At 40.0% G+C, this 230,686-nt stretch carries 205 protein-coding genes, 6 tRNA genes, 2 rRNA genes and 1 riboswitch (2 of these 214 cut by a window edge); of the genes, 38 read left to right on the top strand and 175 right to left on the bottom strand.

The genetic code is table 11. The annotated features are described in order from the left end of the window. A protein-coding gene (locus PSPO_RS02200) for a cation:proton antiporter (protein WP_010561076.1) crosses the window boundary here: on the bottom strand, positions 1-1,128 show its 5' portion. 693 nt of this gene lie to the left of the window's left edge; 1,128 of the gene's 1,821 nt are visible here — the first part of the coding sequence; its start codon is at positions 1,126-1,128; its stop codon lies off the left edge, out of view. Positions 1,129-1,326: 198 nt separating this feature from the next. Here PSPO_RS02200 and PSPO_RS02195 point away from each other — a divergent pair, with 198 nt between their 5' ends. Together PSPO_RS02195 and PSPO_RS02190 are read left to right on the top strand one after the other, a co-directional pair. Next, positions 1,327-1,833: a hypothetical protein gene (locus tag PSPO_RS02195; protein ID WP_010561077.1), complete on the top strand. Its 507-nt coding sequence runs from the start codon at positions 1,327-1,329 to the stop codon at positions 1,831-1,833. Positions 1,834-2,082: 249 nt separating this feature from the next. Then, positions 2,083-2,937 (top strand): collagenase, encoded by an 855-nt coding sequence (locus PSPO_RS02190; protein ID WP_010561078.1) that lies wholly within the window; start codon positions 2,083-2,085, stop codon positions 2,935-2,937. Between the two features lie 327 nt (positions 2,938-3,264). Here PSPO_RS02190 and PSPO_RS02185 read toward each other — a convergent pair whose 3' ends face one another. Beyond that, positions 3,265-3,759, bottom strand: a complete 495-nt coding sequence (locus PSPO_RS02185; RefSeq protein WP_010561079.1) for a GNAT family N-acetyltransferase — start codon at positions 3,757-3,759, stop codon at positions 3,265-3,267. A gap of 96 nt (positions 3,760-3,855) precedes the next feature. Here PSPO_RS02185 and PSPO_RS02180 point away from each other — a divergent pair, with 96 nt between their 5' ends. The 5 genes from PSPO_RS02180 to PSPO_RS02160 all read left to right on the top strand — a co-directional run bounded on the left by PSPO_RS02180 (position 3,856) and on the right by PSPO_RS02160 (position 7,469). Then, positions 3,856-4,434 carry a glutathione S-transferase family protein gene (locus PSPO_RS02180; protein WP_010561080.1) on the top strand — a complete coding sequence of 193 codons (579 nt, stop codon included), beginning with the start codon at positions 3,856-3,858 and terminating at the stop codon, positions 4,432-4,434. 5 nt (positions 4,435-4,439) lie between these two features. Then, positions 4,440-4,781: a DUF2750 domain-containing protein gene (locus tag PSPO_RS02175; protein ID WP_010561081.1), complete on the top strand. Its 342-nt coding sequence runs from the start codon at positions 4,440-4,442 to the stop codon at positions 4,779-4,781. Beyond that, complete coding sequence (locus tag PSPO_RS02170; protein ID WP_010561082.1) at positions 4,774-5,334, top strand: GNAT family N-acetyltransferase; 561 nt, start codon at positions 4,774-4,776, stop codon at positions 5,332-5,334. Before PSPO_RS02175 ends, PSPO_RS02170 begins: the two co-directional genes overlap by 8 nt. Continuing rightward, positions 5,331-6,680, top strand: coding sequence for an NAD(P)/FAD-dependent oxidoreductase (locus PSPO_RS02165; RefSeq protein WP_010561083.1), 1,350 nt, complete (start codon positions 5,331-5,333; stop codon positions 6,678-6,680). The genes PSPO_RS02170 and PSPO_RS02165 overlap by 4 nt, the downstream gene beginning before the upstream one ends. A gap of 114 nt (positions 6,681-6,794) precedes the next feature. Then, positions 6,795-7,469 (top strand): site-specific integrase, encoded by a 675-nt coding sequence (locus PSPO_RS02160; protein ID WP_010561084.1) that lies wholly within the window; start codon positions 6,795-6,797, stop codon positions 7,467-7,469. Positions 7,470-7,492: 23 nt separating this feature from the next. On the opposite strand, the gene PSPO_RS02155 is transcribed toward PSPO_RS02160, so the two are convergent. Further along, on the bottom strand, positions 7,493-8,374 hold the full coding sequence (locus tag PSPO_RS02155) for a hypothetical protein (RefSeq protein ID WP_010561085.1): 882 nt from the start codon (positions 8,372-8,374) through the stop codon (positions 7,493-7,495). 124 nt (positions 8,375-8,498) lie between these two features. Between PSPO_RS02155 and PSPO_RS02150 the strand changes: the two genes are divergently transcribed. Next, positions 8,499-9,398 (top strand): phosphoribulokinase, encoded by a 900-nt coding sequence (locus PSPO_RS02150; RefSeq protein ID WP_010561086.1) that lies wholly within the window; start codon positions 8,499-8,501, stop codon positions 9,396-9,398. Positions 9,399-9,654: 256 nt separating this feature from the next. On the opposite strand, the gene PSPO_RS02145 is transcribed toward PSPO_RS02150, so the two are convergent. The 5 genes from PSPO_RS02145 to orn all read right to left on the bottom strand — a co-directional run bounded on the left by PSPO_RS02145 (position 9,655) and on the right by orn (position 10,858). Beyond that, a tRNA-Gly gene (locus PSPO_RS02145) sits at positions 9,655-9,730 on the bottom strand. A gap of 25 nt (positions 9,731-9,755) precedes the next feature. After that, positions 9,756-9,831 (bottom strand) — tRNA-Gly (locus tag PSPO_RS02140). A gap of 105 nt (positions 9,832-9,936) precedes the next feature. Further along, positions 9,937-10,012 (bottom strand) — tRNA-Gly (locus tag PSPO_RS02135). A gap of 54 nt (positions 10,013-10,066) precedes the next feature. Next, positions 10,067-10,142: transfer RNA gene (locus tag PSPO_RS02130), tRNA-Gly, on the bottom strand. A gap of 170 nt (positions 10,143-10,312) precedes the next feature. After that, the gene (orn, locus tag PSPO_RS02125; protein WP_010561087.1) at positions 10,313-10,858 is read right to left on the bottom strand and encodes an oligoribonuclease; all 546 of its coding nucleotides are present in this window, start codon (positions 10,856-10,858) and stop codon (positions 10,313-10,315) included. Between the two features lie 111 nt (positions 10,859-10,969). Between orn and rsgA the strand changes: the two genes are divergently transcribed. Together rsgA and asd are read left to right on the top strand one after the other, a co-directional pair. Beyond that, positions 10,970-12,025, top strand: coding sequence for a small ribosomal subunit biogenesis GTPase RsgA (gene rsgA, locus PSPO_RS02120; protein ID WP_010561088.1), 1,056 nt, complete (start codon positions 10,970-10,972; stop codon positions 12,023-12,025). Positions 12,026-12,079: 54 nt separating this feature from the next. Beyond that, a complete protein-coding gene (gene asd / locus PSPO_RS02115; protein ID WP_010561089.1) occupies positions 12,080-12,997 on the top strand; it encodes an archaetidylserine decarboxylase in 918 nt (305 codons plus the stop codon). Positions 12,998-13,027: 30 nt separating this feature from the next. On the opposite strand, the gene PSPO_RS02110 is transcribed toward asd, so the two are convergent. The 8 genes from PSPO_RS02110 to PSPO_RS02075 all read right to left on the bottom strand — a co-directional run bounded on the left by PSPO_RS02110 (position 13,028) and on the right by PSPO_RS02075 (position 22,117). Next, on the bottom strand, positions 13,028-15,229 hold the full coding sequence (locus PSPO_RS02110; protein ID WP_010561090.1) for a M14 family zinc carboxypeptidase: 2,202 nt from the start codon (positions 15,227-15,229) through the stop codon (positions 13,028-13,030). A gap of 128 nt (positions 15,230-15,357) precedes the next feature. Then, complete coding sequence (locus PSPO_RS02105; RefSeq protein WP_010561091.1) at positions 15,358-16,110, bottom strand: HesA/MoeB/ThiF family protein; 753 nt, start codon at positions 16,108-16,110, stop codon at positions 15,358-15,360. 2 nt (positions 16,111-16,112) lie between these two features. Beyond that, on the bottom strand, positions 16,113-17,627 hold the full coding sequence (thiE, locus tag PSPO_RS02100; protein ID WP_010561092.1) for a thiamine phosphate synthase: 1,515 nt from the start codon (positions 17,625-17,627) through the stop codon (positions 16,113-16,115). A 36-nt stretch (positions 17,628-17,663) separates the two neighbouring features. Next, positions 17,664-18,449 carry a thiazole synthase gene (locus tag PSPO_RS02095; RefSeq protein ID WP_010561093.1) on the bottom strand — a complete coding sequence of 262 codons (786 nt, stop codon included), beginning with the start codon at positions 18,447-18,449 and terminating at the stop codon, positions 17,664-17,666. Further along, a complete protein-coding gene (gene thiS / locus PSPO_RS02090; protein ID WP_010561094.1) occupies positions 18,449-18,646 on the bottom strand; it encodes a sulfur carrier protein ThiS in 198 nt (65 codons plus the stop codon). Before thiS ends, PSPO_RS02095 begins: the two co-directional genes overlap by 1 nt. Positions 18,647-18,655: 9 nt before the next feature. After that, complete coding sequence (locus PSPO_RS02085; RefSeq protein WP_010561095.1) at positions 18,656-19,657, bottom strand: FAD-dependent oxidoreductase; 1,002 nt, start codon at positions 19,655-19,657, stop codon at positions 18,656-18,658. 75 nt (positions 19,658-19,732) lie between these two features. Beyond that, positions 19,733-21,691, bottom strand: a complete 1,959-nt coding sequence (thiC, locus tag PSPO_RS02080; RefSeq protein WP_010561096.1) for a phosphomethylpyrimidine synthase ThiC — start codon at positions 21,689-21,691, stop codon at positions 19,733-19,735. Positions 21,692-21,834: 143 nt separating this feature from the next. After that, positions 21,835-21,951, bottom strand: a riboswitch (TPP riboswitch). Positions 21,952-22,042: 91 nt separating this feature from the next. Continuing rightward, positions 22,043-22,117: transfer RNA gene (locus PSPO_RS02075), tRNA-Arg, on the bottom strand. Positions 22,118-22,554: 437 nt separating this feature from the next. Here PSPO_RS02075 and PSPO_RS02070 point away from each other — a divergent pair. Beyond that, positions 22,555-22,737 (top strand): helix-turn-helix domain-containing protein, encoded by a 183-nt coding sequence (locus tag PSPO_RS02070; protein WP_010561097.1) that lies wholly within the window; start codon positions 22,555-22,557, stop codon positions 22,735-22,737. Here the strand turns inward: PSPO_RS02070 and PSPO_RS02065 are convergent. The 4 genes from PSPO_RS02065 to PSPO_RS02050 form a co-directional block, all read right to left on the bottom strand. Continuing rightward, on the bottom strand, positions 22,734-23,516 hold the full coding sequence (locus PSPO_RS02065) for a phosphotransferase (protein ID WP_010561098.1): 783 nt from the start codon (positions 23,514-23,516) through the stop codon (positions 22,734-22,736). The genes PSPO_RS02070 and PSPO_RS02065 overlap by 4 nt on opposite strands. Beyond that, a complete protein-coding gene (gene pnuC, locus PSPO_RS02060; protein ID WP_010561099.1) occupies positions 23,509-24,123 on the bottom strand; it encodes a nicotinamide riboside transporter PnuC in 615 nt (204 codons plus the stop codon). The genes PSPO_RS02065 and pnuC overlap by 8 nt, the downstream gene beginning before the upstream one ends. Beyond that, positions 24,124-24,378 carry a hypothetical protein gene (locus tag PSPO_RS02055; RefSeq protein WP_096035280.1) on the bottom strand — a complete coding sequence of 85 codons (255 nt, stop codon included), beginning with the start codon at positions 24,376-24,378 and terminating at the stop codon, positions 24,124-24,126. A 99-nt stretch (positions 24,379-24,477) separates the two neighbouring features. Further along, positions 24,478-26,613: a TonB-dependent receptor gene (locus PSPO_RS02050; RefSeq protein ID WP_051320888.1), complete on the bottom strand. Its 2,136-nt coding sequence runs from the start codon at positions 26,611-26,613 to the stop codon at positions 24,478-24,480. Positions 26,614-26,740: 127 nt separating this feature from the next. On the opposite strand from PSPO_RS02050, the gene PSPO_RS02045 reads away from it, so the two are divergent. Next, entirely contained in the window at positions 26,741-27,145 is a 405-nt protein-coding gene (locus PSPO_RS02045; protein WP_010561102.1) for an acyl-CoA thioesterase, read from the top strand. Positions 27,146-27,182: 37 nt separating this feature from the next. Here the strand turns inward: PSPO_RS02045 and galU are convergent, their stop codons facing one another. The 18 genes from galU to PSPO_RS01955 all read right to left on the bottom strand — a co-directional run bounded on the left by galU (position 27,183) and on the right by PSPO_RS01955 (position 47,541). Continuing rightward, positions 27,183-28,085 carry a UTP--glucose-1-phosphate uridylyltransferase GalU gene (galU, locus tag PSPO_RS02040; protein ID WP_010561103.1) on the bottom strand — a complete coding sequence of 301 codons (903 nt, stop codon included), beginning with the start codon at positions 28,083-28,085 and terminating at the stop codon, positions 27,183-27,185. A 56-nt stretch (positions 28,086-28,141) separates the two neighbouring features. Further along, positions 28,142-29,155 (bottom strand): UDP-glucose 4-epimerase GalE, encoded by a 1,014-nt coding sequence (gene galE / locus PSPO_RS02035; RefSeq protein WP_010561104.1) that lies wholly within the window; start codon positions 29,153-29,155, stop codon positions 28,142-28,144. An 18-nt stretch (positions 29,156-29,173) separates the two neighbouring features. Continuing rightward, positions 29,174-30,130, bottom strand: a complete 957-nt coding sequence (locus PSPO_RS02030) for a hypothetical protein (RefSeq protein ID WP_010561105.1) — start codon at positions 30,128-30,130, stop codon at positions 29,174-29,176. Positions 30,131-30,235: 105 nt separating this feature from the next. Further along, positions 30,236-30,598 (bottom strand): DUF2304 domain-containing protein, encoded by a 363-nt coding sequence (locus tag PSPO_RS02025; RefSeq protein ID WP_010561106.1) that lies wholly within the window; start codon positions 30,596-30,598, stop codon positions 30,236-30,238. Beyond that, entirely contained in the window at positions 30,599-31,297 is a 699-nt protein-coding gene (locus PSPO_RS02020) for a glycosyltransferase family 2 protein (protein ID WP_010561107.1), read from the bottom strand. 68 nt (positions 31,298-31,365) lie between these two features. Next, positions 31,366-32,514: a glycosyltransferase gene (locus PSPO_RS02015; RefSeq protein ID WP_010561108.1), complete on the bottom strand. Its 1,149-nt coding sequence runs from the start codon at positions 32,512-32,514 to the stop codon at positions 31,366-31,368. A 129-nt stretch (positions 32,515-32,643) separates the two neighbouring features. Beyond that, complete coding sequence (locus PSPO_RS02010) at positions 32,644-33,882, bottom strand: hypothetical protein (protein ID WP_040641531.1); 1,239 nt, start codon at positions 33,880-33,882, stop codon at positions 32,644-32,646. A 77-nt stretch (positions 33,883-33,959) separates the two neighbouring features. Continuing rightward, positions 33,960-35,678, bottom strand: coding sequence for a hypothetical protein (locus tag PSPO_RS02005; protein WP_010561109.1), 1,719 nt, complete (start codon positions 35,676-35,678; stop codon positions 33,960-33,962). Further along, the gene (locus tag PSPO_RS02000; RefSeq protein WP_010561110.1) at positions 35,665-36,708 is read right to left on the bottom strand and encodes a glycosyltransferase; all 1,044 of its coding nucleotides are present in this window, start codon (positions 36,706-36,708) and stop codon (positions 35,665-35,667) included. The genes PSPO_RS02005 and PSPO_RS02000 overlap by 14 nt, the downstream gene beginning before the upstream one ends. Beyond that, complete coding sequence (locus tag PSPO_RS01995) at positions 36,692-37,861, bottom strand: lipopolysaccharide biosynthesis protein (RefSeq protein ID WP_010561111.1); 1,170 nt, start codon at positions 37,859-37,861, stop codon at positions 36,692-36,694. The genes PSPO_RS02000 and PSPO_RS01995 overlap by 17 nt, the downstream gene beginning before the upstream one ends. Positions 37,862-37,884: 23 nt before the next feature. Then, on the bottom strand, positions 37,885-40,905 hold the full coding sequence (locus PSPO_RS01990) for a hypothetical protein (RefSeq protein WP_010561112.1): 3,021 nt from the start codon (positions 40,903-40,905) through the stop codon (positions 37,885-37,887). A 232-nt stretch (positions 40,906-41,137) separates the two neighbouring features. Beyond that, on the bottom strand, positions 41,138-41,515 hold the full coding sequence (locus PSPO_RS01985) for an EamA family transporter (RefSeq protein WP_010561113.1): 378 nt from the start codon (positions 41,513-41,515) through the stop codon (positions 41,138-41,140). Continuing rightward, positions 41,508-42,356, bottom strand: coding sequence for a sugar phosphate isomerase/epimerase family protein (locus PSPO_RS01980; protein ID WP_010561114.1), 849 nt, complete (start codon positions 42,354-42,356; stop codon positions 41,508-41,510). Before PSPO_RS01980 ends, PSPO_RS01985 begins: the two co-directional genes overlap by 8 nt. Further along, complete coding sequence (locus PSPO_RS01975; RefSeq protein ID WP_010561115.1) at positions 42,313-43,083, bottom strand: NAD-dependent epimerase/dehydratase family protein; 771 nt, start codon at positions 43,081-43,083, stop codon at positions 42,313-42,315. The genes PSPO_RS01980 and PSPO_RS01975 overlap by 44 nt, the downstream gene beginning before the upstream one ends. Beyond that, entirely contained in the window at positions 43,083-43,868 is a 786-nt protein-coding gene (locus PSPO_RS01970) for a glycosyltransferase family 2 protein (RefSeq protein ID WP_010561116.1), read from the bottom strand. Before PSPO_RS01970 ends, PSPO_RS01975 begins: the two co-directional genes overlap by 1 nt. Positions 43,869-43,874: 6 nt before the next feature. After that, positions 43,875-44,825: a glycosyltransferase gene (locus PSPO_RS01965; RefSeq protein WP_010561117.1), complete on the bottom strand. Its 951-nt coding sequence runs from the start codon at positions 44,823-44,825 to the stop codon at positions 43,875-43,877. A 1-nt stretch (position 44,826) separates the two neighbouring features. Further along, entirely contained in the window at positions 44,827-45,927 is a 1,101-nt protein-coding gene (locus PSPO_RS01960) for an FAD-dependent oxidoreductase (protein ID WP_010561118.1), read from the bottom strand. Positions 45,928-46,137: 210 nt separating this feature from the next. After that, entirely contained in the window at positions 46,138-47,541 is a 1,404-nt protein-coding gene (locus PSPO_RS01955) for a mannose-1-phosphate guanylyltransferase/mannose-6-phosphate isomerase (protein ID WP_010561119.1), read from the bottom strand. Positions 47,542-47,668: 127 nt separating this feature from the next. On the opposite strand from PSPO_RS01955, the gene PSPO_RS01950 reads away from it, so the two are divergent. Then, a complete protein-coding gene (locus PSPO_RS01950) occupies positions 47,669-48,739 on the top strand; it encodes a glycosyltransferase (protein WP_010561120.1) in 1,071 nt (356 codons plus the stop codon). A 20-nt stretch (positions 48,740-48,759) separates the two neighbouring features. Further along, complete coding sequence (locus tag PSPO_RS01945) at positions 48,760-50,175, top strand: phosphomannomutase (RefSeq protein ID WP_010561121.1); 1,416 nt, start codon at positions 48,760-48,762, stop codon at positions 50,173-50,175. 38 nt (positions 50,176-50,213) lie between these two features. Here PSPO_RS01945 and PSPO_RS01940 read toward each other — a convergent pair whose 3' ends face one another. The 3 genes from PSPO_RS01940 to wecC form a co-directional block, all read right to left on the bottom strand. Next, positions 50,214-51,944: a tetratricopeptide repeat protein gene (locus PSPO_RS01940; RefSeq protein WP_010561122.1), complete on the bottom strand. Its 1,731-nt coding sequence runs from the start codon at positions 51,942-51,944 to the stop codon at positions 50,214-50,216. 106 nt (positions 51,945-52,050) lie between these two features. Beyond that, positions 52,051-53,163, bottom strand: a complete 1,113-nt coding sequence (gene wecB, locus PSPO_RS01935; protein WP_010561123.1) for a non-hydrolyzing UDP-N-acetylglucosamine 2-epimerase — start codon at positions 53,161-53,163, stop codon at positions 52,051-52,053. 9 nt (positions 53,164-53,172) lie between these two features. Beyond that, a complete protein-coding gene (gene wecC, locus PSPO_RS01930) occupies positions 53,173-54,411 on the bottom strand; it encodes a UDP-N-acetyl-D-mannosamine dehydrogenase (protein WP_010561124.1) in 1,239 nt (412 codons plus the stop codon). A 152-nt stretch (positions 54,412-54,563) separates the two neighbouring features. Here wecC and PSPO_RS01925 point away from each other — a divergent pair, with 152 nt between their 5' ends. Continuing rightward, positions 54,564-57,026 (top strand): hypothetical protein, encoded by a 2,463-nt coding sequence (locus PSPO_RS01925; protein WP_148665220.1) that lies wholly within the window; start codon positions 54,564-54,566, stop codon positions 57,024-57,026. Between the two features lie 70 nt (positions 57,027-57,096). Here PSPO_RS01925 and PSPO_RS01920 read toward each other — a convergent pair whose 3' ends face one another. Genes PSPO_RS01920 through PSPO_RS01860 form a run of 13 tightly spaced genes read right to left on the bottom strand, consistent with a single transcriptional unit; the run spans position 57,097 to position 73,875 of the window. Beyond that, positions 57,097-59,214 (bottom strand): PKD domain-containing protein, encoded by a 2,118-nt coding sequence (locus tag PSPO_RS01920; protein ID WP_010561126.1) that lies wholly within the window; start codon positions 59,212-59,214, stop codon positions 57,097-57,099. A gap of 36 nt (positions 59,215-59,250) precedes the next feature. Then, a complete protein-coding gene (locus tag PSPO_RS01915) occupies positions 59,251-61,179 on the bottom strand; it encodes an acyltransferase family protein (RefSeq protein ID WP_010561127.1) in 1,929 nt (642 codons plus the stop codon). Positions 61,180-61,196: 17 nt separating this feature from the next. After that, positions 61,197-63,587, bottom strand: a complete 2,391-nt coding sequence (locus tag PSPO_RS01910; RefSeq protein WP_084616531.1) for a heparinase II/III domain-containing protein — start codon at positions 63,585-63,587, stop codon at positions 61,197-61,199. A gap of 17 nt (positions 63,588-63,604) precedes the next feature. Next, positions 63,605-64,297 (bottom strand): hypothetical protein, encoded by a 693-nt coding sequence (locus PSPO_RS01905; RefSeq protein ID WP_010561129.1) that lies wholly within the window; start codon positions 64,295-64,297, stop codon positions 63,605-63,607. Further along, on the bottom strand, positions 64,294-65,181 hold the full coding sequence (locus PSPO_RS01900; RefSeq protein ID WP_010561130.1) for a GumC domain-containing protein: 888 nt from the start codon (positions 65,179-65,181) through the stop codon (positions 64,294-64,296). The genes PSPO_RS01905 and PSPO_RS01900 overlap by 4 nt, the downstream gene beginning before the upstream one ends. Position 65,182: 1 nt before the next feature. Then, positions 65,183-66,466: an O-antigen ligase family protein gene (locus PSPO_RS01895; RefSeq protein ID WP_010561131.1), complete on the bottom strand. Its 1,284-nt coding sequence runs from the start codon at positions 66,464-66,466 to the stop codon at positions 65,183-65,185. 2 nt (positions 66,467-66,468) lie between these two features. Further along, positions 66,469-68,523, bottom strand: coding sequence for a glycosyltransferase (locus PSPO_RS01890; protein ID WP_010561132.1), 2,055 nt, complete (start codon positions 68,521-68,523; stop codon positions 66,469-66,471). Continuing rightward, a complete protein-coding gene (locus PSPO_RS01885) occupies positions 68,520-69,557 on the bottom strand; it encodes a glycosyltransferase family 4 protein (protein ID WP_010561133.1) in 1,038 nt (345 codons plus the stop codon). Before PSPO_RS01885 ends, PSPO_RS01890 begins: the two co-directional genes overlap by 4 nt. A gap of 2 nt (positions 69,558-69,559) precedes the next feature. Continuing rightward, positions 69,560-70,150, bottom strand: coding sequence for a sugar transferase (locus PSPO_RS01880; RefSeq protein WP_010561134.1), 591 nt, complete (start codon positions 70,148-70,150; stop codon positions 69,560-69,562). Then, positions 70,138-71,109, bottom strand: a complete 972-nt coding sequence (locus tag PSPO_RS01875) for a Gfo/Idh/MocA family protein (protein WP_010561135.1) — start codon at positions 71,107-71,109, stop codon at positions 70,138-70,140. Before PSPO_RS01875 ends, PSPO_RS01880 begins: the two co-directional genes overlap by 13 nt. A gap of 4 nt (positions 71,110-71,113) precedes the next feature. Continuing rightward, positions 71,114-72,208, bottom strand: a complete 1,095-nt coding sequence (locus PSPO_RS01870) for a DegT/DnrJ/EryC1/StrS family aminotransferase (RefSeq protein ID WP_202820565.1) — start codon at positions 72,206-72,208, stop codon at positions 71,114-71,116. Between the two features lie 28 nt (positions 72,209-72,236). Continuing rightward, on the bottom strand, positions 72,237-72,842 hold the full coding sequence (locus tag PSPO_RS01865; protein WP_010561137.1) for an acyltransferase: 606 nt from the start codon (positions 72,840-72,842) through the stop codon (positions 72,237-72,239). Position 72,843: 1 nt separating this feature from the next. Further along, positions 72,844-73,875: a DUF354 domain-containing protein gene (locus tag PSPO_RS01860; protein ID WP_010561138.1), complete on the bottom strand. Its 1,032-nt coding sequence runs from the start codon at positions 73,873-73,875 to the stop codon at positions 72,844-72,846. A gap of 200 nt (positions 73,876-74,075) precedes the next feature. On the opposite strand from PSPO_RS01860, the gene PSPO_RS01855 reads away from it, so the two are divergent. From PSPO_RS01855 to PSPO_RS01840, 4 genes are read left to right on the top strand one after another with little or no spacing between them, the layout of a single operon-like run. Continuing rightward, positions 74,076-75,047 (top strand): sulfotransferase domain-containing protein, encoded by a 972-nt coding sequence (locus PSPO_RS01855; protein WP_148665218.1) that lies wholly within the window; start codon positions 74,076-74,078, stop codon positions 75,045-75,047. After that, a complete protein-coding gene (locus PSPO_RS01850) occupies positions 75,047-76,366 on the top strand; it encodes a flippase (RefSeq protein ID WP_010561140.1) in 1,320 nt (439 codons plus the stop codon). The genes PSPO_RS01855 and PSPO_RS01850 overlap by 1 nt, the downstream gene beginning before the upstream one ends. Then, positions 76,359-77,243, top strand: coding sequence for a sulfotransferase family 2 domain-containing protein (locus PSPO_RS01845; protein WP_010561141.1), 885 nt, complete (start codon positions 76,359-76,361; stop codon positions 77,241-77,243). Before PSPO_RS01850 ends, PSPO_RS01845 begins: the two co-directional genes overlap by 8 nt. A gap of 2 nt (positions 77,244-77,245) precedes the next feature. Continuing rightward, positions 77,246-79,120 carry a tetratricopeptide repeat protein gene (locus tag PSPO_RS01840; protein ID WP_010561142.1) on the top strand — a complete coding sequence of 625 codons (1,875 nt, stop codon included), beginning with the start codon at positions 77,246-77,248 and terminating at the stop codon, positions 79,118-79,120. A 36-nt stretch (positions 79,121-79,156) separates the two neighbouring features. On the opposite strand, the gene PSPO_RS01835 is transcribed toward PSPO_RS01840, so the two are convergent. From PSPO_RS01835 to PSPO_RS01745, 19 genes are all read right to left on the bottom strand, one after another. Then, positions 79,157-79,699: a hypothetical protein gene (locus PSPO_RS01835; RefSeq protein ID WP_010561143.1), complete on the bottom strand. Its 543-nt coding sequence runs from the start codon at positions 79,697-79,699 to the stop codon at positions 79,157-79,159. A gap of 63 nt (positions 79,700-79,762) precedes the next feature. Then, positions 79,763-81,271 (bottom strand): hypothetical protein, encoded by a 1,509-nt coding sequence (locus PSPO_RS01830; protein WP_010561144.1) that lies wholly within the window; start codon positions 81,269-81,271, stop codon positions 79,763-79,765. 384 nt (positions 81,272-81,655) lie between these two features. Next, positions 81,656-83,719 (bottom strand): secretin N-terminal domain-containing protein, encoded by a 2,064-nt coding sequence (locus tag PSPO_RS01825; protein WP_010561145.1) that lies wholly within the window; start codon positions 83,717-83,719, stop codon positions 81,656-81,658. Then, positions 83,716-84,204: a hypothetical protein gene (locus PSPO_RS01820; protein WP_010561146.1), complete on the bottom strand. Its 489-nt coding sequence runs from the start codon at positions 84,202-84,204 to the stop codon at positions 83,716-83,718. The genes PSPO_RS01825 and PSPO_RS01820 overlap by 4 nt, the downstream gene beginning before the upstream one ends. Continuing rightward, a complete protein-coding gene (locus PSPO_RS01815) occupies positions 84,201-84,758 on the bottom strand; it encodes a hypothetical protein (protein WP_010561147.1) in 558 nt (185 codons plus the stop codon). Before PSPO_RS01815 ends, PSPO_RS01820 begins: the two co-directional genes overlap by 4 nt. Before the next feature lies 1 nt (position 84,759). Further along, positions 84,760-85,845 (bottom strand): hypothetical protein, encoded by a 1,086-nt coding sequence (locus tag PSPO_RS01810; protein ID WP_010561148.1) that lies wholly within the window; start codon positions 85,843-85,845, stop codon positions 84,760-84,762. Further along, on the bottom strand, positions 85,842-86,735 hold the full coding sequence (locus PSPO_RS01805) for a type II secretion system minor pseudopilin (protein ID WP_084616529.1): 894 nt from the start codon (positions 86,733-86,735) through the stop codon (positions 85,842-85,844). The genes PSPO_RS01810 and PSPO_RS01805 overlap by 4 nt, the downstream gene beginning before the upstream one ends. After that, positions 86,732-87,445 carry a PilW family protein gene (locus PSPO_RS01800; RefSeq protein WP_010561150.1) on the bottom strand — a complete coding sequence of 238 codons (714 nt, stop codon included), beginning with the start codon at positions 87,443-87,445 and terminating at the stop codon, positions 86,732-86,734. Before PSPO_RS01800 ends, PSPO_RS01805 begins: the two co-directional genes overlap by 4 nt. Beyond that, positions 87,439-87,846 (bottom strand): type II secretion system protein, encoded by a 408-nt coding sequence (locus PSPO_RS01795; RefSeq protein ID WP_010561151.1) that lies wholly within the window; start codon positions 87,844-87,846, stop codon positions 87,439-87,441. The genes PSPO_RS01800 and PSPO_RS01795 overlap by 7 nt, the downstream gene beginning before the upstream one ends. Further along, entirely contained in the window at positions 87,833-88,243 is a 411-nt protein-coding gene (locus PSPO_RS01790) for a type II secretion system protein (RefSeq protein WP_010561152.1), read from the bottom strand. The genes PSPO_RS01795 and PSPO_RS01790 overlap by 14 nt, the downstream gene beginning before the upstream one ends. Further along, positions 88,230-89,429: a type II secretion system F family protein gene (locus tag PSPO_RS01785; RefSeq protein WP_010561153.1), complete on the bottom strand. Its 1,200-nt coding sequence runs from the start codon at positions 89,427-89,429 to the stop codon at positions 88,230-88,232. The genes PSPO_RS01790 and PSPO_RS01785 overlap by 14 nt, the downstream gene beginning before the upstream one ends. Next, a complete protein-coding gene (locus PSPO_RS01780; RefSeq protein WP_010561154.1) occupies positions 89,429-91,084 on the bottom strand; it encodes a GspE/PulE family protein in 1,656 nt (551 codons plus the stop codon). Before PSPO_RS01780 ends, PSPO_RS01785 begins: the two co-directional genes overlap by 1 nt. Then, complete coding sequence (gene gspG / locus PSPO_RS01775; RefSeq protein WP_010561155.1) at positions 91,084-91,479, bottom strand: type II secretion system major pseudopilin GspG; 396 nt, start codon at positions 91,477-91,479, stop codon at positions 91,084-91,086. Before gspG (PSPO_RS01775) ends, PSPO_RS01780 begins: the two co-directional genes overlap by 1 nt. Positions 91,480-91,540: 61 nt before the next feature. Beyond that, positions 91,541-92,695 (bottom strand): polysaccharide pyruvyl transferase family protein, encoded by a 1,155-nt coding sequence (locus tag PSPO_RS01770; protein WP_148665217.1) that lies wholly within the window; start codon positions 92,693-92,695, stop codon positions 91,541-91,543. A gap of 1 nt (position 92,696) precedes the next feature. Continuing rightward, positions 92,697-93,734: a nitroreductase family protein gene (locus PSPO_RS01765; protein WP_010561157.1), complete on the bottom strand. Its 1,038-nt coding sequence runs from the start codon at positions 93,732-93,734 to the stop codon at positions 92,697-92,699. A gap of 53 nt (positions 93,735-93,787) precedes the next feature. Continuing rightward, positions 93,788-96,439, bottom strand: coding sequence for an SLBB domain-containing protein (locus PSPO_RS01760; RefSeq protein WP_040641521.1), 2,652 nt, complete (start codon positions 96,437-96,439; stop codon positions 93,788-93,790). Positions 96,440-96,550: 111 nt separating this feature from the next. Continuing rightward, positions 96,551-97,327 (bottom strand): DUF481 domain-containing protein, encoded by a 777-nt coding sequence (locus tag PSPO_RS01755; RefSeq protein ID WP_010561159.1) that lies wholly within the window; start codon positions 97,325-97,327, stop codon positions 96,551-96,553. 12 nt (positions 97,328-97,339) lie between these two features. Beyond that, a complete protein-coding gene (locus PSPO_RS01750) occupies positions 97,340-98,161 on the bottom strand; it encodes a mechanosensitive ion channel domain-containing protein (protein ID WP_010561160.1) in 822 nt (273 codons plus the stop codon). Between the two features lie 73 nt (positions 98,162-98,234). Further along, positions 98,235-98,645 (bottom strand): YbaN family protein, encoded by a 411-nt coding sequence (locus PSPO_RS01745; RefSeq protein WP_010561161.1) that lies wholly within the window; start codon positions 98,643-98,645, stop codon positions 98,235-98,237. 113 nt (positions 98,646-98,758) lie between these two features. Between PSPO_RS01745 and PSPO_RS01740 the strand changes: the two genes are divergently transcribed. After that, positions 98,759-98,834 (top strand) — tRNA-His (locus tag PSPO_RS01740). A 336-nt stretch (positions 98,835-99,170) separates the two neighbouring features. On the opposite strand, the gene lpxC is transcribed toward PSPO_RS01740, so the two are convergent. From lpxC to mraZ, 16 genes are all read right to left on the bottom strand, one after another. Beyond that, positions 99,171-100,082: a UDP-3-O-acyl-N-acetylglucosamine deacetylase gene (gene lpxC, locus PSPO_RS01735; RefSeq protein WP_010561162.1), complete on the bottom strand. Its 912-nt coding sequence runs from the start codon at positions 100,080-100,082 to the stop codon at positions 99,171-99,173. 91 nt (positions 100,083-100,173) lie between these two features. Continuing rightward, positions 100,174-101,397, bottom strand: coding sequence for a cell division protein FtsZ (gene ftsZ, locus PSPO_RS01730; protein ID WP_010561163.1), 1,224 nt, complete (start codon positions 101,395-101,397; stop codon positions 100,174-100,176). A gap of 48 nt (positions 101,398-101,445) precedes the next feature. After that, positions 101,446-102,678 carry a cell division protein FtsA gene (gene ftsA / locus PSPO_RS01725; protein WP_010561164.1) on the bottom strand — a complete coding sequence of 411 codons (1,233 nt, stop codon included), beginning with the start codon at positions 102,676-102,678 and terminating at the stop codon, positions 101,446-101,448. Positions 102,679-102,685: 7 nt separating this feature from the next. Further along, positions 102,686-103,474: a cell division protein FtsQ/DivIB gene (locus PSPO_RS01720; RefSeq protein ID WP_010561165.1), complete on the bottom strand. Its 789-nt coding sequence runs from the start codon at positions 103,472-103,474 to the stop codon at positions 102,686-102,688. Beyond that, entirely contained in the window at positions 103,475-104,389 is a 915-nt protein-coding gene (locus PSPO_RS01715; protein ID WP_010561166.1) for a D-alanine--D-alanine ligase, read from the bottom strand. It abuts the gene before it with no gap. Continuing rightward, positions 104,386-105,795, bottom strand: coding sequence for a UDP-N-acetylmuramate--L-alanine ligase (gene murC, locus PSPO_RS01710; protein WP_233430469.1), 1,410 nt, complete (start codon positions 105,793-105,795; stop codon positions 104,386-104,388). The genes PSPO_RS01715 and murC overlap by 4 nt, the downstream gene beginning before the upstream one ends. 34 nt (positions 105,796-105,829) lie before the next feature. Next, positions 105,830-106,888 (bottom strand): undecaprenyldiphospho-muramoylpentapeptide beta-N-acetylglucosaminyltransferase, encoded by a 1,059-nt coding sequence (gene murG, locus PSPO_RS01705; RefSeq protein ID WP_010561168.1) that lies wholly within the window; start codon positions 106,886-106,888, stop codon positions 105,830-105,832. After that, complete coding sequence (gene ftsW, locus PSPO_RS01700) at positions 106,885-108,057, bottom strand: cell division protein FtsW (RefSeq protein WP_010561169.1); 1,173 nt, start codon at positions 108,055-108,057, stop codon at positions 106,885-106,887. Before ftsW ends, murG begins: the two co-directional genes overlap by 4 nt. Further along, a complete protein-coding gene (murD, locus tag PSPO_RS01695; protein ID WP_010561170.1) occupies positions 108,054-109,361 on the bottom strand; it encodes a UDP-N-acetylmuramoyl-L-alanine--D-glutamate ligase in 1,308 nt (435 codons plus the stop codon). Before murD ends, ftsW begins: the two co-directional genes overlap by 4 nt. Beyond that, on the bottom strand, positions 109,362-110,444 hold the full coding sequence (mraY, locus tag PSPO_RS01690; protein WP_010561171.1) for a phospho-N-acetylmuramoyl-pentapeptide-transferase: 1,083 nt from the start codon (positions 110,442-110,444) through the stop codon (positions 109,362-109,364). Continuing rightward, positions 110,438-111,823: a UDP-N-acetylmuramoyl-tripeptide--D-alanyl-D-alanine ligase gene (locus PSPO_RS01685; RefSeq protein WP_010561172.1), complete on the bottom strand. Its 1,386-nt coding sequence runs from the start codon at positions 111,821-111,823 to the stop codon at positions 110,438-110,440. Before PSPO_RS01685 ends, mraY begins: the two co-directional genes overlap by 7 nt. Further along, complete coding sequence (locus PSPO_RS01680; protein ID WP_010561173.1) at positions 111,820-113,280, bottom strand: UDP-N-acetylmuramoyl-L-alanyl-D-glutamate--2,6-diaminopimelate ligase; 1,461 nt, start codon at positions 113,278-113,280, stop codon at positions 111,820-111,822. Before PSPO_RS01680 ends, PSPO_RS01685 begins: the two co-directional genes overlap by 4 nt. Then, positions 113,267-115,114 (bottom strand): peptidoglycan glycosyltransferase FtsI, encoded by a 1,848-nt coding sequence (locus tag PSPO_RS01675; RefSeq protein WP_010561174.1) that lies wholly within the window; start codon positions 115,112-115,114, stop codon positions 113,267-113,269. The genes PSPO_RS01680 and PSPO_RS01675 overlap by 14 nt, the downstream gene beginning before the upstream one ends. Beyond that, a complete protein-coding gene (ftsL, locus tag PSPO_RS01670) occupies positions 115,111-115,437 on the bottom strand; it encodes a cell division protein FtsL (RefSeq protein WP_040641515.1) in 327 nt (108 codons plus the stop codon). The genes PSPO_RS01675 and ftsL overlap by 4 nt, the downstream gene beginning before the upstream one ends. After that, the gene (gene rsmH / locus PSPO_RS01665) at positions 115,437-116,372 is read right to left on the bottom strand and encodes a 16S rRNA (cytosine(1402)-N(4))-methyltransferase RsmH (protein ID WP_010561176.1); all 936 of its coding nucleotides are present in this window, start codon (positions 116,370-116,372) and stop codon (positions 115,437-115,439) included. The genes ftsL and rsmH overlap by 1 nt, the downstream gene beginning before the upstream one ends. A gap of 13 nt (positions 116,373-116,385) precedes the next feature. Beyond that, entirely contained in the window at positions 116,386-116,844 is a 459-nt protein-coding gene (gene mraZ, locus PSPO_RS01660; protein WP_010561177.1) for a division/cell wall cluster transcriptional repressor MraZ, read from the bottom strand. A 390-nt stretch (positions 116,845-117,234) separates the two neighbouring features. Here mraZ and PSPO_RS01655 point away from each other — a divergent pair, with 390 nt between their 5' ends. Then, a complete protein-coding gene (locus PSPO_RS01655; RefSeq protein ID WP_010561178.1) occupies positions 117,235-118,848 on the top strand; it encodes a S41 family peptidase in 1,614 nt (537 codons plus the stop codon). A gap of 89 nt (positions 118,849-118,937) precedes the next feature. Here the strand turns inward: PSPO_RS01655 and PSPO_RS01650 are convergent, their stop codons facing one another. Next, positions 118,938-119,825 (bottom strand): DMT family transporter, encoded by an 888-nt coding sequence (locus PSPO_RS01650; RefSeq protein WP_010561179.1) that lies wholly within the window; start codon positions 119,823-119,825, stop codon positions 118,938-118,940. Between the two features lie 94 nt (positions 119,826-119,919). On the opposite strand from PSPO_RS01650, the gene PSPO_RS01645 reads away from it, so the two are divergent. Continuing rightward, positions 119,920-120,660, top strand: coding sequence for a ferredoxin--NADP reductase (locus tag PSPO_RS01645; RefSeq protein WP_010561180.1), 741 nt, complete (start codon positions 119,920-119,922; stop codon positions 120,658-120,660). A gap of 20 nt (positions 120,661-120,680) precedes the next feature. On the opposite strand, the gene pmbA is transcribed toward PSPO_RS01645, so the two are convergent. Continuing rightward, the gene (gene pmbA / locus PSPO_RS01640) at positions 120,681-122,030 is read right to left on the bottom strand and encodes a metalloprotease PmbA (protein WP_010561181.1); all 1,350 of its coding nucleotides are present in this window, start codon (positions 122,028-122,030) and stop codon (positions 120,681-120,683) included. A gap of 175 nt (positions 122,031-122,205) precedes the next feature. Between pmbA and yjgA the strand changes: the two genes are divergently transcribed. Together yjgA and PSPO_RS01630 are read left to right on the top strand one after the other, a co-directional pair. Continuing rightward, positions 122,206-122,736: a ribosome biogenesis factor YjgA gene (gene yjgA, locus PSPO_RS01635; RefSeq protein WP_010561182.1), complete on the top strand. Its 531-nt coding sequence runs from the start codon at positions 122,206-122,208 to the stop codon at positions 122,734-122,736. A gap of 30 nt (positions 122,737-122,766) precedes the next feature. Then, positions 122,767-125,307 carry an Ig-like domain-containing protein gene (locus PSPO_RS01630; protein WP_010561183.1) on the top strand — a complete coding sequence of 847 codons (2,541 nt, stop codon included), beginning with the start codon at positions 122,767-122,769 and terminating at the stop codon, positions 125,305-125,307. Positions 125,308-125,367: 60 nt separating this feature from the next. On the opposite strand, the gene tldD is transcribed toward PSPO_RS01630, so the two are convergent. From tldD to PSPO_RS01500, 26 genes are all read right to left on the bottom strand, one after another. Further along, positions 125,368-126,819, bottom strand: coding sequence for a metalloprotease TldD (gene tldD, locus PSPO_RS01625; protein ID WP_010561184.1), 1,452 nt, complete (start codon positions 126,817-126,819; stop codon positions 125,368-125,370). After that, on the bottom strand, positions 126,809-127,633 hold the full coding sequence (locus PSPO_RS01620; protein ID WP_010561185.1) for a carbon-nitrogen hydrolase family protein: 825 nt from the start codon (positions 127,631-127,633) through the stop codon (positions 126,809-126,811). Before PSPO_RS01620 ends, tldD begins: the two co-directional genes overlap by 11 nt. Beyond that, complete coding sequence (locus tag PSPO_RS01615) at positions 127,630-131,556, bottom strand: YhdP family protein (RefSeq protein WP_010561186.1); 3,927 nt, start codon at positions 131,554-131,556, stop codon at positions 127,630-127,632. Before PSPO_RS01615 ends, PSPO_RS01620 begins: the two co-directional genes overlap by 4 nt. Beyond that, a complete protein-coding gene (gene rng, locus PSPO_RS01610; RefSeq protein WP_010561187.1) occupies positions 131,556-133,028 on the bottom strand; it encodes a ribonuclease G in 1,473 nt (490 codons plus the stop codon). Before rng ends, PSPO_RS01615 begins: the two co-directional genes overlap by 1 nt. Continuing rightward, on the bottom strand, positions 133,025-133,600 hold the full coding sequence (locus PSPO_RS01605; protein ID WP_276526984.1) for a Maf family protein: 576 nt from the start codon (positions 133,598-133,600) through the stop codon (positions 133,025-133,027). Before PSPO_RS01605 ends, rng begins: the two co-directional genes overlap by 4 nt. After that, positions 133,600-134,076 (bottom strand): rod shape-determining protein MreD, encoded by a 477-nt coding sequence (gene mreD / locus PSPO_RS01600; protein ID WP_010561189.1) that lies wholly within the window; start codon positions 134,074-134,076, stop codon positions 133,600-133,602. Before mreD ends, PSPO_RS01605 begins: the two co-directional genes overlap by 1 nt. Further along, entirely contained in the window at positions 134,069-134,902 is an 834-nt protein-coding gene (gene mreC / locus PSPO_RS01595) for a rod shape-determining protein MreC (protein ID WP_010561190.1), read from the bottom strand. The genes mreD and mreC overlap by 8 nt, the downstream gene beginning before the upstream one ends. A 40-nt stretch (positions 134,903-134,942) precedes the next feature. Further along, complete coding sequence (locus PSPO_RS01590) at positions 134,943-135,986, bottom strand: rod shape-determining protein (RefSeq protein ID WP_010561191.1); 1,044 nt, start codon at positions 135,984-135,986, stop codon at positions 134,943-134,945. A gap of 85 nt (positions 135,987-136,071) precedes the next feature. Further along, positions 136,072-138,063 carry an SUMF1/EgtB/PvdO family nonheme iron enzyme gene (locus tag PSPO_RS01585; protein ID WP_010561192.1) on the bottom strand — a complete coding sequence of 664 codons (1,992 nt, stop codon included), beginning with the start codon at positions 138,061-138,063 and terminating at the stop codon, positions 136,072-136,074. Positions 138,064-138,218: 155 nt separating this feature from the next. Then, positions 138,219-142,265, bottom strand: coding sequence for a LamG domain-containing protein (locus PSPO_RS01580; RefSeq protein WP_010561193.1), 4,047 nt, complete (start codon positions 142,263-142,265; stop codon positions 138,219-138,221). Next, positions 142,240-142,677 carry a hypothetical protein gene (locus tag PSPO_RS01575; RefSeq protein WP_010561194.1) on the bottom strand — a complete coding sequence of 146 codons (438 nt, stop codon included), beginning with the start codon at positions 142,675-142,677 and terminating at the stop codon, positions 142,240-142,242. Before PSPO_RS01575 ends, PSPO_RS01580 begins: the two co-directional genes overlap by 26 nt. Before the next feature lie 8 nt (positions 142,678-142,685). Continuing rightward, positions 142,686-143,510 (bottom strand): prepilin-type N-terminal cleavage/methylation domain-containing protein, encoded by an 825-nt coding sequence (locus PSPO_RS01570; protein WP_010561195.1) that lies wholly within the window; start codon positions 143,508-143,510, stop codon positions 142,686-142,688. Next, entirely contained in the window at positions 143,510-144,052 is a 543-nt protein-coding gene (locus tag PSPO_RS01565) for a prepilin-type N-terminal cleavage/methylation domain-containing protein (RefSeq protein ID WP_010561196.1), read from the bottom strand. Before PSPO_RS01565 ends, PSPO_RS01570 begins: the two co-directional genes overlap by 1 nt. After that, positions 144,039-144,506, bottom strand: a complete 468-nt coding sequence (locus PSPO_RS01560; protein WP_010561197.1) for a type II secretion system protein — start codon at positions 144,504-144,506, stop codon at positions 144,039-144,041. Before PSPO_RS01560 ends, PSPO_RS01565 begins: the two co-directional genes overlap by 14 nt. Positions 144,507-144,515: 9 nt before the next feature. Next, a complete protein-coding gene (locus PSPO_RS21990) occupies positions 144,516-145,049 on the bottom strand; it encodes a prepilin-type N-terminal cleavage/methylation domain-containing protein (RefSeq protein WP_021032999.1) in 534 nt (177 codons plus the stop codon). A 25-nt stretch (positions 145,050-145,074) separates the two neighbouring features. Further along, positions 145,075-145,689 (bottom strand): pilus assembly FimT family protein, encoded by a 615-nt coding sequence (locus tag PSPO_RS01550; RefSeq protein WP_010561199.1) that lies wholly within the window; start codon positions 145,687-145,689, stop codon positions 145,075-145,077. 46 nt (positions 145,690-145,735) lie between these two features. Then, complete coding sequence (locus PSPO_RS01545) at positions 145,736-146,212, bottom strand: hypothetical protein (protein WP_148665216.1); 477 nt, start codon at positions 146,210-146,212, stop codon at positions 145,736-145,738. A 2-nt stretch (positions 146,213-146,214) separates the two neighbouring features. Then, positions 146,215-147,441, bottom strand: coding sequence for a type II secretion system F family protein (locus PSPO_RS01540; RefSeq protein ID WP_010561201.1), 1,227 nt, complete (start codon positions 147,439-147,441; stop codon positions 146,215-146,217). Positions 147,442-147,445: 4 nt separating this feature from the next. Continuing rightward, complete coding sequence (locus PSPO_RS01535; protein WP_010561202.1) at positions 147,446-149,155, bottom strand: GspE/PulE family protein; 1,710 nt, start codon at positions 149,153-149,155, stop codon at positions 147,446-147,448. After that, positions 149,145-150,311 (bottom strand): tetratricopeptide repeat protein, encoded by a 1,167-nt coding sequence (locus PSPO_RS01530; protein WP_010561203.1) that lies wholly within the window; start codon positions 150,309-150,311, stop codon positions 149,145-149,147. Before PSPO_RS01530 ends, PSPO_RS01535 begins: the two co-directional genes overlap by 11 nt. Beyond that, positions 150,308-151,210, bottom strand: coding sequence for an ExeA family protein (locus tag PSPO_RS01525; protein ID WP_010561204.1), 903 nt, complete (start codon positions 151,208-151,210; stop codon positions 150,308-150,310). Before PSPO_RS01525 ends, PSPO_RS01530 begins: the two co-directional genes overlap by 4 nt. Next, positions 151,210-152,883 carry a pilus (MSHA type) biogenesis protein MshL gene (gene mshL, locus PSPO_RS01520; RefSeq protein ID WP_010561205.1) on the bottom strand — a complete coding sequence of 558 codons (1,674 nt, stop codon included), beginning with the start codon at positions 152,881-152,883 and terminating at the stop codon, positions 151,210-151,212. Before mshL ends, PSPO_RS01525 begins: the two co-directional genes overlap by 1 nt. Next, on the bottom strand, positions 152,867-153,199 hold the full coding sequence (locus PSPO_RS01515; protein ID WP_010561206.1) for an MSHA biogenesis protein MshK: 333 nt from the start codon (positions 153,197-153,199) through the stop codon (positions 152,867-152,869). Before PSPO_RS01515 ends, mshL begins: the two co-directional genes overlap by 17 nt. After that, a complete protein-coding gene (locus PSPO_RS01510) occupies positions 153,177-153,869 on the bottom strand; it encodes a type II secretion system protein M (protein ID WP_010561207.1) in 693 nt (230 codons plus the stop codon). The genes PSPO_RS01515 and PSPO_RS01510 overlap by 23 nt, the downstream gene beginning before the upstream one ends. Continuing rightward, complete coding sequence (locus tag PSPO_RS01505) at positions 153,869-154,465, bottom strand: PilN domain-containing protein (protein ID WP_010561208.1); 597 nt, start codon at positions 154,463-154,465, stop codon at positions 153,869-153,871. The genes PSPO_RS01510 and PSPO_RS01505 overlap by 1 nt, the downstream gene beginning before the upstream one ends. After that, positions 154,449-155,390 (bottom strand): hypothetical protein, encoded by a 942-nt coding sequence (locus PSPO_RS01500; RefSeq protein ID WP_010561209.1) that lies wholly within the window; start codon positions 155,388-155,390, stop codon positions 154,449-154,451. Before PSPO_RS01500 ends, PSPO_RS01505 begins: the two co-directional genes overlap by 17 nt. Positions 155,391-155,478: 88 nt before the next feature. Between PSPO_RS01500 and PSPO_RS01495 the strand changes: the two genes are divergently transcribed. Further along, the gene (locus tag PSPO_RS01495) at positions 155,479-156,384 is read left to right on the top strand and encodes a 1-aminocyclopropane-1-carboxylate deaminase/D-cysteine desulfhydrase (protein WP_010561210.1); all 906 of its coding nucleotides are present in this window, start codon (positions 155,479-155,481) and stop codon (positions 156,382-156,384) included. Positions 156,385-156,401: 17 nt separating this feature from the next. Here PSPO_RS01495 and PSPO_RS01490 read toward each other — a convergent pair whose 3' ends face one another. Beyond that, entirely contained in the window at positions 156,402-157,721 is a 1,320-nt protein-coding gene (locus PSPO_RS01490; protein WP_010561211.1) for an EAL domain-containing protein, read from the bottom strand. 75 nt (positions 157,722-157,796) lie between these two features. Further along, on the bottom strand, positions 157,797-158,606 hold the full coding sequence (locus tag PSPO_RS01485; protein ID WP_010561212.1) for an ion transporter: 810 nt from the start codon (positions 158,604-158,606) through the stop codon (positions 157,797-157,799). A gap of 206 nt (positions 158,607-158,812) precedes the next feature. Between PSPO_RS01485 and sbcD the strand changes: the two genes are divergently transcribed. The 5 genes from sbcD (at position 158,813) to PSPO_RS21545 (ending at position 165,487) form a co-directional block, all read left to right on the top strand. Beyond that, positions 158,813-160,024, top strand: a complete 1,212-nt coding sequence (gene sbcD / locus PSPO_RS01480) for an exonuclease subunit SbcD (RefSeq protein WP_010561213.1) — start codon at positions 158,813-158,815, stop codon at positions 160,022-160,024. Continuing rightward, positions 160,021-163,692 carry an AAA family ATPase gene (locus PSPO_RS01475; RefSeq protein ID WP_010561214.1) on the top strand — a complete coding sequence of 1,224 codons (3,672 nt, stop codon included), beginning with the start codon at positions 160,021-160,023 and terminating at the stop codon, positions 163,690-163,692. The genes sbcD and PSPO_RS01475 overlap by 4 nt, the downstream gene beginning before the upstream one ends. A gap of 11 nt (positions 163,693-163,703) precedes the next feature. Further along, positions 163,704-164,159: an RNA-binding S4 domain-containing protein gene (locus PSPO_RS01470; RefSeq protein WP_010561215.1), complete on the top strand. Its 456-nt coding sequence runs from the start codon at positions 163,704-163,706 to the stop codon at positions 164,157-164,159. A gap of 597 nt (positions 164,160-164,756) precedes the next feature. Beyond that, positions 164,757-165,041 (top strand): hypothetical protein, encoded by a 285-nt coding sequence (locus tag PSPO_RS01465; protein ID WP_010561216.1) that lies wholly within the window; start codon positions 164,757-164,759, stop codon positions 165,039-165,041. A 59-nt stretch (positions 165,042-165,100) separates the two neighbouring features. Continuing rightward, a complete protein-coding gene (locus tag PSPO_RS21545; protein WP_148665215.1) occupies positions 165,101-165,487 on the top strand; it encodes a hypothetical protein in 387 nt (128 codons plus the stop codon). Positions 165,488-165,813: 326 nt separating this feature from the next. Here PSPO_RS21545 and PSPO_RS01455 read toward each other — a convergent pair whose 3' ends face one another. The 5 genes from PSPO_RS01455 to PSPO_RS01435 all read right to left on the bottom strand — a co-directional run bounded on the left by PSPO_RS01455 (position 165,814) and on the right by PSPO_RS01435 (position 170,217). Next, positions 165,814-166,605: a CLCA_X family protein gene (locus PSPO_RS01455; protein WP_010561218.1), complete on the bottom strand. Its 792-nt coding sequence runs from the start codon at positions 166,603-166,605 to the stop codon at positions 165,814-165,816. Between the two features lie 110 nt (positions 166,606-166,715). After that, positions 166,716-167,951, bottom strand: a complete 1,236-nt coding sequence (locus PSPO_RS01450; protein ID WP_010561219.1) for a cysteine desulfurase-like protein — start codon at positions 167,949-167,951, stop codon at positions 166,716-166,718. Between the two features lie 9 nt (positions 167,952-167,960). Continuing rightward, positions 167,961-168,593: a 2OG-Fe dioxygenase family protein gene (locus PSPO_RS01445; RefSeq protein ID WP_010561220.1), complete on the bottom strand. Its 633-nt coding sequence runs from the start codon at positions 168,591-168,593 to the stop codon at positions 167,961-167,963. A gap of 150 nt (positions 168,594-168,743) precedes the next feature. Next, positions 168,744-169,115, bottom strand: coding sequence for a hypothetical protein (locus PSPO_RS01440; protein WP_010561221.1), 372 nt, complete (start codon positions 169,113-169,115; stop codon positions 168,744-168,746). Beyond that, on the bottom strand, positions 169,102-170,217 hold the full coding sequence (locus tag PSPO_RS01435; protein WP_051320889.1) for a CNNM domain-containing protein: 1,116 nt from the start codon (positions 170,215-170,217) through the stop codon (positions 169,102-169,104). The genes PSPO_RS01440 and PSPO_RS01435 overlap by 14 nt, the downstream gene beginning before the upstream one ends. Positions 170,218-170,475: 258 nt before the next feature. Here PSPO_RS01435 and PSPO_RS01430 point away from each other — a divergent pair, with 258 nt between their 5' ends. Both PSPO_RS01430 and PSPO_RS01425 read left to right on the top strand, forming a co-directional pair. Next, positions 170,476-172,941: an alpha/beta hydrolase family protein gene (locus tag PSPO_RS01430; RefSeq protein WP_010561223.1), complete on the top strand. Its 2,466-nt coding sequence runs from the start codon at positions 170,476-170,478 to the stop codon at positions 172,939-172,941. 149 nt (positions 172,942-173,090) lie between these two features. Further along, positions 173,091-173,777: a response regulator transcription factor gene (locus PSPO_RS01425; protein WP_010561224.1), complete on the top strand. Its 687-nt coding sequence runs from the start codon at positions 173,091-173,093 to the stop codon at positions 173,775-173,777. An 81-nt stretch (positions 173,778-173,858) separates the two neighbouring features. Here PSPO_RS01425 and PSPO_RS01420 read toward each other — a convergent pair whose 3' ends face one another. The 13 genes from PSPO_RS01420 to ccoG all read right to left on the bottom strand — a co-directional run bounded on the left by PSPO_RS01420 (position 173,859) and on the right by ccoG (position 188,398). Continuing rightward, complete coding sequence (locus tag PSPO_RS01420) at positions 173,859-175,571, bottom strand: TonB family protein (protein WP_010561225.1); 1,713 nt, start codon at positions 175,569-175,571, stop codon at positions 173,859-173,861. A gap of 84 nt (positions 175,572-175,655) precedes the next feature. Next, a complete protein-coding gene (locus tag PSPO_RS01415) occupies positions 175,656-177,170 on the bottom strand; it encodes a YifB family Mg chelatase-like AAA ATPase (protein WP_010561226.1) in 1,515 nt (504 codons plus the stop codon). A 59-nt stretch (positions 177,171-177,229) separates the two neighbouring features. Continuing rightward, entirely contained in the window at positions 177,230-177,850 is a 621-nt protein-coding gene (locus PSPO_RS01410; RefSeq protein WP_010561227.1) for a trimeric intracellular cation channel family protein, read from the bottom strand. Positions 177,851-177,852: 2 nt separating this feature from the next. Beyond that, positions 177,853-178,254, bottom strand: coding sequence for an ACT domain-containing protein (locus PSPO_RS01405; protein WP_010561228.1), 402 nt, complete (start codon positions 178,252-178,254; stop codon positions 177,853-177,855). A gap of 65 nt (positions 178,255-178,319) precedes the next feature. Beyond that, positions 178,320-178,919, bottom strand: a complete 600-nt coding sequence (gene leuD, locus PSPO_RS01400; protein ID WP_010561229.1) for a 3-isopropylmalate dehydratase small subunit — start codon at positions 178,917-178,919, stop codon at positions 178,320-178,322. Continuing rightward, positions 178,919-180,319, bottom strand: a complete 1,401-nt coding sequence (gene leuC, locus PSPO_RS01395) for a 3-isopropylmalate dehydratase large subunit (protein WP_010561230.1) — start codon at positions 180,317-180,319, stop codon at positions 178,919-178,921. The genes leuD and leuC overlap by 1 nt, the downstream gene beginning before the upstream one ends. A 61-nt stretch (positions 180,320-180,380) precedes the next feature. Next, a complete protein-coding gene (gene leuB, locus PSPO_RS01390; RefSeq protein ID WP_010561231.1) occupies positions 180,381-181,460 on the bottom strand; it encodes a 3-isopropylmalate dehydrogenase in 1,080 nt (359 codons plus the stop codon). Further along, complete coding sequence (gene leuA / locus PSPO_RS01385) at positions 181,457-183,004, bottom strand: 2-isopropylmalate synthase (RefSeq protein ID WP_010561232.1); 1,548 nt, start codon at positions 183,002-183,004, stop codon at positions 181,457-181,459. The genes leuB and leuA overlap by 4 nt, the downstream gene beginning before the upstream one ends. Before the next feature lie 366 nt (positions 183,005-183,370). After that, entirely contained in the window at positions 183,371-184,477 is a 1,107-nt protein-coding gene (locus PSPO_RS01380) for an EAL domain-containing protein (protein ID WP_010561233.1), read from the bottom strand. A gap of 242 nt (positions 184,478-184,719) precedes the next feature. Continuing rightward, positions 184,720-185,352, bottom strand: coding sequence for a thiol:disulfide interchange protein DsbA/DsbL (locus PSPO_RS01375; protein WP_010561234.1), 633 nt, complete (start codon positions 185,350-185,352; stop codon positions 184,720-184,722). Between the two features lie 10 nt (positions 185,353-185,362). Further along, a complete protein-coding gene (locus PSPO_RS01370; RefSeq protein ID WP_010561235.1) occupies positions 185,363-185,989 on the bottom strand; it encodes a thiol:disulfide interchange protein DsbA/DsbL in 627 nt (208 codons plus the stop codon). Between the two features lie 9 nt (positions 185,990-185,998). Then, positions 185,999-186,973 carry a serine/threonine protein kinase gene (locus tag PSPO_RS01365; RefSeq protein WP_010561236.1) on the bottom strand — a complete coding sequence of 325 codons (975 nt, stop codon included), beginning with the start codon at positions 186,971-186,973 and terminating at the stop codon, positions 185,999-186,001. Continuing rightward, positions 186,974-188,398: a cytochrome c oxidase accessory protein CcoG gene (ccoG, locus tag PSPO_RS01360; protein ID WP_010561237.1), complete on the bottom strand. Its 1,425-nt coding sequence runs from the start codon at positions 188,396-188,398 to the stop codon at positions 186,974-186,976. 127 nt (positions 188,399-188,525) lie between these two features. On the opposite strand from ccoG, the gene PSPO_RS01355 reads away from it, so the two are divergent. Then, positions 188,526-188,873 (top strand): hypothetical protein, encoded by a 348-nt coding sequence (locus PSPO_RS01355; protein ID WP_040641533.1) that lies wholly within the window; start codon positions 188,526-188,528, stop codon positions 188,871-188,873. Between the two features lie 518 nt (positions 188,874-189,391). On the opposite strand, the gene PSPO_RS01345 is transcribed toward PSPO_RS01355, so the two are convergent. The 13 genes from PSPO_RS01345 to gspC are packed head-to-tail and all read right to left on the bottom strand — an operon-like array spanning position 189,392 to position 201,197. Continuing rightward, on the bottom strand, positions 189,392-189,985 hold the full coding sequence (locus PSPO_RS01345; protein ID WP_010561240.1) for a UPF0149 family protein: 594 nt from the start codon (positions 189,983-189,985) through the stop codon (positions 189,392-189,394). A gap of 9 nt (positions 189,986-189,994) precedes the next feature. Next, positions 189,995-190,762, bottom strand: coding sequence for a type II secretion system protein N (locus tag PSPO_RS01340; protein ID WP_010561241.1), 768 nt, complete (start codon positions 190,760-190,762; stop codon positions 189,995-189,997). Position 190,763: 1 nt separating this feature from the next. Further along, on the bottom strand, positions 190,764-191,234 hold the full coding sequence (gspM, locus tag PSPO_RS01335) for a type II secretion system protein GspM (RefSeq protein ID WP_010561242.1): 471 nt from the start codon (positions 191,232-191,234) through the stop codon (positions 190,764-190,766). After that, positions 191,231-192,427, bottom strand: coding sequence for a type II secretion system protein GspL (gspL, locus tag PSPO_RS01330; protein ID WP_010561243.1), 1,197 nt, complete (start codon positions 192,425-192,427; stop codon positions 191,231-191,233). The genes gspM and gspL overlap by 4 nt, the downstream gene beginning before the upstream one ends. After that, the gene (gene gspK / locus PSPO_RS01325; RefSeq protein ID WP_010561244.1) at positions 192,424-193,407 is read right to left on the bottom strand and encodes a type II secretion system minor pseudopilin GspK; all 984 of its coding nucleotides are present in this window, start codon (positions 193,405-193,407) and stop codon (positions 192,424-192,426) included. The genes gspL and gspK overlap by 4 nt, the downstream gene beginning before the upstream one ends. Further along, the gene (gene gspJ, locus PSPO_RS01320; RefSeq protein WP_010561245.1) at positions 193,407-194,027 is read right to left on the bottom strand and encodes a type II secretion system minor pseudopilin GspJ; all 621 of its coding nucleotides are present in this window, start codon (positions 194,025-194,027) and stop codon (positions 193,407-193,409) included. The genes gspK and gspJ overlap by 1 nt, the downstream gene beginning before the upstream one ends. Beyond that, a complete protein-coding gene (gspI, locus tag PSPO_RS01315; RefSeq protein ID WP_010561246.1) occupies positions 194,028-194,402 on the bottom strand; it encodes a type II secretion system minor pseudopilin GspI in 375 nt (124 codons plus the stop codon). Further along, complete coding sequence (locus PSPO_RS01310; RefSeq protein ID WP_010561247.1) at positions 194,395-194,979, bottom strand: prepilin-type N-terminal cleavage/methylation domain-containing protein; 585 nt, start codon at positions 194,977-194,979, stop codon at positions 194,395-194,397. The genes gspI and PSPO_RS01310 overlap by 8 nt, the downstream gene beginning before the upstream one ends. A gap of 21 nt (positions 194,980-195,000) precedes the next feature. Then, entirely contained in the window at positions 195,001-195,426 is a 426-nt protein-coding gene (gene gspG / locus PSPO_RS01305) for a type II secretion system major pseudopilin GspG (protein ID WP_010561248.1), read from the bottom strand. A gap of 25 nt (positions 195,427-195,451) precedes the next feature. Beyond that, positions 195,452-196,672, bottom strand: a complete 1,221-nt coding sequence (gspF, locus tag PSPO_RS01300; protein WP_010561249.1) for a type II secretion system inner membrane protein GspF — start codon at positions 196,670-196,672, stop codon at positions 195,452-195,454. 2 nt (positions 196,673-196,674) lie between these two features. Further along, on the bottom strand, positions 196,675-198,183 hold the full coding sequence (gene gspE / locus PSPO_RS01295) for a type II secretion system ATPase GspE (protein WP_010561250.1): 1,509 nt from the start codon (positions 198,181-198,183) through the stop codon (positions 196,675-196,677). Beyond that, entirely contained in the window at positions 198,176-200,242 is a 2,067-nt protein-coding gene (gene gspD / locus PSPO_RS01290) for a type II secretion system secretin GspD (RefSeq protein ID WP_010561251.1), read from the bottom strand. The genes gspE and gspD overlap by 8 nt, the downstream gene beginning before the upstream one ends. Positions 200,243-200,264: 22 nt before the next feature. Next, positions 200,265-201,197, bottom strand: a complete 933-nt coding sequence (gene gspC, locus PSPO_RS01285) for a type II secretion system protein GspC (RefSeq protein ID WP_010561252.1) — start codon at positions 201,195-201,197, stop codon at positions 200,265-200,267. A gap of 230 nt (positions 201,198-201,427) precedes the next feature. Here gspC and hslR point away from each other — a divergent pair, with 230 nt between their 5' ends. From hslR to pckA, 3 genes are all read left to right on the top strand, one after another. Then, on the top strand, positions 201,428-201,850 hold the full coding sequence (gene hslR / locus PSPO_RS01280) for a ribosome-associated heat shock protein Hsp15 (RefSeq protein WP_010561253.1): 423 nt from the start codon (positions 201,428-201,430) through the stop codon (positions 201,848-201,850). A gap of 40 nt (positions 201,851-201,890) precedes the next feature. Beyond that, entirely contained in the window at positions 201,891-202,730 is an 840-nt protein-coding gene (gene hslO, locus PSPO_RS01275; RefSeq protein WP_010561254.1) for an Hsp33 family molecular chaperone HslO, read from the top strand. Positions 202,731-203,083: 353 nt separating this feature from the next. After that, positions 203,084-204,694 (top strand): phosphoenolpyruvate carboxykinase (ATP), encoded by a 1,611-nt coding sequence (gene pckA / locus PSPO_RS01270; protein ID WP_010561255.1) that lies wholly within the window; start codon positions 203,084-203,086, stop codon positions 204,692-204,694. A 50-nt stretch (positions 204,695-204,744) separates the two neighbouring features. Here pckA and PSPO_RS01265 read toward each other — a convergent pair whose 3' ends face one another. From PSPO_RS01265 to PSPO_RS01155, 23 genes are all read right to left on the bottom strand, one after another. Further along, positions 204,745-206,109 (bottom strand): TrkH family potassium uptake protein, encoded by a 1,365-nt coding sequence (locus PSPO_RS01265; RefSeq protein ID WP_010561256.1) that lies wholly within the window; start codon positions 206,107-206,109, stop codon positions 204,745-204,747. 1 nt (position 206,110) lies between these two features. Next, entirely contained in the window at positions 206,111-206,764 is a 654-nt protein-coding gene (locus PSPO_RS01260; RefSeq protein ID WP_010561257.1) for a potassium channel family protein, read from the bottom strand. A 245-nt stretch (positions 206,765-207,009) separates the two neighbouring features. Then, a complete protein-coding gene (locus tag PSPO_RS01255) occupies positions 207,010-207,705 on the bottom strand; it encodes a response regulator (RefSeq protein WP_010561258.1) in 696 nt (231 codons plus the stop codon). Continuing rightward, positions 207,702-208,736: a sensor histidine kinase gene (locus PSPO_RS01250; RefSeq protein ID WP_010561259.1), complete on the bottom strand. Its 1,035-nt coding sequence runs from the start codon at positions 208,734-208,736 to the stop codon at positions 207,702-207,704. Before PSPO_RS01250 ends, PSPO_RS01255 begins: the two co-directional genes overlap by 4 nt. A gap of 231 nt (positions 208,737-208,967) precedes the next feature. Beyond that, on the bottom strand, positions 208,968-209,348 hold the full coding sequence (locus PSPO_RS01245) for a DUF6768 family protein (protein ID WP_010561260.1): 381 nt from the start codon (positions 209,346-209,348) through the stop codon (positions 208,968-208,970). Then, positions 209,338-209,871, bottom strand: a complete 534-nt coding sequence (locus PSPO_RS01240) for an RNA polymerase sigma factor (protein WP_010561261.1) — start codon at positions 209,869-209,871, stop codon at positions 209,338-209,340. The genes PSPO_RS01245 and PSPO_RS01240 overlap by 11 nt, the downstream gene beginning before the upstream one ends. Before the next feature lie 306 nt (positions 209,872-210,177). Continuing rightward, positions 210,178-210,432, bottom strand: a complete 255-nt coding sequence (locus PSPO_RS01235; protein WP_010561262.1) for a hypothetical protein — start codon at positions 210,430-210,432, stop codon at positions 210,178-210,180. Positions 210,433-210,441: 9 nt separating this feature from the next. After that, complete coding sequence (locus tag PSPO_RS01230; protein WP_021032988.1) at positions 210,442-211,149, bottom strand: hypothetical protein; 708 nt, start codon at positions 211,147-211,149, stop codon at positions 210,442-210,444. Between the two features lie 348 nt (positions 211,150-211,497). Further along, entirely contained in the window at positions 211,498-211,740 is a 243-nt protein-coding gene (gene rpsQ / locus PSPO_RS01225; protein WP_010561264.1) for a 30S ribosomal protein S17, read from the bottom strand. Continuing rightward, entirely contained in the window at positions 211,740-211,931 is a 192-nt protein-coding gene (gene rpmC / locus PSPO_RS01220) for a 50S ribosomal protein L29 (protein ID WP_010561265.1), read from the bottom strand. The genes rpsQ and rpmC overlap by 1 nt, the downstream gene beginning before the upstream one ends. Beyond that, positions 211,931-212,344, bottom strand: coding sequence for a 50S ribosomal protein L16 (gene rplP, locus PSPO_RS01215; protein ID WP_010561266.1), 414 nt, complete (start codon positions 212,342-212,344; stop codon positions 211,931-211,933). Before rplP ends, rpmC begins: the two co-directional genes overlap by 1 nt. 13 nt (positions 212,345-212,357) lie before the next feature. Continuing rightward, positions 212,358-213,056 carry a 30S ribosomal protein S3 gene (gene rpsC / locus PSPO_RS01210; protein ID WP_010561267.1) on the bottom strand — a complete coding sequence of 233 codons (699 nt, stop codon included), beginning with the start codon at positions 213,054-213,056 and terminating at the stop codon, positions 212,358-212,360. 11 nt (positions 213,057-213,067) lie between these two features. Further along, positions 213,068-213,400, bottom strand: a complete 333-nt coding sequence (gene rplV, locus PSPO_RS01205; RefSeq protein WP_010561268.1) for a 50S ribosomal protein L22 — start codon at positions 213,398-213,400, stop codon at positions 213,068-213,070. A 12-nt stretch (positions 213,401-213,412) separates the two neighbouring features. After that, complete coding sequence (rpsS, locus tag PSPO_RS01200; RefSeq protein WP_010561269.1) at positions 213,413-213,691, bottom strand: 30S ribosomal protein S19; 279 nt, start codon at positions 213,689-213,691, stop codon at positions 213,413-213,415. Positions 213,692-213,707: 16 nt separating this feature from the next. After that, positions 213,708-214,532, bottom strand: coding sequence for a 50S ribosomal protein L2 (rplB, locus tag PSPO_RS01195; RefSeq protein WP_010561270.1), 825 nt, complete (start codon positions 214,530-214,532; stop codon positions 213,708-213,710). 17 nt (positions 214,533-214,549) lie between these two features. Continuing rightward, entirely contained in the window at positions 214,550-214,852 is a 303-nt protein-coding gene (rplW, locus tag PSPO_RS01190; RefSeq protein ID WP_010561271.1) for a 50S ribosomal protein L23, read from the bottom strand. Then, on the bottom strand, positions 214,849-215,454 hold the full coding sequence (gene rplD, locus PSPO_RS01185) for a 50S ribosomal protein L4 (RefSeq protein WP_010561272.1): 606 nt from the start codon (positions 215,452-215,454) through the stop codon (positions 214,849-214,851). The genes rplW and rplD overlap by 4 nt, the downstream gene beginning before the upstream one ends. 17 nt (positions 215,455-215,471) lie before the next feature. After that, complete coding sequence (gene rplC / locus PSPO_RS01180) at positions 215,472-216,107, bottom strand: 50S ribosomal protein L3 (RefSeq protein WP_010561273.1); 636 nt, start codon at positions 216,105-216,107, stop codon at positions 215,472-215,474. Positions 216,108-216,134: 27 nt separating this feature from the next. After that, positions 216,135-216,446: a 30S ribosomal protein S10 gene (gene rpsJ, locus PSPO_RS01175; protein WP_010561274.1), complete on the bottom strand. Its 312-nt coding sequence runs from the start codon at positions 216,444-216,446 to the stop codon at positions 216,135-216,137. 717 nt (positions 216,447-217,163) lie between these two features. Continuing rightward, positions 217,164-219,797, bottom strand: coding sequence for a TonB-dependent receptor plug domain-containing protein (locus PSPO_RS01170; protein WP_010561275.1), 2,634 nt, complete (start codon positions 219,795-219,797; stop codon positions 217,164-217,166). Between the two features lie 298 nt (positions 219,798-220,095). Further along, positions 220,096-222,720 (bottom strand): TonB-dependent receptor plug domain-containing protein, encoded by a 2,625-nt coding sequence (locus tag PSPO_RS01165; protein ID WP_010561276.1) that lies wholly within the window; start codon positions 222,718-222,720, stop codon positions 220,096-220,098. 235 nt (positions 222,721-222,955) lie between these two features. Then, the gene (locus PSPO_RS01160; RefSeq protein WP_010561277.1) at positions 222,956-223,231 is read right to left on the bottom strand and encodes a hypothetical protein; all 276 of its coding nucleotides are present in this window, start codon (positions 223,229-223,231) and stop codon (positions 222,956-222,958) included. 58 nt (positions 223,232-223,289) lie between these two features. Then, positions 223,290-226,187 carry a TonB-dependent receptor plug domain-containing protein gene (locus PSPO_RS01155; RefSeq protein ID WP_010561278.1) on the bottom strand — a complete coding sequence of 966 codons (2,898 nt, stop codon included), beginning with the start codon at positions 226,185-226,187 and terminating at the stop codon, positions 223,290-223,292. Between the two features lie 321 nt (positions 226,188-226,508). Between PSPO_RS01155 and PSPO_RS01150 the strand changes: the two genes are divergently transcribed. Both PSPO_RS01150 and PSPO_RS01145 read left to right on the top strand, forming a co-directional pair. Next, on the top strand, positions 226,509-227,261 hold the full coding sequence (locus PSPO_RS01150; protein ID WP_010561279.1) for a LytR/AlgR family response regulator transcription factor: 753 nt from the start codon (positions 226,509-226,511) through the stop codon (positions 227,259-227,261). Between the two features lie 100 nt (positions 227,262-227,361). Further along, a complete protein-coding gene (locus PSPO_RS01145) occupies positions 227,362-227,751 on the top strand; it encodes a hypothetical protein (protein WP_010561280.1) in 390 nt (129 codons plus the stop codon). A 423-nt stretch (positions 227,752-228,174) separates the two neighbouring features. Here PSPO_RS01145 and rrf read toward each other — a convergent pair. Together rrf and PSPO_RS01135 are read right to left on the bottom strand one after the other, a co-directional pair. Next, a 5S ribosomal RNA gene (gene rrf / locus PSPO_RS01140) occupies positions 228,175-228,289 on the bottom strand. 123 nt (positions 228,290-228,412) lie between these two features. After that, a 23S ribosomal RNA gene (locus PSPO_RS01135) occupies positions 228,413-230,686 on the bottom strand; it runs 607 nt beyond the window's last position.

Genomic DNA, 230,686 nt, shown 5'->3' with positions numbered 1-230,686 from the left:
AACAACCGTCACAATAATAACGGTAAAGATAAGCGGTACTAACTTCTCAGAAGTAGGCACACCGGCCTTAACCATACTAAGCGCAAATACAGAACCTACCGCGGCAGCAACAATACCACGGGGAGCAATCCAGCTAAGTAATGCACGGGCGCGATAATTAAGGTCTGACCCAAATGTTGATAACAAAATCGACAGCGGACGTGCCACAAACAACACAAATGCCATAAAAATAAGAACATTAGCACCAAGTTGTTTAATATCGTCTACATGTAATCGCGCTGCGAGTAAAATAAACAAGCTTGAAATTAAGATCATTGATAAATCTTCTTTAAATTCAAGCACAGCATCAATTTCTAAGTCATCTTGATTCGCCAGCCAAATACCAAAAACGGTTACAGCAAGTAATCCCGATTCGTGGCTCAGGTAATTTGAAACACTGAAGGTTGCTAATACCAATGCTAAAATACCAAATTTATGCAATTCATACGGTAGCCATTGACGGCGAATTAATAAACTTGTAAACCAACCGGCAAAGAGACCCAGTGATAACCCCACCACTAATGTCATAAACAACGCGCCAAGTGTGTGGTTAAAAATACTTTCTTGGCCTGTCAGCATAACTGCTTCGAATACTAATACGGCGAATAAAGCACCTATAGGATCAATTACAATGCCTTCCCAACGTAATACTTTATCAATGTCTTTATGCGGCCTCATCGCATTTAATAAAGGTGCGATAACCGTTGGGCCGGTTACAACTAACACTGCGCCAAGTACAGCAGCCACACGCCAATCGAGACCTAACACAAAATACCCAGCACAGCCGATCACCACAAACGATGCCAACATACCGATGGAGCACAGGTTGCGCACGACTTTTTCGAGCCCTTTTAATTCTCTAAAATGGAGGGTAAGTGCACCTTCAAATAAAATAACGGCAACAGCTAAGGAGATTATCGGAAACAGTAAGTCACCAAATAACGCATCTGGGTCAATTACATTAAAACCAGGCCCTAATAAAAGACCGGTAACAAGTAGGAATAAAATAGCTGGTACTTTAAAAATCCATGCTAACCACTGCGCTGCTACTGAAAACAAAGCAACCAGTGCAATATATACCGCTGACATTGAGAATTCACAAATTTATAAATTGAATATTACAATAGTATATCTTGGATAATTAATTCTATAGCTTTTTTCACAATAAAATTTTATTTCAAATCAAGTGTATTAACGTTTGTTTCACACACCACCACTTGCATTCTAAAACACTCTCACGCTACAGTAATCGCAACGATTTTAGCCGTATTTTCAGCCAAATATTTCATGTTAAGCGCCAGCGATAAAGAAAAAATTGAACTAGAGCATCAAGCAGCCAAGCTCTTTTTACGCCTATTTGAAAAACAATTTAGCTTACCCATGCGCCATATTTGGCATAACCAACCGAGTAAACCTGATGTAAGCTGTTACCAAGGCGAAGATAAGCTCGATATTGAAATTGCCCACCTTTACGGTAGCGAGAAAGAGGCAATGGCAATTCTGCACCGCGAACTCAGCAGCGAAACCAAAGACAACCTAAAAGCGCTTCTACTCGAACCAATAGAAACTCGTTTAACAAAAGCTCTGCAGCGCATTTTAGCTAACAAAGCATTAAAACATTATGATTCTAAACGCGTGTGGCTGGTGATCCGCAACGCAAATCCATTTTGGCGCAATGACGATATTCAAGCCCTGCAACATCATTTTGCTATGCCAACCCCGCACCCATTTGAGCAAGTTTGGATTATTGGCGATATGCAAGGCCAATCTGGTTTAACCCAACTTTACCCCTAGGGGCTGTTGATCGTTACAATTCTATTCTTGCTCTCTATTGAGCGTTTTTGTTGCAGCATTCAATATGTGGCTAAGCAATCTATGCGAATATCAAGTAACCCTGTATATCCTTCTCACGCCCCTAATTGACATTCACCTAGCCAACAATGAGAAAAACATACGCAAGAGCACCTTTGGAAAACACTTGATTGACCAATGTAAATTAATTTGTTGTAATCATTTTAATTTGAAATTGAATACAATATACCAATGAAAAGATTAACGCTGTTATCCAGCTTTTTATTTACAACTTATGCCTGTGCAGCTACGCCCAGTGTGAACGACGTTTTAGTCAATGTGAAAAATTGCAGTAAAACCATCGTACTGCGCCATCAAGCACTTAGCAAAGAACAAGAAAACGCTGCATGTAAAATGCTGTCAGCGCAAGAAGCACGTTTTCATAGTGTTTTTAATACTCAAGATAAGCCTGTAGCGAATGATAATAATCACCGCTTGCGAGCCAATATTTATCAAGATCGCGATGCCTATGTGCGATATGTAACTGAACACTTTGATGTTCCAAGCGATAATGGCGGCATGTATTTGGAAGGTTTACCGCATTTACCCAATAACTCAGCTGAATTCGTCGCTTACCAAAAGAAAGGTCAGATTTGGAATTTAAGCCATGAATATGTGCATTATCTGGATGGCCGCTTTAATATGTTTGGTGACTTTTGCGCTAACCTACATGACTCTCATTCGGGCCCAGAATACTGCCCAAAACCAGCACCGTTATTACCTCACTTAGTGTGGTGGAGTGAAGGTATTGCTGAGTACATCGCAAAAGGTAAAGATAACGAACGTGCAGTAAAAGCAGCAAAAAAACAAATCATTCATCTAAGTGAACTATTTAACACCAGTTATGAGCAAAATGGCGGCTCGGAACGCGTTTATGTTTGGGGTTATTTAGCATCGCGCTATATGATGGAAAAACAGCGCGACAAAGTTGAACAAATGCTGGCACTAACGCGCAAAGGTCAATACACCCGCTACCAAGCGTTGGTAAAACAATGGGGTAAATCAATGGATAATGATTTTAGCCAATGGCTTGCAGAGCTTAAATAGTAACTTATCTAAGCTATACCTAGGGTCTGTTGACCTTTCAAGTTCGTTTTTGCAGCAGTTTGATTGGGTTTTATACAAGGCAGAGGCTGCGTGGCATAGTTATTCTATGTAAGTCAGCCGATAACACAGTAGAAAACCCAATCAAGCGCTGCCGAATGGTTCTTTTGAGCGCACTTTTCTCATTGTTGCTCGATATTCGCTTAGATTGCTAGGCCACATATCGAGCGCCGCGATAAAAGCACGCTCAAGCAGAACAAAAATAGAACAGCAAAGTTCAACAGACCCTAGCAAAGGCTTTAATGTTAAATATTAAAGCCTTTTTTAAACTTAATTTTCGCCTACTCGCTTACCTAAAATCGTTAAACTGTATTCTTTATCATCCATTTTTGCCACATTTGGCAACTCACCCCAAACGGCAAAATCATTTTTAATAAAAAGTCGCATGCTGGGTGTATTGTGGCTAAAAATAAATGCCAACAAACTTTTGATTTGAAGCTTAGGTGAAAGAGACTCTGCAAACTGCAATAACGTTTGCCCAATCTGCTTACCGCGCTGATTGCTGTCAACATAAATGGCAATTTCAACAGTACCATTATATGCCGGGCGACCGTAAAACGACTTAAAGCTTAACCATGCAACCACCTGTTCATTATCTTCAACAACATAAATTGGCCGAGTGTCAGTATGGCTATCAAACCATGCTTGTTTACTTGCCACTGATTGTGGTTCGGTATCCGCGGTTACCATTCGACTGTCTATCGTTTGGTTATAAATGTCGACTATTGCGGGTAAATCGATTTGTTTTGCTATACGCGTTTTCATTTTTAGTTCTAAATAAAATTGTCACTGCCAAGCCATAGTATCACTCGCCAAGACCTGATATAAATAACTAAATTTCATATTAAGCGAGAGCTACTTATGCAACTTTATGGTTCGCTAACCTCCCCTTATGTACGCCGCCTTCGCGCATTGGCTATCGAAAAAGATATTGAATTACACTTTTTAAACCTTAATATTTTTGCCGAGAAAGACCGAGAAACCTTAGTTAAACTCAACCCAACGCGAAAAATTCCTATGTTACTTGACGGTGAGCAGGTGATTTTTGATTCAAACGTTATTTACCGTTACTTGGCCCAAAAATTAGATTTCACCCCGTTAAGCTGGAACCAAGAAAATACACTAACCCTAATTAACTCTGCGAACGATTCTTTGGTTGAGCTTTTAATTTGTCAGCGCTCGGAATTCGACACCAATGACGACAAACTGTTTTTCAATTTACAACGTGAGCGTATAAACGGTGTTTTATCAGTGTTAAATGATGCCGCAGAACAAGGTACATTTAGCGATTATAACTACGTTGCTATATCACTATTTTGCTTACTAGATTGGATTATCTTCAGAAACTTAACCGATTTGACTTGCTATAGTGCGCTTCAAGTATTCCATTCAGAACATAAAAATCGTGCTTCGAACATAGAAACAGCACCAAGAGATTAGACACTATGAGCGAACATTTAGAACGCATTGATGACTTTGTAAACCAGTTAAAACAGTCACAACAAGCATTTGTGCTATCAAGTGAAAGTGGTTTACTAATCGCGCAATCAGAATTTAATGATGAGCGCGATGCACTATTAATTTGGTCATCATCAGAAATTGCGCAACAACAGTGTCAAGGCGAGTGGCAACACTTTAATGTTATCGAAATCAATTATGATGATGTTTTAGATTTGTTACCGCACCTTAAAGAAGATGAGTTACTTATTGGTTTAGACTTAAGTGACGAACAAATCGCAATTGAGCTAGAAGCCGATTCATTGCTTGAAGCACTTTCAAATGATTAAAGTTATCCCTCTTGGTGAACAGTATTATCAGCAAGCGATTGCGCTTGCTAACTTAGTTCACGGCGACAACTACCTTGATTTAGCAAACTTAATGGAAATGCAAAACAAGGCTAACAAAAATGGTATCAATGCCAACTTTATTGCATTAGAAGATGATAACGTCGTGGGCCTGCGCTTAAGTTATGCAGCCAATCAATGGCCACTTGATGAATGGTGCAGCCCGTCTTTATGGCCTTGCCAACAAGATAAAATGGCGTACTTTAAATGCATTGCCGTTGATCCTAATCAACAGGGTAAAGGCATTGGCCCTAAGCTATTAAGTGCATCAATCGAAGCGCTTAAGGAACAAGGTGCAAAAGCGGGTATTGGCCACTTATGGCAGCAAAGCCCAGGCAATGGTGCGGTAAAATATTTTACTAATGCCGGCGGAAAATTGATTAAAGAGCACAAAAACCGCTGGTATAACTACAGCATTGAAGAGAATTATCACTGCACTATTTGCGGCGTACCTTGCTACTGCAGTGCGGCAGAAATGGCGATTGAATTTGCATGAGCCAATTATACGATCCGCTACAACATCCCCACTGCCAAGGACAAGCCTTTGCCCCTAGTTATTGGGCCAGCACTATTGATTTGCCAACGGCTAAATCAAGCGTCACCAGTCAACAGCAGTTTGATGTTGCAATAATTGGCGGCGGTTATTCAGGACTTTTAACTGCATATCATTTAGCAACTGAACATCACTTAGATGTATGCGTACTTGAAGCAAATCAGGTAGGTTTTGGTGCCAGTGCGCGAAATGCAGGTTTTGTGCTTAAAGGCTCAGGTCGCCTAAGCTACCCTCAAATGACCGAGAAGTGGGGAGTGGATGTTAGCAAAGGGATTTATGCCGAATTCAGTGATGCTGTAAATCGCGTAGAGCAACTTATTGCAAAACATGATATTGCATGTGATAAACAAGAAAACGGTTATTTAAAAATTGCACACAATCAAAATGCACTGCAAACCTTAAATGCCCAAGCTGAATATATTCAAACACACTTGCAAAGTTCAAGCACACCGCCTTGCCAATGGCTGAGCCAAGACGAGCTCAGTGCGCACTACATGAAAAATCAACAAGCCTATGGCGCACTGCGCTACAGCGATAGTTTTGGTGTGAATCCATTAAAGTTATTACTTGGCTATCGTACTGCTATGCTTGAGAGCGGTGTCACCCTGTTTGAAAACGCGTTAGTTGAAAATATAACGGAAACAGCAAGTGGCTTTCAGTTATCCGTTAATGGCTGCCAACTAAGCTGCAATAAATTAGTTATCGCGGGCAACGCATATAATAGCAAACTAACACATAAGGCTATTAACAACCGATATCTGCCTATTTTAAGCAGTATATTTGTCTCTAAGCCACTTACAGCAAAACAATTAGCAGAATCAGGCCTGCAAACCAACCAAGTATGTATGGACACGCGAACACTAAAATACTATTACCGATTATTGCCAGACAACCGGCTGTTATTCGGTGGTCGCGGGGCTGTTTATGCCAAACATCAAAATAAATCGGTGTATTTAGCCAACTTAAAAAAGGGCCTAAGCGATTGTTTTCCAAGCCTTGCTAATATCGAGCATGATTATTACTGGAATGGTTTTATTGCTGCTGCTCTCGATGATATGCCGCATATTAATTTTGACGGTAAGCTTGGCTTTATACTAGGTTATTGTGGTGCAGGCGTGTCGTTTAGTGCACAGGCAGGCTATCGCATGGCACAAATGGTAGCAGGTAAAACAGTACCAAACTTACCTCTTTACAACACACCTCTACCCTACTTACCTTTTCCGCATTTTAGACGGTTAGGACAGTTTGCTTATTATCAATATGCACAAGTGAAAGACCGCTTTTATTAAATGGTGCGCTTATGCGCATTATTTAACGATTTCACTTAGTAACAACCTAAGCTCTAGTTATTCCACCAATATTTGCTAAAATAGTTGCTAACTCATTCATTTATTGGATATTCAGTGAAAACCCATTTAGGCCGCCGCCCGTTTACTAATATGGAAATTCATACCTTATTCAAAGGGTATATTTATGGCGACCACAAAATGCCGCGAGAGCAAGCTAAGCATTGGCACTTTTGGCTGCCATTAATAAGTTATTACACTGGCACATTTAGTGACGAAATTGGTCAACTCACACTGGATAATGTAACGAAGCAAGATGGTCATTACTTTTTTGACTTTCATACCAATAACAAAATAAAACCACGTCGTATTCCTGTGCACCCTATGCTTATTGAGCATGGTTTTTTAGACTACCTTCACTTTTTAAAGCAACAAGGGCAGCAACGCTTAATGTTCGACTTGCCTGCTAAGTCAGGCCGTTACAGTGAAAAAGTGCGCATATGGTTCTCTGGTGAAGGTGAACGCGCGGGTTACTTGCAAAAATGCCATATCCCAAATATTGATTTAGATGGCAGAAAAGCGGCAATAAGCTCGTTTCGATTGAACTTTGAAGCACAAATTCGCATTTCATCCATTCAAGCTGGTAGCAAAGATGCATTTAATTATTTAATGGGGTTTAAGGACTACGCACACTCTGAATTCGAAAACAGCAAATTATTGTGGCAGATTATCCGTGGTGTGAGAGCGCTGCCAGGCAGTATTTCATGGCAACGCTTTTGTGATAGGCACTAGGCTTTTATTTTTAACCCCAAAAACTAACTTCTATCACAAACAAAAGCCAATAACTCAGTTTCTTTTTGATATTTTAGTCGGGTAATTTTATGCTCGCAGTGTGCACTTAAATCAAGCCATTTAGCTGGCTTTTTAGCACTGTTTAATGACCAACGATAAATTACATTTTCTTTACCATAAATCAGCGCATCATCACCTTGCCATGCATAATAATCAACACCTTCGGGCAACTGTAATACAGGTTTAAATGAATGATCTTCGCTACTAAATAACGTAACCCACTGCTGATTATTTTTATATTGGCTAAACGAATACACATTTAGCGTTTGATTAAACGCTAAAGTGCGACCTATATTGCCAGCAACAGGTTTACCAGTTTGTTTTTGTGTATTACCAAAATAAAGGGAATGTGGCTCTCCAAGCACAAAGGTAATTAAATCGTAATTTCTTCCCCAAGCGTGATAGCCAATTTTGCCTACTTCCTTGCGTAATAATTTGGCAGGCTTTGGCTTATTTAAACCGTATTGCCACAATTCTTGGCTACCATCATGTCCTTCTAAAATAACTGAAAAGCTGTCTTCATTTGGCACTTTTGTTGGCGAATATTCACTAACTTTGGTGTTGGTTAAATTCGTTGTTTGTTTGGTTTTGAAATCGTAATGCATTACATCTGTTTGCCACGATTCACCAGACTGTAGCCCTGCGGTATAAAGCAAACCACCATCAATAAAGTTAGGTTGATTATCGTATCCAAGACGGTTAGAGATATTTTTAGCGCTAACGAGTTTATTGTTGTTGAATTTAACTAAAAACACATCGGTATTAGGTAAACTCGATGCCGTATTACTAGCAAAAACAGTGCTACATGCAGATGCCAACAAAGCAAAGATCACGGTTTTTTTCATTATTATTTTCAAACTATTATGCGTATTTTTTCCATTAATATCACAGCTATTGTAATAAAGACAAACTTGACCAATCACTGCCGCCCAGATATAAACACATAAACAACTAAAAATAGTGTGCTCTATGTCAGCCAAACACCCCATTATTGCAATCACAGGTTCATCCGGTGCAGGAACGACCACATCAACCAATGCAATTAAACACATCTTCCGCAGCTTAAATATTAATGCGGCATTTGTTGAGGGAGATAGCTTTCACCGCTATACACGCCCTGAAATGGATAAGCGTATTCGCGAAGCGCATCAAGAAGGCAAGCATATTAGCTATTTTGGTACAGAAGCCAACGATCTTGCATCGTTAGAACAGTTATTTACTGACTACGGCAATACTGGTTCGGGTAAAAGCCGTCGCTATTTGCATACCTTTGACGAAGCTGTTCCTTACAACCAGTTACCCGGCACATTTACGCCGTGGCAAGACCTTGAAAATGACACTGATATTTTATTCTATGAAGGATTACATGGCGGCGCAGTAGACAACGATGTTGATGTTGCACGCCATGTTGATTTGCTAATCGGCATGGTTCCTATTATTAACCTTGAATGGATCCAAAAACTTATTCGCGATACACAAGACCGAGGCCATTCACATGAGGCTGTAATGGGCTCTATCGTGCGTTCTATGGATGATTATATTAACCATATTACACCACAGTTTTCTCGCACCCATATTAACTTTCAACGTGTGCCAACGGTTGATACATCAAACCCATTTAGCGCAAAAGATATCCCATCACTTGATGAAAGCTTTGTGGTTATTCGTTTTCGCGGTATTGGTGATGTAGATTTTCCGTACTATTTGCAAATGATCAATGGTGCGTTTATGTCACGTATGAATACCATGGTGGTACCAGGCGGAAAGATGGGCTTAGCAATGGAGCTGATACTGCGACCTCTCATAGAGGATATCATCAATAAAAAGCGTGCCCTTCAAGACTTAAGACAAAACTCATTGCCAATTTAAAACTAGATTTGAGATTTGAGATTTGAGATTTGAGATTTGAGATTTCTAAAGAAAGTTTCAGATTGTTTTTCTGAATTCTGAAATCTTTTTATCTAATTTCTAAAAAAACTAAAATAAAGTTAGAAATTTAGTGCTTAGCAATTAACTTATCTGAATTCACTTGAAGAAGAATTGGAGCTAGTAACGTGGTTAGAACTCTTAATATTAAAAGTTCGACCTTGGCGGTTAACTTATCGGGATTTACTTGAAGAAGAGTTGGAGCGAGTAACGAGGTTCGAACTCGTGACCTCGACCTTGGCAAGGTCGCGCTCTACCAGCTGAGCTATACTCGCGTCACATAATGCATTTTTGAATAATTGGAGCGAGTAACGAGGTTCGAACTCGTGACCTCGACCTTGGCAAGGTCGCGCTCTACCAGCTGAGCTATACTCGCATTCCATGTAAACCGTTTTTTAACTTGGTTATAGCGCGACTTGTCGCGCCTATCACCTCGAGCAGCTTAACTATACTCGTACTACATAATGCATTTTTGAATGATTGGAGCGAGTAACGAGGTTCGAACTCGTGACCTCGACCTTGGCAAGGTCGCGCTCTACCAGCTGAGCTATACTCGCATAATCATGCAGATATAAGATTAAAACGTTCTGGTTGTTTTAACCTATTGTATTTGGAGCGAGTAACGAGGTTCGAACTCGTGACCTCGACCTTGGCAAGGTCGCGCTCTACCAGCTGAGCTATACTCGCATTCCATACCAACCGTTTTTTAACTTAGCGTTAGCGCAACCTTAGTCGCACCTATCACCTCGAGCAGCTGAACTGTACTCGCATACCAATGCTTAAAGTCTTTTATCGTCTAAGCGGGGCGTGATTTTACATAAAGAATTTAGCTTTGCAAGCAGCAAAGCTAAAATTTTTTAAATTTTGAAGATATTTTGGCGATAAACACGTAATTCAGCGATTGATTCACGAATATCATCAAGCGCTAAGTGTGTGCCTTGCTTTTTAACAAGGTTAAGCATGTCTGGCGACCAACGTCTTACTAGCTCTTTAATTGAGCTAACGTCAATGTTGCGGTAATGAAAGTAATCTTCCAATTCGCGCATATACACGTTTAAAAAGCGTCGATCTTGTCCAATTGAGTTACCACACATTGGCGAAACACCTTTTGGCACCCACTTTTCGAGAAATGCGATGGTTTCGCGAATTGCCATTTCTTCGCTGTGCTTACTTTTGCGAACACGTTCAGTTAAACCCGAGTTACCGTGTTGATTGGTGCACCACTCGTCCATACCGGCCAGTACTTCGTCTGACTGATGGACTGCAATTACAGGGCCTTCAGCTAAAACATTAAGCTCAGAGTCTGTTACTACTGTAGCAATTTCTAAGATGCGATCTTGGCTTGGCTCTAATCCGGTCATTTCCAAATCAAGCCAAATTAAATTAGATTCATGAAAAGCCATAACTACCTAGCGGTGCTTTCCTTTCGATTTAATGAATTTGGATATATCATATTATGCTTCTTCAATAGATAAAACGCTTTTTTTAAGTGTTATTTAAGTTATAGGCTAAAAGTGGCAAAACGGAAAAAACTCAGCAAAGGTCAATCTCGCAGAATTAGCGCAAACCATCAAAAGCGTTTAAAGCAGGCTAAAGGCAATCAGCAGACTGAAGAGCAATCTTGGCAAAGCGATAATCTTGGTCCGCAACAAAACGCCAGAGTGATCAGCCGCTTTGGTCAACATGCTGATATTGAAACAGCTGACGGCGAGATCCTACGCTGTAATATTCGCCGTACGATTAAAAGCCTTGTTTGCGGTGACAACGTTATTTTTCGTCCAGCAAAAGTAAGCGAAGGTGATTTAGCAGGGGTAATTGAACTTGTTGAAGAACGCACCAGCCAGCTTACGCGCCCTGACTTTTACGACGGTGTAAAAGTAGTTGCCGCCAATATTGACCAAATTTTAATGGTATCGGCCGTATTACCGGAATTTACTCCCAACATCATCGACCGCTACTTAGTTGCCTGCGAAGATATGGGAATAGAGCCAATTTTAGTGCTTAACAAAGTCGACTTACTCGATGATGAAGGCATTGAGTACTTAGATGAAGTGCTCGATATTTATCGCGATATTGGCTACCAAGTTTATTTCATTAGTAATAAAACAGGCCAAGGCGTCGAAGAACTTAAAGCGTTATTAAAAGATAAAAGCAGCATTTTTGTTGGCCAGTCAGGTGTTGGTAAGTCCACATTAGTGAACAGCCTATTACCCGACGCGAATATCTTAACCCAAGAAGTATCTGAAGTTTCAGGCTTAGGTCAGCACACTACAACGGTTTCAACACTGCATCATTTAGCCTCGGGTGGTGATTTAATCGACTCACCTGGAATTCGAGAGTTTGGCTTATGGCATTTAGAAAATGATCGCGTTACCTGGTGCTTTAAAGAGTTCCGTGAGTTTATTGGTGGCTGCAAGTTTAGAGACTGCAAACACCTTGATGACCCTGGTTGCATTATCCGTGAAGCCGTTGACGAAGGTAAAATCAGCGAATTACGCTTTGATAGCTACCATCGCATTTTAGAATCAATGGAAGATGGTCGAGCAGGTGCTCGCAATCCAAGAGTATAGAGTCATTCAACAACTTGATGTAAAATACGAAAAATTTTTTAGGGATACGACCTCGTGAGTTTAGATAAATTCAAAATTGGCGCGCAGTACGCCATGCCAAAACACCTTATATCTCGCTTAGTGGGTAAATTAGCAGCAGCACAAGCAGGCAAACTAACCACCAGCTTAATTAAAGGCTTTATTAAGCAGTACGGCATAGATATGAGCGAAGCCAAATACGAAGATCCGGCTCACTATAAAACCTTTAACGAATTTTTCACTCGTCCATTAAAAGACGGCTTGCGCCCAATCGCGGAAGATAAAGACATTATCGCTCACCCTGTAGACGGTAAAATTTCGCAACTTGGTGACGTAGTTGATGATCGTTTGATTCAAGCAAAAGGCCACGACTTTAGCTTACAAGAATTACTTGGCGGGGATGAAAATGTAGCAGCGCCGTTTCAAGGCGGTAAATTTGCAACGATTTACTTAGCACCAAAAGACTACCACCGCATTCATATGCCAATTGGCGGTAAACTGCGCAAAATGGTGTATGTACCGGGTGATTTATTCTCGGTAAACCCACTTACCGCTGAAAATGTACCAAACTTGTTCTCACGCAATGAGCGTGTAGTTGCTATTTTTGATACTGAGATTGGCCCTCTTGCTATGGTATTAGTGGGTGCAACCATTGTAGCTAGCATCGAAACTATTTGGGCTGGCACAGTAACACCACCAGCAGGTAAAGACGTATTCACATGGGATTACCCTGAAAACGGCCACAATCAACTTATTTTAAATAAAGGTGATGAAATGGGCCGCTTTAAATTGGGCTCTACCGTTATTTTAGCGTGGGGTTCTGAAGTAGCAGATTTCCTTGATGGTGAAGTTGCAGGCACAGTAACGCGCATGGGTACGCCATTTGCGAAAATCAAAAATAAAGAAGAGCAAAGCGAACAAGCTGACCCCCTACTGAAGACTAATCAGTATTAAAATCAAAAAAGGGAGCAACCGCTCCCTTTTTTAATGTTTTACGCGCTGTCTTCTTATCAATGCGCCAGCAGTAAGAATAAACAACATAAACAATGAATTACTGCCAGAAGACTCTTTTTTAACGTCATCTGGTACTTCAGGAAGAGGTACGGGCTCTGGCTCAGCTTCAACCTTTAAATCAAACTCATAACGCGCCGCTTGCTCATGTTCATCAGTTACCACTAACTCAACTTTATAGCTGCCTGATTGAGAGAAGTTATGCGAGAATACCTTGCCACTCGCAGATGCGTCTTCCGCTTTCCAAGTATAACTTAACGTGTTGCTATCAGCATCTGTACTAAGCGATGCATCAAACTCACACGCTAAATAGTTACACCGGTGTGAAGCAACTACTTCTGGCGCAAATAACTCTGTAACATTAAAGTGTATAGCTAAGCTATTTGACACACCAATCGAGTTAGTCACAACAAGGGTTGCAGAATAGTCACCAAGTGAAGGCAATATATGTGTCGCCTCTTCCCCTTCGAGCACATCACCGCTAGACAGTTGCCATTTGTAGTTGAAGCCACTTACTGGGTTTTCCACATTAAATTGGCATTTAGCGCCAGAACACACAACGTTTCCTGCGACACTTGGCGGATTCGTATCAATACTTTGCGCCGTAATCGTGCCCCAATAACCATCACTATCCTGCGCTTGCATATACACAATTGCTTTTTTGTCGATTAATTGATTGTCGTTAATCACAATCTCAAACTGCTCAGTGATGCTATCTGCGTTACCATCACTAAACGTCGCCAGCTGTTGATTGTCATCTGACACCAGCTGATTAACCGCAAACCTTACCTTAGTAATATTTTGCATTGGCCAAGAGCTATTGTTTTTAAAGCGCGTATCCGTTGCGTTTGCTTTTAAAACTATTTGCTGCTGCGCATTCAACGCAAAATTTATATCGGCAATATCTGGACCCTGTGTTAACTGATAAGGCGCTTTTGTTACCTTAGCTGCATAAAGTAGTGCCTTTAAGTTATCTGGCTTGACTAACGCACCATAATAGCCACACGATTGGAAAAATGCGGTACCTAATTCAAAGGTAATATGCGCAATACCAAGTTCACCATAAGCTAAATTATCTGAAGTACCATCGGTCGGGTATAAACCTACCGATTGCATTGGCCGATAGTCATTAAAATACGCAAGTTTTCGACCTAACGATTCTAACCCTTTGGCATTTGGCGCAGCATCATAGCTGCCACCCCAAGGCCATAAAATAAGCTGACTGTAACTGTGAATATCTAAGTACAAGCCTTGAGTATTTTCAGGCGCTGCATCGCTAATATTTGGCCCGCGTTGATCGGGGAAAATACTACGAACATAATTCTCAACTGCGGCCACTTCTGGCTCTGAACCTGGGCTATCTCCACGATACGTTGCAGAGCACGCATCACCACTAGAGCCACCATCAACCGAGCCCCAGCCAAAGCTAAAATTACGATTTAAATCAACACCAACATTGGCCTCTAAACAATGATTTTCGTTAACATTTTTACGCTGAGAAACGCCTGTTTCCGCAATTTTTCGTCCATCGGGATTTGTTTGAAAGAGAATATGAATTTGTTGTGTTTCCAAAATCCAGTTGATATCGGCATTGGTTTCCCGCTCTGCTAATAACTGTTTGGCAAAATCTAATGTCAATGCGGCTGTAGCTAGCTCGCGTGCATGCATGGCGCTTTGAATAAATAAAATAGGCGGATTAACTAAATCTTTTTTACCAATTTTTAAAACTTTTAAATCGTAGCCTTCACCTTTGTTTTGCTTTTGCCAAGAATCACCGATATCCACAAGTTCTGTGTATTCGGGGTGAGCCGCAACTAAGTCGTCTACTTGCTGAAAGGTTTCTTCAACCGTTGCGTAACAACTAAAACCAGGAATCCCTGTGCTTGTGTTAGTTAGCTTATCAAAAATATTTTTTTGCTTGGTTAAAAACTGCTTTGCCAAATTATCTGCAGGTTGCAAGGTTGCACCAAAGCGCTTTAATAAGGATTGTTCTTCACTGGAGAGTGTAAACAACACACCATTTGGACGATCGCCAATTAAGTTATGATGCAAACTTATCTTAGCTTTGGCTTCAATATCCTCATTAGGAAAAGTGACTAAATAGTGTTGTGATGGCTGTGCATGCGCATTTGCCGCGCCAAGCATTGCTGCTGAAATTAATAATTTTCTAAGCATGTTCCCTCCAATTATTAATCTAAAATACCTAATTCGGGTAAAAACACAAACACCATAACGTTGGGAAATGTAAATAAAAGGTAGTATTACGTAGAATCGTATCGGTTTTATCTAGATACTTACTTAGCTTAACGTTTGTTACACACTGTACAGGTTTGTGACGTTGCAAACGAAAAAGCGCTTTGTTTAAAGCTCTGCGCATCAAATTGTAAAAACTGCGGTAAGTTATCTTCACCCAACAGTAAAAGTATTGCTGCAATTGCCTGCTGCGCGCCAATTACACCAAGCAGCGGGCTGATAACGCCTAAGGTATCACAGTTTTGTGCACTACTTACACCTTGGTTGGCAAACAAGCATTCATAGCAAGGTGCGTTATCATTTTTATTATCGACAATACACAATTGCCCCTGCCAGCCCATCGCTGCTCCCGAAACAAGCGGTTTAGCAAACTGCTTAGCAAGGCGATTAACTAAATAACGTGTTTTAAAGTTATCACTGCAATCGAGTACTAAATCACAATTTTCGATAAGTGCCTTGGCATTTTGCTCATCCAACTTTTGCGAAAGCGTCGATATTGATATTTGATTATTCAGCGCTTGCAGCGTTTTGCCCGCGGCTTTACTTTTACTTTGCCCTATATGACTAATTTTATAGAGAATTTGCCGCTGCAAATTAGACAGCTCAACCTCATCATGGTCGACCAAAGTTAGCTGTCCAATACCCGATGCTGCTAAATAAAACGCTGCAGGTGAACCAAGCCCACCCAAACCAATAATTAATACGCGCGCAGCTTTTAATTTAAGTTGCGCATTCTCGTCAATTTCTGGCAATAGTAACTGGCGAGAATAACGAATTAATTCTTGGTTTGATAACGATGACATGATTACTTCAATACACTTTCAAGTTCAACAATGGCCGCTTCCGGGTCAGCTGCTTCTGTAATTGCGCGCACAACGGCAATACTGCCAACGCCAGTTTTTGCAACCTCTTCAGCACGGGCTAAGTCTATTCCACCAATTGCCACGACAGGGTAATCATGCATTAGTGGTACAAAGTGTTTTAACTTTTCTAGGCCTTGAATTTGCCCCGTCATATCTTTAGTTGTGGTTGGATAAATTGCACCAAAGGCTAGATAACTTGGGCGATAATTATGCGCGCGCAGCATTTCATAAAAACCATGGGTAGATACACCTAAGCGAATACCCGCTTGTTTGATTTCAGCCAAATTAGCGACTGAAATATCTTCTTGGCCAAGGTGAATACCGTAAGCACCATGCTTTATCGCTAATTGCCAGTAGTCATTGATAAATAAGCGCGCGTCGTATTTTTTACCAAGGGTAATCGCGGTTGCGATTTTTTCTTCAAGATCAGCATCGCTACTATCTTTGATACGCAGCTGAATGGTTTTAATGCCCGCTTTTAAGCAGCGTTCAATCCAATCAACGGAATCAACCACGGGGTAAATACCTAAATTACGCGTTTCTATTTTTGCAAAATCACGGGCGCTAACTTGCTCAGAATCCATTTCTAGATCTAGTTCCTGACCTAGCCACGAATCCGCTTCAATTACTTCTGGGTAATCATTGATATCGTGGGGGAAACCACAATGAGCCACAGGGCCGATACCTTGACCAAAGCGTGTTGCATGTTTTAATCCTTGATTAATGTAGGCTTTAGCAAGAATAAAGGCATCTTTCAGCGGATAGTCTTTCGCGAGATTGGCTGCAATACTAGAAGCAAAGGCACACCCAGTACCATGACTGTGCGGTGTGTTAACAGCTTTATTGCCTAACCAATACTCTTCACCTTGATGAGCACCATAATCGATGCAATAGCCTTTAGGGTAATCCCAATGCCCGCCTTTTATCAGCACACTTGGTACACCTAATTCATTAAACGCTTTCGCTGCATCTTGTACTGCGCTTGGGCCAATTAGATACACACCGGTAAGAATTTGGGTTTCTCGGGTATTAGGGGTGATCACATCTACTTGTGGTAATAAATGGGTTTTAATTGCCGGTAGAATATCTTCTTCGGTTAAGCTATCACCGCTTGAGGCTACCGCTACAGGGTCGTAAACAACAACTGGTGGCGTTTGCCATGTGGTTTTGTAGCGTTTAAGTGTATTAGCAATAAACTCTACTTGCTGTTCATTGGCAAGCATGCCAATTTTAATCACTTTAGGTTGTACATCTTGCTCAAGGGCGTCAAGCTGGGATTCAATCACCTTGATTGCAACGCCATTAATCTCTTCAACGCCCATGCTATTTTGCGCTGTAAGTGCGGTAATCACGTTACATGCATGTACACCAAAACTTTGCGCTGCTTTTATATCGGCTTGAATTCCCGCGCCGCCACCAGCGTCAGAGCCAGCAATAGTCCAAATTAAATTACCCATTAGATCCCAATTTTAAGCTGATTTATGTTATGCGATTTACTGCTGATGCCAAAAAGGCATGCCCATTGTTGGGGTTGACGGTTTTGCAACCTCTTTTTCGGGCATTGCTTTAGCTTCATAAGCGATTCTGCCTGCGTCTACCGCAAGTGAAAATGCCTTTGCCATTGCAATTGGGTCGCCCGCTTGCGCTACCGCACTATTTAATAATACTGCATCATACCCCATTTCCATTGCCGTTGCTGCGTGTGAAGGTAAGCCCAGTCCTGCATCCACTAGCAAAGTGGTATTGGGTAAGCGCTCGCGAATGGTTTTTAACGCATACGGATTTAACAACCCTTTACCTGTACCAATTGGTGCGCCCCACGGCATCAGTACTTCACACCCTAAATCGACTAATTTTTGGCAAATAACTAAGTCATCAGTGCAATAGGGTAAAACTTCAAAACCGTCATCGATTAGTTGTTTTGTCGCTTCAAGTAAGCCAATGGGGTCTGGCTGTAAATTGTACTCATCGCCAATAAGCTCGAGCTTAACCCAATTAGTTTGAAACACTTCGCGGCACATTTTGGCAAGGGTTACGGCCTCTTGCACACTGTGGCAACCTGCGGTATTGGGTAATACTTTTAGGCCGGTATCTTTGATCAATTGCCAAAAATCATTACCTGCTTCAAGGGTACCTTGCCTACGCAATGATACCGTCACCACCTCTGCACCCGATGCCTCAATTGACTGCTTCATTACTGCAGGAGATGGATACAAGGCTGAGCCAATAAATAAACGGCTCGACAGCGTTTGCCCATAAATAGTTAACGGTTTATCCATTACCCCCCCTGTATTGGCGAGAGAATTTCAATCTGATCGCCATCAGTCAAAGTGATGCCTTCGCATTGTTCACGCGGCACAAAGCTTTGATTTACTGCAACCGCGTAGGGTTCGCTAGCACCCAACTTCGCTAGCAGAGCAAGCAACGTCGTATTGCTTTCAACATCGCGCTTTTCGCCATTAATTATTACATTCATTTTGCACTCTTAGTTAATCTGCTCAAGCGCCATTTCAACCACTTTTGGCGCCAGTAAATAACCATGTCTATACAAGCCATTAATCACAATGCGCTTACCCTGTTTTTCAACCAATGGGCGGTTATCGGGCAGGCTTGGCCTTAGCCCTGCTTGCATCTCAAGTATTTCGGCTTCAGCAAAGCCACTGTGCACTGTGTATGCAGCTGACAACAACTCCATTGCTGAACGCAGCGTCATTGGCTTTGTTGATTGCGATTCAATTTCTGTCGCGCCAATTACAAATTCATGATTCGGCTTTGGCACAATATAGATTGGATAGCGCGGGTGCATTAATCGCACAGGGCGATTAAGCGACACTTCTGGTGCATATAAGCGCACCACCTCACCGCGTACACCGCGAAGGTTTTGAAGCGAAGGTTTAGCGCCTAAACCGCGGCAATCCAAAATCATATCAAAGTGGTTTTCGTTAATATTGCCTGAAAACGACTCAAAGAAAGTGACCTTGTCTTTTACTTGTTGGTAACTTGCCGCATAAAACGCACGGTTATCAAGCTGACCTTCGCATGGCAAGTAAATACCTTGATGAAAACGCCCTGAAAGTGCGGGTTCCAGCTCGGCAAGCTGCGCACTATTAAGGTGTTGTGCACTTTGCTCTGCAATTGGCTTTAAGCGATTAGTAAACGAGTCTAAGTCACCTTTATCTTGCAGATGTGCAACCACTAAGCTGCCATGTTGTTGGAAAAACACCGGCTCATCTAACATCTCGATAATCGACTGCCACAGTGGCATCGCCTGCATGCCAAGCTCGGCTAAATCAGCTTCACATAGAACCGATTCGGCTAACGGCGCAAGCATAGCCGCGGCGACAAAACCTGCACTTTGCTCACCGCTCACTTTACCTGACTCAAATACCGATACTTGATGCTGCTGATAAAGCTGCAATGCCGCTAAACGCCCCGTTAAACCGTAACCTAAAATCGCTATTTTTTTTCGCTGTGAACTTGCTGTCATAGTACGTCCATGCAGTTAAATATGTATCAGAATTCAGCAGTTTTACTTACTGAATTCTGAATACTTATTGCTGATTTATACTTTCTGATAAATCTCAGAACCAGCCGATTTAAACTCTTCTGATTTCGCTTTCATTTCTGCCTCAACATCAATCATTTTGATTTCAATTGCATTCGCATCTGAAATATCGACCCCCTGATTTTCTAAATCTTTCGCATAATCACGCACTTCCTGGGTGATTTTCATCGAACAGAATTTAGGACCACACATTGAACAAAAATGTGCAACTTTGCCTGACTCTTGTGGAAGGGTTTCATCGTGATACTCAAGCGCGCGCTCAGGATCTAAACCAAGATTAAACTGATCGTGCCAACGGAACTCAAAACGTGCTTTAGAAAGTGCGTTATCGCGAATTTGCGCACCTGGGTGACCTTTTGCCAAATCTGCTGCATGCGCTGCAATCTTATAGGTAATAAGGCCTTCTTTAACATCATCTTTATTCGGTAAACCTAAATGCTCTTTTGGCGTTACATAACACAGCATTGCTGTGCCGTACCAAGCAATTTGCGCAGCCCCAATGCCTGATGTGAAGTGATCATAACCCGGTGCAATATCGGTTGTTAGTGGACCTAAGGTATAAAATGGTGCTTCATGACAATGCTTAAGCTGCTCGTCCATATTGGCTTTGATCATGTGCATTGGCACGTGACCTGGGCCTTCGATGAATACCTGCACATCGTGTTTCCAAGCAATTTGAGTTAGCTCACCTAATGTACGTAACTCTGAAAATTGCGCCTCGTCGTTTGCATCAGCCACAGAGCCTGGGCGCAGGCCATCACCGAGTGAGAAACACACATCGTATTGCTTTAAAATTTCACAGATTTCTTCAAAGTGAGTGTATAAGAAGTTTTCTTTATGGTGCGCTAAACACCATTTCGCCATAATTGAACCACCACGTGACACAATACCTGTGACACGTTTTGCCGTCATTGGTACATAGCGAAGTAAAACACCGGCGTGAATAGTAAAGTAATCCACCCCCTGCTCTGCTTGCTCAATGAGCGTGTCACGGAAGATTTCCCAAGTTAGGTCTTCTGCTACACCGTTTACTTTTTCAAGCGCTTGGTAAATTGGTACGGTACCAATTGGTACTGGCGAGTTACGCACAATCCATTCACGTGTTTCGTGAATATAACGGCCAGTCGATAAATCCATTACCGTATCTGCGCCCCAGCGAGTTGACCATACAAGCTTCTCAACTTCTTCTTCAATTGAGCTTGATACTGACGAGTTACCAATGTTTGAATTTACTTTAACCAAGAAATTACGGCCAATAATCATCGGCTCAGATTCAGGGTGGTTAATATTATTTGGTAATACCGCACGGCCGCGTGCAATTTCATCGCGGACAAATTCTGGCGTAATAAAATCTGGCAGTTCTGCACCAAACGATTCGCCTTTGTGTTGCTGCGCTAAAATTTCTTCACGAATTTTTTTACGGCCCATATTTTCACGAATCGCAACGTATTCCATTTCTGGTGTGATAATGCCCTGACGCGCATAATGCATTTGCGTGACGTTTTTACCCGCTTTAGCACAACGCACTTTTGGTAGGTTTTCAAAACGTAAGTGATCTAACCCTTCATCAGCCATACGCTGCTGAGTGTATTGTGAGGTTACCGACTCTAGCTCTTCGGTATCATCACGACCTTCAATCCACGCTTGACGGAATTTTGGTAAACCAACTTCAACATTAAGCTCAGCATTCGGGTCGGTATAAGGACCCGAAGTGTCGTAAACGCGTACTGGCTCGTTCTTTTCAAAAATAGGGTTTTCTTCTGTACCACCAGCAAAAGTATCGCTTAACGTGATTTCGCGCATACCAACGCGTACGCCCGGGTTTTCACCTTCCACATAAATTTTCTGTGAATTAGGAAATGGCTGGGTTTTTAGGTTGTATATATAATCAGATGCCGCTTGTCGCGCTTCGCGACGGCTCATTTGATTTGCTGGCTTAGTATTACTTTGTGACATGACGCACCTTTAAATAATTAAATCGAGTGACGGTCTTGCCAAAGTTCGTGATGATTGAAGCGCACACAGCGCCTAGGAGGCAGTTCTTAATATAATTAAGACAACAGTGAAAAGGTTTTTTGCCAAATGGCAAACAAACGCTTGCCACCAAGCTGCTTGTTTCCTACGTAGATTCTAATCTATTCAGGTTCACGGATCCCGCTTATGCGATCTCAGCCTTAGTTTTACTCAAAAAGTAAAAGGCACTCCGACAAGTAACGATTGAATTCTATGCGTTTATTCTAAACGACGCAATAAAAGATTAAGCTGATAAGACCAATGGAGAAGTAATTGACTGTGCCAAATAAGAATTGGCGCTCTCGCTAGGGATCGAACCTAGAACTCGGCCTCCGGAGGGCCACGTGATATCCATTTCACCACGAGAGCACGGCGACAATAATAATGGCTAAACCTTCGAATTACCAGCGAATGGAAACTCACTTGGCTAATATATCAACAAGATAGTTACAATTAAGTTGTAATTTACTCGCATTTTTTAATAAAAAACGCTTTAATTAAAAGATTCACTTGAAGCATGCCTAGGGTCTGTTGACCTTTGCGGTTCTATTTTTGCTCTCTTTGAGCGTGCTTTTATCGCGGCGTTCGATGTGTGGCCTAGTCATCTAAGCGAATATCGAACAACAACAAGAAAAGTGCGCTCAAAAGAGCCGAGAGGCAGCGCTTGATTGGCTTTTCTACAGCGTTATCGGCTGACTTACGTGGAATAACCATGCCACGCAGCCTCTGCCTTGTATAAAAGCCAGTCAAACTGCTGCAAAAACGAACTTTAAAGATCAACAGACCCTAATTACTAGGAGAACAAAATGGCATTAATGACTACAGAACAAGTTGCAGAATTTCTTGGCGTAAAAGAAGAACGCGTCCGTCGTTTAGAGCGTGAGAGCTTGCTAATTGCTGCTGAAAAAGACGATGCTGGCAACGCTAAATTTAACGAAGATGACGTTAAACGCTATAAAGAATTAGCAGAACGTATTGGTGGTATTTAATCGTTTATAAACGGTTTTAGCGCTTGAGCATGGCTTGTAAAGCCATGCTTTAAATACCACAAATAACAAATTAAATTGTAAAGCTGCTGATATAAGTCTAGCTTTTCTAATTGCTGTGACGACACGCTTGGTTGCTTAAAATAGCAGGCTAACAAATATTTTTTGTCACTAAGGTTAAGTGCTAGTGAGCTACAAAGCGCCGCCAAATCAAAGTAAACATCATTAAGTCCCACATACTCAAAATCGATTAACCAACTCGTTTTATTTGAAAAAATTAGATTTTCTCGCACTAAGTCGTTATGACACACGCCAAGTTCATATGGGTAATTTTTTAACTTCGCAAGTAATTGATTAATTGTTGTTTGATAATTTTTATATTCTGCTAGCTCAATGTAACTACTAAAGAGTGTACTTAGATTTATCTCTTCATAGTCATAATCACTATTCAAATTATGTAAAACAACTAACTTTGCTACTAACGATTGAAGGTGGAGCGATTTATTAAACTCTACGCTTTCAATAAATTGATAAGCAATCAGCTTATGTTTTTCACTAGTCGCTATAACGTTTGGCACAACATCTTTTTTTGCTAAATGCTGCTCAACTAAAGTCACTTTAAAGTTATTTTCACGATCAAAATGCTTTAATAGCAGAGTTTTTCCACACTGGGTTTCAACCCGAAAACAGGTGTTATTAACACCTTGAGTAAGATAAAGCGCTTTTTTAGCTACAAACTCTAAACCAAGTTTAACTAGATAGTCTTGGCATTGATTAAGCAAAAGCCTGATCTCTTTGCAGCTGAAAATGCTGGCGCCATTGCAAATAGCCCCAAATCACCATACCGGTATAAATCGCAAATAGTACAACTGTTGGGTAATACCCTTTTTGTAGATACAGATAAATAGATGCCGCATCAATCACTAGCCAGTAAAGCCAGTTTTCAAGTACCTTTTTGGCAACTAAGTAAGTAGTCATTACCGCGAAACAGGTAGTAAAGGAGTCTAGGTAAGCAAAATCTGCATGCGTGTAGTTATCCATCACATAACCCAAGGCTAATGCAATTAAACTGGTTACTGTGATAATGATAAAGTGGGTATTAAACTGCCAACTTGAGATGGGTAATTCTTTTTTTTCTTTACCATTTTTCCAACAATAGAAACCATAAACCGCCATTGCCAAATAATAAAAATTCAGCAATGACTCCATTAATAAAGCACCGTTCCAAAATAGCAGAGTGTAAATAAAGGTACTTACAAAGGCACAGGGCCACGCCCACAAGCTTTCTTTCATCACAAACACTAAGTAAGCAAGGCCAAGCGCTACCGCGATATATTCCCAATAGCTCATTGCTGTAAAACCGCTTAAGGCTTGTGATAAAAATTCCATTTACACCTCTTTATTAGGTGATAAATCACCACCAATAAATTTACACACAAAAATTGCCTTACCAAATTCTTGGTGAGAACGTTTAATTTCGCGCGTTACTGCGTTCATTACCTCATCGTAGTTACCAAACACCTGCGTAGACATGGTGTTAGTAATCACTTCTAGGTTTGCGTTCGCGTTTAAACGGTCAATAAACCCTTTGATAAATGGAATATAATCTTGGTGCAACGGATATTTACTAATTTCTACTTTCAGGTTTCAGGTTTCAGGTTTCAGGTTTCAGGTTTCAGGTTTCAGGTTTCAGAAGAGCCTAACAGCCACATCTGAAACCCAAACACATTACTTATAATTGAATTAATACTGATAGGTAAAACTTACACCTGCCATACGCGGCTCAGCAAATTGCACATAAGTGTGCGTCTCGTAAAAATCTCGTGGGTCATTACCAAACTCAAAACCTCGAGTTGCGTAATCTTGATTGAACATATTACGTACCCAAGCACTTACTTCCCATCCATTGCGGCTATAACCAATCTTAGCATTAACCAGATTTACGCTTTCAGCCTTTGAGTCGTGACTATCTGAGAAGTAGTAGTCATCTTTGCCTTCAATGCCTAAATTAACATACAGGTTATCGGTTGCATCGAAACGCGCCGAGAAGGCATAGTTGTAGCGCGGTGCTTGTGCTTGTTCGCGGCCATCTTTGCTCTCGCCATCTGCATTAACAAAGTCATCCATACGCGTACGTAAATAACCTACCGCACCGTTTAAACTAATGCGGTCGGTTAATTGATAACGTCCATCGATTTCAATACCGTAGTTACGGCCACTAGCTGCGTTATCGAAATAGCCCACAAACACAGGTTCTGAAGCCTCATTTGCTTTGTATTCTTTGTACGCTTTAACTTGCATATTATCGCGGTACATATAAAACGCAGCTAAACGAAGTACAAGTCGCTTATCTTTAGACATGCCTTTAACGCCAAACTCGCCACTCCATAAATACTCGGGGTCAAAATATTTAATGGTTTCAAAGAAACTTTGATCTACGCCTTCATCTCGAGCTTTTGCTAGTGCTTCACCATTAATGCCCCCCACTTTGTAACCACTTGTGAGGCTGGTATAGATCATCGCTTGCTGGTTTACTTGGTGCTCAAGTGCAAGTTTTCCGCCTACCATTGAATCATCAACTGATTCTGAAAAACCATTGTTATCAAAATAATCACCTTGGTAATTTTCTGCACGCACGCCCGTAATCAAAACCGTACGATCATCAATGCGTGTTTCTAATTGACCAAATACAGCAATATTATCTATTTGATAATTTGACTCAAAGTCTTGTGCTTGCCATGTATAAACGCGTGTTAAGTCAACGTCTTTGCTTTGATAATATACGCCGCCAATCCAAGTCCCTTCTTTGCTTTGCACGTTTAATTCAACGGAACGGTCTTTACGGTCTCGATCATACGCATCGGTCGAACTATAGCCCCAAGGGTGAAGACCAGCACTGCATAACTCAGCTTCTTCTGGGTCATTACATACCCAATCTTCATCGTAGCTATACAATAAATCAGCATTGAGCGCGTTAACATTGAAATTGATATCAAAACTATCAAAACCTGAAAAATTATTACGCCAGCTAACGCCGTAACTTTCTTGGTTATCTTGCCCTGGCTGATCAGCTACTGATTTACGTGAATTATCGAGGGTAAAGGCATCATAACCATTTTCAATATCGATATAATGTAAGTTCAATTCGCTGACAAACACATCGCTGAAATCTGTTTTTGCTTTAAAGCGTGCAACCAGTTCATCTTGATCTTGGGTAGACTCATTTAAGTAAATGTTATCAACATAACCATCTGAGCTATTTTGGTACACGCTAGCACGCATACCAACAACATCATCAATACCGCCACCAGCAGCAATACCTAGGTTATAGGAATTGTAATTTCCGGCGCCGAGCTGCAACTTGGCGCGCCCATCTGTTGTAGCTTCACTTGTATCAATGTGGATCATGCCTGCCAGAGCGTCTGCGCCAAAACGCGTTCCCTGAGGACCACGGTAAATCTCAGCTTGCTGTGTATCAAACAACAACGCTGCTCCGCCTAAACCAGAGTAATTAATACCATCAATTAATAACCCTACTGATGGATTAATCGGATCAACAAATTGCGAACGTAAACCGATACCACGAATTTGAATAAAACGTCCGCGCGATGCGCCAGACGTATAATTAACGTTAGCAGCCGTGTTTAACATTTCATCCAAATGCACGGCATTACGCATTGCAATATCTTGCTCACCAAGTACATGCACACTTGCGCTTAACGTTTGAATACTTTCTTTTTTAAAGTCACCAGTAACAGTAATAACTTCAATATTGTCTGGTTCTTGATTAGCAACACTGGTTGCTGAAATTGACGCGAGAATAGCTGCAGAAACGAGTTTTAAGCTGGTTTTCACTTTGGCATCCCATCTTTGATACATAGTAATTGCCGCATAGTTTATAAGAAGTTAATTGTGTAAGCGAGAAAAGTTCGTATTTGAGAGCATAAGTCATACCTCTTTAATCAAAGATTTAGGTAAACTGCTAAAAAATTTTGAGTACTAATTTATGAACTTTCGAATAGAACTAAAAGTAAGAGATTACGAATGTGACTTACAAGGCATTGTAAACAACGGTGTGTATTTTAATTACCTAGAACATGCACGCCACGAGTTTTTATATGCCAACAATGTCGATTTTGCCAAACTAGCAGCCGATAAGATCAACTTAGTGGTAATACGCAGCGAAATTGATTTTAAAACTTCATTGCAACCGGGCGACGAGTTTTATGTTGAAGTGAGCCCAGAACGCATTTCAAAACTAAAATTTGGTTTTCGCCAACGCGTTGTGCGAAAAAAAGATAACAAAGTAGCCGTAGAGGCACTTGTTATTGGCACATCAGTAAATGAAAAGGGCAGGCCATTTTTACCAAATGAGATCAATGACTTGTTCCCTTTGAGTGGTAGCAAGTAATAATCATTAAAAAGGATGCATAAGCATCCTTTTTTAATTATTTAAGTAAAGGTGAAGATTCACTAAATTTACTAGTAAGATATTGGCTGAAATCAGCTCCACAACTATTATGTCTAAGACTGTATTCAACAAACGCTTTCATATATCCGAGTTTGTCACCACAATCATGGCTTTCACCACTCATATGATGTGCTTCAACAATTTCACGCTCAATAAGCTTATCTATTGCATCTGTAAGTTGAATTTCTCCACCGGCTCCCACAGGCGTATTTTCCAATAACGGCCAAATATTATCTGATAACACATATCGCCCTACAACAGCCAAGTTTGATGGAGCTTTGTCAATTTCTGGCTTCTCAACCATTGAATTGATTACTGCGTTATCACCTGGACTTGTTGTCTCTTGACCAATATCAGCGATGCCATACTTATTAGTTTCTTCTTTTGGCACTTCTTGTAGCAAGATCTGGCTATGTTTTGATTTTTCAAACCGATTAACCATCGCAGATAAATTTTCACTACCTTGGTTAGCCGTACTCTCATCAAGAATTACATCAGGCAAAACAACTACGAACGGGTTATTTCCCACAATCGGCTTAGCACACAACACCGCATGCCCTAACCCTTTTGCTTCGCCCTGTCTAACATGCATAATAGTGACATCTTCAGGGCAAATAGACCTTACATCTTCTAACAATTGACGTTTCACTCGCTTTTCGAGCGTCGCCTCTAACTCGTACGACGTGTCAAAGTGATTTTCGATAGCATTCTTTGACGAATGCGTAACAAGCACAATTTCTTTTATTCCCGCAGCGACACATTCATCAACAATATATTGAATTAGTGGTTTGTCTGCCAAAGGAAGCATTTCTTTTGGAATAGCTTTGGTCATAGGCAACATTCTGGTGCCTAAACCAGCTACAGGTATTACAGCTTTCACTTTTAATCCTTTAATTTTATAATTAATGGGATTTTTGCATAAAAATCTAATTAATTCTATTGATAGCCATTGGGATTTTGACTTTGCCAACGCCATGCATCGACCATCATATCGTCTAGCCCGCGCTCTGCTACCCAGCCTAATTCGTTTTTAGCTTTTTCAGGATTTGCATAACTCATTGCGATATCTCCCGAGCGACGTGGCTTTATTTCAAACTTAACGCTTCTTTTAGATGCAACTTCAAAGGCTTTGACCATTTCAAGCACAGAGAAACCATTACCAGTGCCTAGGTTATAGATTAACGCCCCATTAGCTGATTCTAACTTGCTAAGCGCTTTCAGATGGCCAAGAGCAAGGTCAACCACATGAATATAATCACGTACGCCTGTGCCATCCGGCGTATTGTAGTCATCACCGAAGATGCCTAAGCAATCCAATTTACCAATAGCGACTTGTGAGATGTAAGGCAACAAATTGTTTGGAATATCGTTGGGATCTTCACCAATCAGGCCTGACTTATGCGCACCTACTGGGTTGAAATAACGTAAAATTGCAAAACGCCATTTTTCATTTGATGCGGCTAAATCTTGTAAAATACGTTCAACCATGTATTTAGATGTTCCGTAAGGGTTGCTTGTCCCCCCTACCGGAGCGGTTTCAACGACAGGCAGTGATTCTGGCGTACCATAAACATTTGCAGACGAGCTAAAGACTAATTTGTTAACACCTGCTCTATCCATTGCTGCAAGAAGATTAAGCGTGCCTTGAACATTATTCTCATAATACTTATGCGGCATGGTAATAGACTCATTCACAGACTTTAGCCCTGCAAAATGAACAACACTATCAATACTATGCTTAGTAAAAATTGAATCTAATAACTCAGAATCTAAAATATCACCTTGATAAAATGTTACTGACTTATCTGTGATGTGCTGAACACGTTTTAACGCTTCTTCGGATGAATTTGATAAGTTATCAATTACAACCACATCAAAATTTGTTTGCAAAAGCTCAACTACAGTATGCGAGCCAATATACCCCGCTCCACCAGTAACCAGTACCGTCATTTGTTAAATCCTTAAACGTTATGAGTAGTAATCGCCAAATACTTGATAAAATCGTGTGAGTTCACTTTCACTTAGTTGGTTTATTCCAGCTGCTGCTGCTCGCCCACCACCGGTCGCAAATTGAGTTACTACTTTGTCTGCACCTTGTTTATTATTTAATGGCGCCCTAATACTCACAGTATAGCCCGACTCTTTATGGTGAGTGAGTACCGCATGCGCTTTATTTGGTGATTGATTTGCGAGCTCATTACCTAAAACGCCACTCACACGCCTTGCCCATGGTGCATCTTCCAATAAAATAACTTTGACCGCATCACTTTCATACATCACTTGCGCAGCTTGTGCCTTTACCATGTCGGCTTCATATAACGATTCTAATTGGTAAAAAATCGAATCTTTCTGCTCTATAACTTGCAAAGGTGATGGGTAATCAAGCAATAGTTCAAACAGCGCTTCTGGGTGAAAATGTAAATCCTCAATCGAACTACCATAACCGTTATAGTTAATATAAGTCCCTAACGCTTTTAGCTTGTCTTTTTGTTCTTGTGTTAATCCGAGTTTATCGGCCTCTGCATCTGCGGTGGCAATCATATTATCACCGTACGCTGCAGTAATAGCCCAAAGATGATATTGCTTATCGAGTAAATTACTGACAATCAAGCTTGTACAAGTATTGGCGTCTAAATCGATATGCGCTTCTAATTTATCGCTTGCTGGAATATCTCCTGCACGATGATGGTCAACATAAAACACTTCTGCACCAACATCTAAGCACTTATTAAGCGCTTCCATGTTTTTTTCCATTGAGATATCAAGTACACGAATTTTATCATCTGGCGTAACATCTACCTGTTTAAGCAATTGAATATCGCGTTTAACACCAGTAATTTTTTTACTTTCAGTAGGGTTTGCGAGCTGCAATTGAAGAAGTGCGATAATGCCATCGGCATCACCGTTAAATACGTCGTAGTTCATAATGATATGCACTTAAAAATAAACCAGATCTTGTAGACCTAAGCCACATTATGCAAATAACTTTTTATTCATAGATAAACCTTAGTACGCAATTGGCAAAAAATACTAAGACCCAGCTCGCTTGTTTTGTTTTAGCTGTTCAAGTTCCATTTCAACCATAGCGAGTTTTTGCGCTATTCTATCCATTTTAACTTGCGTTTTTGCTCGTTCAATATCCGCAATAAGCGCTTTTAACATTAATAATAAACACGCGAGAATAACCGGTAAAATTGGAGAGTAAGCAATGCCAACCCAACCAGCGGCAATGTCTGCCACTTGCGGGAAAACACCTAACACTAAAATGGATATAGCCAGAATAAGCCAGCGAAAAGCCGCGCCCATAAGAATGGAATCACGGCGAATTAATAAAATAACAAATATAAAAAAAACAACAGCAAGAAATGCTGTAAAATATTGATAAAATTCCATCTAAGATTCTTTTGCGTGACTTGGTATAAGGTGAGCTTTTTTGGCTATTTTACTCAAACATAACATCGTTGTATAACCCATATAGTATGTAACCGCCCACCAAGAATGAAAAATTCGGGAAATACCAGATTGCCTTTTTTCCATTTTTACGTTTGCTTCTGCTTTCGAAATATTAAATGTTTTCAAAAGTAACAGCACCCCTACATCTTGATATTCCAACAATGACGCTTCTTCTTTACTCAGGACATCTATCGCATGACGATCGTATAGCCTAAACCCCGAGGTTAAATCCTTTACCTTCACTCCTGACAGCTTACGAAATAAACTCCAAGCCACCCGACGAGACAAAGACCCTCTCGACGGACATGAGCCGATAACTAAATTAGCGCGTGTTTTGTTCTGTAATTCAAGCAAGATATTGATTTGACTTGCTAAATGCTGTTTATCCGCATCAAAAGTCACTAGGTTGTTGTACCCTTTATTTTTGGCATATCGAACTCCCGCCTGTGTCGCTTTCCAAGCGCCGATATTATAAGGCAAGGGCATCACTTTTACGCCTAGACTTCGTGCTATTGATGCGGTTTCATCCGTACTTGCATCGTCAACAACAAGTATCTCGTTATACCCGTGACTTTTTAAGTCTAAAACAACATCTGCAATTGTTGCTTCTTCATTGTGTGCAGGTATAACAATTAACATTCTCGCTATTCACTTACCTAAAATACGTAAAAGGCAAGTCTAAACGATATTAAGCAACAAAGGTAGTTTTACCTTTTGATACATTCCCGATAGGCTGCAAGCATATCATTTGCAACGACATGCAAATTAAAGTGCTGTGCAAAACGCGCTTTTGCATTCCCCCCCATGGTGCTTAACTGCTCACTATTGTTGATTACTTTTCTTAGCCCGTGAACAATCGCATCAACACTATTGTTTTCAACGACAATGCCTGTTTGCCCATTTTTCACCACCCAAGACATTCCACTTCCTTTAACATCACTAACTAGAGCAGGCTTTCCATACATAGCTGCTTCTAATAATACCACTCCGAAAGCTTCCGTTTTTTCAATTGATGGCAAACACAGCAAATCGGTGTTAGTCAACTCGAATACGAGTCGCTTTTCATCAACATGCCCTAAAAATTCAACTCTACTATTGAGCTTTAACGCTGTAACTGACGAGACTAGCTTATTTTTCAACTCGCCTGAGCCAATAATTGTGAGCTTAACTTTTTCATGTTCGCCCAGTTGTGAAAGCGCCTTTAGCATAAGTTCATGACCTTTGTAATAAGTCAAACGCCCTATCATTAACAGGTTTAAGTGATCGTTTTGCTGTGGCGAAAAATCAATATCTGTAGAGTTTTTTATACCTATCGGGACCACTGAGCATTTCGCTTTAAATTCTACCAGCGATGAACTGTGTTCTAAATAAGGCGGTGATGTGGCTATCACTTTTTGTGATTTTTTTAATAGCGCTTTTTCAAATACGCGATAAAACGGGTAAAGCAATTTGATTTTAAAATCAGGAACTGCTCCAATAACATCCGAGTGCCAATGAATTAACCAGGGTATTTTTCTTGCTCGCCGTGATACCAAGCATGCAAATGCAGAGAGATTTGGCATATGAATATGAATTAAGTCTGGCTGAAACTCATCAATCGCTTTGTCCAGCTCTTTACGAAAAGAAGGTGCGATGGGAGCGTAAGCTAAAACGCCAGCAATAGCGACTTTGCGGACTTCTACATTATTTATTGTCTCATAATGTGTTTTTTCTCCAGGCTTGTCTTGATGAGCAAGAATACACACTTTGGCCTCTCGACTGTATACCTCACTTTCAACAAGATCCTGTGTTACTTTTTCAATACCACCTGAGAAAGGGAAGTAATACTTCCCAATATGCAAGACTTTTAGTTTCAATATCACTTACTCGAATTAATTTAAAACCATGCTGCAAATATCACGTTCTATCGATGAATAGCTTGAATGCATAAGGTTTTTCCAATAAAAAGAAAAGCACTACAAATAACGAACGCTCATCATTACCACCTACCAAAATGGTTTATAAATGTGCATATATTGATTTAGCGAATCAATAGAAATAACCAGAAATGCTATACATGTAACCAAGAGCGCAGCTCTACTTTTTTGTATTACCACTAGGGATGCGAAGACCAGCAAGGAAATAAATACTCCCCACTTTAACCGATCAAACGTATATACAATACTGTGCTCAAACATCAGCACATTCTCAATCAAGATTAAAGCGCACACAATGATGGTAAACAGCAAGCTTTTATCTATTTCTTTTCTTTTAAGCACTAGAATAAATAGTGAAATCGGTATTAGTAACAGCCAATATCGATAAGACTGAAGTAGATTTTGAAACCACTGAGACCAAGTATAATATTCAACAAATGATCTCGCACTGAACCGACCAAACATTTGACTAAAGTAAACATCCAAGCCAAATAGTAAATGGTGATACATTAAAAAGAGTAAACTTGATGTGAGCAAAATACCAAAAAACGTAATCGCAGAACGAGCACTAACCCTTTTATTAACGTATTCATAAATCAAAATCAGTTGAATTATTCCTGCGGTTAAAAAGGCCGTCCACTCGACCCACAAACCGAACGCACACACTAACGATAAACCGACGATCCCAGGTTGAGAGTTTCGTCCTAAAAATAAAAGCAATGTCGCCGCAAGCACAACCTGATACAACTGATGACCCCACAGAGATGTGTGGTGTGAGTGTAATGGTTCTACAGCAAAGATTAACGGAAGAGTCGACAAAACAAGTATCAGCGTATTTTGTGAACCCGGCGCTTGTACTCTCAGGAAAAACATCATTAAAAATACGATAGATAAATACCACAATAAAAAATTAAATAACTGTAATTGTTTATCTAAAGGAGTGGCGGGTAAGACAGTCTCGAACAGCTCTGAAAAAAAATAACCAAGTATCATTACCCCTGGAGGAAATGACGTATAGCCCCCCTGCTGACTGTCCAACTTTAATTTAGCTGACGCACTTTGAGCTTGTCCCCATTGCTCTGGGGTTAGGTGTGATGGCGGTGAGATAGCAAAATAATGTTCAACAATCGGAGCTTGCTTATACCTATTGATAGAATCGATCACATGATTAGGTACTTCATAATTAAACCAACGATAATTATGATGCGCCTCTAGAGGGACGTTAGAATTATAATTGCTAACAAAAACAACCGCTAAAAGCCATAATATTATTGTTATGTAGAGAGGTTTTGAAAATTTGGCACTCATTATTAAACTAAGAAATATCTAAGAACTTCATAAGAATAGTATCATTGACACTGGCGCTTTACATCGTATTTTACACATCACTGTGCTTTTGCTCTTTGCCATAACTTCACTGATTCTATCGTGTGGGTAAGCGAGTAGCTTCCCAAATCAAGATTATCTTGATACGCATTTACATAGACTTGCGATGACTTAGGTATTTTAAATTGGCTTACATCCTTTGGCGGATTGCCAATTACGATAACCACTTTATCTTTAGATACATTTAGATTCGATGCAATTTCGTCAATATACTCAATTTTTTCTGGTAACGGTAATACCTTAGCGTCAGTAATAAGGGTAATGCCCCAAAAGCCATTTAAAGAAAAAATAAGATCTGCATTTTTAAATTCTGGTAGCCCTGCAACATGGTGCATGTTTTGAATTGCAAATGCACTAGCAAACCCCTTCCAAGCTGGTACCTCTCTTACAAACAACAGCATACATACAACAGCAGCCCAGAAAGGTTTCGCGCGGAAGAAGCAAATGCATAAGGCAATGGCGCAGCAGAATAGGAAAAGCAATGCCCCTCCCTCTAATCCGTAGACCTTTCTTACTAAATAAAACAATACTGTGAACAATAATATACATTTCTCAACTAACGATAAGTTACCGTTTATCCACTGTCGGATAATAATTATTTTTAACAATGCAAATAACGGCACCAAAAAAATAAAGTAATCAATAATTGCGCCTGAAAACGCAAATGGTGAGAGCATTACTAATGACAATACAAAACTCGATGCACAAGTACCTAAAATAAAACATTCAAGCTGAGTTAGGTAGCGCCACTTTCTCACACATATCAATAAAGCAGCTAAGGCAGTCGTCCAATTAATAATAAAAAACTTTATATTATTAATAATAAACAAAAATGACTTTTGCATAATTTCAGAAACGGGGGCTTCGGAAACAGAGAGCTTATAAAGCCACCATGTATTTGAAAAATAACTCATTGGTAAATCAAACCATAACTGAATAGCACCATTAACGCTATAAAGCAGCTCGCCAAAGCGGATATGATTAAAGTACAACCAAGGAGCAAAGCTTATACCTGATAAAACTGCTGTATAAATTAAACTACTTCGAACTTTTGGGTATTTAAAATAGATATAGCACCATGGGAGTAAGAAAAACACCTGCAAATAAAAACGTGAATACAGCACGCCAACCACAGCGAAGTATAGAGCAACTTTTAGATACAGAGATATCGTCTTATTTTGATGTTTAACGATACCAAGCAATGCACTGAATTGCAGGAGAAAGAAAAACACATCCTCCCCCCCTTTTGAAATAATTTGAACTAAAAAGTTAGGGAACATTGCCAAAATCGCGACAGCCCAAATAGCATTTGAGGCAAAAACGACTCTAGCTAAATACAATACTAATAGCAGCACTGCTACGGCCGTTAGCAAGCTATATGCTTGTGCAATCAATACAATTGAAAGATCTGGAAACAAGGTTTTGAGAAATGAAATACAAAAAATGGAAAACGGCTGTCGGTCTGAATTAAGCCAATAACCACTACTAGAAAGAGGTATATTAGAATAATCATCCAGCGCTAGTAGCGGTAAAGTTTGAGTCGAATATTCACCGAATGTGTAAAGGTTTTTAGCAACCGATGCACTTCGCGCTAAGTCAGAGGAATAAAAATAAAGCTCGTGAAAAATGTGATAATCATTTAAATATAAAAAAGAAAACAATAATAACAATGACAATACGGCTAAATGGGCGCTCTCTTTTACATTAACTTTTAACACATTTTAACCTTTGCACAAAAAACTCAATATCGTACACCTTGACTTCAGCTTGCCTTAGTTGATGATTGTCTAAGCTAGGAGTTAATTGTTCGAAATGTTGAACTCTATCAAGTAACTTTTGGCTAGTGACAGGCTCCTCTATTAAAACGCCTAAGTCTTCGTTCTTAATCGTTTCTATTAAGCCGCCACTTTTTGCACCAATAACAAATTTGCCGCTAGCTAATGCTTCAATTGCAACTAACCCAAAGTACTCATTTTCAGGAATCGCAATAACAGCTTTACATCGACTGTAATAATCCTTTAACTTTTCTGGAGGTAAGGCTCCTAACAAAGTGATATTGCTACACTGTTTAAACCGATTGAAAAGTTCAAGGTACATACTTCCAGAACCAATCACCACTAACTTAAATTCAGGCATTAAGCTAAAAGCTTCCAAAATTAAATTAACTCTTTTATTTTCCTCAAGCCTAGACACCACCAAGTAATAATCATCACTTCTCTTAAATTCAAACTCTTTACAGACTATCGGCGGATACAGTATTTCACTTGCTACTTTTAAGCTTTCGAATTTAGATTTTACATATTGAGAATTAGAATATACTTGATCCGCATTTTTTAAACTCTGCTTCAAAAGCCAGATATATAACCTTCGCAATAATGGCTGTAAGAGCTTGGTCATAAAAGTTGGTTGCTTTACAACGTCGCAAAAGTCAGGAAATGTATGGAAGTAGACGATTCTTCTCCCCCCTTTTGGCCCCAACATTAGTGCTAACGGCGAAAAGATTCCTGATAAAAAATAGTCACGATTGGTGTCTAACTTAAACTTAAAAAGATAAAAAAACATTAAAGATAACGTAGGGATTAATGCCTCCCTATAATCATAGCCATAGCATTTGATGTCATCGTCTTGAAAAAGACTTTTATCAACATACGCTGATTCAACTACTGAATGCTTTAAATAGCGCTGTAATAAAAGGCTAACTCTTTCCGCACCACCTTTAGCTATAAAATGATCATAAACAATTTTCATTATTTAGCCGCCTGTAGCAAATAAACATACCAACAAAAATAAGCGTTTCAATCAGCAACTTACCAATCACCAAACCTTTTACAGAATAAAACAGTGCAAGGGGTGGCGTAATAACAATGTATCCAACGAAACAATAGAGCACTATTTTAAAATACAACCGCTCTTTATTTTTCAAAATCAAAAGCATGGAATAGAATGAGTTTAAAGTAGCAATGCCTGCAACAACAATTAACGCGGCTATAAAATAAAATGCATTTTGGTAATGCGGGAGCCATGCGTTTATAAAATAATCACCTATAAGTAGAAACACACTTAAACCAAACAATGTTATAGCTACTACCATTAAGGCGTATTTTAATTCGTAGTGAGGTGATGAGTTGCCTTTTACTTTACCTATAAAAATATGACAAATAGGTAATAATAAAACCAAGACAGCTTCAAATACCTGAATGGAAAAAAAGTAAGATGCTATTTGTTCAAACCCAAGTAGAAAACTCCCGATTATCACATCAACTTTCAAATACGCGATACTAATAAGCTCAATTGCTATAAAAAAATTCCACTTTGGAAAAGTCACTCTGATTTTGTTAACAGGCAATTGCAGCATGGGTATTTTCAAAAAGAATACATTTATTACGAAGATACTGATGCAAGATGCTAAAATTAAATAATCGACTGATACTTCACTTGAAGAAAAAAGAAAAAACAAAGCAAAAACAATAACCACTAGATTTAACCGATATAACGGCATACTCCAACCATCTACTAAGTAGTTATTTATTCCTCTTTGATAGAAGCATTTACTTTGAAAAAGACTAAACAATAGAGCAAATACAACTACAAGAAATAACGTCTGATTAATCAGCAATAGTGGCAGTGTAAAAACAACAATTAAATTAAAAAATGCAACTTGCTTTTTCTCATAGCGACGGGGATTCCAAGCATGTGTTATAGCTAACTTATAAACCTTTTCTTTTCTTCCCCAATTAACAAAGACCAATATAATCGAAAATATGGACATATAAAAACCATATTGCCCATATACTTCAGGCTCAAGTTGTGAACTTAAACCTGCAAGTAATACAACTCCTAGAAGCAAACTAACAAAGTTTGCTAAGGAGTAATGTATAAAGTCTTTAGAAAAGCCGCTCATTCGATTACATAATTAGAAACTTTCTAACTTTTATAGCCAAACATGTAGTTGATTTTCTCCACGTTAAACTCATGTTCAAGCACTGATTTAATTTTAAAATCAAACTCTTCATCAATTCCAAAAGGAGTAATTGATTGCTTATCTAGAGTAACTCTATCCCCTGAAGATAGAATCGGAATCAACATACTTTTTCGATAAGGAGGAACCGCGATCATGCCACCTCTATTCCCTCCAGTGACAGTGATATAATGGCGATTAGTTTTACCGATCACTGGCAGCTTTGTCAGTAAAGAAGGTTTAATGTTAATTTCAACCTCAACTGTTAGTAAACGCTCGCCTGAAGAATCAAACCAAATATCATATTCATCAAATGTGTTAATAGTTTCTCTTTTTGAAGATGTATTACTCTTTTTCCAAAATGTTGAATACAAGCTTTGCGACGCCGGTTCGTAATTATCATAAATTTCTGCATACAATTCCCAGAAACTATTTATGAGCCACCAGGAATAAAACTTGCTTTGCTCTGCAATATTCGGTGACATTAACTGCAAAATGTCAGGCTTACATTCAGTAAAATCTCTAAAGTATTGGCTTCTCAAGCGCGGTCCTAGAGCATGGATTTCATAGTCAATATTAGAACACTTGAACAAATTATATTTGCCCTCAATCAACCCTGGGTATTGACTCCATAGACTTAAACCTTTTCGACTTTGCAATGTGTAATCAAGTTCTTGCGGTGAGCTTACATAGGTATTATGCAACCCATAATCGGCATCATTACTGAAATCACCAAAAACTTTTAAACCCTTTTGCATAACGCTAACTTCCAGACCTGTGCGTAAATTATAAAGTTTATCAACGTCTTTTAGATCTTTTGTTAGACGAACAGAGCTTTCTGATGCGACTTCCTTTGCGGCAAAATTTTGTGAGCTATATGGGAAAGTGTCTTGGTACTCTATTATTTCAAAATAGTAAGGATAGCCATCAAAGTAGCTCAATTGCTTAGGCGATTTGGCAAGCGTAATAACGCCACTATCTGAAATCCGCTCAATTTTATGAGTTGATGAATTTTTGAAGTTTAACACCATTCCAGATACATAAAATGGATAACATTCAGGGTTAATTTTTATTTGGTTATCTTTTACATTAATCCCATTATAAAATAACGAACCATCACCAATTGGGGATGTATGCCTACAATTTTCAGGTGCTTTACTAATATGTGAAGCGATACGTTTTATGAATCTTACAGCAGAAATTATACCTTTTGATGTATTCATTTTACGAACCGTGATTCTTCGCCCTTCTAATCCCAAAACATTAGTTTGAATTGTGTAACTCGATAAATCCTTATTGTTTAGCTCAATTTCAACCAAATCACCCACTTTAACCCAACTTGGTATTTCTGCGGCACTCTCTATCGTTGTGATATTTTTATAACCATTAATAGACAATTCGGACGTTAACATGATGTTATGGAAAAAATTACTCTTATTTTCCTCTACTGCATTTTTAAATGCCAAAAGATTTGTATGATGAGAAAAATCAACATTATTCACTAAGCCCAATGACGGATATACACCAAGGTCAGCATCAAAATGAGCCCTTCCTGTATTTATTGTATTTACTTTATCCAAAACACGCTGATACGGAAAAATTTGAATCATCAGCAAACAAAGTACCAGTGGTGTTGAAATTGCTAAAAATCGTGAAAACAAAATTTTACGCATCCAAACCTCATTGTTAGTAGAGCTACCTTTTACGATAAGTACTTTGGATAGAATCAATAAGATGATAATAAGATAAGAACGTAGTAAAGAATCAAGATAATGAGCACCCAAGTATCCCAACAAAGATAGCATTCCTAAGCCACCGTAGATCACAAAAAAGATCGAAGCATTCAGCTCTTTTTTAGAAAATATCGCTTTTACGTACTTACTACACAAAAAGTAGATAGCAAGTACGGTAAGTAAAGCCACATATAATAACGAGGCAAGTGCTCTTCTTGCTAAGTTAGCATCTCCCCCGATAAAACTTCCAAAAGATGAGTAAAAATCATTAGGGAAATTACCAAAATACCACACCTGATCTTGTGTTATATCGGACATAAATTTTAAATTATTTATTCCACCCAGGAAGGCATAGTGAGAACCAATCAGTAAAACAGCAACGGCCCCAACATATAATCCCATGTTAATGAATTTAGTCCTTATGTTTCCCTGATAAATCGCCCAATAAAAAACTAAGGCAAGAAACGAATATATTCCATGCTCATTCCCCATATAATAAGCAAGCACAGTTAAACATGCCGTAACTAATACCTTGTTTCTAACAGGTAGCTCCGCCCTAATTAAAAAAACAAATATTACTAACGGTAAAATTGTTCTTAACAGATTCAAATGCACACTTACAATAAATGAATGTGTTCCGGTCATTAGAAGCTGTGATTCAGAAACAAATAAATAAATAAAAAACAGTGCAAATACTAGCTTTTTATTGTGATGAAACAGTTTATAAAAACAGAAGAAGTAAACAAAATAAATTAATGCATTAATGGTTATTCTTGAAAATTCTGAGGCAAATAAATTCCCACCAAATAAACTATACAGCGGGTAATTTAGATACGGTATCAGAATGCCGTGAAAATATTGCGTATCCAACCCTATAATTTGACCATTATCTATTCGCCGAAGCGCGTTATAAGATTGGAATGGACCATCAAACGGGTATCCATCAAAGACTAAACTATCTATATAACCAACAACCAGAATCAATAACGGAGTGAGCAACAAAACCGCACAGTTAAAATAAAAAAACGAGCGTTCAACACTCCTAAAAATGCGATAATATATATATAAAACAATTAGTAAAAAAACTACAGCGTAAAGCTTTAGCCCCCAAACAGGATACCAATCCATTTGATAAGAAAAATATTGAAGAAAAGGTAAAACACATAAAGCCGCTAAACACGCAATAATTATGGGAGTAACTCGCTTTACCAACAGAGCTTGTCTTGAGAGCGAAAAGCCTTTGAAATCAAACATTTAAAACCTGATAGTTTCTGTTATTTTTAATGATGACCATACTAATATTCCTTCCTTGGAAAGTACGATAGAAAAGAAAATGCCTGGCCATATGATTAAGCAAAACTTCAAAAAATGAAACAATGCATTTTAAATAATACGCAGCTAAGACAACTGACCGAAATACATTATTGCATATAGATCTTTTGGGTTCGAAAAATCTTTACTCAAAAAACCAATGTTCTATAAAATATTAAGAGGTCTGTTTACTAAAACTCAAAATAACGATACCTAAGCATATTACTAAAGCACCAATCGCTTTAAAGGCATCTATTTTTTCATTAAAGATAAAAAACGACATACCCATAACGAAAACAAATCCAAGAGAAATAAATGGATATGCGTAGCTAACATCCACCTTTTTCAAGACATAAAGCCAAATTAATAATGCGAATACCTGAAAGAAAACACCCGCAACGATGTATAGATTTGTAGAAACCGCTATAACTAAGTTAGATAAGCCCTCTATCCCACCTTGCGATACTGGCTTTAGTTCACTAACACCTTTCTTCAACAACAATTGAGAGCTAGCCGAAAAGAAGATACTAAATATAATTACTAAATTAGTCATTATAATGCCCTAACACAAAGGCAAGTGCAGACTCTACACTTGCAATTCCTAAAGGCTGTCTTAGCATTTCAATCGACAAGTAACCGCTATACTTACTTTTAGCTAACGCCCTTGCAACAACATTGTGCGGCGTTTCACCAGTCCCTATCTCAACAAGGTCTTTTTCACTGATATGGAAATGAGAAATATGCTCACCAAGTTTGTTTAGTTGATGATTAATATCTTCATTAGATAAATGCATTCCAGCTGCATCAAGGTGAACACCAAAGCCCGGATGGTTTATTAATCCATATAACTCAAACGCTTCATCGCTAGTATTTACAAAGTCACAACCATAATAAGTTGGGTTTGGCTCAATACACAATTGGGTATCATGCTCGACAGCATGAATAGCGATACTGTGAAAAAAGTCAGCGGCGCTAGCGTTTGCTTCACTTTTACTGAGTTCACCTTTAAGTCTGTTTTTCGGAGAGCCAAAAACTAACTTTTTAGCACCGAGAATCGACGCTAATTCTATGACTTTCTTAAGATGGGTTTCTACCAGTTTTCTTTCCGAGCTATTGCCAAAAATATTACCACCTGGCCCACCAAACAGTAATGCCTGCATTGAGGTAATTGAAATTCCTTCGTCATTCCAATAACGTCTATACGCTAATGCCTCATCATTTTTAAAATTATAAATATCCTTTACAGCGCGAGCAGGGGCTACTTCAACACCTGCTACACCATATTTTACTAACAACTTTTTAGCGATACTTTCTTCTTCAGGTGACCATGCAATGTTTGAGAATGTGAACTTATTGTGCATTGGTAAAGTCTCGGCAGAAGTTTTTGATATCATTCAAGCACTCTTCTTTAGAGTACAAATAGCCGTTTTTATGATCCCACTTTTCATCATGAATACTTTTAAAATCGTATGAAATTACGGTTTCAGCAACATGATTATCTATGCTCTGACCTAAACACGCTTCAGCAACCTCTTTTACGGTCACAGGCTCTACTGCAATATTTAATAAAACTAGTTTTGCTTCAATTGCACGTTGAATATCACGAGCCAAATTGGCTAAATTATAAAACTGGAAAGAATGTCGAGTATCGATGCTTTCTACGTTATTGTTAGTTAAGTAATCAAAAATAATGTTTTTCTTTAACCCATTACCAAACAGCCCCGGAAGTCTAACGGTAGTTACGTCGGCAAAGTTACTTTTAACGAACTCCTCAAACTTAAATCGATGTAATCCATACGGATGCAAATCGTTAAGTTCAATGCTTGTATTTTCTGTAACATTAATCGGTTGTTTATAAACATCAACAGTTGAAATCAAAACAACTTTCTTCGCTGTTACTTCTTTCAAACAATCGATAAGACCTTCTATTTTCTGCCAATCTTGCTGAGGTTCTTTGTTAGCCAGCCACTTTACGGCCGACACGCCTGAAATCACGAGTAAGTCGAAAGCTTGACCTTTAATGTTATTAATATTTTTTGAGTTATAAAAACTATCAAAATTCATTTGTTTAATGAGATTACCGCCAACGAATCCTGTATGTCCTATAATTGCTTTAGTCATTATTCTTCTCCTGGGTTAAACTGATGCGACGCTGCTTTAAATAAGGTTTTTAATATCAGAAGATTACCTTTAATAGGTGATATTTTAGTAGGTGTTTTCCCGGTTTTTGGGTATTCCCTAGTGACGGGAACTTCACACACTTTAAAGCCCAACCTACTTGCTCTAATCGCTAAATAATAATGCAGCTCATAGGCTTCAAAAACTTTTCTAAAAGGCGCTACTCTGCTGTCACACAGTAATTTACTGCTGTAAGCTCTAAAACCATTTGTAGTATCTGTATGACGCCTTCCAGCTGATAAGCTGATTAATGGTGCATGTAATATTTTTAATCCTAGATGCCTTGATAACGGTGTATTGATTGCCTTACCACCGGGAATAAACCGTGAACCTTGAATGTGATCCCATCCTTCACTTAACTTCTCTAAAAAGCTGGGGATTGCCGAAATATCATCTTTGCCGTTTCCATCTACAACTACAACACCTTCGTAGCCTTGCGCTAAAGCATAATCAAACGCCATTCTCATTTGCGCGCTTAATTTTCCGGGACCTGTTTTGGTAAGTAGTGTCGTTACCTCATGCTCTTTAAGAAACCCTAGTTCTAAGGAGCCATCGGTGCTCCCCCCATCAGCTATTATTATATCTACTTGCTCACTAAGTGGCTGCATACGCTCGATTTGCTTGCGTACTTTGTCCCCCTCATTAATAACGAAGACACAGACACAGTATTTGTTTTTTTTATCATTTAGCTGTTCGATGTTATAGCTTGGTACATCTCTTTGGTTCATTGAAAATCACTCTGCGCTATCAGTTACGTTTATTCTGTTTTTATTTACCATCACGGTACTATGTTGCTCGTTCTTAACACAATAATCTCGTTTATCACTGCGATCATCGAGCAACCTTCCTAGATACTCTCCAAAAAATGCCAATATAACGAAGAGCAACATAAACAACATTGAGCTAAACAGCACTAATGTCGTCCACCCTTGAACTACGTTACCGCTAATGATGTTAGCCAGCACACTATAAACGCTAAAGATAAACGCAAGGAAACCACCAAGGCAACCTAACGCACTCATCCATCTAAGCGGTCTTGTTGAGTTAAATATTAACTCTCTAAATGAGTTTTTTAGCTCTAATGCAGACGAACGCTTTTTATCTGATTGTGTTGAATATGAGTATGTGGAAACTTTATAGCCAGTCCTTATTATTCTGGCAAAAAACTTGTGATGATATCTGCCAGTCTCTGTTACTGCATTTGCGACTTTGCGGTTAATACAAAACAACTCAGTAAAGTAGTCAGGAAACTTGGCTTTGCTCACTGATTCTAAGACATTGATAAGCGGCTTAATGAGGTCGTATTTATAGCTAAATAGCTGTTTGCATTCACCGAACACGATATCAGTCTTTGACATACAGATTGATACCAAATCCTCTACAGCATGAATAGGATCTGAGTCTAAGTTAAAGTGAACAATATAATCACCAATAGAGTTTTCAACACCTGCCGCAATTGCTACATCATGTTTAACTTTAAAGCTCAGTTCGATATGCCTGATTGATGTGAAGCGCTTTAAGGCTGTACCTACCTCTTGGGTAACACTTTCATTATCACTTTGATCTATAATGACAATTTCAAAATCACTGTAATTCTTTTCTAAGGTATCATGTAGTTCTGATATTTTATTTAAACTTTTACTACTGTTAACTACACAAATTACTGAAACAAATAGTTCCTGCATCTTACACTAGCCTCATATTTTCAATCATTGTGACCGCATCGTAAACATTGTCTATTTTTCCACCCATAACGCAATGAAGCCCTTTAATACCATAATCTTTTTTAAATAAAATAGGACGTGAATCATTCGCTTCACTCGCGGGTAAAACTGTTTTCACTTCCCATATAGATTCTTTATAACTGCACTCTGCTAATGCTGGAATATATCGCTGTGCGTCATAAATCATCTTTCGCCAAGCACTTTTCTTATCAACATCATCAAATATGTCGTGGGAGGTTTGATAACTGTTTGCGTCATCATACCATTCAGAATGAGGCGTATATCTTACATGGCTAAAAGAATGCGCTTGTTTGCTGGGAAATGGCATGATAGAAAAAAACGGGCCACACATAACGGTAATCCCTGCATTTTTTAACAATGCTGGCGGCTCAACAATGCACATTTCGGTGAGCTCATGCTTCAAAGGAATTAACTCTAGCTTAGAGTTATGTAAAATTGAGTTGATCATTGAATAAGTACAATTGAACACCTGATCAAACTCTTCACTAAATTCAGTAGTTTCGTTTCTAGCGTTAAGCTTTACTTTATTACCAACTGACTCGGCGCTAAGCACTAACGTATTATAGTTTTGCTTCACATCTTGACTTTCTAATCGACGCAACATTTCAGCTTTTAGTAAAGTACTATCAAACGCGTATTCCTTCGTTAGAAACACCTCTTCGATCAATTGTTTGTTAACTAAGCTAGTTATTTCTCCGTTTGCCGGTGAGCAATATGCATCAATCTTTTTACAAAACTTTTGAAACTGATTTGCTGTAACCTTTCCTAGTACTTTGCCAATCATGTAATATTTGTCAAAATCACTAACTATTGCAGATTCAAATTCTTTTACAAAGTTAGGAAATGATTCCCTTGAGCGAAGAGCTGTAAGGATACTTCTAGGGTAATGATACCCATTGTGAACTCTTGCTTGATTAACATAAGAGGCTCTAGACATGCTTTCATTTGACTTTTCAAATAGAGTGACGCTATGTCCTTTTTTAGCTAGATAATCAGCTAGGTATAGGCCAAAAAAGCCTCCACCGATAATAGCACTTTTCATTTTTTGTCCGTTTCTGATTGAGAAGAACATCTACAAATGTGTTATTTTGCGAAAATCTAATTCATTTATTCAAAGAATACTAAGTTAGTAATACTCAATACTTATGAATAAAGAAGTGGATTATTATTGAAACCCTTCAAAATAAAACTTATATGCTCTATGAATCAACTAAGTTAATTTAAATTCTACTTATTTTTAAAAAGAAGCTTTTTACGTTCGACCAAACTCATCTTCAAGTCGAACTATGTCATCTTCACCAAGATAGCTTCCGCTTTGTATTTCTATAATTTCAAGATTTACCTTCCCTGGATTTATTAATCTATGGTTAGCCCCAACTGGTATGTAAACAGATTGGTTTTCAGTAAGAACAGTTTCAATGTCATCGACTTCAACAATAGCGGTTCCAGAAACAACTACCCAATGTTCTGCTCGATGATAATGTAGTTGTTTTGATAACGAGGCTTCTGGCTTTACTGTTATTCGCTTAACTTGGTATCGCTTTCCCTTGTCTACAGAGTCATATTTCCCCCAAGGACGATGTACCTCTCGATGAAGTAAATGCTCACTTCTTCCAGTGCATTCTAAATGATTAACGATGCTTTTTACATCTTGGACTCTATTTTTATGAGCAACCAAAATAGAGTCTTTTGTGCCAATTATAACTAAATCGCTAACACCTATAGTTGCAACAAATTGATTCTCTGATTGTACAAGGCAATTTTTAGAATCAATATTTTTAACATCGCCAAGATTTACGTTACCAAAGTCATCTTTAGGCAATACTTCCCAAAGCGCAGAAAATGATCCAACGTCACTCCAACCAACTGAAATAGGCAGAACAACGCCCAACTCTGTATGCTCCATAATAGCATAATCGATTGAATTATCTGGGCACTTTACAAAATCATCTTTATTTATTCTGACAAAATCTAAGTCTGACTGAGCGTTGGAGTACGCCTTAAATGCAGATTCATATATCTCAAAGTTAAATCTTTTTAGTTCTTCTAAATAAACTTTTGCTTTGACCACAAACATGCCGCTGTTCCAGAAGAAATCTCCGCTATCTAAATACTCTTTGGCTTTGACTTTATTGGGTTTTTCAACGAACTGCTTAATTTTTAATGCCTGAGAACTGCCTTTTTCACCTTGAATATAGCCAAAACCTGTTTCAGGTGAGGTAGGTACTATGCCAAAAGTAACAATTTTTCCCTGCTCGGCATACTCTGCAGCAAGCTCTACTGCATTTTGAAACGCTTCGAGATCTTCAATAAGATGATCAGCAGCAAGCACAACTAAAATTGCATCATCGCTATGCTCCAATGCTTTAAACGCTGACAGAGCAATTGCTGGAGCCGTGTTTCTGCCTACTGGCTCTAAAATAATTGCGGTTGGGTCTTGCCCGATTTCATGCAGTTGTTCGGCAAGAATAAAGCGATGACTTTCATTACAAACAGCAATTGGCTTATTAAACCCACTTAAGCGTAGCGCTGTTTCTTGCAGCATTGTATATTTGCTTGTCAGCTTTAAAAATTGCTTTGGGTAGTGTTTTCGTGAGAGAGGCCAAAGTCGCGTACCAGAACCACCAGATAAAATAGTTGGGTATATATTAGACATTTTTATGTACAGTTCGCTCTATGGGCCCATAATTGTAACAAACAGAATACAAACCACAATTACAAATTCCTATAAATCTAGGTATTATTTCATTGAATATTAAAATTAATAATACAGGGAATCCTAGGTGACCATTTTATATGACTTCCTTGAAGTTGCCGGAGGCGCAGAGAAGGTATCTCTTGATTTAGCGCAACATTTAAATTGCCCACTCATTGTTAGCGGAACAAATAAAGATATTTTTAGCGCATTTCCAGAACATAATGTGAATATTATTAATATCGGCAAGGTTGCGAGAATTCCTATTTGGAAAACGATTAACTCGATTAATGCTTTCGAAAGAATAAAAACTGAACAGCTAACCAGTAAGAAAATTCTCTTTTCTGGCAGTAATGCGCCTGTAGCCGTGCATAAGTCTCAAGCTGAGAAAAATATATACTATTGCCATACGCCCCCAAGGTTTGCTTATGATCTCTATGACCACTATCAGAATACGTTACCATCTTGGCAAGCGTATATAGTTGATAAATTTGCGACTTGGGTGAGACAAAAATATGAACCAACTTTGCCAAAGATGGATCTCGTCATTGCTAACTCAAATAATGTTAAAGCCCGTTTAAAGAAATACTTAAATGTCGATGCAACTGTTATTTACCCTCCTGTTCATATTGAAGAATTTTTTAATTCAAGTTCAAGTGGTTATTATTTGTCGACAGCAAGGCTTGAAGAATATAAACGGATTCAAACGATTGTCGATGCATTTAAACAGCTACCCAACAAAAAGCTCGTACTTGTGTCAGGTGGCAGCATGCTCGATAAACTCAAAATAGAATGTCAAAATTATTCAAATATTGAAATTGTTGGTTGGGCATCACAAGAAATGCTACGAAAATACATCTCTGAATGTATTGCCACTATTTACATACCGATTGATGAAGACTTTGGTATGTCTCCAGTTGAATCTATGGCCGCAGGAAAACCCGTTATTGGTGTTAATGATGGCGGAATAAAAGAAACCGTTAGACATCAAGAAACTGGCTACCTTTGCCCAGCAGATTTAAGCACCAGCGACCTAATCGACGCGATAGAATTCTTAACGCCAAACAAAGCACAAAACATGATGAATAATTGTATTGCGCGCGCTCAATCATTTAAGGCCGATTTATTTTTCAGCCAAATGAAAGAAATTATGACTTAAATTTTAGGAGCAAATATTCAATGATGAATAGTTCAAATATTATTGCACGCTCTGGCATAGGATTTGGCACCTCTGGAGCGCGCGGATTAGTATGCGATTTTACACCTGATGTATGCGCCGCATTCGCGCTGGCTTTTGCCCATGTTGTGCAGCAAGAAGGCAAAGTAACCACTATGGCATTAGCGATTGATAACCGCCCAAGTAGTTACCAGATGGCACAAGCGATTAGCGCTGGACTTGCTCAAATAAATATCGCCAGTAAATTTTACGGGGTGATCCCAACACCCGCTTTGGCATATTACGCAATGCAGCACAATATGCCGTGCATTATGGTCACCGGCAGCCATATTCCATTTGACCGTAATGGGCTAAAGTTTTACAAAGCCCAAGGGGAAATTACTAAAGCCGATGAAGTGGCAATTTTAGCCACCAACGTCCCGCTATCAGCAATCACCACCTTACCCGAATTGAGTGTTTTGCCAGATGCCAAAGACGCATACATTCGTCGCAACACTGAAATTTGTAAACAAGATGCGTTAGTAGGCAAGCGCATCGGCATTTACGAGCATTCAAGTGCTGGCCGTGATATTTACAACCTTATTCTTGAAGCTATGGGTGCCGAAGTTATTTCACTAGGGCGAAGTGACGAATTTGTACCGATCGATACCGAAGCTGTGTCTGAAGAAGATAAAGAAAAGGCGCGCGCTTGGGTGAAAGGGTACAAGTTGGATGCGCTATTTTCCACCGATGGCGATGGCGATAGGCCTCTTCTTTCTGATGAGTTTGGTGAGTGGTTGCGAGGCGATATATTAGGTTTATTATGTTCAAAAATTTTAGGCATCGAAGCATTATCTACTCCGGTGAGCTGTAATACCGCAATCGAAAAGAGCAACCTTTTTAAACACATTGAACGTACAAAGATTGGATCACCATACGTTATTTCAGAATTCGACAGTTTACTTAGTACATTTAACTCTGTTGCTGGCTTTGAAGCGAATGGCGGGTATTTATTAGCCAGCAAAATAAAGCTAAATGGTAAAATAATTCAACCATTACCTACACGAGATGCGATATTGCCCGCGATTACCTTATTAAGCCAATTAAATCAGCAATCAATTTCTGAACAAGTTAAGTTATTACCACAACGCTATACAGCGAGTGATCGAATTAAAGACTTTGCACGAGATAAAAGCCTATCACTAATTGCTAACATTAATAAAGAGCCTGAAGCTTGGTTACTAAAGTTAGATTTGCCTTTTAAACTTGCAAAAGTAAATGACACTGACGGCTTTAGAATGACGTTCACAGATGGCGAGGTTGTGCACCTTCGTCCATCTGGTAACGCGCCTGAATTACGATGCTATGCTGAAAGTAATAGCCAAATCAAAGCAGAACAGCTTGTAAAAGCAACGTTATCGGCCATTCAGAACTTATAAAGTTTTAAGGGTTATTGAGTTTTCAGTAACTCTTTTTCCTATTCATTTTGCCGTGCTTGTCGTATTTGATTAAAGAGTTTTTTTGCCCCTGCGTTATTCGGTTCAACTTTTATTACCTGAGTCGTATAAAACTCAGCTTCATCAAACTTACCTTGCTTGGCCAAAGAAACCGCAAGACCAAGCATAACCTTTGCAGTAATTGGCTTAAAATTCAACGCTCTTTTAAACGCCACTTCAGACTTTTCAAGCTGGTTCTGCTCTAGATGCATAATACCTAAATTAACTAAAACACCACGTTTTAAAAACGGACGTTTTATTTTATTGATCAGTGACTCTCCTAACTCTTCTGCCTCTTCATACTTTTTATAACCAATCAACATAGCTAACATATTTACGGCTTGCGTATTAGTTAGATTTTCGGCATCAATCGATAAACTGTGTTTTAAAAGCGGAAGCGCTTTATCAATTTCTTCAATCTCAAAATAGGCATCCGCTAAATTATTTAAAACTCTGGGGTTATCAGGACCATATTTTAATTCATGCTTATAAAACGTAATCGGGTCTCTCCACTGCTCATTGCGTTGGTATGTAAGTAATGAAAAAGCTCCGACAACAAATACCGAGCAAACAAAAAACAGGTAAATTTTACGCTTGTCAGAACTACAATGCTCTAACAGTAAAGAGCTAAGCCCCATCAAAGCTATAATCAAGCCAACATTAGGTAAATAAGTTCTATGCTCAACTGCCATATCCTGTATAGGAATGATGCTAGATTCAACAAGCATCGTAGAATAATAAAAGAGTACTCCAAAACATATCAAAGAATAGCGTTTCGAAAATAGCAATGCGCTACTAATAACTATTAAATGTGCCAATAATGCGATATAAGATTGCGTATTGCTAAATGAATGCTGATCGTACAAATACTCTAGCCTGAGTGGTACTGGGTAGAAAAATTTAGCAATATAAATCCATAAAACATTCGCTTGCGCGAAAAAATACTCTATACGAGAGTACGATTTTGTCTCAGTTGTTAAGTCATCTAACACACTCAAAGTTTCAGGGGTGAGTAAACAGGTACCAGCAAGGATAAGAAATGGCGCTAACAATATTGAAACAATTTGATTGTTCGACAATTTCCTAAAAAGAACAACCTCAGTTAAAAACAGCACTATTGGTAATGTAAACGCATTTTGTTTCGTAAATATTGCCAACAAAGCCGAAATAACTAAAGTACAAAACCACACTACCAATCTAACTTTAGATTTTACAATTCTACAGTGAACATATGCGATAACTGAAACAAGATAAAATAACGCGGTAAGCGATGCCGAGCGTTGCACGATATAAGTAACTGCTTGGGTATGTAAGGGGTGAGAAATAAAGACAAGAGCTGCTAGCAACGGTAGCCATTTTTCCGAGATATCAAGCACACCTCCTCTTTCAGGGCGGAACTTAAATAATAATGCGCAAATCCAATAGACTAATAAACCATTTATAAAGTGGATAACAATATTTGTAATATGAAAACTTGTAACATCTCCCCCACCATACTGATAATTTAAAGCAAACGTCCAATATCCCACAAAACGTAGTTTGTAAGCTTGATAAATATCGCTTAGCGCGCCTGTATGAATGACGCTACTTTCAACAATCGATGTTTCATCATCAAAGTAAAATGGTACATCAAGGGTATTGCCGTATAAAACGACAGTTAGAAATGAGATTAAGAATAGAGCTAATAGTTTTTTATTTTGCAATAACGTCACAAGCTTCCTTTTGGACTAATTTAGTTACGAAATAAGACTGTATAATAGTAGCTAGAAATAATTAGATAAAAAAGGCTTCCCATCTATTTGAAAAGCCTTTGGATAATTACTTTAATAACGCAGTTATAATTCGTTCACACCCTTTTCCATCACCATAGGGGTTATGGGCAAAGCTCATTTGGTTATATGCATCTTTAGAATCTATCAACTCTGAAACTGAATTCACGATAAGTTCTACATCTGTGCCAACAAGCTTTACTGTACCTGCTTCAACCGCTTCTGGGCGCTCAGTAGTTTCGCGCATAACTAACACTGGCTTGCCTAGCGAAGGCGCTTCTTCTTGAATACCGCCTGAGTCAGTTAAAATAATATGCGCATTATCCATAAGATAAACAAACGGTAAATACTCTTGCGGCTCAATTAACATAACATTTGTATGTTCAGCTAACAGGCGGTTTACTGGTTCTTGTACATTCGGATTTAAATGCACTGGATATACAAAGTTATGCTCAGGATACTTATCCGCAAGTGTTGCTATCGCTTGGCAAATACGCTCAAATCCACCACCAAAACTTTCACGGCGATGACCTGTGATCAACACATAAGGTTTAGAGTTAAAAGCTGAGAATTTGGCATCAAACTCGGCTTTGACATTCTCATTTGTGAGCACATCATTTTTAATTTGCAATAGTGCATCAATTACTGTGTTACCAGTCACGACAATGCTTTCGGGGTTAACATGCTCACGCAGCAAGTTATTTGCAGACCCCTCAGTTGGTGCAAAATGCTTTTCTGCAATAACACCTGTAATTGTGCGATTTGCCTCTTCAGGCCAAGGGCTATACAAGTTACCGGTGCGTAAACCTGCTTCCACATGACCTACTTTTGTTTGTTGATAAAACGCAGCTAACGATGTTGCTAGCGTTGTTGTCGTATCACCATGAACTAATACCCAGTCCGGTTTAAATTCAGCAATAACAGGTTTTAAACCAAGTAATATCTTACTGGTAATATCAGTAAGGTCTTGCCCCGGCTTCATAATATTTAAATCATAATCAGGCGTAATTTTAAACAGCTCAAGCACTTGATCAAGCATTTCACGGTGTTGCGCTGTTACACACACTTTGCTTTCAATTTTCGGTTCGTTTTCAAGAGCTTTAACTAATGGCGCCATTTTTATCGCTTCAGGGCGCGTACCAAATACGGTTAATACTTTCATAAAAATAACTTACACAATACCACGACTATCAATAACCACTTTTGCGGCCCACTTTTCAGCATCAACGTTTTTAAACTCAGAGTGATCAACTAAGATAGCCATTACCTTTGCCTCTTCAAAAGCTTGCTCTACTGAAACGAGCTTTGCATTGGTTCCTTCAAATACATTAGGTAAAGCGTCAATATTAGGCTCAACTACAAGCACCTCAAGACCTTCTTGCTTTGCTAACTTAACGGCAATATCAAGCGCAGGGCTTTCACGTAAATCATCAATATCAGCCTTAAACGCTAAGCCAAAACACGCGACTACAGGACGTTTAAATTCATCCGCTTCTTTAATGATTTGGTTAAAAACGTATTCAGGTTTAGCATCGTTTACTAAACGCGCCTGCTTGATAAGCTTTGCTTCTTCTGGCGCAGAGCTCACAATAAACCAAGGATCAACAGCAATACAGTGGCCGCCTACACCTGGGCCTGGATTTAAAATATTTACACGAGGGTGACGATTAGCAAGTTTAATTAATTCCCACACATTAATATCTAACTTGTCACAAATCAGCGAAAGCTCGTTTGCAAATGCAATATTGACATCACGGAATGAGTTTTCAGTTAGTTTTGCCATTTCAGCAGTGCGTGCATTAGTGATTAAACACTCACCTTTGACAAATGTTTTATAAAGAGCAACTGCTCTTTCAGAACACGCGGGCGACATACCACCAATTACACGATCATTCTCAACGAGCTCGCGAAGTACATGACCCGGTAAAACACGCTCAGGACAATGGGCAATGTTAATATCAGGGTTACTTGCGTTTTGCTGCGGGAAAGACAAATCAGGACGTGCTTCAGCCAACCATTTAGCCATTTCTTCAGTCGCACCAACTGGTGAAGTTGATTCAAGAATAACTAAATTACCCTTTTCTAATACTGGCGCAATGGTTTTAGCGGCTGATTCAATATACGAAAGATCCGCTTTATAATCATCTTTAAAAGGCGTTGGTACTGCCACCATAAATGCATCCGCTTTTTCGGCGGTTAAAGTGGCTTTTAAATTACCGCTATTTACAACAGAACGTACAACAATATCTAAGTCAGGCTCAACGATATGAACATTACCTTCGTTAATTGTTTTAACAGCATGTTCGCTCACATCTAAACCGATAACTTGTAAACCACGCGAAGCAATGACTGCTGCAGTTGGCAAACCAATATAACCTAAACCAACCACCGATATTGTTTTAAATTCCACTATAACTAATCCTGTAAAAATAATGAGGAGAGTTTACACGATTCTTCGTAGCGAATAAAACAGTGGTAGCAAGTGATATTGGATTTGTTGAAAAAAAGTTTTTATGGAAGAATAAAAACGACTTAAATAATAAACTAAATCAAGGATGGTTTATGAAAGCTTGGTTATTGATACTTCTTTTCTATTGCCTCAATACCTTTGCAAACTCATCTATCAATATTGAGCACACAGCTTCAATTATTGATGATGGTTCTATTGCTAAAGGTATCGCTGGTTTTGATGACGTAATTGCGCTAAAAAACAATTTAGTGATAGCTCATAACATCGCTACATCTTCTCTTTTTCTTGTCCACAGAAATAACAACCAATGGCAAGTCAAAGAACAAATACCAGGACTTTTTGACTACTATGAGGCTGCAAAATTACAAAAATTCACTAATGATAAAGTGGGTATAATCGCGCGAAATGGAATCTTTCACACCTTTTCTTACGATGGTAATAATCAATTAAAAACTGAGCAATTTAACCTAAGCACTCTGATTTCTGACAACGCTAACTCACCAATATCTGTCGCTGACTTTCGTATTACACAAAGTCATATCTATTTGCTATCAATGCGTGGCACCTTAATTGATAAACTCTACATTTTTTCGATAGTTCCAAACACCCTCAACATTTCAGCAGTGCTTGATTGGAAAATTCCAATTGAATACGGTTTTGTTTCTAACTTAGCCGTTGTTAACAACAATGTATGGCTTGCCGCTGATAATGCTCTTGTTGAGCTTACCTTTATAGATAATCAAGTTTCGCAAAAGCAGTTCTTTGCGCTAAATGACGATGAGCAAGCCCACAAAATTACTGCTACAGAAAACTTAGTTTTGGCATCAAGAATAAAAAATTATAACCAATCAGGCTATTTTTATATTGATTTAAAGGCAAACACCCCTGAACTGTTACGTAATGACAACCCTCAATTCAATAACCCTAATCAAAATGACTTTATTGGTTTCACTCACTTATACAATAGTGACTTTCTTGCGGTTTATTACAACGCACTAATTCACATTGATTTTAGCGATATTCATTCACCACTATCGACTACCGTTTACAAAACACCTGAAAGTAAATTTAGCAACATATCATTTGATGATGACCGAATTTACGCAGCTGAAATGAAACAGGGTTTTAGTGTCTACACACCAGACTCACTCGAAACGGGCCCAATTGAAACCATTGATTTTCCGAGTACCACATTTAGAAATATTAACATTGCCGGAAACCATGTGTTTTTGAATAAAGTGTCACCATCCGAAAACAATTCGCTCGTTGTTAATTTAAGTGAACTCACAAATTTGAATGAGTCACAAAAAGATACTCTTGAAGGTCTAACACCGCAATATCAATCAAATAGCTGTGTTGCAATGGATGACAAGCACTACTATTCAATTGAAAGTCAAAGTATTAATGTTACAAGCATCAATAACCTTTCGAATTCCGCAAGCTACCCCTTTCTCTTCACTGACGCTGTACAATTCGGACATCAAAATCATAATACATGCTTAATTACAGATGATTTTCTTGTGGTTGTTGATTGGCGAAGTCGAGTGACTTTTTTCGAACTTTCACAATTTGATTTAAGTAAAGAAACAACTTATTCAGCTAGCAAGCTTATTTTCCTGCCTAGTGAGCAAATTACATTACTTGCATTTAGCGGGGAATATTTAGTTGCGGCATCTCGTCGAGGAACCGTTTTTGTTTTAACTAGAGGTTCAGACCGCTGGCAAGCGTATAATGAATTAGACCTATCTGGCTATCACGCAGCAACTAACGACTTTTTCGTTCTTAATGATATTGATATTTATGACAAAAAGTTACTGCTAACTGATAATGGACATGGCAATGTTTTAATTTTCTCGCTAACGGATAACTTTAAATATGAAGGCTATTTATCAGGCAAAACGTTTAACGAACAAAGTACATCTGCCCTCAGTACAACAACATGGAAAGATTACATAATCATTTCTGGATACAAAGGATTTTCAATTCATAAAAAGATCGATAGTGGATTTGATAAAGTAAAAGAGATTACCTTTAGTACATCTGTATTGGATATAATGAGTGCTGAAGATACCCTATTTGGCATTGATGATTCATCATCGTTACAAGTATTTAAACTATCGGAAGCTGATGACAATGATGCTGACGGTCTAACAAATAGAGAAGACCTTGATGATGATAATGATCGCTTTATTGATATTCGTGATGCTTTCCCACTAGATGCATCAGAACATACCGATACCGACAACGATGGCATTGGTAATAATGCCGATACTGATGATGATAATGACGGTGTTACCGATGATAATGATGCTTTCCCACTAGATGCATCAGAACATACCGATACCGACAACGATGGTATTGGTAATAATGCCGATACTGATGATGATAACGACAGTGTTACCGATGATAATGATGCTTTCCCGTTAGATGTGACAAAATGGCAGGACGAGCCGCAAAATAATGCTGAAAAAAGCTCATCGGGCTCTATGTTAATATTCTTGTTTGTTTTGTTGCTGCTTACTCTAACTCGCCAACAAAATCTAAAGTTCAAATAGCAATTAACAATAAATGGCTTGCTGAATATACCAAAGTAATACTCAGCAAGCTTTTATTTAAAACCAACGCCTACAAATACAAGCTGAACCCCACCTCTTCAGCTTTTGCTTTTAAATAAGCTCTCGTTTGTTCCTCTAGCGGGTTCGCTGAAATAGATAAATACTCTAACGCAGGTAAACCATCAATGTTGATCTCTTGGATTTCATTAGATCGGAGGTGTAACCGACTTAAAGAAGGCAAGTTAAAATTGATTAATTCTGAGATACCTGAGCTACTTAAATCCAACACCTCTAGCTCTTGTTGATTCCCAATAACTTGTTGAACATTAAACCCTAATTCAATCTGGTTTTCTCTAATAGCAAGTAGTTTAAAATCACTACTTTCTGGTAAAACAAGGTCATTTATACTGTTTTTTGCAATTTTAAGTTTATTCAATGTATTAATACCACCAACATCTAAACTGGAGATGGAATTACTCTCTAAAGTTAACTCTTTCAATTGCTCAAACAGATTAAAGTCGATATCACTTACCCCTGTAACGCTATCCAAGCTCAATGCTTCTAATTCATTTAATGCAACCAACTGATTAACTTCGTTAGCATCTAAATTTATTCCTTGGCGTAATTCTAAACTGTTCAGATTCGTTTGATTGCTAAAATCGAGGTCGGTTAACAAGCTTCCCCCTAAAGTAAGCTCATTTAAGTTCTTTTGATGTGTTAAACCAATTGAAGCAAGTCTACTCGAAACAACTGATAAGCTAGTTAAGTGCTTTTGATTAACCAAATTAAGCTCTTGAATTGGAGCAAATAGTTTCAGTTCAGTTAAAAGCTTTAACTCTGAAAGGTCAATATATGTCAGTTTAGACATTTCTAGAGATAAATTTGTCAACGACTTCAAATTCGAAAGATCAAATTCCTCAAATTCAGCCTCAGTCTCAAAATACATACCGTGTACCAAATAATAACCAGGGTTAATTGATAACTTGTTCAGCATAGTTAATTGCGAAAAATCCAAATCTTTAATACCTAGTCCTGACAAGGCAAGTGATTTCAGAAGGTGTATTTGCGGCAAATAAATTTCAATATCTTTACTTCTGTTTTTAGTGTTAACCAACTCTAATGAATTCATCTGCGCATTTGTATCAAAGGTCACTTTTTCAATATTTGTTACAGATATTTCCACGTTTTTTAAAGCAAGCAACCCTGTTAAGTCCAAAGACGTTATGTAATCAAAACCACTGCCTAAAAAATGTAATGTTTCAAGTGAATCTAAGTTATGTAAATTGACACTTAGGTCGTGTAAAGTTGCTGAGAGAATTAAAGTTTTTAATTGGGGTAAATTTGAGATCTCTGGGTGCTTATTTTCATTATACCAATTACGAGTAAACTCTATATATTCCAGCGCACTATCACTTGCAAAAATAAAATCAGTCACCATAGAGTTTTCTAAAATCAACTCTTTTAATGAACTCACGCCAGATAAATCAAGCTGTCTTAAATACCAGTTATTACCAATGCTCAATCGCTTTAATTTGGATTCTGTGGGGAAAGTGATATCACTTATGGTATTTTCATTTAGTGAAAGCGTTTCTAGTTTAGAAAGTGCGCTCAAGTTAATACTAGAAAGGGCGTTTTCATCAAGATTAAGCGCCTTTAAATTAGTAAACTCATTAAGCTCATCGGTAAGCTTTATGCGAGGCTCACCATCGTGCCTTTTATTACTGCAATCAAGGTTAGTTATTTCAAAAGCATAATACCAATTATTCACTTCAGCATTTTTCATTACGCAAGATTTGAAGTTAGCATCTAAAAAATCCATCGCGTATAAGTTCTGACTATTAGGAATCACTAACAGCTCTAAACGTTGTGATGCACTATTACCGGCACTATCTGTTACAGTTAATTCAAATAGAAAACGCGTGGACGCAGTCTCATTCAGGTAAGGTAGTTCAACCGTTGGCGAGTTTGTTGTTTCTCCTGAAAAGCTTACTTGCCCTTCAAGCAATACCCACAAATAGCTTAAAGTGTCCTTTTCAGGGTCATCAACTGTAGCTGATAACGTAACACTGGTTGCCTCTTCTGCCGACATTGAGCTAGGCATGGTAATAACAGGTGCTAAGTTTACTTCATCAAGTTTTCTGTCTTTGTCGCTCGAACATGCAGCCACAAGCGACAGCAATAAAAACATAAAGAGTATTCGCATTTTCCTTCCTTGGTATTATTTTTAGTTGGTATTTTTATCCAGCAGATATAAAGCTGCGAGTTTCTTTGCTGAAACCACATTTAAGTGGTTTGAGTCGCGATAAACAGGTATACCGGATATTACTGTTTTACAGCTTCCTTGCTCACAAATCAATCTATTGATATCTATCACTTTAACATTTGAGTAACGGCTTAATAGCTCATTTACAGATTTGGAAACTTCAAACTGTTCTACATTGGGCTGAAATACACACTCTGGATTTTCAACATCTTTACCAAACTTTAACGCTTTTAATGAACAAGCACTTATATCTTGTGGTAAGCGCGCCAATGTATCAAACACAACAACTTGCTTGTTGGTGTTTGATAACTTATCCAATGTATTGGTTAATCCTTTAAGTACTAACTCAAGGCGCTCTTTAGAAAACGCTTTTTTACTGCCTGCCAACGAATAACCATACCAAGATCCCGCTAAGTAAATAACTGGCGCATCTGATGACTCAATAAGCTCTATAGCTCCTTGGTTTTTTAAAATGCACGCTTCACTTATAAACTTTGGCGTATGCTCAAAATAAAGCACAGGCGGACAACTACCCATAGTAATGTCCATACCTTTTTGTTTATTACTTAGCAGCACTTCGTCAACAAAAGGTGCAAAATGATTTGCATGAGAGTCTCCCCATAAAATTGCATTTAACTTTGTAGCGTTGTTGTCGCCTAAAACACACTCTTGCTCACTTTGAATATGTGCAGAGTGGCACTTACCACGCAATTCATTTGGTTTAGATCGGTGCGCCTTTTCAGCTTCAACAAATTGAGGATTTGCATTATTACTTATTGAAGGAGCTACATAATACAGCCCTAGCAGTAGCGCTACAGGCAAGATGTAAATTGCAAGCATGGCTTTGTTACTATTCGCGAGCTTACTATACCTAACTTTTGTTTCTACAAATCTGTAGCTAATGAAAGCCATTAAGAATGAAGAGGCGATAATTGCCAGCTGCACTAATAGGGTAAACTCTATTCCTATATACTTTAAGCCTGCCACAATTGGCCAATGCCAAAGGTAAAGTGAATAGGAAATCAAACCGATTTTAACAAATACTGGCAAGCCTAAAACGCTGTGAGAAAGACATTTTGTATTAGTTCCGGCATACAAAACAGCAACACATGCCAAGCAAGGAATAAGCGCAATAAGACCAGGGAAAACTTGCTTTGACTCCAACAACAAAGCCACAGCAATTATCGCAATAATACTTATTACAAAAAGCGTATTGGCAAACCATAAGGCTGGCTTATGTTCGGGCTTTTTAAATAAAAAGACAGCCAGCATAGCACCCAATAAAAGCTCATGAATTCGCGCAAATAATAGAAAATATGCAGCACTTTGATTTAAGTTTGTTAAATAGTAACTAACAAAAACACTCAGCAAGAAAAAACAACCAAAAACAAACATAGCTGCTTTTTGTTTAAATACTCTTACCCAAAGCAATAAAAATACAGGCATCAGTAAATAAAATTGCTCCTCTACCGCAAGAGACCAAGTATGTAACAGTGGCAATTCAGTAACCAGTGTTGAAAAATACCCACCATGATGAAAAAAGAAGTAGAAATTAGAGGCAAAAATAGTGGATGCAAAGCCACTTGCGAGTAAGTCCTGATATGCCAAAGGTCCTAAAATAAAGTAAAAAACACATAATGCGATAATGAGCATAAATAAGTATGCCGGTAACAGACGAAATGCACGTTTTTTATAGAACCCTAAAAAGGTGAAACTTTCTCTATTGATGTCCTTCAATAAAATAGAAGTAATCAGAAAACCAGAAATCGTAAAGAAAACATCTACGCCAATAAAACCAGCTTGAAAAACCAGCCAGTCAATATGGAAAAATAAAACAAGTAATACAGCAATAGCCCTTAGGCCATCTATATCAGCACGGTAATGTTTCATAGTTTAGAAATGAACCTTTAAAGCACGTTGAATCGAGCTTGTTGTTTAGAGAAGTTATATTTTTTACTGTTAAGCTCGAAAGCCAAATAATCAGCATTTTTTTCTAATACTTGAAAGCTTTGGAAAGCATCTTCACTAATAAAAATATTTAATTTAAAGTAGGTGTTTGATGTAGACTCACACACTTTAACAGGCGCAGCCGTTGCGTCATTGTATTTTCTTGTTACCCATCCTAATTTAGGAATACCATTACGGTCATATTGCCCCTCAACAACCTCACACAGTTCATTATTGCCATAGCTCAAATTAAGATATTTTTTGCCGTTGTCTAGCACTATCTCAGAGGTATCTTGATTTAATAATCTCAATCTGGAACTTGCTGGAAAATGCCAATATTCCTTAAACAAGTTAGATGAACTATTGGCACTTGCTAAATCTACAACAATAATGGCATTTTCACTTTCCTTCGGAAGCAATACAGCTCTAGTGTGTAAAGCAGAATTACGCGAAGGTTGGGTTCCTGAGAACTGAAGAAATTCATTTTTATCTTCATAAAAATGAAGCTCTGCATCCACCTCATTTTGCTCAAAGCCATTGATAGTAACAATATTGTGAGCTGATGCATTCCAGAAGTATTGTCGCCCTTTACCGGTATAGTTATAGGGCCCACCGGAGTCTACTAATAATTTATGACCATCTAACATACCTACTAAGTTCATATTATCAAAATGACCATGTACTACACGTTTTGGGCCTGCATCAAAAAATACTTTCGTAAACTTCTCATTAGAGCTATCTGACTTTGCAATAACAAGCCTCTCTTGTGGAGAAACCCTTAAATCGCTTAGCGCCTTTTGACCATAAACTAAAAACTGTTCAAACTCATCAATCGGAACATTTAAAATTTCATAATATCGTTTAACAAAGTACTCCCAATACTTATCCGAGTACGAATCGCCGATAGCCGGTATTTCTCCATTATTATATAAAAAGTACATGCCGTGAGTTACAGCATTGATTAGTGTTTTTTCTAATACGGCAGGAACCTCAATATCTAAGCTTTTAAATTGAGCCATAGCCTCAAGCAACATAGAAACACCAACATAATGATACTCTGGTGATTGCTCAATATTTTGACCACTTATGCTATCAAACATGTAACCTGATGCTTTTTCAACTCGTAAAGATGCCTTTTCTAAAACGTGTTCAAGCTCTGGTTTATAAGGAAAAACCGCATATAGGTTAAGCGCTGATTTTGCCTGTATTAATCCATGGTTATCATCATCATACTGAGGATCTGCAACATAGACAGACAGCATTCGAATATCTTTCGAGATTAACTCTTCAAGAGCTGTTATCGCTGGTTGTGATAGGTGTTGTCTAAGGTTCAAATAGATATATAGCAAATGGTTAACCCTCAACGACACCGCATCTTCACGGTAAGAGAGCTCATTCGTCAAATCATGTTCAGCTGAAAAACGTTTGTTATAACTAATTATATGTTTTTCGATTAGATCTAAATAATGTTGCTCAGTAGTTTGTAAATATAGTTCTCCGTATGAAGTTAACCAACCTAAGCTATTAAAGAACATCACCCAACTAATGTTATTAAATGGGTTTTCTTGCCAATTTAATTGCTCAGGCACATGCCACTCACCAAGATTTAACCAATAAAAGTCAATACTATTTCTTGATGCTGCATCTAATGACTGTTCATTTTTAAAAAGGCTTCTTTGCGGCCAGTTTAATTGAGCCATTCTGGGGCGTGAATAATACAGGTAGTTTTCTGTTACTTTAGACTCTATATATACAGGGAAATTAACGTTAACCTCACCCGATTGCTTCCTAATAAAATCATGATTTTCAGGGAATTTAAAAGTTAACTTTAAAGTAGTTTTATTTTCACCATGGGTAATATCTAGCAGCGATGACATTATTTCGTGATCCAAATAAAACTTAACATTTTCTTCAGATAAATCATAAACAATTGAGTCAAATGTGATATCTAATGATAAATCTTCACCAGCAACAAAGTGCTTGCTGCTTAAAAAGCTCGATTCTACACCTGCTTTTTGCACTTCAATATTAACTGTTGCTGAATGTATTATTCCAAATTCAACAATTTGATACCTAAAAGTATCTATACCAATAAAGTTTTGTGCTGGCTTATAGAGAACTTTATTGCTAGTTAGGCTAATTTCTCCTCCTTTCTCGGTAAGGTTTGTAGCAAGGCTAAGCTGAGAGTTTGGAGTAATGCCCGTATCATTTGAAAATATGGGAAGTTGCACGGCAGTATTAATTTTAATCTGGAAATTATCATCAGTTAAAATTAAGTCGCTCTCCACTCTATCCTCATCAGAACAGGACAGAATGAAAAAACAAATAAAAAATAAAAAATAATGCTTCATAGCCTTCAACACTCAACCTAAGCAGTTTTAAATAAACGAACAATAAAAAACCACAATATCATAAGGATAGCTGAAAAAGAAATAGAGTCTGCTAGTGTTGATGCATAGGAATTAGATTGATTTATTTGCCAAAAGGTATAATTACGCGCGTCTGTTGAATGTAATTTAGATAACACTTCAAGGTATTCTTTTTTATCACTGATAAATAGTTTTATTTCTTGTCCATATGCATCTATGTCAAGCTTAGAGATATTATCTAGCTGCTTTGCAATATCCTGCTTATAAGTAACGTCGAGTGTTTTGTTAAAAGCATCCAGTAAACACTCACCTTTTCCGGCAAACGGTCCACTGAATGTAATAACAGAAAACTTATAAATTATATGTCGTCTTACTCCTGAATATTTTGCTAACGGAACAGACTCATCTTCGATTTCAATTCCACATGAATGAGCTATTGAAGAAAGAAAGTTATTATTATTCAGTCTTGAAAGTGCTTTGTACTCTCTATCTTCTTTCTTCGATAAAGCCCCTGATAATTTAACACCTTTGTCTCGACCAATATCTTTTAAGATCTCGTAGTCGACACTTATATTTGGCTCATAAAGCAGATACGTTTCTGTCGCATCCTTTTTAAATACGTCAAAATACTCTGTAGTAAATACCGTTATACAGACTACTAATAAATAGCCAGTTAACTTAAAAAACATCATTTCGTTAACTTAGGCCTAATTACCAAGTAGAGCAATGCTAAAAGACCATAGACAAAAGTAAATATAATTAGAATCAAGGCGCGCTTTGGCGAGTGCTTATTTTCCGCAATAATTGGTAAGTCAATTGGTTCAAACACATAATGCTCTTTTGTTTTTGCTAGAAGAAGTCTTTTTGTTTGCTCTTGAACCAACTCATACAATAACCCTCTCATTTCTGCATAGTTAGTTTTCGTTATCGCCTCTCTAAGCAAATCAATTGACACATTCGCTTCTTTGATTTCCTTATTCTGTAGCATGTCATTTATTTCATTGATGACAATATTTACGACTTTTTGTGCCACATATGGAGAAACATGAATATAACCAATTTTCACAATATTCGTTTTCTCATCCCAGCTAACACTTAAGTTAGAGCGAAACTCTTCATATAACTCAAAATCACTTGGAATAAGAGTTTTAGGCGCTTTTACTTTTCTAACCCACTTTTTATTTTGAACATCATAAATTTCACTATCTATCTCAAGTTTTAACGAAATAGGATCCCAAGATTTCGCAGCAAAAACTTCAACATCTAGTTCATGTTTATCAATAATTTTATAAATAAATGTTTTTGATTTAATAACCTCTAAAGCGAGCTGAAGATTATCTCGCTTTCCGCCACCAAGGTTTAAACCAGCCATACTCGCAAGCCCACCGAGAGAGCCTCCTAGAGAGCCTAGAGATGAACTTTGCATATCTTCAGCAGGTGCATATGTTCCCTTTGCTTGATATTTATTTGGTATTGAAAGCAAAACAAAAACCATGCCCACCACAATCAAAATATAAATAATTGAAATAGTAAGAAACTCTTTAAGACCAATGAAGTTACTAAGCTTTTTAAACAAACTAATTTCCCTCTACTCTTTCAGCACGAAGGCCGAGATATACTATTGCAGCCATAACGATAGGTACCTGTGAACCTAACAATACATGACCTGCAATAAATGCATGTAATATTAAAAATGAAACCAATAATAGTGTTATGGCGGTTAAAAGTGACTTATAGTTTATTAAGTTTTTCGCTATTTTAATCCAAACATAAGTAATAATAAGTGAATAAAAAATAGTGAATACAATGCCACACAAACCTAGTAGATCATGAAAATCTTTTTCTACATTTTTTTCATATGGCTTATTATAACCCAGCTTAACGCGTAAATGATGCTCTTCCCCTACAGCATAATAATACTGATAACCTTGACCAAATAAAAAGTCTAACGTTGACCGCGATTCTTTCGCGAGTTCTGCGGCTAATTCTAAATGCGCTCTTGGGCTTACTCCTTCAAGAAGTTCTATAATACGTGCAGAGTGATAGGCTATATCATCAGCATACTTAATTGCTAAAGACACAACTGCAGAAATAACTAAAACAGTCACCGTCGAAATAATAATCTTAATTAGCAAATTCAATAAGCTTTTAGACTTACTATGGAACAGAAAAACAAAAACACCTGCCATTAAAATAAGGGAACCAACGAGCAAACTCGTTCTACTTGCAATAAAAACTAACGAAATAAAGCAGATAAAACAGGTGAATAGTTCGATTAGCTTAAAAGAGATTATCGCTCTATACCATGCGACAGCAGAAGCTAACAGAATACAAATACCAATATCATTACCTGAAATAAAAACACCTTTAAAACCAAAAGTGTATTCACCGTAGGACTCATAGCCTATACCTAAAAAATAACAAACAATAATAGAACTTGCAGCAATTAACCCATAGAGAGAAACAGCATGAGTGACTTTATCAAAGGTACTTGAATCTTCCTTTTCAATAAAAATGAGATAAACAAAAAAAGGTAAAAGTAAAAATAATAACGGTTTCAGATTTGCAGAAATAGGTATTCCATTTTGACTAGCAAACCAATAAAGAAATAAAACCAAATAAAACGAAATAATTAGTAAGACGAGCTTGGTTAGCGCTTGCTTTGATTTAAAGAGTATAAATAAACCAAAAGCAACTAACGAAAACCTTGTAAAAGCACCAAAAGGTAAACCCAAACCAAGAACAATTTCAAATAATCCCGTCAAAATATCTGCAAATAAAGGACCGAGAATTAATAAGTAAGGTAAATATGGAGTGACCCACTTTTTGACCAGCCTGTCGTTTTGTTGGAAATAAATCACGGTTAAAACTGCTTCATAAATTTACTTTGAGCAACCATCTTGGCTCTAAAGTTTCTCAAAATAAAGCCACCGCAAATTACTGGTAACACCCAGTATAAGTTCGAACCATTTATAAAATGAAGAGAAAGTAATGATAGAACTGCAACAGAGATTGCTAATACAAATAGGTTTAATTTTGCAACTGTTGCCTCCTCTCCATGCAAACTCAATGATGTTAAATTTGCAAATCCATATTGCGAGCAGATAAATACAAACATGATCATCACTGGAATCGAAACAGCCATTTGCCAACTAATTTCAAGAATAATCAAATAAAGGGCTGTAAAGGCTAATCCACCAATGCAACTTACCCAGATAATCTTGCTGTAGGCTTTATTAATTTTTGCCAGTTGCACCCAATTTAGCTGATCATTTGCCATGATTTTCATTGATTTGTTTGCATAGGTTCTTGGAATTAACATGGCAATCGAAAAACACGAAATAGCTAAAGCAACATAAGAAGCAATTTCAGGTTCAAAAATTTCTTTTGAGATAAATGGAAAGCAAAAAACAGCAAAAATACTAGCTGTTGTTGAAACAGCAATATTTGCGACGCTTTTTAATGGAATATGTTTTATTTCCATACTACTTGAAGCATCGTCTAGCACCATAACAGTGACTAAGCCGGTCAAACAAGCAACAACATAAACAAAATAAGGTGCATTTGGATGTTCAAAACCGTTTAAGCTCATAAGTAATGGCATAACAAGGCAAGCTAGAGCAATTAAACATTCTGAAATAGCCAAAATAACAAAACCATGATTGGCGATTCGTTTAAAGCGGTAGATATAGTAAAAATGCAATATCCAAAGCAACATTAACGTAAAGTAAATATTTGCAATAATTCCAGCAAAAAAAAGTCCGACTAAAATAGCACTTGAGCTTAAAAGCCCCAACATGGACTGTTTAACAACACTTTTAAAACTACCTAAATACTCTTGCTTTAATACAAAAAAACCAAAGCTCTGACTAAATGCCGTGTTTAGTAACATCAAAATAAAAAAGTCACTGCCAAAAGAGGCGGTATTTCCTGCACCTAAAAAGAAAATACACGAAGAAAGTAAAATAACCCTTGAAGCACCTGGGCCACCGGTTGCTAACAACGGCGCAAAAATCGTCAAAAGCCAGTTTAGCTTGGCACTTTCAACTCTGCCATGTGCCATATATTGCAATCGATGTTTAGAAAGGGATTCTAATGATTGGGAAAATGCATGGCGCATTTTCAAATTAGATAAGCCGTATTTACTTGATGTAAGGAGCTCTAAAAACGAAATTTTATCGCCTTTTATTTTTTTGCGATAAAAAGAGAAGTTCTCCCTATTTCGTTTCGACATTATCAAGTTATGTTTATTTTCAAACAAATCAATCGCGCGCAACTTATTTTGCACGGACGATATACGCTCTAAACCGCGATCATCATTTACAATATAAAGCTCTTTACCAAGTCTAAATGCATCACCAAACTTTGCAATCAAACGCACCCATAAATCATGATCTTGCAGGGCTGGTAAATTAGCATCAAAACCATCAACAGCTAAAACACGTTCCCTTTTTACTAGAATCTGATTAGAGCACTGGTTTAAATCTAACGCATTAGATAGTGATATGACTTTATTCTTCGCAAACAATGACTTTTTGTGAGTGCCGTAATCCCAAAAATAACCACTACAAACAAAAGCATATTTATCATCATATACTTTCAACAAGTCTTCTAAACGGCTTGGTAAAAACACATCATCATCGTCTAAACCTGTTACTAAGTCAGTTTCAAGGTGTGCAATTGCTTTATTACGTGAAGCACAGGCACCGATGGATTCATCATTTCGAATAAAAGTGATTTTCGGGTGATTTAAGTTACGTAGATACTCAAATGTGCCGTCTGTTGAGCCATCATCAACAACACAAATCTTAAAGTTCTGATAGCTTTGCGACAACACCGAGTCTATCGCTTTTTTTAATAGTTCTAGGCGGTTTTTCGATGGTATATAAATACCCACACTTAACTGTTTATGAGTCATGATTTAGCCACCAAATCACGATAAATCGCTTCTATTTCAATACAGACTGATTTTAATCTATATTTATTTGAAATAGCCAAAGCATTCTCAGACAGCTTTTGATATTCACTCGACTCTGCAGACAAAACAGAATTAAGTGCATTGCTAAAGGTTGAAACTAGTTCAGATTCATTGTCTTGATTAATTAAGTATACTGAACCAGCTAACTGCTCTTCTGAGCCATGATTTTTTGTTGCAATAACCGGCGTGCCACATGCCATCGCCTCTGTCATAACAAGGCCAAATGATTCATTACGCGATAAACTCACTAAAACTCGGCTTTGATTTAAATAATTAGCAACGGCATTTGCGGCAAGCGCCCCTGTTACTGTTACGTTATTGTGTGCTTTTGCAAGTGTTAAAAAGTGCGCAAGATGCGGGCCCATACCAATAACAATAAACTGCTTATCAGGACATGCTTGAATTAAAGCTTCTAAGCGGTCAGTCCCTTTGTTGTGATCTAAGCACCCAACAAAAGCTGCATCAAATTTTTTCTCTATTTCTGGTTGTTGAAAATAAATCGATTCATCAAAACCTGCGCTCAAAATAGAGTAAGTAATATTTTGAGCATAAAAACTTTGCTGTAAGCGCTTAGAGGTGAAAATCCAATGATCAACAATACTTATCAGCTTTTTATAAGTTTGACTTGGGTTTTCATAGCAATAAATATCACCACCATGACAAGTTACGACTACCTTAACGTGTTTATTGCGTAATAACTTATACAGCCATGCACATAAGATGGTTGGGTAATAATAATGAATATGAATTAAATCGACTTTTTTAGGGTTTAAAACAACCCCTATAAAAAAGCTAAAGAAAAAAAGCGGGTATTTAAATAGTCGGTGAAAAAACGAGTCACCATTCCAGCGCATATAAAAATAGTCTAGATTACTAATTTTATGCTTTAGACGCTTTACTTGATTATTAACAAATAAACCCAAAACAGGGGCACTCTTTTTTGGCCCCATATTTGATACAACTAACACATTCATATTTAATAAACGTTTTTCATTTTAAATGTGTAGGTAACGGTTTTAAAAATAAGTGAAATATAGTGCTTAATAGTCTGTTTATTTACCCAAAGTACATCATTGGCAACAATTTCATCCATAGGTAAATCACTGCGACCATTAATTTGTGCCAGTCCTGTTATACCTGGTTTTGCATCTAATCTTTTAAACCATTCCTTGGGTAGTTTTTCATATTCTTCAGGCACCCAAGGACGAGGGCCTACAATCGACATATCGCCAACTAGCACATTCCACAGTTGTGGAAGCTCGTCTAAGCTGGTTTTTCGTAAAAATAAACCTAGAGGCGTAATTCTTGGGTCATTTTTATACTTAATGGTGTACTCATTAACTTTTTCAAGGGCGCTGTCATCGACTACGGCTTCGTTTAGCATACTGCGAAACTTATAAATAGTGATAACCTTGCCACCTAGACCAAGTCTTTTTTGTGCAAAGAAAACTGGTCGCCCCATTTTAATCGCAACCAGTATTGCTAACACTAGCAATACTGGGAAAAACAACGATAAAGCTAAAAAAGCAAAGATTATGTCACATAATCGAATTGCTAATTTTTGCATTGCGCTTGCACTCCAATTGCAATTTTTAATGCCTCAATACCATCTTGTGCAGTCACTCTTGGTGCTCTACCAAAAAGAATCGCTTCTGCAAAATCAGTATGCTCAGCCATTAGCGGCTCAACATTAGGAACAAAAACACGTTCAACTAAGCTTTCTTGCTTATATTTAATATCGCTATTTGAAGACACGTAAGCACCCTGAGCATAACGATTCACTTCAATTTCTTTTCGTAAGAAATCGACATTAATAAAGCAGTTTTCACACGAAATTAAAATGGTGCGCTGCTTTGTCTGTGATGCTTTACTTGCCGTAATATCACAAACAACCCCATTTGCACCTTTAAAAATTGCGGTAACATAGTCTGAGTTGTTAGTGTAGAAGTTACCACCAACAGCACCAACTAGCTCTAACTGACCTGGAACCAGGCAATTTACATTATCAATGTCATGAATCATTAAATCCAAAACAACGTCAACATCATTTGCACGGCTAGTGTTATAAGATAAGCGATTCGCCTTGATAGCTAAAATCTCTTTGTCTTCAAGAATTTTCTGTAATTCAGGGTAAACAGGGTTGTAACGTTCTACGTGACCAACAGCCAAAGTTAAATGGCGCTCTTCTGCTATCGCTTTTAATTCTTCCGCTTCAGAAATCTCTACCGTAATTGGCTTTTCAATCAGGCAATGCTTATCTTGTAATAGAATTTGCTTGGCAAGTTCAAAGTGTAAAGTGGTAGGTGCAGCTAAAACAACAGCATCAACTTGATCTAAAAAGGCTTGGAAATCGTTAAAATACTTACAACCAAACTCTTTAGCAACGTTATTACCTTGTTGTTCGTTTGGATCAAACAAACCAATACATTCAACAAGTGGGTTAGCAACTGCTACTCGCACGTGGTTGCGGCCCATTGAGCCTGCGCCAGCAACACCAATGCGAACTGTTTTTTTAGGTGAATTCATTTTCTTATACCTGTTTTGCTAGGGTATTTAATACACTACAAACTTTTAATACTTCTTCTTCTGAAAGTGCAGGGTGAACAGGTAATGATAAGACTTTTCTTGATAAAGCGCGAGCATTTTCATCACCCACATTAACGCTTTTATCATTGTAGAAGACTTGCTCAGTGATACTAAATGGATAAACAATAGCTGAACCAATCTGATTTTCAGCCAATAAAGCCTGCACTTCAGCTCGTTCAACACCTTCAATTACAACTGTATATTGATGATATACATGTTTAAATCCGTTTGGTTCTAATGGTGTTTTAATAAACGGGTTACCTGCAAGCTCTTTATTATATATAGCCGCATTTCGACGACGCACATCGTTCATACCCTCTAGCTTTTTAAGCTGCTCCAAACCAATGGCGGCTGCAATATTGGTCATGCGATAGTTGTAACCCAAAACATCATGCTCATACTGATCAACACGTCCATGGTTTAAATACTTACGCCCAAGTGCGGCAACTGCTTCATCTTTAAATAATGTAATACCACCTTCAGACGTTGTCATATTTTTTGTTGGGTAGAAACTAAAACATGATGCATCACCAAAGCTGCCAGCTTTTTGTTCATTAACTAAAGCGCCGTGGCTTTGCGCACAATCTTCAATAACTTTTAAATTATATTTCTTAGCAATTTGTTGCAAGCGGTTCATATCACATGCTAGGCCAAAGATATGAACAACCATAATGGCTTTAATTGACTCGTCATAATTAGACTCTAGATAAGCTTCTAGCTTATCTAAATCTAATGTAAAAGTTTGCGGATCAATATCTACAAAAACAGGAACGGAACGATTAAATAGAATTGAATTACTTGATGCAATAAAGGTAAATGGGGTTGTTAAAACTTTATCACCCTCACCAATACCAAGTGCTAAAAGAGCAATATGTAAGGCGGTTGTACCATTACATGAAGCAGCCCCCAAAGGCATACCAATGTAATCTGCAAATTTTTTTTCAAAATCAGCTACTACTGCACCTGTTGCAATCATCCCCGACTTCATCACATCAACAACGGCATTAATTTCTTCTTCGCCCATTTCAGGCTTAGCCATATTTATCATAAAAAACTCACTTAATAATTTAAAAAACTGGTAAAACTTTAATAGCACTTAAAGGAAGAGATAATACTTCTTGCGTTGATGGTTCGGTAAACTCAATACACTGTTTTTCTTTATCAACGTTAGAGATGTGGCCTGATAACACTCGCTCGCCATTTTTATAAACAAAGCCAACTACTTTTGCTGGATTGCCAACAACTAGGGCATGTGCCGGAATCGTTTTATTAACCACAGCACCTGAGCCAATCATAGCGTACTCACCAATTTCAATGCCGCATACCAAGGTCGCACCTGCACCAATCGACGCACCTTTTTTAATTAGTGTTGGTGTTACTTTCCAATCTGGGTTTACTGCACGCGGTCGAAAATCATTGGTGAAAATTGCAGAAGGGCCAACAAATACGTCATCTTCAATAGTAACGCCATTATAAACAGAAACGTTGTTTTGAATTTTAACGTTTGCACCTATCGAAACATCAAAATCAACATAAACATTTTTAGACAGAATCGTGTTTTCACCTATTTGTGCGTTTTCACGAACTTGCACTAAGTTCCAAACCTTTACATTGTCTGCCAACTGCGCTTTTGGACTTACCTCAGCAGTTTGGTGAATAAAAGCTGTTGTCATTTTATCCTGCCTGTTTTAATTCATTGATATGTGACATAAAGTCAGAAATTGCCTGTTGATTTGCAGCGTTTCTAACGGTTTCTTTTTTCTTTATATCTAAATTCTTAATCTGTAATTCATTATTTAACGCAATCAACAGCCCTTGTTTCTCAAGCTGTTTGTCAACGTTTGGTAATTCACCCGAAAACAAAGTGTAGGCTGGCGTATTTAAACAAGCGGCTTCTCTGTTCATGCTACCACCACCACTAATAACAGCGTCAGCACAATTAACCAATTGAAGACCATCTAATACGCGTTGCGAAAACTTAAAATTAGGGAATTTGCTTTCTAAAGCTACTTTTTGTGATTCTACACGAGGTAACACCAACACTGTCACATCTATTTCACATAAGCGTGTTAGACATAAATCAAAAAATGATTCATCGTTATTATGATAAAGCGCAAGAGTTGGTGGAGGTCTTACAACGACAAGCGGCTTACGCATTTCATTCTCTGAAAGAGCAAATGCCTCTTGAATCACTGAAGAATAATTTGCTGTTTTTTGAAAGTCAGCTAAACAAATATCTTCTTTTAGACCGCTGTAACGACGAATTTGCTTAGCACCAAACTTTAATGCACTTTGCTGTGGAAACGCAGTAGGTAAACTGACAATGCTAGCAAGTCGAAACGCTATATGATTTGCTGGCTGGCCTTCAAAATCCATGCTTGTTAAGCTGGGTATGCCTAGTAGTTTGGCTGCTGCTAATTGAAAGTAAGAGTTATGAGAAAGTGCAACGTCGAACTTTTTGCTTTTAGCATAACGAACAAGTGAAACTGTTCTGGCAATTAGGTTAAATACTTTAGCCAGTTTATTTTTACCACCATGCCCATCTATTAAGGTGGCGCCTAAGGTATGCTGTTTTACAAGTTGTGCTGTTTGAGCAAAATCCCTGTACGTGATCTCAACCTCAATACCACTTTGCTCTAACCTTTTAATAATGGGTAAAAAGAAAATAACATGTGGCGAGTTTACAAGATCGATCCAAACTCTCATATTTACCTTAAAATAACGCTTAAACACTCTAAAATCGGCGCAAAGTATACACGCTTATGCAACATATAAGCAATAATACATAGTCTTTAAAGAATTAAGCTAATGCAGAAAGGTTGTGGTACATCAAAGCTTTCTGTAATAAGAAAATAAGGTTAAAATTTGATTTTAATTCTAAACCAATCACAATTCTGGGTTACAAATTGAAACAATTTTATCAATACCTCCCTAAAAGAATAAAAAAATGTTTATCTGTAACTAAACTTTTTATTAAATCCCCCTCATTGAGCCTAAGAGTTAAAAAACGATACCAATGTTCTTCCCCTATTTATTTACTTTCATTTCCGCGTTCAGGATCCAGCTGGGTAGGTTCAATCATAGGGCATGGCAAATATACTAGATACCTTAGAGAACCAATAACAACTGCGTTTTATTATCATAAATCAATGAGCGCTTCCGTGTTTAGCAGAAATAAGTGTGAGGACTGGCCTTTGTATTACAGTTTACTAAAAAAGGCTTCTTCAACCGAACTAACGTTTTTGAACTCTGCTGTACCAGAACCAACCCAGTGGAAAAATAATAATGTAAAGCTCCCTATTATCATAAAAGAAGTTAACCCTTTGATCATCGAGGAACTTGCTCAACTCGATATTAAGCTTGTCTACCTTACCCGACACCCTTTTTCAATTGCCAAAAGTTATGAAGCACTTGGTTGGGATAAGCCAAACCAATTCGAAACCCGGTTCACCGATAATGAGATATCTAATTTGTTAACCCTAGAGCCCGACTTAGTCAAACAGGATTTTTTCTACCAAATTGGTTTTTTACAAGGGTTCATAGAAAGAAAATTTCATGAATTAGCATTGGGGAAGGCTATTATATATGAAGAACTTTTAGCATCTCCATTAAATCAGTTTAAACGTATATTTGACACGTTAGATCTGAAGTTTAGCAACGAAGTAGAGTTCAATCTAATGACGTCTATATCCGGAAAGGAACAAAGCCAAGCAGGTCAATTCGATCTCGTTAGAAATATAGAAAGTATAAAAAGAATATCAATAAAACCCGAAGTGTTAAGCAGTTACAATTCAACAATGGCAGGTTATTGCTCAGCATTAAAAGGTATGGAGAAGAAAGCTATTTATTCTAACAACAAATATGTTGAGTTTGATTAATGAGTGACCTCAAAAAAAGTATAACTAATACAATATTGCTTTTTTGTGAAAAGTGGCTCTTACTGGCCTTAAATTTTATAACAGTTATTTTGTTAACGCGTTATTTAGATATAAAACTGGTAGGTACATATTCATCTATCCTTGCCTTCGCAAGCCTTTTATTACCCTTCACCACGTTAGGGTTGAACAATTTAGCTTCAAAATACTTTATAAAGTACCCAAATTCTAAACACTTTTATTTTTGTGCTGCCTTACGGATACGACTTTTTGGTGCCATATTCGCAGCACTTGTTGGTATCGTGCTTGGCTTTTTTGTCTATGGGATATCCTATGAGCTTCAATTAGTCTCAATTTTATTGTTTTTCCAGATGTTCAACATCTTTAACCTTGTCGAATATTTATTCATGTCACAACAGCAGGTATGGAAAACAATGCCATATCGAGTGGCTATTAGGATAACTATTAAGTTTATGTTTTTAATCGCGCTTATTTATAAGTGCAGTTTAACATCACTTATCTTTATTTTAGGTAGTGAATACCTACTTATAGCGTTAGCATACTGGCTCATTTACACAAACAACAACATAGACCAAGAACAAAACTTCAGAACAACGTATACGCCAACAATCAAACGATTTTTTCATAAATCAAAGTGGTTGTTTTTAAGTTCATTTGCAATGATCTTATACTTAAAGATAGACCAAGTAATGCTCAGTCAAATGATTGGTATGGAGCAAACAGCTCAATATGCAGTTGCAGCTAAACTGTCTGAGTTTTGGTATATTTTCCCCGTATTACTTGCCAATGCATTTAACCCTTTACTGACAAATAACTACACAAAGCAAAGAGCTACCTATGACAAACATTGCAAATTGCTGCTTTCAGCACTATTTTTAAGTGCTATTGTCATCGCATCAACCACGGCTTTAGTTGCGGAACCACTCATTGAGTTTTTGTTTGGTGAAAGTTACAAACAAAGCGCATCAATATTAACGATTCATATCTGGGCTTGTATTTTCGTATTCCAAAGAGCAATATTTAGTAAGTGGTTAATCTTATCCAATAATTATAAATATAGCCTCTGGACACACTTTTTAGGTGCAACCATAAACATCTTATTGAATCTGCTGCTTATCCCAATCTTTGGTGGTATCGGAGCGGCGGTCGCAAGTGTTGCGAGCTACACGTTTGCAGGATTCATTTCATTATTCATATTTAGGCAAACACGCCCATTTGCTTACTTGATGACAGCAGCAATGATAAACTGCGTGCCTAATTGCATTTCATTACTCTCAATAAAAAACAAACCTTATGCGTAATTTATTAAAAAGCAGCATTTTAAAAGTCGCACACAGTGCTGGGTACGAACTCAAAATAAGTAGAATTACTAAATCACAGCAGCAAAATCGCATTGCATTTATTCACCTTGCCAAGTGTGGAGGTATCTCTATAGACAACGCTATGCGTTCACAATTCGCACAATCTGGTGAAAGAAAAATTATCCGCTCACCTTTAATTGCAACAAGCTTATATAAGTTTGAACGTTCAATCTCTAACTTAACTGATGCTTGCGATTTTAGCGAATTGCACATAGATACACTACAAGACGCATTACTTTACCATTTAAATCAAGATTGGAATTATGTGAGTGGCCACCTTGCAGTGAATAGCAAGTTGTTAAAACACTATTCAAAAAAGTATGATTTTATAACTGTACTGCGCAACCCAAAAGCACGTTTTAAATCTAATTACATATTCAACAAAATGACTAATCATTTATCTGCAATGCCTCCATATGCTAATTCAATGCAAGATGTAATCAACGAAGCAAATGAAATAGTGTTTGGACGTAGAGGCTGGCAAATGGCCAATATGCAGACATCATACATAACCGGTTACTTTCCTAAAGATGAACACGACGCAGCGTCTCAACAAATACTTTTTAGGGAAAATATTGACCAATTTAAAGTTGTGGGCATACTGGAAGAGTTATACAAGTTTAAACAAGCTTGTCTTGAACAATATAATGTCAAGCTTGACATTAAAAAACGTAATCAAACAGATTCAAACCTGACAAAAGAACAATCCTCAATAAAGATGAGACTTGAAGATTATTTCTCATCTTCAAAAGTCGAAAATAAACTTGATAGTTTGTGTCAATTTGAAATGGAAAATTACAACTATGTGAAAGAGTAAATATGGATAATAAATTACAAAAAGCGATACAACTTTTTCAGAATAAAAAGTTTGCTAAAAGCCAATCAATACTAAAAAAAATAAACACTTCAAACCCCACTTATACATCACTTGAGTTGGAAGCTGTATGCTTAGCTGAGCAAAAGCAGTTTAAGCTTGCTGCAATTAAGTTTGAACAAAGTTTATCACTAGCTTCAAACAAAACGGAAAAAACAAATGCAATTAATAATTTATCCTCTACATACCTTAAGGTAAAAGAGTGGAAATTAGCAGCTAAGTACTTAGAGCAAATAGTTGCATTGGGCTCCAACACACACTCGTTTGAAGCTAGAGCTAACCTAACAAAGTGTTATTATAATCTAAAAGAGTTTGAGCATTTGCAGACTCATGCTGATAAACTAAAAACGGTCTCTGGATATGACTCAGACGCATACTGCTTTGTAGCAATCGCACAACTTTGCTTGGAGAAAAATAGTGATGCACTGGAAACATTGACAAGGATGCATCAAAACATATCGCAATACGCTATCGAAAAACTCATAATAATCACACAGCTAGCCGAACAAAAATTAACCCCCTGTGCATACGAAAAACACATTTCAATTATAGAAAAAGCTTTTGGGAGTCAAGATTGGGTAGAAAAGCTTAAGAAACCAAAAAATATCACGAAAAATACCTCTTCAGGCTATGCTTTTCCGCATATTGAGACCTCATCATCCGACGTGCACCATGTGTTAACTGAGATATGTAAAAAAACGATTGCTTTAGGTGGTAAGTTTATTGAGGGAGTATCGCTTATTGAGAAAAATGGTGAATTAAGTGTTAAGTTAACTAACTCCGATGCAGCGTCATCTGATGAGGTCGCAATATCTGTTCCCTTAAAAGCGGCTCCATTATTATCTGACTATAATATTTCGTTAGATAAGAATACATTGTTAGCATCGCCAAAAGAGCAACAAGTAAATCCTAGCGCGAATGAATTAATGCGACTTTTCATTTCACTTTACAATCTAACAAATAAAATAAGTTTCTGGAGAAAGGTTAACCCAATAGCTAACCTTGATTTAAGTCATCCCGCGTTAAAACAACTTACACTTTCTATTAGTAAGAGCCACTCTTTTACCAAGTTGATAGAGCTAGAAAGTGATGAACTCATCCTGAAAACATTTTTAGACTCAAGGAAGTTTAATTATGAACAAAAACACCTTAAACAAGCCAAAATTCCGGCAAATGGAGATGTTAGAGGACTGCTGGGGATTATAGATTTACTCAATCATCACTCAAGCGCTCCCGGTTATAAGCCAGCATATAAAGAACAAGCAATTCAGGTTAACAGCTATACAGATAACAACAATCAACTATGTGTGAAATATAATCATAACGATCCCCTTACCAGCTACTTTGTTTACGGGTACATAGATAGTTCGTCGATGAAAGCTTTATCTATACCACTCAATGCTACGCTGTCGAACGGATTAGCTGTTTTTATAGATAATGCTCCAAATGTTAAGTCCAACAATCTAGTAGATGAAAATATAAAAGATTTGAAAGCGCTTTATCCCGAATACATTGAAAAAAATGAAAATAGCTTAGCCATCTCGCGCATAATTTTTCCTGAATACAAAAACAAAAACTCACTTATCCGAGTATTAACACATATATTCCAAAAACACGTAAACACAGAAGGGGTTGAATTTAATACTACGCAGGTTAATGATCTGGTGGTTCAACTTATTTCACAAGTGCGTACCGCTAACCTAACCCATTGGAAAAAGGTAAAAGACTTACTCAACGACAGTCAACTTCCAAAAATACAACTCGATGCGCTCCTAACATTAACAGAGATGCACATTAGTTTATTTGAAAGCTATCGATAACAACAGGCTATAAACAATGGGCTGCTTGCCCATTGTTTATAGCGGAAATTGAATGGTTGATTTTAATCTTAAAAACTCTTCTTCTATTTCTTTTTTTGCGTTTTCATGGCCGCTAACAGCAAAAACATAGAGGGTATTTTGAGTTTTATTTAGTACAGCCAAATTATAAATTATCTGTTTATTTCCAGACCTTTCACCAGAAAAACGATATTCCAGAGATTGGTGCTTATCGTTAAATAAGGCATTATCATTTGGAAACAATGTAATCTTTAAATCTTTATGCCCCGTTGCTAACAACCCTTTTCTAGCTGTGCCGATAAAGTTATTCCACTCTTGTTCACTGCCGCTATACTGTGCGCCATTAAGTTTTTGGCAAGTTACATTAGTTGCTACATTTATATTACCAAACGTTTGAATATCTAATTGCTGAGACATATCAAGAGACACATTTTCGTTTACTTTATGGTTCTCATGCTTAACTTGGGGGGGATTAACAAACTCAACATTAACTAAACATGCATTCGCTAACACATTAAAGGAAAATAAGGCACCAATTGTGGTAGCTAGTATTTTTTTCATTTTATCTCCTAAAAAATAAACCCGGCACTAGGCCGGGTTTATATTAGCAATATTAATTAGAAATTAAAGTGCTGATTTAGTCTTAACGATTTTACCGTCAACTTTGTACTGAGAGTTAGAAACTTCAGAACGACCTTGGCTGTTTTGCGAGAACGCGTATGCAGCAACGTCTTGAGCGTATGCATCAATGTTGAAAGTAACGCTTAACTTAAGAACTGTAGTGTCGTCGATACCTAGTGCTTCTTTGATTTGCTTAGGCTTAACTTTAGTTACAGTGTTACCAGCTAGGTCGATACCTAGGTCAACTGGACCGTACTCGTTACCCATGTCATCGATAGCTGAGATGATAACATCTGCAACTTCGTCAGCTTCGTTAGCCATGTGGATGTTAGACTGAGTATCAGCGTGGTTAACTACGTAGTAAGGAACGTTGATGATAGTTGCATCAATCTTCCACTCACCACCTGCAACTTCTGAGAAGATAACGTCTTGGAAGTCAGCTGCTTTAACTTTGTAGTTAGAAGCATCGATAGTAACAGAAACTTCAGTTGGAGTAGTTACAGGAATTGCGTCTGTAGAAGCAGCAACACGTGTAAAGTCGATTGTACCTGTGTAAGCTGTTTTACCAGCAACAAGTGCACCAAATAAGTCGTGCTTAACGCCAACAGCTACTGGAGTAGTGCCTGTGCTCATTACAACTGTTGCAGGAGCAGAAGCAGGAGTACCAGTATTAACTTTAAGAGTAGACGCTGTTAGCTCAGAGTTAACAACTGTTTTAAAGTTACCTGAGTAAACAATATCTGCATCAGTAACAAGAAGAGCTGCGCCAAGAGTTTCATCGTTAGTGAACGTCCATACTGACTTATCAGTTGAACCATCTACGAAAGTAGTAAGATCATCACGGTCGATAATACCGTCGAACTTAGTGCTTACTTCAAAACCAAACTGAGTAGTTTCTTCTGCAATTTTACCCATACCAGTTTCGATTGGCGTTTCAAGGTCAGCTTGCACTGAAGAGTAGTTTACGTAAGTTTCACCAAGAACAACAGCAAGTGAGCTACCAGTTAGCGGAGGAGTTGTTTTGTCGTCGTTTGAACCGATGATAACGCGGAATGCAGAGTCAGCGATTAACGGGTTACCTAAGTTAACGTCGAAAGAGATAGAGTCTACAGTGCCTTTTTTCTCATCATACTTAGTAACAGATACGTTATCAAACGTAAATGAACCTGTACCGTAGTCGAAAGTAACAACCGCATCATCTACAGAAGTCGCCGGAGCTGCTGCACCACATACACCATTACCTGAAGCTGGGTCTGTTACAACATCACCAGTACAAGCTGACAGATCACCTAAACGTACAGCGTCATCAAAAGTTAACGTAATACGTGAAGCCGCAGGGTGGTTTTTATCAACGATAACGTCGAAAGATAACTGTTGGTTACCAGCATCAACACCAGCAGCAATACCTTCTTTAGAAAGTTTTAGCACGTTAGAAGTGCTGATTGATGCAGCGCTAGCGCCGAATGAAGTAGCGATAGCAGTAGCTAGTAACGCCTTTTTGTAAAATTTCATTATTTCCATTCTCCAAGTTTCATGAAACTGGTCTAAAGCGGAGTTGCTCTAAACCAAGAACTTTAAGGATTCGGCAAGGAGTTTACCGAATCCTTGCAATTTAAGGGCTCAAACCCATATTGTCAAGTCATAGAGTTATTATTTTAATGATTTAACGTATTATTTTTACACAAAATAAATAACATCTCATCATTTCTAACGACTTACTGTACTTACATCTTGTTATTTTTAGAAAAATAGCTTATTACAACTTTAATTCCATTTTATACCGCGATTATGACAAGTTTGTTAACCAAGCACAATCACGAAAATTTAATAAACTAGTAAGCCAGCAAAAGTTAACCCGAGATTGATACTTTTTCAAGTATTTATGTAGATTTTTTGTTAAAAGCTAACATTCTCTAAACCACTCAAGAAAGATGACTTTACGCGATTCCAATCTTCTAGGTTATGCACGATTTTAGGTGTAACTAAAACAACCAACTCTGTTTTATCTTGATTGTCTGAGTCTGTTCTAAATAAGTGCCCTAAAACAGGAATACTACCCAGTAAAGGAACTGAATTCGAATTCGTGGAGTTATTCTCGCTAATTAAGCCACCAAGTATCACGGTTTGACCGTCACCAGCCACAACCTCTGTTGAAATAGTTCGTTCAAAAATAGAAGGGCTTCCGTTTATACTTGAACCATCAGGTGACTCATTCGAGATATCTTGCTGAATCTCCATAATAATCGTACCTTGCGCATTTACCGTTGGTACTACCGTTAAATCGACACCTGTTTTTCTATATTCTATTTGTGTTGTTTCTCTATCACCACTAATCGGGTCACTAGTAGTACTGCCAATAGTCGGAATATTGTCACCAACACTAATATTTGCTGATACTCCGTCACGAACTAACAATGTTGGACGAGATAAAACATTAACTAACCCATCTTTTTGATTGAGGTTAACAGAAAAGTTACCGTTTAAGCCAACTATTGAATAGGAAAAACCGCTTTCTCCACTAAAGGAAACTGTGTTTGTTTTATTACCGGAAGAACCATTTTTAATGGCATACTCAACGCCTTTTGAAAAGCTCCCTGTTAACTTTACCTCAGCAATAATTACTTCAAGCATTACTTGCTTTGGCATGATATCTAGCTGTTTGATGATTGGTTGCAACTCTTGATAAAAGCGGCCTTCACCATAAAAAATTAAGGAATTCGTTCTATCATCAACTACCAAGCGGATATTATCACCTTCTATTGATGTGGTTTTACTCGCTGCCTTTGCCTTGTTTGAAGAGGTACCTTGACTTCTGTCGCTCGCAGATGTCCTTTCCTCTCTTGCAGCGCCCGCCGGTGCAGAGCCACCGATTAAGGGGGCTAAACTGGCACCCAAATCCATCGCTCGCGCAAACTTAGGATGATAGATAAAGAAGCTCTGATCAGTTCCTGTTGCGGGTTTGTCTAAGGTATTTCTCCAATAAGCAACTCTATCAATAATCTCGTCAGAATTTGCAAATACAGCAACTTTGCCTAGATGCTCTATCGGGATAAACGCTACATTTTTGCTTGCTCGCAACCCCTCACCAACAACTATACCTTCTTCAGATAAAATCGCTTTCGCTTGTTCAATGAACGTTCTGCTGTCAATGTATTGGAATGTCAATAACGCCGAAGATTTATTGTAGATCATAGAACTATCAAACATAACCAACAAGGATAGCGCACGTTGTACTTTCTCTTTATCACCTTTTAACGTAACAAGTGACTGACCTCGGTCATGTCCCACTTCAACCCCTGTCAAATCTTGAATCACCCTTCGTAACGACGTGCTCAAATCAAAATCTAACTTAGCTAACTGCATGACTTGGCCTGATACATTAGGAACACTACTTTGCGTTCTACCAAAACCAAAAGCGATACTACTTTGCGCACCATCGGTCAACATATGTAAGTAATAAATACCATCACTAAATGAAACATCTATTTTATTTTGCGATAACACCTGCTGTGCCAAGGAGAACAGTTTTGCACCGGTAACTTGTTCATTTAAATTTAATGTGACGGGTGAAGTTAGAACTTTCACCTGTGGATCAACTAAATAAGAGACGTTTAATGTTTCGCCAAAAACATAGTTTATAAAGTCGTTCACAGGTAGTGCATTTGCCGAAATATGAAATTGTTTTTTATTGCCAAACCGAGCTGCCAAATCAACACCAAGCGTAACATCTTTATCATTGTCGCTTAGTCTATAAAGCACCTCAGTACCACCTGTTCGCTCAGTAGGCTCTGTTGTAATGACTGCTTCTGTATTTTCAGTATCGTTTGACGCTAGATACGATTTTCCAATTTCTGTTTTCTGCTGCTGTAACCCTGCATTAGGATTGGTTAATGCACACCCTGACAATGCAAATAACACAGCTAGTGATACTAAGCTTTTTTTGACTGAAACTGGATTCATGATTTTTTACGCTCAAATAATTTAAATTCTTTCACACTCTCTCCCACTGCAACAAAAATACGGTCATTATGCACTTCTTTTAATTTTACACTTGGTGCAATATCCATATTAATTTCAACCTTTTTAAGTGGATGACTCGGAGATTTTAGTAGTATATAAGGAGTCATACCTGCATTTACCACCGCGAGTAAACTATATTCAATACCATTTATATTTAAAGTCGACACCTTGGTTTTAGGCTTACTGACTGTTGGTTTAGCTTGCGGTTTGGGGTTTCTTCTTTCTTCAAGCTCTTTATCGAACTTTTTTTTAGCCTCTTTCCAAGACCTTTCTAGCGCTAACTCTTCTGGCAAAGATGCTAACTTAGCAAGTTCAGTGTCTATCGACACCTCCCTTACTTCTTCTTTAGCAGCATCTTCAGGCAAAATATCATTAATTGCGATATAACAAGATACAAGAGTCACTATCAGAATAAAGATCTTCATAAAACTACCTTTGACTGCCACAGTTTCAATTCTAGAGTACCTCTTAACTGTTCATTTGGTCGCGAGTTTATTTTTTTACCGCCGTAGATATAATCACCAATACGAATAACAGGTGTAGCTGCTTCAATATTTCTGGTAGCACTAATGATACAACTCGGATTAGCGTTGTATCGTACTTCAATTCGCCATTCACTAATCTCTTCATTCAGTGGTTGATTACCTTTCCAGGTAATGGCACTAAACTCACATCCAGATTGCGCTAGTATTGATTCAATTTTTTCCTGTGCCAGCAGCTTTAATTGCGATTCTGATTCAGCTTTAAAGAAAAGCGAATCGGCCTTTTTCTTTGCTACCATCACCTTAACTTCATTCATCTCGATTGCATTCGTTTGAGCAATCACAGCCTCTGTTTTTGCTACGCGCTTAGTTGTAAGAAATAATTTCTGTTGCTCAACTGTTATCGCTTCATACAATGGAACTGTAATTTCATTTGCAACAAGTAGCGCAACCAAAATAATGAGATAATGTTTATATTTTTTTAATACTTCTTGCATTTTAGCTTTTTAACCTAACATGAATCACACTATAATCTCGTTGACGCGACTTACGTACAGTACCAAAAAACTCTGCGCTTTCAACATACTCTAAACTGCTCACATGCTTTAATACATTCGAAGCATTATCAGACATACCACGCAGCGTAACAATGCCATCTCTCTTTGAAAATTGCTGTAAATCCATTCCTGCATTAATTGCTTCATGCACTAAATTCCAGTCAGAATGAACTAACGGAGCAGAAACAATGCGCTTGTTGACTACATCAATAAATTCGCTGTTAAAGTCAATAACTGCTTTTCGGTTTAGTAATGAAGAAACATCGTCACCATAACTTTTAACGTGTTGCTCTAACTGGTCAACTTTAAACAGGGTGTAGCCGTAAATTACACTATACAACAGCGTAACTGCTGCCAATGGTGCTATATACAACGAATGTAATTGTGTAAGGGGTATATGTTTTTTAACTTCGAAGTGACATACTTTTACTAATTTATCGAATGGTATTGTAAGTAATGTATCAAATATGAACTTTAAGTAGTCACAACCTGCAATGTTTGTTTGTACATCCTCATTATTTACGCCAACACTCAAACAAAATAACTCAGGTGTAGACATTAATCTCGTTTTATAAGAATAAAATGGACGGTCTACATTCAAGAAAAACATCTCACCAACAGGCGTGGCTAAGTTGAACAAACCTTTTGTATCCGCGTTTGCCAATATTTCAGATTCGGGAATTAGACACAATGCGGAGTTTTGAACTTCGCTGTCAATTACCCTAATCTCAGTCCGGCGCACATCAAAACCTTCCTGCTCACTGTTTTTCATTACGACATGAGTAACTGCATGCGCGGAACTTTCACGATCTAACTTTAAAATATCAAGCAACTCTTTCTTACCTATCGCTGGGTAAGTAATCGTTTTAACATCACAGTACTTATTGCTAACAATAACCAGCTTTGGTTTAAAACTATTTAAATCAACTTGATCAGATAAAGGCGCTATACTACCCGCATAGTAACCTATCGATTTAACAAGGCGCTTTTTAATAGCCTCTGATTTAATCACTGCACCTATATTCACAACTTATTCCACACTAAATCGGTAATCGTTACGGGGTTATTAATATCACGACGTTTGAGTTCGATTATAAAGCTTTTTTGTAACATAATTCCATTTTCACTTGCCGTTAACGCAACTTTGAATTTAAATCCATTCGCGAATGAAACAAAACCCTCTTGCTCTATCCCAGACATTTCCTCAAATTGTCGCCTACTTAAATTTCCTTCTCGCCTTTGTTTAATAATTCGGTTGGCTCCACTTTCGTCATAAGCAATCGCTTTAATAATGGCTTCGGGAGAATTCATTGGGTTAAAAAAAGGCGTTGGTTCCACGGTAAAATACTTATTCCACTGTTCAACAGTTAAAATATCACTCTCTCTAACATGCTGAAGTTCATTAATTGATTGCAGGTAACCATTCCTAGGGCCTACTTTTGATAAGCCTTGATAGTATTCTTTTTCAGCGCCATAAGGCTTGAGGCTATCATCTTTATCTGTCCAATCTAACAGGCTGTCAATAAATATATTTATTCTATTTTCAGCAACTCCAAACTCTTGAAATAGTTTTTTTAAATGATTTCTGTCAAATGTATTTAGACTATATAAACCGCTTAAATCTTGAATTTGAATAGTTATATCCTCAACTTCAAACGGCTCAAAATAAAAATTCCATATTCTTGCAACGTCATTGTCACTTTTCTTGTTTTGATAGTTAAAGTTAGATAACAACGCGTTAAAAACCAAAGCTTCTGCCGTCTCTAATTTTAGTCTCAGCTGATGTACTTTTTGAACATCTCTTGCAACATTAATTTGTGACTTAAGTGTTTGTCCAATAAACACGCTGAGCATAATTAAAATAACTGAAATTATTAGCACTTGAACTAACGCGATTCCGCAATTCCGTCTCATCATGCATCCTCTCGCAAATACCTAAACAATTTACGATGAGCGTGTTCAGGCAAAGCAATCTCAAAATTCGAAAGTACACCTTCGTCATGTTCAATGATGACTGCTAGCTTTAAAGGAAGTGTACGAACAACTTCTAGTTTGTGAGATTCATACCATTCGGGTGATACTTTTGTGTTTTCTAAATTTGTTGCATCAGCTAGTGGGTCATCATAGTAGCCTGCCGCTTTGCTAAGTAAATCAAAACCAAAGTATTTAAATTGACCACTTTTTAAATTGTCTAAAAGAATTACCCTATGTTGCCAATCCATAGTATCGGACTGTTTTAACAATAATTGGTTAGCTAAATTTTTCTCTCTGTACGTTAATGCGAGCACCCCGTTTATTGTTTCAAATGAAAGCATTACGACCGATTTTGTATCCGAAAAAATAGGAGATTCAGTGACAAACATCGCAAAGTCACGTTGTGCGTGAAAATAAATTGCAGGCTGATTATTGTCGCTTTCGATCACGTAAGGACTTATCGACTCAAGCATACGTGCTAGTGAATTAAATGCTAAGCCTTTTTGAGTTTGCTGCCAAAATAAGTCTGTTCGTTTTTGCCAACTAGAAGTATACAAACTATAACCAAAATACCCCGAGTACATAACAAGCATCAGTAAGCTACTCGCTATCATTAACTCAATTAATGTAAACCCTTTGTTGTGCTTCACCATGTTGCAGCCTTAAATGTGAAGTCTTGGATTTTATCCCCAAGCTTTGCTTCAACTGTTACATCGTATATCCCATAAACATTTGGATATTCTGCGCCAGAAATAGAGTCTGGTGGCGGGCTATTAAATACAACTCGCTGTGCTAGCCAGTTGTACTCAACCCCAAAAATAATAATTTGGCCATTTGCATCAGCAGCTTTAGTTACCTTAACCTTATCTTTTAACTGACTCTTGATGGCACTTATTGCAGTAGGATGAACTTGGTACATTCGAGCTGTTTCAGAAGCTTTGTTTGCAAGTAATGTTGAGCCTTTAAATATATCCGCAATTATCGCCAATGAAGTAAATAGTATAATTGCCGCTATCAGTACCTCTATGAGCGTAAAACCCTTAACGCATTTCATCAGTATTGAACGTCTCAAATAAAGATGTTAATAAAATATTCCCACGCGCACCTTCTAGCAAAACGTTATTCGGTGTAATGATCGCCGTTGTACTGACTTGGTAATTTTGTTTCACAAATGAAAGCTGCTCAAAATTGATCACTTTTGTGCTGTCATTGCTTAAGATTTTCAATTGCTTGTCCAATGCATGAATAGTAATTGGTTGGCCTCGATAGTACGCCTGATAGCTTAACGACTTAAAAACTTGTCTAACTTTTTGAGTTTCAACTAAGCGCTCTTGTTGATCTACATTTTTAACCACCAGACCGCCAGTTAATGCCAATAGTGTCGCCACAATTGCCATTACCACCATTAACTCGATTAATGAGAAGCCTTTGTGCAAACTAAAATGCCACATCGTTTATTGATACCATGCTCATTAACATCGTTATTACTATCCCTCCAACGAAGCCCCCCATGAACATCAGCATCAAAGGCTCAAGCAAAGTCGTAAACTTTTTAATGGCTTGTTCCAAATCTTGACGTGAACGACTAGCGACCTCTGAAAAAACCCGTGGTAGCCTGCCCGTTTCTTCACCAACTTTTATAATGGATAAAAAGAAGTCTGAAAATATACGTGTCTTAGCTAGCACTTGGCTTAACTGTTTTCCTGATTTTAATTGCTTACTCGCTAGCCGTGCATCCCTAATTAATTCGGGATGTTTAAGCGTTCCAGTCGAAAGAGATAATGTAGCATCCAGTTGAAGTCCTGCTTCCAACATCATAGCCATAGACTGAGAAAAACGAATTCGCTCGGATGTTAGAATTATGCTTTTCACTCCAGGAATTTTACTACCCGTTAAATAAAACCACTCTTTCACCTCTGGTTTTTTTAGTCCGTAAACAAGAGCAATCAAACTTGCTACAACTCCGCCTACGATAAAAAGCTGATAATCAATAAAAAAGTTACTAACGTTAATGATCATTTGGGTATACCAAGGTGCCTGCTCAAGATCTGTGAAAATCCCTGACATTTTTGGAACAATAAACGTCAGCACAAAATAAACAGCCATTATACAGACAAAGAAGATAACGCTTGGATACGTGAGAGCAGTCACAATTTGAGAGCGAAGATCTTTTTGAAATTTTAAATCAGCTGATAGTCTTGCTAAAACCTGAGCCAAGTTGCCTGATGACTCACCAATGCGAATTAAAGAAACATACAGTGGACCAAACAATTCCTCATGCTGAGCAAACGCTTCACTTAAAGAAGTACCTTTTTTGAGTGATGTAGCAATTTGATTCAATAGCCGAGTAAGCGCTGGGTGAACATTAGATTGACGTATAATATCGATCCCTTTGTCCACTCGTACACCACTTTCCAATAACAAAGATAATTCACTTGTAAAAAACTCAAGTTGATCCAAAGATACTTTGTTACCGAAAAGAGACTCTATTGATAAGCCTTCAGAGACCTCTTTGATAGAAATTGGTGTAAGGCCATCTTTTGCTAATTTTTTTTGAGCTTCTAACTTTGACGTTGCACTAATAACACCTTGGTGACGACTTCCCGATTTATCTATCGCGCTGTAATCAAACTCCATTAACCTGCAACCCTTAAGACTTCGTCAATTGTCGTCACACCAGTCACTACTTTGTAAAAACCATCTTCAAGCAAATTCCTACGTTTCAAGTGAGAGTTATGAGCCTGTGCTTTAGGTATAAACTGCTCATCTTTCGAAATTGCTTTAATTTCATCATCACAGCGAAGGTATTCATTAATTGCAATACGGCCTTTGTATCCAGTATTGTTACAATGCTCGCACCCAATCGCCTTTTTAATATTTAGCTCTGTAATGCCAGCATTTGAGGCTACTTGAGCTAAAGGGTAATTTTCCATTAGTTCTGTTTGATTATCATCAGGTGCAGCACAATGCGGGCACAGTCGTCTTGCCAGACGTTGTGCAACGACTGAAACAAGCGCTGCATTTAATAAAAACTCTTCTACTCCGAGGTCTAATAAGCGCGTGTACGCACTTGCAGCATCATTAGTATGTACAGTGCTAAAAACAAGGTGACCAGTCAATGCTGATTGAAGTGCTATTTGCGCAGTCTCTTTATCTCGAATTTCACCAACCATTATTATGTCAGGGTCTTGACGAACAATTGAGCGCAACCCTGCAGCAAAATCAAAACCAATTTCGCTATTCACCTGAACTTGGTTTACCCCCTCGAGTTGATATTCAACAGGGTCTTCTAAAGTTATAATTTTAACATCTTCATTGTTAAGTTCATTTAAAAACGTATACAAGGTTGTGGTTTTACCTGAACCTGTAGGACCGGTAAGTAAAATTACACCTGTCGTCTTTTTCAAATCTTGTCCAATCAACTTCTGCGTGTCCGCTGACAACCCTAAAACTGACATATCGTACCGAATAGAGTCTTTACGTAGAAAACGAAGTACAACACTTTCCCCTTCATTTAGAGGAAGAGCAGATACGCGTATATCAAGCTCTTGATTCGCAACGCGCATCTCAATCTTACCATCTTGTGGACGGCGCTTTTCCGCGATATCCATACCCGAAAGGATTTTTAAACGTGTCGTGATCGGTAGTTGCATTTTTGGCGCCAGTGACTCAACTTCATGCAATACACCATCTATACGGTATCTTACTCTCAAGCGACCTTTATGAGGCTCTAAATGCATATCTGAGGCATTTCGAGCAAGGGCTTTTGTAATTAGTGAATTTAGTAAATTAACGGTAGGCGCTTCAGATGCAAGCTCCCTAAGACGCGCTTCTTCATCACCACTAAGCTCTTCCTCTTCTTGCGAAATGTTTGACGCATTTTGAATTTCGAAAAAGAATCTTTGTAACTGCGCTTCGGTTGCTACAAATAGTTCAACCTCTTTCGCCGAATCATTTAATAAGCTAATTAGGGATAAAGATAGTGGATCTTTACAGGCAACGGTCCAGTTATTCTCAAGTGTCGACAACAATACACAATCAAGCTCTTTTAATTTCTCATGTATCGAAAATTCAATATCCGGAATTGTCCAATCACCCCAAATCGTCTCGTCAAATTTCTGATAGTTTAGAAGTTTTGCATAAAAAGGACATAAATCATCTTCTGTTAAACTTCCCATACTAACAAGAATTTGCTCTAGTCTTCCTGGATAACGCTTTTGGTAGGACTTCGCCTTTTCAATGTCAGACGAACTAATTGAAAAATCCTCAATTAAAATTTCCACTGAGTTCATCATTGGTGAATAACATCCTCATTTTCGTCAGTTCCACCTTCTTGCCCATCTAAACCATAACTTTTAATACTATAGGGATTACCATTTGAGCCTGGTACATCATATACATAAGGATTACCCCAAGGGTCCATTGGGATTGCTTTAGGTAAATAAGGGCCGTCCCATCCTCTTTTTGCACTTGCACGTAATTCTTCTAAATTTGCAGGAATTGAACCGACATCTAAACGATAAGTATCTATTGCGGCCTCAAACATTTGCATCTGAGCTACAGCTGCTTTCTTCTTTGATGAGCCCACTTTAGAAAATAACTTTGGAGCAACTAAAGAGCCTAGTAAACCCAAAATAATCAAAACAATCATTAGCTCCATCAAGCTAAAACCACGCATTTTTTTCATTTCAATACTCCCATAAATTCGACTTGGCAGTTTATCAAGGCACATAGCCTATGTCGATAAATCACGATTTGATGATTGCAACAACTTGTTGCCACATTTTTTTATTCTGTTCTTTCACTTGCTCTGCATGCAATAAACAAACACTTGTTTGATTAGTCAAATCATTTAAAAAGTGGTTCAGTTTATTTGTTAACTCTTGTCTTTCAAGTCCGAAGTCAATGACATTTTCAGATAGCCCATATTCCCCATACAGCATTTCGTATTTATGACTCCAACTAGTAGCCAAGCATGGAACACCCTGACAAAGAGCGCTTACACAGCCATGAAACCGACTACTTACGACAGCATCACAACTTCCTATTAGGCCTTTAATTTCGGTTGAGTTTAAACCGTCTATCAAAGCTATTTGTTCATTGTTGACAGCTTCTAATATTGCGTTGCAAATATCTTTATCTTCTTTGCCTTCATGGTTTAGTACTTTGACAAAAAAACCGTTATCGATAAAAAAATTTGAGGTATCAATCCAAAAATCATAATACGCATTCTTTTGCTGTTCGGCATTCGCATGATTAAATTTAGATACCACTTTATTGTTAGGAATTAAACAAACGGTCTTCTGCTCTGTTGTATTAAATTGTTGCACTTCAAGTAGTGCTGTAAAGTCAGGGCTTTGAAACAACTTATTGCTTTTATTTAATTTTTCACATTCAGAAAAAGAAGTATCGTCTCTTGCAAAAGTAAGGGCAGTATCATTGATCAGCACCTCAGCAAATTCTTTTAACTCGTCACGCTGAAAAGGCCCTAATGCTTGAGGTAATATAATATAAGGCTTGCCAAGTGCTTTAAATCGTTTAATTTCTTTAGCAGTATTTCGCAGATCTGCCATTGGCCACTGATCGCCATAGGCAAAACCACTGGCATTAAGAATAACATCCACATCGGCCTCTGTTACGATGCCATAGCGCTTCAGAAAATTACGAATTTTTGTTGGTAACTTTGCAAGAATACCTGTCAAATCTAAATTGCCACGTCGAAAGCTAAGCTTTTGCCACGCCCCTAACTTGGCTCGTTTAACGTACGGCAAATTACGACCTGGCGAAAGTGTTAGATGGTAGTCGCCAAGATGAACATCGAGCTGCTGTAATATTGCCTCTAACATTAATTCAGCACCTTTATTAGAGAACTGAACCCCTTTAATCTCAATATTTAACAACAACTTATTCCTTTATATATTTTATTAAGTGTTCTGCTGATTTCTTTTCTGAGAACGGAATTCCACCCGAAGGCTTTGCATAACCTACCGCAATAAACATAACTACACGTTTGTATTGCGGAAGCTTCAGTAATTTGCAGATTTTTTTGTCCAACTTTTCGAGTTCAGGCCAATTAATTGCACATGATGATAATCCTAGTGTCTCAGCTGCGAGCATTAATTGCATGCTAGCTAATCCCGAGTCAATGTAAATAACATGTCGATCACGATCCATTGGGTAATAGGATTGATCACCAACAACAGCAATTAAGCAGGGAATGTTGTCTGAAAAACCAACTGTTCCCCCCGGTAACTTTGCAACTTGCTTCCTAAATTTGTCACCCTCAATAACTAAAAACTCAAACGGTTGTCGATTACACGCACTAGGAGCTTGAGAGGCGATTGCAACCATCTTTGTTAATTTTTCTTGTTCAACTGAAGCATTTAGAAACCATCTAGTGGAACGACGAGCTTTAGAAAGGTTTAAAAATGCTTCATAACCAACAGTGTGATGCTGACGCTTTTCGCTTGTATATGGCTTACAAACAGCGTTATTTCGTTTCTCAATAGAATTAAATCGGCAACTAGCATTGGCGACTATTTTGTTCGTTACTGAAACTACTTCAAAGTATTCAGACAAGACTGAATATGCCCAATTTAATTCACTTGTTGAGAACGTTTTGCGTTGGCAAGCTACCAGATATGCTTCAACTGTCTCCGCTATATATTCAAGTGCAAATATCTCACGGCGAGGCTCCATAATTAAGCCTTTTTCCAACCGATGAATATTTCGACGAAGTAGCGAACTTGTTTCTTTCTGTACACCTTTATTACTAAAATATTGAATTTTGGCTTTTAATAATGCTTGCTGTTCAAAACCAAAAGCTGAGTCAAAAAAACAATAATATAATCTAGATAAGAGGGGGGATTTTGAAGCCAAAGGCCAAAGCAATTTTTGATTTATCAAAATAGCTTGCTTCACAATTTTCTTAATTGCTTTCAAGAATAAACTCCGATAACCAATAGAACTCAGGCATAACCTGAGCCCTTTTTAAGTTATAATGCTGAGATAGCTGCCGCAGCAAGACCTAACTGATAAACAATTTGAGATGCCGTACTCCAAAGGGTTAACTGATTCATGTATTCCGCATCTAGTGGCACAACAATCGTATCACCTGGCTCTAGTTTATTCTTATTATTACTAACCGCAAACCAGCTCGAGCCATTAGGGATATAAACCGAACCATTGGCTTTTATAACATAAATACGATCATCATCAGCTCTTTGTTTTAAACCACCACTATACTCAAGATAATCATCAACCGATAAATTATCGCTATATAAGTGAGATGTAGACACGTTTACTTCACCAATCACACTTACCGTACTTTGTTTAGCTGGAATATATAACGCATCACCTTTTTCTAATTCTAGCGACACAATGCCAGATTGGATTTTTGGTAAATCAATAACTAAACGCCCTAACGCTTGAACTTTTGCAAGATCTTTTAATAACTTATCGGTATCATCATAACTAAGAGACGCATCCGTAACTGAGTTAGAGAAACTCTTTGATGCAATTTCACGACGTAAGTCATCTGATAATTTTTGTAGTTGAGCACGCTCTTTTGTACGTATTGACTCACGAGTGAAGATAGCACCATTTTCAGCAGCAAAATCAGTTAATCCACCTGCTCGCTTCAATACATTCTCTAGTGTTTCGCCGCGCTTTATTGAATATGTACCAGGGAAGCGCACTTCTCCATATAGGCTAACTGTTCTTTCCTCTGACCAATTTGGCGTAGGGAAAATATTAAGTGAATCTTTACTTTGTAATGTGAACCTTTCTGGTTTCTCTATAGCTTCAGATAAATTAACAGCGATGTGCTCAACACTTGTATTTTCGCCTTTAACAACACGCGTAACCTCTGCATTTTGCATATATGCTGATTCAAGCAAGCCACCTGCAGCATTTACTGCAAGTTTAACTGAGGCGTTCGATACTAATGGGTAAACCCCTGGATAACGAACACGGCCATTAACAGCTATTAAAGCAGTATCTTCAAATGCTGACGCTTGTTTTTGTAGCTTTAAAACGACTGGTGCGAGCAATTTCTTTCGACTAAATACTGAATACTCATCGTCTTCCAATTCTTCAGTTTGGCCGGTCAATAGTTTAGTTAAGTTATCTAATTGCGTTGTTTCCTCTTCCTCAAGCTCTTCGGTTTCTTCGCCAATAAACTCCAAAAATTTGCGATTTTCGAATTTTTGCCATTGCTCTACTTTTGCTTGATGCGCGATCTCTTTCTCACTCAAAGCGAGTTCAGTTAACAACCGCTTTTCTTCGGCTTTTTCTTCAAAGCGACTGAATACAATAATAATATCACGCGGATTTAACTCAAAATTGTTCTGGTCATTCTGTAACGCATCAACTAATGAGAATTGAAGTAATTCGATATCACCACGAATGTTCTTCTCTCTTACGATTAACGAGTAATCAAAATCAGCGATAGGTAAAACATCAGATTTCAAAGATATGATTAAGTCAGAAATTCGGTTACCTTGTTTCCATTGATAATTACCAGGATGAGAAACTGCTCCCATAATAGTCACAGCATTTTCTAATTGCTCACTTGAGCCTTGTACTTTAATAACATCACCATCATGCGGTTGATAATTAATTTCAGTGTTTGAGAAATCCTTTGTTAATACAGTTTTAAAACTATTACCTGCATAGCGTTCGATGACTGTTTTTTGCGGAAATGCTTCAGCCTTAAAACCACCGGCTAAACGAATTAAGTCTTTTGCTGTTTCGTTTTGTTTTAGTTCAAAAATAGCGGGACGTTTTACTAAACCAGAAACAGTTACTTGCTTACCAACTGATGGGATAAAAACTACATCGCCAGATTGTAGTACGATATCGTTTGAGCTATCCCCCTTAGTAAGAAGATCATATAAATCCAGTGCTGCCACAACCTTACCACGGCGCTTCACTTGAATATTACGAAGTGAACCAATTTCCGTAATACCACCACTAACAAATAATGCATGAGTTACTGATGCAAGTGACGTTACACTGTACGCACCAGGCTTGTATGCTTCACCTAGAACTAATATACGCATAGAGCGTAAGCGTCCCATTGAAACAAACGCTTGAACACCGATTATTTCTTGTTCAATTTTAGCTTTTACTAAATTCTTTACTTCTGAGAACTGTAAGCCAGCTACGTTAACAGGGCTAAGCTTTGGAATTGTTAGACGTCCTTCACGGTCGACTTCTACTTCAAAACTATCACTTTCTTTACCATAAAAATTAATTTGAAATTCGTCACCAGGACCTACAATGTAAGAATCAGGAATTGCCGCATTTTCACTTGGCATAAACGACATCGGCTCACCCGCAAACAACTCATAACCAAATGGCTTTAATTCTTCCATTTGCGGCTTGAATTTTTCTTCCTCTGTTTTTTCTTCTTCCTCAGAACGAGGTTGTACTAACAAGCTTTCATCTTGCAGCGCTTCTTCGACCTCTTTACTTGATTTATCAAGTTGTTTTAAATCGATCCCATACTGCTTAGCAAGTGCTTTTTGTTGCGATTTTGGCAGCTTTTTAAATTGCTCAATTTGCTGCGGTGACGGAGTCATAGCATATGACGGCTGACTAAGTGATACGACTAACAAGCAAAGAAATAGCTTTAGATAACGCACAGGATCCCTTTAAAAATTTCAGTTCAAATACAACCCTTAATTCTACCTGAGTTCATACATAAAAAAAAAGAGCGTTAAACGCTCTTTTACAATTTAGTTTAAGCCTGAAACTTAAAAGCTATACACCAAGGTCAATACTGTCTCAGTATCTGTATTTACTTTATCAGCATCAACTTCTGAGTTGTGAGTTACGTTAAAGCCAACTTTCATTTGTAGTGAGCCGTTGATCTTAGTCAGTAATGCAGTTTCAGAAATACTTTTGGTATTGGTACTACCTGATTCAACTTTAACGCGTTGGGTAAACTTAGCGTTATCGCTGATTGTCCAGCTAAAGTCAGCTTTAGCTAGTGCAATCCATTCATCATCGCGCTCACCTGCTTTAGGGCGACCGTCTTTGAAAAACTCTTGGTTTTTCTCTGAATACTGGAAATATTTGTAACCCGGACCAAAGTCAAAACCAAGTGTCATATTTGACTCATCAATCAAACGAAAACCATAACCGCCTGACAGTACTGTTTCGTGACGGTATGCACCAAAGTAATCACTATCGTGCGTTAAACCAACGAATAAATGAGAGTGCTTTTCACCAAGGTTGTAGTTACCTTGAATCGCTGCACCATATTTTTCGTTAGTACGCTGTGTATCTTTTAAGCCGCTTTCAAGCGTCACTTCGTCTTCTTTATAAAGTGCGTTTAACTTGTATTCATTGGTCCATTTACCAATGTCATGTTTAGCATTTGCACCGAACTTAAACGTGGTCGTTTCGGTATTACCACTGGTAATAATGGCACCAAGCTCGCTACTTGCTTCCCATGTTTTATCTTCGTCAGCAATCGCTTGATTAGTAAGTGCAATTGCTACAACTGACGCTAAATATCTTAATTTCATTATAAAAGCCTATTACTCGCTAATTTTGTTTAAATGAACATCCATTTGAGGGAAAGGAATCGAAATACCCGCTTCATCTAATGCAAGTTTGAAGTTTTCTTGAAGGTAAAAATAAACTGCCCAATAATCTTCAGTTTTTGCCCAAGAGCGCGTTACAAAGTTAACGCTTGAGTCACCTAAAGTGTGAACACCGATGAAAAATGCAGGGTCTTTAAGTACTTTATCATTTGATTTGATTACATTTTCAAGCACTTCACGCGTTTGCTTTAGACATGAGTCGTAGCTAACACCAACCATAATATCAACACGACGCGTTGCTTGACGGCTGTAGTTTACAATAGCGCCACCCATAATTGCCGAGTTTGGTACTATGATTGTTTTGTTATCAGGTGTTAACAGTTCTGTTGAAAAAATCTCGATTTTAGAAACACTACCTGAATGACCCGCAGCATCAATAAACTCACCTGATTTAAATGGACGCAGAATAATAATAAGCACGCCCGATGCAAAGTTTGAAAGAGAGCCTTGTAACGCTAAACCAACCGCTAAACCCGCTGCACCCAAAATTGCAATAAACGATGTTGTTTCAATACCAACTTGTGAAAGTGCCATTAGTACTGTTGCCGCAAATACAAGTGCGTACACAATATTTGCTAAAAACGAACCAACCGCTTTATCTACTTTTTTCTTTTCGATCGCTTTTTTGGTTAATTTTTCACATACTTTTGCTACGCGAATGCCCACTAATAAAATGACAATCGCGACTACAGTTTGTAAGCCGTAATGTAAAAGTAAATCAGAGTTTTCGTTCAACCATTTAGCTGCAGAATCCATGAGTATTCCTTTTGTCGTTGATTTAGGTAATTTTAAGAATTATAAAGATTTTTGAAATTTACGTCACTTCTTTTCACAGTTTAAGCGGATCTTTAACTTGATTGTCACTTGGTTTTGAAGGTCTACTCCAAATAAACAACAAAACGCTTACAATGCAAATCACGACAATCGCTTTCAGCCATATTGGGAATGGAATAAAGAATAATGGGTAGGAAACTAGTAACAACATGGAGCTAGTCGCGATTACTTTAATTTTTGTTCTTATTACACCATGCGCTTCCCAATCCGTGATTAATTGACCGAATATTCGATGACTCAATAGCCATGAATGCATTCGCGTTGACGATTTAGAAAAGCAAAATGCTGATAACAATACAAAAGGAGTGGTCGGTAGTAACGGAAGAAAAACCCCAAGTACTCCCAGCAATAAACTGACCAAACCAATTACTAACCAAACTGAACGAATAACAGTCTTTTTTAACACTACAAAATCGCAAACTAAATTTATTTAGCTAAAAGCATAACATAAGTCTTCACACGGGCATGTTTTTTATGTATTATGCGCGCCACACCAAATAAGGTGCTTCAAATTTTGTGGCGGCTGTAGCTCAGTTGGTAGAGCCCTGGATTGTGATTCCGGTTGTCGCGAGTTCAAGTCTCGTCAGTCGCCCCACTTCTTCTTAAAAAATCCTTTTTAAACTTCAAAAATCTAACATCTAGCTATTAGCAAGTTACCTTCTTTCATTTCTAATTAAATTAGTTAATACACCATAAGTTTGTCTCGAACATTCACTTTTACAGCCTAACGCCAACATCATTGGCATTATAAAGATTCATACCTTCAGCATAGAAAAAGCATATCTGCTCATTGTTTATGAGCGGCTGTTAACAAGTAGACGGCGTTTAACGTACTAGAATGCACACACATGGCGACACTAGACAACATTATTTTAGGCAATAAAAAACGCGACTTAAGTCGCGTTTTATAATTTGATTAATTTTGAAAAAACTAAGCTGTTGCAGTTTCTAAACCTGGTGCAGCCATAGTGACAGACTCTTCAAATGTTGCCCATTCCCAAGCTGATTCAGTCGCCATCAACTTACGAAGTAGCTTATTATTCAGATCATGGCCTGATTTATATGCAGTTACTTTACCAAGTAAGTTATGACCTGTCATAAACAAATCACCAACACAATCTAAAATCTTGTGTTTTACAAACTCATCAGGGTAGCGCAATCCATCAGGGTTAAGTACTTTAAAGTCATCAAGTACAACAGCATTATCCATGCTGCCACCAAGCGCTAAGTTGTTAGCGTGCATATATTCGATATCACGCATAAAGCCAAATGTACGTGCTCGGCTAATTTGCTCGATAAAGTTCTTAGCTGTAATGTCTAAACCAATACGTTGGCGACTTTCGTTAATTGCTGGGTGGTTAAACGCAATTTCAAAGTCGATATGAAAACCATCATATGGTTCAATCTCAGCCCACTTATCACCGTCTTCAACACGCACCGTTTCGGTAATGCGAATAAAACGTTTAGCTGCATTTTGCTCTTCGATGCCAGCCTTTTGAATAAGGTAAATAAATGGTAATGAACTACCATCCATTATTGGCACTTCAGGGCTATCTAATTCAACAATTAGATTGTCTAAGCCTAATGCTGCAATTGCAGCGATTAAATGCTCAGTAGTCGATAAGCGAACGCCATCTTTATTAATTAAGCATGTACATAATTGAGTATCGCCCACGGCCTCAGGTGTTGTTTCAAAATCAACAACAGGATCAAGGTCTACCCGGCGAAATACAATACCTGTATTCGCACTAGCAGGTCGGAGAGTGATAGAAACCTTTTCACCCTTATGTAATCCAACACCTACGGCACTGACTTTTTCAGTTATGGTACGCTGCTTAATCATAGGCTATCCACTTATTCGTTAAAATCGGCCGGCTATCTTACCACAGATAAGACCAGCTTGCCAAATTATGGCTATTTTTCAAACAATCTTATTAATCAGCTTGATTACGTAAGAAAGTAGGTACGTCAAAATAATCTGCTTTGTCTTGCTTTTTGTCTAATGGCGCGCTTTCTTTGACTTCGTTTTGAACACTTGGTTCAACAGTCTCAGGCGTTTCTACACTGCCCGACTGTGCAAAACTTGGTACAAATACATCTGGTGTTGCAGTTGCGTTGCTCGGAGCGCTTGTTGCTTGCGCTGTATCAGAGCCAGACACTTTTTTGATATCTGCACCCACAATACCAAACTGAGGCTTACGCTCACCGCCAAGGCCAGTCGCAACAACAGTCACACGTAACTCTTCAGACATATCAGGGTCGATAACCGCACCAACAACAACTGTCGCATTTTCTGATGCTAATGCCTTAACATGGTTACCAACTGTTTCAAATTCTTCAATCGCAATGTCCATACCCGCGGTAATATTAACAAGAATGCCTTTCGCACCAGTTAAATCAACGTCTTCAAGTAACGGACTTGAAATTGCAGCCTCTGCAGCTTCTTGCGCACGATCAGGGCCTTTCGCTGACGCTGTGCCCATCATTGCAGTTCCCATTGCAGACATAACAGTACGTACGTCGGCGAAATCCACATTGATCAAACCTGAGCGAGTAATTAACTCAGCGATACCTTGTACGGCACCAAATAACACATCGTTCGCTTTAGCGAATGCGTCTAATAATGTCGTACCTTTACCTAAAACTTTAAGCAATTTATTGTTAGGAATTGTAATAAGCGAATCAACGTGTTGAGACAACTCATTAATGCCGTCTTCTGCTGCCGATGCACGCTTTTTACCCTCAAATTCAAAAGGTCGTGTTACTACTGCAACAGTTAAAATGCCCATTTCTTTAGCAATACGTGCTACAACAGGTGCAGCACCAGTACCTGTACCACCGCCCATACCGGCAGCAATAAAGATCATATCTGCGCCTTCAAGGCTGTTACGAATCGTTTCTGCATCTTCTTCTGCAGAATCGCGGCCCACTTCAGGGTTTGCCCCAGCACCTAACCCTTGTGTAATTTGCGTACCTAGCTGCACTGTTACATCAGCTGATGATTTACGCAGTGCTTGCGCATCGGTATTGGCCGCAATAAATTTTACGCCTTCAATTTGCTTTTTAACCATGTGTTCAACAGCGTTACCACCGCCACCGCCGACACCGATTACCTTAATTACGGCTTCTTCACCGTGTTGTTCCATTAAATCAAACATGTTTAACTCTCCGACTAACTACCTTATGAAAATTCACAAGGCAAAAGCTTAAAACTCCCCTTGAAACCATTTTGTTAAACGGTTCCACCAATTTCCATTACCAGATTCTGTGGTGCGGCTGCTCTGGCTATGCTGCATAGTTCGACCATACTGCAACAACCCAACTGACGTTGCGAACGACGGATCATTCACATAATCAGTAAGTCCAGCTATCCCTACTGGTTGACCAACGCGCACTGGCATTTGGAAAATTTCTTCTGCTACTTCAACAACACCTTGCATCTTGGCGGTACCGCCTGTCAGCACAATGCCTGCAGCTATTTGTTCTTCTAAACCTGAGCGACGAATCTCTTTCATCGCCAACTCAAAAATCTCTCTCATGCGCGGCTCTACAACTTCAGAAAGTGTATGGCGCGACATAATACGTGCAGGTCTACCACCTACACTTGGTACTTCAATACTGTCTTCTTGACTTGCTAAGCGACTTAGTGCGCTGGCATATTGTACTTTAATTGCTTCAGCATGCGAGATAGGTGTGCGAAATATTTTCGCAATATCGCCTGTTACTTGATTTCCCGCAACTGGTAGCACCGCCGAGTGGCGCAAAGAGCCTTGCGTGTATATGGTAATGTCCATAGTGCCACCACCAATATCAACCACTGCAACACCAAGCTCACGCTCATCTTCAGTTAAAACTGAATCGCCCGACGCCAGCGCCGAGAAGATAAATTGGTCAACACGTAGGCCACAACGCTCAACACATTTTTCAATGTTTTTCGCCATATCGTTTGAGCACGTAATAATGTGCGCTCGCGCTTCCATACGTACTCCACTCATACCAAGAGGATTTCGAATGCCTTCTTGCATATCAACGGTGTATTCTTGTGGTAACGCGTGCAGCATCTTGCGTTCAGCTGAAATAGGGACAGATTTAGCGATATGAATAACATTATCGATGTCATCATGGGTGATTTCAGCGTTGTTAATCGCTACTACACCATTTTCATTTTGACACTGAATATGTTTTCCAGATATGCCTAGGTACACAGAGCTAATGCGGCAATCTGCCATTAATTCAGCTTCATCTAATGCGCGCTGAATCGACTCAGACACTAAATTAAGATCGTTAACACCACCTTTATCCATGCCTTTTGCGTTTTGACTGCCAACGCCTACAATGCTCAGCTGATTATCAGGTGTTACCTCACCGACAACAGCAACAACTTTAGACGTTCCTACGTCTAAGCCGATAATGAGATTACGTTCAACTGCCTTGGTCATACCCTAGTTATACCTTATTATTTTTAGTTTGCTCTTGCACTGGCTGAAGCCAGCTCACAGCTAATCCCGTATCATACCTTAAATCTATCGACTCTACCTCTTTATCCGACGAGTTTTTTATCTCTGGATATAAATCGATAAACCGCTGCACTCTAAGCGCAATATCTTTGCGTCCTAGGTTTAATTTAACACCACTATTTAGCCATAATTTCCATGAAAAACGCTCTGACAGCGCAAGGCTACTTAACCCGATTTCATGTAGCGCTAATAACTCTTTAAATGTTTTAAAGGTTTTCCACGCTTCATTTTCACTACCTTCAGGCCCATACAACATAGGTAACTTGTTAAAAAACTGCTCTGCCGGTGCCTGAAAGATGTCGCCATGGGTATTTAACAGTAAATCTTGATTCCAAATTGCCACTGCCTGATGCTCAGTAACATAAACACGTAGTGTGTCTGGCCACTGTTTCCGTACCGATACACTAGCTACCCAAGGCAATTCCAGCAATTTCTCTTGCACTTGGTTTACATCTACATCAAAAAACGTTTTAACTTTTAATGACTTAATCTTATCAACAATTGCCTGCTCACTTGTATATACAGGATCGCCATGAACCAATACTTTGCTCAACTTACTATTTTGTTCCGTTGCTAAGTAATCGGTTAAAGCATTCACCCCTTGCCACGTAATAAACAAGGTCAAAACAAAAAAACTTACTCCCATTAGCAAAGACCAATTAGTTGCAGCAACTAATCGCTTTGTTAAATTTGCTAATGTAAGTAGTGTTTCTTTCATTTACAGTGTCGAATCTAAAATTTCTAAAACTAACTGAGCAAAATCTCTACCTGAGTCTTTTGCAGCCATAGGTACCAATGACTTTTCTGTCATGCCCGGTACTGTATTCACTTCCAACAAATAGAATTCACCGCTTTGGTCACGCATCGCGTCCACTCGGCCCCAATCTTTAGCACCAACAAGCGCAAATGCCTGCGTTGCGATCATTTGTAAATATGCAGTATCGGCGTTTGATAAATCAGCTGGGCAATGATAACTCGTGGTAGATGCCTTATATTTCGCCTCGTAGTCATAAAAACCACGTGGTGTTTTCATTTCAATCACCGATAGCGGCTGGTTGTTAAGCATGCTAACGGTATATTCGGTGCCAGTGATCCACTGCTCAAGCAATACTTCATCATCAAATTTAAAGGCATTTTCAAGCGCACTTTTTAATTCTTCACTCGTGCTTGCTTTAGCCATACCGATACTCGAACCTTCGTGGCTAGGCTTAACCATAACCGCACCAAATTCGTTAATAATCGATTCAATACTAAAACTTTCACCTTTTTTAACCGTGGTAAATTTAGCGGTTGGTAAGTTGCTGGCAACAAATAATTGCTTACAACGTACTTTATCCATAGCTAACGCACTGCCTAACACGCCGCTACCGGTATAAGGCAAGCCCATAAATTCAAGTGCACCTTGAATCGTACCGTCTTCACCGCCACGGCCATGCAACGCGATAAACACGCGATCGATTCCTAATGTTTTAAGCTCAGCAAGCTCTCGTTCTTTTGGATCAAATGCAATCGCATCAACACCATTGGTAATTAGGGCGTTTAATATGGCACTTCCCGAATTAAGCGACACCTCACGCTCAGCCGAATTACCACCTAATAAAACGGCGACTTTACCATACTGCTTTTGGCTCATTGTGCTACCTGCTTTAGCTTAGTTACATTCATTTCTGTTTCAGCAATTTGTTTTACCAATTGACCTATATTGCCCGCACCTTGCGTTAACACTAAGTCATTATCTTTTACCGCGTCAGCCAATGCTGTGAATAGCTCATTCGGCGTGGCGATATATCTCGGTTCTTTACCACGTTGTCTTAAGCTACGACATAAACTCTTGCTGTCTGCGCCAACGATAGGTTCTTCACCTGCGGTGTACACTTCCAACAACAATAATTCGTCTACCTGACTTAACACATCTACAAATTCTTCGTAAAGGTCACGCGTGCGCGTAAAGCGATGAGGTTGATACGCCATTACTAAACGCTTATCAGGCCAACCTTGCTTTGCCGCTTTTATTGTTGCGGCGACTTCAGATGGGTGATGACCATAATCATCAACCAACATCACGTTGCCCACTTCGTTATTGAACTCGCCATAATGTTGAAAACGACGACCAATACCTTCAAATTCTTTTAGTGCTGCTTTTATTGCGCTTTCACTTACGCCTTCCTCAAACGCCACCGCAATTGCCGCTGTTGCATTTAAGGCATTGTGCTTACCAGGTAAATTCAGGGTAATCGCCAGTGTTTCACCATTTGGCAACACAACTTCAAAGGCACTGCAGCTAGCTGATTGTGAGAAATTAATGAGACGGTAATCTGCGTCTTGCGATTCACCATAAGACACATATTTACGGCTAAAGCGCGGCAATAACTCGCGAATTACTGAGTCGTCTATACAAGCTACGGCTAACCCGTAAAAAGGAAGGTTATGGATAAATTCAATATAGGTGTCTTTCATATTTTCAAAGTCACCTTGATACGTATCCATATGATCCGCTTCAATATTTGTAATAATGCTGATCATTGGGTTTAAGTGTAAGAAGCTTGCGTCACTTTCATCTGCTTCAGCAATAAGATATTGACCACTACCTAACTTCGCATTAGTACCCGCGCTATTTAATAAGCCACCAATCACAAAGGTGGGATCAAGTTCGGCTTTGGCAAAAATACTTGCTACTAAACTCGTCGTTGTGGTTTTACCATGCGTACCAGCAACTGCAATACCCTGCCTAAAGCGCATTAACTCAGCCAGCATTTCCGCACGGCGTACAATTGGAATGTGTTTTTCTTTGGCACAAATGATTTCAGGATTACTTTCATCAATGGCACTTGAAACAACTACTACGTCTGCTTGCTCAACATTTTCTTCTCGGTGCCCGATAAAAACGTTCGCGCCCGCTTTACTCAAACGCTCTGTCATTGCGCCTTTGTTTATATCTGAGCCGGTAATTTGATAGCCTAAATGTAATAGTACTTCAGCAATTCCGCCCATACCTGCACCACCAATACCAATAAAGTGGATAGTGTTGATTCGTCTCATTGCAGGTAAATTATCTTTTTTCAATGTTCTACTCTTACTTACTAAATTCGATACATAAATTTGCAACATCGCGTGTTGCATCTAATTTGGCTGCCGCTTTTGCTTTTTCAGCCATTTTTAATACCCGTGACTTATCTTGAACATAGGGTTTTAGCAAGGCAACCAAGTCGTCTTGCGTCATATCTTTTTGCTGAATGAGTAACGCAGCTTGTTGCGCTACAAGGTAATTGGCGTTTGCAGTTTGGTGATCATCAACGGCATATGGAAATGGCACAAATACAGCCATTTTCCCCGCGGCAGCAACTTCGCTTACCGTTAACGCGCCTGCGCGACATACAACAATATCTGCCCACGCATAAGCTTTATCCATATCATGAATAAATTCGTTCACCTGTGCGTTAAGCGCCATTTTTTCATAACGTTTGGTTACTTCCGCCAAGTGACCTTTACCAGTCTGATGGAAAATAGCCAATTTACTTTCTTGTGCCAGCGTTTTAAACACATCAGGTAATTGATCATTAAATACTTTTGCACCTAACGAGCCGCCAACCACCAAAATATTGCAGCATTCGCTGTCTTTCTCTACTTGAGCTGTTGCAACACTGCTGCGAACGGGATTACCGATAATTTTGCATTTTGCACTATCAAATGCCGAAGGAAACGCCGCCATCACTTGATTTGCAATTTTGGCAAGCAACTTGTTACTAAGGCCAGCAACCGCATTTTGCTCATGAATTAGTACCGGAATGCCTAGTAACTTTGCTGCTACACCAGCAGGCCCTGTAACATAACCACCCATGCCAAGTAATACATTTGGCTTTTCTTGTTTCATCACTTTACGTGCTTGCAATATCGCTTTCGCCACCATAAAGGGCGCTTTTAGTAAACGCATAATGCCATTACCGCGCACCCCTTTAACATCAATGTAGCGAATATCAATGCCGTGACGCGGTACAACATCCGCTTCCATTCGGTCGGAGGTGCCTAACCACACTACTTGCCAACCTTGCTCTTGCAGATAATTTGCTACGGCGATCCCGGGGAAGATATGCCCCCCTGTGCCACCAGCGACAATCATTATTTTCTTACTCATGATTTTCGCCCTCTTACAGTGGCTTGTTTTGTCGCCATTTTCACCTCAAAATCAACACGCAATAAAATGCCGGCTGCAACCGTCATTACTAATAAACTTGAACCACCATACGATACGAACGGCAAAGTCAGGCCTTTGGTAGGTAAAATACCCGCGCTCGCCCCAACATTAACCATACTTTGAAAGGCGAACCAAATTGCGATACCTAGCGCCAAATAACCTTCGTAGTCTTTACCAGCTTTAAGGGCATTAAAGCCAACATTTAGCGCTCTAAAAATCAGCACAAATAACACAGTTAACACGCTCAATACGCCGATAAACCCGGTCTCTTCGGCTAAAATCGCGAAAATAAAGTCGGTATGCGCTTCAGGCAGATATTGTAGTTTTTGCACACTATTACCTAACCCTTGGCCAAACCAATCTCCACGGCTGTATGCCATTAACGACTGAACCAATTGATAACCCTTACCAAACGGGTCATCCCAAGGATCCATAAAGCCAGTAATACGTGCACGACGATAAGGTGAACTGGCGATCAGCAATACCACTAAGCCAACACCTGCCATCATCAGAGCAAAGAATTGCCACAAACGTGCGCCCGCTAAGAACAGCAAACCCACAGTTGTAACAAACATTACTACTACCGTACCTAAATCGGGTTGCATCAAAATCAAAAATGCATAAACCGTAAATACAGCTAGTGGTTTAATAAAGCCTTTTAAGTTTTCTTGCACCTCAGATTTTTTGCGAACCAAGTAACCAGCGAGATAACAAAAGAAAAATAACTTAGCAACTTCAGATACTTGAATATTAATCGGTCCTAAACCAATCCAGCGCGTTGAACCGTTTACTTCACGACCGATAACCAGTACCGCGATTAACATAGGTACACCTGCCAGCAACAGCGGTAAATTGGCCTTTTTCCAAAAACTCATCGGTAAGCTGGTTGAGATCATCAACAAACTCATACTCAACACTAAATACACCACGTGGCGAATGGTGAAATGGAAAGGGTTATCAAACATACGAATTGCAGTAGGCATCGACGCGCTGGTTACCATAATAAAACCAACGCCAATCAAAATAACCATGCAATAAATAAGAGGAATATCGTAAAGTGTATTTGAGCGCACATGAAATTGCGCTTTTAAAAACTCAAGCACCTTCATGATTTCACCGCCTTGTTAACCAACTCAACAAATACATCGCCACGATGTTCAAAGCTGTTAAACATATCAAAACTCGCGCACGCAGGGGCTAGCAATACAATGTCGCCTGAAACAGCGATAGCCTTCGCCTGTAATACGGCATCTTCAAATGAACTTGTCTGAATTGCGTTTTCACATAACGCCGCTATCTGAGCTTTATCTTTACCAAAGGTTATAAGCTGTTTAACGGTCGTTTCAATATCAACTTTTAATGGTGAAAAATCAGCACCTTTGCCAACACCGCCCGCTAATAAAATAATATTTTTACCTTTAGCTAAGCTTGTTAATGCAGCTTGTGTTGCACCAACGTTCGTCGCTTTGGAGTCATTAACATATAGTACGCCGTTATCTTCACATACTAATTGGCAGCGATGAGCAAGCCCTGAAAACTGATTAAACGCCGTTTTAAACACATCAACTGGCAGTTTAAGATTTTCTAACAGCGCCATAACTGCAAGCGCGTTTAATTGGTTGTGTAATCCAATCACTTTTAGCTCATCAGTACTCAACATTTGTTTGCCGTGTACATTGAAGCATTGCTGCGAAATCGTGTAATCACCTTGTTGCGCACCAAAACTAACACCTGGCGTTTGCTCACAATGGGTTAATGCATCATCAAAATTAACAACCACGTGTTTACTGTGTAAATGAATGCGCTGTTTAGCGTAAGCATAATCACCAAGGCTGTCGTAACGATCCATATGGTCTTCACTAATGTTTAGCACGCAACTTGCTTCGCACACTAACGAATGCGTTGTCTCTAATTGAAAGCTCGATAGCTCCAATACATAGCAATCGTAATCTTGGTCAATAACATCCAGTACCGGTGTACCAATGTTGCCCGCAAGCGCCACTTTATAACCCGCTTGCTTTAATACATCGCGCGTTAGTGTAACCACAGACGACTTGCCATTAGAGCCTGTTACCGCATACACAGCTTTGGTATTAATCCGAGCAAATAGCTCAACATCGCCAATCACTTCTACACCACGGGTTATTGCATCTTGTATATACATGTTAAAAAGCGCAATACCTGGGCTAATAACGATTAAATCAACGTTTTTAAACAACGTATCATTAAGGGCACCAAAATGTGTATCTGTTGCAAGCTGTGTAGCAATATCAGCATTAGGTGGCAAATCACGACTATCCACAACGCTAAACGCAATATTTTTACGAGCGAAAAAACGCATTGTGCTCAGACCGGATACACCCAGCCCAAGCACAATAATTTTTTTGTTTTTAAGTTCGTCTAAATAATTCATTTATCTCAGCTTTAATGTTGCTAAACCGGCTAAAACTAAAACCACCGAAATAATCCAAAAACGCACAATTACCCGTGGTTCTGGCCAACCTTTTAATTCATAGTGATGGTGTATGGGTGCCATGCGAAATATACGTTGGCCGCGCAATTTGTATGAGCCCACCTGCAAAATAACCGATAGTGCTTCCATTACAAAAACACCACCCATAATCACGAGTACCAATTCTTGTCGCACTAATACCGCGATAATGCCAAGTGCACCACCTAGCGCAAGCGAACCTACATCGCCCATAAATACTTGCGCTGGATATGTGTTAAACCATAAGAAACCTAAACCCGCCCCCACAATCGCAGTACAAAGAACAACTAGTTCACTCGCTTCTGGGATATAAGGAATATGTAGGTAGTTGGCAAAATTAACGTTACTGGTTACGTACGCAATAAATGCAAATGCGCCCGCAACTAAAATCGTAGGTACAATAGCTAGTCCGTCTAATCCATCGGTTAAGTTAACGGCGTTTGATGTACCAACAATTACAAAGTAAGCCATTACAATGTAAAACAAGCCAAGCTGTGGCATTACTTCTTTAAAGAAAGGTACAACAAGCGCAGTTTCTTGCGGTAACGCAGCACTGTAAAATAAAAATGCACCGGCAGTTAAAGCAATTACCGACTGCCAAAAGTATTTCCAACGGGCAATCAGGCCGTCAGTGTTTTTACGTACTACTTTACGGTAGTCATCAATAAAACCCACAACACCAAGTGAGCCGATAACAAATAACGTGACCAATACATAACGGTTGCTTAGGTCAGCCCATAACAATGTACTGGCAAAAATAGAACCTAAAATCAAAATGCCGCCCATTGTTGGTGTGCCTGATTTAGATAAATGCGATTCTGGGCCGTCATCACGTACAGTTTGACCAATTTGCATTAGCTGCAAACGACGAATCAATTTTGGACCAAAATAAAGCGACAGCATAAGTGCGGTTAACACACCTAAAATAGAGCGAAACGTTAAGTACGAAAAAACGTTAAAGCCTGAGTAAAATTGTGTTAAATATTCAGCCAACCACATTAACATGACTGTTCACCTTTCTTATTATTGAGCTCGTCTACAAGTAGTTCCATTCGAGAACTACGCGAACCCTTTATCAAAATTGTTGTACGCTCATTGCCGCTAGCTGCATCGTTAAGTAACGCTTGCTTTAACGCATCGACAAGTTTTTCGCGGGTTGAGAAGTGGCGGCCAGGTTGTTCAAATACATCACTCGCCGATTGACTAAGCACACCTAATGTATATACATGGTCTATGCCTTTGTCTCTGGCGTATTCACCTACTTCTTGGTGATAGACACGTGCATCTTCACCAAGTTCAGCCATATCACCTAAAACCAGTATTTTTTTGCCGTTAATACCGCTTAGTAGGTCAATTGCTGCACGAACCGAGCCTGGATTAGCATTGTAGCTATCATCGATAAGAGTCAGCTTTTGCGAGACCTCAATAATATTCACGCGCCCTTTTACCTGCGGCATATTACTTAAGCCAGATGCAACTTGTTTTAAACTAACGCCCAGCGGAAGTACCAGCGCTGAAGCAACTAAGCTGTTAGTGACATTGTGTGAACCTGGGATCGGCAAATCAACTCGCACCGCTTCACCTTTATAAACAAGGTCAAAGCTTGCACGACCAAAATCATCTAATATTATGTTTTCAGCCCAAATATCTTTGTGCTGTGTGGCTGAGAACTGAGTTACCTGCTTGTCTTCAAGGCGTGCTAACCAATAGTCAATAAACTCACTATCGGCATTAACCACTGCCACACCGTTTTCAGGTAAGCCTAAGAAAATTTCGCCTTTTGCACGCGCTACACCAAATAGGTCGCCAAAACCTTCTAAATGCGCTTCCGCCACATTGGTAATCGCCGCAACATGCGGTTTTACTAAATCAGTGGTATAGGCAATTTCACCTAAATGATTTGCACCCAGTTCAATCACCGCATACTGGTGCTTTTCTTCTAATCGCAACAGGGTAAGAGGTACACCAATATCGTTATTAAAATTACCATCGGTCGCCAGTACTTCACCAAGCTGCGATAAAATCGCCGCGGTCATTTCTTTAACAGTGGTTTTACCTACACTTCCCGTCATCGCAACAGTTTTAGGACTTACTTTAGCCATCACAGCTGCGCCTAATTTACCTAATGCAAGACGAGAGTTTTCAACGATAAACTGAGGGATATCGACATCTTGTTCTACTTCAACAATCAACGCTTTAGCACCTAATTTTTGTGCTGTTTGGGCGAATTTATGACCATCAAAGTTTGGTCCTTTAAGTGCTAAAAACACTTCGCCTGCTTGTAATTTTCTTGAATCGGTTACAATTGTTGAAAATGCTACATTTTCGCCGCGGTATGACACACCTAAGACGTCTGCAATCCAGTTTAGATCAGCCGTAATCATGCGCTTTCCCCTTTTAAAATCTGCTGTGCAACTAAGCTGTCACTAAAGTGCAGCGTGTTAGTGCCTATTATTTGGTAGTCTTCGTGGCCTTTGCCAGCAATTAAAACAATGCCTTCAGCAGAGGTGGTGGCAATCGCATGCGCGATAGCTTGATAGCGATCATGCTCAACCACAGCTCGTTCAGCAGCTGCAAATCCAGCTAAAATGTCTGCGGTAATTGCTTTTTCATCCTCTGTACGCGGATTATCATTAGTAACAATTACTTTATTTGCATACTTTTCAGCTATTTGCGCCATAAGTGGGCGTTTACCTTTGTCTCTGTCACCACCACAGCCAAACACACACGTGATATTGCTGCCAACATGTTCCGACAATGCAATCAATGCTTGTTCAAGGGCATCTGGTGTATGGGCATAATCGACAATACAGGTAGGTTTATTATCTGCGCTGAAAGCTTGCATTCTTCCGACTACCGCATCTAATTGGTCAATTTTATCAATTAACCAATTAAAGTCATATGTTAAATTCAGTAATGTCGCGAGTGCTGCGGTTAAGTTATATAAATTAAACTTACCAAACAAAGGTACAGTAACTTTGTGGCTTCCCCAGCTCGAGCGAATATCACAACATAAGCCTTGTTTTGAATACTTTGCATTATCAAATGAGACAAACGGATAGCTAATATCGGTTGGCAGGTTTTCACCAAATAGAACTGGGTTAGGAATACGACCTTCTGCGAGCCATTGCTTTACTTGCGCATCGTCAAAATTAACGACATTACATTTCGTTGAGAAATTGGTTAGTAGTGATAATTTTGCCTCGCCATACGCGAGCATAGTGCCATGATAATCAAGATGATCACGACTTAAATTAGTAAACACCGCAATATCAAATGCACTATGCGCCACTCGCTGTTGCACTAAACCATGAGACGACACTTCCATTGCCACTAATTCATAGTCACGCATTTGCCAAAATAAATCTTGTAGGTCAATGGCTGAAGGCGTGGTGTTAGCCAGTGGCGTAAGCTTTTCGGTTTGACCCCAGCCAAGTGTACCAATAACACCTGTTTTTTGCTCGGGTGCACTGGCCAGATTTGCGATCATACTCGTTACGGTAGATTTACCATTAGTGCCTGTAACGCCAACTAATTTAAATTGCGTACTCGGCACGCCATAAAAAGCACTCGCAAAAAGACTCAGTTTGTTCGCTAAGCCATCAATAACGTGTACATTCTCTAGATTTGGTTGATATTGACATTCGCTATCAACAAGTACCAGCGCAGCGCCAGCTGCCAAAGCGTTATCGATAAAACGTGAACCATCGAGTTGATGACCTTTAATCGCAATAAACGCAGTACCGGGCGCTATGGCCCGGCTGTCTAAAGTCAGTTTATGTGTTTTAATGCCGCAGCTAGGTTCACCTATTGCGAGCAATGCGCGATCAATAGGTAACATAGTCCCGCCGTTGATTTAGTTGCGCGACAGCTTCAAGATCTGGTGCAACATTTAAGATTCGCAGCGATCCCGACATAATTTCAGAAAACGCAGGGCCGGCAACATCACCACCATAATAAACGTCACCGCCCGGTTCATTGATCATAACAACAACCGCTAAACGCGGATCAGATACTGGCGCAATACCTGCGAAGTAACCGACATATTCATCACCATAGCCGCCAAATGCAGCTTTTTTTGATGTACCCGTTTTAGCTCCAACGCGATAGCCATCCAGTTTTACACGTCTTGCTGTACCGCCGCGTTCAAAAACGCTTTCCATCATTTCTAGTACAGCAAAAGCATTACGCTCTTCAAACACACGATCACCGTGTACTTTGCCTTCTTGTTTTAAAATCGTCAGAGGACGGTTAATGCCACCAGATCCGATAGCCGCATAAGCACGTGCCATTTGCGCAGTACTTACTGAAATTCGGTAGCCATAGGCTAATGTTGCCACCTCAAAATCAGACCAGCGACCATGCGGTGTAAATAAGCCATCACTTTCACCAACCATACCTGTGCCAGTTTCTTCACCAAACCCTAAACGTTGGAAGAAACCGATAAAGTCTTGCTTAGGCATGGTTTGCGCTATTTTTGATACACCCACATTTGACGATTTTTGTAAAATTGTGCGCAGATCCATTGGGCCATTGTTCTTGCCGTCAGTAACAATACTACCGCCAACACGCATCCACCCTTTGGTTTTTATCACAGTATCAAAATCGATGGTGCCATATTCCAGTCCAGCTAAAACCGAAATAGGCTTTAACGTTGAGCCAGGCTCAAATAAGTCGGTAATTGCGCGGTTACGGCGTTTATGTGGCGCCGCATCTTTTAAATTATTTGGATTGAACGACGGGCTATTCACCATAGCCAAAACTTCACCAGTCGTTACATCAACAACCATAGCGCTACCCGATGTTGCTTTATAACTCAGCACCGCTGATTTTAAAGAACGGTAAGCCAGTGATTGAATGCGCTGATCAATGCTCAGTTGGATATTTTCAGGTTCAATACGCGCACGTTCATCAAGAATTTCAATTTCTCGACCTTGTGCGTCTTTGCGAATGGTACGTTTACCCGCTTCACCAGTTAACGCTTCATTATAAAGTTTTTCAATGCCTTCGATGCCTTCACCATCGATGTTAGTAAAGCCAAGTACGTGCGCAGTGACTTCACCCGCTGGGTAGAAGCGTTTTGATTCGTCGAGTAGGTAAATTCCAGGCAGTTTTAATTCTGAAATATAACGTGCTACCGGTGGAGTCACCTGACGTTTTAAATACACAAAGCGACGAGTATTGTCGCTTGTTAGTTTTCCATCAATTAACGGCTTTTGCAGGCGTAATACTTCAGCGAGATCCTGCCAACGCGAATCGCTGTTATAGATTTCAATTTTTTCTTTTGCGACGCGTGCGGGATCACTATCTAATGCTTTGACCGCTTGTTTAATATCAAGCTGATTTTCTCTCGCATGCTTGCGTGCAAGACTATAAACCTTGGCTGTTAAGGCCTTATCAAGTTGTTTTGGGTCACCATAAACACTTACTACCGGTACGCTAATCGCCAGTTCGTTACCATGGCGATCTAAAATTAAACCACGCTGTACATTAACCTTTTCTACGCGTACCGTACGTTTATCATTTTCAGACACAGCAAAATCAGGTTCGATAACCTGAATGTAAGCGGCGCGTGCAACCAGAGTTGCAAATACGGCAAAAATCGTGGCACATACCAATAAGTATCGCCAGCGAATTAAGCTGCCTTGTTTTGGTTTAGTACTATGTCGTTTCATGGTAATACCACCAGCTTTTCATCCTTGCGTTCTGGTCGTTTCATATCAAGTTTTTTCTTGGCGATATCTTCAACTCGGGCATGCTGTGCGTAGAATTCACTTTCTACAACCAAATAGCCCCACGCCAAATCTAATTCATCTTTTTGTTGTAATAACGTGTCTTGTTTGATCACTTCCGCACGCGACGCATCGGTAACCATCACTACGGCAAATGCCGAAGCAAAAATAGAAAAAAGCAGCCCCAATGTGACTTTCTCCCTAAAAAGTCCCTTAGTGATCTCGATAAACAGGTTTGGCTGACGTGTATTATTTTTACTAGCCACTACAACCTCTTAGCGATCCTAAGTACGGAGCTGCGCGCACGGCTATTGCGAGCTATTTCTTGCTCGCTCGGTTTAATAGCCTTACCTATCGCTTTTAACGTTAGGTTTTGTTTTAACTGTTCATCAGTAAGCGGAAGGCCTCGCGGTACTGCTTCGCCTTTGCTTTGCTTTTTAATAAATTGCTTAACAATGCGATCTTCGAGTGAATGGAACGAAATTACCGCTAAACGGCCATCTTGCTTAAGTACATCAAGCGAGCCTTGTAAAGCTGTGGTGATTTCTTCAAGCTCGCTGTTGATATAAATTCGAATTGCCTGAAACGTACGTGTTGCTGGATGCTTGTGCTTATCTTTTACTGGTACTGCTTCATCAACTAACTTTGCAAGTTGCTTAGTCGTTGTGATTGGATGCTCATCGCGCGTTTCAATAATTTTGGTCGCAATACGGCGGCCAAATTTTTCTTCACCATATTTCTTAATAACAAAAGTGATGTCTTCTAGTTCCGCTTCTGCCAACCACTGCGCTGCGCTGCGGCCAGAACTCGGGTCCATACGCATATCCAGTGGACCATCATGCATAAAGCTAAAACCACGGTCTGCTTCATCAAGCTGCGGACTTGAAACACCAATATCTAGCAAAATACCATCAACCTGATTTAACAAGTTGAGGTTTTCAGCTACCTGGCGGATATTTGAAAAGCGATCATGCACAATCTGAAAGCGCGCATCATCGGCAAACTTTTTCGCCGCTTCAATTGCCGTTGGGTCGCGATCTATCGCAACGAGTCGCCCTTGGCCACCTAGGCGTTTTAGAATTTCGCCCGAATGACCGCCTCGACCAAAGGTACCATCGATGTAAATACCGTTTGGCTTAATATCTAAAGCCTCGATCGTTTCGTCGAGTAACACGGAAATATGCTGTTGGCTTTGAGACATAGGGCGCCTATTATTAAAAATTGAAATCTTGTAGTCGTTCGCTAACGGTCAGATCTTTTTGCTGTTCTTGGGCGATATCTTGTTGTAGTTTTTCATTCCAAGTATCTTCATCCCAAAGCTCAAACTTATTGAGTTGACCAACTAACATTAATTTTTTATTGAGCCCTGCATGTGCTCGGAGTGGAGATGACAATAAAATTCTGCCGTTTTTATCAAGCTGACATTCCATCGCACTACCAAGTAAAATACGTTTAACGCGGCGTTCCGCTTCAACCATATTCGATAACTGACTCAGTTTTTGCTCAACTTCTTGCCATTCACTTAGCGGATACAACAAAAGACAGGGATCTTTTAAGTCAATCGTGCACACTAACTGGCCTTCGCAATCTGCCTGCAATAAAGCACGAAACTTGGTTGGTATTGCCAAGCGTCCTTTGTCGTCGAGGTTAATTGCATGTGCGCCACGAAACATGTAAGCGTTCCCATTTTGTTATTAGTGCCGATCCACTGAGATCCATTTTTTACCACTTTTCTCCACAACGTTAGAGTCTAGGGCTTGACACAGGTATTTGTCAAGAATTGTAACAATAATATTTTTCTCGCTAGCCCTTTATTGATAAGGGCTAGAGCAAAGTTAATGAATTTAGTGGAAAAATGTGGAGAGAGATCTTAGATCAAGCCTTTACTAGCCTAGCATTAAAACTTTTTGCACAAAAAGCGATCGAATATTTATGGTTTAAGAAAATAAAGCATACGCATAACAGATAGTGCTTTTACAAACTTTAACTGTAAAAAGTTGTTGTTATTTTGACCCTCTGATATTTTGTTACGATAAATTGCGATCTTATTTAAGGAAATATTTATGAAGTTCAGTAAATTGCAAAAAGGAATTACCTTAGCGTTATCAATGTCGATGTTAGTAGCCTGTAATAGTGATTCAAGCTCAGACGTAGACCCAGATAATGGTATTGGTGGCGGCGATAATTCATGGGTTGCCGGTGAATTTAAAGCAAAAGAGATATTTGCAAATAAATGTGCCGTTGTTCGTACGGGGTCTGATCCTTATACCAATGAAGTATATAAAGATCGTGCTGGTACACTCACAGATGAAAAAATGTGGTTACGTTCTTGGAATCATGAATCATACCTCTGGTTCGATGAAGTTGAAGATGTCGATCCTGCCAATTACAGTACACCACAGGCTTATTTCGACGTACTTAAAACCTTTGCCAAAACCAGCTCAGGGGCAGATAAAGATAATTTCCACTTCGCACAAGATACCGCTGAGTACCGTAAGCGCACGCAAGGTAGTGCATCTTCAGGATATGGCATTCGCTGGCAAGCGCGTAACCTCGATGCAGAAGGTCGTTTCACGCTTCCACGCACATTATATGTGGCAACTATTGAACCAGGTTCACCTGCAGATACAGCAGGCTTTATACGTGGCGATCAAATCATCAAAGTGGATGGTGCTGATTTCTTAAATGGCAATGATGTTGACACACTTAATGCCGGTTTGTTTCCGACAAATAATGGTCAAAGTCATGACATCACGGTAAAAGATGTATTTGGCGCAGAAAGGACCATTACAGTGACATCTGGTAGTTATGATCTTTCGCCAGTTAAAGCGACCAATACCTTTGTCCATGCAGGTAAAACGGTTGGCTATATTCAATTCGATACATTTAATATCAGCGACGCGCAAGATGATCTAATCAACAAGTTCACCCAATTTAGGAACCAAAATGTTAGCGAGCTGGTAGTTGATTTAAGATACAACGGCGGTGGTTTGCTCGCGCTTTCTTCACAGCTTGCTTATATGATTGCCGGTGATGTGAATACGCAAAACCGAGATTATTATACGCTTAAGTACAATGGCAAATGGTCTAACGATGAAACTATCGGCTTCTATGATAAAAAAATTGATTGGCAAAACGGTAATTTAACTAATATCGATTTACCAACCGTAGGCCTAAATAAGGTATACGTGTTATCGAGTGATTCAACTTGTTCAGCAAGTGAAGCACTAATTAACGGCTTAAAAGGTATTGATTTAGATGTTGTATTAATTGGTGGCCAAACATGTGGTAAGCCTTATGGCTTTGTTCCAACCGATAATTGCAGTACAACCTATTTCACAATTCAGTTTAGCGGTGTAAATGATAAAGGTTTTGGTGAGTACTCTGATGGACTAATTCCTAAGCAAAATCCTAACTTCCAAAACGAAGTGCGCGGCTGTACGGTAAGTGATGACTTAACTCGTCCACTCGGTGATATTTCAGAAGGCATGCTATCAGCTGCGCTTTACCACATCGAACGAGGCAGCTGCCCACCAATTGCTGCAAGCTATGCACCAAAGACATCAACAACGGCTAAACAAGTTGTTGGGGAGCCTCTTAAAATGCCACAAGATCGTACGCAACAAATGATTGAAAATAATGCGATCTTTACGCCTCTTGAGACTACAAATAAATAAACGGCGGTTTATTTATTAACGCTAGAAAAAGGTGGCCTTGCCACCTTTTTTATTTATATATCTTCTTCACAGCATTTTTTTCATACTAATTACCGGAAAATAAAAAACAACGAAATCCCGCCAACCGCAAGCACAGTGCCAAACAGCGTTTTTCCAGAAGGGATTTGCCCTTTTAAAATTGAAAACAATAAAATAAATAAAGGTGATGTGGCAATTAACGTTTGCGCTACAGCCGGATTCGCATATTTAAGTGCAATTTGCTGCAACCAAAGCGTTAAAAAGGTCCCCACCACAATGGCAAGTAATAGTAATACAAACTCACGCTGTGCCATTTTTGAAAAACCAGTAACTAGCTGGGCTAACTGTTGTCGTTTAATCAGTACAAGGGTTAAAAGCAGCACGCCCACACCCGCAAGTAGTCTAAGTACTGCTCCTAGTAACGGCTCAATATCGCCAGCAACAAGGGCATAATGAGAAATCACCACGCCCGAGGCTTGGCAAACACTGGCTAATAAACCAAACCCTATGCCAGCTGCATTCACTTTTTGGGTATGGGTTTCAGGCTGCATTACCACTAAGGCTACCGCAAAGGTCGTTACCAACACTCCTAACCAACTCTGCCAAGTTAATAAGCTTCCAAGTATAAATACCGCTAAAATACCGGAAAGTGGCGGAGCGATTGATTCAAGCAAGAGAGTTTTATTTACGCCTATGCGCTTTAATGACGCAAAATAAGCACTATCACCAATAGCAATACCTATCACACCTGAAAATAACAAAATCCCTATATGCTCAGGCGATAAAGAAAATTCCACATTTGGCAGTAAAGGCAGCGTAAGCAACATTAATGATGCAGCAATAACACCTTTAACCAAATTAAGCTGCAAGGCACTAAAGTGATGACTAAAGCGACCATACAGCAGGCTTGCTAAAGCCCAAAAAAAAGCCGCAGCTAACGCTGCCACTTCACCTAACATACTATTTCCTCAATAAAATTCTTTCCACTAGATTGAAATTCTCAGCGCAGCTGCCACAGTTAAAGTAGCCCCAAATAAATGTTGAGAGCAAATTATGGCAAATTGGATTGATGGACAAGTTACTCATATCAAGTGGTGGAACGACAAGCTATTTAGTTTAACCGTGTCTGCGTCATTACCAAGTTATAAAGCAGGGCAATTTACTAAACTTGCAATGACAATTGAAGATAAAAAAGTCGCCCGTGCATATTCTTTCGTCAATACACCGCCAAACAATAACCTTCACGAGTTTTTACTGGTTACTGTGGAAGACGGATTACTTTCACCGCCGCTTTCGGATTTAAAAAAAGGGGATACATTGCAAATTGCTGAGCAAGCCTCTGGCTTTTTTACGTTAGATGAGGTGCCAGAATCTGACACATTATGGCTATTAGCGACAGGCACGGCGATTGGGCCTTTTTTATCTATGCTAGGTGATGGTGCGATTTGGCAAAAGTATAAACATGTTGTGCTTGTTCACGGGGTACGTAATCACACAGACTTAGTTTATCAGCAGCAAATTTGCGACCTGTGTAGCAATCATCCACTGACGTTTGTGCCCGTTATCAGTCAAGAGGAGTGGCCCGATGGGCTGCAAGGTCGCATTACTAATGCGATAACCTCAGGTGAGTTGTTTAGCCATGTTGAAGTAACGCCAACGCCACAAAACAGTCAATTTATGCTTTGTGGAAATCCAGAAATGGTCAAAGAAACAACGCAATTACTATTAGATTTAGGCTTTACGCGAAATCGCCGCGCAAAGCCTGGAAATATTACCGTGGAGCAATATTGGTAAGGTGTCGTAATTAAGGCCGACTACTCACCGGCAATAGACATACTCTCAATCAAAATTGAGCCAGTTTGAATGCTGCCGCGCACATCAACATCACCGCCAATTGCCGCCACTTTTAAGAACATGTCTTTCAGGTTTCCGGCAATGGTAACTTCACTTACTGGGTATTGAATTTCACCATTTTCTACCCAAAAGCCAGCTGCACCGCGTGAATAATCACCGGTAACAATATTAACACCTTGACCCATAACTTCAGTTACTAACAAACCTGTGCCCATTTCATTAAGCACATTTTTTAAATCTTGATGTGAAGCTTCTACTAACCAGTTGTGAATACCACCAGCATGACCTGTTGCCTGCATACCAAGTTTGCGTGATGCATAACTTGCTAATAAGTAAGTTTGTAACTCACCACCTTTAATGATTTCACGATCTATGGTTTTAACCCCTTCACTGTCTACAGCAGAAGATGCTAAGCCACCTAATATATGCGGACGCTCTTGAATATTCACTTTATCGCTAAACACTTGGCTACCTAAGCTATCAAGCAAGAAACTCGATTTGCGATAAAGTGCACCACCACCAATGGCTGAAACTAAATGACCAAATAGCGAGCTGGCGATATCAGCGCGAAACACAACCGGATACTTACCCGTTGGAATACGACGACAATTTAAACGTGCGATTGTTTCTTCTGCCGCTTCAATACCAACACTTTCAGCGCTACTTAACCCTTCTTGTTTACGTGCGATGGTATACGCTGAATCGCGTTGCATCATGCCATTTTCTTCGCCAATCACCATACAGCTAATGCTATGACGACTGCGCGGAAATCCCACTAATTGACCATAGCTATTGCCATATACACGCAGACCATTGTGGCTAGAAAAACTAGCGCCATCTGAATTACTAATACGACTATCAAACTGCATTGCCGCCGCTTCAGCTTGTTTACACAAGTCAATTCCTTGCTCAGCGGTTACTTGCCAAGGGTGATACAAATCAAGATCTTGCGGAGCAAAATCAAGCAACTCTTTATCAGCGATGCCATTACATGGATCTTCTGATGTGTATTTAGCAATCTCAACTGCTTTCGATACAACCGTTTTTAGCGCCTCAGGGCTTAAATCTGCGGTTGACGCTGAGCCTTTTTTATTTCCTACATAAACACTAATACCAAGGGCACCGTCTTGGTTATATTCAATCGTTTCAAGCTCGCCTAAACGGGTTGAAACAGATAAACCTGAAGTACTCGACATTGCCGCTTCAGCAGAGCTTGCGCCTAACTGTTTTGCGTAATCGAGCGCTTCGCTCACCGCTTGCTTAACTTCATTAAGGCGCTGAAAAATTGGATCGTTAGAGTCTGCTTGCATAGGAAAATGAGTTTAAATTTAAATATTTTTTTAAGCATATCAAAAATACCGTCATAAGGCAGAGCATCGAAACAGATTTTTCACGTATAATATAAAGAAATTACGCAATTAGACTTGGGTAGATTCACTCAAAACAGACTAACAATGCGTGACATTACTAATTTGTGGAGAAACCATGGCCAAAAAGAACAAAGTTGATTTCGATACGCCAGAGGAAGAAATTATTTACGTATCACGTGCAGAACTTAAACGTGATGCCAAAGAGTTACATGGACTTGGTGCCGATATTGCTGGACTAAGCAAAAAGCAACGTAAAACAATTCCATTAAATGATGAATTGATTGAAGCGATGGAGCTTGCAGATCGCCTTAAAGAGAAAACAGAAGCTTACCGCAGACATTTAAACTACATTGCAAAATGTTTACGCTTAGCGGCAAATATTGAAGAGATCACTAAAGCGGTAGATATTCTGAAAAACAAGCATGCGCAAGGCAATGTGTTGTTTCATAAACTTGAACATATTCGCGATGAGTTAATTGAAGTTGGCGACAATAAGATCAATGAGTTAGTATCAGAATATCCCGAACTTGATAGACAGCGATTACGTCAATTAACACGCCAAGCAAAAAAAGAAAAAGAAGCAAATAAGCCAGCTAAAGCTTATCGCGAAATTTTTCAGTGTTTAAAACAAGTAATCACGCACTAATAAAACAAACAGCAACGGTTAAGGATAAGCATGAGAACAATAAGGCAACTTGGTATTTTACTCACTGCATCTGCGCTTGCAGCGTGTAATGGCTCATCGGGTAAAAACGATGAAGTGACACCGCCAGACCCAAATGCGCCAACGCTATTGACACTTTCGGTACTTGATGAAAACTGCCAAGCGCTTACCACACCTTCTCTCGTTGCTGGGTCAACATTTTGTGTACAGGCTTTTCTAAGTAAAAATAGCGAAGCCGTAAGCAATACCAGTGTTAGTTTTGAAACAGCGCTAGGCACATTGTCGCCAAGTAGCAAATTAACCAATATTGATGGCATTGCACAAGTATTACTCAGCAGTACCCCTTCTGATATTGGCGCAGCTGACATCACAGCAACATCGCAAGATGCGAGCGCTAGCACAAGCTTTGAGTTTTTACGTGACACTAGTCAAACAACGCTACTGCCTGTTGTAACACTCACCAGCTTAGTTGGCGATTTAGCGGTAAACAATGCTAAGCAAGGCGAAGTTATTACGCTTAAAGCCAATTTGCTCGACAACCTCAACAACCCAATTAGCCAAGTACCGATTAGTTTTACTGCTGAGATTGGTGAACTTAATGCCGCATCTTGGTTAACCGACGCAAATGGTAATGCCAGTGTACAGCTAACGCTCGCTTCCGACAGTCCTATCGGCGCAGCCACAGCCGTAGCAACGTACCAAATTGATGAAAGTAATAGCGTAAGTTCGCAAATAAACTATCAAGTATTAAGTGCCGATGATATTGATACACCAGTTGTACAAGCGGGTTACTTTGACAGCAATGGTAATTTTGTTGCTAACCAATTGAAACTAAGCGTTGCGCGCCAAAGCGATGGCTCGGTAGATTTAGCGGCAGGCGGTACTCTCGGCCTATCACTAGTATTAGTAGACGAAAACCAGCAAGTAATCACTACGCCAACTGCTGTTAATTTTAGCTCCAGCTGTGTAATTAATGGCACAGCTAGCATTGACCAGCAAGTTCTCACAATAAACGGGGAAGCTAATTCAACGTACAAAGATATTAACTGCGCTGGGGCAAACGGCAATGAAGATCAAATAATCGCAAGCGTTACCGTAAACGGCGAAAACACTATTTTAACGCAAGATGTAAACCTCTCTGGCGAAGCACTCGGTGCCATTGAGTTTGTATCAGCAGATCCGACGTCAATCGTGATTAAAGGTACTGGCGGCGTAGGCAAACAAGAAATTTCAACCATCACTTTCCGCGTGAAAGGCAAACAGGGAAATTTACTGGCTCAACAGCTAGTTAATTTTAGTGCAAGTACCGATGTTGGTGGTCTAGAAATATCTCCCACCTCCGCAATTACTAACTCACAAGGTGAAGTGAGTACCAAAGTAATCTCGGGTACTGTGCCAACACCGGTTCGCGTTACCGCAAGTGCCACAACGACTAACGATGCAGGCGAAAGCGTCGAGATTATCAGTCAATCTGATTTGCTCTCAGTTAATACCGGTCTGGCTGATCAAAACAGTATTTCTTTATCCGCAGAAATTCTTAACCCTGAAAGTCACAATACAAATGGCGTAACCAGTGAGATTACCGCATGGCTAGCAGACAGTTTTAATAACCCCGTGCCCGATGGCACTACAGTGAACTTTACCACTGAAGGCGGTCAAATAGAGCCAAGCTGTCAAACTACCAATGGTTCATGTTCAGTCACTTGGCAAAGTAGCAACCCTCGCGTGTTTAACCACAGATCTACCATTCTGGCTACCGCCATTGGCCATGAAACCTTTTTCGATACCAATGGTAATAATCTATTTGATAATCAAGATGGCAGCGCTGTAGAAAACGAAAAAGTATCAAGCGGGTTTGGTCGTGCAGAATATTTACCATCAGGTTTTATCGATATGTCGGAAGCATGGCGCGATGACAACGAAAACGACCAATACGACCAAGGCGAAACTTTTATCGACTTTGATAACAATAAAACATTTGCCAGCGCTGATGGTATGTTTAACGGCCCACAGTGTTCGGGCAATTTATGCTCAACAAAAAGCTTAATTAATGTGCGTAAGTCATTGGTGCTGATTATGGCAAGTGGCAAAAGCTATTGGTCATTGTATGAAACAGTGGAAACCACACCGGGTGAATTTAGCGAAACTATAGTCGCGAGTAACCGTGATAACGTAAGTATATTTAGAACACCCATTGCACGCGGTGCTAGCCAATCTTATTCGCTAAGCTTTGCTGACACTGCATTACAAACCTTACCCCAAGGTAGTACTGTAAGTGTAAATACCGATGTCGGCGAGCTAGTTGGTCAAACAAGTTTTACGGTAGGTAATACCAATGGAACACCGAATCCAATCAGTCAAACTGACTTAAATACTAATATTACTATCTCAAGTGCAAAGAGTAAGAATGTATTTGGCGGCGATACGATAGGTTTTACGCTAAAAAATACGCTCGCTGAAGGTGATGATGCAACTACCGCGAACTTAACGATTGAAATAACAAGCTCCGGTGGCGTAGTCACATCACAGTTTATTACTGTCGACTTACAATAAAGCTCATAAAAAACGCTGCAATTGCAGCGTTTTTTTGTATTCTAAAATCAGTGCAACAATTTAAGCAGCTGTACCACCAACTGTAAGTTCATCAATTTTAAGACTTGGCTGACCGACGCCAACTGGAACACTTTGACCATCTTTGCCGCACACGCCAACGCCATTATCAAGTGATAAGTCATTACCTACCATTGAAATTTTGTGCATTACGTCTGGGCCGTTACCAATTAGGGTAGCCCCTTTGATTGGTTGCGTTACTTTGCCATCTTTAATTAAATACGCTTCTGATGCCGAGAACACAAACTTGCCTGATGTAATATCAACTTGGCCACCTGCAAAGTTCGTCGCGAAAATACCGTTTTCAACACTTTCAATGATTTCTTGTTGTGTACTTTCACCCGCTAGCATGTACGTATTCGTCATACGCGGCATAGGTAAATGGGCATATGATTCACGGCGACCGTTACCTGTAGGCGCTACGCCCATTAAACGCGCATTAAGCTTGTCTTGCATGTACCCTTTCAGCACACCGTTTTCAATAAGCACGTTGTAACCCGCAGCAACACCTTCATCGTCAACGTTTAATGAGCCACGACGGTTGTCCAGCGTACCGTCATCAACCACAGTACATAAGCTAGAAGCAACTTGCTGACCTACTTTACCACTGAAGGCCGAAGAACCTTTACGGTTAAAATCGCCCTCTAAGCCATGACCTACGGCTTCGTGTAGCAGCACACCAGGCCAGCCACCACCGAGTACCACAGGCATAGTGCCCGCAGGCGCTTCAATTGCGGCAAGGTTAACATTTGCTAAACGCACTGCTTCGTCGGCATAAGTCATCCAACGTGGTTTGCCATCAACCATTTCATAAAAATAACCATAGTCTAAACGCGCACCGCCACCCGCACTGCCACGCTCACGCTTGCCATCTTGCTCAAGTAGTACCGATGCGTTTAAACGAATAAGCGGGCGCACATCTGTTGCAAATGTGCCGTCACTCGCGGCAATAAGCACCTCTTCATAAACCGCTGCCATTGAACACACAACTTGCGATGCATTTGGCGCAATTTTGCGAATATACGCATCAATTTGTTTTAACAAATCAATTTTTTCGCCATCCGTTAAGCTGCTAATTGGCATAATCGGCTGAATAATATTCTTATCAAGCTCCACTACCTGGATTTTGCTGGTGTTTAGGGCTGCACTATTTTTATCAGCAACACTTCGTGCTGCCAAAGCCGCCTGTGTAATAGCATTTTTATTAATTGCATCAGAATACGAGAAGCCGGTCTTTTCACCAGATACAGCTCTCACACCAACCCCACGCTCAATGTTGTAGCTACCATCTTTAACAATGCCGTCTTCGAGTACCCAAGATTCATGATGACTTGATTGAAAATACAGGTCAGCATAATCAATTTGGTGTTCTTGAATTAAAGACAAACTATCGAGCAAATCTTGGCGTGAAAGGCCGCTTTGCGCTAGTAAATGCTGTTCTACGTTATTGCTCATGTTTAAACTCATAATTAAATTGGTTATGTGACAACAGTGGCATTTTTTGCCTTACGTCTGTCAATTTATCCATATTGGGTAAGTATACGATATTGTTAGCTTCATCACCTAACATCGCCTCTATCTCACCCCAAGGTGAGATAATCACGCTATGACCATACGTTTGTCTGCCATTGTCATGTGTGCCTGTGGTAGCAGCAGCAACTAGGTATACTTGATTTTCAATCGCTCGCGCTTGTAGCAACGGCAACCAATGTGCTTTGCCAGTAGGTACGGTAAATGCCGATGGCACTAAAATAATCTCTGCACCTAAAGTTCTAAGTGCGCCAAACAAGCCCGGAAAACGCATATCATAACAAATCGTTAAGCCGATTTTACCAAACGGTGTGTCAACTACGACTAAGTCTTTGCCGGCGATTGTGGTATTAGATTCACGATAATTTTGCTTTGCATCGTCAACATCCACATCGAATAAATGGATTTTGTTATAGCGTGCAACCACTTCACCTAACTGGTTAACCATTAAAGAGGCTGCGTAATATTTTGTCCCTTCGGCGATTGGGATAGTGCCGGCGCTTATCCAAACGTTAAACTGTTTTGCCAGCTGACATACTTGATCAATAAATGGCGCACTATTATTGGCAAACGCCATTAAGTCATGGGCTTTGGCATCAAAACAAGCAAACCCTTCTGGCAAACAAACCAGCAAAGGATCATTTACATGCTCGTCGCGCAAGGCAACTAACTGCTGGCGCAAATAATCCAAGTTGCTACTTGGTTTAGCACTTACCGTCCATTGCAAAACAACAATCATTGATTTTGACCTTCTGTTTTATCAACTTTAGATTGCTCATTTGGCATAGTTGCATCACTTAGCGGCACTATTTTCTTTTCAGCTGGCAACACATCTTGTTTGGGTGTACCAGGCAAAGTCGATTGTGGAATTTCAATTTCACGGCTCTTCTTGCCTTTTTCTGTAACAACTGGTTGCTCAAAGGTGCCGGTAATGGTGTATTCAATTTCAGAAATAACGCGCGCTGAATGCAACACTTTATCTATCGCAAGTGCAGCTAAACCTGTTACAGGGTTTACCATCCAAGCAACAATTACTGGAATGCTTGAAGTCACCTCTGGCGCAACCCACATGGTGTAATCAATTTTATGCGTATTAAGGTCTGCATAACCTTTAATGGTTAAATCTGCAGGCACACCATTTAGCTCAGTATCTTTGGTATACGCCACGCCCTTATCAACCTGCATACTGCCTTGCATGCTGTTGTAGAAAAACCCTTTGGCAAATACATCTCTAAAATCCAGCTTTAGCTTACGCACTAACGAATCTAGGCTTAACAATGAAAATACACGTGCTCCACCATCGCTAATATCGGTAATATAGCCATCGCCTAAGCGCCACTTTAAATCGCCAGAAAGCGACTGCGTATTAAACTGATAAGGCGTACCATACCAGTACAAATCAATATCAATTTCGGCGTTAGATTCTTTAATTGAGCTGGTGAGGTCGAATTCGTCGGTTAGCTCTCCGATATCCTTACTTACTAGTTTACCGCTTAAGTTAGTTTTTTGTTTTTGCCAGCTGCCTTCACCGATAAATAAGTGCTTGCCTTTATCGACAGTCAACTTACTGATCAGCAAACCGTTATCAGCCGGATCTAAATCGAGCGCAAGCTTATCTAACTGATAGCTATCCACTTTACAATCGGCACAGTTAAATCGAATCGCCGGTAAATGGGTTAACCATTCATTATCTTGTGGGCTACCAAAGTCATCAATTGGCTTTAAACCAGCACTAGGTTGTGGCTCTGTTTCTTCAGGTTTAAAGTTAAGCCGTAAATAATCAGCTTCAATAAACACAGGTCGCTGCGCAAGAATACGCGGTATACTCACTTCTGCGCGTACTTCTTTACCATTAATTTTCAGCTGGGTAGACTGCGCTAATGCGCTAAGGTTTATCTCAAGATCATTAAATTCAATTTCCGATAGTGTCGCATAATCGATATTGGCATTTACCTCTTTTAACTTAGGAAATACTTGATGATCCGAATTCGACTCGGTTGGTGTAGCAACCAAATGATCAATAAACGGGATCCACTCCACGATATCGGCTTTTGAAAGGGCTACCGTCACATCGAAACCACTGGCGTTAATACCAAGATCATTTTCACCGACGATCAAGTGTGCATTACTTACCTTACCTAAGCGATTATCAACAATACTATTAAAATAGAGTTGCTGATTAATATTGGCGGTGATCAAGTTCGAGATTTCATCGCCTCTTACATTTAAGGTAAGTGGCCATACTTGATCACGCTTTTTACTGTATGGCGTTGGTAATGCTGTACTTAAGCCAATTAAATCTGACGATGCACTGGCAGTATAATTAAACCCTTGCGGCTTTAGCTGCATATTAAACGCAATATCAAACGGCACAACACCACTCATGTAACCACTCATAATGCCTTGCGTATGCTTAACAATGTCACTCACTTGCCAGCTGGCATCACCTGTCACTGACAGGTCGTAGTTTTCGCCTTGCTGCTTGCCTTGCAAATTAAACTTAAACGGCATATCAAGCCAACTAGCCGTCGCATTTTTGAGCTGAATATCGCTGTTGTTAAAGATTAAAGTACCGGTCACCTGATCGAAAGGAATACCCGGCTTTGCAATAAAAATCGGGGTATTTTTAAGGTCAACAGAACCGCTTACGCTCACTTCGCCTTTACTTAACGGTACTTGAATGCGTGTTTTACCAAGTACCTTACCCTGCCCTTGCACGGTTTCAAGTACCGCACCAATAGAGTCTTTTAGTGGTGTGGCCGCAAAGAAAGGCTGTAATTCTTGTGCTTTTTGCTGTGTTTCAATATCAACATTTAGCGTACTTGCGTGTGATAAGTCGTCAATACTAACAACAACGCCGTTACCTAACTGCAATCCAGCAAGTACACCTTGCTGCGATACAATGTCCATGCGTTCATTTGAAAAAATTAAATCAGCTTCAAGTTTAGTAATATCTGGCCACGATTGATTAAAGTTAAATGTTGCGTCGGTCACTTTAGCGTCAACTAAAAAGCGGCCGTTGTGTTCTTGATATGGGAAGTCACTTAACTTACCTTGCCACAACACTTTTGCCACATCTATTTTACCGCCTCGCAGTGAACGATTGAGGTAATCAATTGTGCCCTGCGGCATATAACCTCGTGGAAAATAATGACGCGCTTTAAGTACTTCTGGCCCCTGCATCTCTGCATATAAACTAAGTTCGCTTTGCTCAAATAAATTAAGTGAAAACTCTGCGGCGAAGGTCAGCTCATCATTATCTAACCAAATAGTGTCACTTTCGAGTCTCCAGCCTTGCGCTTGTTTAAGAAAATCAAGGTTAATGGTTAATTGCTTGTACGGAATAGCACGCGTAAACAGCTCGCCTGTCATGATGTAATCTTCATTACCTTGAACTGACAACTTAACTGCTGATTGATCGCCTACCAGCGTGAGCGATAAGTTTTGCACCCCAGGAATGCCATTATAGTGCTGCCATGACAAATCGCGCACTGAGGTAGTAAAGAAATAATCTTCTGGGTTGTGATATTGCACATAAAGGTCTGAAACTGAGCCTTTTAGCAATAGCTGCTCAACAATTTTAGTTTGCTCAAAGGGGAGCAAAGGCGCTACATCACTTAATAATGCCAGTGGAAAGTCACGCCATTGCGTCGTAATGCGGCCATTGTTGTAGTCAATTTTACCACCAAAGCTTGGCCATTGATTTTGATTAGCAGCAATATCAAGTTCAGACGTTTCAAATCGCCAACCATCGTTGTGCGGTCGCACTCTTAACGTACCTGCATTGATTTGTAACGACTCTCTTTCGTTTTCTTGTTGCCAGCTAATCTCGCTTGGTTGCCAATCTAGTTGAATGTTTTCAACTTTAAACTCTTTAAATCGCGCCCATGCTTTAAAGTTAATATCGCTTTTAACTTGGGTTACATCATCCGAAAGCACATCGCGCAACCAACTGCTCGCATTTAGCTGCTTACTTTCAACAAATAAAGAACCAAAAGATTCAGAGAAATGTTCACCGTATAAATCGAGAATAATCTCTAATCGATTATCAGAAATACCAGGCAAGGTGATGTAACCTACGCCTTGATGCTGATTGTTACGGTTTTGCCAAGTGACACGCTCAATAGCAATAACGCGCTTTTCATTGCGCTTGGTATTAACTAAAAATTGGCTATCTTCTACAGCAAAGTGACCACTTTGCGCTAAAAATAAGGTTTCGAGTACATCGATTAAATTAGCACCGTCGGTGCTTTCATCACTGCTTGGGAAAGGCTGGGTTAAATCAACTTTGGCATTAAGCCCTGACAACACAAAATAATTTGATACTAACCTGCGCTGCAGCACAGATTGCCACACATTAACATGCAAACGCGATTGTTCAACATAGAGTCCAAGAGCTAGTGGCTGGTTTTTGCCGAACGATACCTGATTAAGTACCAATGCGGGGCCTGTGTGCTCCCAACCAGCAGAAATAGAACCAATAGCGATATTAGTGCCGACTTGTTCGGTAATCAGTGCTTCAATTTCAGCTTTGTAATCATTGGCATAGGGCAAGCTATATTTTAGCAACGACACAAGCACAGCGACCAGCACAAGGCTGATCGCGAATATTTGCCAAACTTTACGTAAACACCAAAAACAGGTGTGCCTTACTTTTTGCACTACATCATCACCACATCAAACTGCTCTTGATTATACAAGCTTTCCGTTTGAATACTGACTTGTTTCTTAATAAAAAGTTCAAGTTCAGCTAAGTTGTGATACTCATCGTTAATCAGTGCCTCGCTCACAGCTGGCGAAGCGTAAACCACAAATTTAGTCGCATCGTAAGCACGATTAACACGCACAATTTCACGTAGAATTTCATAGCAAACAGTTTCAACTGTTTTAAGTGCGCCTCGCCCTTTACACACTGGGCACTCGCCACACAGAATATGCTCTAAACTCTCTCGCGTACGCTTACGTGTCATTTCTACTAAGCCTAGCGCTGAAAAACCGTTGATATTGGTTTTGGCACGATCTGGCGCCATAGCAACTTCTAAGCAATGAAGCACACGACGTTTATGCTCGGCACTGGCCATATCAATAAAGTCGATAATGATAATGCCGCCTAAATTACGCAAACGTAACTGACGAGCAATCGCTTGAGTTGCTTCAATATTGGTGTTAAAAATGGTTTCTTCAAGGTTGCGATGGCCAACAAACGCACCGGTGTTAACATCCACCGTTGTCATTGCTTCGGTTTGGTCAAATATTAAGTAACCACCCGATTTAAGTTCAACCTTACGTTCAAGGGCTCGCTGGATTTCATGTTCAACACTGAACAAATCAAAAATGGGACGTTCACCCGGGTAATATTCCAATGCTTTGGCAAGCTCTGGTACAAACTCTTCGGTAAACGCCGTGAGCTGCTGATACGTGAGCTTTGAATCAACACGAATACGCTCCATATCTTCACCGACATAATCGCGCAGTGTGCGAAAAGCAAGAGTTAAGTCTTCGTGAAGAATCGACTCTTTACGCGTTTTTTTGCGTTTTTTTGCTATTTTGTGCCACAGTTTTTTTAAGAATTTAGCATCGTGCTCTAATTCAGCTTCGGTTGCGCCTTCAGCTGCAGTGCGCACAATAAAGCCACCTTCCTGATCATGAAATGGTGCAACGATCTTTTTTAAGCGCTCGCGCTCTTCTTCACTTTCAATGCGCTGTGATACACCAACATGGGTGGCATCTGGCATAAATACTAAATAACGCGATGGAATAGTGATATCTGTTGTTAAGCGCGCACCTTTAGTGCCAAGTGGATCTTTAACCACTTGTACCATAATAAACTGCCCCTGCCTCACTAATTCACGAATATCCTGAACTTTTTTGATTGGCTGATCATCCACGCCTTCGGCAATGGAGGTGCTATTTACAATATCAGATGCGTGTAAAAACGCGGCTTTTTCAAGACCAATATCAACAAACGCAGCTTGCATACCCGGCAACACGCGGCTCACTTTGCCAAGGTAAATATTACCGACAATACCAAGATTGCCTTCACGCTCTAGCTGCACTTCTTGCAGTACGCCGTTTTCAATTAATGCAACGCGACTTTCACTAGGTGTGACGTTAATTAATAACTCTGAGCTCATGCAAATTCCTTTAAAAATTGCGCTAATAATTGCTCGGTTTCATACAGTGGCAATCCCATAACAGCAAAGTAACTGCCATTAAGCTTAGTAACAAATCTACCTGCCCCGCCTTGAATACCGTAGCTTCCTGCTTTATCAAATGGCTCGTTTGTTGCGCAATAATCATTAATTTCTTGTTGTGATAACTGTTTAAATGTAACGTCAGTAACGACTAACTGCGACATTACCCCTTGCTGATTGGCAAACGCAATGGCGGTCATCACTTGATGAGTTTGACCTGACAATGATGAAAGGGTTGCAATTGCATCCGCTAAATCGGCTGGCTTACCTAATACCTTGTCATTTAATACCACGACAGTGTCAGAACCCAGTACAGGGTAATTATGAGCAGCTATTTGCACACCTGCTAACGCTTTTTCTTCCGCAAGGCGACAAACAAACTGTTCAGCTGACTCACTTGTTTGTTGTGTTTCATCAATATCTGTTGCGAACTGTTCAAACTCAACATTCAGTTGAGCAAGCAATTGTTTGCGTCTGGGAGAAGCAGACGCTAAATAAATTTTAGTCAAAATTAGCGTATCCTAAAGTGACGTCGATATTTTCTTAGCAGTAAAAACAACCATGGCCACGCCAATGCGCCCGTTAATACCGGCCATAAATATTGTGGTAAAAAATAAATATCGAGTAAAAAGTGATTCAGCCAAAACACCAAAAGATAATAAAGCGCTAAAAACAACGCCACTAACATCGCTTGCTGCCAAACACTAAAATTACGAATTTTCTGGTAATTACTTGCCGTAATATAAATCACAATTGAGTAAGTAAGTGATCGCACACCGAGTGGAGATCCAAGCGCTAAGTCAATAATCAGGCCGGCCATCCATGCAAAGCCAATGTTTACCCTATGGGGTAAGGCGATAGACCAATACATAATTACCAACAGCACTAAATCAGGACGATACATTTCAAATGCAATGGGCAATGGCATTAATGCAAGTACTAAAGAGACAAATACCGAGAGTAAAATAAATCCTAAATGCCTAGTCATTAGCCACCTCGTTGCGCCAAAGCAAAATCAGCAAACGAATGCGGTCGAGCTCGGCAATTGGACTGGCATAGACTTCAGAAAAAGGCCTACCCTCGTTACGATTAATACTCGTTACAGTGGCGACCGGGTACCCTTCAGGAAACACGCCACCCAAACCCGAACTCACCAGCACATCGCCAATACGAATATCCATACTGTGTGGCACATGAGATAGTTTAAGCTGATCTATTTTACCAATACCTTCCACCACAGTACGCACATTATTGCGCAATACACGCACAGGCGTAGCATGTTGCGTATCAGTGATTAATAACACTCGACTCGTTGTGCTGCCAACCTGAGTTACTTGACCAACAATGCCTTTGTCATCAATCACCGCAAGGCTTTCTTTTACATCATCAAGTAAACCACGATTAATCAACACCTGATGGCTGTATGGGTTGGAATGAACTGATAAAACTTGGGCAACCAACTTACGTTCTTCAAGCTTATTTGAAGAACCGAGCAAGGCTCTTAGCTTTTGGTTTTCGAGCTGTAAGAACTCATATTGCTGCAATTTTTGATTTTGCACCAATTGCGCTTCGCGTAGGGCATCGTTCTCAACCATTAAACTCTGGTGAGAAGAAAGGTTTTTACTGCCTTCGCGGAACATTTCATAAGGGAGGTTTGCAAGGTAAAACAAAGGGCTAACTATGGTGTTTAAGCTAGCCCTTACTTTGGAACCGCCATCCGTGTAGCGATCGCCGATAATCAGCACCACACTCAATACGATGGCAATTACCAAACGTAATTGCAACGAGGTATTTCTACCAAAAATTAAATTCATTGCGCCCTCAAAGAGCAGTAAAACAAGTGTATTTAGCTACTTAATCGTAGCTAAATACATCACCACCATGCATATCAATCATTTCTAGTGCTTTACCACCGCCACGCGCTACGCAGGTTAATGGATCTTCCGCAACAACAACCGGAATGCCCGTCTCTTCCATTAATAAACGGTCAAGATCTTTTAGCAATGCACCACCACCGGTTAATACCATACCGTGTGCTGAAATATCGGAAGCCAGCTCAGGCGGAGATTGCTCTAACGCAACCATTACTGCACTTACAATACCTTGTAACGGTTCTTGCAGTGCTTCTAGAATTTCACTTGAATTTAGCGTGAATGAGCGCGGCACACCTTCAGCAAGATTGCGACCACGTACTTCAATTTCTTTTACTTCTTCGCCATTAAATGCAGAACCAATTTCATGTTTAATACGTTCAGCGGTTGCTTCACCAATTAAACTACCGAAATTACGACGTACATAGTTAATAATTGCTTCATCGAACTTATCACCACCAATGCGAACTGATGATGAGTAAACAATACCGTTTAAAGAGATAATAGCGACTTCAGTTGTACCACCACCAATATCTACAACCATTGAACCAGTTGCTTCAGATACCGGTAAACCAGCACCAATCGCAGCGGCCATTGGTTCTTCAATTAGGTAAACTTCGCGCGCACCTGCACCCATTGCTGATTCACGAATCGCACGTTTTTCAACTTGTGTTGCACCACACGGTACACACACTAAAACACGTGGACTTGGACGTAAGAAGTTATTGTTGTGCACTTGTTTAATAAAGTGCTGTAACATTTTTTCGGTTACGTAAAAGTCGGCAATAACGCCGTCTTTCATTGGGCGAATTGCTTTGATATTACCAGGTGTACGGCCAAGCATTTGTTTTGCTTCTTGACCTACTGATGCAACACTTTTAGGGCCACCTGGTTTGTCGTGACGAATTGCCACAACCGATGGTTCATTTAAAACAATGCCCTGATCTTTCACATAGATAAGTGTATTGGCAGTTCCGAGATCGATTGATAAATCGTTAGAAAAAAGACCACGTAATTTTTTAAACATGGAACTGGGGTATCCTTGTAACGTATGACGTTCAGTTTTATTTTTAATCGAATAACTAAACGCTCAAATAATAAATATAAAGTGTCTAGCGCTCACGCACTAGACGAAAACCGATGTAATTAGCACGAAAATCCGTTGCTAAAATTAGGCGTGTCGACGCTCGCGCTAAGGTAGGTGCAAAATTCCATGCACCGCCACGAATCGCAACATCAGAACGACCAGCCGTTTTTTGGGTCCACTCCCACACATTACCAACGGTGTCATAAACGCCAAAACGGTTAGCGCTAAACGACCCTACAGGTGCTGGGCTCTGATTTGACCACTCACTACCACACCAACCACAATTAGCTAAGTTATTGCCAATATCATTACCCCAAGGGTAATCGGTTTTAGTGCCGGCACGTGCCGCATATTCCCACTCCACCTCAGTTGGCAGACGATATTCGTTGCCTGTTTTTTCACTTAACCAATCAGCATACGCTTTGGCATCTGAATAAGTTAAGCACACAACTGGAAAATTATCTTTTTGCTCGTAGCCTGGGTTTTGCCAATTAAGCGACGCTTCCCACACTGGCTCACCATTTAAATAGTAAGCACAGCCTTGGCCACTTTCTGCTTCTGTTTTATAAGCCGTATCGGCAACAAATTCGTTGTATTCGCCTACTGTTACTTCTTTCTCGTTCATCGCGTACGAATCACTCAGAATCTTTTTAACAATAGGTTGCTCGTTTGCTAAACCGTTCCCGGTTAAATCACCCATTTCAAATTCACCTGCTGGGATCACAATCATGCCAGCTGAATTTGCAATCGTGCTGCGAGTTGAAAGGCTTGGTGTTGACGTTGTTTGGCGAGTACGCGTTTGATTATAGTTAGACTGAGTAATCGTCTCTTTTCTTAAATTTGCGCGTAATGTTTGCGAGCGTTTTAAATTAATATTTCGCGTATAGGTTTGATAACCTTGTTTACGAATTTCAATATCATAGCTGCCTGATGGCAATGACACATCTAAGCGAGTAGAGCCGTAACTCACGCCATTTATAAACACTTCATCATCGCGCACGTTAGAACGCAATGTGAGCTGGAACAATCGCTCCTTTTTTGGCGTATTGACCTCTACCGTATCACGGTTAGTTACCATGCTTGCTGATGAGGGTGCGCTTTTATTATCTTTAAAACGCACTACTGGTTCATCATAGCTTGCACTTATAACTGGCTGATAGACATTAGGAATTGCAGAACCATAGTCAGAGCAGAAACTGTTATCTAGGTTAAGCAAGTTACATAAACGGCTGGCGTTTACTTCGCCACGCATGGTTACGCTTAGGTTGGTATTGTAATTACCTTGCCCGCTAAATGAGCTATTAACCACATGACTGCTTAATACTTGAACCTGTGCACCTGACATATTGCGCTTTGGTTCAACCACTCTCTGCTCGGTAATATTGGCAAAAATTTGGTCCATAAAGCGTTTTGTGGCTTTTTGTAAACCTTGTGATTGACCACGTTGCTCACACGCCGCCAGCGTTTCAGTACGCTTACAGTTTACTGTGTGATTCACTTCAACAGTGCCTTCACGGGTAAACTCATTACGTAAACGCTCAACACGTGCGGTATTCTTTTGCTGCTTTAAGCTTTCGAGGGTGTTAACTAAGGTATGTTTTGAAACGCGGATTGCTTCAATATCTTTGCGATGAGATGAAATCGCTACAAGCTGTAGGTCTATATCATCTTTATTTTGCTTTAGATCCGCAATCGCTTTTTGGTAGCGCGTTTGAGCTGCACTAATATCCAATGTTGGGTCTTCAATTAAACGGCGATACAAATCATTCATCGCGTCTAATGATTGGTTGCGTTCTTTCTCTAACGAAATAGAACGTGAACGAAGTAATTCCAATTGCTCTTGCAATTGTTTTTCTTGTTTTAGATGTTTATCTAAAACACCAGATAACTCTTTGAATTCAGACTGCTTAATATCTATTTCAGCTTGAATGCTTGATACTGTATTAGTGTCTTGTCCATGTGCTTGCCATGTAAATAGGCTAAGCGAGATCACCAATGACAAAGGTGCTAGTCGCATATAATTATTCCCAAAACGGCCGATTTTTGGTTTTCTTGTTTTCGTTTTTATCGTAAGGGCAATTGCCCTAATGCTTTATGCTATTTTTTTGTCATGCAAAACACAAGCTTTGTCTTACCTTAAATGGCAAATTTTCAATTAAAAGAGTGTATCTTTTAATTCTCACTCCAATAAATCACCCTATCGTTTCCTCTAAACCGACCAAACTGTAAAACACCACTTGGATTGTCATTAGGGTCGTTAAAGTCTCCATCATTATTCCAATCATAACGTAACCACTTTTCTGGGCTTACGTAATCAACATTATAAGTACGCTGTTCGGTTGGCATTGGCGGAGTCAAAAATAACTCTCGACCCGATTTGTAGATACCTGCGGCAAAACTATCACTCAAATCATCTTCAAGCGGTTGATTATCTTCAATCACTAAATTAGCAAAGTTATATGCGCTACAAGAATCTGACGTATTAACTACAAAGTTAGTGCCATCCCAATATTCAACTTTCATCGGAATTTGTAGCGGTTCATATTCACTGCCATAGTTATTGCTGAGTGTTAACCTACCGTAGCGCATTTCTATCGGCGAAATAGTTTCAACACCGCCAATTACATTCGTGTTAATAGCGCGACTATCGGCTGTACCAGCAAGTTGATTTGCATTTTGATTTAAATCGTTAAGTACTTTGCCATCCGAATCAGTTAAACGCACCAATGGCATCACTTGCGTCATCGGAATTGAAGGGGAATTATCACGCTCTAACGTTGCATTATTTACATTCACCACATACAAACCTTGCTGCCAATCGACACCATCATCGGCACTCAAACTGTAACGCGGCGCAAGTAGTGTTGCCGATTTATAATTTGCAGCATCATCATTTTCAATTAAGTTTTCAATGCTCGCTTTAGCAAAGTTAAGCGCACTAGTTGCATTATAAGTGTAATTGTATAAGCGGTTACCTAATAGATCTTGCGCTGTAATGGTGTAACTCAATTCATCAAACGGCTGGCTGTAATAAGTAAAACTATTGCAAGCACTTGTCAGTGTTTGCTCTGTCATTTCAAATTGCGCAGGGATAAAGCGCCCTACATTGGCTTTACTGCCAGAGATAGCTCCACCATCACTATGGTTTAAGTAATTACTGCTTGAAAGGTTAGCAAGTAGCTCAATGATCCCAACTTCATTAAACTTTGCATCAGTGATCGTCGCGACACCCGAGACAAAACCATTAGCCGGCAAAGCATTAGGCGATAATACACCGTCAATACCCGCTTGCGGCGCCTGCAAGTTATGCATTAACGCGACTGTTCCTGTGATATCAGCACTTCGAAAATTACGAGTTATCGCACCATTGGCATTGTGAGCCTCGACTTGAATATTGAAATCTTCCGACGCCATTTTAAATACAGAGTCTTCTGCATCAGACGCGTTCGGATCGCCGGTTACAGTGATGTTAAATCTTTCAGGACGCACCACATAATTATTACTGGTATCAGTTAAATTCGCTCCATTAGGTGCTGATGCAAATACCGACAAACTAATTCTACCGGCATCAAGATAATTTAACGCCAAATTCGCTTTGTAGTTATTAGTTGGATCAAAATTAACGGTAACAGGTGTGTTGTTTGTTACTGGCGTATTATTTACAGTAAACGCCATCGATGATGGGTTACTTGGTTGTACAAAGTTATTGGTAAAATTAACTGTTTGTGCACCACTAAAAATGCTTTCACACGCACCTGTATTATCGTTTTTTCTTACCGCCATTAATTCAGCGCTGTACGGCACACCTGATATTTGATCGCTAACGGCACTGATTTTAAATCCCGTCTCCACAAATTGGGTATAACAATTGGCAAGCGACACTTCATTTGCACCGACAAAACATCTAAACCCTGAACTTGGATTCGTTATATTAGTGTTTAGCGCATAATTAATGGTACTTGCTTGGATATTGTTTAAGCTAATATTTGCTCGGCCATTTACCGTAAATGGGTTACTTGGAGACCAACTTAACCCGCCACCACCTGAGGTGGAAAGCGATACAGTCGCTGGGTTTGGATAATAACTACTGCAAGTATCGTCAGCACATGCCTCAATTATCATGGTTTCAGCTTCGCATGTTAACCCTGTATTATCACTTAGCGTAAGGCGATAATGGTCAACACTCGGCGCATTGTCACACGTGCGTACCGTATTCATATCACTTAAAATTTCAGACTGTTGTAACGCACGTGAATAAATTCTTACTTCATCAAGCTTACCTTTAAAATAACGATCGCTGCGAATACCGCCACACTGCGTTGAAGTATTCGTGCCTACATCAACGCCAATAAAAAACTTACACGGTGAATCAGCTAACCCGTCGCTGTAACTACGCGAGGCATCGGCAATTCCATTAATGTACATAATTTGCGAACCAGATCTGTAAACAACGGCGACATGGGTCCATTGGTTAAGCGGTATAGTTCTTGAGCTGGTAAATGAACGAGATTGCCTAGATGCATTTTGCCACCACCAAAACAATCGATTACTTGAGTCTAAGTGAAATTCAAAATGCTCATCTTTAGATACTAAACTTCGTAGGCCACCGCGATTTTCGGTGGGGAAAACCCACGTACTTACGGTTAGTTCTTGATAATTAAAATCACCACTGTCATCAACTGATGCATAGTTGGTTCCATCAAATTCTGCGTATTCACATGTACTTTGGCTGCCTATGGTGTTTGCCGGGCCAGGTGAGCTTATTGAAAATGTGGGACTTCCCGACGGACTTAAATCATGAGGATCATTTAAATTGGCATCTAAAAAATCACCATCAAGTTGCCACCAACCGTTGGCATCGCAATATTGTTCGCGTGCAGCTCCATCCCAGCCTAAGCCTAGATTTTGATTTTGATAGATGGTTTGAATTTGAGTATCACCAATCGCTTTATCAAAAATAAGTAATTCATCAACTAAGCCTCGAAAGCGCTGACTAGCATCAAACCCGCCACCTAAATTATCTTGTTCTTGTCCTAACATTAGGTAGTTAATGTTTAATGAACCACTATCGTGATTTGATACACAGCCTTGTTGTTGCCCATTAACAAAGAAGCACGACGTTGAACCGTCACGACGCCAAACAAAATGTCGCCAAACATTATCTGAAAAGTTTGGAATGCTAATGCGAGAGGCGCGATCTTGTTTTATCCAAGGCTCAAATAATGTGCTGCTTGGGTGCCACCAAATTAATTCATTAGCATTATTATTATTACGCGCCCCTGAAATTAGTACTTGGCTACCCGAAAAACTACTTTTAACCCACGCCGAAATCGTAAATTCTCTGCCACTGAGTAAGTCCTCATCAATATCAATTCGCCCATTGCTAATACCGTCATCAAAGAATGCAGCATTACAAATTTTTCCTTCAGCGGGTTGAATATTAAAAGGCGTGCCATGTTCACTGTTAATTGATTCTATTACTTGGTTATTTACGCCGCTTAACCATGAAAATTCATCAAAACGAAACTCCGCGATAGGTGAGGCATTTGGGTCAACCGTCGTCGCACCACAAATACCCGTAAAATTATTTAATATACTTGGCGCTACGTAGCTTACTTCGGCACTGTTGCCTACACTAACCGACGCGCCTGATGTAAGCGCACCTTCGAATTCAACACCAAATGCAAGATCTATTTGGCTTTGTGAATAAACAAATCCGCCAAACTCAACATTGCTGGCTGTTGAAACACTGCCAGCTACGTAAATAATTAAATCGTCCGGGCGTGGCACATCAATATCACTAAAAATAGATAAAGATCCTCTTACAACTATGCGTGTTGGCCCGGTAACACGTAAGTTTGGACGGTTAAGTGATAAAGAACCAGTAAACAAATAATCACCTGAAAGTTTGCCATTATTTGGAATACTGGTTTTAGGGTTTAATAAACTTGGCTCTTGAATGGTTTCAGCATTCGTTCCCGAAGCGATACACTTTGAACCACACGCATCAGGGTTATTATCTACCAGACTGGTCGTAACAATTACACTATTAGCTTGGCCACTAATTTCTGCGTTATTTAAAATAATTGCACTGCCGTTATTAAACGTCGCAATTCCTGAAGGAAATACGTCTTCACAGGCAGGCAAATTTGCCCAAACTAAATTAGGAAGCAACAGCATTAGGTAGAAAAAGCTAGTTAAGTGTTTTTGCTTCAACATTGAGACTTCTCTGTGTTGTCCACTGGCCAGAATCACAACTTACTGTACTGGTTATCCGATACACAGTCACCGTAGAGGTTGGAGAATTTGCATCCGCCACATTATTCACCGAGCTACATGACAGCTCTACAAATTGGCAATTTTCCATATACTTAGTTGCACTAAAATGGTTTGGCGGCACATCAGCATTACATACGCCGTTTGGCGCATTCAGCGGAAACAACTGTGTGAGTTTCCATTCAACACCACTTTGCGCTGACAAAAACGCTTTAGAGCCATAGTACTCTACCGCATTTGATTGCGCGCCCCCTTCAATAACACGTGTCAGCGCTAATCCGAGTGCCAACAATACAATAGCAACAAATAACGATGTAATTAATAAACTGCCTTGCTGTTTAAACCTTAACGTCATACATTTCTCTAGGGCACGTTTGGAATATGCACTTCATGGTTAAATACCAAGGATTCAGAACTATTAAATCCCATCGCCAGCCTTATATTAACAATAGCATTTCGCGTTAAACTTGCGTCATTAAACTCAAAAGCTAAATGATCTGAAATGTATTTTGCTAAAAACTGACCTTTCACTCCATCAAGCACATGCAAAAGCGAAGGCGTTGGCTGATTCACTTCAAAATCATAACCTTGATAATAATATAAACTATCACCTTCAACACAAAAGCTAATTGGGCTGTTATTCAATACGAACAATCGCTGCGTTGGTGAAGCAACTGCAAAACCATTATCAAATGACCAACGCTGTGTTTTATTTGTCTCTTCTTCAACGGGATCTGCCGATAGTAAGCGAACGCGGTTATTACTCAAATCATAAATATCAGCAGGGCTTTGTGGATACAAGGTAACACGATCATTTTCAAACGCTTTATCTTCATTATTAAACGCAATAACAATTAAATCACCTGCACTTGAAGTATCAAGCGGTGGGTTGTTGACATAAATACTGCTGGCTTTAAACGGGGTAAACTCTATACATTGAAACGCTTGACCTGAAATATTACCGGCTTGAACTCGAATCGAATTAGGCGTTGCTTGGCGTAACTCTTTACTTAACCGCAATAAGGCAAAACGTGCTTGTGCTACCACTTCATCTCGCTCTGTACCCGTTGCATAAATCTGTGCGCCAAACTTTATAAACTGCATCGTACTAATGCTTACAATACCAATAATCACAATCACAATTATCAGCTCGACCAAGCTAAAACCTTTTCGTTTAGCGCGGTTCATTAGTAGTTACCTTTGTAGGCAGAAAAACCATATACATCGCCTGTTGGCGCTGTCACCGTTACAGTTATTAGTTTTAGGGTATTAAAATCACCAGATGTATCTGCTTCACCATTGGCATCATCATCGTAAACCACAGTAACTGACAGACTAAAGCCTGGATAAAGATTTGAAATCGATTCACCTAAGCTATTTTGTATAGCAGCGGTTGAATAATTACCAATAAAGTCATCTACATCATTAAACTCTGCGCGCGTTTCACCACCATCATTGCCTAAATTAGCTGGCGGTGTACATAAATTGGGGGCTATACCGCATTGTGTATAGGGTGGGCTGCGTCGTGATTGCTCGTCAAATGAACGCCCTAAAATCTCGTTCATCATCGCCTGACCTAGTTCATTGGCTTTAACTTGAATCACGGGGTCGGCACTTTGCTTTGCCTGTGGTGCTAACAGGCCTGTTACTATGGTAAGCACAATCGCCATTAACACTATGCCAAAAATCACTTCAATTAAGGTAAAGCCCTTAAGCCTATTCACATGCATAAATGCCACCTTGTGCAGAAATGCAAATATCCGCCTCACCAAAATCAATTTTGCAATTTGCCGCGCAATTTAAATTTGGTCTGCCAAAATCATCAAACTCTAGCTCACTAAAACTGGCACTATTTGAATCAAGGGTTTGGATACGTGTTGCTGTGCTACTAGCTGGAATATTGACAACAAGATATGCAAAGTCGATAGCTAAGTTGGCGCAATTATTGGTCATTGCGGGTGCGATTTGAGCGCTACTAAAACACACTTTGTGGGATAAGGTATTATTAGTATTTTGCATTGCGCGAAGTTGCATAGTGCGCAATATAGTAAGAGTTCTGTCGCGGAACTCAAAGCTATCAAAACTTTCGTTTGTAAAAAATTTAGGCACCACGGTTACTGCCAAGGTGCCTAAAATTACCAAGGTTATTATTAGCTCGACAAGACTAAAACCTTGTTGTTTCATTTAGATTTTTTAACAACCAGCAGTAAAAACTTCTGTGTTTGCAGCAGAGTACACGGGAGGTGTGGCTGTAGTTGCTGAAGCTTCTGTGTATTTTACAGCGCAAATTTCTGTATCATTTGAACCGGTTGGCGTAACGCTTCCATTTGCAAATATATACGCAGTGTTTGGCGTCCCAGAGATCGCTACAAAGTTAAAATCTGCACCATTGTAAGGGCTCGTTGAATCTACATTAATATCTAATGCTACTGGCAAACCTGTTGCAGTAGCCGTTGGATAGCCGTAGTTTAAGGCGATAGTATTACCGTTGCCATCATCAATCTCGTTCGATGCACCACTTGCAGTTTTCTGTAATCCCGCAATTACTGCTTTACCATAAACAATAGAACTTGCACTATCAACAGCACCTGCAACACCTTGAATAGTCGAAGCATTAGCATCGCCTTGTAAATCTAAAAATTTAGGTGCAGCAGTTACTGCCAAAATACCTAAAATTACAATTACAATAATTAACTCTACTAGTGTAAAACCTGTTTGCTTTTTCATATCTTTTACCTCTTTAAAGCCTAAATTAGTTACCAAAAACTCGCACTACGCCAGTTGCAGGTGAGTATTCAATACCACGAAAGTTAGCGTCTAACGCATTTCCAGGAATCGCTGTTAAATCTAACGAGCTTACTAAATAATACAAACACGTATCGCTTGCACCATCCACAGAGCCGTTATTAACAAATCGAATTAAGTACGTATTTTCTTCCACTGTCGCTGCTGCCGCTGATGTCGTATTAGAAGGTGCACTTTGCAGTACAGAGTTAAACACTGCTTGACACTTTGCAGTATTTAGCGCTGTTGTTTCAGTTGACCCTGCAACTTCGTTATTTGCAGCGTCTAAGCCTGACGTTGGGTAACCAATATCAGGGTCAATACCAACTCGCGTTGTATCATAATCAATAAAGTTGGTAGCCGTATTATTATCAGGGCGGCCTAACACTTCCCATTGCGCTCGCACTAGACCAACCGCTGCGGCTAAACCACCTGCTACGCCTTCAACCGTTGAGCGTTCCGCCTCTTCCTGAATATCAATAAAGCGCGGCAATGCCGTAACAGCGAGTAAGCCTAAAATTATTACCACAATAATCATCTCGATTAATGTGAAGCCTGTATTCTTTGCTCGATTTTTCTTCATTTGACGCCTCGACGACTTAATTGTAACCAAAGTTAACATTTATGCTCTAACTATTGCTCACTATGCCATTTAAGAACATGTACTTAAATAGTAAAACTGAATTTTTATAGTATTTACAGCCAATTATTTGACCATGATCTAATATTTCAACACTGTTAACATCAGATAACGCAATCGACTGTAAATTTTCAAACAAACCATCACATTGTGCTTTGGATGATGTAACTACGTGGGTTACAAACCCATTGCGGTTAACACGTGCTTTTAACAAGCCTTCACTAGTTAGCGTTGACTGCCCAACTAACGACATTTCAACTTCGCTTTGCTTATCACGCATCCATTGATGCCTAATGTGATTAATGCTAGTTACAAACTCATCTTTTGATTTTTTTGCAACCACCTGTTCTACTTCATCATATAAGCCTAGCATTTTTCCTGCCAACACCCAGTAAAGCAGGCAAAAAATAATCAATATGATTATAAAACGATATAACCCAGTACTGGATTCGTGAGTATTTGCCACATTTATCGTCCTTTAATTGCCGACATCATATCCCACATTGGCGTAAAGATACCCAAGGCTAAAACAAGCACCATACCCGCTACAATCGAAATTAGAATTGGTTCGATTTTGGCGGTTAAACTCTTTAAATCAAAATCCACTTCACGCTCGTAAAATTCAGCCGCTTCTTGCAGTAACTCCTCGACTCGCCCGGTTTCTTCGCCTACGGCCACCATTTGCAATACTAATTGAGTAAACAGTTCGCTATTTTTCGATGCACGCAGTAAGCTTTCACCTTTTTCAATACTGCGTCGCATATCGATTACTTTCTCTTCCATAAAGGCGTTATCAATCGCTTCGGCCACCAATGATAGCCCGGTCGTCATAGGTACACCTGCGCGTAAGATCATGGCGAACGAACGACTATAGCGAGCCAATAACGAGCGCTCAATAATGCTGCCAACAATTGGAATTTTTAGTTTTATTCTATCCCATTTTAGCCTGCCAACAGGTGTTTTCAGGTAACCTCTAACGCCAATGAAAGTTCCTAAAATACAAAGTAAAAGTAGATGCCAATACGTAACAAAAAAGTTAGATGTGCCAATTAAAATTCGTGTCATTAATGGCAGCTCGGCATTAAATTTTGCAAACATCTCAGCAAATGTTGGAATAACGAAAATATTTAGAATAAACATTGCGATTGCCAATGCAATAATCACAAACGTTGGATAACGCATTGCTGCTTTAATACGTTTGCGAGTTTCGTGCTCTTGTTCAAAATACGTCGCAAGTTGCAAAAATGCATCTTCTAACTTACCCGTACTTTCACCCACTACCACAATCGATACCATCAAGCGGTTAAATATCTTTTTGTGACTGGCAAATGCCGCGGATAAATTGCGACCTTGCTCAAGTTGCTTTGCAACATCGAGTAAGGCATCACGAAAAACAGGGTGCGTAGTGGTTTCAGCAAGCCCGACAATCGCCCGAATAATCGGAATACCCGCTTTCATTAACGAGTACATTTGCCTTGAAAAGACAATCAACTCATCAAGGGTTACTTTTGGCTGAAAAAGCGCCATTAGCGGCGAGTTATCGCCCTCTTTTTCACCAGTGCTAGGTTTAATAGACAGCGGTATTAACCCACGCCTCAATAGTACATCTGCAGCCGCATTATCATCATGCGCCTCAAGCTCACCGTTAACCGGTTTGCCCTGTTTATCTTTTGCTTGATAGGCAAAAAACGGCATCGGCTTAACCTACTAACTCAGGCAAACTTTCAGCCACTCTAAACACCTCTTCAAGTGAGGTAATGCCTTGGCTTGCGTAATCCAATGCCATCACTGATAAAGGTTCAAACTCAGGGTTTGCGCGCGCCGCTTCTGAGAACGCTTGTGTATCAGCTAAACGTAGTGCATCCATCATAGGCTCGTTCATTTCTAGTAATTCGAACACACCTATCCGGCCACGATAACCGGTCTGATTGCAACTGTTGCAACCTTTGCCTAACTTAAACTGAGCACCGCTAAAGCGAGGATTAATATGATTTATCCAAGCAAGTTCTTGTGCATCAGGCGTATAATCGCTCGCACATTTATCACATACACGACGCACTAAGCGCTGCGCTAAAATTGCGCGTAAAGAGCTTGCTACCAAATAGCTTGGCGCTCCCATATCAATTAAACGCATGGCGCTGGTAATCGCATCATTGGTATGCAATGTTGATAAAACTAAGTGACCGGTTAACGCACCGCGCAAACCAATTTCAACTGTTTCTTGATCTCGCATCTCACCGACCATCAAAATATCAGGGTCTTGACGAAGTGTAGTACGTAATACAGATGCAAAACTTAACCCAATTTTGCTATTTACCTGAACCTGGTTAATACGAGGTAAACGATACTCCACGGGGTCTTCAACAGTAATAATTTTTTTGCTCGATTGGTTTAACTCACTTAATGCACCGTAAAGTGTTGTGGTTTTACCCGAACCCGTTGGCCCTGTAACCAAAATCATGCCGTGCGGTCGCTTTAGCGCAGTACGCATTTTATTGAGCACTTTTAAAGGCATACCGGTTTCATCTAACGTTAATAGACCCGCCGACTGATCGAGCAAACGCATTACCACTGACTCACCATGTTGTACCGGCATGGTTGAAACACGCACATCAATATTGTGACCTTTGATGGTGATATTAAAACGACCATCTTGCGGTAAACGTTTCTCTGAAATATCAAGACCCGACATTAACTTAAGGCGCAGTACCAACGCCGCTGAAATAGCTACTTGATCAAGGGTGTTTTCATGCAAAATTCCATCTATACGCTGACGAATGCGTAAAATGCCTTCATCAGGTTCAATATGAATATCCGACGCACGCATTTGCACTGCATCTTCAAAAATCGACTGCAGTAATTTTACAACCGTGGCATCTGAGGTGTTTTCGTCTAGCGCGTTAAGTTCAAACTCTTCGGTTTCTTGATACTCTTCTTGCAGCTGAGATGCAAAGCTTTCAATGTCTTGCGTGCGGCGATATAAATTATCGAACGCATTAAGAATTTGCTTCTCTTGTGCAACAACGATTTCAATTTGCTTTGGCGCAACAATGGGCGCTAGCTGATCTAAACTCGATAAATCAGCCGGATCACTCATCGCAATTTGAATCGACTCACCAAGGTCTGCTAATGCCAGCGCTCTAAAACGACGAGCGTAAACCTCAGGGATCAGCTTAACCACCTTTGGATCGAGCTTTTCATTGTCTAAGTTTACAAACGCAACATTAAGTTGCTGCGCTAAAAAGCGTAGTAATTGAGTTTCTTCAATCACTTGCTGCTCAATCAATGTAGCACCGAGCTTTCGCCCAGTTATTTTTTGCGCTTGAAGCGCATCGTTGAGTTGTTGTTCCGAGATGATATGTTCATGAACCAACAAATCACCCAATCGCATTTTTAACCTAGGACGCATCGAGTCGACCTCTTATAAACTGTAAACGCTCAACGGCATAACGCTGTGATGCAGGCGACAAATTGCCAATTTGCGTCGCTGTTGTGTAATATTGCATCGCATTTTGCCACTGTTGTAGAAATTCAGCAGAGCGCGCCATTGCTAACCACCACTTACCTTGCTCAGGCTGTGATAGTGTTAATTTTTTAAAACTGCGTAAAGCCACTTCGTGTTGCTTTAATTGCTGTGCAGCTAAGCCTTTTAATATCCAAAAATCTTTATCACCTTGGCTTTCATAGCGCTGCGGCAATACACTCAGTACTTCGTTATATTGTTTGTTATCCGCGTAAATGCGCGCCAGCAGAGTTCGCCACTCCATACTGTCGGGTTTTAAACTTAAACCTTGCTCAAGTACATTACTGGCTTTCACGGTTTCTTGGCGGCCATAAAACGCTGCGGCCAATAAGCTACGACACTCAATATGTTCATTTAGCACCGCAATACATTGCTCTAACGCAGCAATTGCCTCACCTACCAAACCAAACGTGAAGGCTTTTTTTCCGGCTTGAAAATGCTCATTTGCCTGTTGCGTTGCTGTTATCTTAGTAACTTGCTTCATCGTCGCCTGACGTTCAGTTGGTCGCGCTTTTTCGCGTTCTACAAGCTGAACGAGTGGCGTTTCCTCTTCAGAAGGCACCACTTTTTGTGACGCTACGCGGGGAGCTTGTGTGGCAGTTGTATCATTATCCATCTCGATAGTTTGCGTTACTTGCTCTGCTTGCGGTAATGATTGAGCTGTTAGCGATTTAGATTGCTCAGCTACTTGCTCATTTCTTTGTTGATTTGCTTGTTCATTTTCCTGTTCAAGCATGCGATTTGGCGTTTCGCTTGTTGGCTCACTTACAGCTGGTTTGTCGTTATTAGCAGTAGCCACAGGAACATTTTCAGCAGCGTTTGGCGATTTTACAAAAAAATGCTGAACCAGATCTTTTTTATAAACTACATAAGCAACGAGCGATAATGCCATCACAGCTAATACTGGAATTGCTAACTTATGCAGTTTTTCTCCAATATCTGAAATTGGCGTTACGTTTACTGTTTGTTCTCGCTCTGCGCTCGGTGCAGCTTCCGTTTGCCTTTGCTCTAACCCCTTGAGCGTTTTATTCAGTACACTCATAGTTGTTCCTTAACTATTAACCATGTCGCCGTACCGATTACTAACAACAAAGCTAAGTACATTGGCCAAATACGTGAGCGACTTAAGCGGCAATCTTCTGTATCTTGCGCGGCGCTATACACATAAGCAACTTTGGCTTTTTGAATACCTTCACCATAGCCTTGAATAAGCACTTTATGACTTAACAAATTAACTAAACGCGGAATACCACGACTCGCTTTTGCAATAAGCAAACACACCTTATTGGAAAAAAGCTCTTTGGGCTGCTCAACTCCAGCAACTTCTAAGCGATGACGAATGTAATAAGCCACTTCAGCATTAGTCATAGGGCGTAAAGTGTATGAAAAACTAATTCGCTGCCTTAACTGACGCACTTTTTGATTCGCTAAGCGGCTATCGAGCTCTGGCTGGCCAAATAACACAACCTGAATTAACTTACGTGTTTCGGTTTCTAAATTAGTAAATAAGCGCACTGCTTCCAACGAATCCCAACTTAAACACTGAGCTTCATCAATAATTAAAACAACGCGTTTGCCTTGATGATTTAATGCTAGTAGCTGGTCTTGGATTTTTTGGCTAAGTGATTGCTGATCTAAATCGCTACTAATATCAATTTGTAATTCGTTGGCAATTGCATAACACAACTCATCAGGACTTAAATACGAATTAGCGATATACGCGACTATGGTTGAATCATCAAAGCTGTTGAGTAACTTTCGACATAACAATGTTTTTCCGGTACCGACTTCACCCGTAACTTTAATAAAGCCTTCACCCATATTGAGTGCGGTAATCAATACATCCATGGCTTCATTATGGGGTGCTAACGCGCAATAAAACTGCGTATTTGGCGTTAGCGAAAACGGTAACTCGGTCAAACCGAAGTGCGATAGATACATTACTTACCGTACCAAGAATTCAACAATTTAAGGCTGCGCTGTTGCTGTTGTTGCCAAGTGTCTGCCATCACCACCGTTGGGCGAATAAGAATGACAAGCTCTTTTTTGTTTTGCACACGACGCACGCTTTTAAATAGGTTTCCTAAAATAGGCATATCACCTAAAACTGGCGTTTTCGATTCTTGATCTGTAGTTAAAGTTTGCATTAAACCACCAATAATCACAATTTCGCCACTGCCTGCGCGGATCACGGTATCGGATTCACGAATGTTACTTTGCGCAAGCGGTAAAACATAGTCTTGGTCGTTTAGTGTCACGACTTTGTTTTGCTCTTCAGTTTCGGTCACCGACGGGTGAACATGTAAAATAACCGAGCCAAACTCATCTATTTGCGGTGTAACATCAAGCGCGATACCGGAGAAAAACGGCGTTAGTTCAATTTCTGGTGACGTGGTTGTCGCATTGCCCGTTACCGTAGTGCTCGACACTTCTGTAACAAAATACTCATCTTCACCCACTTTAATCACTGCTTTTTGATTATTTGTTGCAGTTACACGTGGGTTAGAAAGCATTTGCACGTCGCCCTGCGTCTCAAGCAAGTTAATCACACCGCTGAAATCAGCATTTTTAAATACTAAGTTAGTCACACCACCTAATTGAGATGAAATAGTATTGCCAACTTGCGCCGCGGCAGTGGTCGAGAAAGTTAAATCAGTTGAGCCAATATGGCCTAACACTTCGGTCCAATTAACCCCTTGCTGATATTCATCGTTTAAGGTTACTTCAATAATTTTAGCTTCAAGCACAACTTGGCGCTGTAAGCTGTCTTCACTGGCTTTTAAAAATTCTTTTAGCGCTGCAATTTCACTTGGTAACGCGTTAACAGTCACTAAGCTTGCTTGTGGGCTAACAATAATAAAACGGCCACTTCCTTTACCGATTAAGGACTCCATCGCCAACTTCAAATCTTTCCAAAAATCAGTTTCACTGCTGGTTTGAATGCTAGCACCATTAATTTGCATATTAGAGCCGCCACCAAAGGTGTTATTGCCACCCATATTTTGGTTATTGCTCGAATTATTGTTGCCTGAATTACCATTACCGCCCGAGCCGCCTTGATCAAACTGGCTCACGCCACCAGCAACAACGCTTACCGTAGATAAACCACTGCGCTTCATCATTAAATAGTTTACTGGAATCGATTCGGTACGCATTTTCGCGGGTAATACTTGCACTACTTTGCCTTCGCGAAATACATCAATGCCGTATAAACGCGATACAATTTTTGTCACTTCATCCATAGTGACATCTTTTAAAGTAAGTGAAATTTCACCTTCCACCTCAGGGTGTAAAGCAACACTATACGGCGTATCAGCAACCAATCCCGCGAAGAATTCATTAATAGACACTTTATTGGCATTTACATCAAAACGTGTCATTTCAAACTCTTTCGGTAATGAAACGCTGGTTCCTACGGAGGCCAGTAATTCATCTTCAAAACCTTCTGGAGCTTGCTCGGTCGAGCTTTGCTCATTTGCAATACTTTGCGGTTTCGCATTGAGTTCTTGTTGAATATGCGGCTTTAATGTTGGCTCTGACGTAAGCTCACAACCAGACACCAATAACGCTGAAACTGCCAGCCAACTTTTTAGAATGTTATTTTTTAATTTCATGCTGATAAAGTCTCAATACCTTGTTAGTTTGACCTTGCTCTAGTGTCACCGAGTCCGGCGTTATTCTTATAACTTTATGTCCTTGAACTTGGTCGCCAATTCTTACCATTTTCCCAGCAATAACTGCAAGGTTGCCTGAATCTTTTACAAACACCGATTGCAGCACCAGGGCGTTATCTGCTTGTGTACTGTTAGCAACCACACTGCTCGCTTCGAGTGTTTTTGGTCGTGTTGGATCTTGCAGGCTTTTTGCCGACAGCGAAAAGCCACAACACATACAGATTAAAATAAGGTTATAACGCAATAAATTTATCATTCGCACTTACAGTAGCAATGGTTAATGTCAATTTACCTGTTGGATACTCATCCACTTGGTAATCAAATTCTTGAATAAATAACTTTTCTTCAATCTTCTTAATTTGTTTTAAATAACTTAATAGCGCGAAATATTCACCCTCTAGCTCTATCAGCATAGTGTGTTGATAAAACGCGACTTCCCTCGGCGCTAGAAATTCTTCCCCCTGAGGGTCTTGTGCCGTAGCAGAAGTGCTTGAAGTGACATAAATAGCTTCAACTGGGTTTATTTTAAAACGCGAAAGTTGAATATTTTTATGCTTACGCAGAATTTTTTGCAATACTAATGCCATATCTTCAGGCGAGATGTAGGTAAGGCTAAAATCAGCCAGTTGCTGATTAATTTGCTGCAATTCACTTTCAAGAGATTGCTCTTGTTGCAATAACTCTTGCACATAACTTTTGCTCAGCGCATCTTTCAGCACCACTAATTGTCGCTCGCTGTTTTGCTGTTGATTAGTTAAATTAGTAATTCGCTGCTGATTGTTTGAATATGCAGTTTGCAGCGGCGAAATTACAAACCAAATGGTTAAGTAGCCAATCAAAAACAAGCCAACTGAAAATACCAGTAACTTTTCACGTTGCTCTAGCGTGCTGAGTTTTTCTGACCACTGCTGCCAAGTATCCTTCATTATTGCACTCCTTGGCCGCTATATTGGGTAGCAATTTGAAACTCAACACCGGTTTCCTGCTTATCAAATTCAAGCAAAGAGAAAGTTTTTGCCTCAAAATATTCTGACCGCTTCAGACCATTTAGCCATTCAGGAATAGCCGAGCCATGCGTCGCTTCGCCAACTAATTGAATATCGTTACCAACAAAATGGAACGATTTAAGCCATATTTCGTTGTGCGTATTACTGGCTAAATCAACCATCACTTGTGCATAGTCAAATTCAGCTTGCGTTGATTTCGCTTGCATAAATTGTAATAACTTTTGCATTTCAAGCATGTCGTGCTTTTTCTTATCAATACGGCGCAATACTGGCGATTTATCTTGTTTTCGTTCTAATTCTCGTTGCACTTGGGTTAGCTCAGCTTTTGTGCGGTCTAACTTGCTTTGTAGCGATAACAGCTGTTGTTTCGATGTATGTTCAAAACGCGCAAATAATACACTAACAAGCACCAGCACAATAATGAGAGCGCCCCAACACATCACAATATTATTAAGCGAAAAAAATTCACGCTTCGGTTTTAGCTCATCTAAATATAAGTTAATGCGAGTCTTCATTATCACCTCGCAAGTCCTGTGATAATGCTGCCGCAATCGCTAGCTGCACTTCAGTGTTTTGCTGTAAACAAAGCGCTAAGCGTGGTTCAAACGCAAGTACTTTTGCTGGAAAAAACTGACTCAATTCTTGCGCTATGCCGTTAATTTCAAAATTTGGAATGGCCAACTGCAAACTTTTAATTGGAGGTTGTTTTAGCTGGCTTTCAAAATAATCCAGTGAACGCTGTAATTCCAATCCTAGTGAATCAAGTAACCCAAGTTTTAATTGATTTAACGGTTGCTCAGCCAGCGGGATTAAGCCACGTAGCTTACGCGATAACAAAAGCTCGCCATCACGAATAATATGAATGCTTGGCTCGTTGCCAAATTGCTGTGAAACCAACATATGCGCAGCGTTGTCTTGCGTCACTAAATCGCAAAACATCATCTCTTGGGTAGTAATAGTGTGTAGGTCTATATCGCTATCGGTAATTAATTTAAGCATTGGCATTAACAAGGTGCGACTTGTTACCACCACATTAATCTTATTTTGCCCACCTTGTTTTAACGATGCATCGTAATAATCAGCGATAATATCGGAAGGTTCTATGCTTACTAATTCTTTAATCGTCCAAGGTAACGATGTCACGATATCTTGCTCTGGTAAATTAGGCTTATCAATTTGCACCCATTGATATGCACTTTCGGGCATGACTAAACACGCTTGTGCACCCGCGGGAAGTTTCGATAACACCCGATTAAATGCTGGTAGTTTTTCCGTTTCACTTTGAAACGCTTCAACCACGGTATGCTTAATTTCGAAACCATCCGAAACGCAATAAAGAATAACAGACACAATTTTATCGCTCGCAATATAGATGCCAGCTAATAGTGAGCCACCATTATTCTTGTTAAACCACGGGATTCGAGCCAATAAATTCTTCATATTTGTTATTATTTAATATGTTATCTATCAAACGCGCTATTGCTCTTAGTGTAGCAAGCAAACCAACCTAAGCAAGGAGTTTCGTACTTTGAGCATTGATTTCCAACTAAATGTTGATCAAACACCGGTGCAAAAAATTGCGCACCCCATGTTAGCTGAAAATAACATCACCCTATTTGTAAAACGCGATGACCTGACGCATCCGTTAATAAGCGGTAATAAATGGCGCAAACTTAAATATAACCTGCACTATGCGCATAAAAACAAAATAAACAACTTGCTGAGTTTTTCAGGCGCTTTCTCAAATCATTTATATGCGTTAGCGGGCGCGTCGCGCTTATTTGGGTTTAACACAGAAGTAATTGTACGTGGGCCAGAACTTGATGCTAACAATCCCTGTTTAAAGTTCGCCAGCGCTTGCGGCGTAAAACTAACACCAGTTAATCGCATTACTTACCGAAAGCGTTACGAGCAAGATTATTTATCTGAATTACAAACACAACGTCCACACAGCCTAATCATTCCAGAAGGTGGTAGCAACCAACTCGCAATGCAAGGCGTTATAGAACTCGCACAAAGCTTGCCACACACAGAGCAAGTTTGGTGTGCTGTGGGTAGCGGCGGCACCTTAGCAGGGTTGATTGAAGGCCTGCCCAATAGCACTCAAATTTATGGTGTTGCGGTGTTAAAACAGGCAAATTATTTAAACGATGAAATCCAAAAGCTTAGCCTTAAAGCTAAACAACAAAATAATTGGCATTTATTCACCGAATATCACTATGGCGGCTACGGTAAATTTACCGATGAATTGTGGCAGTTTTGCCAAAGTATGCGCGCGCAGTTGCCACTTGAGCCCATTTACACCGGTAAATTACTATTCACAATTTTCAGCCAAATAAAGCAAGGGATTATAAAACCAAACACTCGCATTATGGCGATTCACACCGGCGGCCTACAAGGATTGACAGGATTGAAATACCGAAAGCTAATTTAACCACCTCAATTGGGGGGTTAGTTTAAGCCCAGTGCAATATTGCTTTCGCCTTGCTGAAAGTAGCGCCCACTAGCACCAGAAAAATGATGTTCTGCAAGCAAGTTAAGTTGGTATTTATTTGCTACGCCATTTGCGTATAACTGCAACTGGTATTGATTGGCAAAATCAGCAACGGCGGTCAGTAAGCTTTCTTGTTGCTCATGAGGCAGCTGAAAGCAATCGCTGTCTAAACTTATCCCAGTTAAATAATTCACACCTTTTTGCTCCGCTAATAATGCACCATGACAATGCTCGAGCAAAATAGCAATATTATGCTTTTTAACAAATTTAAGTTGTGCTGAGATTTTATCAAATTCGTTAACGAATACGCTTTCAGGCAATGAAAAACGGATCACTTGGGTATGCCCCGCTTGGTCTACCAATTTCACTAGCTCATTTATTGCATTAGCACTTTGCCAAGTAGAAAGATCCAAACACAAAGAGACAGGTTCGCTACCTGGGTCTTGTGCAAGTGTTTTAATTAGCTGGCGCATTAAATGAGAATCGAGCGCAATTAACTTATCTGGCTCAATACAGCCCAACAAACACTGTTTGGCATCACACAATCCAATTTTTTGATGGCGAATCGTGATACCAACTTGATGAAATAACAAAGCCTCACCATGCACGCTAAACACCGGCTCAAAAACCAGTAAAAACTGCTTATTTAACAAGTCACTCAGCATATCTGGCAGCGAATATTGTAATAGCACAAGATTAGTTTGATTTAGCTTTAGGGTGTGGCAAGGGTCATGCTGTTTTGTTTTCGCAATAGCTAATGCAAGCTCTGCAAGTTGATATACATTCAACTGCTGACACGGCTCGCGATACAAACAAGCACCAAATGCAATGTCGCTATACTGCGCCATAACTTCACTAAAAAGTGTATTAAATCGGCTTTCATCGCACACATTTGGACATTTAATAGTAATGCTTATACGCTCGCCTTTAAGTTGCTTGCAAGATACAAAGTCACTGGCGAATGCGTTTTTTAAGCGCTCACCTAACTCCTGCAAATTATTAATAGATGCACCACTAACCAATACAAACACATCAAACGCATTGCTGTTTAATGCATAAACAGGGGAAGCTTGGCGTTTAAATGAAATTTGCGGAGGCAGTTTTAATAGTGCGCCGGATGACGCGCGGTGGATAAATAACAGAAGTAATATGGCGGCAATTGCACCACACACAATAACAGCGGTAAGACTTTCTAAGAACCAATAAGCAACAAAACACGCCCAAAGCGCAAAAACAACGTAGAGTATATAAAGAATACGACTAAAGTTGTTCCACATTGCACATCCGCCACACCTACTCACTATACATAAGTGTTAACGAGGTTAGCGAGATGCGCAAGTGAGCAGTGGCGGTTACTTTAGCCGTTCGCTGAGTAATTTATTAAGCTCTAGAATTTGTGCTTTTAACTCAAGCACTTCACCTTTGGTGGCAGGTTCATCTAATTCGTCAGTATTTTCTTTTACAAAGTTATCGTGCTCTTGGGTCATCACTTCAAGCACCACACCCACCATCATATTTAAGAAAATAAACGCAGTTAAAAAGATAAATGACAAATAGTAAATCCAACTTAGCGGGTACACCGCCATGGTTTCGTACATTACATCTGTCCAGTCTTCAAAGGTGGCTACACGGAACAGCGTAAGCATTGAAATCGATACATCGCGCCAAAGGGTTGGGTTAATTTCACTGAACATCATGCTACCAACAGCGGCATAAATGTAGAAAATTACAAACATTAACAGGGCGATGTAGCCCATGCGCGGAATCGCTTTAATCAGCGCATTCACCAGCATTCGTAGCTCTGGCACCATAGAAACCAAACGCAGCACACGGAAAATACGCAGTAAACGCGCAATAAACACCGTTGAACCCGCAACAGGCAATAAACTACCTATCACAATGATGGTGTCGAAAATATTCCAGCCCTTAGAGAAAAACGCTTTTGGTCCTTTTGAAGCAATAAAGCGAATTGCAATTTCTACCGCAAAAAATACTGTAATGCCTTTGTCTAAAAGCAGTAAGAGATTTTCCATCCACACAGGCAAGGCATACGTATGCGCACCAACACTCAGTGCCGATACCACAATGACAAAAATAACAAAGGCTTGAAACGCTTTACTGTCGTCGATTCGTTGAAATTGGCTTTGCATGGCCGTGAACATACTGAATTTCTCTTACTGGTTAGCAAAATAAAAAACGCATTATAACCATCCATTAAGCGAAGATCTAACGGATAAATTAGCGCACTGTAACAACATGTTATGCGCTAAAAGCAGCGGTTAAAAAATTATGCTTTATGCCGCTTGTTGCCCTTTATGGGTTTTATTAAAAAGTGATAAAGTGAGTTTTTTTGCTATCAAGAACTCTTATGCGCATTATTCACACATCTGACTGGCATCTTGGCCAGAGCTTTTTTAATCAGTCTCGGCAAAAAGAGCACCATTTATTAATCAAATGGCTAGCTGAGCAAGTTAAAGCGCAGCAAGTAGATGCGGTGATTATCGCAGGAGATATTTTTGATACTGGCACGCCACCAAGTTATGCGCGCAGCCTCTACAGTGAACTTATTTTGGCGATGCAAGCGGCAGATTGCCAGCTGATTGTAACCGCAGGCAATCACGATTCGGTAGCTACCCTTAACGAGATTAAAAGCTTAGTAAAAGCGCTTAACTGCCATGTGGTATCGCAAGCCAGTGAAAATGTAGCAGAGCAAATCGTCGCTATCACTAAAGCGGAAAAAACCTTAGGTTATGTCTGTGCCATTCCATTTTTACGCAGTAAAGACATTATCACCAGCCACGCCGACGAAAGCATAAAAGAAAAACAAGACAACCTTGCCAAAGGCATTTACGAACACTTTGAAAATACCTTTAAGGCCGCGCAAACATTAAAAGCAGATCAAGATATACCGATAATTATGACGGGCCATTTAACTGCGGTAGGCGCATCTAGCTCAGAGTCAGTGCGCGATATTTATATCGGCCATCTGTCAGGTATAAACGCACATCAACTGCCAAACGCTGATTACATCGCCCTTGGTCATATTCACGGCGCTCAAAAGGTCGGTAAAGAAGGTAATGTGTTTTATAGCGGCTCGCCAATCGCCCTTAGTTTTGATGAATTAAAACACGCAAAATCGGTCAACTTGGTTGAATTTGAAGGGCAAAATGTGTCGCAAATAAACAAACTTGAAATCCCGCGCTTTCAAGCAATGCAAGCCATAAAAGGCAACCTCGCCGAAATTAAAAACGCATTAACCGTATTTGCAGAGCAAACTGAAACAACCTGGCTGAGCATTGAAGTTACCACCGACGACTATATTAGCGACCTGCAAAATACCGTGTTAGATCTCACCAAAGACCTGCCCGTGGAAGTATTACAACTAAAACGTGCGCGCAAACATGTAGCTAAACTTAGCCAACAAAAGCAAGAAAACCTGTCTGAAATAACCCCTTTAGAGGTTTTTGAGAAACGTATTTCACTTGAAGAGTTTACAACAGAGGACGATCTAGCCCGTAAAGAGCGCCTAACCCAGCACTTTATTTCACTGCTGAATACGGCAAAAGGAGCGCAGTCATGAAAATATTGTCACTGCGTTTTGCCAATTTAAACTCGCTAAAAGGTGAGTGGAAAATCGATTTTAACAAAGCGCCATTTGCCGAAAGCGGCATTTTTGCTATCACCGGGCCAACTGGCGCCGGTAAAACCACTATTTTAGATGCCATTTGCTTAGCACTTTACAACAGCACGCCAAGGCTTGGTGCAATCAGCGCAAGTAATAATGAAATAATGACCCGAGGCACCAGTTACTGTTTAGCTGAGGTTGAATTTGCCGTAAACCAAGGTGTGTATCGTGCTTTTTGGTCAATGCGCCGCGCCCGTAATAAGCCAGACGGCAACTTACAACCAGCGGAAGTAGAGCTAGTTGAAGTGGCGAGCAATAAACCTATTGCCGCACAAATTAAAAAGAAAGATCAGCTAATCGAGTCACTCACTGGCCTTAACTTTGCCCGCTTCACAAAATCCATGATGTTGTCACAGGGGCAGTTCGCCGCATTTTTACAAGCCAAAGAAGCCGACCGCGCCGAATTATTAGAAGAACTCACAGGCACCGAAATTTATGGCCAAATTTCGCAATTAGTACACCAACGCTTTGGTGAAGCACGCGATGCACTTAATGTAATAAGTGCTAAAACAGAATCGCTCGAACTGTTACCAGAAGAGCGTATAAATGAAATAAACCAGCAATTTAGTGAGCTACAAACACAGCAAGCTAATTTAAAAAGCGAGCTTACCAGCCTGCAAGCAAAACGCGATTGGCATAACCAGCTTATACAAAACCAACAGCGTTTAGAAAAACTGCAACAGCAAAAAGCGCAACTTGAAAATGAACTTGCTGAAAAACAGCCAGAGCTAACGCGCCTTGAAACTGCCTTGCCCGCACAAAAACTCGCGGTTGATTTAGATAAACTCGCATCGTTAAACACTGCCAAGCAAAGCCAAATTGCCAGTATTGAAAGTTATCAACAACAAGCAAACTTGCGCGCAAACGAGCAAGCAAAGGTAGTTGAGTTAAATTATTCCCTAGCCACTAAACTCGATACTGCCAAGCAAGCGCAAAAAGAGTTATTTGAGCTTATTGATAATAAGGTAACCCCACTCGATAACCAACTTGCGCATAGCAAAAGCAAATTAAGCGAGTTAAATCAGCAGCTAGAAAGCTTGTATATACAAAAAAAAGAACTAACTGAAGCGCTGCAACAAAGTGAAAGTAACATTCAGTGCCTTGAAACTGAAAAGCAGCAACTTGCCGCAAGTTTTGATCAAACCATAAATATAGAGCAATTTGAACACCAGCTTTCAGAGTGGCTTGATGAGCACGCTAAGCTGCAACTAAACGCACAGTCTTTGCAGCAGCAACAAAACCAACTAACCGAGTTAGCCGAAAGCAAAACCGCTCTAAACCAAGCAATTGGCGAGCAACAAACAGGCATCGCAAAAGAGCAAACAAAACGTGAACAGCGTCAGCTTCAAGTTACTCAGTTACAAACACAGTTAAGTGAATTTGGTGACAACAGTGATATTGATGTGTGTGAAAACATAATAAACTCACTTAAACAGACGTTAGATAAAGCCAAAACTGCAAAACAACAGCAAATTCAGTGGCAACAAATAACAAACGAAATCTTTGCGGATAAAACGCAAATTAAAACATTACAGAGTGCCCAGCCTGAGCTAGAAGAGCAGCTTGCTTCACAAAATGCGCTGCTGAAAGCTCAACAACAAAGTTTAGATACCTCACTGCGCTTACAAAATGCCGAAGCCCAATTAGCACAACTGCGACAAGATTTAGAAGAAGATACCCCCTGCCCGCTTTGCGGTAGTGCTCAGCATGACTTAAGTCATTTTGAGGCTGGTAACTCGTCAGGTGATGAAAACACACAGATCGCAACGCTTAAACAAGAGATAAGTGACTTACAACAAAACGTGATTGAGCTTTCCGCAGCACTTAGCAGTAATGCCCAACAAATTGATGCATTAAATACCGCAATCACGAATAAAACCCAGCAACTAGATTCAATCGCCACAACTTGGTCGATTGAACAGATTGCGATTAGCGATGAAACCGCTTTGCTGACGTTTATTGAGAAAACAGAGCAACACCTTGCAACTGCGTTACAAAACCATGAACAAGTTAAAGCAATAAATACTCAGTTAACCGAGGCGCAACAAGCAGAACGCGAGATAAGCCATCAAATACAATTACTGAGTGAAAAACTTAATAGCACTACTGAGCAATTACAAAACCTAACCGCCAAAGAGCAAAAGCTATTAACAACCTTTGATGAGCAGCAAAAAGCTTACACCTCAGCGCTTACAGAGCTTGTATACACAATCAATAAGTGTGGATATTCCTGCCAAGAAGACGATTTAGCCAACTGGTTTAACGAACAGAAACAGCAATTAAATACACTTAAAACACAGCATAAAAAATACCAACATCTACAACAGCAGCTCGCTCTAGCACAGCAGGCACGCAACCATTTAACACAGCAGCAAATGGATATTGCAAAGCAACAAAGTGAATTAAAAAATCAGCACGAAACCACACAGCAGAAAATTGCCGAGCAAGCACACACACGCCACGAGCTGTTTGGCGATAAATCGACCATAACTGAAAAGCAACAATCACAAGCACACTTAGAGGCGCTTCACACTGAAGTAAAAGCCGCTGAAACACACGCCCAACAAATTAATTCTGCGCTCACCAAGCTCAACGGTCAGCTAAGCGAAAAACAAGATCAACTTAATGATACCAATGTGCAATTAAGTGAACTGAAAACCAAGCTCACTAAATTACTGGAGCAAACCCCTTATGCGACCATTGAGGCGGCGCAACAAGCACGCTTACCAGTTGATGAGTTTGATAAACTAGCCGAGCTTAAACGCCAATTAGATGCTGCACTTACACTTAATAGCGAGCAAATAAATACTGTTGAAAATGAGTTAAAAACTCAACAAGCACACGAATTTAATACGCTAAACCTAAATAGCCAGCAACTACAAAGTGCCTTTGACGAACTAAATGAAACACTTGGTCAAACCAACCAACAACTGGGGTTACTGAGCAACCAAATTAATGAAAATACAGCGCGACAAGACAAACTTAAAGATTTAAAACACGAGCTCGATTTACTAAACCGCGAATATCAAGATTGGCATTATTTACACGGTTTAATTGGCTCGCAAAAAGGCGATAAGTTTAGAAAATTTGCCCAAGGGCTAACGCTTGATAATTTGATTTACCTTGCCAATCGACAACTTGAAAAGCTCACTGGCCGCTACCTATTAAAACGCAAAGAAGATCAGTCGTTAGAAATGCAAATTATCGACCTTTGGCAAGGCGAGCAAGTGCGCGATACCAACACCCTATCTGGCGGTGAAAGCTTTTTAGTGAGCCTAGCTTTGGCGCTCGCGCTTTCAGATTTGGTTAGTCATAAAGTGAGTATTGACTCACTGTTTCTAGATGAAGGTTTTGGCACACTTGATAAAGAAACCCTCGATATCGCCCTTGATGCGCTCGATAACCTAAATGCCAGCGGCAAAACCATTGGCGTAATAAGCCATATCGATGCGATGAAAGAGCGCATACCAGTGCAAATTAAAGTGCGTAAAAAGTCAGGTTTAGGCATCAGCGAACTCGACCGCACCTATAAGTTTGATACAATAGCCAGCGAAACCAGTTAAGAGATTTATCCATGTCACAAGCTTTTGTTGTTGAACTTGAAGAGCAACCGATTGAATTATGTAACTTATTAAAGCTACTCGACCTTGTTGAGTCTGGCGGCCAAGCAAAAATGCTAATTGCCGACGGCTATGTTGCTCTTAATGGTGAAATTTGCCTACAAAAACGCAAAAAAGTATACGCAGGTGACACGGTAGAATTCGACGGCCAACTGTTCCAAGTTGCCGAATTTTCAGGCGAAAGCGCTGAGAGTGACTACCAAGAAAGCGAGTCATTTGAAAACGACGTTCAAGATGATGACGCAGTTGAATATCAGCCAGTACCAGAGGTGATTGAAGAACCAAAAGCAGCAACTCCAGCGAATAATCCGTCACCTGCAAAAGCGAAAAAAGCAGATAAAAAACCAGCCGCTAAAAGCGCAAAAGCCAAAGATAAAAAAACGGGTAGAAAACCGATATCGTTTGGGTAAAGGGTTCGATTTTAAGTTTCATTTGCTTGGCTATTTATTTACTTTTGACCCTAGAGTGAATTGATAGCCTAGTTATCGTGCTAGCAGCATCATCTTTGAATTGTAATTAAAGCACTTGCCTCCCTGCATCTATCTTGCGTCATCCATGACGCACTCGTTCATTCTTTTTAAACGGCCAAAAAGAACGAACCAAGAAAAAGCCGCCCCTAAAAATCAAACTAATCTTCAAAAGATATTTAAATGTGAACATAAACGCCATGAAGCAACATCCCTGTTGTACATGGCTTGCTCGACCGCTTCGCTCCCTGTCTCGCATTATTCATTTAAATCCCTTATTCAGGTTTGATAAAAGGGGGAAATGGCACAAATTCAACTTCTGTGAATATTGTTACATTCACTTTTTTATATTTTCCCATCATCACAAACTATACTGCACACCTTTTATTTAAAAGTGTAAATTTAGACCAAGTAATAAAAATTCATAATTGGCAATAATTTATAATATTTGATAAAAAGATAGAAAGTTGTAAGCGTGAAGGTTGTTGGCGGAAAATACCCAATCATTCAATGCAGCGTCGATGTTCAAAAGGGAGTAATGTGAATATTTTCTGTAAAGTTATAAACAAAGAAGTTAAAGAAAAAATACCAGAAAATTCTGAGCCAGAAAAAATAGAAAACAGTATTTCTGATCAGGATTTACAAAGGTTATATGCTGTAGAATTTAAAAGTCAATCTTATTCATCGTTTTACAATACCACTATGGAGAAAGATAAGAGCATTTTAACTCTTTCGGTCGCTGGAATTGGTTTTTTAATTACATTGTTAAAGCTATCTGACACTCTTAACCATTACGATATGGCGTTTTTTCTGTTGCTACGATAAGCTTTTTAGCTTCAATTTTCTGTATTGTTACCTTATTTGGAAAAAATGCTGATTTCATTGTGGACTTGGCGCAAGAAAAAGATGTAGCTGTAAAACAACATGTTTTAACACAATTGGATACATGGGCTATAAGGACTTTCTATTTGGCAATTATTATGTCGGTATGTTTAGGCGTCTCGACTTCATCTACACTTTTTTTAAAAGGCGGAAAGAAAATGACAAAAGAAGCTAATAGGAGCAAAACTATTGAAAAACAGGCAACTCGTGCAAATGAAAGTTTTAATCAAGCTGTCGATTTAACAAGAAGCTATCAACAAGCTACCAGCTTTCAAGATAGCTTTCAGGGAGCAGTTAGCTTACAGGCAAAGACTAGCGCTCAAACAACACAAAATAACAATTCTGGTGCGGCTGCAATGATGCCAAACACAAATAGTGACAAAAAATAGGAAACCAGCTCAATAAAATAATGAGAATATCGTGATTGTTAAATGCATTGCTTAGCTTCACTCCCTCACCCCTTAAATCAAACCAGAAAAGATTAAATTGAAGAGCAATTGCCAGCATGGATGCTGGCAAAAGTATGCTTGAGCCATGGATGGCGATTGCATACTGTTTGCGTTCATTTCAATTTATTCTTTGAGGAATCAGTTTGATTTCGGGGCGGCTTTTTCTTGGTTCGTTCTTTTTGGCCGTTTTAAAAAGAATGAACGAGTGCGCCATGGATGGCGCAAGATAAATGCAGGGAGGCGAAGCTAAAAAAGCAAAAGCCAGCTCACTTACTCAATGCCATCCCCAAGGGCTTAAAATACGCTAACAACGCCTCATAAATCCTTTGTCGATGGGTTAAGTCTGGAAACACTGGCATTACATCTGGGTTGGTTGTGCCCGCGACCAAATAGCTGTTTTCAATATCAGGGCAAGTCTCTACTGCTGCTTCAAAAGCCCGCGCCATCATTTCGGTGGGCAGTGAAAAGTAGTTTCTTGATAAGGCTAAGTCGGCTTTTACACTGCGGGCGACAAAGTCGTTTTTATCTTGGCCGTCGTCGCTTAACAGCATGGCGCTAAAAATATTTATTAGGCGATCATTTAACGGGTGGGCAATTTGTGTTTTGTTTTTCAGCCAGCAGTCGCTGGCGAATAAAATGCGGTTTGGCAAGAGCTCTGCATCATTAATATCAAAAGCTTTGTCGGCGATGTAATGATCAAAGGCATGCCAAAACTCGTGGGCAAGCGCCCCTGCTCCTGCGTTTTTAGCCAGTGCCAGCTCGCGATAATGAGGGGCATAATGCGCTTGCACGCCCTTTCGTCCACCACTACCAAAGGCAAGGTTTAAGTTGCCACGCAACCCCATTGCTTGTGGCGGTAATGCCAATATGTAAGCTAAATCAGCCAGTGCATCGAATACTAAATTAGCGGCAAGATCTCTTTCTTCGCGCGTTACCCAGCTACCCACTCGAATATTCCCCATGCCAAAGGTGTGTTTTATATCTAAAAACGACACTTGTTCGCCATGGCGATAGTCTGGCCCTTTGCGGGTTTTGTATTTAAAGCTGGTTAACTTCAAGTTGGCTCTAATCTATTTAATCGAGTTCGGGTTATTTAATTTGCTGCTGGTATTATCCAATAAAAAAGGGTAACTGAGTTACCCTTTTTCACGTTTATGTATTGGCTTACTTATGCAAGTAGTGGCTCTAATACATCAAAGAAGCGTTCTAGTTCTTCGATTGTGTTGTAGTGCATACAACCAATGCGAATAACACCGCCGTTATCTAACACGTTAAGCTGTTGGCATAAGCCTTTGGCGTAGAAGTTACCGTCCCACACACAAATATGCTCTTTACCTAAGTGCTCGGACACTTGGCGTGGTGTTACACCCGCAATGGTAATTGCAAAGGTAGGTGTACGCTCAGCTAAACGAGACAGATCAGAAATACCGTATAAGGTTACTGATTTATACTTTGCGATACGCTCAAGGAAGTACTTAGAAAGCGCATCTTCATGCTGTTTAGCATTAGCAAAAGCCACTTCTAAACGCGTGCGCAGTGGCTCGCTTTCAGCCAGCTCGCTTAAGCTTGCTATGTATTCAACAGCTTGAATAAAACCTGCCATTGCTTCAAAGCTCTGCGTACCCGTTTCCCAACGACCAGGAATTAAATCGGTTGCTGGTTCTACTTTATATGGCGTAAAACCTTCTAAGTGTTCACGTTTACCGTAAACCATGCCTAAGTGTGGGCCAAAGAATTTATATGCAGAACACGCTAAAAAGTCACAATCAAGTGCTTGTACATCCACCAGCATGTGCGGTGCATAATGCACAGCATCAACATACACTAGCGCACCTACTTGGTGTGCCATATCAACAATCGCTTTAATATCGTTGATAGTACCTGTAGTGTTTGATGCGTAAGTTACAGCAACAAGCTTAGTCTTTTCATTGAGTAATGATTTTAACTGCACTAAATCAAGGCTACAGTCTGCGGTATCCACTTCTAATGCGTGAACTTTTACGCCTTTATCGTCTGCTGCTTGCTGCCAGCTAGATACATTTGAGAAGTGATCTGCATTAGTTACGATAATTTCGTCTCCCGCTTGCCAATCACGGCTAATTGCACGGCTAAAGCTAAAGGTAAGGCTGGTCATATTCGGGCCAAACACAATTTGCTCTTTGCTTGGTGCATTTAACAATGTTGCTGCACTTTCGCGTGCTTTATTTACTAGGTCAACCGTTTGGTGGCTTGAGAAAAATGCGCCACCTAAGTTTGAATTATAACGACCTAAATAAGCTGACATGGCAGTTAAAACACTTTGCGGTACTTGTGAGCCACCTGGGCCATCTAAAAATACCGGTGATTTACCAGCTACTTCCTGCATTAACGCTGGAAACTGCTTACGGATTTTAGTTAATTGCATTATCCGTTCCTACGCTGTTAATACAAAGCAGTCTAGGTAACCTACTTTATCGTTGTCGATTTTGTTCATTGGTGTCGCGTTGTGCCATACCTGACGGTCATTCACCATGGCAAACATGCCATCTTTAATTTCCATTTTGAAACATGGCTCTGCATCGCGTGATTCGTAAACTAGTAGCTCACCACCTTCAATATTGCTGTGTGACACGCCAGCAACACAAACATGGTCAAAACCATCTTGATGAACACCTTCTGGTGCAGGTGGCGTGTCTGCATCAATAGCTAACATGCGGAACTGATGAATTTCGATATCAGTATCGCTAGCAATACCTGACATTTCGATAAATTGGTTAACTAAATGCTGCATACCGTCAGTCGCTAACAGCGACTCTTCAAGGTTTTCGTAAGTACGTTCAATGTTGCCTTGGAATTGGTTAATTGAGTCATCTTGAACAAATGCTTTAGTTGGTTGCAGGCTTAATTTGCCATCAACAAGTTTAATTACAGAGTAACGGCGTAAACGAAATGCACCGTCGGCATATGGGTTTGCCGGTAAGTTATCAAAAGAAGGTTTTAGCTGCTCGATAAATGCTTGCTCAATAAAACGCAATTGCAGCAGATTCTGGTTGTTTACTTTCGTCATAACACGCTCGCAGATGATGAATTATAAATCGCGGAGATCTTAGACGGTTTTAACAGGTTTTTTGTGGTTTATATTTCACAAATGCAGGACTAATTAGATTAAAAAATCCAATTTAAACGCAGAAATTAAATATTACATTCAATTTAAAATTTAATTACTGAAAACACTTATTAAGCGAAGCGTTAAATATAGGGTAACAGCGACCATCAGTATGAAAATTAGAGTAAGAATTCTAATAAAGATCTTAGCTAATTTATGTTTAACACGTGAGAACCATGATGCATCGGCGGGAATATGCCCATCATACAAGCTAAAGCTGGCGATAAAAAAGTAACCGAGCAAACTCCAGCCAAGTAGCAAAATAAAGCTCACTTGGTAGTTGTTCATTTGTGGATTGTCTAGTAGTAGCGAAGCACCTAACAAGGCTCCGCACGTAATGGCAAATAAAACCATAATGCCTCGCCAAGCATTTAAACGCTTAGCGAGGTTCACAAAATGATGTTGTAGCTTAGTTACACTCATCGCTAAGCGACTTTTTGTCAACTACAGGAGATTTGCTCTCTACACCATGTTCATCATTTTTAATCAGGTTTTCATGATTATCAACGCGTTGTTGCCATTTTTCCTTAGCCATGGTCTGCATGTTAAAGGTTTGGTCGCGCTCATCCACAATTTCCATACCCATTAGGCTTTCAATCATGTCTTCTAACGTCACAATACCTTGTACATCACCGTATTCATCTACGATTAGGCTGATATGAATGCGTTTTTCTAATAACGTATGTAGCAAAGTGTGAACGTGCAGGGTTTCAGGCACGGTATAAATTGGCTTAACTAGCTTAGCAATTTTGTAATCTTCACCAAGGCGGTGATATGCCAGCATGATGTCATTTTTGTGCACAAAACCAATGATGTCGTCAGAATCTTGGTCAAACACGAGTACGCGTGAAAATGCTACGCTACCGTGTTGTTTAAGATACTCATCTACTGTTAAGTCTTTGTGTACTTTAAACAATACTGTGCGCGGAGTTAACAAGGTATCCAACTTTAAATGGCGGAATTTTAAAAGGCTGCGAATTAGCTCGCTTTCTTCTTGATGAAGTGCACCTGCTTCGCTACCCATTTCAGCCATCGCTTCAATTTCAGCACGAATATAGTGGCTTTCGCTTTGCTTGCTGCCGAGCATTTTGGTAATGATGTCTGAAAGCCAAATAAACGGCTTTAATAAGCGAACCATTACTACAAGTGACGACGATACAATTGGCGTAAGCTGACGCCAATAGTTTGCACCTAACGTTTTTGGAATAATTTCAGACAGCACTAACACCAGTAGTGTCATTACCGCAGAAGCAATACCAATTGCCGCATCACCAAATACCGCGGCAGCTTGAGCACCTACACCTGCAGCACCGGCTGTGTGCGCAACCGTATTTAAAGTAAGAATCGCCGCTAACGGCTGATCTACTTTTTCTTTTAATGAGTTAATGCGCGCAGCAAGTTTTGGTTTTTGCTTTTTTAAACTGGCGACATAGCTTGGGGTAATACTTAGTAATACCGCTTCCATTATTGAACATACAAACGAAATGCCTATAGCTAACAGCATATAGGTAATTAACAAAGCCACAGTAACCTCTCGAATCATGGCGAATAATAATTTCAGTCACTAGTTTACCCAATTAAACCAGTGCTGCGTACAACAACCGCATTTTAATTGTATTAATTTATAAACAGCGATAAACCATAACAATTAAAGCCCGTTACAAAATCGATTAACAATCGTTTTCGTTGTTCACCATAATTGGGCTGCAACTCAACGAGTTCAAGCATACATTCATACTTTTTTTCGCTATGATTTCGTCACGCATTTTCATAAGGACTCACAATGAAAAAATCATTTTTAGCAGCAATGCTCGGCGCTTATTTTATTTCTCCTGTAGCGCATGCTGAAGCAATTGATGCAAGTAAGATTAACTACTTAGGCCCAATTGCGCCGCAAAACGCACTCAAGCCATTTGAAACAAACCGTAAAAACGCCATTTTAACCAACCTAAAGCAAAGCTTAACAGCCGACCAAAAGTCAGTTTCGTTTTTTGGTAATACACTAAAATGGCAAAACTTAAGCAAGGTAAATGCACTAACTGAACCTGGCTTACAAGCACTTAAGTTCACATTAACAACAACGCGCTTCACACCTGCAACACTTAAGTTAGATGGTGTTAAAGAAGCGAGCTTTTATCTTAATGGCGAGTTGCTCTCTAAAAAAGGCGACGCTTATAAACTACCGCTAACAACAGGACAACACCAAGTAATCATTATTACTGAAAGTGTTGAAGATTGGGGCAAGGTAGCTTTAGATTTAACCAGCGAAATTGAAGAGAGCAAAATCAGTGTTTCTACTGATGCGCCAAACACACTAAGCGCAAAACAATTATTTGATAGCAAAACCGTTAGTAACCTAAGCATTTCACCAAACGGTAAGCACTTAATTTGGCAAACGCGCAGCTATAACGATAAAAATGCAAATAAGGCAATTAGAGAAACTGTTATCAAGTCGGTAAAAGACAACGAGATTGTTTACTCATTACCAGCTAACGCCAGCAATTTTGCTTGGTCAGACGATAATATTCACCTTGTATACACAAGCAGTAAGGTGCTTTATAAACTAAACCTTAAAACGCTAACCACCAGCGCATTAAGTGAAGATCTATCTGGTATCAGCAATGTCGATTTTTATGATAACGACACGCTTATTTTTACTTGGGTTAAACGCCCTGAAAAGTCGACATCGCTTACTAAGTATTATCATGGTTTAGAAGATCGCTGGTCGTATGCACGCAATAAAACCAGTGTTTACTTATACGATGTAAATTCAGGCTTAATGCGCCAAGTTAGCCCAGCTGAATTTAGTGTTAGCTTACAAGATTTTGATAACGAGCGCGGTACGCTGTTATTAAGCCGTTCTATTTCTGATTATGCTGCACCGCCACATATGCTAACAGAACTGCTGGAATACAACTTAAAAGACAATAGCCAAACTACTATTGGCAAGTACCGCACTTTTAATAGTGCGCAGTATTCTAGTGATGGTTTATACATTACCGCTGGCCCTGAATTCCGTGAAAAAGCAGGTAAAACGGTTGCTGACTCTCAGCTTAGTAACAATTACGACACGCAACTGTATTCAGTAAGCTACGATGGTAAAAACATCACCGCGTTATCAAAAACATTTGATCCAAGCATTGGCCAATTTAGCGTATTAAAAAATGACGATGTGATTTTAAATGTCGGTGAAGAAGACAAACGCCAGCTATATGTATTTGATGAAAGTAAAAAGCGTTTTAATAAAGTAAAAACGAATCTTGACGTAATTGAACGCTTTAGTGTGTCTAATGAGAAGTCACCTACCCTTGTTTTCGCTGGAACTGGCGCACAATTGCCACAACAAGTGCAGTTAAAAACTAAACTCTCTAATACTAAGTCAAAAACCTTATTTAATAGCAAAAAAGCATTCTACGCTAATACCCAATTGCCAAGTTTGGAAGAATTTAATTTCACTAACGATCAAGGTACTGAAATTAAAGGGCGCGTTTACCTACCAAGTAACCTTGATAAACAAAAGCAATACCCTGCGTTAGTTTACTACTATGGCGGTACTTCACCTGTAAATCGCGCATTTACCGGCCGCTACCCATTTAATTTATGGGCAGAAAATGGCTATGTGGTTTACGTATTACAACCTACAGGTGCAACTGGCTTTGGCCAAGATTTCTCAGCTAAACACGTAAATGCATGGGGTGAATACACAGCCAATGACATTATTAAAGGCACTCAGGCATTCCTAGATAAATACAGCTTTGTTGATAAAACTAAAGTAGGTAATTTAGGTGCCTCTTACGGTGGCTTTATGACTATGTTGTTGGCAACCAAAACAGATATGTTTAGCGCATCAATTTCCCATGCGGGTATTTCAAATATTACCTCTTACTGGGGCCAAGGTTGGTGGGGTTACTTATATTCGGGTGAAGCCTCTAAAAACAGCTTCCCGTGGAATAACGCTAAGCTTTATTCAGAGCACAGCCCAGTATTTAACGCTGATAAGGTAAAAACACCGTTATTACTTATTCATGGTGATGCTGATACCAATGTACCTGTAGGCGAGAGCCACACTATGTACACTGCCTTAAAGCTACTAGGTCAAGATGTTGAACTAGTTGAATATAAAGGCGCAGACCACCAGATTTTTGCGCGCGATAAACGCTTCCATTGGTGGAATACCATGCTTGCATATTTCGACAAACATCTAAAAGAACAACCACAATGGTGGAACGACTTATATACACAAAAATAAGATTTAAGTATTACTAAATAATAACGGCCCACAATGGGCCGTTATTATTTCTGTACACATGCATTTTGTGACATAACATTTCTATTTTTCATTCAGTGCAAAATTGGTGATAATATTGCTTCGGGCAGAAAAACACATTAACGAGCATTATGACAATACAAGTACTTCTAGTTGAAGATGACTCCTTGCTAGTAAGGCGCATTCAATCACATTTTAGCAATAGTGATTTTAGTTTTGTGGTAGACGAAACCGGCGCAAATGCAGCTGAAATCATTCGTTCTAACCACGAAATCAAACTAGCGATTGTTGATATTGTACTGCCGCAGGTAGACGGCCTAGTGCTCGCTAAAGAGATAAATCTAGTTTCCGATATCGGTGTGGTTGTACTTTCAAGCCGCGATTCGCAAGAAGATCGCATTTTAGGGTTAGCACAAGGTGTAGATGACTACATTTGTAAGCCAGTTGATTTACTTGAGCTAGAGCTAAGATTAAAAGCGCTTGCTAAGCGTCTTAACTTGTTTCAAACCAATGACGAATACATTGAATATTCAGATATCAAAGTGCACCCAGAACATCGCACACTTATCATTGCCAGTGGCGATGAAATACGATTAACTGAAGCAGAACATAAAGTACTAATTTCATTAATAGGTAATGCTGGTAAACCAACTAGCCGTGAAAAACTATCGGAAGAAATCGGTCAATCTGACTGGAGCCCATCAGACAGAACCGTTGATGTATTAGTTGGTCGCCTACGCAAAAAACTCGGCGATGAAAAAGAACAAAAGCGTATTGTTACAGTACGTGGCAAAGGCTATATGATTGCCCTAGGTTAATGATAACAATTTACTTAACTAGCGAATAAACATAAAAAAGGCCGCTTTTGCGGCCTTTTTTAATTGATTAATGTTAGCTTTTTACCAAGTGCCAAGTTTTGAATTTTCGTAAGCTGCTAATCGCGCTTTCGCTGCATCAACAAAGTAATCTTTATCCCACGCCTCTTTAACTGCTTTTTCTTGCATATCAATGGCTTCTTCAAATTGACCTAATTTTGCATAGGCCGCTGCCATGTATTCATATGCCCATGGGTCATCTTTCTCATCAACCACTTTTTTGGTTAATTCAATCGCGTAATTTAGCTCACCTTGATTATGTGAGTCGCGCGCATAAACACCAGCAAGTTCACGCATTGCAATATAATCACCCTGCTCAGAAGCGGCGGTTAGCCACTCTTTTGCTTGATTAAGCTGCTCTTTGTTTGCGTTCGTTTTTTGTAAAACACATTTTGCAGCCAAGGTTTGTGCTGGTGTATGACCAAGGTCCGCTGCAGTACCTAAAATACGCAAATTACAACCCGAGCCTAACAACATAAGTGACGCAAAATCACCGCCTTGCGCTGCTTTTAAACGCCAGTAGCTCGGCATTTCTTCACGCGGTTTGGCAATAATCTTTTTCAGTTTTACATTTTGGCGATTAAGGTAATTTGAGTAGGTATTATTTCGCGTTTCATTGTTATAGAAAAACTCAGCTAAAAATGGACCATATTCAGCTTGTTCATCGCCGCTTACCAAGACGTGCCAGTTATTCATAGTTTTAACTGCCAGTTCATCGAGTTCTTTCGGTGCTTTATAATCACCAGTTGCCTCAAAGCGAAGCGTATTACCTTGCTTATCTAACCATACTAAATATGCAAAGTTATAAAAATCTTCCTCGAGCTGAGTGTTATTAGAAAAGTTATCGGCATTGCTCGCGAGTAAATTCGCCTCACCTTGTGAACTTGAAACCGTGTCGTCTGGTAAATAAGCCACCTTCAACATGTTGTCGTCGCTCATTAACTCTAACATATCAGCTAATTCTGCTTGTGCTTTGCTGTTGCCACGCTTTGCTTTAGCAAGTAATTGTTTGTGTTTGCTCGCTAGCTTTTTACGCGTTTCTTCTGGAATATCTGTACGTTTAAACATGCCGCTAAACTGCGCTTGGCTAAACTTTCGTAATGTACCGCCCACTTTTAAGATTTGGTAACGTGAATTTTCAAGTTTTTCACGTACACTCTGTGCAAATTCATCAGTAGGATAGCTTTGTAACAACTGCATATCTCGCACAATACCATTGCGGTCGATATCAAATAGATATCGCGCCATACCTGGAATACCCTCTTTAAATAAACTACCTGGGTACTTAGCTTCTGGATTTTCAGTGCGTTTAGGTGGCGGGTTATACGCACGGCCAAATGGCAATGCATAACGAATATTCTTGCTACCAGCTTTACCATAAAAACCAATTAATTCATCTGCTTTGGCTTTTGCAGCTTTGGTTTGCGCTGGGGTTAAGCGGCGTTCAACTGTTTTTAATGCTTGCCTTGCTGTTAGAAAGCCATTTTCAATGGCTACGGCTAAGTATGCGTATGCTAAAACGGGGTCTTGCGGTACGCCCTGTCCGCGTAAGTATTGAACACCCAAATTAAATTGGCTTTTACCATGACCGAGGTGAGCTGTTTTTTGAAAAAGTTTAAAGGCTTGCGCGTAGTCTTGATTGAGATAGAGATCCATCGCGCGATCAGCATTTGCGCTTGCTGAAAAGCTTTGACCCACCAATAAAATACCGGCTATTACACTCGCTAACTTTTTCATTTCAACTCCTGTCAATTGCACCAAACTTCATGTTAACAGCTGGTTAATAGTGGTGCAACTGAGGAAACGCCTAAGCTGCAGTATTTATACACGTGTGAGCGTATTTAATAGTCGCTCGAAGGCACGGTAACTAATCGCCTCTTTAATATGTGTCAGCGCAACCGTTTTTTCAGCGGCTAAATCAGCAATGGTGCGCGCTACTTTTAGCACACGATGATACGACCGCGGCGATAAATCGAGCTTATCAGTAACAAGTGCCATAAACGCTAAGCTTTCATTATCGAGAGTAACGACTTGATCAAGTTCGCTATTGCTAAGTAATGCATTTAACTTGCCCTGACGTTGGTATTGTCGCTGTTGCGCGGCAACAACCCGATTACGAATAATCTCAGAGCTTTCGCCTTGCTGTGTTGACTGTAATTCGTGGGTTTTTAGTTTAGGAAGTTCTACTTGCAAATCGATTCGATCAAGAAATGGCCCTGAGACACGACTTAAGTATTTAAGAATTTGTTCTGGCGATGCGCGATTATCACGATGACACCCTGTAGGGCTGGGGTTTAACGCACAAATTAGCTGAAAATTAGCTGGGAACTCTGACTGCCTTGCTGCGCGCGATATAGTGACTTTTCGTGTTTCTAATGGTTCACGCAAACTGTCTAATACTTTGCGTTCAAACTCAGTAAGCTCATCTAAAAATAGCACGCCATTATGGGCAAGGCTGATTTCACCTGGCTTGGGATTAGAAGAACCACCAACCAAAGCAACCGCAGAGCAAGTATGATGCGGTGCACGAAACGGCCTTACCTGCCACTCACTGTTGTTGATAGTTTTACCGATAATTGAATAGACAGTTGCAGTTTCAAGCGCTTCAGATTCAGTAAGTGGCGGCATAATGGTCGCCATTCGTGCTGCCAACATGGATTTTCCAGTACCAGGCGGACCAAGAAACATTACATTGTGTTTTCCCGCTGCAGCTATTTCAAGTGCGCGCTTGGCCTGAGCTTGACCTTTTACTTCTGCCATATCAATTGTGTAGCGCGAAGTTAACGCTTCAGCTTGTGGGCTATTTAAAGTAAATTCAATCGCTTGCTGGCCCGTTAAGTCTTGGCAAACCTGATTTAAACTACTGGCATGCTTGGTATTGCAGTTTGTTACCAACGCCGCTTCACTGGCGTTGAACGCTGAAATATAAACCGTTTTGCCACTATTAACGTTTGCGATTAACGACGATAGCAGCCCCAACACCGGACGAATTTCCCCACTTAAAGACAGTTCGCCAAAAAATTCAAGTTGTCGCAAATCGAGCTGGCCCAATTGATTAGAAGCCAACAAAATACCAACTGCTATGGCTAAATCGAAACGGCCACCTTCCTTCGGTAAATCGGCAGGCGCTAAATTTACAGTAATGCGTTCCTGCGGAAATTTAAATTGGCTGTTGATGATTGCGCTGCGCACACGATCTTTAGCTTCTTTAACTGATGCCTCAGGCAAACCGACTATGGTAAATTTAGGTAGGCCACTGGTGATATGTATTTCAATGGTAACAAGCGGGGCATCCATCGCGACTTGTGCGCGAGAATAAACACAGGCAAAAGACATTCCATTGTCCTTAATTTATTTCTTTCTTTTAGTGTAGCGTATATTTAACGCTCAGCTGCTTACTTTTCTTTATTGTATTTAAACACGTGTAGGCTCCAGCCCCACTTTATTGCGCCCATACGTAAGCTTAATGTACCTAGCATTCCCACCAACATGGCAATATTTGTTGATACGCCTAAGTTCAAACTTTGAGTATACAAAATACCACCAAAAATACAGGTAGTTGCATACAGCTCACTTTTTAAAACCATAGGTGTGGTACGCGCAAGTACGTCACGGATCATGCCACCAAAACAGCCGGTAATTGTGCCCATTACAATTGCGGTTAGGTCTGGCATGCCTAAACTTAACGCTTTTTGCACCCCCATAACTACAAAAAATGCCAACCCTAATGCATCAGCTATTTCAAGCAACACTTGTGGAAAGCCGCGTTGACGATTGAGCCATACAATGGTGATGGCGCTAGCGATAAAAATCGAAATCAAATATGTGGGATCTTTTAACCAAAAAACCGGCACATCTAAAATCACATCGCGCGTTGTACCGCCGCCTATTGCAGTCGCGGATGCTAAAACCACTACACCAAAGCCATCTAGTTTCTTTTTATAAGCGACAAGTGCACCAGAAATCGCAAAAACGGCAACGCCAAATAAATCAATCCAATGGAATAACGAATCCATAATTAACCTGCTTGCTGCGCTAACGTTTCAAGCACATCGATAGCTTTGTTTGCATCTTGCTTGGCAACTAAAATATGGTCGTGATAAAAGCCCGCGATCACATTTGCGCTAATCCCATGCTTTGCTAACGCACTTGAAAATGCCGCCGTTAAGCCTACCGCATCAAGGCTTGAGTGAATTTGCAGTGTGATTAACGAAAATTCTGAAGCATATTCTAACTGCCATTCCACGGCTTGTTGTTTGGTGAGAACTAACGTCACTCCTTCAGGCTCGTTGATGCGCGCAAATACCTTATCCATATCAAACGCTTCAACATTTGATACAGATACAAATACATAGCTTTGCGGCTGTAACAGCGGTCGCATATTTTTTATCAGTAGTTGTAAGTTCGTTTCGCCAAACATAATTATTTTCCTGTATAAAAAAAGGCTGTAAACACAGCCTTTTTCATTCTAATTTCATCTGGCAGTTATTGCCAAGCTCTTTGGCTTGTAAGTTGTTGTTCAAAGGCATCAATCTTATCGTTTAGTGTTTCTGTTACACCAATAAAATCTAACCCTGATAACAAGCGCTGTTTAATATCGGGACGAATATCAAACTTAATATCATCAAAGTGTTCGCTTTTAATAACTTGATTTTGCAAATCAATTTCAACATTTACTTGGGAAATCTGCTCTGTTACGTGAAATAGGTGATCAAGTGTTTCGCTCGGAAATGCGATAGCAAGTATTTGATTATTCGCACAATTATTAAAAAAGATATCGGCAAAGCTCTGAGCTAAGATTACCGTAAAACCATACTGCTTTAATGCCCATGGCGCGTGCTCACGCGATGAACCACAACCAAAATTATCGCGTGTTAACAACACGCTAGCGCCTTGATATCGCGCTTCATTTAAAATGAACTCAGGGTTCGCATCGCCATTATCTAAATAACGCCAATCGTAAAAAAGCGCCTTATCAAAGCCATCACGACTTGTTGATGTTAAGAACTGCTTCGGAATAATTTGGTCTGTATCGACATTATTTTTATCAAGTGGTGCCATTAAACCGCTGTGAAAAACACTCATTAGATACCTCCTCGAATATCAACAAATCGACCATGAATAGCTGCAGCTGCTGCCATTGCTGGGCTTACTAAGTGCGTGCGACCACCTCGGCCTTGGCGACCTTCAAAATTACGGTTAGATGTCGACGCACAGCGTTTGCCAGCACCTAAGCGATCATCATTCATAGCTAAGCACATTGAACATCCAGGCTCTCGCCATTCAAAGCCTGCTTGCTTGAAAATATCAGCAAGGCCTTCGTCTTCTGCTTGTTTTTTAACTAAGCCTGAGCCTGGTACCACTAACGCTTCAACGCCGACCGCGACTTGCTTACCTTTAACGAGCGAGGCTGCCGCACGTAAATCTTCAATACGACTATTTGTGCAACTGCCAATAAATACCGTGTCGACCGAGAGATCTGAAATCTTTTGGCCCGGCTTTAAGTCCATATAAGCCAGCGCACGACGAATTGCATCAGCTTTAATCAAGTCACTTTGTGCATCTGGATCTGGGATTAATTGGTCAATGCCAATCACTTGCTCTGGACTTGTACCCCAAGTAACCTGTGGCTGAATATCCGCAGCATTCAATACAACGGTGTGATCAAACACGGCATCATCATCGCTCTTTAGGGTTTGCCAATACGCAACTGCTTGCTGCCAATCATCGCCTTTTGGTGCAAACGGACGCCCTTCTAAGTAGTCGTAAGTTGCTTGATCAGGTGCAATTAAGCCTGCTTTAGCACCCATTTCAATGCTCATATTACATAGTGTCATGCGCGCTTCCATTGAAAGCGCACTGATTGCTTCACCGCAAAACTCTGCAACATAACCTGTACCACCTGCGGTACCTAATTTACCAATGACCGCTAAAATTATGTCTTTTGCGGTTACACCAAGGTTAATTTTGCCATCAATTTGGATTTTTAAACTCTTGGCTTTTTTCTGCTGTAATGTTTGTGTTGCTAATACATGCTCTACTTCTGAAGTACCAATACCATGCGCTAACGCCCCAAACGCACCGTGAGTCGAAGTATGGCTATCGCCACATACAATGGTTGTACCCGGTAAAGTGATACCTTGTTCAGGCCCCATTACATGCACAATACCTTGGTTAATTGAATTAAGATCGTAAAGTACAATGCCAAACTCTTCACAGTTTTGCTTTAGTGCAATTAATTGGTTTTTTGAAACTTCGCTTGCAGCATCTAATGAGCGACTTTTTGTCGATACGTTATGGTCCATTGTTGCAAACGTCTTTTCAGGACAACGGACTTTACGGTTTGCTTCACGCAGGCCTGCAAATGCCTGTGGTGATGTAACTTCATGTACTAAGTGTCGATCAATATAAAGTAAATCACTTTCTTCATTAATGGCAGTAACTTTGTGAGCCTGCCAGATTTTATCGTATAAGGTCTGAGCCACGTCATTCCCCTTGCTATTATCGGTGACGGAGGCCTGTTAAATTCAGGCCTAAAATTTAAAATTAAATACGCGCAATAATTTCTTTTGCAACGTCTAACGTGGTGTAACCCGCGGTAGGGAAAATATCTGGAGTTCCCACTCCGGCTGCAACAGCTTCTGCCACTGCCTTTTCAATCGTGCGTGCGGCTTCATCTTGCTTAAGTGAGTAACGCAGCATTAACGCCGCACTTAGAATTTGTGCGATTGGGTTAGCAATGCCTTTGCCAGCAATATCTGGTGCTGAGCCACCAGCAGGTTCATACAAGCCAAAACCAGTTTGATTTAAGCTTGCCGATGGCAATAACCCCATCGATCCTGTGATCATTGCGCATTCATCCGATAAAATATCGCCAAACAAGTTATCGCATAGCAATACATCAAACTGACTTGGTTCTTTTACAAGTTGCATCGTTGCGTTATCGATATAAATATAATCAAGCGCCACGTCTGGATAATCTTTGCTTACTTCGGTTACCACTTCACGCCACAGTACGCTCGATGCCAGCACATTTGCTTTATCTACCGAAGTAACTTTGTTTGCACGTAACTTAGCGGCTTCAAACGCAAAGCGCGCAATGCGTTCAATTTCTTTACGTGAATACGTTTGTGTATCGAATGCGTATTCATCAGCACCTTCGCCACTACGGCCTTTATCACCAAAATAAATGCCACCGGTAAGTTCACGTACACATAAAATATCAAAGCCTTTTGAGCTAATATCTGCACGCAGTGGAGATGCAGCACTCAATGCAGGTAATAATTGTGCTGGGCGCAAGTTGCAGAACAAGCCAAAATGTTTACGAAGCGGCAATAATGACGCACGCTCAGGCTGCTCTGATGGTGGTAAGCCTTCCCATTTCGGACCGCCAACTGAACCGAACAAAATAGCATCAGCTTGTTCGCACGCAGCTAGCGTAGTATCTGGCAATGCCTTGCCAAATTGATCAATCGCTGCACCACCAATAGCGTGATGATTTAAGCTCAATGAAAAATTAAACTTTTCACTAACCGCATTTAATACGTCGATTGCGGCGGTCATCACCTCTGGTCCAATGCCGTCACCGGCTAATACTGCGATGTCGTAATTTGACTGGCTGCTCATACTGCTTTCCTTTGTAGTTTTAGATCAGACACTTGCTGCGCCCGATAAATTAAATTGTGAACTCGAACCAAAGCGCGTACTGACGCTTCTACTATATCTGCTGCTAAACCTGCGCCGTGATACTGACGACCGTCAAACTTAGCAATAATATCAACCTGACCAAGCGACCCCTCGCCTTGCCCTGTTGCGTCTAAATTATATTCAATTATTTCAACATCCATATTAGTCATACGTTTAATAGCTTTGAATGATGCTTCAACCGGACCGTTACCCGTAGCAGCTTCAGTTACTTCTTTACCACCTATGGTCATGCCAATACTGCTGCTAGCAATTGACTGAGAATTTGATGTTGAATGAACAAATGACAATTGATAGAAATCGCTTTCATCCGATTGATTATTAAAATAAATCATGGCTTCAAGGTCATAGTCATAAACCGTGCCTTTCTGATCGGCTAACGCTAAGAAGCTTTTGTACAACGCATCCATATCGTAATCTTCAGCTTGATACCCTAATTCGCTTAAACGATGCTGAATAACATGACGACCTGAACGCGAAGTCATATTTAATTGGTTGTTTGGCACACCGACTGTTTCTGGCGCCATAATTTCGTAAGTGTTTTGTGCCTTTAATACTCCGTCTTGGTGAATGCCCGAACTGTGAGCAAACGCATTTTCGCCAACAATGGCTTTATTTGGTTGCACTGGCATATTGCAAATTTGACTGACTTGTCGTGATGCGCGATAAATTTCTTCGCTGACAATATCGGTATGTAATTTAAGGTGATCTTCACGCATTTTTAAGATCATCGACACTTCTTCAAGTGAGCAGTTACCCGCGCGTTCACCTATACCATTAACCGTACACTCAATTTGACGTGCGCCCGCTTGCACTGCGGCAATTGAGTTAGCAACTGCTAAACCTAAGTCATTGTGACAATGCACACTTAAACGTGCTTTATCGATATTAGGCACGTTATTCATTAAATGTGTGATCATTGCGGCATATTCATCTGGCGTTACATAACCTACGGTATCAGGCAAGTTAATAGTTGACGCTCCTGCATTAATCGCAGCTTCAACAATGCGGCATAAATCGCTATGCGGCGTACGCCCTGCATCTTCACAAGAAAACTCTACGTCATCAGTGTAGTTTCGCGCTTGCTTAATCGAACGCACCGCCATTGCTGTTGCGTCATCAAGGCTCATGCGTAATTTATGTTCAAGATGTAATGGACTGGTTGCGATAAAGGTATGAATACGACTTTTTTCAGCTGGTTTTAATGCTAAACCACATGCTTCAATGTCTTTTTCAACGGCACGCGCTAAACCACAAATTGATGGTCCTTTAACTTCACGGGCGATGCGTTCTACTGCTCTAAAATCAGCTGGACTAGAAACCGGAAACCCAACTTCCATAACATCAACGTTTAGTCGGCTGATTGCATGAGCCAGCTGAAGCTTATCGTCCTCTGTAAGGCTTGCTTTTAATGCTTGCTCACCATCGCGTAACGTCGTATCAAATATCCAAATTTTATCGCTCATACCTGCACCTTTGCCCTAATATAAAAAAACCCCGCATTTAGCGGGGTTTTTGCAAACTTTTCAGTCAAATACACTAAGCCCCGCTTCTGCAATTACGCAGTAAGAGGTTGTTTAGAAGTAGGCTAATCGTGTTTTTTGACATTTTTATTTAGTTTCCATCATTAACTAAGGCAATTTAACCATTAGCAAAAGAACAAAACAAGCATAAAAAATCCAAATAATCGGTATAAAAAGCGATTTAAAAGGAATTTAAATACAAAAAAACAAAGTTTATTGAAATATATTTTCACTTTTGACGAATTTAGAAAAATATTAGTCAATCGTGATAAGTGTTATGCATAAAAAATAAAATTAAAAATGAGCAAATTAAATACGATTATTTTTTAACATCTCAAAAACTTGGTTTACAGGGATCGGTGGCGCTAAATAATATCCTTGCATAAAACTACATGAGAAATTGTTTTGCACGAGCTTCTGCTGCTGGTAATTTTCAATGCGCGCAAATATGTAATTAATTGAATGGTAGTGATAGGCTTGCGATACCTTATCCATTTGCTGTTTATCTAAATGCTGAAGTTGCGCAACCGGTACTTTTACTTCATCAATCACTAATGGTAACTTTTCAATATTACTAAGCACATCATCATCGCCATCAATCGCTAAACTAAAACCCAGTTCTTTAAGCCCAGTTAATAATTCAATGACCTTAGCATTTGAGCTATAGAATGCGTCCAACGGGAACTCAAAAACGATTTGTTCAGGATTAATTCCCGCGATATCTAGATGCTGGCTCATCACTTTAAGTAAGTCATACTGTTCAAGATCGATAAGCGATAAGTTAATCGAAAGGCGTACGCTGCTAAATGCAGGCAATACTTCGGCAATGCGCTTAAAGAATACTTCGCTAAAGGTCGCGATCATCTGATGATTTTCGATAGCGTTCATTACTTCGCGCGTACTCAACTGAATACCATTTTCTTGAAAACGCACAAGACATTCAAACCCTGATAGTTTTTCATTTTGGCTGCGAAATTCCGGCTGAAAATCGAGATTAATACAATCTCGTCGTGAGAGAAGTGAAGCTAATTTGTCTTTATCGATAATTTTCTCAGTCACCGAACGCTGACTAAATACTTGGTTAAAATCACTTAATTTTACCGGTTTATTAATTTGTGCGACGAGTTCACAAGGTAAGAATAATGGCACCGCATCTTCATCATTTAGCAGTAGGACTAAACGACCTTTAAAACCTGTGCCAAGCAACCAGCTCGACATATCAACATCAGTAAACGCGCTTACTGCGATAACTAATGTGTCGTCACTGGTGCCCTGTACAACTTCACTTTGTAAACTAGCGAGATTGCCCGTAGTGAAAATTCTGCCAGCCCATAGATATTCTATACACTTTTGTGTAGTAGCCCGTTGTTCTTCACTACTATCAAATATGTATACGGTTTGTTCTTTTAATTCCATGATAAAAACCATTTAAATGTGTAATTTAAGTCAAGCATAAATAAATTAATTTACCAGTTGCGCGACGTCAGCAAATTGAGCGAATTAATCTCAACCGCAACTTAAAACAGTGCTTACTCGTACTCTTATTTAAGCTTAAATTACTGAGTGAAAATTATGGTTTATGCAACCATCCCTGAGATAATGCAAAATTTAAACACAAAAAAAGCGCCTAAACAGCGCTTTTTTACTAATTGCTTAAATTATTTTTGAGCAAGGTAATTGATAAGATTCGCCATATCTTCAGCACTTGAAATGCCTGACTTACGGCCAAAGTTAACTTTGTACTTACCATTAACAATAAAGGTTGGTACTGAACCCAATGCACCTTTGCTCTTAAAGAACTCTTGTTCTTTGCTCATTTTCTTCGCTTTAGTGCGTACGCCGAAGCTCTTGTAATATTTATCGAATATTGCAGCCTCAACACCTTTAGCTACAAATACATCTTTTACGTCTGCAACTTCATTAAAGCTTTTACGCTCACCGTGAATATGGTTAAAAATACCTGCTATCACTTGGTCTTTTTGTGGCAGCGCTTCAGCTGTTGCTAACGCTTGTGACAACATTTCTTGATTTTCTTTTGAACGACCGCCCATAAAGTTAACGTGCGCTTTTTTAAATGCCACGCCGTCTTTTAGTAAAGGTTTAATGTCGTAAATCACGTTTTCCATGTTGTTACATGCAGGGCAGTAGAATGAGAAAAACTCGGTGACTTCTGGCTTTTTAGTTGCGCGATCTGAGATCACTTCGTAGTGCACGCCTTCTTCAAACTGGTTGGCAATTGCCACAACAGGCAGTGCTAAAGCTAAAAGAGCAGCTTTAAAAAATGCTTTCATTATTACTCCGTTATTTTTCTAATAGATAGTCAACGAGCGCTTTTAGCTCATCGTATGATTTAATACTGGTTAATTCGATACGGTAAATATCGTTAACAATAAATGTTGGTACGCCAGTCAACGCACGTAGGTCTGAAAAACGCTTTTGCTGTTCAACCATGTACTGTTCTTGCGCAGCAATTGCCATGCTGCCAGCTAGCTGGTCAAATTTTTCTTCTGTCACAATATCGTTTAATACAAATAAGCGACGCACATCACCGATTGTTGCGAAGCTACCGCGATTGCGATGAATAAATGAGAAGATAGCATCGCTCGCTTCACTCGCTTTACCAGCTTGTTTTGCAACTAAGTAACCAACAGAAAGCAACGATTGAGTTTTTGGGTCAATGCCGTTTAAAAAGTTTACATGACTTTTAACAAAAGTATCTGCTGGTAGTTCTTTATTTAATCGCTGGGCGATCATTTCAAAATTGTAGCAATGCGGGCAGTAGTATGAGAAAAACTCGGTTACTTGTGGTTTTTCAGATTTTTCAGTTTTAATACGTGAAAAGTGTTTCCCCTCTTCAAACGTAAACTCCTTAGCAAATAGTGCTAACGGAAAAATTAATGCAACAATTAAAAATAACTTCTTAGTCATAGGGTTCTCTTATGGCAAAAGCTTTAACGGTGCTTCGTGCAACGCAGCCAATTGCTCCTTTAAACTTAATATTTGTTGTTCCCAGTATTTGTCTGATGCAAACCACGAAAAGTTCCGTTGAAATGCTAAATCACTCCAACGTTTTGCAAGCCAGCCCATATAATTAATCATACGTAAGGCGCGCAAAGGTTCGATCAGCTTCAGTTCTTGCAAATCCAGTGATGAGAATTCGTCATATGCACACAACAACGTATCCATTTGCATGCGTTGTTCACTTTCATCACCGCTTAACATCATCCATAAGTCTTGAACTGCCGGCCCCTGACGTGCGTCATCTAAATCAACGAAAGTCAGTTCATTGCCTGTCCACAGAATATTGCCAATATGGCAATCACCATGCAAGCGGATCTCGTTAATTGGCGAATATTTCTCTTCAGTTAACGTGATAACCTGTTGCAAAACAGTCATAAACGGTGTTTCTAAGCTTGGCGATATTAAATTACTATCTATTAGAGAACGTTTAGCGTCGTGCAAAAACTCTTGGCAACTTATTGTTGGCCTAACTGCAAACTGTTTAGTTTTAGCCACATTATGTAAACGACCGATAAAACGACCTAAAACTTCCAGGTGATCGTAATTATCTGCTTCAAACGTTCTACCACCTACACTCGGAAACAGCGCAAAACGGTAGCCTTGGTATTCAAATAAACTGGTATTGTCGCGTTTTATTGGCGCGACAACTGGCACTTCACCGTCAACCAGTTCATAACTAAAATCATGCTCTTCTTGTATTTGCAAAGAACTCCAACGCTCTGGGCGATAAAACTTCACTACATAACGTTTGTTATCTTCAGCCACAAACTGATAAACGCGGTTTTCATAGCTGTTGAGCGGTAAAAGCCCCGATATAGGGTAAACGCCAATGCTTTCAACCGCGTCTAAAATACGTTCAGGCGTTAAATCACTAAAATCAAAAGTCGACATTTAACGTCCTTTAAAGAACTTACTTGGCTGTGCAAGTTGCGTCTGCGTTTGATCTGTACGCTGCAATACAAAATGAAATTCGGTAATTGGCGATTTCAAATCATACGGATCAATTGCAATTGACAACGGCAGGCTATACGACTCACCGGAACGAATATGCACTTGTGTTTTACCAATAATATTAAAATTATTTAGCCCCTCAACTGCGATGGTGTATTCGTGATCTTGCTGTGATTTATTGAGAATTTTTAAGGTGTATGTGTTTTCAACTAAACCTTCATTAGTTACGCGGTAAAGCTGATTTCGGTCGCGAATAATATCAAGGTCCATAGGAATACGAGTCATCACATCCGCAACAAAAATACCGCAAATAACAAGCATTACGACCAAGTAGCCAATAATTTTCGGACGAAACGCGTGAGTTTTTTTATCAGATGTTAAGTTACGCTCTGTGGTGTATGAAATAAGCCCTTTGTCATAATTCATTTTATCCATCACTTCGTCACACGCATCGATACATGCACCACAGTTAATGCATTCGTACTGTAATCCATTACGGATATCAATGCCTGTCGGGCAGACATGCACACACATTTTACAATCAATACAATCGCCTAAACCAAGCTCTTTTGGATCTTGTTTTCTGCCGCGCGGACCACGGTTTTCACCGCGCTTTTCGTCATAGCTAACAGTGAAGGTATCTTGGTCGAACATCGCTGATTGAAAACGCGAATAAGGACACATATGTAAACACATGATTTCGCGCATCCAGCCTGCATTGCCATAGGTACAAAACGTAAAAAACAATACGCCACCAACGGCATATGCCGTTGCTTCAAAGGTGAAAAAATCCACCATGAGTTCACGAATAGGCGTGAAATAACCAACAAAGGTTAACGAGGTAAAAAGTGAGAAACCAACCCAACTTAAATGTTTCGCTGATTTTCGCCAAAACTTATCAAAGTCCATTTTACGCTGATCGAGTTTTTTACGCTGATTCGCGCTGCCTTCGATTTTTTCTTCAAACCAAATAAAGATAAACGTCCACACAGTTTGCGGGCACATATAGCCACACCAAACTCGACCATAAAAAGTCGTTACTAAAAACAGAGCAAACGCACCAATCATAAAAATCCAGGCAAGAATGGTTAAATCTTGCGGCCATAATGTCATGCCAAAGATATTGAATTTTTGATTGAAAATATCGAAAAGAACCGCCTGATGACCGTTGAAGCTCACCCATGGCAGTAACATAAAACTAAGCATGGCAATAAAACCAAGGTACTTACGTAACTTTTGGTGTAAGCCTTTTACAGCACGAACATAAATGCGGTTGCGCGGGTTAAAACGGTCAAATTTTTCCGCGTCAGGCTTATGTACCTTTACTTCGGTTGGGATATTTTTTACTTTAATTTGCTTGTCCATGGCGCCCCTAGGTTTGCAAACTTGTAGATAAGTTGCTTAATTATAACAATTGTCTTTGCTAGTGCGATGCATTTTATTAAACTAAATGCACAGCAAATTAGTGCTAAATCAAAAAAAAGAAAAGTTTATGAAAAATTACTTCTTATTTGTATTGGTCATTCTTATCTTAGCCAGTGTTGATCACCCAAGCATTGCTAAGCCGCGACAAGAGCTTTATGACAAAGTTATGGGCGTACTGAGCGATTCGAGCAAAGTAAAAACAGATCAAGAAGCTGCTCGTTCATTAGAGCGTGCCAAGGAAAAACTTCGTTTATCGCAAACTGCTGAGGACTATTTAACTAAGCAACTTGCCACTAACCAAAAAATGTCATCGTTTAACACCCGTTACTGTGTACAAAAAGAGCTTAATTCTTATTTTTACGGGGATGACTTAAGACAAATTTGTAAAATTATTGCGGAAGAATCTAAACGTTAATTATGGATTTTTCACAGCTTAATAAAAAGTTTGCAAAAAACTTTAATGATCAAAAAGCCGTTTTAAAAAAGCTCTTAAAAGGCGGTACAGTTAATTGCAATACGTGTAACAAGCCCCTTAGCGTAGCACTTAACGACAAAGACGGTGAGTTTATTGTAAGTTGTGGATCTGGCTGCACTCGGCTCACTCTTGAGATAGATTAGTTAACTCAAGCTAAGAAAAGCAAACTTTAGTTGTGAGTATCTAGGGTCTGTTGACCTTTCAAGTTCGTTTTTGCAGCAGTTTGATTGGGTTTTATACAAGGCAGAGGCTGCGTGGCATAGTTATTCTATGTGAGTCAGCCGATAACACAGTAGAAAAGCCAATCAAGCGCTGCCGAATGGTTCTTTTGAGCGCACTTTTCTCATTGTTGCTCGATATTTGCTTAGATTACTAGGCCACACATCGAGCGCCGCGATAAAAGCACGCTCAAAAAGAACAAAAATAGAACAGCAAAGGTCAACAGACCCTAGATGATCTCATTCGAGATCATCTAAATCATCCTCTTCAATGAGCCCTGCATCCAGTACACATGCTTCGATAAGCTCTGCATACCCCTCAGCAAATGCTTCAAGCAAGCTGATAACATCATCACACAATGAAGCGTCGTTATTTAGATCTGCAAAAAAGCATAAATAACCTAACGTCATAGCCAGTGCTTCGCTTAGTTCCCCATTGAGATTATTCGCCGATACAATTGGCTCTATGTAATGCTTAATGCCTTGAGTAAAACCTAGCGCCCATAAATGAAGCTCACTGTCTTTTGATAAATTAGCAGCGCTCGGTTGCATCATGCTAATGCGAGAAGAAAGCGCATAGCCTTTTTCAAAAACATGATCGCTAACATCATTGTGAAAGGCCATTAACGCAAACAGTTTATCGTCGGCTAATTGCTCGCTTTTACTACCAAGCGCTTCACTTACCCAAATATCTTCAATGATCGGAGCTGGCGCCGCTATAAGCGCAAATAAATACCCTTCAAGCTGGGATAATGGCATCGCATAAGGTGCCATTTCACTGCTTGCTAACCAGCTCGCCAACGCGTGCTTATCTATTTGTGTAAATTCAATCATGTTTTGTACTTAGAACTTAAACGGGTAGCGCCCGCTATTATCTGGCTTACCCAAAAACTTAACGGCATCATGAACTTGTTTTGGCAAACTTGCATCTGGTTTAACAAAGCCACTAACACTCATCAAGCGCATGCCATATTGCGCTTCTAGCTGCAGCCCAAGTTGGTTCTCTTCATTAATATTTAAAGTTAGCGACCCATTATCACACCCAAGCTTACCCTTGATAGTGTCAAACTCAATCCAACCTTGTAGACCTTGCACCGATAAATTGTGCGTTTCAGCATTACCAGCTAAAACATGACACAACTTATCTTTTGCTACTAATGGCAATTCAGCATTGCTCACTTTTACTTTTAAATTACCTTTACTTGGCAGCGCCATTGGCAATTTCACATTATCCATAATACTTGATGTCGAAACACGGATATTAGCACGGCTTAACTGCACCGTTTCCGCTGAAAATGGCAAAGTAACTGACGCTTTACCGTAAGGCGTATCAAAACCCCGTAAGCTACCAAACTTAATATCAGCACTCACCTTGCCAGTTAACAGACTAGCTGGTTTTAACTGCCACTCTAGCTTATCAATAAGTTGTTGATTAATTTGAGCCTGAGCGATGCGACCTTGCCAAATCGTGCCTGACACACCTACAACTTTAATATTTTTTGGTAAGTAGCTTTGTGCAAAGCCAAGCACAACCGAGGCTGGCGCAAGATATATAACAAACGCAATAAATGCGATAATAAATAACAAGATAAGAGATATCGTTTTTTTCATATTACTTCTCAACCACCAAGCGACTTATGCTTACCATGCCTGGCTCGGCACCTCGATTAATATCAATCGCAGAGATCGTTAAACCACTATCTTCGACCAGTGATTCAAGCCAAATAAGTAGTTTATTAAATTCAACTGATTCGATGGTAAGACGCAGTGTCTCATCTTTTGGCTGCATTTTGCTAATGCTGATTTGCGCGCGACGGCTCGAAACATTAATAATCTGACTTAAGCTGCCACTCACCGCGCGTTTACCTTGTCTGCCGCCATTAATTTTTGCTGCACTTTGTTTTACAAATTGCGCTAATTCTTGCTGTTGCTGCAAGGTTTTTTCCGCTTTTTCAATTTTATTGTTTAATGGACGAATAATTAACATCACAATAATAAACAAGGTAAAAATTACCGCTGCGCATTTCAGCAGTAGTTGTTCATTTGGTTTAAGATTCTGCCAATATGTTTCTAACTGGTTCATGAACCCGCCTTAATTTTTATTTCGCCTACCACCAGATTACCCGAGTTGCTAAGTGATCCTTGCTCGACTTGCAACGCTGAACGTTCCAATCGTTGTTTTACAACATTAAAGCTCTGGAAATCTCTTGCACTGGCGCGTAAGCGTAGCTCACCGCGCTTACTGTCAAAACGTAATGTTTCAGGTGTAAAACCTTCAACATCTTTAAATACAGGCGTTAGGTGGTGTAGTAAGAACAAAAAGCCGGTTTCGCCACCAGACGATACTTGTGACAATTTAGACTGAATTTGACGGCGAATTAGGTTTGGTCGCACTTTTGAACCGGGAAATGCTTGTTGATACGCTTCAATTGTCTCAGCTTTTGCAACAGCAACTTTCTGCTCCAATTGGTACGCAGTTACCGCTTTCAAAACAAGGCCAAACATTAAAGCTACACCTGCGGCAATAGCAGGCACTTGCCATACAGGCCACACACCTTTACTTTGTTTTTTAACCTGAAATGCACCTTGCAACATATTAAATGGCTGCGTCGCAAGCTGTTTGGTAAAAATCGCTAGCGGTAAGTCATAGTGTTCTAATTTTTTTACCGCGTTGTCATATTCAAACTCTAAATCGCTAAGATGTGCGAGCGATTGTGCATCTAGGGTCGCAGTAAATTCGTTTACCCAACTTGTTTCCACCTCGGCAATGCGCCAAGCATCAAGTCTAAACAACCAGTTGTTTTCAAGCGCCGTAACAGTTACATCGGCGTCATCAAATTGTGGTAGTAACAGCGCATCAGGCAGTGCACGCGTTGGCGATAGCTCTGCTGTTTTTAAAATATCCAACCAGTTTTCAAACCACGCTCGCTGACATACAGCCACTTGCAATGCATGCTTTTCGCCTAACATGCAAGGTTCACCGATGCTAATCAAGACATCATCAAGTTCACACGCCAGTTCTTCTTCTAGCATAAATGGCAATGCTGACTCTAACTTACGGTTATATTTAGTCGGTAAAACTACTGTTTTAAGCTGCACTTTGCTGGCAGGAAATAGCGCGATAACTTCCCGTGATTGCGCTTTTTCAGCTAATTCTTCAAGTACCAAACTATTATCAATTCGGCCACTTGCTATGGTTTCATTCGCATTGCTAATAAGCCAATGGATCGGATCATTAACCGATTGCCCTAAGCGAATAATTAAGGTTTCTTTCACTGTACGCCTCCAAATCTACGCGCCAGTACACTAACTTTTTGATTATCTGTTATATGTATTATGGATTTCATCGCAAAATTCGTTTCAAAGAAGCTTGCCTTTATTTGCGCTTCAAAATAATTACTGTTTATTACAAAGCGTTTATCTTTATCGTCTAACGATTTAGCGCCATTTTGTTTGGCATCATTAATGAATTTATTAAGGTCATCCCAGCCCTCATTTGGACGCTGACTTATTATTGTCTCTGCTTGACTCTCTGAAATATCCAGCATTGCAGCCAATAACAAACTCTGTTCAGGTTGCAGAGTGTTCACATTCACTTTAAATTCATCGTATTGGGGAATAACGCAAACATAAGGCTTTAATTTTTCCACGATGATCGGGTTAAAGCCACGAATTAATCTCAGCTCAGATACGCTAGCAAATAAGTTATTGGCTGTCATATAGGGAATACTGTAAGACATGTACTCACCCTCTTCGACACCCTGCCTTTTTGGCATGCTATCTTCATCCAGCCAATCAAATACACTATCTGCAAGTGCTTCTTTCGATTCTTCCATCGGTAAATCAGGAATCAGATCGAGTAACGCCTCTAATGTTTTATGTGCTTCATTAAAGTTTCGAGTGCTAGCATTGTTTGGGTCAACAAACCGCAGCGCATTAAGGTTTAAACACGCCTGTAAATCAATGATTTTACCTGCAACTGTACCGTCTTCAACAGGGTAAGGTGGCGTTTCAACAGCCCACTTTTGTGATAAGTCGATACGATCTTTATCTTGTTTTTTTACTTCAATCAGCAATTGCTTAGCCAGAGCTTCCCCCGCCATGGCATACCAACGTGCCTGCTGCTGTAATACGAGATTACTTGAACGCTGTACTTCTACCATCAAGCGCGCATTCATTTTAACTGCCAAAGATGCTGCCAACGCCACCACAAATAAAACAATAATTAACGCTGCACCCGTTTGCTTTAGCCTCATCAGGTTGCCTCATTCTCTGGCAGCAGTAAAATGCGACTTACGATAATTTCATCGGCTAACGCGATTTCTACTTTGATAGCTTTAGGCAAGCTAGGATTTGTCCAATTTTCTTCCCATTTATCGTTGTCGCCACGAAAACTAATGGTGAAGTCTTTAATGTCTTCCAGTAATACTTGGCTTTTCGGTTCAGTGCCATCGAGCGAATCGACATAAATGCGATATTTGCGCACTAAGTTATCTTCTTCTACAACATAACTGAATAACTGTAATTCACTGCGCGGCAATAAATTAACTGGGTTACTCCAACCATCTCGCACGCCTGCAACACCGTGATATTGACTATCAAATAAAAAACGATCAGCCATTAAAAACAGCTCTAAACTATCACCCGATTCATTGCGTGTGTTACGTAGTGCTAATTGGGTAAAATCTTGCTGCATCATACGGAAAACCGTATTCATAGCGCCTATTTCCGCTACTTTTTCTTTTGAGTTTTGATTGGCATTAATCGCAGTCGATAAAATTTGATGGCTTGCCAGCGTTACCATTGCTAATACTGCTAGTGCCACCAGCACCTCAATTAGCGTAAATCCTAAATAGCTATTGCGCTGAGTGACCACTTACTTACCCTCACTTTTGGCAATGTAAGTAATAAGCTCATAAACATCGTGTTTACGTGCTTCATCTGAGTACACTAACACTCTTGCTTCAAGGAGGTTGGGGCTTTCGGTTTTGGTAATTTTGTGACGCCAATAAAACTTAATTCCCGCTTGCTCTTCATCACCGGTTTTATTATCCGCTGGCGGCCAGCTGGTAGTAAGCGTTAATTCTGCTAATTGATTTTCAGCAACCCAGCTTGCAAGCTGTTGCTCTTCAATATTTGATAGGTGATTAATGTGATCACCAACCGCTTTCATTGCGGCAATGCCTGCAAGTGCACAAATGGCCATTGCAATCATCACTTCTAATAACGTAAAACCGCGCACTCTAAGCATCGTCGTCCAATTCCTGCGACAATTCAACCGGTGCCATTAACTCACCTTTAATGTAATAAGGACGCGCTTTTTCGTTATCAGTTAGCGTTAGTACTAGCTGAAAAGGGCTCACTTCACCGGAAGACAGCAATAAAACCTGTGGAATTTTCATTTTCTCAAGTTCCAATAAGCTTTCTTCATCTTCACTGTTAAGAAGCTGACGCCAGTCAACTTGTTGCAACAAGTTTTCCTCACCCCACGGCAAATCTTCAAGTGCCATTTCAACACTAATAAATTCACTGAACTGATGTGGTTTAAATACTTCAGGCTCTGTAATTGCAACCCACTTTTCGCTATCAAACGCCAGCAGCTCAAACGTATTAGTATTTTTATCAATATGAAAGCCCAGCTCAAGCTGGTTCATAACGGCAAATTCAGAGGCAAGATTAATCATGGTATGAAGCTTAAGTGCTTCGGTTTCAAGTTGTTCTTCTTGCTGATCATTAAGCGTAAGAACAACAAGGTTCATGGCAAAGCCGATAATTACCAATACCGCTAAAATTTCGAGTAAGCTAAATCCGCTTTGCCACTTTTTCATAATTTAAACTAACGTTAACGATTAACGCTCGTCTTCGTCATCCCAGTTACCAATATCATCTTCTGTACCAGCAACACCGTCTGGACCCATTGAGAAAATATCAATTTTGCTAAACTCACCTGGGCTTACTAGCTGATATGGGCTTTCCCATGGATCAACGGGTAGCTTTTCAATAAAACCACCTTCAGGAAAGCGTTTTGGTAACGGCTCAATCGTTGTTTCTTCAACTAACGCCTCAAGGCCTTGTTCTGTTGTTGGGTAACGATTGTTACGTAGCTTGTACATATTCATTGCATCTTCTAATGCGCTGATATCAATACGTGCTTTGTCAATTTTTGCTTCTTCTTGTTGACCCATAATGTTCGGCGCAACTATGGCCATGATCATGCCAATAATTACCAGAACTACCATGATTTCAAGTAATGAAAATCCACTTTGCTTTTTCATTTAACACCTCTATAAAACTTAACGCTTATCCGATCGCGTTATTCATCGCCATAATTGGCTGTAAAATTGCCATTACAATAAACATGACAATGATTGCCATAAGCGCAATCATTAATGGCTCTAGTAGCTTTAGTGAAATATTCACTAACGCTTCAAACTCTTTATCTTGGTTATCTGCCGAGCGCTCTAACATTTGTTCAAGCTCGCCTGACTTTTCACCACTGGCTATCATATGCAGCATCATAGGTGGGAACAGTTTAGTTTGATCAAGTGACGCTTTAAGGCTGGCACCTTCACTGACTTTTACTGCTGCCTCAGCGACTGCTGCTTTCATTTTTTCATTTGCTAAAACTTCGCCCGAAATTCGCATGCCTTCTAACAGCGGCACAGAACTCGATGACAAAATACTTAGCGTTCTTGCAAATCGTGCTGTATTAAGGCCACGCGCTACTTTACCGATAAACGGTAGCTGCAATACACGGGCATCGAACCAAAAACGTATTTTCGGTTTTTTTAACGCATTCTTAATGGCAAAGATACTGCCAAAAATGGCGATTAATGAAAACAGCCAATAATTTTGAATAAAGTTACTTGCCGCAATTACTGTTTCAGTGGTCCAAGGCAATGCCAGCTTTGAGCTTTGAAACGACTTAACGATGGTCGGTACCACAGTGCCCAGCAAAATAGATACAATTGCGACAGCAAATACAACAAGAATAATGGGATAGACCATAGCTTGCGTTATTTGACTACGCATATGCTGTCTTTGTTCAGTGTAATCAGCCAAACGCACCAATACTTGATCAAGGTGCCCCGACTTTTCGCCCGCAGCAACCATAGCACGATATAAATGGTCAAAAATATGAGGAAACTCAGCTAGGCCTTCAGCCAAACTGTAACCTTCAACCACTTTTGAACGCACTGACATCAACATGCTTTTTAAACGTGGCTTTTCACATTGTTCTGCCACAGCAAGAACAGCAGCTTCAACAGGCAACGCTGATTGCACAAGCGTTGCTAATTGACGCGTGATCAGTGATAACTCATGCGCAGATATTTTTGCTTTAAACAATCCACCACGATTTTTAACTTGCTGCTTTTCTTTATCCGCAGCTTGCTCCACCTCTAGTGGCGTAAGCCCTTTTTCGCGCAGCATTTGGCGAATTTGCTTTGCGGTATCTGCCTCTAAAATACCTTTTTTATTTTTACCGCGACCATCGAGCGCTTTATATTCAAACGCAGCCACGATTAACTTTCCTCACGCGTCACGCGAAGCACTTCTTCAAGTGACGTTTGCCCTGCAAGTACACGGTTACAACCGTCTTGGCGAATACTTGGCGTGGTTTTACGTACGTATTTTTCAACGGCTTGTTCGCCTTTGCCATCGTGAATAAGTTCGCGTACTGCTTCATCAACCACCAGCAACTCATGAATACCAGTACGGCCTTTATAACCGTTGTGATTACATTCGCTACAGCCTACAGGGCGACAAATTTCAACACCTTTACCGTGTTCTATACCAAGCAATTCACATTCTCTTTCATCGGCTACATGCGACTCTTTACAGTCACATAACGTTCTAACTAAGCGTTGCGATAATACGCCAAGTAGTGACGAAGAAAGTAAGAATGGTTCAACACCCATATCTTCCATACGAGTAATCGCACCGGCTGCCGTATTAGTGTGCAGCGTTGATAATACTAAGTGACCGGTTAATGACGCTTGTACACCAATTTGTGCGGTTTCTAAATCTCGAATTTCACCAACCATCACTACATCAGGGTCTTGACGTAAGATGGCGCGTAAGCCGCGGGCAAAAGTCATATCTACTTTAGGGTTAACCTGCGTTTGACCGATGCCAGGGATTTCATATTCAATTGGGTCTTCAACCGTTAGGATATTACGGTCTCGGGTATTAATCTCAGTCATACCCGCATACAAGGTGGTACTTTTACCTGAACCTGTTGGGCCGGTAACCAAAATAATGCCATGCGGTTTACGAATTAATTCGGCGAATGTTCTGCGGTTATGCTCTGACATACCGAGATCTTCCAAATCCAAACGTGCATTGTTTTTATCAAGAAGACGTAATACGACACGCTCACCAAAGCTTGATGGCATCGTTGAAACACGTACATCAACTGCACGGCCTGCAATACGCAAACTAATACGACCATCTTGCGGAACACGTTTTTCTGCGATGTCGAGCTTTGCCATTACTTTAATACGCGAGACAAGTAATGATGCAAGTTTACGATTTGGCTCTAATACTTCTTTTAAAACACCATCAACACGGAAACGAATTACCAAGTTTTGCTCGAACGTTTCAATATGGATATCCGATGCACCTTCTTTAATCGCTTCACCTAACATGGCGTTGATTAGTTTGATAATTGGCGCATCATCTTCTGAGGCAAGTAAGTCTTCTGTTTGCGGTAACTCTTCTGCCAGCGAGAACAAATCGACCTCATTGCCGATATCTTCCATAATCTGCTGTGTTTCTGAGCTATCGCGTTGATAAGCCACCTCTAACAGTAACTCAAACTCATCTTTAGTCACTTGCTTAAGCGAAAAGGTACTTGCAGCAACACGCCTTACTTCAAGTAATGCCTGCTGATTTAAGTCGCCTGCGTAACTTACTACTAACTCGTTGTTTTGTGTTTGCATCAAGATGCTGTAGCGCTTAGCAAAACTGAATGGTAAACGCTTAACAGGCACTACGGGTGCAACACTAACCTCAGAAACTATCTCAGTCATCTTGCTGATTCTTTTTGTTTTCGCCGTGTAAGAACTCTTGATACGTTGGTGGTAACACAAGCGCATCGTTCCACTCTGGTAGTACTGGTGGTACTTCATTTGGCATTAAGTTAATGCCATCGTCTTTGCGTTTTACCTGCTCGCCACGAATAAAGTTATACTTACCATGACTTAGCTTGTTCATGCTTACACTATCACGCAGAATTGTCGGGCGAATAAAGACCAATAAGTTACGTTTTTGCTTAGTTGAAGACGTTGATTTAAATAAGTGACCAAGCACTGGAATATCACCTAGCAATGGCACTTTTTGCACGCTTTCTTGTACGTTTTCGTCAATTAAGCCGCCGAGAATTACCATGCTACCGTCATCGGCCAGTACAGTGTTGCTAATCGAACGCTTGTTAATTGAGATATCAACCGCAGTTGCACCTGATACACTTGATACTTCTTGTTCGATTTTTAATTGAACCGCTGTACCTTCGTTGATTTGTGGTGTTACTTTCAGTTTTACACCCACTTCTTTACGCTCTACCGTTTGGAATGGGTTGGTATTGTTACTGCTTGACGTTGAGCCAGTAAGAATAGGCACTTCTTGACCAACTAGCATCGACGCTTCTTCGTTATCCATAGTGGTTACAGAAGGTGTTGCTAGAATATTTGAGTTAGTATCTGATGATACTGCCTGCACAATCGCCGCCCAATCGTTTTTCGCGATCCCCACAGCTAAGCCGCTAATACTGCTAAGTAGACCAGCTAACGGCTCAATATTACCTTCAACGGTTTCATCGTACTGTGTGCCTGTGCCCGTTTCTGAACCAATTACATTTTTCTTAACTGTTTTATCACGAGCTAACTCTGCCGCCGCGGCAATAGAACCAATTGGTGCGCTGCTGCCGTTGTTAAACTGTACCATGCCGCCTTGTTCTGAAATCCACTGCAGACCAAAGTTAACGCCATCGCCTTCAAGTACTTCAACAATAATTGCTTCAACAAGTACTTGTGCACGGCGCACATCGAGATCTTTGATTACTTTTTCAAGCGAACGCATCACATCAGGATTTGCTGTTATTACAACTGAGTTTGTGTCTTCGTGCGCTTCAATACTGATTTGATCTTTGTTAGCTGAACGACCAGATGTTTTACCTTGGTTCTTTTCGTCATTAATTGACTTACTCACACCTTGTAGAACTTTCACTAAGTCTTCTGCTTTGGCGTAACTTAGGTAAAATACTTTGGTGTTACCTTGCGTTTCAAGCTCGTTATCAAGGCGCTTAATTAGGGCTATCGCTCTGTCACGCGCTTCACCTTCACCACTTACGATGACACTGTTGGTGCGCTCATCAGCAACCACTTTAGGGATTAAGAACGCTGGAATGTCATTTTTACCTGTAGTTGGCTTATAAATGGTCTCGACAACTGACACAACGTCGGTGGCTGTCGCGTAGTTAAGCTTCACAATATCAACCGATTGGTCACCGGCTTTATCAACTTGTTTAATTACCTGTACAAGGCGATTAACCGTTGCCGCGTGACCCGTTAACATCATTACGTTTGATGCGGTGTATTGTGCCACGTGGCTGCCGCCTTTTTGGTCACTAAACTGACGAACAACTGGACCAAGCTCTTGTACGCTAACGTTTTTTACACGCACAACGCGGGTGATCATCACATCGCCCGTCACTTCTTCATCGTCATCCAGTACAGGAACATTCTTTTTACGGCCGTCGGCACTTTTATCAATTTTGATAAAACCGGTTTCCATTTCAATTGCAGTATAGCCGTATACTTCTAATACGTTTAAAAAGAACTCGTAATACAGCTCTTCGTCCATCGCCTCGTAACTGCGCACATTAATTTTGCCACGCACATTAGGGTTAATGATGATGGTTTTTTTTAAGTCTTTACCAACAACATTAATGAATTCAGTGATTTCTGTATTTTTGAAACTAGGTGAATACTCCACCGCAAGTGCAGAATAGGAAACACCTACAGCAACTAATAATGCTGCATATTTACGTAATCCTTTGTAAACCTTGCTTAGGTTTAACACGCTTTTCATTTAGTTACTCCGAGTCGTATTCTTATTCTAGGCTAAATAGCACGTCGAGAGTTTGCCCTTGACGCTCGATAACTATTGTCGCAGATGATGCATTTCTAAGTTCACCAATCGCTGCCATAGCCTGTTTCATATCGGTTAGCTGATAGCCATTAATTGAAGTCGCAAGGTCCCCACTTTTAAGCCCCATTTGTGAAAACAGTTTAGGGTCTTTACCTGGGCTAAGGTTATATCCAACAATTTGTCCATCAACCCGTTTAGGTGAGATGCGAATATAATCAAAAAGTTTCCCAGGTTCTTCAAGTAATTCTCTGCGCTTAGCTTTTAGTTCTTGTTTAAGGTCTGCATTTTTCGTTGCATTTATTGCAGGAGCCGGAGACTCATTTGCTGAACGAAGTTGGTTAAATGACTTGCCTTGTTTTTTGGTAGGTTGCTTAACGGTTTTTGAGTAATCAATACCATCGAGCATTAAGGTTTCGAAACGACCGCTCACTTTAATAATTACGCGGTCCGCAAAAATGGTTTCGATTTGTGCACGAGTACCTTTAACTAACTCGCCTACTGAATAGGTTTCTTGCATATTTTGGCTTTCAATAATGGCATGACCAGCTTTTTCATCGCCAGCAATCGCCACTACACCCGTTAATTTAATATTTAACGTTGTTTCAGGTGCATCACTGATAATTTCTTCTGTTTTCTGCTCTGCTTGTTGCGTTGCATTACCAAAAATATTTTGCGATACCAGCTCTTTACTGCTGTAGTTGAATGCGCTACCCGAATCACTGTTATTCACAGTAATAAATGCAGCTTGCTGAGTCGGCTTCGGCCATAACATCCAAGTTAATTGCGCAGCTAAAAATGCGACATAAATAACCACAACAATAAGTACAATATTGCTTGCTTTTTTATGTGGAAATTTTGCTATAACCTGTTCGATTTGCGCTTGGTTTATCTGCATTATTATAATTTGTTTGCTTATTTTTGAACGACCATCTTAACCTGTCAGCTTTTCTACAACAAGCAGGTAATCTGGAAAGTGGCTGGAATTTACACTGTAAATATGACAATTCTGTGTCAGGGCTTGATTCCCTTTGTCTCTATTTTTGGTAAATAAATGTATCAACTTTGTCTATATTGGCATTTATGGTATATTTCACGTACTTTTCAGTGCAATTATTCACTCACTCCATGAGTAAAAAGCAGAATTCAACACACACTTCAGATCACGACGACAGTCTAAGCGTAAGATTAGACAAGTGGCTTTGGGCTGCACGCTTTTACAAAACACGTGCGATTGCTCGCGAAATGATTCTCGGTGGCAAAGTTCACTACAATGGCCAACGATGCAAACCTAGCAAAACCGTTGAGTTAGGTGCGACAATTAAATTCTCGCAAGGATTTGATGAAAAAATTGTCACCATCGAAAAAATTAGCGATCAAAGACGCGGTGCGCCAATTGCGCAAACGTTGTATCAGGAAACACAAGAGAGCGAGAAAAAGCGTGAAGAAAACGCGTGGGCACGTAAAAATAATGCCTTTTTCTCTCCAAGCCCTGAACAACGCCCTGATAAAAAGCAGCGTCGTGAGCTTATTAAATTTAAACATAGTTAACATTTATCAAGCAGTACGCTTGAAACAAGGTATCTGACCAATGCAGCAAGATCTTTTACACAGATATATTTTTGAAAACCATGATGTACGTGGTGAGTTAGTACAACTTGATCAAACGTTTTCAGAGATAATCGAAAACCACAATTACCCAACTGAAGTGAAACAGTTGATCGGTGAGCTGTTAGTAGCAACCTGTTTACTTACAGCAACGTTAAAGTTTGAAGGCGAAATTGCCGTTCAGCTACAAGGTGATGGACCTGTAAAATATGCCGTGATTAATGGTAACCACCAGCAAACTATGCGTGGTATTGCCCGTATTCAAGGTGAGATTACAGATACTGGCGTGTTAAACCTAATTGGTAAAGGTCATATGGTTATTACCATTACCCCACTTAAAGGCGAGCGCTACCAAGGTATTGTACCTTTAGTGTCGAATAGCCTTGCAGAATGCTTAGAGCAATATTTCCAGCAGTCTGAACAGCTACGTACACGTATGTGGATTAGCACTGATGCTGACGCAGAAAAGTGTTCAGGCATGTTGCTACAAGTATTACCTGTAAACAAAGAAAAAGCGGAACAAGACTTTACGCATTTAGAAGCGTTAACAAATACCATTAAAGATGAAGAGTTGTTAAATCTTGATGGTCATACAGTGTTAACGCGCCTTTATCATGAAGATAACCCGCGTTTATTTGATCCTCAGCCAGTAAGTTTCCGCTGTGGCTGTAGCCGCGATAAAATTGCAGATGCAATTGTTAATGTTGGTAAAGATGCATTGCTTGAAGATGCGAAAGAACAAGGTGCTATTAAAATTAACTGCCAATATTGTTTAAAAGAATACCAATTTAACAAACGTGATATTGAAAACATTTTTAACTAATACAAAAAATGTTTTTTATTGAAAAAGCAGGCTAAATGCCTGCTTTTTTGTTATCTAAATTAGTTAAGCGTTTAACCAATCCTAATAACATCAGAATTGCAATTAACTTGCCGCAAATTCCCTGCATTAAAAGTCTATAAAAAACACAAAAACAAAATGACAGCGATGTCATTACTTTAATGCATATTGGGTATTTTGAAATGACACCGGTATCATGAAAAAAAATACATAATTCCTAGAAAAATCGGGGGTTTCAGCTTTGGTTTTACTCTAGTATTAAGATAGAATTGACGCTCGAATTTTATTCGATTTTATTTTACTACCCGTTCAAAACCCCTAGGAGTGTTTAAACTATGTCAGCTTTAGAAAACTCGATTGATTTGTCGCAATATGGCATTCACGATGTTTCAGAAATTGTTCACAATCCATCTTACGAGTTACTTTTTGCGGAAGAAACTAAAGCGGGCCTTGAAGGTTATGACAAAGGTGTCGAAACTGAATTAGGCGCAGTTAACGTGAAAACTGGTATCTTTACCGGCCGTTCACCTAAAGATAAGTACATCGTACGTGATGAAACCTCAGCTGACACTGTGTGGTGGTCTGATCAAGGTAAAAACGACAACAAACCAATGACTCCTGAAACTTGGTCACACCTAAAAGGTTTAGTGACTAAGCAGCTTTCAGGCAAGCGTCTTTTCGTAGTTGACACATTCTGTGGTGCGAACGAAGACACACGCCTTAAAGTACGTTTTGTTACTGAAGTAGCATGGCAAGCACATTTCGTTAAAAACATGTTCATTCGTCCTTCTGAAGAAGAGCTAAAAGATTACGAGCCTGACTTCATCGTAATGAATGGTGCGAAAACCACGAATGACAAATGGCAAGAACAGGGCCTTAACTCTGAAAACTTCGTTGCATTTAACCTAACTGAAAAAATCCAATTAATTGGTGGTACTTGGTACGGCGGTGAAATGAAAAAAGGTATGTTCTCAATGATGAACTACTACCTACCACTTAAAGGCATCGCGTCAATGCACTGTAGTGCTAACGTAGGTAAAGATGGCGACGTTGCTATTTTCTTCGGTCTTTCTGGTACTGGTAAAACAACACTTTCAACCGATCCTAAGCGCGAGCTTATTGGTGATGACGAGCACGGTTGGGATGACAACGGCGTATTTAACTTTGAAGGTGGTTGTTACGCAAAAACAATTAACCTAAGCAAAGAAAATGAACCAGACATCTACAATGCAATCCGTCGTGATGCATTATTAGAAAACGTATCAGTTGATGAAAACGGCAAAATTGATTTTGACGATAACTCAACAACTGAGAACACGCGTGTTTCTTACCCAATTCACCACATTGACAACATTGTTAAGCCAGTTTCTAAAGCAGGTCACGCGAAGAAAGTTATCTTCCTAACTGCTGACGCGTTTGGTGTACTACCACCAGTTGCTAAATTAACGCCTGAGCAAACTCAGTACTACTTCCTATCGGGTTTCACTGCGAAGCTAGCGGGTACTGAGCGTGGTATTACTGAACCTACACCTACTTTCTCAAGCTGTTTTGGTGCTGCGTTCTTATCACTTCACCCAACGCAGTACGCTGAAGTACTACAAAAGCGTATGGAAGCTGCTGGCGCTGAAGCTTACCTAGTAAACACAGGTTGGAACGGCACAGGCAAACGTATTTCAATTAAAGCAACGCGTGCAATCATTGACGCTATCTTAGACGGCTCTATCGATAACGCTGAAACTGAAATCGTGCCACTGTTTAACCTTGAAGTACCTAAGTCACTTGAAGGTGTAGAAGGTGATATTCTTGATCCTCGTAACACTTACGAGGATGCAAGCGTATGGACTGACAAAGCAACAGACCTAGCTAAGCGTTTTGTTGATAACTTTGACAAGTTCACTGACACAGAAAACGGCAAGGCGCTTGTAGCGGCAGGCCCGAAACTTTAATTAAGTCATTCTCCTTAATTAAAAAAGCCAGCATTTAGCTGGCTTTTTATTTAGCCAATGGCTAATTTAGTTTCGGCATAACGCAGTTTCTTTTGCCTTGGCGTTGCTAAAAAGTAAGCTAATGTTAAGGGCCCTAGCCTTCCCATATACATCATAAAAATAATAATTAACTCACCAAAGGTGGAAAGTTCACCGGTTAAACCCCGCGACAAACCAACCGTGCCTAACGCTGAAACAGTTTCAAATACAATATCTAACATATCGGCCTTTTCGGTAAGTGAAAGTACAAATATTGCGAGCCACGTAATCATAATCGACACCATAGCTAACGCCAGCGCCTTCCTAATTGTTTCACGCGAGATCTCTCGGTTAAAAACATAGATTTGATTATCACGTCTTAGATATGAATAAGTCGCTAAAATAAGCACCATAAATGTCACCACCTTGATGCCGCTAGCGGTACTTAATGACCCTCCCCCAATAAACATTAGGACCAACATCAACATGGTGCTTGCGTCTTCAAGCTGATTAATTGGTAAGGTATTGAAACCTGCCGTTCTAGTTGTTACCGCTTGAAACCAAGCGGCAAGCCATTTACCAGACTCACTTAATGGCACGAGTGTATTAGGATTGTTATATTCGATGCAGTAAATAGCAATAATCGCCACCGCGTTGATTAGCACGGTACCAATAATCATTAAGCGGCTATATACGGTAAGGCGTTTCCAACGACGATTGCGTTTTATATCCATCCATACCGAAAACCCTAAACCGCCGATAATAAACAGCCCGGTGATAGTGAAGTTAATAACGGGATCGTCAACATACGACTCTAAGCTATTACTGCTCAAGGCAAAACCAGCATTGTTGAATGCGCTAATAGTATAAAAAAAACTATGAAATAAGCTGTCGGCCCAACCGAGCTCTGCACGCCAATATAAGGTTAAAATCAACATGCCGATAAATTCAACGGTTAACGCAAAGATCAGCACAGATTTGGCCGTAGTAATAAGCGTTGATGAGTCGGTTTGGTTAAACGCTTCTTTTGCAACCGTGCGCTCAAAAAAGCCTATTTTTCCACCTAGCGCCAGTAAGGTAACGATGGCAAAAGTCATTAACCCGAGCCCACCACATTGAATCAGCAATGCAATTACAACTTGCCCAAATAAGGTAAAGCGAGAACCTGTATCAACCACCACTAATCCTGTGACCGTAACCGCTGAGGTTGCGGTAAATAGGCTTTCTATCCAACTAATCGGCTCGTGCACAGAAATTGGTAATTTAAGCAACACAGTACCTAATAGAATTAGCGCAAGAAATGCGGCACTCAGAATAAAAGGCGGTGCACCAAAAAGCTTTTTGCGTTTTTTCACTGCGTGAGCAAGATGATCTGAAGTAGCATACGAAGCGATCATATTATGCCAACCTTGATGCCAAGCTCTTTAATTCAGCACGCGTACCGAAAAGCAGTAAAGTATCGTTCTCTTTTACAACAAAATCTAATGAGATATGTGATATCACATCCTTCGCGCGCTTTATTAAAATCGCATGCGCACTATTTTTTACGTTGCTTAATAAGCTTTCTAAGGTAATGCCGTTGAATGTTGCTTTAATATGGATCTCTACCACATATATTCCATCACCAAGGGGAAGATAATTATTAACCATTGGGTAATTTAGCATTTGTGCGACCCTTACCCCCATCTCCTCTTCGGGGTGGATAATTCTTTGCACCCCTAATTTTGACACTATGGTATGGTGGGCTTTGGTGCTGGCTTTAACCCATATTTGCTCAACGCCCAAATTTTTCAGCGCTAAAGTGCATAACAGGCTGGACTGCATATCTTCACCAATCGCCACAAGTACGGTATCACTGCTTAATAAGTTCAACTCATTAAGCGCTGCCTCATCTTTTGAATCACACATAATTGCCTGAGTTAACTGGCCTGCATATTTTTCAACTAATTTTATATCTCGATCAACACCGGTAACGGTGTGGCCAAGTGAGATTAATTCAAGACTTGCGGCAATACCAAAGCGGCCAAGTCCTATCACTGTGTAGTGCGCCATAAAAATCCTATTTTATAGTTAGAGCATAAAATTTGGCTGACTATTGCGCGATATACGCATAATCACCCCATCAAAAGTGGGCAAATAGCCCCACCTTTCAGATTAAATATGTAATACCAATTCACTTAATTTTTGCCAGCAGAAACCCGTCCGTCATACGGTGGATGACAGCTATTTATTAAGTTCTTGGGTTTGTTGCTAAAACATGTTTAGCACTGGGTTAATGCGTTGCTATATTGGATGCTTCAGGTTTTACCCTGAGCGTTGACTAAGCGATAACCAACACCCGTCTCGGTTTTAATTACGCTCGGCTGATTCGCGTTATCATTAAATTTTTTACGTAATTGACGTACCAAAATACGTAAATAGTGAGTGTCGTGAGCGTGGGTTTCGCCCCACAGACGTGTTAACAACTCGGTTTGATGAACAAGTTCGCCTTTGCGTTCAAGCATCATTACCATAAATGAAAATTCCTTTTTCGTGAGACTGATTTTACGCTCTCCCAACCAACATTCTCGCGTGCTAGTCGACAAACGTGACTGTTCATACTGTAAGCTATCCGATGACTGAGATAAGCCAACCAAATCCCTCAGCAATACTTTAAGCCGCACCATTAACTCTTTAACACCGAATGGTTTGCTTAAGTAGTCATTCGCCCCGGCTTCAAGCAAGCGTACTTTTTCTTCTTCTTGGTCGCGCGCCGTTAAAATCAATATCGGTACTTTACTGGTTTGTCTTATATGCTGTAGTAGCGTCAAACCATCACCATCGGGTAACCCTAGATCTAATACCACGATGTCGGGCTGCTCTGCCAAAAATTGCGTCATCGCAGATGAAATTGTATAGGCACCGATATAGTCAAACCCTTCTGTTACCAAAGATATGCGAATAAAGGTATGGATCTGCTCCGTATCATCTACTACTAATACTTTGCGCTTCATTCATTTTCTCCCTGTTCATAACAAGGTAAAGTGAGCGATATCAAACACCCTCCATTTACGGCTTGGCAATGCATACTACCTTGATGCGCTTCAACAATTCCTTTTGCAACACACAGCCCTAAACCGATACCTGAATCAGCATTTTTTAATTTCTTTTCTGAATAAAACAAATTGAAGACTTGGTTTGCCATTTCTGGTTTAAACCCGTCGCATTGATTAAATACATCAATCGCTAAATGGTGATGCGTACGATAAACACTAACCTCAACCGGCTGTCTATCGAATGAGTAGATGACTGCATTATCAAGTACGTTAAAGATCGCTTGCTCTAGCAATGCTGTACTCATTAACGTGCTGGTTTGCCCTATTTTTACGGTAACATGCACCTTGCTCCGCCTATCACCTAAACGCTCCATAGCATTTGTCAGTACATCCACCACCGATTCAACATGTTTTACCATTTGTATTTCGCCATGTTGCAACTTTGTCGCATGCAATAAGTTTTCAATGTAATGATGTAAACGGTGGCTTTCGACTGTGGCGCTATCAAGCAATTCAGTAACTTGCTGCTGAGTTAATTGGCTATAATAGCGCTTTAAAGTACTTAAATTACCAATAATACCAGCCAGTGGCGTACGTAAATCATGTGAAACCGAGAGTAATATCTGATTGCGCAGCTGCACTTGCTTGAGATTTGACTGTTGCGTGCGATAACGCTTTGCAAGTTCCGAAGTACAAAAAGCGACCGCAATAAATACCGCTAAATTAATCACATCGGCAATATGAAACATCTGTAGCGAATAACGTGGTGCGGTGTGTAAAAAATTAAACGCAATCGCCTCAAAAATGGCCGCGCTATACACCATCCTAGATGAGTAATTTAACGCCACAAAAACGATTGAAAGCTGCAAAATCAGTAAAACAACAGTGGTTGAGTGCAGCCACTGACCTAACAAAAAAGAAATTAAAATTGCGATACAACAGACCACAAGTACAAGGTACTTGCAGTCACTAAAATAGCTGTTAACCATAAGTTTTCGTTATCAACTTAAGAATAAGCTAACTGTATCAAAGAGTAACCGAGCTAGCGCGTAAAAAAAGCGTAAAATATTGAGCGCATATAGAAAAGTTTTAATTTTAAAAAACCAGCGTTTAGCTGGCTTTTTGTTTTATATTAATATCTGCTATGACTGTAAAAACTGAAGAATAAATAGCAGCGTTTGCAGCAATATAAAAATAACTGTCTTTAGCTTCTCCATCAATCACTCCGACTTACTTGTTGCAACTTTTAAGTCATTAACCGCCACTTCAAGGCGCTTTATTTCACGCATTAAACTACTTCGATTCATTTCGTTATAAAGCCAACTTTTAGCTGCAATATGAAATTGAAAACTGAAAATCGCGAGTACCCCCCAAAATATTTGCGTATCTGCTGTTTGCGTAAAAAATTGATAGACAAGGTAAGCGAGCCCGAGAAAATTTATTAGTACTAAAACATTTACTAATATAAACCAAGGTCGCATCGCGCCTTTTAAACCCGCATTTAGCAATGCACCTAGCCCATTATTTTGTTCCGCCAAAATGCGGTCGATTTCAGCTGAATCTGCATCGAGTTGTTTAACAATTCTTTCATCAATATTCATCTTGCTTATCCTCTACACTCTTTTGTAACGCTTTTCTGGCACGGTATAGCCTCGATTTAACCGTACCTAGCGGTACTTCTAATACCTCGGCTATTTGTATCAATTGCATTTCTTCCAAATAGAACAAATGTATAACCTGCTTATCTATATCTGGAAGCTGCTCTATCAAGGACCCGAGTTCTAAGCTTTCAGGTTTAGTTGACGCGACAATATCAAGCACATCTATATCGTTTGCGATAGTCTCTTTATCTCGCTTTGCTGCGCGCATTAAGTCATATACGCTCCAGCGGACTGCTTTGAACAACCAACTTTTAAATGCTCTAGGGTCATTTAATTTGTGAAGATTATTAGCGATTTTTAACCATGCATTTTGCACCGCATCATGCACTATTTGCGGGTCATTCGATAGTTTATACGCAAAGCGAGTTACGGCTTTTTGGTAGTGACGACACAGATAGGTGAACGCTTTAGTGTTCCCTGATTGAGCCGCTAAAACCAGTAACTCTTCCTGCGCTTGATGCATTTACACTTCCAAAGTAGATTGTTTGATTATCAAGACGTGAGCGTTCGAGCAAAGGTTCACGCAGATAGAATTAAATTTTCCCTTGAGGTACATAAATGACGATACACCAATTTTATTGGTGCATGTGATCAGATATAACGCTAAATAAACATTTAGCTCGCCATTGACATTTATCCTACATAGATAAATGTAGCGCAATGAATGATATATTTAGTCAGCAAAATGATGAGTGATTAATTGAATTGGTACTAGGTTATACTAGGTATTAACATCAATCTTGAAAGTTAAATAAGATTGTCGCTAAAGCTAATCAGGCTCTTTTACACCAAAGACGTCTAGCGTTACCTCAAATCCATGTTCAATTAGCGCCATTTGCCGCTCTGCCGCCTGCATTTCTCTTTTCTCGCTTAGACAATCATTGTATTGCACTTCTATCACAGCCATAGGCAGAGCTTGGTTTTGAAACGCATTTTCTCTACATTCTCTTATGTCACGCTGCTTCAAACCAGTTGAACAACCAGCACTTATTAGCAGTAAGAAAATACATACACAATTTTTCACGCGTATCCCTTAGTTTTTCTTTAAATACTTATCCAACGAATTTTTCAGCAATATTTCATTATCTGATTTTTCACCTGGACATGGAAAGCCAGATGATGAAGGCATATCCATACTGCCCATTTCTGAACTACTATCAACAAGATAACACTTACCTTTATATTTTATTGTCTTACGGGATGAGGTTACACTTCCAGTAACAACTTCAGCTTGCCTATTTACTAGGTCTTGATATTTTTGCGACGGCTTAATTTTGACTTTAGGTTGGCTTATCTGGTTATTGAATTGTTGCGATTTAAAATAAGCTTGCTGTTCTTTTTCTATTACACTCTCAAGGCTCTTATAACGATTAAACTTTATCACTTTAGTCTTGGTTTCATTCGACTTTTTCTGAGTTTTAGGTGCGATTTCCAACGGTTTTTCAGTGCTTTTTGGGACTGGTAATTCAGCAACTGTTAGGGTTTTATTTTCCTGCCCAACAACTACTTTTTTTATAATTTTTTCAGGGACGTTTTGTTGTTTAGCTTCAGGCTTTTGCTCGTCTTTAGGTTTCACCATTTCAGCTAGTATTTTGCGCTGCTGCGCGACAGGTATGATATACGTTTTAAGAGACGCTGCCTGTGTTGAACTTGGCTGTTTGAATGTTTGAGTTACCAGTAAGTAGCCTAGAACAAAGTGTACGGTAATAGAGGTCAGCAATGCCATTTGCTTAGAACGCACAGCAACACCTTTTAAAAATTTATAATTATTATGAATATGTTAGGAGTCTTGCAAGGGGTTAAAGTTCAGTGAATAAAATCTAAACAATGTAAGAAATCGTAAGTTAGCAGCTACCAGTTGTTATTGTCACAAACTTACCCAAAGAGCCAGTTAATACTAAACATTGACGATTAGTAACTGTGGTGCCACCTTTAGGAGATGTCTTCTTATCATGCGTGTAGCTTAGTAGTGCACTAAATAAATTTACCGTAGATTGGCGGCTTCACTTACAGCTTAATTTGCTTTATTCCAAACGTAAAAAACCCCGACCTAGGCCGGGGTTTTTAGCGTTTACTTAATTAATAAAAATTAAGCAATAACGTCTACTAAAGTCCAAGATTTGTTCTTAGAAATAGGAGCACATTCACGAATAGTAACTGTGTTGCCTACTTTAGCAGTGTTGTTCTCATCGTGTGCGTGTAGCTTAGTAGTACGCTTGATGAATTTACCGTAGATTGGGTGCTTCACCTGACGTTCAATAGCAACAACGATAGACTTGTCCATCTTGTCACTAACTACGCGACCTTGTAGAGTACGGATTTTATCGCTCATTATGCACCTGCCTTCTGGTTGATAACCGTTTTAACACGCGCGATATCGCGACGTACTTTACGTAGTAAATGAGACTGAGCTAGCTGACCAGTGCTCGCTTGCATGCGCAGGTTAAACTGCTCACGAAGAAGCTCTAGAAGTTCAGTGTTTAGCTCTTCTACGCTCTTGTCTTTTAATTCGCTAGCTTTCATTACATTACCGTCCGAGTTACGAATGTTGTCTTGAATGGTAGTTTACGAGCTGCAAGGTCAAATGCTTCACGAGCAAGCTCTTCAGAAACACCTTCCATTTCGTAAAGTACTTTACCAGGCTGAATTTCAGCAACCCAGTATTCTACGCTACCTTTACCTTTACCCATACGAACTTCAAGCGGTTTGTTTGTAATTGGCTTATCTGGGAACACACGGATCCAGATTTTACCTTGACGCTTGATGTGACGAGTCATAGCACGACGAGCTGCTTCGATTTGACGAGCAGTCATACGGCCACGGCCAGTCGCTTTAAGGCCGAATGAGCCGAAGCTAACTTTGTTACCGTTTTGCGCTAAACCGCGGTTGCGGCCTTTGTGCATTTTACGGAATTTTGTACGTTTTGGCTGTAACATTGATCGCTACCCCTTACTTAGCTTTACGAGCTTTTTTCGGTGCACGCTTAGCTGGCTTCTCAGCTTCTTGTTTCAGTGGAAGACCACCGATAACTTCGCCTTTGAAGATCCAAACTTTAACACCGATGATGCCGTAAGTAGTTAAAGCTTCTGAAGTTGCGTAATCGATATCAGCACGTAGAGTGTGTAGAGGTACACGACCTTCACGGTACCACTCAGAACGTGCGATTTCAGCGCCGCCTAAACGACCGCTAACTTCAACCTTAATACCTTTAGCGCCTAGACGCATTGCGTTTTGTACCGCGCGCTTCATAGCACGACGGAACATTACACGGCGCTCAAGCTGTGAAGAGATGCTGTCAGCTACAAGCTGTGCGTCTAACTCTGGCTTACGAACTTCAGAAATATTGATCTGAGCCGGAACACCTGCAAGTTTAGTCACTGCTTGACGTAGCTTCTCAACGTCTTCGCCTTTTTTACCGATAACAACACCAGGACGAGCTGTGTGGATTGTTACACGGATTGATTTCGCTGGACGTTCGATAACGATTTTAGACACAGAAGCCGCTTTTAATTCCTTTGTAAGGAAAGTACGAACTTTGTGATCGCCAAATAGCGTCTCAGAGTAGTCTTTTGTATTCGCGTACCAAGTAGATACCCAAGGTTTTGAGATACCTAGGCGAATACCAGTAGGGTGTACTTTTTGTCCCATTAGTTAATCTCCTAGTTATCTGAAACCACAACAGTGATGTGGCTAGTACGCTTAAGGATGCGATCCGCACGACCTTTAGCACGTGGACGAATACGTTTCATTGTAGGACCTTCGTCTACAAAAACTTTCGCCACTTTAAGCTCATCAATGTCAGCACCTTCGTTATGCTCTGCATTCGCAATAGCAGACTCTAGTACTTTCTTAACTAAAACAGCCGCTGATTTCGGGCTGTACGCCAGTATTTCTAGCGCGCGATCAACAGGTAGTCCACGGACTTGATCTGCAACTAAACGTGCTTTTTGCGCTGAACCAGAGGCGAATTTGTGTTTAGCTAATGCTTCCATCATATTCCCCTATTAACGCTTTTTAGCTTTCTTATCAGCAGCGTGGCCGCGATAAGTACGTGTAGGTGCAAATTCACCTAGTTTGTGACCGATCATTTCGTCCGAAACAAATACAGGGACGTGCTGACGACCATTATGGACAGCGATGGTCAATCCGATCATATTAGGGATGATCATTGAACGACGGCTCCAAGTCTTTATAGGCTTCTTGTCACCGCTTTCCAACGCCTTCTCTACCTTCTTCAGCAAGTGTAGGTCAATAAAAGGACCCTTCTTGAGAGAACGTGGCATGGCAATTCCTCAACTATTACTTAGTACGACGACGTACGATAAATTTATCAGTACGCTTGTTCTTACGTGTCTTAGCACCTTTGGTAGGCTTACCCCATGGAGACACAGGATGACGACCACCAGAAGTACGACCTTCACCACCACCGTGTGGGTGGTCTACTGGGTTCATGGCAACACCACGAACTGTAGGACGAACACCACGCCAACGGTTAGCACCAGCTTTACCTAGTGAACGAAGCATGTGTTCTGCGTTACCTACTTCACCTAAAGTTGCGCGACAATCCGCTTCAACTTTACGCATCTCGCCTGAACGTAGACGAAGTGTTACGTACTGACCTTCACGAGCAAGGATCTGAACGTATGCACCCGCTGAACGAGCGATTTGAGCACCTTTACCAGGCTTAAGCTCAACGTTGTGAACAGTAGAACCTACAGGCATGTTACGCATTGGCAATGTGTTACCAACCTTGATTGGTGCATCAACACCAGATTGGATTGAATCACCAGCTTTAAGGCCTTTAGGTGCGATGATGTAACGACGCTCACCGTCTGCATATAATACAAGAGCGATGTTTGCGCTACGGTTTGGATCGTATTCTAAACGCTCAACTTTAGCCGGAATACCGTCTTTAGTGCGTTTGAAATCGATTACACGGTAATGATGCTTATGACCACCACCAATGTGACGAACCGTGATACGACCGTTGTTGTTACGACCACCTGATTTAGAGTTTTTCTCTAGTAGCGGAGCGTATGGCTTACCCTTGTGTAGATCAGGGTTTACCACTTTAACGACGTGACGACGACCCGCAGAAGTTGGTTTACACTTTTGAAGTGCCATAATTCTAACTCCTTAAATTACTCGGCGCCGCCGACAAAGTCTAATTCGCTGCCTTCTTTAAGAGTAACGTAAGCTTTTTTCCAATCAGAACGCTGACCGAAACGCATACCAGTGCGCTTTTTCTTACCCTTAACAACAAGCGAACGAACACCCGTTACTTCAACTTCGAAAAGTTTTTCTACAGCTGCTTTAATTTCAGCTTTAGTTGCATCTTTAGCTACTTTGAACACGATAGTGTTGTTAGCTTCAGCATTGATAGTACTTTTCTCAGAGATGTGCGGAGCACGTAGAACTTTTAATAAACGTTCTTCAGAGATCATGCTAATGCCTCCTCAAGTTGCTTAACAGCTGCAGCTGTAATAAGAACCTTATCGAAAGCAATTAAGCTTACTGGGTCAATGCCCGCAACGTCACGTACGTCTACTTTATATAGGTTACGTGCAGATAAGAATAGGTTCTCATCAACTTCTTCAGTTACGATTAGAACATCTTTAAGCTCTAGCTCTTTAAGCTTGCTTACTAGTTCTTTAGTCTTTGGTGCTTCTAGACCAAAGTTTTCAACAACTACTAAACGCTCTTGACGAACTAGTTCAGATAGGATGCTTTGAATCGCACCGCGATACATCTTACGGTTAACTTTTTGGCTGTGATCTTGCGGCTTAGCTGCAAAGCTCACACCACCGCTGCGCCAGATTGGGCTGCGGATTGTACCAGCACGTGCACGGCCAGTACCTTTTTGACGAAATGGTTTCTTACCGCCACCACTTACTTCAGAACGTGTCTTCTGAGCTTTAGTACCTTGACGAGCACCTGCTGCGTAAGCAACAACTACTTGGTGTACTAATGCTTCGTTAAACTCACGACCAAAAGTAGCTTCGGAAACCTCAAGAGCGCCTGATGCGTCTTTTAACGTTAATTCCATCACTAAATCTCCAGGACTTAAGCTTTAACAGCTGGTTTAACGATTACGTCGCCATTTACTGCGCCAGGTACTGCACCTTTAACAAGTAATAGACCACGTTCTGCGTCAACACGAACAACTTCTAGGTTTTGAGTCGTTACACGCTCAGCACCCATGTGACCGGCCATTTTCTTACCTTTAAATACTTTACCAGGTGATTGGTTTTGACCAATTGAACCCGGAGCACGGTGAGATAATGAGTTACCGTGAGTAGCGTCTTGCATGCTGAAGTTCCAGCGCTTAACACCACCTTGGAAGCCTTTACCTTTAGAAGTACCAGTTACGTCAACTTTCTTAACGTCGTTGAATACTTCAACAGTAATTTCGTTACCAACTTCGAAGTCACCTTCGTCGCCAGATAGACGGAATTCCCACAGACCACGACCAGCCTCAACACCAGCTTTAGCGAAGTGACCCGCTTCTGGTTTGTTTACACGGCTAGCTTTCTTCTCGCCTGCAGTCACTTGAAGCGCGTTATAACCGTCAGTAGCTTCAGATTTAACCTGAGTTACACGGTTTGGCGTCGCTTCGATAACGGTTACTGGGATTGAAACGCCATCTTCAGTGAAGATACGAGTCATGCCCACTTTACGACCGATTAGACCTAATGCCATTTTCCTAAAACCTCTCTAATCTTCCGATTAACCCAGGCTGATTTGAACATCAACACCAGCAGCAAGGTCTAAACGCATTAGTGCGTCTACAGTCTTGTCAGTTGGCTCTACGATGTCGATCAGACGTTTGTGGGTGCGGATTTCGTACTGATCACGCGCGTCTTTGTTAACGTGCGGAGAAACAAGTACAGTGAAACGCTCTTTGCGTGTAGGAAGTGGGATTGGACCACGAACCTGTGCACCAGTGCGCTTAGCAGTTTCCACGATTTCCAAAGTTGATTGGTCAATCAAACGATGGTCAAAAGCTTTTAGGCGAATACGAATGCGTTGATTAGACATTCAATTAAACCTCAATAAAAAGAGCATTTTAAAAAGAGCATAAAAAAACCGTCAACTCATCCAAAAAATTGGAAAGCGACAATCTTCTTATATCTTACCTTTGAACTCCAAATCGGAGTTCCTGTTCATGGGCTTGAAATCCAAGCCTCTATATTTAACTTTCAAAGTTTGCAAGAGAACCCACAATTTTGAAAGTTTGCGTATTATAGTGATGTTGATGATAAATGCAACAGTTTTTTTGGGGCAGAGTGATGATAAATGATTTAGGATTTAGGATTTAGGATTTAGGATTTAGGATTTAGGATTTAGGATTTAGCAGATATTCTGAAGTCTGGAATCTTAACACTCAAGTCTCTTTGTGGGGAAAATAAAATGGGGGGTGGATAAATCCCCCATTTGGTCCAAAGAAAATCGCAATGTTAAATATCAATGCGATGAGCCTAGACTACTGACTGAGCGCCCTATTCTCTAGACTAAAGTGATAATACGAACAGATTTGGTGATAAACGGCGAAACTATTACAATTTGACATGAAATTCTTATCTATCATTAAGATAAGATTGCTCATTTGTAACGAATAGCCACAAGACAAATTGTTCTTACATTTTTCTATCAAGAACTTTAGCTTGAGATAATATCCGGAAAGCCTAATTACTTATAAACTAAAACAAAAAAATAGGAGCCTAAGGCTCCTATTTTTCGCTATGCTAATCTCTATTAGAACGCAATAGAGTAGTTTGCATATACAACACGACCAATGATGTCATGGAATGAATCATTGAAACCATCACGTAGCTCATCATTTAAGTCAGCAATGTTATCAGTTAAGTTACGAGCACCTACTGTAAGCTTGCCATACTGATCCGTAGTGTATGATGCAGATAGATCAATAGTGTTCCAGCTTGAGAAGTCTTGACGCTCGATATTTGCTAATTCATCTTCAGGTGATTCACCTTTAAATGCTGCTGTATAACGATATGTAAGATTTGCGTCAAAATCACCTATGCTATAACCGAAACCAGTGTTGAAACGGTACTCAGGAGTATCTTGATAACCAACTTCATCAAAACGAGGGGCAGTCGGTGTATCTTGTGTTTCATACTCTAGGGTATATGAACCTTCAAAGCTGTAGCGAAGTTCACCAAAGTCACCTAGGTCAAATCGACTTTTAACACTTAAATCAATACCACTTGTAGTAATACCCGCCATGTTAATCGAGCTAGTGTTAACATTTGTCAAAGTACCATCAGCATCACGTGTAATATTAATACGGTTAGGATCAAAATTATCAAGTAAACCAGCAGCTTCTAAATCAACAACTGATTGTGCGCTAAGAAACTGTACCTGCTCATTGATTTCAATGTTGTAGTAATCCACTGTCATTGATGTACCATCAAAAATATCCCAAACTAAACCTATTGAGTACTGATCAGATTCTTCAGGATTTAGCCCCTCATTACCAGCGCTACGACGTTCAATCTGTTGAGGCTCACACACGTCTGCATCTTCACGATCAGGTGGCGGAAGAGCTTGACAGCGAGTGGTATCAATTACGCGGTTGAAGCTTAACGCTTCGTCACCAAGTAAATCATCTAAGCTTGGCGCTCGGAAGCCTTGACCATAAGACGCGCGAAGAACTAGGTTATCAAGCGCTTGATAACGCGCGTTTATCGCTGATGATAATTTACCTTTATCTGGCACGCTATATTGGTCGTAACGTGTTGCAAGTTTAAGGGTTAAGCTTTCCAACACAGGTAGGTCTACTTCAGCAAATGCCGCTTTATAGCTTCGCTCACCTGCACTATCACCACCAAACGCACCCAATACATCACCATTTGCTGTCTGACGATCCATTTTATCTACATATGTATCATCACGATATTCAGCACCCACAGAGTAAGCAAGTGTGCCGCCGCCAAGCTCAAGATTTGTATCAGATGCCCAACTAATCAATGCCGCTTTTGATACAGTTTCTGCTTCACGCGTGAATGTATGCTGGAAACTAGCCATATCATCTGCTGAAGCATTACCACCAAGAGCAAACGGATTCCAAAGACCTTCATTTACAGCTTCTCTAAATTTATCTTCAAAAACGTAGTGCTCAGTTTTGATATTAACTTTTTGCGTACTGTGTTGTAGATCAACCTTAAGTGAACCCATATCAGTGTTGTAAGTTAGTGACGTTGAGAAGTCTAACACGTTACTATCAAACGTAGTTTCACGGTCAGCAGCACCAACCATGCGAGTCCAGTATTCGATACGCTGCGGGTTTGCAGTACCGAAAGTAGGGTTGTTCGGATTGTCTGCTTCCATATAAAATGGATCATTACCAAAGCCTGTATTAATACTGGTTGATGCTGTTTCAGAGCTGTCAAAAAGTACCATTACTTGTGAATCCCAGACTAGGTTATCAGTAATGTCATAACCTAAATGACCAAAGATTGAATCTTTCTTACGGTCAGGTAAAAAATCTTTCCCATCTAGGTAATTGAAGCCGCATCGCTTATCGTCTTCACCACGATCCACAATCATATCTGCAGGACAATCTGGACCAGGCATACGCGCACCAATAGCATTACCTTCGTCATCCACAGGGCGATACGTACCATATGGAGAATAAATAGTTGAACGGTTGTAACCAGTTTCCCAATCAGCTTCTAATTGAGGTCGGCCACTGCCACCACCAGCTAAACCTTCCCACTGCTTATGCTCCATAACAACTGTTGAGCGAGCTCGCTCACCTTGCGAACCGAATGTAAGTGAAACGCCTGCTTCATCACGTTGACCACGTGTTGGGTTTGCAAATGAACCTTTAACTAATAACCCTTCAAAGTCTTTTTTAAGGACAATATTAATTACGCCACCAATTGCATCTGAACCATAAATAGCCGATGCGCCATCGCGTAGAATATCGATACGTTCAACAGCTTCAATTGGCACAAAGTTCAGGTTCGTACTTGTACCACCGAATGTTGCAGAAGGTGCGATGCGACGACCATTGATAAGTGTTAGTGTTCTGGCCGAGCCTAAACCACGCATACCTGAACTTGAGTGGTTTTGTGCCGAACTACCGCCCGCACTTACAAAGCTACCTTGTGTGTTATACGGCATTTGCGCAATAACTGCTGATAAATCAGTTAAGCCTGTTGCTGCAATATCTGCTGATGTAAGGGTTGTAACAGGAAGTGCCGATTCCATATCTGTTCTTTGTATACGTGAACCTGTTACTTCAATTCGTTCTACTTCTTCTGATGATGCGTTTTCTTCTGCTGCATTTACTGAAAAGTTGATAGACGATAGTAGTGCCGAGGTAATAGCTACCTTTAACACCGACTTGTTAAATTTTTTCATTTATTTTATCTCCCTGGAATAATATTGCGCTAAACTAGTTAAACGCAGACCTCAACCTAATTACATTAAGCAGGTATTTCCATTTGTATTATTCAAGAGGATCTAATTTGAGGATAAGCGGCGAGAGTTGAATTCAAAAACTATAAACCTGAAATATAAAGAAACACGTATTAACTTTCTGTTGATTAATATTTAAAGATTCACACCAGCAATACTTGAAATAGTAAATTAATCCCTTAATTTAAGACATAAAAAAGCCAACGACAATGTCGCTGGCTTTGAGTTACTAAACTACTAATTAAAATGAATATTTAACGCCGAGTGTAAATACTCGTCCATCAAGTGAATATAAATCTCGTGAAGTTGCTGCAGAGTCCTGCACCCAACCACCTACAGTATCAATTGCCGGATCTTCGTCTGTTAAGTTACGTACACCAAAAGCAAGGTCTAACCCATCCATCGCAGAATAAATAGCATTAATTGAATGAGTATCCCACGCTTCAAACTTACCGCCTGTGTCCGAGTCTGTTTCAGCAATCCACTGGTACATATAATTCACGCGTAAGTCGCCAATTTCATATAAGAAATTGAAATTAGCACGATTTGCTGGATAACCTTGTGTACCTGGTTGATCAAATAATACACCTAAGATTTCTTCTTCATAAGTTGCAATATGAGACCATTGTAGTTCAGGTCTAAAATCACCAAAGCTGGTTTCATGCAAATACTGGATCTTTAAATCAACACCTTCAACAGTTCGTGATGCAAGGTTAGCAACAGGATTAATTAGGCCACAATCTGGGTATTTTTTAACTGCGCATCGCGTTATCGCTCCTGGTATACCATTTTGCGAAGGAGCACGATTAACAATTACACCTGCAGGAAGATTGTTCGCTTGCTCAAGCTCAAATACATCTTTAAATTCAATTTGAGTAACAACATCTTCAAGCTCAACACTATAGTAATCAGCTGTAATTAAGAAGTTATCTACCGGTTCTAAAATGATACCAAAGTTATATGATTCTGAAGTTTCAGCTTTCAAGTCTGGGTTGCCCGCTGAATATGTCTCTTGCTGACCTGCTGGGCAATCTTTATCTGCGATACCTTGTGCACGACAACGAGTCGTATCAACGATACCATCAAAACTCTGTTGTGGTTGCGCATATAAATCCGTTAGATTTGGTGCTTTAAAACCTTGACCATATGAAGCTCGTAATTTAAGCCAGTCAGTCGCAACATAAGATGCTGAAATTGATGGTGAGACTTCTGAGCCAAAATCATCATAGTCATCATAACGCACCGCCATATTAATATCTAAACCTTCAATAATCGGTACATAAAGTTCGCCAAATACTGCGGAACGTTTACGCTCACCAGCCGCGCTGTTACCTGATGAACCTAATACATTGCGTGCTTCGCGATATGCATCATAAATATCTTTATAATCTTCACTTACATATTCTGCACCAGCAGACCATTGAAGCCCGTCGCCACCTAATCCAAGTTCAATATCCGTTGAACCATTCAACACAACTTGGAATGAAGATGTTTCATTGCCTAGGTCACGAGATAGCGTAGCGTTACTATTTGCAATAGCAGCTTTATGCTCAGAATCTTCAGAATATGGGTCTAAGTAATTATATGCCCCACTAGCCACTAACGCTTCTATGTTAGATTTTAGAATGTAATTTTCGCCTCGGCTATTCGCATCGTATCGGTATTTACGGAAACTAACATCATATTCAATATCAGTTGAGCCTATAACACCATTAAAGCCAAGTACTGCATCAATTTCAGTCGCATCAATGCTATCGTTTCGAGTTCCGTGGCCTTTAAATCGGTGATAAAGAATAAAGTTTTCACCTACTGGATTAATAGGTGCGTCTGCCGAAACAGAGAAACCACCAATGGCTGGTGCAAAACGACCATATGACTCAACTTTAGAAATTCGACTCTCAAAATAGATCTGATGGTCATCACCAAGCTCTCTTCTAGCATCAACAAACGTAGAAAAGCGCTCAACATCCATTGTGTTATACGACACTTCACTAAAGATATAGCCACAACCTTCACCAGCGTAACCGAAAGGGTCGCGAACTAGTAACGAGGTATCATCATTACACGGGCCTACAGCGAAACCTTCTGTAAAGTCTAAATCAAAGCCGGTATTACCCCCAGCATTTGCACCGGTAATATCGATACCATCACGCGGGATACCAGTGCCAGTTTGCACAAAACCTGTATAGTCACGATCTTTATCTGCGATATGATCTTTCTTCGAATACTCAAACGAGAAAAGAACGCTTGAAACATCACTTGAAGTACCTGTAGTGATCTTGAAAGATTCTCTATCACCACCGTCTTGACTAGGAATATCACTGTTGTATTCAACAACTGTGCCATCGAAGTTTTTCTTCATAATGATGTTAATAACACCACCAATCGCATCCGCACCATAAACAGCAGATGCACTATCTGTAAGAATTTGAATACTTTCAACCGCAGACATTGGGATTGTGTTGATATCAACCGCCGAACTGCCAGTGAAAGCATTGCCCGGCACACGGCGACCATTTATTAGTACAGCAGTACGATCTTCACCTAAACCTCTAAGGTTAACTAGCGCGGCACCGCCAAAACTGCTACCCGATTGTTCGCGGTAAGAACCTAACGTGTTAAATGATGTATTTCGTAAAACGTCAGCTACACTATCAAAACCTTGTTCTTTAATAGATTCTGCTGAAATTACTGTGACTGGTGTGGCTGTTTCAAGGTCTGAACGTTTAATACGTGAACCTGTAATTTCAATACGCTCTACGTCTTCAGCTGAACGTTCTTCAGCTGCATTTGCATTTAAGTTAACCCCTGTTAACAACGCGGATGTCATTGCTATTTTTAGCGCTGACTTTTTAAATGTATTCATTATTATAATCTCCCTGGAAAAATTGCGCGACTTAGTCAAACGCAAATTGCAACCTAATTACATTGGAAGACTATTGCTATTTATATTACTTTAAAGGAATGAAGTAAGTGGTAAACGGCTCAAGGTTAGTTATAAAGCCATAAGCCGGAAACAAAAAGATACAAATATTTACTTTCTAGTGTTCTGTATATAGAAAAAGTTGGGGCTGCTCTTGCTGAATGAAGCTCTTTAGCATTTACTGCCCACGCGTAATCTCTGGTTTGTTCAACCGCTTAAGTGTATTTTGCGCAACTTCTTCATCACGCTTAATTTGCTCAATTGTACGACACACTTTAGTTTTTCGATTGCTACCTGTGCGAGACATTATTTCACATCTCACTCCATTAACGTCGTTATCAGCTTGTTTTTTCTGTACACTAGCAACTTGATCTCGCTTAAACATATCTTGTGACGATTCACAACCAACTATAAATAACAGTGAAACACTCAAAATTATTAGAGATTTATACATTTTATTGTCCTTAAATAAAAAAGGGGTGATTAAACACCCCTACCAGGGTTATAGTCCGTTAAAAGCTAACAACAGCACGTAAGTACATATAACGGCCAATAATATCGTAAGTTGCTACGTCAGTATTTGCACCGAATGCCGAGAATACGAATGGCGGTTCTTCATCAAATAAGTTATCAATACCAGCAGTAACTGTTAAGTGATCTGTCACTAAATAACTACCCTGTAAATCAACGACTACATTTGATTCTACACTGCGATCAAACGGGTCTGTCCACCAACCATTTTCTGTTTCAGTAACGCCATCAATGTAACGCGTGGTAAGTGTTGCATCCCAATCATCTTTTGACCAACCCACTGTAAAGTTAGTTTTTAACTCTGCAAAGTGACCATCATGATTTACTTCAAAGCGGCCAACATGATCAATTGTTTCAGATGCTAAGTGCTTATCGTATTCAAGTAAGTAAGTACCATCTAGAGACAGGCGCCATTCACCAAAGTTCGAATCAAAAGTATAACGAATATCAAAGTCAATACCTGCAGTATCGATACCACCTACGTTTACCGCATAATCATCTACCGTAATAATACCGCCATATGCAGCACTGTCTGCGCCAAATCGAGTAATACGGTCACAGTATTCACCTCGCTCGAAACATCCTGTTAAAGTACTTTGAGTACCTACTGTAGATAGCGCATTATCAAGTTGAATTTCCCAGTAATCGACACTGAAAGATAGATTCTCAACAAAGTCTGGTGTGTAAACCATGCCTACAGTTAAAACATCAGCTTCTTCAGGCTCTAACTCAATCGAACCGCCCCAGTTTTCTGCACCACCGGTGTTTGATGGAATTTGCTCAACACCATCTGAATCATATCCATTCGCAGGAACACCTGTTGCAATACAATTTGCAAAATTCGGTGAGTTTTTCACTGCTTCATATGCTGCATCTGACCCATACGTGTTCGCATCACATGGATCTGCAGCCTCTGGGAAGCCTATAGCTGCGCCGCCTACTAAGTCATCAATTGTTGGTGCTCGAAATGCAGTTGAAACAGTCGAACGAAGTAACAACGCATCTGTAGGCATCCATTTAAGACCAATTTTACCCGATGTATTGTCTCCAAAAGAACTATAATCCGAATAACGGAATGCTGCGCTTAACTCGAGCATGTGAGCAAATGGTGCGTCGTCCAAAATTGGCACAATCGCTTCACCAAACACTTCTTGTACATCATATCCACCTTCCGTACTTACTGCGTTTCCAGCTGTAGTTGTACCTTGAAGGATTAGCGAATCAGGCTTGTAATATCCTGATTCTTTACGGTATTCATATCCCGCTGCAAACCCTACAGGGCCCGCTGGTAAATCAAATAAGTCACCAGAAATAATAGCAGAAAGAGTCTCTTGGCGGTTTTGACCTAACTCTGTTGTGTTATAGTCTCCCGAAATATACTGTAACATTTCAGGTGTAATTGCAGTATCAGTACCAGGTTGGCCAAATATGTTAAGTGGAACACACCCATCAATTACAGCACCTTCAGCATTCAAACATACAAGCTGAGCGCCATTCGCAGCATCTACAATTGCGTTACCGTCAGCATCGGTAATAAGTGACCCGTTTGCATCTAACCAACCTGTTGGACCTGCAGCATCACCTACTCGAGCTAGGTTGAAATAGCCTTCAGCACGCTCTGTTGCGTCACTTTGACCGAAATTATACGAGATCTCCCAATCCCAGCCATTTTCAAATACACCATTAAAACCTACTACAGTTCTAAATGTCTTGTAATCTCGTTCATTTTTACGACCGCCCGTTTCTAGCATACGGCGACGCCAATCATCTATCTGGAATGAATTACCGTCTGGATCTTTCGGACCATATTTTACGTTGTAATAGTTGTCTGGCGAATACGGTGCTGCAGTACCGAAGAAAATAAGTGGTGCTAATGGCTCAGGTGCAATTAAGCGTTTACCGACCGTTTGTACATAACTCATCTCCGCAAATGAGTTTACTTCACCTAAAACACCAAACTCACCTAGCAAGTAGTTTGCAAACACATTCACATATTTACGTTTACTTGGAGTTTGTAGATAATTCACTGGGTTATAGTTATATGAATCTGTCGCCCCATCATAAGGGCGCCAATCACCAAACTCAGGCCCTTGTGTTACATTGCCACCATCGTAACCATCCATATTGCTCCAAGGTGGCGCAGATGAACCGCCTCGCTCAGTGCTACCATCAGCATAGGCACGAAGTTCATACTCTGAAAAACTTCTGTCTCCCTGAAAGGCGTCACCTTGGTCGTTATAACCTAATGACACAACAACATTTCCGCGATCACTCGCTGTACCAAATGTTAAATCAACCCCTTTAGCTTCAGCATCACCTTCGCCACTTTGACCCGCGTTCAGTTTTAGTTCAAACCCTTCATAATCATTTCGCGTGATAATATTCACCACACCCGCGATCGCATCAGAACCGTAAGTAGCAGAAGCACCATCTTTCAAAACTTCTACACGCTTAACTACCGAAGTTGGAATAGTATTAAGGTCAACGGAAGCATTTGCGCCATTACCGCCAGCAACCACACGACGACCATTGATTAACACTAGTGTTCTTTCATCACCTATACCTCGCAATGAGAAACGCGTACTAGAGTCACCGCCATTATTGGTCTGAGTATTGACCGCTGCGCCTGCAGATGAGGTTAAATTTTGCAGTAAGTCGCCAACGTTGTTAACACTCATTTTGCTAATTGCTGCTGCATCTATAGTCGTGACTGGGTTCGCACCTTCCATATCAGTTCGCTTAATACGTGAACCAGTAACTTCAATGCGTTCGACTTGGTTTTCCGCTGCCTCTTCAGCTGCATTAGCTGAAAAAGTAACGCCTGACAGTAGCGCTGTTGATACCGCTACTTTTAAGACTGACTTCTTAAATTGAGCCATATTAGATTCTCCCGGGAAATCTCATGTTATTATATTGTTGCTTTATTGTTTCAATCTAACTTTAACATCGTTTACAAAATAATAACAAGTATATTTAGTTACCACACCGAATACACAAGCGGCGCTAAAATCAATTTAAGCGGATTAAAATGTCGTTTTATTTACAAAAATAAAAATAGTTTCACAAATACTTTACATCGCAAGGGTTACCTACTTAATAACCACTAACATTTTGTTACTCCTTGTTACCCAAAAAGACTAACACCATAGACAAATCAATGACAAAATGCACAGACCTTATAGTTAGAAGGAACTTGCGTAATGAGAAAGTTTAGTCTCGTTATTGCAGACGAAAAAGAAAGCAATAAGTCTGCACTAAAAACATTGTTAAAGGAGCACGAAAACTTTGAAGCAATTGCTTTGGCGTTTGACTGGTCTGAAGCAATCAGCATTGTAAACACAATGCAAGCTGACGTTCTTTTTATTAATCACAACTTGCTGCCTGATTTAGACGCGTTAGAAACATTAGCTCAAGAATGCCCTGACTATACACAGATCGTTTATCTTGGAGAATCAGAAGCTGAGGCAATTTACGCATTCGAACATGATTTTGCTGACTATCTTTTATTCCCATGCGATAGGAATCGATTTAGTAAGTGCATTAAAAAGCTTTCGTCACGACTCAATAACAACAAGCAACTCCCTTTTGAGAATATTCAAAGCTTAATTAATCAATTAAACTCGACTGATCAAACACTTATAGTAAAAGATTCTGGAAGAATTAAGTTGATCGATTGCAACGACATCGTCTGGGTTGGCGGCGCTGGTAACTATGTCGAACTATATTTAGTGAATGAAGAGCGCCCAACACTTCACAGAGAAACACTATCTGCTATGGAAACCAAACTAGCTGATTTAGGGTTTATACGCATTCATCGTAGTGTAATCGTCAGGAAAAAGTGTATTGCCGAACTCAAACCCACCGACAGTGGCGATTATCAGGTTACCTTGCGCAATGGCCATCAACTTAGCCTTTCAAGACGATATAAATCATCAATGACAGGCATCATCTAACAACTACGATATAATTCATGTGATAAGTGTTTGTATGATATAAATAGTTTGTTTGTGCTAGTATGAGTAAATAAAAGATAACTCGTATAAACACTTATCTATGAAATTTATTAAAATCTCACCGATGCTAACCTTAAGCATCTTGCTCTTTGGATGTCAATCAAATGACTTCAACACAGAGAGTAAAATTATTACCATTACTGATGCAGAAACTAAACTTCAGAAAGCTATTGAAGATAAATCATGTGATGCAAGCTATCAATGCCGTGTAATTTCTTATGGCGAACGCGCATGCGGTGGCCCAAGTCGCTTTGATATCTATTCAATTAAGACGAGCAAACAAGAAGACATTGAATTCTTGGCATCTGAAATTACATCCTTTGAACAAGCTTATAATCAAAAAAACAAAGCATTTTCTAGCTGTGAACATAATCCAGCACCTCAAACGCTTTGCTTGAACAAAAAGTGTGAAGTAATAGAAAGAGAATAATACAGCTCCCAAACCTAACGAAATCTTAATTTTTTAGATAAACCAATTACTCTTGATTAGGCACAGTCTATCAAACAGAAAACCCTTTATTTCTAATAAGCTAGTACCTGAAAACAGGTCTACTACGCTTCACAAACTAAGCTCTATTTATAGTTATACTTGTATTCCTTCCACAAATAGCTCATCAAACGATTCTAATGTACTTTAATGCACAAATACCATTAGCTTCGCGGATAGAGAACTTTTATCGACTTTACTTAATTAGACGAATTACAACCGACACGAAGTGTCGCAGTGTAATGAGGTGAGGTCATGGAAGACCGATGGAACCCAGCTTTATTGCTGAATTAAAGCGCTGTAAATTCATTAAACACTCAAACGAAAAAAGCCCGCTCATTGAGCGGGCTTTTTACTTAATTAGGAGCTTGGCGATGTTCTACTTTCACATGGGCGAACCCACACTATCATCGACGCTGTTTCGTTTCACTTCTGAGTTCGGCATGGGGTCAGGTGGTTCCAAAACGCTATAGTCACCAAGCAAATCTGGTTGACTTAAGAGCTTGTCTTAAATCTAAATCTGGAAAGCTTTTTTTAAGTAAATGTCTACTTTAGTATCTTAATCTATTCAACTTCTGCGGGTTATAAACCACTTTGGCGTTGTATGGTTAAGCCTCACGGGTAATTAGTACAGGTTAGCTTAATGGCTCACACCACTTCCACATCCTGCCTATCAACGTTGTAGTCTTCAACGGCCCTTCAGTTAACTCAAGTTAAAGTGAGAACTCATCTCGAGGCTCGCTTCCCGCTTAGATGCTTTCAGCGGTTATCGATTCCGAACGTAGCTACCGGGCAATGCAATTGGCATCACAACCCGAACACCAGCGGTTCGTCCACTCCGGTCCTCTCGTACTAGGAGCAGCCCCTCTCAATTCTCAAACGCCCACGGCAGATAGGGACCGAACTGTCTCACGACGTTCTAAACCCAGCTCGCGTACCACTTTAAATGGCGAACAGCCATACCCTTGGGACCGACTTCAGCCCCAGGATGTGATGAGCCGACATCGAGGTGCCAAACACCGCCGTCGATATGAACTCTTGGGCGGTATCAGCCTGTTATCCCCGGAGTACCTTTTATCCGTTGAGCGATGGCCCTTCCATTCAGAACCACCGGATCACTATGACCTACTTTCGTACCTGCTCGACGTGTCTGTCTCGCAGTTAAGCTTGCTTCTACCATTACACTAACCGTACGATGTCCGACCGTACTTAGCAAACCTTCGTGCTCCTCCGTTACTCTTTGGGAGGAGACCGCCCCAGTCAAACTACCCACCAGGCACTGTCCACAACCCCGATTCAGGGGCCTATGTTAGAACATCAACACTACAAGGGTGGTATTTCAAGGACGGCTCCACACAATCTAGCGACTGTGCTTCAAAGCCTCCCACCTATCCTACACATGTAGGGTCAATGTTCAGTGCCAAGCTGTAGTAAAGGTTCACGGGGTCTTTCCGTCTAGCCGCGGGTACACAGCATCTTCACTGCGATTTCAATTTCACTGAGTCTCGGGTGGAGACAGCGTGGCCATGGTTACACCATTCGTGCAGGTCGGAACTTACCCGACAAGGAATTTCGCTACCTTAGGACCGTTATAGTTACGGCCGCCGTTTACCGGGGCTTCGATCAAGAGCTTCGCCGAAGCTAACCCCATCAATTAACCTTCCGGCACCGGGCAGGTGTCACACCCTATACGTCTTCTTTCGAATTTGCAGAGTGCTGTGTTTTTAATAAACAGTCCCAGCCACCTAGTCACTGCGACTCCCGTCCGCTTAGAGAGCAAGTCTCATCACAGATAGGAGCGTACCTTCTCCCGAAGTTACGGTACAATTTTGCCTAGTTCCTTCACCCGAGTTCTCTCAAGCGCCTTAGTATTCTCTACCTGACCACCTGTGTCGGTTTGGGGTACGATTCGAAATAATCTGAAGCTTAGAGGCTTTTCCTGGAAGTATGGCATCAACAACTTCCACACCGTAGTGTGTCGTCTCGTATCTCAGCCTTAGAAACCCGGATTTGCCTAAGTTTCCAGCCTACATACTTTCACATGGACAACCAACGCCATGCTTGTTTAGCCTGCTCCGTCCCCCCATCGCAATTATTCCAAGTACGGGAATATTAACCCGTTTCCCATCGACTACGCCTTTCGGCCTCGCCTTAGGGGTCGACTCACCCTACCCTGATTAGCATGGGATAGGAACCCTTGGTCTTCCGGCGAGCGGGTTTTTCACCCGCTTTATCGTTACTCATGTCAGCATTCGCACTTCTGATACCTCCAGCATACCTCCCGGTACACCTTCAACAGCTTACAGAACGCTCCCCTACCCCGCGAATAAATTCGCAGCCGCAGCTTCGGTGGTATGTTTAGCCCCGTTACATCTTCCGCGCAGACCGACTCGACCAGTGAGCTATTACGCTTTCTTTAAAGGATGGCTGCTTCTAAGCCAACCTCCTGGCTGTCTGGGCCTTTCCACATCGTTTCCCACTTAACATACACTTTGGGACCTTAGCTGGCGGTCTGGGTTGTTTCCCTCTCCACGACGGACGTTAGCACCCGCCGTGTGTCTCCCGGATATTACTTATTGGTATTCGGAGTTTGCAAAGGGTTGGTAAGTCGGGATGACCCCCTAGCCTTAACAGTGCTCTACCCCCAATAGTATTCGTCCGAGGCTCTACCTAAATAGATTTCGGGGAGAACCAGCTATCTCCCGGTTTGATTAGCCTTTCACTCCTAGCCACAGGTCATCCGCTAGCTTTTCAACGATAGTCGGTTCGGTCCTCCAGTCAGTGTTACCTGACCTTCAACCTGCCCATGGCTAGATCACCGGGTTTCGGGTCTATACCCAGCAACTAAACGCGCAGTTAACGCTCGCTTTCACTACGG

It is taken from the genome of Pseudoalteromonas spongiae UST010723-006, from assembly GCF_000238255.3.
In the GTDB taxonomy this organism is placed as follows: Bacteria; Pseudomonadota; Gammaproteobacteria; order Enterobacterales; family Alteromonadaceae; genus Pseudoalteromonas; species Pseudoalteromonas spongiae.
Note: the sequence above shows the minus strand (reverse complement) of the source record. Positions and strands in the feature narration are given on the sequence as shown.

What these genes read in the sequence shown, in the direction of transcription:
- PSPO_RS01885 (WP_010561133.1), bottom strand. Translation starts at nt 69,557, where the DNA reads ATGAATGTGTTAGTTGTATCAAATATGGGGCCAAAAAAGAGTGCCCCT.
- PSPO_RS01620 (WP_010561185.1), bottom strand. Translation starts at nt 127,633, where the DNA reads ATGATTGTTGTTTTGCAATGGACGGTAAGTGCTAAACCAAGTAGCAAC.
- gspG (WP_010561155.1), bottom strand. Translation starts at nt 91,479, where the DNA reads ATGAAAAAAATGCGTGGTTTTAGCTTGATGGAGCTAATGATTGTTTTG.
- rpsS (WP_010561269.1), bottom strand. Translation starts at nt 213,691, where the DNA reads ATGCCACGTTCTCTCAAGAAGGGTCCTTTTATTGACCTACACTTGCTG.
- rpsQ (WP_010561264.1), bottom strand. Translation starts at nt 211,740, where the DNA reads ATGAGCGATAAAATCCGTACTCTACAAGGTCGCGTAGTTAGTGACAAG.
- galE (WP_010561104.1), bottom strand. Translation starts at nt 29,155, where the DNA reads ATGACGGTACTGGTTACTGGTGGAGCGGGGTATATTGGCTCGCATACT.
- PSPO_RS02150 (WP_010561086.1), top strand. Translation starts at nt 8,499, where the DNA reads ATGTCAGCCAAACACCCCATTATTGCAATCACAGGTTCATCCGGTGCA.
- murG (WP_010561168.1), bottom strand. Translation starts at nt 106,888, where the DNA reads ATGAGTAAGAAAATAATGATTGTCGCTGGTGGCACAGGGGGGCATATC.
- PSPO_RS01575 (WP_010561194.1), bottom strand. Translation starts at nt 142,677, where the DNA reads ATGACGTTAAGGTTTAAACAGCAAGGCAGTTTATTAATTACATCGTTA.
- pnuC (WP_010561099.1), bottom strand. Translation starts at nt 24,123, where the DNA reads ATGGAATTTTTATCACAAGCCTTAAGCGGTTTTACAGCAATGAGCTAT.
- ftsW (WP_010561169.1), bottom strand. Translation starts at nt 108,057, where the DNA reads ATGAAGGTGCTTGAGTTTTTAAAAGCGCAATTTCATGTGCGCTCAAAT.
- PSPO_RS01960 (WP_010561118.1), bottom strand. Translation starts at nt 45,927, where the DNA reads ATGAAAAGTGCTATTATCGGTGGAGGCTTTTTTGGCCTATACCTAGCT.
- PSPO_RS01830 (WP_010561144.1), bottom strand. Translation starts at nt 81,271, where the DNA reads ATGAAATTTTACAAAAAGGCGTTACTAGCTACTGCTATCGCTACTTCA.
- PSPO_RS02025 (WP_010561106.1), bottom strand. Translation starts at nt 30,598, where the DNA reads ATGGAATTTTATCAATATTTTACAGCATTTCTTGCTGTTGTTTTTTTT.
- PSPO_RS01445 (WP_010561220.1), bottom strand. Translation starts at nt 168,593, where the DNA reads ATGACGAAAGTAAACAACCAGAATCTGCTGCAATTGCGTTTTATTGAG.
- PSPO_RS01525 (WP_010561204.1), bottom strand. Translation starts at nt 151,210, where the DNA reads ATGTATCTATCGCACTTCGGTTTGACCGAGTTACCGTTTTCGCTAACG.
- PSPO_RS01630 (WP_010561183.1), top strand. Translation starts at nt 122,767, where the DNA reads ATGAGAACAATAAGGCAACTTGGTATTTTACTCACTGCATCTGCGCTT.
- PSPO_RS01680 (WP_010561173.1), bottom strand. Translation starts at nt 113,280, where the DNA reads ATGTTACCTATTGATCGCGCATTGCTCGCAATAGGTGAACCTAGCTGC.
- sbcD (WP_010561213.1), top strand. Translation starts at nt 158,813, where the DNA reads ATGCGCATTATTCACACATCTGACTGGCATCTTGGCCAGAGCTTTTTT.
- PSPO_RS01965 (WP_010561117.1), bottom strand. Translation starts at nt 44,825, where the DNA reads ATGCAGGAACTATTTGTTTCAGTAATTTGTGTAGTTAACAGTAGTAAA.
- PSPO_RS01565 (WP_010561196.1), bottom strand. Translation starts at nt 144,052, where the DNA reads ATGCATGTGAATAGGCTTAAGGGCTTTACCTTAATTGAAGTGATTTTT.
- PSPO_RS01375 (WP_010561234.1), bottom strand. Translation starts at nt 185,352, where the DNA reads ATGAAAGCATTTTTTAAAGCTGCTCTTTTAGCTTTAGCACTGCCTGTT.
- PSPO_RS01515 (WP_010561206.1), bottom strand. Translation starts at nt 153,199, where the DNA reads ATGATAAATTTATTGCGTTATAACCTTATTTTAATCTGTATGTGTTGT.
- PSPO_RS01675 (WP_010561174.1), bottom strand. Translation starts at nt 115,114, where the DNA reads ATGAAACGACATAGTACTAAACCAAAACAAGGCAGCTTAATTCGCTGG.
- ftsZ (WP_010561163.1), bottom strand. Translation starts at nt 101,397, where the DNA reads ATGTTTGATTTAATGGAACAACACGGTGAAGAAGCCGTAATTAAGGTA.
- PSPO_RS01990 (WP_010561112.1), bottom strand. Translation starts at nt 40,905, where the DNA reads ATGTTTGATTTCAAAGGCTTTTCGCTCTCAAGACAAGCTCTGTTGGTA.
- PSPO_RS01170 (WP_010561275.1), bottom strand. Translation starts at nt 219,797, where the DNA reads ATGAAAAAATTTAACAAGTCGGTGTTAAAGGTAGCTATTACCTCGGCA.
- PSPO_RS01410 (WP_010561227.1), bottom strand. Translation starts at nt 177,850, where the DNA reads ATGGATTCGTTATTCCATTGGATTGATTTATTTGGCGTTGCCGTTTTT.
- PSPO_RS02185 (WP_010561079.1), bottom strand. Translation starts at nt 3,759, where the DNA reads ATGAAAACGCGTATAGCAAAACAAATCGATTTACCCGCAATAGTCGAC.
- PSPO_RS01685 (WP_010561172.1), bottom strand. Translation starts at nt 111,823, where the DNA reads ATGATTACGGCTGATCTAAACTGGATTGCAGACGTCTTAGGTGTGTCA.
- PSPO_RS01720 (WP_010561165.1), bottom strand. Translation starts at nt 103,474, where the DNA reads ATGAAAGAAACACTACTTACATTAGCAAATTTAACAAAGCGATTAGTT.
- PSPO_RS01240 (WP_010561261.1), bottom strand. Translation starts at nt 209,871, where the DNA reads ATGCATCAAGCGCAGGAAGAGTTACTGGTTTTAGCGGCTCAATCAGGG.
- mshL (WP_010561205.1), bottom strand. Translation starts at nt 152,883, where the DNA reads ATGAAATTAAAAAATAACATTCTAAAAAGTTGGCTGGCAGTTTCAGCG.
- PSPO_RS02050 (WP_051320888.1), bottom strand. Translation starts at nt 26,613, where the DNA reads ATGTATCAAAGATGGGATGCCAAAGTGAAAACCAGCTTAAAACTCGTT.
- PSPO_RS01880 (WP_010561134.1), bottom strand. Translation starts at nt 70,150, where the DNA reads ATGCAAAAATTAGCAATTCGATTATGTGACATAATCTTTGCTTTTTTA.
- PSPO_RS02180 (WP_010561080.1), top strand. Translation starts at nt 3,856, where the DNA reads ATGCAACTTTATGGTTCGCTAACCTCCCCTTATGTACGCCGCCTTCGC.
- PSPO_RS01450 (WP_010561219.1), bottom strand. Translation starts at nt 167,951, where the DNA reads ATGCAATTAACTAAAATCCGTAAGCAGTTTCCAGCGTTAATGCAGGAA.
- PSPO_RS01985 (WP_010561113.1), bottom strand. Translation starts at nt 41,515, where the DNA reads ATGACTAATTTAGTAATTATATTTAGTATCTTCTTTTCGGCTAGCTCT.
- PSPO_RS01650 (WP_010561179.1), bottom strand. Translation starts at nt 119,825, where the DNA reads ATGTTAGGTGAAGTGGCAGCGTTAGCTGCGGCTTTTTTTTGGGCTTTA.
- PSPO_RS21990 (WP_021032999.1), bottom strand. Translation starts at nt 145,049, where the DNA reads ATGAAAAAGCAAACAGGTTTTACACTAGTAGAGTTAATTATTGTAATT.
- PSPO_RS01920 (WP_010561126.1), bottom strand. Translation starts at nt 59,214, where the DNA reads ATGTTTTTATTGCTGTCGCTTGTGGCTGCATGTTCGAGCGACAAAGAC.
- PSPO_RS01910 (WP_084616531.1), bottom strand. Translation starts at nt 63,587, where the DNA reads ATGAAGCATTATTTTTTATTTTTTATTTGTTTTTTCATTCTGTCCTGT.
- PSPO_RS01850 (WP_010561140.1), top strand. Translation starts at nt 75,047, where the DNA reads ATGAGTGACCTCAAAAAAAGTATAACTAATACAATATTGCTTTTTTGT.
- mraY (WP_010561171.1), bottom strand. Translation starts at nt 110,444, where the DNA reads ATGTTAATGTGGTTGGCTGAATATTTAACACAATTTTACTCAGGCTTT.
- PSPO_RS01355 (WP_040641533.1), top strand. Translation starts at nt 188,526, where the DNA reads ATGAAAAATTACTTCTTATTTGTATTGGTCATTCTTATCTTAGCCAGT.
- PSPO_RS02165 (WP_010561083.1), top strand. Translation starts at nt 5,331, where the DNA reads ATGAGCCAATTATACGATCCGCTACAACATCCCCACTGCCAAGGACAA.
- PSPO_RS01995 (WP_010561111.1), bottom strand. Translation starts at nt 37,861, where the DNA reads ATGAGCGGCTTTTCTAAAGACTTTATACATTACTCCTTAGCAAACTTT.
- PSPO_RS01835 (WP_010561143.1), bottom strand. Translation starts at nt 79,699, where the DNA reads ATGAAAAAAATACTAGCTACCACAATTGGTGCCTTATTTTCCTTTAAT.
- PSPO_RS01420 (WP_010561225.1), bottom strand. Translation starts at nt 175,571, where the DNA reads ATGAAAAAGTTAGCGAGTGTAATAGCCGGTATTTTATTGGTGGGTCAA.
- PSPO_RS01755 (WP_010561159.1), bottom strand. Translation starts at nt 97,327, where the DNA reads ATGAAATTAAGATATTTAGCGTCAGTTGTAGCAATTGCACTTACTAAT.
- gspE (WP_010561250.1), bottom strand. Translation starts at nt 198,183, where the DNA reads ATGACTGAGATAGTTTCTGAGGTTAGTGTTGCACCCGTAGTGCCTGTT.
- PSPO_RS01475 (WP_010561214.1), top strand. Translation starts at nt 160,021, where the DNA reads ATGAAAATATTGTCACTGCGTTTTGCCAATTTAAACTCGCTAAAAGGT.
- PSPO_RS01405 (WP_010561228.1), bottom strand. Translation starts at nt 178,254, where the DNA reads ATGTTTGGCGAAACGAACTTACAACTACTGATAAAAAATATGCGACCG.
- rplV (WP_010561268.1), bottom strand. Translation starts at nt 213,400, where the DNA reads ATGGAAGCATTAGCTAAACACAAATTCGCCTCTGGTTCAGCGCAAAAA.
- leuB (WP_010561231.1), bottom strand. Translation starts at nt 181,460, where the DNA reads ATGAGCAGCCAGTCAAATTACGACATCGCAGTATTAGCCGGTGACGGC.
- PSPO_RS01540 (WP_010561201.1), bottom strand. Translation starts at nt 147,441, where the DNA reads ATGCCGTTTTTTGCCTATCAAGCAAAAGATAAACAGGGCAAACCGGTT.
- PSPO_RS02155 (WP_010561085.1), bottom strand. Translation starts at nt 8,374, where the DNA reads ATGAAAAAAACCGTGATCTTTGCTTTGTTGGCATCTGCATGTAGCACT.
- PSPO_RS01785 (WP_010561153.1), bottom strand. Translation starts at nt 89,429, where the DNA reads ATGGAGTTTGATTACAGCGCGATAGATAAATCGGGAAGTCGTCACCAA.
- PSPO_RS02045 (WP_010561102.1), top strand. Translation starts at nt 26,741, where the DNA reads ATGAACTTTCGAATAGAACTAAAAGTAAGAGATTACGAATGTGACTTA.
- thiS (WP_010561094.1), bottom strand. Translation starts at nt 18,646, where the DNA reads ATGAATGTAATAATTAATGGCGAAAAGCGCGATGTTGAAAGCAATACG.
- PSPO_RS01980 (WP_010561114.1), bottom strand. Translation starts at nt 42,356, where the DNA reads ATGATATCAAAAACTTCTGCCGAGACTTTACCAATGCACAATAAGTTC.
- PSPO_RS01820 (WP_010561146.1), bottom strand. Translation starts at nt 84,204, where the DNA reads ATGAAGATCTTTATTCTGATAGTGACTCTTGTATCTTGTTATATCGCA.
- PSPO_RS01490 (WP_010561211.1), bottom strand. Translation starts at nt 157,721, where the DNA reads ATGTGGAACAACTTTAGTCGTATTCTTTATATACTCTACGTTGTTTTT.
- gspM (WP_010561242.1), bottom strand. Translation starts at nt 191,234, where the DNA reads ATGAACCAGTTAGAAACATATTGGCAGAATCTTAAACCAAATGAACAA.
- pckA (WP_010561255.1), top strand. Translation starts at nt 203,084, where the DNA reads ATGTCAGCTTTAGAAAACTCGATTGATTTGTCGCAATATGGCATTCAC.
- tldD (WP_010561184.1), bottom strand. Translation starts at nt 126,819, where the DNA reads ATGAGCAATAACGTAGAACAGCATTTACTAGCGCAAAGCGGCCTTTCA.
- PSPO_RS01570 (WP_010561195.1), bottom strand. Translation starts at nt 143,510, where the DNA reads ATGAACCGCGCTAAACGAAAAGGTTTTAGCTTGGTCGAGCTGATAATT.
- PSPO_RS01800 (WP_010561150.1), bottom strand. Translation starts at nt 87,445, where the DNA reads ATGGTGAAGCACAACAAAGGGTTTACATTAATTGAGTTAATGATAGCG.
- hslR (WP_010561253.1), top strand. Translation starts at nt 201,428, where the DNA reads ATGAGTAAAAAGCAGAATTCAACACACACTTCAGATCACGACGACAGT.
- PSPO_RS01500 (WP_010561209.1), bottom strand. Translation starts at nt 155,390, where the DNA reads ATGAAGAATTTATTGGCTCGAATCCCGTGGTTTAACAAGAATAATGGT.
- leuD (WP_010561229.1), bottom strand. Translation starts at nt 178,919, where the DNA reads ATGAGTGTTTTTCACAGCGGTTTAATGGCACCACTTGATAAAAATAAT.
- PSPO_RS02070 (WP_010561097.1), top strand. Translation starts at nt 22,555, where the DNA reads ATGGCATTAATGACTACAGAACAAGTTGCAGAATTTCTTGGCGTAAAA.
- PSPO_RS01655 (WP_010561178.1), top strand. Translation starts at nt 117,235, where the DNA reads ATGAAGTTCAGTAAATTGCAAAAAGGAATTACCTTAGCGTTATCAATG.
- PSPO_RS02095 (WP_010561093.1), bottom strand. Translation starts at nt 18,449, where the DNA reads ATGGATAAACCGTTAACTATTTATGGGCAAACGCTGTCGAGCCGTTTA.
- wecB (WP_010561123.1), bottom strand. Translation starts at nt 53,163, where the DNA reads ATGAAAGTATTAACCGTATTTGGTACGCGCCCTGAAGCGATAAAAATG.
- murC (WP_233430469.1), bottom strand. Translation starts at nt 105,795, where the DNA reads ATGAGACGAATCAACACTATCCACTTTATTGGTATTGGTGGTGCAGGT.
- PSPO_RS01890 (WP_010561132.1), bottom strand. Translation starts at nt 68,523, where the DNA reads ATGACTCATAAACAGTTAAGTGTGGGTATTTATATACCATCGAAAAAC.
- PSPO_RS01715 (WP_010561166.1), bottom strand. Translation starts at nt 104,389, where the DNA reads ATGAGCCAAAAGCAGTATGGTAAAGTCGCCGTTTTATTAGGTGGTAAT.
- PSPO_RS01790 (WP_010561152.1), bottom strand. Translation starts at nt 88,243, where the DNA reads ATGTGGCATTTTAGTTTGCACAAAGGCTTCTCATTAATCGAGTTAATG.
- PSPO_RS02195 (WP_010561077.1), top strand. Translation starts at nt 1,327, where the DNA reads ATGTTAAGCGCCAGCGATAAAGAAAAAATTGAACTAGAGCATCAAGCA.
- PSPO_RS01560 (WP_010561197.1), bottom strand. Translation starts at nt 144,506, where the DNA reads ATGAAACAACAAGGTTTTAGTCTTGTCGAGCTAATAATAACCTTGGTA.
- orn (WP_010561087.1), bottom strand. Translation starts at nt 10,858, where the DNA reads ATGGCTTTTCATGAATCTAATTTAATTTGGCTTGATTTGGAAATGACC.
- mraZ (WP_010561177.1), bottom strand. Translation starts at nt 116,844, where the DNA reads ATGTTTCGTGGCGCACATGCAATTAACCTCGACGACAAAGGACGCTTG.
- PSPO_RS01865 (WP_010561137.1), bottom strand. Translation starts at nt 72,842, where the DNA reads ATGACAACAGCTTTTATTCACCAAACTGCTGAGGTAAGTCCAAAAGCG.
- PSPO_RS02190 (WP_010561078.1), top strand. Translation starts at nt 2,083, where the DNA reads ATGAAAAGATTAACGCTGTTATCCAGCTTTTTATTTACAACTTATGCC.
- yjgA (WP_010561182.1), top strand. Translation starts at nt 122,206, where the DNA reads ATGGCCAAAAAGAACAAAGTTGATTTCGATACGCCAGAGGAAGAAATT.
- PSPO_RS01510 (WP_010561207.1), bottom strand. Translation starts at nt 153,869, where the DNA reads ATGAAGGATACTTGGCAGCAGTGGTCAGAAAAACTCAGCACGCTAGAG.
- PSPO_RS02020 (WP_010561107.1), bottom strand. Translation starts at nt 31,297, where the DNA reads ATGTTAATTGTTATACCTGCACACAATGAAGAAGCAACAATTGCAGAT.
- ftsA (WP_010561164.1), bottom strand. Translation starts at nt 102,678, where the DNA reads ATGACCAAGGCAGTTGAACGTAATCTCATTATCGGCTTAGACGTAGGA.
- PSPO_RS02175 (WP_010561081.1), top strand. Translation starts at nt 4,440, where the DNA reads ATGAGCGAACATTTAGAACGCATTGATGACTTTGTAAACCAGTTAAAA.
- PSPO_RS01155 (WP_010561278.1), bottom strand. Translation starts at nt 226,187, where the DNA reads ATGGCTCAATTTAAGAAGTCAGTCTTAAAAGTAGCGGTATCAACAGCG.
- PSPO_RS01245 (WP_010561260.1), bottom strand. Translation starts at nt 209,348, where the DNA reads ATGAATATTGATGAAAGAATTGTTAAACAACTCGATGCAGATTCAGCT.
- PSPO_RS01440 (WP_010561221.1), bottom strand. Translation starts at nt 169,115, where the DNA reads ATGAGTGTAACTAAGCTACAACATCATTTTGTGAACCTCGCTAAGCGT.
- PSPO_RS01150 (WP_010561279.1), top strand. Translation starts at nt 226,509, where the DNA reads ATGAGAAAGTTTAGTCTCGTTATTGCAGACGAAAAAGAAAGCAATAAG.
- PSPO_RS02030 (WP_010561105.1), bottom strand. Translation starts at nt 30,130, where the DNA reads ATGAACTACGACGTATTTAACGGTGATGCCGATGGCATTATCGCACTT.
- PSPO_RS02110 (WP_010561090.1), bottom strand. Translation starts at nt 15,229, where the DNA reads ATGCTTAGAAAATTATTAATTTCAGCAGCAATGCTTGGCGCGGCAAAT.
- PSPO_RS01425 (WP_010561224.1), top strand. Translation starts at nt 173,091, where the DNA reads ATGACAATACAAGTACTTCTAGTTGAAGATGACTCCTTGCTAGTAAGG.
- gspD (WP_010561251.1), bottom strand. Translation starts at nt 200,242, where the DNA reads ATGAAAAGCGTGTTAAACCTAAGCAAGGTTTACAAAGGATTACGTAAA.
- PSPO_RS01505 (WP_010561208.1), bottom strand. Translation starts at nt 154,465, where the DNA reads ATGAAGACTCGCATTAACTTATATTTAGATGAGCTAAAACCGAAGCGT.
- rplP (WP_010561266.1), bottom strand. Translation starts at nt 212,344, where the DNA reads ATGTTACAGCCAAAACGTACAAAATTCCGTAAAATGCACAAAGGCCGC.
- PSPO_RS02010 (WP_040641531.1), bottom strand. Translation starts at nt 33,882, where the DNA reads ATGAGTGCCAAATTTTCAAAACCTCTCTACATAACAATAATATTATGG.
- PSPO_RS01430 (WP_010561223.1), top strand. Translation starts at nt 170,476, where the DNA reads ATGAAAAAATCATTTTTAGCAGCAATGCTCGGCGCTTATTTTATTTCT.
- gspC (WP_010561252.1), bottom strand. Translation starts at nt 201,197, where the DNA reads ATGCAGATAAACCAAGCGCAAATCGAACAGGTTATAGCAAAATTTCCA.
- PSPO_RS01255 (WP_010561258.1), bottom strand. Translation starts at nt 207,705, where the DNA reads ATGAAGCGCAAAGTATTAGTAGTAGATGATACGGAGCAGATCCATACC.
- rplD (WP_010561272.1), bottom strand. Translation starts at nt 215,454, where the DNA reads ATGGAATTAACGTTAAAAGACGCATCAGGCGCTCTTGAGGTTTCCGAA.
- PSPO_RS01915 (WP_010561127.1), bottom strand. Translation starts at nt 61,179, where the DNA reads ATGAAACATTACCGTGCTGATATAGATGGCCTAAGGGCTATTGCTGTA.
- PSPO_RS01415 (WP_010561226.1), bottom strand. Translation starts at nt 177,170, where the DNA reads ATGTCTTTTGCCTGTGTTTATTCTCGCGCACAAGTCGCGATGGATGCC.
- PSPO_RS01815 (WP_010561147.1), bottom strand. Translation starts at nt 84,758, where the DNA reads ATGCAAGAAGTATTAAAAAAATATAAACATTATCTCATTATTTTGGTT.
- PSPO_RS01905 (WP_010561129.1), bottom strand. Translation starts at nt 64,297, where the DNA reads ATGATGTTTTTTAAGTTAACTGGCTATTTATTAGTAGTCTGTATAACG.
- PSPO_RS01870 (WP_202820565.1), bottom strand. Translation starts at nt 72,208, where the DNA reads ATGGCTAAGCCTGAAATGGGCGAAGAAGAAATTAATGCCGTTGTTGAT.
- PSPO_RS01875 (WP_010561135.1), bottom strand. Translation starts at nt 71,109, where the DNA reads ATGAATTCACCTAAAAAAACAGTTCGCATTGGTGTTGCTGGCGCAGGC.
- PSPO_RS02085 (WP_010561095.1), bottom strand. Translation starts at nt 19,657, where the DNA reads ATGACAGCAAGTTCACAGCGAAAAAAAATAGCGATTTTAGGTTACGGT.
- thiE (WP_010561092.1), bottom strand. Translation starts at nt 17,627, where the DNA reads ATGGGTAATTTAATTTGGACTATTGCTGGCTCTGACGCTGGTGGCGGC.
- PSPO_RS02000 (WP_010561110.1), bottom strand. Translation starts at nt 36,708, where the DNA reads ATGAAAATTGTTTATGATCATTTTATAGCTAAAGGTGGTGCGGAAAGA.
- PSPO_RS01805 (WP_084616529.1), bottom strand. Translation starts at nt 86,735, where the DNA reads ATGATGAGACGGAATTGCGGAATCGCGTTAGTTCAAGTGCTAATAATT.
- PSPO_RS02105 (WP_010561091.1), bottom strand. Translation starts at nt 16,110, where the DNA reads ATGTCATCGTTATCAAACCAAGAATTAATTCGTTATTCTCGCCAGTTA.
- PSPO_RS01845 (WP_010561141.1), top strand. Translation starts at nt 76,359, where the DNA reads ATGCGTAATTTATTAAAAAGCAGCATTTTAAAAGTCGCACACAGTGCT.
- PSPO_RS01840 (WP_010561142.1), top strand. Translation starts at nt 77,246, where the DNA reads ATGGATAATAAATTACAAAAAGCGATACAACTTTTTCAGAATAAAAAG.
- gspG (WP_010561248.1), bottom strand. Translation starts at nt 195,426, where the DNA reads ATGAAAAAGCAAAGTGGATTTTCATTACTTGAAATCATGGTAGTTCTG.
- PSPO_RS01970 (WP_010561116.1), bottom strand. Translation starts at nt 43,868, where the DNA reads ATGAACCAAAGAGATGTACCAAGCTATAACATCGAACAGCTAAATGAT.
- rpsC (WP_010561267.1), bottom strand. Translation starts at nt 213,056, where the DNA reads ATGGGACAAAAAGTACACCCTACTGGTATTCGCCTAGGTATCTCAAAA.
- PSPO_RS01370 (WP_010561235.1), bottom strand. Translation starts at nt 185,989, where the DNA reads ATGACTAAGAAGTTATTTTTAATTGTTGCATTAATTTTTCCGTTAGCA.
- leuA (WP_010561232.1), bottom strand. Translation starts at nt 183,004, where the DNA reads ATGAGCGATAAAATTTGGATATTTGATACGACGTTACGCGATGGTGAG.
- PSPO_RS01975 (WP_010561115.1), bottom strand. Translation starts at nt 43,083, where the DNA reads ATGACTAAAGCAATTATAGGACATACAGGATTCGTTGGCGGTAATCTC.
- PSPO_RS01780 (WP_010561154.1), bottom strand. Translation starts at nt 91,084, where the DNA reads ATGAACTCAGTGGAAATTTTAATTGAGGATTTTTCAATTAGTTCGTCT.
- PSPO_RS01530 (WP_010561203.1), bottom strand. Translation starts at nt 150,311, where the DNA reads ATGAGTGTACTGAATAAAACGCTCAAGGGGTTAGAGCAAAGGCAAACG.
- PSPO_RS01795 (WP_010561151.1), bottom strand. Translation starts at nt 87,846, where the DNA reads ATGAAATGCGTTAAGGGTTTTACGCTCATAGAGGTACTGATAGCGGCA.
- gspK (WP_010561244.1), bottom strand. Translation starts at nt 193,407, where the DNA reads ATGAGGCTAAAGCAAACGGGTGCAGCGTTAATTATTGTTTTATTTGTG.
- rpsJ (WP_010561274.1), bottom strand. Translation starts at nt 216,446, where the DNA reads ATGTCTAATCAACGCATTCGTATTCGCCTAAAAGCTTTTGACCATCGT.
- PSPO_RS02170 (WP_010561082.1), top strand. Translation starts at nt 4,774, where the DNA reads ATGATTAAAGTTATCCCTCTTGGTGAACAGTATTATCAGCAAGCGATT.
- rplB (WP_010561270.1), bottom strand. Translation starts at nt 214,532, where the DNA reads ATGGCACTTCAAAAGTGTAAACCAACTTCTGCGGGTCGTCGTCACGTC.
- PSPO_RS01470 (WP_010561215.1), top strand. Translation starts at nt 163,704, where the DNA reads ATGTCACAAGCTTTTGTTGTTGAACTTGAAGAGCAACCGATTGAATTA.
- PSPO_RS01160 (WP_010561277.1), bottom strand. Translation starts at nt 223,231, where the DNA reads ATGTATAAATCTCTAATAATTTTGAGTGTTTCACTGTTATTTATAGTT.
- PSPO_RS01750 (WP_010561160.1), bottom strand. Translation starts at nt 98,161, where the DNA reads ATGGATTCTGCAGCTAAATGGTTGAACGAAAACTCTGATTTACTTTTA.
- PSPO_RS01340 (WP_010561241.1), bottom strand. Translation starts at nt 190,762, where the DNA reads ATGAAAAAAACGATATCTCTTATCTTGTTATTTATTATCGCATTTATT.
- PSPO_RS01250 (WP_010561259.1), bottom strand. Translation starts at nt 208,736, where the DNA reads ATGGTTAACAGCTATTTTAGTGACTGCAAGTACCTTGTACTTGTGGTC.
- PSPO_RS01580 (WP_010561193.1), bottom strand. Translation starts at nt 142,265, where the DNA reads ATGTTGAAGCAAAAACACTTAACTAGCTTTTTCTACCTAATGCTGTTG.
- thiC (WP_010561096.1), bottom strand. Translation starts at nt 21,691, where the DNA reads ATGTCACAAAGTAATACTAAGCCAGCAAATCAAATGAGCCGTCGCGAA.
- mreD (WP_010561189.1), bottom strand. Translation starts at nt 134,076, where the DNA reads ATGACTAGGCATTTAGGATTTATTTTACTCTCGGTATTTGTCTCTTTA.
- rplW (WP_010561271.1), bottom strand. Translation starts at nt 214,852, where the DNA reads ATGATCTCTGAAGAACGTTTATTAAAAGTTCTACGTGCTCCGCACATC.
- PSPO_RS01550 (WP_010561199.1), bottom strand. Translation starts at nt 145,689, where the DNA reads ATGAAGAAAAATCGAGCAAAGAATACAGGCTTCACATTAATCGAGATG.
- PSPO_RS01535 (WP_010561202.1), bottom strand. Translation starts at nt 149,155, where the DNA reads ATGCGTCCTAGGTTAAAAATGCGATTGGGTGATTTGTTGGTTCATGAA.
- PSPO_RS01365 (WP_010561236.1), bottom strand. Translation starts at nt 186,973, where the DNA reads ATGTCGACTTTTGATTTTAGTGATTTAACGCCTGAACGTATTTTAGAC.
- PSPO_RS01645 (WP_010561180.1), top strand. Translation starts at nt 119,920, where the DNA reads ATGGCAAATTGGATTGATGGACAAGTTACTCATATCAAGTGGTGGAAC.
- gspI (WP_010561246.1), bottom strand. Translation starts at nt 194,402, where the DNA reads ATGCTTAGAGTGCGCGGTTTTACGTTATTAGAAGTGATGATTGCAATG.
- hslO (WP_010561254.1), top strand. Translation starts at nt 201,891, where the DNA reads ATGCAGCAAGATCTTTTACACAGATATATTTTTGAAAACCATGATGTA.
- pmbA (WP_010561181.1), bottom strand. Translation starts at nt 122,030, where the DNA reads ATGCAAGCAGACTCTAACGATCCAATTTTTCAGCGCCTTAATGAAGTT.
- rng (WP_010561187.1), bottom strand. Translation starts at nt 133,028, where the DNA reads ATGAGCTCAGAGTTATTAATTAACGTCACACCTAGTGAAAGTCGCGTT.
- PSPO_RS01955 (WP_010561119.1), bottom strand. Translation starts at nt 47,541, where the DNA reads ATGTCTAATATATACCCAACTATTTTATCTGGTGGTTCTGGTACGCGA.
- PSPO_RS01925 (WP_148665220.1), top strand. Translation starts at nt 54,564, where the DNA reads ATGAAAGCTTGGTTATTGATACTTCTTTTCTATTGCCTCAATACCTTT.
- PSPO_RS01380 (WP_010561233.1), bottom strand. Translation starts at nt 184,477, where the DNA reads ATGGAATTAAAAGAACAAACCGTATACATATTTGATAGTAGTGAAGAA.
- PSPO_RS01265 (WP_010561256.1), bottom strand. Translation starts at nt 206,109, where the DNA reads ATGATCGCTTCGTATGCTACTTCAGATCATCTTGCTCACGCAGTGAAA.
- rsmH (WP_010561176.1), bottom strand. Translation starts at nt 116,372, where the DNA reads ATGTCTCAAAGCCAACAGCATATTTCCGTGTTACTCGACGAAACGATC.
- PSPO_RS01165 (WP_010561276.1), bottom strand. Translation starts at nt 222,720, where the DNA reads ATGAATACATTTAAAAAGTCAGCGCTAAAAATAGCAATGACATCCGCG.
- PSPO_RS01485 (WP_010561212.1), bottom strand. Translation starts at nt 158,606, where the DNA reads ATGTTCACGGCCATGCAAAGCCAATTTCAACGAATCGACGACAGTAAA.
- PSPO_RS01145 (WP_010561280.1), top strand. Translation starts at nt 227,362, where the DNA reads ATGAAATTTATTAAAATCTCACCGATGCTAACCTTAAGCATCTTGCTC.
- ccoG (WP_010561237.1), bottom strand. Translation starts at nt 188,398, where the DNA reads ATGGACAAGCAAATTAAAGTAAAAAATATCCCAACCGAAGTAAAGGTA.
- murD (WP_010561170.1), bottom strand. Translation starts at nt 109,361, where the DNA reads ATGAATTATTTAGACGAACTTAAAAACAAAAAAATTATTGTGCTTGGG.
- PSPO_RS01945 (WP_010561121.1), top strand. Translation starts at nt 48,760, where the DNA reads ATGATGAATAGTTCAAATATTATTGCACGCTCTGGCATAGGATTTGGC.
- PSPO_RS01345 (WP_010561240.1), bottom strand. Translation starts at nt 189,985, where the DNA reads ATGATTGAATTTACACAAATAGATAAGCACGCGTTGGCGAGCTGGTTA.
- PSPO_RS01585 (WP_010561192.1), bottom strand. Translation starts at nt 138,063, where the DNA reads ATGCGACTAGCACCTTTGTCATTGGTGATCTCGCTTAGCCTATTTACA.
- mreC (WP_010561190.1), bottom strand. Translation starts at nt 134,902, where the DNA reads ATGAATTTAATTTTTGGTAGAAATACCTCGTTGCAATTACGTTTGGTA.
- PSPO_RS01590 (WP_010561191.1), bottom strand. Translation starts at nt 135,986, where the DNA reads ATGTTTAAAAAATTACGTGGTCTTTTTTCTAACGATTTATCAATCGAT.
- rplC (WP_010561273.1), bottom strand. Translation starts at nt 216,107, where the DNA reads ATGGCATTAGGTCTAATCGGTCGTAAAGTGGGCATGACTCGTATCTTC.
- PSPO_RS01860 (WP_010561138.1), bottom strand. Translation starts at nt 73,875, where the DNA reads ATGAGAGTTTGGATCGATCTTGTAAACTCGCCACATGTTATTTTCTTT.
- PSPO_RS01825 (WP_010561145.1), bottom strand. Translation starts at nt 83,719, where the DNA reads ATGAATCCAGTTTCAGTCAAAAAAAGCTTAGTATCACTAGCTGTGTTA.
- lpxC (WP_010561162.1), bottom strand. Translation starts at nt 100,082, where the DNA reads ATGATTAAGCAGCGTACCATAACTGAAAAAGTCAGTGCCGTAGGTGTT.
- PSPO_RS01260 (WP_010561257.1), bottom strand. Translation starts at nt 206,764, where the DNA reads ATGGCGCACTACACAGTGATAGGACTTGGCCGCTTTGGTATTGCCGCA.
- PSPO_RS01310 (WP_010561247.1), bottom strand. Translation starts at nt 194,979, where the DNA reads ATGAAAAAGTGGCAAAGCGGATTTAGCTTACTCGAAATTTTAGCGGTA.
- rpmC (WP_010561265.1), bottom strand. Translation starts at nt 211,931, where the DNA reads ATGAAAGCTAGCGAATTAAAAGACAAGAGCGTAGAAGAGCTAAACACT.